General features: G+C 65.5%; 162 protein-coding genes, 3 tRNA genes and 3 pseudogenes (1 of these 168 only partly in view). 103 read left to right on the forward strand and 65 right to left on the reverse strand.

Annotated elements, in window-relative coordinates; translation table 11 throughout:
* Positions 1-133: the end of an iron-sulfur cluster repair di-iron protein gene (gene ric, locus ACFOHJ_RS22660; RefSeq protein ID WP_378225072.1), read on the forward strand. 560 nt of this gene lie to the left of the window's left edge; 133 of the gene's 693 nt are visible here — the last part of the coding sequence; its start codon lies off the left edge, out of view; its stop codon occupies positions 131-133.
* Positions 134-158: 25 nt separating this feature from the next.
* Positions 159-515, forward strand: coding sequence for a YbaN family protein (locus ACFOHJ_RS22665; RefSeq protein WP_378225073.1), 357 nt, complete (start codon positions 159-161; stop codon positions 513-515).
* A 319-nt stretch (positions 516-834) separates the two neighbouring features.
* Here the strand turns inward: ACFOHJ_RS22665 and ACFOHJ_RS22670 are convergent, their stop codons facing one another.
* The gene (locus tag ACFOHJ_RS22670; protein ID WP_378225075.1) at positions 835-1,941 is read right to left on the reverse strand and encodes a 2Fe-2S iron-sulfur cluster-binding protein; all 1,107 of its coding nucleotides are present in this window, start codon (positions 1,939-1,941) and stop codon (positions 835-837) included.
* Between the two features lie 11 nt (positions 1,942-1,952).
* Positions 1,953-2,249, reverse strand: a pseudogene (locus ACFOHJ_RS22675) (SRPBCC family protein); the annotation flags it as partial.
* Positions 2,250-2,450: 201 nt separating this feature from the next.
* On the opposite strand from ACFOHJ_RS22675, the gene ACFOHJ_RS22680 reads away from it, so the two are divergent.
* From ACFOHJ_RS22680 to sdhD, 4 genes are all read left to right on the forward strand, one after another.
* Positions 2,451-3,077: a hypothetical protein gene (locus ACFOHJ_RS22680; RefSeq protein WP_378225077.1), complete on the forward strand. Its 627-nt coding sequence runs from the start codon at positions 2,451-2,453 to the stop codon at positions 3,075-3,077.
* Between the two features lie 312 nt (positions 3,078-3,389).
* Complete coding sequence (locus ACFOHJ_RS22685; RefSeq protein WP_378225079.1) at positions 3,390-3,599, forward strand: hypothetical protein; 210 nt, start codon at positions 3,390-3,392, stop codon at positions 3,597-3,599.
* Between the two features lie 48 nt (positions 3,600-3,647).
* Positions 3,648-4,148, forward strand: a complete 501-nt coding sequence (locus tag ACFOHJ_RS22690) for an SRPBCC family protein (protein WP_378225081.1) — start codon at positions 3,648-3,650, stop codon at positions 4,146-4,148.
* A gap of 279 nt (positions 4,149-4,427) precedes the next feature.
* Entirely contained in the window at positions 4,428-4,808 is a 381-nt protein-coding gene (sdhD, locus tag ACFOHJ_RS22695; RefSeq protein WP_378225083.1) for a succinate dehydrogenase, hydrophobic membrane anchor protein, read from the forward strand.
* A 20-nt stretch (positions 4,809-4,828) separates the two neighbouring features.
* Here the strand turns inward: sdhD and ACFOHJ_RS22700 are convergent, their stop codons facing one another.
* A complete protein-coding gene (locus ACFOHJ_RS22700) occupies positions 4,829-5,275 on the reverse strand; it encodes a CBS domain-containing protein (protein ID WP_378225084.1) in 447 nt (148 codons plus the stop codon).
* 145 nt (positions 5,276-5,420) lie between these two features.
* Complete coding sequence (locus ACFOHJ_RS22705; protein WP_378225086.1) at positions 5,421-5,645, reverse strand: hypothetical protein; 225 nt, start codon at positions 5,643-5,645, stop codon at positions 5,421-5,423.
* Between the two features lie 229 nt (positions 5,646-5,874).
* Here ACFOHJ_RS22705 and fdxA point away from each other — a divergent pair, with 229 nt between their 5' ends.
* The 3 genes and pseudogenes from fdxA to ACFOHJ_RS22720 all read left to right on the forward strand — a co-directional run bounded on the left by fdxA (position 5,875) and on the right by ACFOHJ_RS22720 (position 7,703).
* Positions 5,875-6,216 (forward strand): ferredoxin FdxA, encoded by a 342-nt coding sequence (gene fdxA / locus ACFOHJ_RS22710; RefSeq protein ID WP_378225087.1) that lies wholly within the window; start codon positions 5,875-5,877, stop codon positions 6,214-6,216.
* A gap of 107 nt (positions 6,217-6,323) precedes the next feature.
* Positions 6,324-6,407 (forward strand): hexameric tyrosine-coordinated heme protein, encoded by an 84-nt coding sequence (locus tag ACFOHJ_RS22715; RefSeq protein WP_378225355.1) that lies wholly within the window; start codon positions 6,324-6,326, stop codon positions 6,405-6,407.
* A gap of 96 nt (positions 6,408-6,503) precedes the next feature.
* Positions 6,504-7,703 (forward strand): annotated as a pseudogene (locus ACFOHJ_RS22720) (IS256 family transposase).
* Between the two features lie 75 nt (positions 7,704-7,778).
* Here ACFOHJ_RS22720 and ACFOHJ_RS22725 read toward each other — a convergent pair.
* The 3 genes from ACFOHJ_RS22725 to ACFOHJ_RS22735 all read right to left on the reverse strand — a co-directional run bounded on the left by ACFOHJ_RS22725 (position 7,779) and on the right by ACFOHJ_RS22735 (position 10,642).
* Positions 7,779-9,926 carry a DUF6538 domain-containing protein gene (locus tag ACFOHJ_RS22725; RefSeq protein WP_378225089.1) on the reverse strand — a complete coding sequence of 716 codons (2,148 nt, stop codon included), beginning with the start codon at positions 9,924-9,926 and terminating at the stop codon, positions 7,779-7,781.
* A 143-nt stretch (positions 9,927-10,069) separates the two neighbouring features.
* A tRNA-Gln gene (locus ACFOHJ_RS22730) sits at positions 10,070-10,144 on the reverse strand.
* Positions 10,145-10,297: 153 nt separating this feature from the next.
* Positions 10,298-10,642 (reverse strand): VOC family protein, encoded by a 345-nt coding sequence (locus tag ACFOHJ_RS22735; protein ID WP_378225091.1) that lies wholly within the window; start codon positions 10,640-10,642, stop codon positions 10,298-10,300.
* A gap of 210 nt (positions 10,643-10,852) precedes the next feature.
* Between ACFOHJ_RS22735 and ppdK the strand changes: the two genes are divergently transcribed.
* Entirely contained in the window at positions 10,853-13,516 is a 2,664-nt protein-coding gene (gene ppdK / locus ACFOHJ_RS22740) for a pyruvate, phosphate dikinase (RefSeq protein WP_378225093.1), read from the forward strand.
* Between the two features lie 110 nt (positions 13,517-13,626).
* Positions 13,627-14,379, forward strand: a complete 753-nt coding sequence (locus ACFOHJ_RS22745) for a polysaccharide deacetylase family protein (RefSeq protein ID WP_378225095.1) — start codon at positions 13,627-13,629, stop codon at positions 14,377-14,379.
* A gap of 21 nt (positions 14,380-14,400) precedes the next feature.
* Here the strand turns inward: ACFOHJ_RS22745 and ACFOHJ_RS22750 are convergent, their stop codons facing one another.
* The gene (locus ACFOHJ_RS22750) at positions 14,401-14,760 is read right to left on the reverse strand and encodes a hypothetical protein (RefSeq protein WP_378225356.1); all 360 of its coding nucleotides are present in this window, start codon (positions 14,758-14,760) and stop codon (positions 14,401-14,403) included.
* A gap of 168 nt (positions 14,761-14,928) precedes the next feature.
* On the opposite strand from ACFOHJ_RS22750, the gene ACFOHJ_RS22755 reads away from it, so the two are divergent.
* A complete protein-coding gene (locus ACFOHJ_RS22755) occupies positions 14,929-16,557 on the forward strand; it encodes a long-chain-fatty-acid--CoA ligase (protein ID WP_378225097.1) in 1,629 nt (542 codons plus the stop codon).
* Positions 16,558-16,681: 124 nt separating this feature from the next.
* Entirely contained in the window at positions 16,682-17,422 is a 741-nt protein-coding gene (locus ACFOHJ_RS22760; RefSeq protein WP_378225099.1) for a DUF1499 domain-containing protein, read from the forward strand.
* Positions 17,423-17,447: 25 nt separating this feature from the next.
* On the opposite strand, the gene ACFOHJ_RS22765 is transcribed toward ACFOHJ_RS22760, so the two are convergent.
* Entirely contained in the window at positions 17,448-18,353 is a 906-nt protein-coding gene (locus ACFOHJ_RS22765; RefSeq protein WP_378225101.1) for an MBL fold metallo-hydrolase, read from the reverse strand.
* A 123-nt stretch (positions 18,354-18,476) separates the two neighbouring features.
* On the opposite strand from ACFOHJ_RS22765, the gene ACFOHJ_RS22770 reads away from it, so the two are divergent.
* Entirely contained in the window at positions 18,477-19,073 is a 597-nt protein-coding gene (locus ACFOHJ_RS22770; RefSeq protein WP_378225103.1) for a biotin transporter BioY, read from the forward strand.
* A 163-nt stretch (positions 19,074-19,236) separates the two neighbouring features.
* Here the strand turns inward: ACFOHJ_RS22770 and ACFOHJ_RS22775 are convergent, their stop codons facing one another.
* The 3 genes from ACFOHJ_RS22775 to ACFOHJ_RS22785 form a co-directional block, all read right to left on the reverse strand.
* Positions 19,237-20,376 (reverse strand): DegT/DnrJ/EryC1/StrS family aminotransferase, encoded by a 1,140-nt coding sequence (locus ACFOHJ_RS22775; RefSeq protein ID WP_378225105.1) that lies wholly within the window; start codon positions 20,374-20,376, stop codon positions 19,237-19,239.
* 95 nt (positions 20,377-20,471) lie between these two features.
* Positions 20,472-21,404, reverse strand: a complete 933-nt coding sequence (locus ACFOHJ_RS22780; protein WP_378225108.1) for a carbohydrate kinase family protein — start codon at positions 21,402-21,404, stop codon at positions 20,472-20,474.
* Between the two features lie 48 nt (positions 21,405-21,452).
* Positions 21,453-22,685 carry an ROK family transcriptional regulator gene (locus ACFOHJ_RS22785; RefSeq protein WP_378225357.1) on the reverse strand — a complete coding sequence of 411 codons (1,233 nt, stop codon included), beginning with the start codon at positions 22,683-22,685 and terminating at the stop codon, positions 21,453-21,455.
* Positions 22,686-22,884: 199 nt separating this feature from the next.
* Between ACFOHJ_RS22785 and ACFOHJ_RS22790 the strand changes: the two genes are divergently transcribed.
* The 12 genes from ACFOHJ_RS22790 (at position 22,885) to bglA (ending at position 39,965) form a co-directional block, all read left to right on the forward strand.
* The gene (locus ACFOHJ_RS22790; RefSeq protein WP_378225110.1) at positions 22,885-23,916 is read left to right on the forward strand and encodes a sugar ABC transporter substrate-binding protein; all 1,032 of its coding nucleotides are present in this window, start codon (positions 22,885-22,887) and stop codon (positions 23,914-23,916) included.
* A 98-nt stretch (positions 23,917-24,014) separates the two neighbouring features.
* On the forward strand, positions 24,015-25,097 hold the full coding sequence (locus tag ACFOHJ_RS22795; protein ID WP_378225112.1) for an ABC transporter permease: 1,083 nt from the start codon (positions 24,015-24,017) through the stop codon (positions 25,095-25,097).
* A complete protein-coding gene (locus ACFOHJ_RS22800; protein WP_378225113.1) occupies positions 25,097-25,879 on the forward strand; it encodes an ATP-binding cassette domain-containing protein in 783 nt (260 codons plus the stop codon). Before ACFOHJ_RS22795 ends, ACFOHJ_RS22800 begins: the two co-directional genes overlap by 1 nt.
* A gap of 134 nt (positions 25,880-26,013) precedes the next feature.
* Positions 26,014-28,470, forward strand: a complete 2,457-nt coding sequence (locus ACFOHJ_RS22805) for a glycogen/starch/alpha-glucan phosphorylase (RefSeq protein WP_378225115.1) — start codon at positions 26,014-26,016, stop codon at positions 28,468-28,470.
* A 78-nt stretch (positions 28,471-28,548) separates the two neighbouring features.
* Positions 28,549-28,800, forward strand: a complete 252-nt coding sequence (locus ACFOHJ_RS22810; RefSeq protein ID WP_378225116.1) for an AbrB/MazE/SpoVT family DNA-binding domain-containing protein — start codon at positions 28,549-28,551, stop codon at positions 28,798-28,800.
* Positions 28,794-29,114: a type II toxin-antitoxin system PemK/MazF family toxin gene (locus tag ACFOHJ_RS22815; protein ID WP_378225118.1), complete on the forward strand. Its 321-nt coding sequence runs from the start codon at positions 28,794-28,796 to the stop codon at positions 29,112-29,114. Before ACFOHJ_RS22810 ends, ACFOHJ_RS22815 begins: the two co-directional genes overlap by 7 nt.
* A gap of 103 nt (positions 29,115-29,217) precedes the next feature.
* Positions 29,218-31,476 (forward strand): 1,4-alpha-glucan branching protein GlgB, encoded by a 2,259-nt coding sequence (gene glgB / locus ACFOHJ_RS22820; RefSeq protein ID WP_378225119.1) that lies wholly within the window; start codon positions 29,218-29,220, stop codon positions 31,474-31,476.
* Positions 31,477-31,498: 22 nt separating this feature from the next.
* Entirely contained in the window at positions 31,499-32,764 is a 1,266-nt protein-coding gene (gene glgC / locus ACFOHJ_RS22825; protein ID WP_378225120.1) for a glucose-1-phosphate adenylyltransferase, read from the forward strand.
* 221 nt (positions 32,765-32,985) lie between these two features.
* On the forward strand, positions 32,986-34,437 hold the full coding sequence (glgA, locus tag ACFOHJ_RS22830) for a glycogen synthase GlgA (RefSeq protein WP_378225122.1): 1,452 nt from the start codon (positions 32,986-32,988) through the stop codon (positions 34,435-34,437).
* Positions 34,434-36,062, forward strand: a complete 1,629-nt coding sequence (locus ACFOHJ_RS22835) for an alpha-D-glucose phosphate-specific phosphoglucomutase (RefSeq protein WP_378225124.1) — start codon at positions 34,434-34,436, stop codon at positions 36,060-36,062. Before glgA ends, ACFOHJ_RS22835 begins: the two co-directional genes overlap by 4 nt.
* A gap of 331 nt (positions 36,063-36,393) precedes the next feature.
* Positions 36,394-38,382, forward strand: a complete 1,989-nt coding sequence (gene glgX, locus ACFOHJ_RS22840) for a glycogen debranching protein GlgX (RefSeq protein WP_378225126.1) — start codon at positions 36,394-36,396, stop codon at positions 38,380-38,382.
* On the forward strand, positions 38,343-39,965 hold the full coding sequence (gene bglA, locus ACFOHJ_RS22845) for a beta-galactosidase BglA (RefSeq protein WP_378225128.1): 1,623 nt from the start codon (positions 38,343-38,345) through the stop codon (positions 39,963-39,965). Before glgX ends, bglA begins: the two co-directional genes overlap by 40 nt.
* A gap of 8 nt (positions 39,966-39,973) precedes the next feature.
* On the opposite strand, the gene ACFOHJ_RS22850 is transcribed toward bglA, so the two are convergent.
* The 4 genes from ACFOHJ_RS22850 to ACFOHJ_RS22865 form a co-directional block, all read right to left on the reverse strand.
* Positions 39,974-41,056: a hypothetical protein gene (locus tag ACFOHJ_RS22850; protein WP_378225130.1), complete on the reverse strand. Its 1,083-nt coding sequence runs from the start codon at positions 41,054-41,056 to the stop codon at positions 39,974-39,976.
* A gap of 53 nt (positions 41,057-41,109) precedes the next feature.
* A complete protein-coding gene (locus ACFOHJ_RS22855) occupies positions 41,110-41,706 on the reverse strand; it encodes a hypothetical protein (protein ID WP_378225131.1) in 597 nt (198 codons plus the stop codon).
* Positions 41,706-42,149, reverse strand: coding sequence for a TadE/TadG family type IV pilus assembly protein (locus tag ACFOHJ_RS22860; RefSeq protein WP_378225133.1), 444 nt, complete (start codon positions 42,147-42,149; stop codon positions 41,706-41,708). Before ACFOHJ_RS22860 ends, ACFOHJ_RS22855 begins: the two co-directional genes overlap by 1 nt.
* 135 nt (positions 42,150-42,284) lie before the next feature.
* A tRNA-Pro gene (locus tag ACFOHJ_RS22865) sits at positions 42,285-42,361 on the reverse strand.
* 200 nt (positions 42,362-42,561) lie between these two features.
* On the opposite strand from ACFOHJ_RS22865, the gene ACFOHJ_RS22870 reads away from it, so the two are divergent.
* Entirely contained in the window at positions 42,562-44,805 is a 2,244-nt protein-coding gene (locus ACFOHJ_RS22870) for an AGE family epimerase/isomerase (protein WP_378225135.1), read from the forward strand.
* On the opposite strand, the gene betB is transcribed toward ACFOHJ_RS22870, so the two are convergent.
* Genes betB through betI form a run of 5 tightly spaced genes read right to left on the reverse strand, consistent with a single transcriptional unit; the run spans position 44,799 to position 50,732 of the window.
* Positions 44,799-46,262, reverse strand: coding sequence for a betaine-aldehyde dehydrogenase (gene betB / locus ACFOHJ_RS22875; protein ID WP_378225137.1), 1,464 nt, complete (start codon positions 46,260-46,262; stop codon positions 44,799-44,801). The two genes, ACFOHJ_RS22870 and betB, sit on opposite strands and share 7 nt — an antisense overlap.
* A gap of 55 nt (positions 46,263-46,317) precedes the next feature.
* The gene (betA, locus tag ACFOHJ_RS22880) at positions 46,318-47,979 is read right to left on the reverse strand and encodes a choline dehydrogenase (protein WP_378225138.1); all 1,662 of its coding nucleotides are present in this window, start codon (positions 47,977-47,979) and stop codon (positions 46,318-46,320) included.
* The gene (locus ACFOHJ_RS22885) at positions 47,976-48,614 is read right to left on the reverse strand and encodes a glutathione S-transferase family protein (RefSeq protein ID WP_378225140.1); all 639 of its coding nucleotides are present in this window, start codon (positions 48,612-48,614) and stop codon (positions 47,976-47,978) included. The genes betA and ACFOHJ_RS22885 overlap by 4 nt, the downstream gene beginning before the upstream one ends.
* A gap of 1 nt (position 48,615) precedes the next feature.
* On the reverse strand, positions 48,616-50,142 hold the full coding sequence (gene betC / locus ACFOHJ_RS22890) for a choline-sulfatase (RefSeq protein ID WP_378225358.1): 1,527 nt from the start codon (positions 50,140-50,142) through the stop codon (positions 48,616-48,618).
* Complete coding sequence (betI, locus tag ACFOHJ_RS22895; RefSeq protein ID WP_378225143.1) at positions 50,139-50,732, reverse strand: transcriptional regulator BetI; 594 nt, start codon at positions 50,730-50,732, stop codon at positions 50,139-50,141. Before betI ends, betC begins: the two co-directional genes overlap by 4 nt.
* A gap of 197 nt (positions 50,733-50,929) precedes the next feature.
* Here betI and ACFOHJ_RS22900 point away from each other — a divergent pair, with 197 nt between their 5' ends.
* The 3 genes from ACFOHJ_RS22900 to greA are packed head-to-tail and all read left to right on the forward strand — an operon-like array spanning position 50,930 to position 53,653.
* Positions 50,930-52,096: an acetyl-CoA acetyltransferase gene (locus tag ACFOHJ_RS22900; protein ID WP_378225146.1), complete on the forward strand. Its 1,167-nt coding sequence runs from the start codon at positions 50,930-50,932 to the stop codon at positions 52,094-52,096.
* A gap of 31 nt (positions 52,097-52,127) precedes the next feature.
* Complete coding sequence (locus ACFOHJ_RS22905; RefSeq protein WP_378225149.1) at positions 52,128-53,132, forward strand: asparaginase; 1,005 nt, start codon at positions 52,128-52,130, stop codon at positions 53,130-53,132.
* Positions 53,133-53,185: 53 nt separating this feature from the next.
* A complete protein-coding gene (gene greA, locus ACFOHJ_RS22910; RefSeq protein ID WP_378225151.1) occupies positions 53,186-53,653 on the forward strand; it encodes a transcription elongation factor GreA in 468 nt (155 codons plus the stop codon).
* Here greA and ACFOHJ_RS22915 read toward each other — a convergent pair.
* The 4 genes from ACFOHJ_RS22915 to ACFOHJ_RS22930 all read right to left on the reverse strand — a co-directional run bounded on the left by ACFOHJ_RS22915 (position 53,645) and on the right by ACFOHJ_RS22930 (position 57,894).
* On the reverse strand, positions 53,645-54,034 hold the full coding sequence (locus ACFOHJ_RS22915) for a type II toxin-antitoxin system death-on-curing family toxin (protein WP_378225153.1): 390 nt from the start codon (positions 54,032-54,034) through the stop codon (positions 53,645-53,647). The genes greA and ACFOHJ_RS22915 overlap by 9 nt on opposite strands.
* The gene (locus tag ACFOHJ_RS22920; RefSeq protein WP_378225155.1) at positions 54,031-54,261 is read right to left on the reverse strand and encodes an AbrB/MazE/SpoVT family DNA-binding domain-containing protein; all 231 of its coding nucleotides are present in this window, start codon (positions 54,259-54,261) and stop codon (positions 54,031-54,033) included. The genes ACFOHJ_RS22915 and ACFOHJ_RS22920 overlap by 4 nt, the downstream gene beginning before the upstream one ends.
* Before the next feature lie 76 nt (positions 54,262-54,337).
* Positions 54,338-56,455: a methylmalonyl-CoA mutase gene (gene scpA, locus ACFOHJ_RS22925; protein WP_378225158.1), complete on the reverse strand. Its 2,118-nt coding sequence runs from the start codon at positions 56,453-56,455 to the stop codon at positions 54,338-54,340.
* Positions 56,452-57,894, reverse strand: a complete 1,443-nt coding sequence (locus tag ACFOHJ_RS22930) for a methylmalonyl-CoA mutase subunit beta (RefSeq protein WP_378225161.1) — start codon at positions 57,892-57,894, stop codon at positions 56,452-56,454. The genes scpA and ACFOHJ_RS22930 overlap by 4 nt, the downstream gene beginning before the upstream one ends.
* Positions 57,895-58,067: 173 nt before the next feature.
* Here ACFOHJ_RS22930 and ACFOHJ_RS22935 point away from each other — a divergent pair, with 173 nt between their 5' ends.
* Positions 58,068-59,597: a helicase HerA-like C-terminal domain-containing protein gene (locus ACFOHJ_RS22935; protein WP_378225163.1), complete on the forward strand. Its 1,530-nt coding sequence runs from the start codon at positions 58,068-58,070 to the stop codon at positions 59,595-59,597.
* Positions 59,598-59,670: 73 nt separating this feature from the next.
* On the opposite strand, the gene ACFOHJ_RS22940 is transcribed toward ACFOHJ_RS22935, so the two are convergent.
* Positions 59,671-60,480, reverse strand: a complete 810-nt coding sequence (locus ACFOHJ_RS22940) for a L,D-transpeptidase (RefSeq protein ID WP_378225165.1) — start codon at positions 60,478-60,480, stop codon at positions 59,671-59,673.
* A 181-nt stretch (positions 60,481-60,661) separates the two neighbouring features.
* Positions 60,662-61,324: a haloacid dehalogenase type II gene (locus ACFOHJ_RS22945; RefSeq protein ID WP_378225167.1), complete on the reverse strand. Its 663-nt coding sequence runs from the start codon at positions 61,322-61,324 to the stop codon at positions 60,662-60,664.
* Between the two features lie 149 nt (positions 61,325-61,473).
* On the opposite strand from ACFOHJ_RS22945, the gene ACFOHJ_RS22950 reads away from it, so the two are divergent.
* The 4 genes from ACFOHJ_RS22950 to ACFOHJ_RS22965 all read left to right on the forward strand — a co-directional run bounded on the left by ACFOHJ_RS22950 (position 61,474) and on the right by ACFOHJ_RS22965 (position 64,648).
* Positions 61,474-62,352 (forward strand): branched-chain amino acid aminotransferase, encoded by an 879-nt coding sequence (locus ACFOHJ_RS22950; protein WP_378225360.1) that lies wholly within the window; start codon positions 61,474-61,476, stop codon positions 62,350-62,352.
* A 103-nt stretch (positions 62,353-62,455) separates the two neighbouring features.
* Positions 62,456-63,058: a superoxide dismutase gene (locus ACFOHJ_RS22955; protein ID WP_378225169.1), complete on the forward strand. Its 603-nt coding sequence runs from the start codon at positions 62,456-62,458 to the stop codon at positions 63,056-63,058.
* 188 nt (positions 63,059-63,246) lie between these two features.
* Positions 63,247-63,687 (forward strand): c-type cytochrome, encoded by a 441-nt coding sequence (locus tag ACFOHJ_RS22960; RefSeq protein ID WP_378225171.1) that lies wholly within the window; start codon positions 63,247-63,249, stop codon positions 63,685-63,687.
* A gap of 7 nt (positions 63,688-63,694) precedes the next feature.
* Complete coding sequence (locus tag ACFOHJ_RS22965; RefSeq protein WP_378225173.1) at positions 63,695-64,648, forward strand: cytochrome c; 954 nt, start codon at positions 63,695-63,697, stop codon at positions 64,646-64,648.
* Between the two features lie 12 nt (positions 64,649-64,660).
* On the opposite strand, the gene ACFOHJ_RS22970 is transcribed toward ACFOHJ_RS22965, so the two are convergent.
* Entirely contained in the window at positions 64,661-66,769 is a 2,109-nt protein-coding gene (locus ACFOHJ_RS22970; protein WP_378225176.1) for a S9 family peptidase, read from the reverse strand.
* 388 nt (positions 66,770-67,157) lie between these two features.
* Between ACFOHJ_RS22970 and ACFOHJ_RS22975 the strand changes: the two genes are divergently transcribed.
* The 3 genes from ACFOHJ_RS22975 to ACFOHJ_RS22985 all read left to right on the forward strand — a co-directional run bounded on the left by ACFOHJ_RS22975 (position 67,158) and on the right by ACFOHJ_RS22985 (position 69,402).
* On the forward strand, positions 67,158-67,586 hold the full coding sequence (locus ACFOHJ_RS22975; RefSeq protein WP_378225178.1) for a MucR family transcriptional regulator: 429 nt from the start codon (positions 67,158-67,160) through the stop codon (positions 67,584-67,586).
* Positions 67,587-68,189: 603 nt separating this feature from the next.
* A complete protein-coding gene (locus ACFOHJ_RS22980; protein WP_378225179.1) occupies positions 68,190-68,588 on the forward strand; it encodes a helix-turn-helix domain-containing protein in 399 nt (132 codons plus the stop codon).
* 1 nt (position 68,589) lies between these two features.
* Positions 68,590-69,402 (forward strand): DUF6456 domain-containing protein, encoded by an 813-nt coding sequence (locus ACFOHJ_RS22985; protein ID WP_378225181.1) that lies wholly within the window; start codon positions 68,590-68,592, stop codon positions 69,400-69,402.
* Positions 69,403-69,420: 18 nt separating this feature from the next.
* On the opposite strand, the gene ACFOHJ_RS22990 is transcribed toward ACFOHJ_RS22985, so the two are convergent.
* Both ACFOHJ_RS22990 and ACFOHJ_RS22995 read right to left on the reverse strand, forming a co-directional pair.
* Positions 69,421-69,849 (reverse strand): SufE family protein, encoded by a 429-nt coding sequence (locus ACFOHJ_RS22990; protein WP_378225183.1) that lies wholly within the window; start codon positions 69,847-69,849, stop codon positions 69,421-69,423.
* A 49-nt stretch (positions 69,850-69,898) separates the two neighbouring features.
* Complete coding sequence (locus tag ACFOHJ_RS22995; RefSeq protein ID WP_378225184.1) at positions 69,899-70,222, reverse strand: DUF5330 domain-containing protein; 324 nt, start codon at positions 70,220-70,222, stop codon at positions 69,899-69,901.
* A 473-nt stretch (positions 70,223-70,695) separates the two neighbouring features.
* On the opposite strand from ACFOHJ_RS22995, the gene ACFOHJ_RS23000 reads away from it, so the two are divergent.
* The 3 genes from ACFOHJ_RS23000 (at position 70,696) to ACFOHJ_RS23010 (ending at position 73,662) form a co-directional block, all read left to right on the forward strand.
* A complete protein-coding gene (locus tag ACFOHJ_RS23000) occupies positions 70,696-72,468 on the forward strand; it encodes an ATP-binding protein (protein WP_378225361.1) in 1,773 nt (590 codons plus the stop codon).
* Positions 72,443-73,225 carry a peptidoglycan-binding domain-containing protein gene (locus tag ACFOHJ_RS23005; protein ID WP_378225186.1) on the forward strand — a complete coding sequence of 261 codons (783 nt, stop codon included), beginning with the start codon at positions 72,443-72,445 and terminating at the stop codon, positions 73,223-73,225. Before ACFOHJ_RS23000 ends, ACFOHJ_RS23005 begins: the two co-directional genes overlap by 26 nt.
* 89 nt (positions 73,226-73,314) lie before the next feature.
* On the forward strand, positions 73,315-73,662 hold the full coding sequence (locus ACFOHJ_RS23010) for a DUF1491 family protein (protein ID WP_378225188.1): 348 nt from the start codon (positions 73,315-73,317) through the stop codon (positions 73,660-73,662).
* Here the strand turns inward: ACFOHJ_RS23010 and ACFOHJ_RS23015 are convergent.
* From ACFOHJ_RS23015 to ACFOHJ_RS23030, 4 genes are all read right to left on the reverse strand, one after another.
* Positions 73,649-74,638 carry a hypothetical protein gene (locus ACFOHJ_RS23015; RefSeq protein WP_378225190.1) on the reverse strand — a complete coding sequence of 330 codons (990 nt, stop codon included), beginning with the start codon at positions 74,636-74,638 and terminating at the stop codon, positions 73,649-73,651. The two genes, ACFOHJ_RS23010 and ACFOHJ_RS23015, sit on opposite strands and share 14 nt — an antisense overlap.
* Before the next feature lie 388 nt (positions 74,639-75,026).
* Positions 75,027-75,590 (reverse strand): DUF1254 domain-containing protein, encoded by a 564-nt coding sequence (locus tag ACFOHJ_RS23020; RefSeq protein WP_378225191.1) that lies wholly within the window; start codon positions 75,588-75,590, stop codon positions 75,027-75,029.
* Positions 75,583-76,167: a DUF1214 domain-containing protein gene (locus ACFOHJ_RS23025; protein ID WP_378225193.1), complete on the reverse strand. Its 585-nt coding sequence runs from the start codon at positions 76,165-76,167 to the stop codon at positions 75,583-75,585. Before ACFOHJ_RS23025 ends, ACFOHJ_RS23020 begins: the two co-directional genes overlap by 8 nt.
* Before the next feature lie 101 nt (positions 76,168-76,268).
* On the reverse strand, positions 76,269-78,428 hold the full coding sequence (locus ACFOHJ_RS23030) for a transglycosylase domain-containing protein (protein WP_378225195.1): 2,160 nt from the start codon (positions 78,426-78,428) through the stop codon (positions 76,269-76,271).
* A 297-nt stretch (positions 78,429-78,725) separates the two neighbouring features.
* On the opposite strand from ACFOHJ_RS23030, the gene ACFOHJ_RS23035 reads away from it, so the two are divergent.
* The 29 genes and pseudogenes from ACFOHJ_RS23035 (at position 78,726) to ACFOHJ_RS23170 (ending at position 103,170) form a co-directional block, all read left to right on the forward strand.
* Entirely contained in the window at positions 78,726-79,175 is a 450-nt protein-coding gene (locus ACFOHJ_RS23035) for a hypothetical protein (protein ID WP_378225197.1), read from the forward strand.
* 64 nt (positions 79,176-79,239) lie between these two features.
* Positions 79,240-80,424 carry a DNA-packaging protein gene (locus ACFOHJ_RS23040; protein ID WP_378225199.1) on the forward strand — a complete coding sequence of 395 codons (1,185 nt, stop codon included), beginning with the start codon at positions 79,240-79,242 and terminating at the stop codon, positions 80,422-80,424.
* A 9-nt stretch (positions 80,425-80,433) separates the two neighbouring features.
* Positions 80,434-81,618: a phage portal protein gene (locus ACFOHJ_RS23045; protein WP_378225200.1), complete on the forward strand. Its 1,185-nt coding sequence runs from the start codon at positions 80,434-80,436 to the stop codon at positions 81,616-81,618.
* Positions 81,619-81,641: 23 nt separating this feature from the next.
* Positions 81,642-81,995, forward strand: coding sequence for a DUF6107 family protein (locus ACFOHJ_RS23050; protein ID WP_378225202.1), 354 nt, complete (start codon positions 81,642-81,644; stop codon positions 81,993-81,995).
* Positions 81,985-82,566 (forward strand): HK97 family phage prohead protease, encoded by a 582-nt coding sequence (locus ACFOHJ_RS23055; RefSeq protein WP_378225204.1) that lies wholly within the window; start codon positions 81,985-81,987, stop codon positions 82,564-82,566. Before ACFOHJ_RS23050 ends, ACFOHJ_RS23055 begins: the two co-directional genes overlap by 11 nt.
* Positions 82,563-83,819, forward strand: a complete 1,257-nt coding sequence (locus ACFOHJ_RS23060; protein WP_378225206.1) for a phage major capsid protein — start codon at positions 82,563-82,565, stop codon at positions 83,817-83,819. The genes ACFOHJ_RS23055 and ACFOHJ_RS23060 overlap by 4 nt, the downstream gene beginning before the upstream one ends.
* A gap of 109 nt (positions 83,820-83,928) precedes the next feature.
* Complete coding sequence (locus ACFOHJ_RS23065) at positions 83,929-84,498, forward strand: head-tail connector protein (protein WP_378225207.1); 570 nt, start codon at positions 83,929-83,931, stop codon at positions 84,496-84,498.
* Positions 84,498-84,833 carry a phage head closure protein gene (locus ACFOHJ_RS23070; protein ID WP_378225209.1) on the forward strand — a complete coding sequence of 112 codons (336 nt, stop codon included), beginning with the start codon at positions 84,498-84,500 and terminating at the stop codon, positions 84,831-84,833. The genes ACFOHJ_RS23065 and ACFOHJ_RS23070 overlap by 1 nt, the downstream gene beginning before the upstream one ends.
* Entirely contained in the window at positions 84,830-85,015 is a 186-nt protein-coding gene (locus tag ACFOHJ_RS23075) for a hypothetical protein (protein WP_378225210.1), read from the forward strand. The genes ACFOHJ_RS23070 and ACFOHJ_RS23075 overlap by 4 nt, the downstream gene beginning before the upstream one ends.
* Positions 84,996-85,406 (forward strand): DUF3168 domain-containing protein, encoded by a 411-nt coding sequence (locus tag ACFOHJ_RS23080; RefSeq protein ID WP_378225212.1) that lies wholly within the window; start codon positions 84,996-84,998, stop codon positions 85,404-85,406. The genes ACFOHJ_RS23075 and ACFOHJ_RS23080 overlap by 20 nt, the downstream gene beginning before the upstream one ends.
* Before the next feature lie 49 nt (positions 85,407-85,455).
* Positions 85,456-85,869 carry a phage major tail protein, TP901-1 family gene (locus tag ACFOHJ_RS23085; RefSeq protein ID WP_378225213.1) on the forward strand — a complete coding sequence of 138 codons (414 nt, stop codon included), beginning with the start codon at positions 85,456-85,458 and terminating at the stop codon, positions 85,867-85,869.
* Positions 85,866-86,207, forward strand: a complete 342-nt coding sequence (locus tag ACFOHJ_RS23090; protein WP_378225214.1) for a gene transfer agent family protein — start codon at positions 85,866-85,868, stop codon at positions 86,205-86,207. The genes ACFOHJ_RS23085 and ACFOHJ_RS23090 overlap by 4 nt, the downstream gene beginning before the upstream one ends.
* Complete coding sequence (locus ACFOHJ_RS23095; protein WP_378225216.1) at positions 86,204-86,437, forward strand: rcc01693 family protein; 234 nt, start codon at positions 86,204-86,206, stop codon at positions 86,435-86,437. The genes ACFOHJ_RS23090 and ACFOHJ_RS23095 overlap by 4 nt, the downstream gene beginning before the upstream one ends.
* Complete coding sequence (locus tag ACFOHJ_RS23100) at positions 86,409-87,002, forward strand: phage tail tape measure protein (protein WP_378225218.1); 594 nt, start codon at positions 86,409-86,411, stop codon at positions 87,000-87,002. The genes ACFOHJ_RS23095 and ACFOHJ_RS23100 overlap by 29 nt, the downstream gene beginning before the upstream one ends.
* Before the next feature lie 36 nt (positions 87,003-87,038).
* Positions 87,039-87,644 (forward strand): annotated as a pseudogene (locus ACFOHJ_RS23105) (phage distal tail protein, Rcc01695 family); the annotation flags it as partial.
* Positions 87,645-87,728: 84 nt separating this feature from the next.
* Complete coding sequence (locus tag ACFOHJ_RS24930; RefSeq protein ID WP_449224172.1) at positions 87,729-88,655, forward strand: GTA baseplate fiber-binding domain-containing protein; 927 nt, start codon at positions 87,729-87,731, stop codon at positions 88,653-88,655.
* A 32-nt stretch (positions 88,656-88,687) separates the two neighbouring features.
* Positions 88,688-88,894 (forward strand): hypothetical protein, encoded by a 207-nt coding sequence (locus ACFOHJ_RS23110; RefSeq protein ID WP_378225219.1) that lies wholly within the window; start codon positions 88,688-88,690, stop codon positions 88,892-88,894.
* A 118-nt stretch (positions 88,895-89,012) separates the two neighbouring features.
* The gene (locus ACFOHJ_RS23115; RefSeq protein WP_378225221.1) at positions 89,013-89,324 is read left to right on the forward strand and encodes a hypothetical protein; all 312 of its coding nucleotides are present in this window, start codon (positions 89,013-89,015) and stop codon (positions 89,322-89,324) included.
* A gap of 94 nt (positions 89,325-89,418) precedes the next feature.
* Complete coding sequence (locus ACFOHJ_RS23120; protein WP_378225222.1) at positions 89,419-90,084, forward strand: response regulator transcription factor; 666 nt, start codon at positions 89,419-89,421, stop codon at positions 90,082-90,084.
* Positions 90,085-90,120: 36 nt separating this feature from the next.
* Positions 90,121-91,509 carry an ATP-binding protein gene (locus tag ACFOHJ_RS23125; RefSeq protein ID WP_378225224.1) on the forward strand — a complete coding sequence of 463 codons (1,389 nt, stop codon included), beginning with the start codon at positions 90,121-90,123 and terminating at the stop codon, positions 91,507-91,509.
* A 100-nt stretch (positions 91,510-91,609) separates the two neighbouring features.
* The gene (locus ACFOHJ_RS23130; RefSeq protein ID WP_378225226.1) at positions 91,610-92,056 is read left to right on the forward strand and encodes a hypothetical protein; all 447 of its coding nucleotides are present in this window, start codon (positions 91,610-91,612) and stop codon (positions 92,054-92,056) included.
* A gap of 108 nt (positions 92,057-92,164) precedes the next feature.
* Positions 92,165-93,298, forward strand: coding sequence for a c-type cytochrome biogenesis protein CcmI (ccmI, locus tag ACFOHJ_RS23135; RefSeq protein WP_378225228.1), 1,134 nt, complete (start codon positions 92,165-92,167; stop codon positions 93,296-93,298).
* 2 nt (positions 93,299-93,300) lie between these two features.
* On the forward strand, positions 93,301-93,744 hold the full coding sequence (gene ccmE / locus ACFOHJ_RS23140) for a cytochrome c maturation protein CcmE (RefSeq protein ID WP_378225230.1): 444 nt from the start codon (positions 93,301-93,303) through the stop codon (positions 93,742-93,744).
* A 14-nt stretch (positions 93,745-93,758) separates the two neighbouring features.
* Positions 93,759-95,744: a heme lyase CcmF/NrfE family subunit gene (locus tag ACFOHJ_RS23145; RefSeq protein ID WP_378225232.1), complete on the forward strand. Its 1,986-nt coding sequence runs from the start codon at positions 93,759-93,761 to the stop codon at positions 95,742-95,744.
* The gene (locus ACFOHJ_RS23150) at positions 95,741-96,208 is read left to right on the forward strand and encodes a cytochrome c-type biogenesis protein (protein WP_378225234.1); all 468 of its coding nucleotides are present in this window, start codon (positions 95,741-95,743) and stop codon (positions 96,206-96,208) included. Before ACFOHJ_RS23145 ends, ACFOHJ_RS23150 begins: the two co-directional genes overlap by 4 nt.
* Before the next feature lie 128 nt (positions 96,209-96,336).
* Entirely contained in the window at positions 96,337-97,878 is a 1,542-nt protein-coding gene (locus tag ACFOHJ_RS23155; RefSeq protein WP_378225236.1) for a Do family serine endopeptidase, read from the forward strand.
* A gap of 190 nt (positions 97,879-98,068) precedes the next feature.
* Positions 98,069-98,743, forward strand: coding sequence for a response regulator transcription factor (locus tag ACFOHJ_RS23160; protein ID WP_378225362.1), 675 nt, complete (start codon positions 98,069-98,071; stop codon positions 98,741-98,743).
* Between the two features lie 6 nt (positions 98,744-98,749).
* On the forward strand, positions 98,750-100,207 hold the full coding sequence (locus ACFOHJ_RS23165) for a sensor histidine kinase (protein WP_378225238.1): 1,458 nt from the start codon (positions 98,750-98,752) through the stop codon (positions 100,205-100,207).
* Positions 100,208-100,212: 5 nt separating this feature from the next.
* The gene (locus ACFOHJ_RS23170; protein WP_378225364.1) at positions 100,213-103,170 is read left to right on the forward strand and encodes a bifunctional [glutamine synthetase] adenylyltransferase/[glutamine synthetase]-adenylyl-L-tyrosine phosphorylase; all 2,958 of its coding nucleotides are present in this window, start codon (positions 100,213-100,215) and stop codon (positions 103,168-103,170) included.
* Here ACFOHJ_RS23170 and ACFOHJ_RS23175 read toward each other — a convergent pair.
* Together ACFOHJ_RS23175 and pepN are read right to left on the reverse strand one after the other, a co-directional pair.
* The gene (locus ACFOHJ_RS23175) at positions 103,153-105,465 is read right to left on the reverse strand and encodes a PAS domain-containing sensor histidine kinase (protein WP_378225240.1); all 2,313 of its coding nucleotides are present in this window, start codon (positions 105,463-105,465) and stop codon (positions 103,153-103,155) included. The two genes, ACFOHJ_RS23170 and ACFOHJ_RS23175, sit on opposite strands and share 18 nt — an antisense overlap.
* A 175-nt stretch (positions 105,466-105,640) precedes the next feature.
* On the reverse strand, positions 105,641-108,289 hold the full coding sequence (pepN, locus tag ACFOHJ_RS23180) for an aminopeptidase N (protein ID WP_378225242.1): 2,649 nt from the start codon (positions 108,287-108,289) through the stop codon (positions 105,641-105,643).
* Positions 108,290-108,442: 153 nt separating this feature from the next.
* Between pepN and ACFOHJ_RS23185 the strand changes: the two genes are divergently transcribed.
* Positions 108,443-110,749: a xanthine dehydrogenase family protein molybdopterin-binding subunit gene (locus ACFOHJ_RS23185; protein WP_378225243.1), complete on the forward strand. Its 2,307-nt coding sequence runs from the start codon at positions 108,443-108,445 to the stop codon at positions 110,747-110,749.
* Complete coding sequence (locus tag ACFOHJ_RS23190; RefSeq protein WP_378225245.1) at positions 110,746-111,696, forward strand: DMT family transporter; 951 nt, start codon at positions 110,746-110,748, stop codon at positions 111,694-111,696. Before ACFOHJ_RS23185 ends, ACFOHJ_RS23190 begins: the two co-directional genes overlap by 4 nt.
* Before the next feature lie 28 nt (positions 111,697-111,724).
* Here ACFOHJ_RS23190 and ACFOHJ_RS23195 read toward each other — a convergent pair whose 3' ends face one another.
* Complete coding sequence (locus tag ACFOHJ_RS23195) at positions 111,725-112,600, reverse strand: uracil-DNA glycosylase (RefSeq protein WP_378225247.1); 876 nt, start codon at positions 112,598-112,600, stop codon at positions 111,725-111,727.
* Between the two features lie 37 nt (positions 112,601-112,637).
* Positions 112,638-113,285, reverse strand: coding sequence for a hypothetical protein (locus ACFOHJ_RS23200; protein ID WP_378225249.1), 648 nt, complete (start codon positions 113,283-113,285; stop codon positions 112,638-112,640).
* A gap of 185 nt (positions 113,286-113,470) precedes the next feature.
* Here ACFOHJ_RS23200 and ACFOHJ_RS23205 point away from each other — a divergent pair, with 185 nt between their 5' ends.
* A complete protein-coding gene (locus ACFOHJ_RS23205; protein ID WP_378225250.1) occupies positions 113,471-115,153 on the forward strand; it encodes an electron transfer flavoprotein-ubiquinone oxidoreductase in 1,683 nt (560 codons plus the stop codon).
* A 3-nt stretch (positions 115,154-115,156) separates the two neighbouring features.
* Here ACFOHJ_RS23205 and ACFOHJ_RS23210 read toward each other — a convergent pair whose 3' ends face one another.
* A complete protein-coding gene (locus ACFOHJ_RS23210; protein WP_378225252.1) occupies positions 115,157-116,206 on the reverse strand; it encodes an endonuclease/exonuclease/phosphatase family protein in 1,050 nt (349 codons plus the stop codon).
* Between the two features lie 82 nt (positions 116,207-116,288).
* Between ACFOHJ_RS23210 and ACFOHJ_RS23215 the strand changes: the two genes are divergently transcribed.
* On the forward strand, positions 116,289-116,894 hold the full coding sequence (locus ACFOHJ_RS23215; protein WP_378225254.1) for a DUF922 domain-containing Zn-dependent protease: 606 nt from the start codon (positions 116,289-116,291) through the stop codon (positions 116,892-116,894).
* Between the two features lie 3 nt (positions 116,895-116,897).
* Here the strand turns inward: ACFOHJ_RS23215 and ACFOHJ_RS23220 are convergent, their stop codons facing one another.
* From ACFOHJ_RS23220 to ACFOHJ_RS23230, 3 genes are all read right to left on the reverse strand, one after another.
* Complete coding sequence (locus ACFOHJ_RS23220; protein WP_378225255.1) at positions 116,898-118,397, reverse strand: AMP nucleosidase; 1,500 nt, start codon at positions 118,395-118,397, stop codon at positions 116,898-116,900.
* A 66-nt stretch (positions 118,398-118,463) separates the two neighbouring features.
* A complete protein-coding gene (locus tag ACFOHJ_RS23225) occupies positions 118,464-118,658 on the reverse strand; it encodes a hypothetical protein (RefSeq protein ID WP_378225257.1) in 195 nt (64 codons plus the stop codon).
* Between the two features lie 27 nt (positions 118,659-118,685).
* Entirely contained in the window at positions 118,686-118,847 is a 162-nt protein-coding gene (locus ACFOHJ_RS23230) for a hypothetical protein (RefSeq protein ID WP_378225258.1), read from the reverse strand.
* A 170-nt stretch (positions 118,848-119,017) separates the two neighbouring features.
* Here ACFOHJ_RS23230 and ACFOHJ_RS23235 point away from each other — a divergent pair, with 170 nt between their 5' ends.
* Entirely contained in the window at positions 119,018-119,719 is a 702-nt protein-coding gene (locus ACFOHJ_RS23235; protein WP_378225260.1) for a glutathione binding-like protein, read from the forward strand.
* Positions 119,720-119,747: 28 nt separating this feature from the next.
* Here ACFOHJ_RS23235 and ACFOHJ_RS23240 read toward each other — a convergent pair whose 3' ends face one another.
* Positions 119,748-120,089, reverse strand: a complete 342-nt coding sequence (locus tag ACFOHJ_RS23240) for a DUF2147 domain-containing protein (RefSeq protein WP_378225262.1) — start codon at positions 120,087-120,089, stop codon at positions 119,748-119,750.
* A gap of 426 nt (positions 120,090-120,515) precedes the next feature.
* Here ACFOHJ_RS23240 and ACFOHJ_RS23245 point away from each other — a divergent pair, with 426 nt between their 5' ends.
* The 4 genes from ACFOHJ_RS23245 to ACFOHJ_RS23260 all read left to right on the forward strand — a co-directional run bounded on the left by ACFOHJ_RS23245 (position 120,516) and on the right by ACFOHJ_RS23260 (position 123,025).
* Complete coding sequence (locus ACFOHJ_RS23245) at positions 120,516-120,782, forward strand: SEL1-like repeat protein (protein ID WP_378225264.1); 267 nt, start codon at positions 120,516-120,518, stop codon at positions 120,780-120,782.
* A gap of 331 nt (positions 120,783-121,113) precedes the next feature.
* Positions 121,114-122,238: an ABC transporter substrate-binding protein gene (locus ACFOHJ_RS23250; RefSeq protein ID WP_378225265.1), complete on the forward strand. Its 1,125-nt coding sequence runs from the start codon at positions 121,114-121,116 to the stop codon at positions 122,236-122,238.
* Between the two features lie 146 nt (positions 122,239-122,384).
* Entirely contained in the window at positions 122,385-122,561 is a 177-nt protein-coding gene (locus ACFOHJ_RS23255; RefSeq protein ID WP_378225267.1) for a hypothetical protein, read from the forward strand.
* Positions 122,562-122,575: 14 nt separating this feature from the next.
* Positions 122,576-123,025, forward strand: coding sequence for a universal stress protein (locus ACFOHJ_RS23260; protein ID WP_378225269.1), 450 nt, complete (start codon positions 122,576-122,578; stop codon positions 123,023-123,025).
* Here ACFOHJ_RS23260 and ACFOHJ_RS23265 read toward each other — a convergent pair.
* The 4 genes from ACFOHJ_RS23265 to ACFOHJ_RS23280 form a co-directional block, all read right to left on the reverse strand.
* Positions 123,022-125,124 carry an acetyl/propionyl/methylcrotonyl-CoA carboxylase subunit alpha gene (locus ACFOHJ_RS23265; protein WP_378225270.1) on the reverse strand — a complete coding sequence of 701 codons (2,103 nt, stop codon included), beginning with the start codon at positions 125,122-125,124 and terminating at the stop codon, positions 123,022-123,024. The genes ACFOHJ_RS23260 and ACFOHJ_RS23265 overlap by 4 nt on opposite strands.
* A gap of 258 nt (positions 125,125-125,382) precedes the next feature.
* Entirely contained in the window at positions 125,383-126,990 is a 1,608-nt protein-coding gene (locus ACFOHJ_RS23270) for a carboxyl transferase domain-containing protein (protein ID WP_378225272.1), read from the reverse strand.
* Positions 126,990-128,153 (reverse strand): isovaleryl-CoA dehydrogenase, encoded by a 1,164-nt coding sequence (locus tag ACFOHJ_RS23275; protein WP_378225274.1) that lies wholly within the window; start codon positions 128,151-128,153, stop codon positions 126,990-126,992. Before ACFOHJ_RS23275 ends, ACFOHJ_RS23270 begins: the two co-directional genes overlap by 1 nt.
* Positions 128,135-128,764, reverse strand: coding sequence for a TetR/AcrR family transcriptional regulator (locus ACFOHJ_RS23280; RefSeq protein ID WP_378225276.1), 630 nt, complete (start codon positions 128,762-128,764; stop codon positions 128,135-128,137). The genes ACFOHJ_RS23275 and ACFOHJ_RS23280 overlap by 19 nt, the downstream gene beginning before the upstream one ends.
* A 178-nt stretch (positions 128,765-128,942) precedes the next feature.
* Here ACFOHJ_RS23280 and ACFOHJ_RS23285 point away from each other — a divergent pair, with 178 nt between their 5' ends.
* The 4 genes from ACFOHJ_RS23285 to ACFOHJ_RS23300 all read left to right on the forward strand — a co-directional run bounded on the left by ACFOHJ_RS23285 (position 128,943) and on the right by ACFOHJ_RS23300 (position 133,565).
* Positions 128,943-129,965 carry a BMP family protein gene (locus tag ACFOHJ_RS23285; protein WP_378225278.1) on the forward strand — a complete coding sequence of 341 codons (1,023 nt, stop codon included), beginning with the start codon at positions 128,943-128,945 and terminating at the stop codon, positions 129,963-129,965.
* A gap of 113 nt (positions 129,966-130,078) precedes the next feature.
* The gene (locus tag ACFOHJ_RS23290; RefSeq protein WP_378225366.1) at positions 130,079-131,569 is read left to right on the forward strand and encodes an ABC transporter ATP-binding protein; all 1,491 of its coding nucleotides are present in this window, start codon (positions 130,079-130,081) and stop codon (positions 131,567-131,569) included.
* Positions 131,569-132,624 (forward strand): ABC transporter permease, encoded by a 1,056-nt coding sequence (locus ACFOHJ_RS23295; RefSeq protein WP_378225368.1) that lies wholly within the window; start codon positions 131,569-131,571, stop codon positions 132,622-132,624. Before ACFOHJ_RS23290 ends, ACFOHJ_RS23295 begins: the two co-directional genes overlap by 1 nt.
* Positions 132,621-133,565 carry an ABC transporter permease gene (locus ACFOHJ_RS23300; RefSeq protein ID WP_378225280.1) on the forward strand — a complete coding sequence of 315 codons (945 nt, stop codon included), beginning with the start codon at positions 132,621-132,623 and terminating at the stop codon, positions 133,563-133,565. The genes ACFOHJ_RS23295 and ACFOHJ_RS23300 overlap by 4 nt, the downstream gene beginning before the upstream one ends.
* Positions 133,566-133,678: 113 nt before the next feature.
* Here ACFOHJ_RS23300 and ACFOHJ_RS23305 read toward each other — a convergent pair whose 3' ends face one another.
* The 8 genes from ACFOHJ_RS23305 to ACFOHJ_RS23340 all read right to left on the reverse strand — a co-directional run bounded on the left by ACFOHJ_RS23305 (position 133,679) and on the right by ACFOHJ_RS23340 (position 140,225).
* On the reverse strand, positions 133,679-134,791 hold the full coding sequence (locus tag ACFOHJ_RS23305) for a pyridoxal phosphate-dependent aminotransferase (RefSeq protein ID WP_378225281.1): 1,113 nt from the start codon (positions 134,789-134,791) through the stop codon (positions 133,679-133,681).
* A gap of 133 nt (positions 134,792-134,924) precedes the next feature.
* On the reverse strand, positions 134,925-135,341 hold the full coding sequence (locus ACFOHJ_RS23310) for an SRPBCC family protein (RefSeq protein WP_378225283.1): 417 nt from the start codon (positions 135,339-135,341) through the stop codon (positions 134,925-134,927).
* Positions 135,342-135,386: 45 nt separating this feature from the next.
* The gene (locus ACFOHJ_RS23315) at positions 135,387-135,830 is read right to left on the reverse strand and encodes an SRPBCC family protein (protein ID WP_378225284.1); all 444 of its coding nucleotides are present in this window, start codon (positions 135,828-135,830) and stop codon (positions 135,387-135,389) included.
* A 23-nt stretch (positions 135,831-135,853) separates the two neighbouring features.
* Complete coding sequence (locus tag ACFOHJ_RS23320; protein ID WP_378225286.1) at positions 135,854-136,480, reverse strand: TetR/AcrR family transcriptional regulator; 627 nt, start codon at positions 136,478-136,480, stop codon at positions 135,854-135,856.
* Between the two features lie 206 nt (positions 136,481-136,686).
* On the reverse strand, positions 136,687-137,001 hold the full coding sequence (locus tag ACFOHJ_RS23325; protein WP_378225287.1) for a YdeI/OmpD-associated family protein: 315 nt from the start codon (positions 136,999-137,001) through the stop codon (positions 136,687-136,689).
* Positions 137,002-137,069: 68 nt separating this feature from the next.
* Positions 137,070-137,160 (reverse strand) — tRNA-Ser (locus tag ACFOHJ_RS23330).
* 105 nt (positions 137,161-137,265) lie between these two features.
* Entirely contained in the window at positions 137,266-138,162 is an 897-nt protein-coding gene (locus ACFOHJ_RS23335; protein ID WP_378225289.1) for an alpha/beta fold hydrolase, read from the reverse strand.
* Between the two features lie 44 nt (positions 138,163-138,206).
* Complete coding sequence (locus ACFOHJ_RS23340; protein WP_378225369.1) at positions 138,207-140,225, reverse strand: lytic transglycosylase domain-containing protein; 2,019 nt, start codon at positions 140,223-140,225, stop codon at positions 138,207-138,209.
* Positions 140,226-140,434: 209 nt separating this feature from the next.
* Between ACFOHJ_RS23340 and dapA the strand changes: the two genes are divergently transcribed.
* Positions 140,435-141,316, forward strand: coding sequence for a 4-hydroxy-tetrahydrodipicolinate synthase (dapA, locus tag ACFOHJ_RS23345; RefSeq protein WP_378225291.1), 882 nt, complete (start codon positions 140,435-140,437; stop codon positions 141,314-141,316).
* Positions 141,317-141,341: 25 nt separating this feature from the next.
* Complete coding sequence (gene smpB, locus ACFOHJ_RS23350) at positions 141,342-141,821, forward strand: SsrA-binding protein SmpB (RefSeq protein ID WP_378225293.1); 480 nt, start codon at positions 141,342-141,344, stop codon at positions 141,819-141,821.
* 143 nt (positions 141,822-141,964) lie between these two features.
* Here smpB and ACFOHJ_RS23355 read toward each other — a convergent pair whose 3' ends face one another.
* Positions 141,965-142,630, reverse strand: coding sequence for a uracil-DNA glycosylase (locus tag ACFOHJ_RS23355; RefSeq protein ID WP_378225371.1), 666 nt, complete (start codon positions 142,628-142,630; stop codon positions 141,965-141,967).
* Between the two features lie 11 nt (positions 142,631-142,641).
* Positions 142,642-143,229 carry a LabA-like NYN domain-containing protein gene (locus ACFOHJ_RS23360; RefSeq protein WP_378225295.1) on the reverse strand — a complete coding sequence of 196 codons (588 nt, stop codon included), beginning with the start codon at positions 143,227-143,229 and terminating at the stop codon, positions 142,642-142,644.
* 263 nt (positions 143,230-143,492) lie between these two features.
* Between ACFOHJ_RS23360 and rpoZ the strand changes: the two genes are divergently transcribed.
* From rpoZ to ACFOHJ_RS23415, 11 genes are all read left to right on the forward strand, one after another.
* The gene (rpoZ, locus tag ACFOHJ_RS23365) at positions 143,493-143,894 is read left to right on the forward strand and encodes a DNA-directed RNA polymerase subunit omega (protein WP_378225297.1); all 402 of its coding nucleotides are present in this window, start codon (positions 143,493-143,495) and stop codon (positions 143,892-143,894) included.
* Between the two features lie 111 nt (positions 143,895-144,005).
* Positions 144,006-146,234, forward strand: a complete 2,229-nt coding sequence (locus ACFOHJ_RS23370) for a RelA/SpoT family protein (RefSeq protein WP_378225299.1) — start codon at positions 144,006-144,008, stop codon at positions 146,232-146,234.
* An 18-nt stretch (positions 146,235-146,252) separates the two neighbouring features.
* Positions 146,253-146,831: an orotate phosphoribosyltransferase gene (gene pyrE / locus ACFOHJ_RS23375; protein ID WP_378225301.1), complete on the forward strand. Its 579-nt coding sequence runs from the start codon at positions 146,253-146,255 to the stop codon at positions 146,829-146,831.
* Between the two features lie 38 nt (positions 146,832-146,869).
* Positions 146,870-147,469: a DUF2062 domain-containing protein gene (locus ACFOHJ_RS23380; protein ID WP_378225303.1), complete on the forward strand. Its 600-nt coding sequence runs from the start codon at positions 146,870-146,872 to the stop codon at positions 147,467-147,469.
* Positions 147,466-147,867, forward strand: coding sequence for a holo-ACP synthase (acpS, locus tag ACFOHJ_RS23385; protein ID WP_378225304.1), 402 nt, complete (start codon positions 147,466-147,468; stop codon positions 147,865-147,867). Before ACFOHJ_RS23380 ends, acpS begins: the two co-directional genes overlap by 4 nt.
* 91 nt (positions 147,868-147,958) lie before the next feature.
* The gene (gene lepB / locus ACFOHJ_RS23390) at positions 147,959-148,708 is read left to right on the forward strand and encodes a signal peptidase I (protein WP_378225306.1); all 750 of its coding nucleotides are present in this window, start codon (positions 147,959-147,961) and stop codon (positions 148,706-148,708) included.
* Positions 148,708-149,424, forward strand: coding sequence for a ribonuclease III (gene rnc / locus ACFOHJ_RS23395; RefSeq protein WP_378225307.1), 717 nt, complete (start codon positions 148,708-148,710; stop codon positions 149,422-149,424). The genes lepB and rnc overlap by 1 nt, the downstream gene beginning before the upstream one ends.
* Positions 149,421-150,353: a GTPase Era gene (gene era / locus ACFOHJ_RS23400; protein WP_378225308.1), complete on the forward strand. Its 933-nt coding sequence runs from the start codon at positions 149,421-149,423 to the stop codon at positions 150,351-150,353. Before rnc ends, era begins: the two co-directional genes overlap by 4 nt.
* A 73-nt stretch (positions 150,354-150,426) precedes the next feature.
* The gene (locus ACFOHJ_RS23405; RefSeq protein ID WP_378225310.1) at positions 150,427-151,038 is read left to right on the forward strand and encodes a carboxymuconolactone decarboxylase family protein; all 612 of its coding nucleotides are present in this window, start codon (positions 150,427-150,429) and stop codon (positions 151,036-151,038) included.
* A gap of 63 nt (positions 151,039-151,101) precedes the next feature.
* Positions 151,102-151,860, forward strand: coding sequence for a DNA repair protein RecO (gene recO / locus ACFOHJ_RS23410; protein ID WP_378225312.1), 759 nt, complete (start codon positions 151,102-151,104; stop codon positions 151,858-151,860).
* Positions 151,861-151,919: 59 nt separating this feature from the next.
* A complete protein-coding gene (locus ACFOHJ_RS23415) occupies positions 151,920-154,604 on the forward strand; it encodes a DUF2339 domain-containing protein (protein WP_378225313.1) in 2,685 nt (894 codons plus the stop codon).
* Between the two features lie 9 nt (positions 154,605-154,613).
* Here ACFOHJ_RS23415 and ACFOHJ_RS23420 read toward each other — a convergent pair whose 3' ends face one another.
* From ACFOHJ_RS23420 to ygfZ, 3 genes are all read right to left on the reverse strand, one after another.
* Entirely contained in the window at positions 154,614-155,327 is a 714-nt protein-coding gene (locus ACFOHJ_RS23420; RefSeq protein WP_378225314.1) for a hypothetical protein, read from the reverse strand.
* Positions 155,328-155,396: 69 nt separating this feature from the next.
* Positions 155,397-156,038 (reverse strand): YfbR-like 5'-deoxynucleotidase, encoded by a 642-nt coding sequence (locus ACFOHJ_RS23425; protein WP_378225316.1) that lies wholly within the window; start codon positions 156,036-156,038, stop codon positions 155,397-155,399.
* Positions 156,038-156,928: a CAF17-like 4Fe-4S cluster assembly/insertion protein YgfZ gene (gene ygfZ, locus ACFOHJ_RS23430; RefSeq protein ID WP_378225318.1), complete on the reverse strand. Its 891-nt coding sequence runs from the start codon at positions 156,926-156,928 to the stop codon at positions 156,038-156,040. Before ygfZ ends, ACFOHJ_RS23425 begins: the two co-directional genes overlap by 1 nt.
* Before the next feature lie 82 nt (positions 156,929-157,010).
* On the opposite strand from ygfZ, the gene ACFOHJ_RS23435 reads away from it, so the two are divergent.
* Positions 157,011-158,345: a dihydroorotase gene (locus ACFOHJ_RS23435; RefSeq protein WP_378225320.1), complete on the forward strand. Its 1,335-nt coding sequence runs from the start codon at positions 157,011-157,013 to the stop codon at positions 158,343-158,345.
* A gap of 140 nt (positions 158,346-158,485) precedes the next feature.
* On the opposite strand, the gene ACFOHJ_RS23440 is transcribed toward ACFOHJ_RS23435, so the two are convergent.
* From ACFOHJ_RS23440 to ACFOHJ_RS23455, 4 genes are all read right to left on the reverse strand, one after another.
* The gene (locus tag ACFOHJ_RS23440) at positions 158,486-159,283 is read right to left on the reverse strand and encodes a hypothetical protein (protein WP_378225372.1); all 798 of its coding nucleotides are present in this window, start codon (positions 159,281-159,283) and stop codon (positions 158,486-158,488) included.
* 125 nt (positions 159,284-159,408) lie between these two features.
* A complete protein-coding gene (locus ACFOHJ_RS23445; protein WP_378225321.1) occupies positions 159,409-159,666 on the reverse strand; it encodes a hypothetical protein in 258 nt (85 codons plus the stop codon).
* A gap of 307 nt (positions 159,667-159,973) precedes the next feature.
* On the reverse strand, positions 159,974-160,354 hold the full coding sequence (locus ACFOHJ_RS23450) for a TIGR02301 family protein (protein ID WP_378225323.1): 381 nt from the start codon (positions 160,352-160,354) through the stop codon (positions 159,974-159,976).
* A 62-nt stretch (positions 160,355-160,416) separates the two neighbouring features.
* Positions 160,417-160,830 carry an NUDIX hydrolase gene (locus ACFOHJ_RS23455; RefSeq protein ID WP_378225325.1) on the reverse strand — a complete coding sequence of 138 codons (414 nt, stop codon included), beginning with the start codon at positions 160,828-160,830 and terminating at the stop codon, positions 160,417-160,419.
* Positions 160,831-160,947: 117 nt separating this feature from the next.
* On the opposite strand from ACFOHJ_RS23455, the gene ACFOHJ_RS23460 reads away from it, so the two are divergent.
* Positions 160,948-161,709, forward strand: a complete 762-nt coding sequence (locus tag ACFOHJ_RS23460) for an SOS response-associated peptidase (RefSeq protein WP_378225327.1) — start codon at positions 160,948-160,950, stop codon at positions 161,707-161,709.
* Between the two features lie 57 nt (positions 161,710-161,766).
* On the opposite strand, the gene ACFOHJ_RS23465 is transcribed toward ACFOHJ_RS23460, so the two are convergent.
* Positions 161,767-161,922 (reverse strand): hypothetical protein, encoded by a 156-nt coding sequence (locus ACFOHJ_RS23465; RefSeq protein ID WP_378225328.1) that lies wholly within the window; start codon positions 161,920-161,922, stop codon positions 161,767-161,769.
* Between the two features lie 367 nt (positions 161,923-162,289).
* Here ACFOHJ_RS23465 and cysS point away from each other — a divergent pair, with 367 nt between their 5' ends.
* From cysS to cimA, 5 genes are read left to right on the forward strand one after another with little or no spacing between them, the layout of a single operon-like run.
* Positions 162,290-163,726: a cysteine--tRNA ligase gene (gene cysS, locus ACFOHJ_RS23470; RefSeq protein ID WP_378225329.1), complete on the forward strand. Its 1,437-nt coding sequence runs from the start codon at positions 162,290-162,292 to the stop codon at positions 163,724-163,726.
* Positions 163,723-164,106 (forward strand): VOC family protein, encoded by a 384-nt coding sequence (locus tag ACFOHJ_RS23475; RefSeq protein ID WP_378225330.1) that lies wholly within the window; start codon positions 163,723-163,725, stop codon positions 164,104-164,106. The genes cysS and ACFOHJ_RS23475 overlap by 4 nt, the downstream gene beginning before the upstream one ends.
* 7 nt (positions 164,107-164,113) lie before the next feature.
* Positions 164,114-164,611, forward strand: a complete 498-nt coding sequence (locus ACFOHJ_RS23480; protein ID WP_378225331.1) for a GFA family protein — start codon at positions 164,114-164,116, stop codon at positions 164,609-164,611.
* On the forward strand, positions 164,604-165,560 hold the full coding sequence (pip, locus tag ACFOHJ_RS23485; protein WP_378225333.1) for a prolyl aminopeptidase: 957 nt from the start codon (positions 164,604-164,606) through the stop codon (positions 165,558-165,560). The genes ACFOHJ_RS23480 and pip overlap by 8 nt, the downstream gene beginning before the upstream one ends.
* Entirely contained in the window at positions 165,557-167,173 is a 1,617-nt protein-coding gene (cimA, locus tag ACFOHJ_RS23490; protein ID WP_378225335.1) for a citramalate synthase, read from the forward strand. The genes pip and cimA overlap by 4 nt, the downstream gene beginning before the upstream one ends.
* The last annotated feature ends 150 nt before the right edge of the window (positions 167,174-167,323 follow it).

Consider the following 167,323-nt stretch of genomic DNA (forward strand, 5'->3'; position numbering starts at 1 on the left):
GGAGGGTGCCTGCCGTTCCTGGCAGGCGCTTTATGTCGGCACCGCCCAACTCGCAGAAGACCTGATGGAGCATATCCACCTCGAGAACAACGTCCTGTTTCCGCGCTTCGCCGCCACGGAAAGCCGAGCCTGAGCAAGGGTGTAACGACAAAGACCGTATGCGCTTCATCTGGCTGATTTCAGGTTTGACAAGTCTGGCGCTGGGCGGGCTGGGCGTGGTGGTGCCACTGCTGCCCACCACGCCGTTCGTGCTGCTCGCGGCTTTCTGCTTTGCCAGATCGTCGCCTGCCCTACATGGCTGGCTGTTGCGCAACCCGGCTTTCGGCAAGGCAATCCGCGACTGGCGCGCCAACCGAGCCATCAGCCGCAAGGGCAAACGGGCGAGTGTACTCTTCATGGCGCTTTCGCTGGCTGTCTCTCTCGTCCTTGCCGTGGAGCCCGCCATCATCGGCTTCCAGGCGCTGGTGCTGTCCGGTGCCGCAGGATACATCCTGACGCGGAGAACCGCAGCTTGAGATTCGTGATCAACCTCGTCGCACGGTCGATTCTGCCGATCTGTCCAAAAGTGGCCTATCCAACATTCGACCCCTCATTGGTAGGATGGGCAAGGGCGGAAGGTAGCGTCGCAACCGTATGTCGCAGAATGGGCTATTTCCGGATTGATGATGGTGAAACGTTGTCCTGGATGTTTAGTCCCTACATTTGATGGGTTGGATCGAGAATGAAACGATCCGGTTGTGAAGCCCATGTTTCGCAGATGAACGCGTAAGGCGTGAGATCTTGGAGGCTTATCGGCTTATATAGACGGAAACTCCTGTCGGTGTTGCGAGTAGCTTAGGCTTCGATTTCAAGCGCCGAGAGCGGCTTGGAGCAGCAGGCGAGGATGTAGCCCTCGGCGATCTCATGTTCGAGAATGCCGCCATTGTGGTGCATCTCTACTTCGCCTGAAATCTTCTTCACCTTGCAGGTGCCGCAAAGGCCCATTTCGCATACGGAGGGGATATGTACGCCGGTCGCGCGGGCCGTTTGCAGCACGGTTTGCCCCGCGATGCATGGCGCGTCGACCTCGGACGAGGAGAAACGGATCGGCATTCCCGCCTCTGCGGGCATGTCTGCGGGGGGTGGCCGTAAAGCTTCAATCGGGTTCTGCGCCACCGTCGTCGCCGGCGCGGTGACGAAACTTTCCAGATGAAAACGATCCATGTCAAAACCGGCCAGAGCCAGGATTTCGCGTATGGCCCGCATGAACGGTTCGGGGCCGCAACAAAAAATCTTCCTCTCGCGGAAATCCGGGGCGAGCAGCGGCAAACGGGCGGTGTCGATGTGGCCCGTATGGCCGAACCAGCCTTCGCGGCTCGACCGTTGGCTGACCGTGAAGCCGAGCGACAGGCTGGGCATGCGCGCGCTGAGCAACTCCAGTTCCCTGCGAAAGATGATCTCTTCCGGCCGCCGAGCGCTGTGGACGAAGGCTACGTCGGTCTGCGGCGAACAGTCGTTCAGCCAGCGCAGCATCGACATCATCGGCGTTATGCCCGAACCGGCCGAGATGAAAAGGTATTTCGCCGCCGGATAGTTGTGCAGCGAAAACATGCCGGCCGGGCCGCAGGCCCTGACCAGATCGCCCGCCTTCAGGTGATCGAACATCCAGCGCGTGCCGATGCTGTCTTCTTGCAGCTTGGCGGTCACGGCGATGGAAAACGGCCGCGACGGTGACGACGACAAGGTATAGGTGCGCGGCAGGGAGCCTCCCTCGACGGGAAGCTCCAGCGTTATGAACTGGCCCGGCTTGTAGCGGAACCAGGTCTGGTTATCCGAGCGGAAGCGGAAGGTTTTTACACCGGGCGCCTCGTCAACGATGCCGATGACCTCGAGCACCTGGCGCGTGGCGTCCCAGGGCGCCATCTCGTCGAGTGGTTTGTAGAGGCCGACCGCCGCGTTCATGGCAATGCCTCTCAGGCCGCGTCCTTCAAGGTGGATACGGAGTCGTCGCCTTCTGCCAGCCTTGGCCCGATGAAATCGGCGTACCACTGCACGAACTGCATGACGCCAGCTTCATGCACCTTCGAATAGGGCCCCGGCCGATAGGCGGGAGAGCGAATGCCGCGGGCGTTTTCCTCAATGATGCGGCGATCCTCATCATTGGTCGCGGTCCAAACGCGGATAAGTTCGGCAAGATCGTAGTCCACGCCTTCCACCGCGTCCTTGTGCACCAGCCATTTGGTCGTCACGGCTGTTTCCCTGCGCGAGATATTTGAAACGGCCGATATCAGCTGAAAGAAGAATATGCTCGCGCCACCGGTACGATGGGCGGTGAGGAACCGTTCCTCTTGCTTGTGACATCGTGCCCCCATTGTCGGCTATCTTAATACGTATTAGAAATGCATATTACTTTGCGATGCTCCGGCCTGCCGCCGCTGGGGTCGTCGCGGCTTTACGTGACGGAGAAAGCGATGGAATTTCCCGGCTTCTTTGTTGAAGCGCCCACGATTTCGCTGCGTGATCCGTTGGCGCAATTCCTCGGCGTCTCGAAGAGTGGCATGATCACCTATACCTATGCCGACGCCGTGAAGCTTGCCGGCCACTCCTGCCCTACAGTCGCTGGAGCCTATCTGACGGTGAGGCGTGGGCTCCAGCATCTCTACGGTAACGAGATACCCGAGCGCGGCGCTATTGAAGCATATCTGCACGGTCCACGCGACCAGGGTACGACAGGGGTTATCGCTTCCGTCGTCACGCTCCTGACGGGCGCTGCCCCGGAGACTGGCTTTGGCGGCATTGGCGCACGCGGCCGGTTCGTGCGCCGCGATCTCCTGCATTTCGACGAGACGTTTGATGGCATTATGGCGCTTCGGCGGATCGACAACGGGCACGGACTGATCCTTGACCTCGATACGAGCGTCGTCCCGTTCGGAGGCGAAATGCAGGCATTGCTTCCGCGAGCCATTGCCGGACAGGCTGACGAGGAGGAGCAGGCACGCTTTGCGACGCTCTGGCAGGCACGTGTCGAAGAGATGCTGATCCGGCATGCGGACAATCCCGCGCTCATTCGGGCTCGTGATTGGACAGAAGCTGCCTGAACGGGGACCCGGCGGTTTGTTGGGACGTGGAGCACGCGATCAGGAAGAGACAGAAAATATGCAGCCAGGACATGACCATCAAAAAGACCAGGACCAGGCAGGTGCACCTGCGGTCGCAGCCGAAGTCTGAAGACAGTGCTATCGCAACAGCCAGCAAACGATGAGGTCGGCAAGTTAATGGACTGTTTGCGTCGGATTTTGGTCGAACAGGCCCGAACCGGAACACTTGTAACCTACAGGGAGCTTGCCGGTCGCCTCGGTTTAATGCCGCCGCAGACCATTCACCAACTGACAGGCTTGCTGGAAAAGTCGATGGCCGAAGATGCCGAAGCAGGCGACCCGCTTCTAGCGGCGCTTTGCGTTGGGCGCTTACGCCACAACATGCCCGCGCCCGGCTTCTTCATGGTCGCCGAGGCCTTGGGGCTTTTTATGAGTGATCCCGAAGGTCCGGAGGCGAGGGATTTTCATGAACGCGAACTGGCCCGGGTTTTTGGCAAGTATCGTCGATCAAATGATGGCTGAGACCTAATCGCCCGCAGTGACTGCCAGAAGAGACGAGGGAGAAATACCATGAATGATGAAGCCGTCGTATCAGGGCGAATTCAGCGGCTCGCCGAGGCTTGGGAAGGGCGCCTTGAACGCTGGGTGGGACACGACCGGGAAACGGTCTGGCGGATGCTGACCGAACCACAACAGTTCGTGCAGTGGCTTGCGCCAGGTTCAATTGAATTGCGTGAAGGCGGCCGGGTTCACATCGATTTCGGCGACAGCGGCGTGGTGATCGACAGCACCGTGCTGGCGTTCGACCCGCCGCGGCTAATCGCCTATTCTTGGAGCAGCGGCACAGAACCGGAGCGACCGTTGCGCTGGGACTTGGCTGCGGCCAGTGAAGGCACTGCGTTGACGCTGACCGTGCGTCTGCCAGCACAAGAAGACATTGCCAAGGCCTGTGCGGGCTTCGAGGCGCATCTCGATATGTTTGCCGCGGCACTCGAAGGGGTGTCGACCCGCTTTCCCTTCGAGCGTTACCTTGCAGCACGCCACGCCTACCAGGAACTCCTGCCGCAGTAGCGACGGGCTGGCACCATTCCAGAAAAGCGACCTTGGATGGCTTGGTTCATATCCCGCACCCAGCGCTCGTTTGATATATCCGCAATGGCGGTTCATGCGGAGACGGCGGCTTTCTCCCTTCCGTAAGGGCATACGGTATGGCGAGCACCGGTTGGCGGTCGCCCACACCTATCCGTGGCGTGAATATCTAACCCGCGCGACGCTCGTCGCTTCGTTACTTTGTGCAAGCCTGTTCTGGATTGTGCTGTTTTGGACCGGAGGGCGTTCATCAGGAAATCGATGCGCTCAGGCTTAGCTCGCGCGCGCGGCCTTGGTGCTGCTGGGAGCAGGACGGAAACGTTCTGGAGGCAGCGCGTGACTTCTGTCCTTGGCCTCCCGCTTGTGCTGGGGTTGCTGATCGTTTTCTGGAAGCTGGCGGGCACCGATTATGCGTCCGCGCGCCTTTTGATCGCAAATCCGGTCGTGGCCGTGCTGATGGTCATGGTCATCGTCATCGTTAATTTTGCCGTTCACATGCGGCTGGGCGCCCAGGTCGTCATCGAGGACTATGTTCATCGCCCCGTCCTCAAGCCACTTTTGTTGATGATCAATACCGGGACGGCTTTTGGTGCCGCGATCGTCGCGGCCCTGGCCGTGATCAGGATCTCAGCTTTCGGCTGAGGGGTAAGGTTGCGGACGGCTCAGCGATAGCCGACGCACATGACGTAGTCTCTAAGAAGTTCTTCCTCGTATTCGACTTCCGACAGCAGCGCCTCAAGAGCGTCCGATGCAAAAAGAAGTCCAAGCGGCCTGCGCTTGGCATCGACGACCGGGACGCAGAGCAACCTGTTCTGCTTCATGGTCGACCAGACGTCTTCCAGCATCTGGTCCGGCCTGCAAGTGATGACTTCTTTCGTCATAACGTCTGCACACATGGTTGTGCAGGCGCATCCCTGGCAATGCTGAATCTGGCGCACGATATCCGTTCGCGTGACCACACCGACCATCATGCCATCGGCATCGCACACGACGGCCATGTGGCGTGCGTCGTCCGACAGAAGTGCTGCCGCCTCCGTGAGTTGTTGGCCGTGGCCAATAACGAGCCGGCGCTGGCGGATCGCCGGCAACATGCTGTCCACCCGCATCATGACGGGCGCCTCCAAAACAGGACCCTGAGGCCTATCCTCGGATTATCGACTGACCCACAACTGGGCATTGGCGAACACAAGGTGCGTCGAGCGGTCGAAGGCCCAATGAAACTCGGCGGGGCGGGGATAATGATGAACAAAATCGTCATTTGTCCTGGCCGTCCGCCGTGCCCACACGTTCCTGCTCATGATCCGTCGATAGGCCGTCGTGTACCCGGCTGATCCACGCGGGAGGGGCGCTGGCGGGAAACAATTCCCAAGAGGCCTCCGAAACGTCATCCCACTCCGCGTTGCCGTCAATATCGGCCGAACTTGATTTTGGTAATGGGCGGTCTTTACTGGCGGCCGGGGTGTTGGGATCATTCGGCATTGGAAGCCTCCTGACGATCAAGACAATTGATACATCTGGTATGTATCATAGCCCTTCAAGCTCCAGGCGCAATGTTCTGACGACGTGCTTGAAGCGGGCCCGCAACGTTGGCGGCGGTCATTTTGTCTCAGTACGCAATTTGCATAGAAATATGCGTTTCTAATGTATCTTTTAGCCGCCGGATTTCCGATTATCCTGGAGGCCTCAAAAATCCGCTGGCAACCGCGCCATGACCTATGTCGTCACCGACAATTGCATCAAATGCAAATACACCGATTGCGTGGAAGTATGCCCGGTCGATTGCTTCTATGAAGGCGAAAACATGCTCGTCATTCATCCCGACGAATGCATCGACTGCGGTGTGTGCGTCCCCGAATGCCCAGCGGAAGCAATTTTCCCCGACACCGATCCCTCGGCTACCCCTGCCTGGCTGGCGCTCAACCATGAGTTCGCGTCGGTTTGGCCGAATATCACGCGCAAAAAGCAGCCGCCCGGGGATGCCGACGATTGGAACGGGGTGCCTGGAAAATTCGACGTCCATTTCAGCAGTAAGCCTGGAGGCGAGGAATGATCGCCGATTTTCTCGCCCCGGAGCTTCCGGAAACGCTTTCGCCCGCTTCCGCTTCGCGCGAAGAAAATTCTTGAAACAGGCAATACACAACAGGAAAGGAACATTGCATGGCTGACACCTGGCTTCCAACGCTCAAGACCGCGACGCCTCAGGAGGGCTTCGAGCTTGCCACCAAGGCGGCCCGCAGGTGACGTCCCGAGACGTGGTGTAGCTGGTAGCGCGGTGGTCATCGGCGCTTTCCGGTAGGGTCTGGTTGTCGAAGCCAACCGTTTCTGGAAGGAACACCGATGACCGACGACATGATGAACCTGCGCACGCTCGTGGAGAAGATGCCTGATGCCGATCTTCTGCGCGAGATGATCGGCTTCGCCGCCGAGCGGCTGATGGAGATGGAGGTGGGTGCCGCGACCGGCGCCGCCTGGGGCGAGAAGTCGCCGCTACGGACAGCCCAGCGCAATGGCTACCGCGACAGGGACTGGGAGACGCGCGCGGGCACTGTCGAGCCGCGCATCCCGAAGCTGAGGAAAGGCTCCTACTTCCCGGGCTTCCTGGAGCCGCGCCGGATGGCCGAGAAGGCGCTGACGGCGGTCATCCAGGAGGCCTATGTGCAGGGCATCTCGACGCGCTCGGTCGACGATCTCGTCAAGGCGATGGGGATGAGCGGCATCTCCAAGAGCCAGGTCTCGCGGCTGTGCGAAGAGATCGACGGCAAGGTGAAAGCCTTCCTCGAGCGACCGATCGAAGGCGACTGGCCGTATCTGTGGATCGACGCCACCTACCTGAAGGTCCGTCGCGGTGGCCGCATCGTCTCCGTCGCCGTCATCATCGCGGTCGGTGTCAACAGCGACGGCCGGCGCGAGGTGCTGGGCATGGAGATAGGCACCTCGGAGGCCGAGCCGATCTGGACGGAGTTCCTGCGCAAGCTGACGCGCCGCGGCCTGCGCGGCGTGAAGCTCGTCGTCTCCGATGCCCATGAGGGCCTCAAGGCCGCCGTCACCAAGGTTCTCTCGGCGACATGGCAACGCTGCCGGGTCCACTTCATGCGGAACGTGCTGGCGCATGCCGGCAAGGGCGGCCGGCGCGTCGTCTCGGCCTTCATAGCCACCGCCTTCGCCTAGGAGACACCCAAGGCCGCCAGCACTCAGTGGCGTGCCGTCGCCGACCAGATCCGATCCAAGGTGCCGAAACTCGCCGCCATCCTCGACGACGCCGAACCCGACGTGCTCGCCTACATGACCTTCCCGAAGGAGCACCGGGCCAAGCTGCACTCGACGAATCCAATCGAACGCCTCAATGGCGAGATCAAGCGCCGCACCGACGTCGTCGGCATCTTCCCCAACGACGACGCGATCGTCCGCCTTGTCGGCGCGCTGCTGCTCGAACAGAACGACGAATGGGCCGTCCAGCGCGCCCGTTACATGACGCTGGAAAGCGTCGGCCAATTGAGCGATGATCCCCTCATCAGCCTGCCCGCAGTGGCGCGCTGATCAGCCCGGCCATGCCGGACAGCACGGCGACCAATGCCGCCAGCTACACCACGCGGTGGGACACTATCGTGCGTGTTACGTCCGCTCGGCATCCGCTCTCTGGAGCCGTACGGAGCGTGCCTGTGCGAGCCGCTCCTCTTTTGAGAGGTTTGCCCATGGCGGCGGCAGGCGTTTAGCAATCCAAGGCAGAAGCTGAAGTGGCTGCGGCTCGAGATGGTCTGTGACGACAGGATACTTCGAGAGAATTTCACGTATGAGCGGCAACCCGGCGGCATTCGTATAGCGGGTGCTGGTTTCCCCTTTGCTGAGCCGCCCCGAGACATCGTCGATGATCTCGATGCTGACGCCCGCTTGTTTGAGAACATCGGCTTGGCCGTGTCGCAACGCATGCAGTACCCGCTTCCACAGCACGTCGCCAAGTTCCTCTGAAGCGCGAACTAGCGGCACGAAATCCTTGTAAAATCGGTCTCCAGGATCGTTTGTGCGGGTCGGATGAAAAAGCTCCGGGAACACTGCCTGGTAGCCAAGATCCCGGATAGCCTGGACGTAAGGCACGAATTTCAGCCGGAGTACCTCATCGGGTACAGGGAGCATCCGTATGGATTGGGTATTCTTGATCCTGCGTAAATGGTTCGGTCGGATATCGAGCGCCCAGCCATTCGAGGTTTCGACGACGTCTTTCACAGCAAGGCCGGCGATCTCGTTGCGTCTCGGTCCGAGATAGGCCAGGAGCATTGGCATAAAATAGTTTGCGCTGTGGAATATCTGGTCACCGGGACTATCCTGATCCTCTGCGCCTCTGCATCCGGTGAACGTTGGCAGCCGGAAGAGTGGCCTGAGCCTGTTGGCGTCAGGCTTGTCGGTGAGTGTTCTGAGATCGCTCGATCTGTTTTTACTAGGGCGGATGCCGTCCATAGTAAGCTCGGTGACGGCATAGCCTCGGCCACGCAGGTATCTTAGGAATTCGGCGATATTGGCGAGGTGCTTGCGGATAGTGCTTGCTCCCAAGCCGATCGCCGGCGGTTTCTGTCCGCGCGCCTTTGCCATCTCCATCTGTTTCGCCGCCGCCTCTCGTAATTCTCGCGTCGATAGTTTTCGCATCCTGGCGCTTTGCCCGTAGCGGACGGGAATCTCGTCGAAATGATCACGCAGTTGCCCGACATGGAACTGCGTGATCTGCGTAGAATCTTCGACCCCATGCTCCTCCAGAATCCCAACAAGCATGTGCACCACTACCCGCACGTCCTGCGCGGTCTTGTCCTCCCAACTCCGCTTGCTCCTGATCAGCTTTTCGCAGCGATCCATGAACTCGGGGACGGGCAGGGGAATGCCGCTAGGAACGGCGCCGTTCGGGTTGGCCGTAGTGGGCAGCGAGGCGATGGAGCTTTCCGGTCCTCCCGGTCTCTCGCTCGTTGTGGCATCCGCGGCTGGCTTTCCGTCCGTCACGTCGGGCTGCGATATAGCGCCAATGGATGTTGCCGTTGCAGCCTCGATCCTCTGGCGACCGGCAGCATCGCCAAGGTACCCGTCATTCACATCTACGCTGCCGAGCAGTGTGGACACGCTCTGGCCCTCCACCTCCGGATAACGAGAGGAAGCGTCGAGAAGCATGTCGGCCTTGGCGCGCATGAGTTGGGCCGTTGCCCGTTCGCGGTTGATCAGGGTATCGGGAATACCGTGTCGTTTCATATCAACGAGCAACGCATGCTCGAAATGGGCCTGTCGGCAGGCTTCTTGCTCTTGGACGAACGTTTGCCCGATCACCATGATGCTGTGCTCCGGGATGCCGGAGCGTTCGAGCATTTGCCGACCAGGGCAGTCCGGCTCGAAGTTCAGTTTTCGCATGGTGCCGAACATCTCGATTAGCCGGTAAGCCCAGCCAACTTCGATATCGGCCCGGACCGATAGCATCGGGTCGGAGCCGACGCGGCGGGCGGCGAACCGGAGATTGTCGAGATGCTCGCCCATCCGTTCAATTTCGGCGCGAAAGAGTGCTTCGAGCTGGTCTCTGGTTGTCAATGCAGCTTCCGGTCTCAGTCTCAGGTCGTGCAGCAGTGTGTTGAGCCGCCGCGCCATGTACCTCGCCTTCATATGGTCGGACTGGCGCAGACTCAATGAAATATGCCCGCCGGTTGTACGGTTGAAATTTCGAGGGATGCGAGGCCTCCAGTAGAAGACGTTACCTCTGCGGATCAGGTTCTGAATCTCGTGCCTTGCCGCCATCGCGGAATGCCCTGCTCGAAAGGGCTGGCAGCAGGAATGTGCCTCAGCCCTGTGCCTCAGTTTTGGGCACAGAGGTCATCTGTCACTTGCAAAGGATTCGCAGTCTACAAATATCTCAAGGAAATCAATAACTTGAGATATACTGGCTGGGGCGCCAGGATTCGAACCTGGGAATGGCGGTACCAAAAACCGCTGCCTTACCACTTGGCGACGCCCCAAAAACGCACGCGAAGCGCACGAACGCGCACGCTTATACTGGGCACTTTCCCAAAGCACAATCGCCTGATGCCGCTTGCCCCGCGCAAATTGCCGGCGGCCTGTTTGGGGTTCGTTGGCCGCCCTGCGGCCGATCCGCGACGGGAAAAAAGCCGTTAGGCGCCCCAGACGGCGAGTTCGTTGCCGGCCGGATCGACGAAATGGAAGCGTCGTCCGCCGGGAAACGGGAAGATCGGGCGCACGATCGTTCCGCCTGCTTTTTCCACCGCCTCGACCGTTTCTTCCAGGTTCTCCGAATAGAGCACGGGCAGCGGCTGTGGCGGGGCCTCGGCGCTGTCGGCCTGGAAGCCGCCGTCAAGGCCCTCGCCGAAGGCCGAGTAGGTCGGGCCGTAGTCGGTGAACGTCCAAGAGAAAGCGGTCGCGTAGAAAGCCTTGACCCTGTCCAGCGTGCCGCCCGTCGCCGGCATTTCCAGGTAGTCGAATTTGCCTGTCTGTCTCATGATCGATCCTCGTGTTCTTGATATGTTCTAGATCGAAGATCGCATGTGTACAAGTGTTTCCAGCCGTGATTCCCCTTAATCGATTGTAGACACGGGCTGTCGGTTTCGAGCCTTGCGTTTCGCATTGCAGCATCCTATCGCAACGGTGCCTTAGCCGCCGGCTATATGTTTTGTCGGCGATTTCCGTCTCCGAATGCAGGGAGAGCCTCGATGACGAAATGGATTTACACCTTCGGCGACGGCGCGGCCGAGGGCCGTGCGACCGACAAGAACCTGCTTGGAGGAAAGGGCGCCAACCTGGCTGAGATGTGCAGCCTGGGCCTTCCCGTGCCGCCCGGTTTTACGATCACGACCGAGGTGTGCAACTGGTACTACGCCAACGGCAAGTCCTATCCCGCCTCGCTGCAGGCCGACGTGGATGCGGCGCTCGAGCATATCGCCCGCATCACCGGCCGCAGCCTCGGCGACCCGCAGAAGCTGCTCCTGGTTTCGGTGCGCTCCGGCGCACGCGCCTCGATGCCGGGCATGATGGACACCGTGCTCAACCTCGGCCTCAACGACGAGACGGTGAAGGCGCTCGCGGCCGAATCCGGCGACGAACGCTTCGCCTATGACAGCTATCGCCGTTTCATCCAGATGTATTCGAACGTCGTGCTGGGGGTGTCCCACGACGCGTTCGAGGAAATCCTGGAGGACCGCAAGGCCGATCTCGGCCACGAGCTCGACACCGAACTCACCGCCGCCGAGTGGCGCGACGTCATCGCGCTCTACAAGGCCAAGGTCGAGGAGGAACTGGGCAAGCCGTTCCCGCAGGCGCCGGCCGAGCAGCTGTGGGGCGCCATCGGCGCGGTGTTTTCGAGCTGGATGAACGCCCGCGCCATCACCTACCGGCGCCTGCACGACATTCCCGAAAGCTGGGGCACGGCCGTCAACGTGCAGGCCATGGTGTTCGGCAACATGGGCGAGACCTCGGCCACCGGCGTTGCCTTCACCCGCAACCCCTCCACCGGCGAAAAGGCGCTTTACGGCGAGTTCCTGGTCAACGCACAGGGTGAAGACGTGGTGGCGGGCATCCGCACGCCGCAGAACATCACCGAGGCCGCGCGCATCGCCGCCGGCTCGGACAAGCCGTCGCTGCAAAAGCTGATGCCGGACGCCTTCGAAAGCTTCGTCCAGATTTCGAAGAAGCTCGAGGAGCATTACCGCGACATGCAGGACCTCGAATTCACCATCGAGCGCGGCAAGCTGTGGATGTTGCAGACCCGTTCCGGCAAGCGCACCGCCAAGGCGGCGCTGAAGGTTGCCGTCGACATGGTCAAGGACGGGCTGATTTCGCAGGCCGAGGCCGTGGCGCGCATCGACCCCGCCTCGCTCGACCAGTTGCTGCACCCGACCATCAACCCGAAGGCCCCGCGCGACGTCATCGCCATGGGCCTGCCGGCGTCGCCGGGTGCGGCCACCGGCGAGATCGTGTTTTCCTCAGACGAGGCCGAGGACCTGGCCAAGCAAGGCCGCAAGGCCATCCTGGTCCGCATCGAGACCAGCCCGGAGGACATCCACGGCATGCACGCCTCCGAAGGCATCCTGACGACGCGCGGCGGCATGACCAGCCACGCCGCCGTTGTTGCGCGCGGCATGGGCAAGCCCTGCGTCTCGGGCGCGGGCACGCTGCGCGTCGACTACAAGGCCGGCACCGTCACGGCCCGCGGCGTTACCCTCAACAAGGGCGACATCATCACCATCGACGGCGCCAACGGCCAGGTGCTGAAGGGCGCGGTGCCGATGCTGCAGCCGGAACTGTCGGGCGATTTCGCCGCCATCATGGAATGGGCGGACGCCGCGCGCCGCATGAAGGTGCGCACCAACGCCGAGACCCCAGCGGATGCGCGCATGGCGCGTTCCTTCGGCGCGGAAGGCATCGGCCTTTGCCGCACCGAGCACATGTTCTTCGAGGGCGACCGCATCGTCGCCATGCGCGAGATGATTTTGGCCGACACCGAGGACGGGCGGCGCAAGGCGCTGGCCAAGCTGTTGCCGATGCAGCGCTCCGACTTCCTCGAACTGTTCGAGATCATGGCCGGCCTGCCGGTGACGATCCGCCTGCTCGATCCGCCGCTGCACGAGTTCCTGCCCAAGACAGAGGCGGAGATCGCCGAGGTGGCCAGCGTCCTCAACGTGCCGGCCGACAAGCTGCGCCAGCGGACCGATGAACTGCACGAGTTCAACCCGATGCTCGGCCATCGCGGCTGCCGGCTTGCCGTCTCCTATCCCGAGATCGCCGAGATGCAGGCGCGCGCCATCTTCGAGGCCGCCGTCGAGGCCGGCCGCGAGACCGGCTCGCCGGTGGTGCCGGAAGTCATGGTGCCGCTGGTCGGCATCGAGAAGGAGTTCGACTACGTCAAGGCGCGCATCGATGCGGTCGCCAAAAGCGTGATGGACGAAACCGGGGTTCACATCGATTATCTCGTCGGCACCATGATCGAGCTGCCGCGCGCGGCGATCCGCGCCGACGTCATTGCCGAGACCGCCGAGTTCTTCTCCTTTGGCACCAACGACCTCACCCAGACGACGTTCGGCATTTCGCGCGACGACGCCGGCTCGTTTCTCGAAGGGTACCGGCAAAAGGGCATCGTCGAGCAGGACCCGTTCGTGTCCATCGACGTCGAGGGCGTCGGCGAACTGGTGCGCATCGCCGCCGGCAAGGGGCGCAAGGCCCGCCCGGGCATAAAGCTCGGCATCTGTGGCGAACATGGCGGCGACCCGGCCTCGATCCGCTTCTGCGAGGAAGTCGGGCTCGACTACGTGTCCTGCTCGCCCTTCCGCGTGCCGATCGCGCGGCTGGCGGCGGCACAGGCCGCCATCCGTAAAAGCTAGGCGAAACAGGCATTTGAGACGCGAAGGTGAATCACTTTGAGATCACCTTCGAGCTGCCGCAAGATCGCCGCTTTCCCCGCCGATGCGTCGTGGCTCGAACCGGAGGTTCCATGCGCCTTCTTTGCTGTCTCCTCGTCGCGGCTACGGTCCAGGCCGGCACGGCTTTCGCCAGGCCGGCCGATATCGTCGAGCCGACGCTGCACATCGCGGCGGGCGGTGCGGCGGCCCCGCGCGTGGTGCTGACCTTCGATGCCTGCATGGGCGATGTCGACCGGCGTATCCTCTCGGTGCTGGTCGAAAACCGCATTCCCGCAACCATCTTCGTCACCAGCCGCTGGCTGAAGCGCAACCATGCCGCTTTCGCCGAGATGCTGGCGCAGCCGGACCTGTTCGAGATCGAAAACCACGGCGCGAAGCATATCCCGGCCATCGACCGGCCGATGAAGGTTTACGGCATCGCCGCCGCCGGTTCGGCTGCCGCGGTCGATGCGGAAGTCGAGGGTGGCGCCGGCGCCGTGCGTGATGCCGGCGGCGATAACCCGCGCTGGTTCAGGGGCTCGACCGCCCGCTACAGCCGCTCCGCCATCGAGCGCATCCGCAGGATGGGCTTTCGCGTCGCCGGCTATTCGCTGAACGGGGACGGCGGTTCGCTGCTGGGCAGCAAGGTGGCGGAAAAGCGTATCGCTTCGGCGCGTGACGGCGACGTGGTGATCGCCCATATCAACCAGCCGCGCCATTCGGCAGGGGAGGGCGTGGCCAGGGCCATTATGGAACTCAAGGCCAGGGGTTTCGCCTTCGTGCGGCTCTCGGACGTCCCCGCCAACGGCTCGGACGGCACGACTACGCCCGTTCCGTCTTCCTGAAGCGGGGCGGCTGGCGCTGTCTCAGGCCGCTGCCTGCAGAACGTCCATCAGGCCGGCATAGGCGGCGGCGATGCCGGCCGCGGGGCTGGTGCTTTTCGCGGCCGTTTCCACCTTGAGCGCGCCGCCGTCCACCGGCAGGGTCAGGAGCAGGAACTGGCGCTGGTCGCCGTCGCCCACGGAAGCCGCCGCGACATGCTGGCGCTGGCCGTCGGCCTCGACCTGCATCTTGAACAGCAGGCGGCCGCCGACCGCTTCCAGCGCCCCGTCGACCACTTCGGCGAACGCATCCTGGGTGACGGTCTCGCCCTTGTCGGGTACGAGTTCCGCCAGGCTTTCGGCCAATGAATTTTCGAGCTCCTGCTCGTCGAGCTGCTCGGCCATGCGAACCTCATCCATTCGCTGCTGCACCCCACCACGCGCGGATTTTACGCGGCCTCATGGCTGCATTGTGACAATGCGACCATTGTCCAATACGCCCTGCCGCCGTCGCCGAAACTCGTCGCTGGACATTGCGCGCAATCGTTTCACAATGGGGAAAGGGAGGACGCCATGCTTGGATTGATGCAGGAATGGCCGCTGCTTTGCCATAAGCTGCTGGACAACGCGGCTAACCAGCATGGCAATCGCGAGGTCGTCTCGCGCTCGATCGAAGGGCCGATCGTGCGCACCACCTATGCGGAACTGCGCCGCCGCGCGCTCAGGCTGGCGGACAGGCTGGAGCGCGACGGCTTCGCCCTGGGCGACCGCATCGCCACCCTTGCCTGGAACACCGCGCGCCACCTCGAGGCCTGGTATGGCATCATGGGCATCGGCGCGATCTACCATACGCTCAACCCGCGCCTGCATGTCGAGCAACTGGCCTGGATCATGAACCACGCCGAAGACAAGGCGCTGTTCGTGGACCTGACGTTTCTGCCGCTGGCGGAAAAACTGGCCGCGCAGGTCGACTCGCTCCGCCGCTTCGTGGTGCTGACCGACCGGGCGCACATGCCCGAGACGGCGCTGCCGGGTGCCGTCGCCTACCAGGAATGGCTGGAGGAGGCGCAGGACGGCTTCGCCTGGAAAAGCTTTGACGAGAACACCGCCGCCGGCATGTGCTACACCTCCGGCACGACCGGCGAGCCGAAGGGCGTGCTCTACAGCCACCGCTCGAACGTGCTGCATGCCATGATCGCCTCGATGCCCGATGCCATGGGCCTTTCCTCGCGTGACGTGGTGCTGCCGGTGGTGCCGATGTTCCACGCCAACGCCTGGGGGCTCGGCCAGAGCGGGCCGATGGTCGGGGCCAAGATGGTGATGCCCGGCGCGAAGATGGACGGCGCCTCGATCTACGAGCTCCTGGACACCGAAAAGGTGACCTTCACCGCCGCCGTCCCCACCGTGTGGCTGATGCTGCTGCAATATCTGGAGGAGACGGGAAAGAAACTGCCCTATCTCGACAAGGTGGTGATCGGCGGCTCGGCTTGCCCGCGTTCGATGATCCAGAAGTTCCAGGACCAATACGGCGTCGAGGTCATCCACGCCTGGGGCATGACCGAGATGTCGCCGCTCGGCACGCTCTGCGCGCTGAAGCCGGAATACGCCGGCCGCACCGGCGAACAGCGCCTCGACGTGCAGCAGACACAAGGCTTCGCGCCCTTCGGCGTGGAGATGAAGGTCACCGACGACGAGGGCAGGGAACATCCCTGGGACGGCAGGACCTTCGGCAGGCTCAAGGTCCGCGGACCGGCGGTCGCCAGCGCCTATTACGGCGGCGCCGGCCCGGAGCAGTTCGACGAGCAGGGTTGGTTCGACACCGGCGATGTCGCCCATATCGACCCGAACGGCTACATGGAGATCACCGACCGCGCCAAGGACGTCATCAAGTCGGGTGGCGAGTGGATTTCCACCATCGCGCTGGAAAACCTCGCCGTCGGCCATCCCGATGTCGCCGAGGCGGCGGTGATCGGCGTCAGGCACTCCCGGTGGACCGAACGACCGCTGCTGGTGGTGGTGCTGAAGCCGGGCCGGGAAACGGCCAAGGCCGATATCCTCGCCTGCCTCGAAGGCAAGGTCGCGAAATGGTGGCTGCCCGACGACGTCGCCTTCGTCGACGAGATACCCCATACCGCCACCGGCAAGATCAGGAAGACGGCGCTGCGGCGGCAGTTCGAGGACTATCGGTTGCCGGGCGACTGACGCATAGTCGCTCAAAGGACGAATCGGGGGCAGGGCGGATGACGCCGGGCTCCGGCACAGCCGGGCGACGATGAGGCAATATCGCGAACAGCGCAGATCGAGAGCGAGCGGCTGGTGCCGCCGCGTGGCCGCCTTCGCGGCCGTGCTCGGCATCGTCGTGTGGACCGGGCACCATTTCGGGGTGGTCGAGACGCTGGGCTATCTGTGGGTGCTGGCGCTGGTGGCGCTGCTCGCCGCCTTTTCGCTGATACTGGCCGCTTTCGCCTTTTCCCGCGTCTGGACCTTCGGCGACAGCGGCGGCCGCGACGTCGCCTTCGGCGTGATCTTCGCGCTGCTGGTCTTCTCGCCCTATGGCGTCGTCGCCTATCTGATGCTGACCGAGCCGCCCTTGCAGGCGGTGACCACCGATGCCGAGAACCCGCCGGCGCTGCCCACGGCGACGGGCCGCACCGGCAGCATGAACGCGCTTCTGCCGCAAAGCCCCGGCGAGCAGCGGCTGCAGGCGCAGCACTACCCGCTGGTGACCGGCCGGCGCTACCAGTTGCCCTTCGATGAGACGCTGGCGGCCGTCCAGACGGTGCTTTTGCGCCAGGGCTGGAGTAAGGTCGAGGGGCCGGACGTGGATGCGGAGGACGCCGGAGAAGCGACCATCGGCGCGGTGGCCCCGAGCTTCATTCTCGACCTGCCTGCCGACGTTTCCATCCGCGTCACGGCCGATGACGACGACGCCACGCTGGTCGACATGCGCTCGGCCTCGCGCTACGGCCGCCACGATCTCGGCGACAATGCGTGCCGCATCACCGCCTTCCTGGCCGAACTCGACCAGCAGGTGGCCGGCCTCGTCGGCGCGGCCGCCGCGCAGTAGGACAGGGTTCAGCCTTTCGCGAGCGTCACGCCGCCGGCGTGTAGGTCGCCTCGATGGCCGGGCTGCCCTCGGCATGCACCAGGCCGCGTGCGACGAGATCTTCCAGATGCGCCAGCACCGACAGGGCGGCCGCGCCGTGCAGGCGTGGGTCGGTGCCGCGGTAGATTGCCTCGACCATCGCCTTGACGGTACGGTCGCCCAGGCGGATGCGTTCGAGGATGGCGCGCTCCCGCATCTTGCGGTGGGCCTTGAGGCCGCGCATGAAGGTGGCGGGCCGGCTCACCGGGCCGCCATGGCCGGGCAGGAGCAGGCGGTCGCCGCGCCCGATCAGCTTGTCCAGCGAGGCCATGTAGTCGGCCATGCTGCCGTCCGGCGGCGCCACGATGGTGGTGGACCAGCCCATGACGTGATCGGCCGAAAACAGGATGCCGGTGCCTTCCAGCGCGAAGGCGGCGTGGTTGGCGGCATGGCCGGGGGTCAGCACCGCCTTCAGCCGCCACTCGCCGCCGTCGACGACCTCGCCATCGGCCAGCCGCCGGTCGGGCCGGAAGGCAAGGTCGGCGCTGGCGTCGAGCCCGACCTCGCCGGGGCGGCGTTCGCGGGCCGAGCGGTGCGGTCCCTCGGCCAGCACGACGGCGCCGGTCGCAGCCTTCAGGCGCACCGTCAGCGGCGAATGGTCCTTGTGCGTGTGGCTGACGAAGATGTGGCTGACCGGGCGCTTGCCGATCGCGGCCATCAGCGTGTCGAAATGGCGGTCGTCGTCGGGGCCGGGGTCTATGACGGCGAGCGTGTCCGTGCCGACGAGATAGCTGTTGGTACCGTGGAAGGTGAACGGGCTCGGGTTGTTGGCGGTGATTCGCGCGACACCCGCCGCGACCTCGACTGCCTTGCCGTAGGACGGCTCGAAAACGAGGTCGAAACTAAGGGGCATGACCGGATGCTCTCGCAGGATGTGACGAAACAGGCAAAACCGATTGCCGCTTAGCATGGAAGCCCATATAGGAAAATGCGAGCCGCAACACGGCGTCGGCACCGAATTGAATTGGAGAAGATCATGGCTGTTGCAACGACGATGCGTCCCCTGGCGTCCCTCGCCCTGCCGCGTGAAGGCGCGTCGCGTCTGGCGATGCAGATATTCCTGGCCGTGGCCGGAACGCTGCTCCTGACTATCTCGGCCAAGACCAAGGTCGTGCTCGGCCCGGTCGACATGAACCTGCAGACGCTCGCCGTGTCGCTGATCGCCGCATCCTTCGGCTGGCGGCTGGGTCTGGCGACGGTGCTGCTTTACCTCGCCGAAGGCGCAGCAGGCCTCCCGGTCTTCCAGAGCACGCCGGAAAAGGGCATCGGCATCGCCTACATGCTCGGAACCACCGGCGGCTATCTGGCCGGCTTCGTGGTGATGACGGCGATCATCGGCTGGGCGGCTGACCGCGGCTGGGACCGCAACGTCTTCAAGCTGTTCGGGACCATGCTGGTTGCCGAAGTCATCATGATGGCGATGGGCTACTCCTGGCTGGCCACGCTGATCGGCGCGCCGGCCGCCTGGCAGTTCGGCGTCGTTCCCTTCATCGTCGGCGACCTCGTCAAGATTGCGCTCGCGGCAAGCCTGGTGCCGGCGGTCTGGAGCCTCGACTTCCTGCGCACGAAGTAATCGCGGCGCTCTTCCGGCGGCTGCCGCCAGCCGGAAGAGCCGATATCAATGATGAAACGGCCGGCCTGGGTAGGCCGGCCGTTTCAGTTTCGGGGCATTGCCCCCGCTTCGTGGAATGGTATCTCGCCTGCTACGGGCAGAGCTCGTAGCAGCGCGCCAGCGGCTACTCCGCCGCCTGCGCCGAATTCGAGCCGACATAGTTGCGGATCGTCTCGATGACCCGGTCCTGGTCGGCTTCGCTGAGATAGGGATGCATCGGCAGGCACAGGATGCGGTTGGGCAGTTCCTCGGAAACCTTGAGGCCGGTCGGCGTGCGCGGGTAGCGCTCATAGGCCACCTGCTGGTGCAGCGGCTTGACGTAGTAGATGACCGAGGGAATGCCCTTTTCCTGCAAATGCGCCTTCAGCCCGTCGCGCTTCGGCGTTTCGATGGCGTATTGCGCCCAGGCCGAGCGGCCATGGCCGAGGTTGCTCGCGGCCTTCACCACGTCCGAAAGCCCCTCCGCATAGCGGCCGGCGACCCTCTGGCGGGCGACCATCTCTTCCTCGAGGATGGCGAGCTTTTCGATCAGGATCGCCGCCTGCAGCGTGTCGAGACGCGAATTGATGCCGACATGGACGTTGTCGTACTGCGTCTCGCCCTTGCCGTGGAAGGCATAGGAACGCAGCTTGTCGGCCAGCGCCGCGTCGTTGGTGAACATCGCGCCGCCGTCGCCATAGCAGCCGAGCGGCTTGGCGGGGTAGAAGCTGGTGCCGGCAACATGGCCGAACGCGCCGCACATCGTGCCGTCGGCCGAACCGCCCATCGACTGCGCCGCGTCCTCGATCACCAGCAGGTTTTCGCGTTCCGCGATCGCCATGATGGCATCGTAGTCGGCTGCAAGGCCGAACAGGTCGACCGGGATGATCGCCTTCGGCTGCAGGCGGCCTTCCTTCTTGACCATGGCGATTGCCGCTTCGAGGCTGGCGATGTCGATGTTGTAGGTGGACGCGTCGACGTCCACGAACACCGGCTCGGCCTTGGCCAGCGCCACCACTTCCGCCGTCGCGGCGAAGGTGAAGCTCGGCACGAACACCGCGTCGCCCGGGCCGATGCCGGAGGCGTAGAGAGGCAACAGCAGGGCGTCGGTGCCGTTGGCGCAGGCCACGACATACTCGACGCCGGCATAGGCGGCCAGCTTCTGCTCGAATTCCGCGACTTCCGGCCCGAGAATGTAGCGCCCGCCCTCGACGACGCGTTCCACCGCCGCCTTCAACCTGTCGTGGATTTTTGCGCGCTGCGCACCAAGGTCGATGAACTGCATGACGATCTCGCTTCTGAATTGTTGCGCCGCTGGTATCAGAGATGGGCTTGTCGCGAAAGTCTGCAATGGTTGGTACAGGCGGAAGGAAGCCCCGGTCAGTCGCCCCCGCCGATCTCGTGGCGCCATGGCGGGTTGGCGCCGGCGCGCGAGACGGTGACGGCGGCGGCCTGCGCGCCCAGCGTCAGCGCCTGCCGGATCGCCTCTTCCGAAAGGTCGGCGATGGCCGTCTTGCTCAACAGGTTCTGCTCATGCAGCGAGGCGAGAATGCCCGCGTTGAAGGTGTCGCCGGCCCCGACGGTGTCGACGACGGCGATCTTTTGCGGCTGCACCGCGACGGTGTGCGAGCGGCTGTAGGCGACCGCCCCCTTGGCGCCCTGGGTGATGACGATCAGCCTGGGACCGCGATCGAGCCAGCGGCGGACCACCTCTTCCTGGGTGCCGGGCTCGTCGAACCAGGCAAGGTCCTCGTCCGACAGCTTGACGATGTCGGCCATCGCCACCATGCGGCGGATGCGCTCGGCGTGGCGGGCGCGGTCGGGGATGAAGCCGGGCCGGATATTGGGGTCGAGCATGGTGACGCGCTTCCCGTGCTCGCGCGCCATCAGCGCTTCGTAGGTCGAGCCGCAGGGCTCGGGAATGAGGCTGATCGCCCCGAACAGCAGTGCCGAGACGTCGTCGGCGAGGGTAGGCAGGTCCTGCGGCGACAGCATGCGCCCGGCCGTGCCTTCGTCATAGAAGACATAGCTGGCGTGGCCGTCCTTCAGGTCGACGAAGGCAAGCGTCGTCGGCCGGGCCGAAAAGTGTGCGTAGCGCGTGCCGGCCTTGCTCTCGGCCAGGACGCGCATGATCTGCTGGCCGAACAGGTCGGTGGAAAGGCCGGAAAGGAATTCCGCCGGCGCGCCGAGCCGCCCGAGCGCGATCGCCGTGTTGAACACCGCTCCCCCCGCATAGGGCGCGAAGGCCGGCTCGCCGGCTTCCGAGCGGCGCGGCAGCATATCGATCAGGGCTTCACCGCAACAGACGATCATGCTTCTTCTCTCCAGCCATGAATCTCCTTGTGGAGACGAGGCTTGATATCAAAAATTTCCGGCGAGCGAAGTCGGCCCGACGAGGAAGCGTTCGGAGAGCGGCAGGCTGGCGCCGCCCATGGCGCGGGCGTGGATGCCGATCGTGCCTTCCCGTACCTCCGGCAGGGCGAGGCCCTCGCCGTCGACCTTGCTGATCGCCTTGCTGACGGCGGCGACGAGTTGCCGCCTGACGGAGAGCGGCATCCACCCGTCGATGACGGCGGCCTCGAAATCGATGACGGCCGCCGCCGCCGTGATCGCGTAGGCCAGCGCATCGGCGGCGCGTTCGATCCATGCGGGCAGGTCGGGGCCGGGGCCGTCGCCCCAGTCCTCGGGCGTTTCCCAAAGGGCGGAGGCGTCGCCGCCGCGCGCGAGAATGGCCTTTTCCAGCATGGCTATGGAGGCGATGTCGATCAACTGCGCCGGCTTGCCGTTCGAGCCCGGCACCGGCATCGAGCCGAGCGCGCCGGCATTGCCCGTCGGCCCGCCATAAAGGCGGCCGTCGAGCACGATGCCGCCGCCGGCGAAGGCGCCGATGTAGAAGTAGACGAAGTTGCGGAGGCTCCCCGCCTGGCCGAACACCTGTTCGGCGCCGCAGGCCGCCGTGGCGTCGTTTTGCAGGAAGACCGGAAACGGGCACAGCGCCTGGATGTCGGCGCGCATGTCGCAGCGGCGCCATTCCTCCCGCACGGCTTCCGGCGCGCCGACGGCATCGGCCCAGTTCCACAGTTCGAAGGGCATGGCGATGCCGAGCCCGGCGATGCGCTGGTCATGCGCGGGGGAAAGGCGGCTCCGCATCTCTTTGAGCGCCGTGGCGGCGAAATCCAGCGCGGCGTCGGGCGTCGGGTAGCGGTAGGTCTTCTGCTTCCGTTCCTGGACGTTGCCGAGAAAATCGATCAGCACCATCTCGATGCTGCGGCGGCCGATCTTCAGGCCGACGAAGAAGGCGCCGTGCGGGTCGAGCGCCATCGGGATCGACGGCTGGCCGATGCGCCCGCGCACCGGCTCCAGCCGCAACAGCAGCCCGTCGTCCTCGAGCTTGCGCATGATGACCGAGACCGTCTGCGCCGACAGGCCGGTCATGCGCGCGATGTCGGATTTGGCGAGGCTGCCGTTCTGGCGCACCAGCGACAGCACCAGCCGCTCGTTATGGTCGCGCATGCCGCTCTGGTTGGTGCCGCGATGAAACTGCCCCGCCGCCGGCCCGCGCGGCCCACCCCTGATAACGCCGCTGTCCACCATCCCTCCAGCCTTCGACATATTGCCGTCAGCATGCGAAAGGAGGTCGTCCCTGTCAATAATAAATAAGAGTGATTTAATTATTGACTCTGGCTGGGTGCTGGTGTTCTTTGATCACGTGGGGAGGGGCGCGGACCGCGCCGGTCCCGCATGATGACCCGGTATGGTCCGGCGTCAACTGGCTTTCTGGGAGAAGCAACCGATGAAGAAATCCGTTTTGCGCGCAGCCTTGTTGGGCGTATCGGCACTTGGGCTTGCGGTGGTGAGCGCGCCTGCGTCCGCCGCCGGCGTTTCGGCCTGCCTGATCACCAAGACCGACACCAATCCGTTCTTCGTGAAGATGAAGGAAGGCGCGACCGCCAAGGCCAAGGAACTGGGCGTCGATCTCAAGAGCTATGCCGGAAAGATCGACGGCGACAGCGAAAGCCAGGTCGCGGCCATCGAAAGCTGCATCGCCGACGGGGCCAAGGGCATCCTCATCACCGCCTCGGATACGGCCGGCATCGTGCCGACGCTGAAGAAGGCCCGCGATGCCGGCATGCTGGTCATCGCGCTCGACACGCCGCTCGAGCCGGCCGACGCCGCCGACGCGACCTTCGCCACCGACAATCTCCTGGCCGGCGAACTGATCGGCAAATGGGCCGCCGCCACGCTCGGCGACAAGGCCAAGGATGCCAAGATCGCCTTCCTCGACCTGACGCCGTCGCAGCCGACCGTCGACGTGCTGCGCGACCAGGGCTTCATGAAGGGTTTCGGCATCGACACCAAGGACATCAACAAGATCGGCGACGAGGACGATCCGCGCATCGTCGGCCATGACGTCACCAACGGCAACGAGGAGGGCGGGCGCCAGGCGATGGAGAACCTTCTCCAGAAGGATCCGTCCATCAATGTCGTCCACACCATCAACGAACCTGCCGCCGCCGGCGCGTACCAGGCGCTGAAAGCCGTCGGCATGGAGAACAACGTGCTGATCGTCTCCGTCGACGGCGGCTGCCCGGGCGTCAAGAACGTCGAGGCCGGCGTCATCGGCGCGACCTCGCAGCAATATCCGTTGCAGATGGCCGCGCTCGGCATCGAGGCGATCAAGAAGTTCGCCGACACCGGCGAGAAGCCGTCGCCGACCGAGGGCAAGACCTTCGTCGACACGGGCGTCAACCTGGTCACGGCCAAGCCGGCTCCAGGCGTCGAGTCCATCGACGTCAAGGAAGGCCTGGCCAAGTGCTGGGGTTGAAGTCGCTGCCTTTTGGGTAAAAGGTAAAATGACGGTGCCGCGGCGCGGTTTCGCCCGCGCCGCGGCACCGGGTGCAGACCCATGGGGAGGAGATTTGCATGAGTGAGGCTTCGGCGAACGCCCGGCAACCACAGGAATTCGAGAAGGCGCTTTCCGGCAGCGATACCGCTGTCGCGAATTTCGAGGTCAGCGAGCGGTCCGGGCTGGAGAAGGTGCAGCATTTCCTGCACGCAAGCCCCGCCGCTGTTCCGCTCATCGTTCTTGTCGCCTCGCTTCTGGTCTTTGCGGTGATCATCGGCGGTCGTTTCTTCTCGGCCTTCTCGATGACGCTGATCCTGCAGCAGGTCGCCATCGTCGGCTTCGTCGGCGCGGCGCAGACACTCGTCATCCTGACGGCCGGCATTGACCTATCGGTCGGCGCGATCATGGTGCTGTCGTCGGTGGTGATGGGCCAGTTCACCTTCCGCTACGGGCTCCCGGCGCCGCTCGCCATCCTGTGCGGCTTTGCCGTAGGCGCCGCCTGCGGCTGGCTGAACGGCTTCCTGGTGGCGCGCATGCGGCTGCCGCCCTTCATCGTGACGCTGGGGACGTGGCAGATCGTGCTCGCCGCCAACTTCCTTTATTCCGCCAACGAGACCATCCGCGCGCAGGAGATAGAGGCGCAGGCGCCGATCCTGCAATTCTTCGGACAAAGCGTGCGCCTGGGCAGCGCGGTCTTCACCTACGGCGTCATTACCATGGTGGTTCTGGTGCTGATCCTTTGGTACGTGCTCAACCACACCGCCTGGGGCCGGCACGTCTATGCCGTGGGCGACGACCCGGAAGCGGCCGAACTGTCCGGCGTCAACGTCTCGCGCATGCTGATTTCCGTCTACGTGCTGGCCGGGCTGATCTGCGCGTTGGCCGGCTGGGCGCTGATCGGGCGCATCGGCTCGGTCTCGCCCACCTCCGGCCAGTTCGCCAACATCGAATCGATCACCGCCGTGGTGATCGGCGGCGTGTCGCTGTTCGGCGGGCGCGGCTCCATCCTCGGCATGCTGTTCGGTGCGCTGATCGTCGGCGTCTTCTCGCTGGCGCTCAGGCTCATCGGCACCGATCCGCAATGGACCTACCTGCTGATCGGCACCCTCATCATCGCCGCCGTCGCGGTCGACCAGTGGATCAGAAAGGTAGCCGGCTGATGGAACAGAAGCCTCTTCTTCAGGCGCGCGGTCTGGTCAAGCGCTACGGCCGCGTCACGGCCCTAAACGCGGCCGATTTCGATCTCTATCCGGGGGAAATCCTGGCGGTGATCGGCGACAACGGCGCCGGAAAATCCTCGCTCATCAAGGCGATCTCGGGGGCGGTGACGCCGGACGAGGGCGAAATCCGCCTCGACGGCGAACTCGTCTCCTTCAAGTCGCCGATGGAGGCGCGCAAGGCCGGCATCGAGACGGTCTACCAGAACCTTGCCTTGTCGCCGGCGCTTTCCATTGCCGACAACATGTTCCTGGGGCGCGAACTGCGCAAGCCGGGCTTCCTCGGCGAGTGGTTGCGCATGCTGGACCGGCCGGCCATGGAAAAGCGGGCGCGCGAAAAGCTTTCCGAGCTCGGCCTGATGACCATCCAGAACATCGGCCAGGCGGTGGAGACGCTGTCGGGCGGCCAGCGCCAAGGCGTCGCCGTGGCCCGCGCAGCCGCTTTCGGCTCGAAGGTCATCATCCTCGACGAACCGACAGCCGCGCTCGGGGTCAAGGAAAGCCGCCGCGTCCTGGAACTGATCCTCGACGTAAAGCGGCGCGGCCTGCCGATCGTGCTGATCTCGCACAACATGCCGCATGTCTTCGAGGTGGCCGACCGCATCCATATCCATCGGCTCGGACGCCGTCTCACCGTCATCGATCCCAAGGAATACACGATGTCGGACGCCGTGGCCTTCATGACCGGCGCCAAGGTGCCACCGGAGGCTGCTGTCGCTGCTTGATGGCGGGTTCGTTTATCCGTAGATCGCTGGGAGAAACAGCCGTTACCGCTTGCCGACAGGCTCTAAATCGATTTAGCATTCAGACCCTGTAGCGGCGCGGCGATGGCCCCAGCAAGGACAGCAGCAGAAACGACATGGCGCGCGCGACCAACATATCCCTGCCGGAAAATCCCGCTCCCAGCGTGCTGGCGGCCGAAGTCCTGCAGGCGCTGAAATATCGCATCGGCAAGGACGCGACCGTCGCCACGCCCTATGACTGGCTGACCGCCTCGATCAAGGTGGTGCGCGACCGCGTCATCGACCGCTGGATGAAGGGCACCAAGGAAGCCTACGAAAGGCAGGAAAAGCGCGTCTACTACCTGTCGCTGGAATTCCTGATCGGGCGGCTGATGCGCGACGCCTTCTCCAACCTCGGCCTGATGGAGGCGATGCGCGAGGCGCTTTCCTCGCTCGGCGTCGATCTGGACAGGATCGCGGCGCTGGAGCCGGATGCGGCACTCGGCAATGGCGGCCTGGGGCGGCTGGCCGCCTGCTTCATGGAATCCATGGCCACCGTTGACATTCCGGCGCACGGCTACGGCATCCGCTACGCCAACGGCATGTTCCGGCAGGAGATCCAGGACGGCTGGCAGGTGGAACTGCCGGAAACCTGGCTCGACCATGGCAACCCGTGGGAATTCGAGCGCCGCGAGCGCGCCTTCGAGGTCGGCTTCGGCGGCGCCGTCGAGTCGGTCGCCGGGCCGGAGGGCGCGGACGAGCGTCATGTCTGGCACCCGAACGAGCGCGTGCTGGCGGTCGCCTACGACACGCCGGTGGTCGGCTGGCGTGCCAACCGCGTCAATACGCTCAGGCTGTGGTCGGGCATGCCGGTCGACCCGATCCTGCTCGACCGCTTCAATGCCGGCGATTATGTCGGCGCGCTGGCCGAGAGCAACAAGGCCGACACGCTGTCGCGCGTGCTCTACCCGGCCGACTCCCACAAGGAAGGGCAGGAACTGCGGTTCCGGCAGGAGTATTTCTTCTCCTCCGCTTCCCTGCAGGACATCCTGCAGCGGCATCTCAGCCAGTATGGCGGCCTTTCCTCGCTGCCCGACAAGGCGGCGATCCACCTCAACGACACCCATCCGGCCATTGCCGTGCCGGAACTGATGCGGCTGTTGATCGACGTCCACGGCATGGATTTCGACCAGGCCTGGGACGTCACCCGGCGCACCTTCGCCTATACCAATCACACGCTGCTGCCGGAGGCGCTGGAAAGCTGGCCGGTGCCGCTGTTCGAGCGGCTTTTGCCGCGCCATATGCAGATCGTCTACGCCATCAATGCGGCCGTGCTCCTGGAAGCGCGCACCACCGGCCGTTTCGACGGCGGCCAGATCGCCAGCATCTCGCTGATCCAGGAAAACGGCGACCGCCGCGTGCGCATGGGCAACCTCGCCTTCATCGGCTCGCATTCGGTCAACGGTGTCTCGGCCCTGCACACCGAACTGATGAAGGAGACGGTGTTCGCCGACCTGCACCGCCTCTATCCCGAGCGCATCAACAACAAGACCAACGGCATCACGCCGCGCCGCTGGCTGTTCCAGTGCAACAGCGGCCTGACCGGGCTGGCGCGCGAGGCGATCGGCGACCGCTTCCTCGACGACATCGAGGCGCTCGGCGACCTCGGCAAGCTGGCGGGCGATGCGGCGTTCCGCGAGAAATTCGCTGCCGTGAAGCGCGCGAACAAGGCGCGGCTCGCCAACTTGGTGGCCGAGCGGCTCGGCATCAAGGTCGACCCGTCGGCGCTGTTCGATATCCAGATCAAGCGCATCCACGAATACAAGCGCCAGCTCTTGAATATTCTGGAAGCCATTTCCCTTTACGACCAAATCCGTTCGCACCCCGAGCGGGACTGGACCCCGCGGGTAAAATTCTTCGGTGGCAAGGCGGCACCGAGCTACCATAACGCCAAGCTGATCATCAAACTGGCCAACGACGTCGCCCGTGTCATCAACGGCGACCCGTCCGTGCGCGGCCTGCTGAAAGTGGTGTTCGTGCCCAACTACAATGTCAGCGCCGCCGAAGTGATGATGCCGGCCGCAGACCTCTCCGAGCAGATTTCGACCGCCGGCATGGAAGCCTCCGGCACCGGCAACATGAAGTTCGCGCTGAACGGCGCGCTCACCATCGGTACGCTCGACGGCGCCAATGTCGAGATCAGGGAGCGCGTCGGCGACGAGAACATCTTCATCTTCGGGCTGACCGCCGAGGAAGTGGCCGAGCGCCGCGCCAACGGCTACGAGCCGCGTGCCGTCGTCGAGGCCTCGCGGGAACTGTCGCAGGCGATCGCGGCGGTTTCCTCCGGCGTGTTCTCGCCCGGCGATCCTTCCCGCTACCGCGACCTCATGGACGGGCTCTACCAGCACGATTGGTTCATGGTCGCCGCCGACTTCGACGCCTACGCCGCCACGCAGCGCGCCGTCGACGACGTCTGGCGCGACAGCCCCGACTGGTACGCCCGCGCCATCCGCAACGTCGCCCATATGAGCTGGTTCTCGTCCGACCGGACCATCCGCGAATACGCCAAGGAAATCTGGAACGTACCGGTGTGATGGGAGCGAGTACGTGATAACATTGTTGTAACAGGCGGCCGCACTACTATATGGTTCAACACGGTCATGGAGACGGCAATGTTGAGCGCAGTGAAAAAAATCGGCAATTCGGCCGGGATCATCATCCCGAAGCCACTGCTGGCGGAACTGGGGGCGCAGGCGGGTGACAACGTCAATCTGCGCTTCGAGCAGGGGCGTATCGTGATAGAGCGTGCCGCCCCGCCGGTACGCGAGGGGTGGGCGGAGGACGCCCAGCGCCTCGCGGCGGAGGGCGATGAACCTGCGTGGCCCGAATTCGCCAACGACGAGGACGCCGACTTCACATGGTGAAACGCGGGGACGTCTGGCTGGCCGCGCTCGATCCGACGATCGGCAGCGAAATCCGCAAGACGCGGCCCTGCCTGATCGTTTCACCGCCGGAGATACACGACCATCTGCGTACGGTTATCGTGGCGCCGATGACTTCGGGAAGCCGGCCGGCCGGTTTTCGGGTCCCGATATCGTTTCAGGGCGTCGAAGGGTTGATTCTTCTGGAACAGGCGCGGGCGTTGGACAAGCGGAGGCTGGTGAAGAACCTGGGCCAGGTTCCCGACGAGGTATTGAAGCAGGCTTTGCGCGTGTTGCGGGAACTCTACGAGGAATGACCGGGCGGACAGGGCGGAAGCGTCAGGTCGCTGGTTCTCGTCCGACCGGACCATCCGCGAATACGCCAAAGAAATCTGGAACGTACCGGTGTGATGTGATTGCATGAGGACGGCGCTGAACTGCGCCGGCGTCGAGGAGAGGGTCCAGTTGGCGAAGAAACCGCGAGCCACTGCTGACAATGCCTGCGAAGGGCTGGCGGCGGCTGGGGATATCGAGGCGATCGTTGCCGGTACGCATGGCGACCCCTTCGCGGTTCTGGGTGTCCAGCAGGCAGGAAAGGCGTTTTTCGCCCGTTGCTTCATCCCCCATGCGGAATTCGTCGCCGCCTTCACGCTGGCCGGCAGGAAGGCGGGCGAGCTTGCCCGCAGCGACGATGCCGGCTTCTTCGAGGGAAAGCTCTCCATCCGCAAGCGCCAGCCGCTACGTTACCACGCCCGCAATGAAGGCGGCGAGTGGTGGCTGATCGACCCTTATTCGTTCGGGCCGGTGCTGGGGCCGATGGACGATTATTACATCGCCGAAGGCTCGCATCTGCGGCTGTTCGACAAGCTCGGCGCGCACCTGATCGAGCATGAGGGCGCTTCCGGCGTGCAGTTCGCGGTGTGGGCGCCCAATGCCCGGCGCGTCTCGGTCGTCGGCGACTTCAACGGATGGGACGGCCGTCGCCACCCGATGCGCGAGCGCCGCGATACCGGTATCTGGGAATTGTTCCTGCCCGATATCGGCGCCGGGCGCGCCTATAAATATGAAATTCTTGGGCCGGACGGCGCGCGCCTGCCGCTGAAGGCCGATCCGTTCGCCTTCCAGTCCGAATTGCGTCCGGCGACCGCGTCGGTGACGGCGCCGCCGCTCGCGCATGAATGGGGCGACGAGGCGCATCGCGCCTACTGGCGCAAGGCGGACCTGCGCCGCCAGCCGGTCTCGATCTACGAAGTGCATGCCGGTTCGTGGCAACTCGGCGACGACGGTTCGTTCCTGTCGTGGGACCAACTGGCCGAGCGGCTTATCCCCTATGTGGTCGACACCGGCTTCACCCATATCGAGTTCCTGCCGATCTCCGAATATCCCTACGATCCGTCCTGGGGCTACCAGACGACGGGGCTTTACGCGCCGACCGCGCGCTTCGGCGATCCGGCCGGCTTCGCACGCTTCGTCGACGGCGCGCACCGGGCTGGCATCGGCGTCATTCTCGACTGGGTGCCGGCGCATTTTCCGGTGGACGAGCACGGGCTGGCGAAGTTCGACGGCACCGCCCTTTACGAGCATGCCGATCCGCGCAAGGGGTTCCATCCGGACTGGAACACGGCGATCTACAATTTCGGCCGCCGCGAGGTCGTTTCCTTCCTCGTCAACAATGCGCTTTACTGGGCCGAAAAATTCCACGTCGACGGCCTGCGCGTCGATGCGGTGGCCTCGATGCTCTACCTCGATTATTCGCGCAAGGCGGGCGAGTGGCTGCCCAACGAGAAGGGCGGGCGCGAGAATTTGGAGGCGGTGCGCTTCCTGCAGTGCATGAACAAGGAGCTCTACGGCCACCATCCGGGCGTCATGACCATCGCCGAGGAATCGACCTCCTGGCCGAAGGTGTCGCAGCCGGTCCACGAAGGCGGGCTTGGCTTCGGCTTCAAGTGGAACATGGGCTTCATGCACGACACGCTGGAATATTTTTCCCGCGAGCCCGTGCACCGCAAGTTCCACCACAACGACCTCACTTTCGGCCTGATGTACGCCTTTTCCGAGAACTTCGTCCTGCCGCTCAGCCATGACGAGGTGGTGCATGGCAAGGGCACGCTGCTGGAAAAAATGGCGGGGGACGACTGGCAGAAATTCGCCACGCTGCGCGCCTTCTATGCCTTCATGTGGGGCTATCCGGGCAAGAAACTCCTGTTCATGGGCCAGGAGTTCGCACAACGCCGCGAATGGTCGGAAGCGCGCGCGCTCGACTGGAACCTGCTCGATTATGCCCCGCATCGCGGCGTGCGCGATACGCTGCGCGATCTGAACCGCCTGTACCGCTCGCGCCCGGCGCTGCATGCGCGCGACTGCGAACCGGAAGGCTTTTCCTGGCTGATCGTCGACGACAGCGAAAATTCGGTCTTTGCCTGGCTGCGCAGCGCGCCCGGCGAGAACCCGATCGCGGTGATCTCGAATTTCACGCCGGTCCCGCGCGAAAGCTACCGCGTGCCGCTGCCGGCCGAAGGCGTCTGGCGCGAAATCATCAACACCGACGCCAGCGCCTATGGCGGTTCCGGCAAGGGCAATGGCGGGGCTGTCGAGGCGCGCGCCGAGGGTGGAAAAATTTCGGCGGTGATGTTGCTGCCGCCGCTGGCGACGATCATGCTGGAATTTGCTCCGCAGTGAGTTTCAAGGGGAGGCTGTAGAAATGGTGGAGACGAAACGGACCCAACCGCTGGCGCGCGATGCCATGGCCTATGTGCTGGCCGGTGGCCGTGGCAGCCGTCTCAAGGAACTGACCGACCGCCGCGCCAAGCCCGCCGTCTATTTCGGCGGCAAGACCCGCATCATCGACTTCGCGCTTTCCAATGCGCTGAACTCCGGCATCCGCCGCCTCGGCGTCGCCACCCAGTACAAGGCGCATTCGCTGATCCGCCACCTGCAGCGCGGCTGGAATTTCCTGCGGCCCGAGCGCAACGAAAGCTTCGATATCCTGCCGGCCTCGCAGCGCGTCTCGGAAACGCAGTGGTACGAGGGCACGGCCGATGCCGTCTACCAGAATATCGACATCATCGAGAGCTACGGCCCGGAATTCATGGTGATCCTGGCCGGCGACCACATCTACAAGATGGACTACGAGTTGATGCTGCGCCAGCACGTCGACGCCAATGCCGACGTGACGGTCGGCTGCCTCGAGGTGCCGCGCGTGGAGGCGACCGGCTTCGGCGTCATGCATGTCGACAAGAAGGACAACATCATCGCCTTCGTCGAGAAACCGGCCGACCCGCCCGGCATTCCCGACAAGCCGGATTTCGCGCTGGCCTCGATGGGCATCTACGTGTTCAGGACGAAATTCCTGATGGAACTGCTGCGCCAGGACGCCGCCGACCCCAATTCGAGCCGCGACTTCGGCAAGGACATCATCCCGGCCATCGTCAAGGGCGGCAAGGCGGTCGCGCATCGCTTCGCCAAGTCCTGCGTGCGCTCGACGCAGGAGGCGCTGCCCTACTGGCGCGACGTCGGCACCGTGGACGCCTATTGGGAGGCCAATATCGATCTCACCGACATCACGCCCGAGCTCGACCTCTATGACAGCGACTGGCCGATCTGGACCTATGCCGAACTGAAGCCGCCGGCCAAGTTCGTGCATGACGAGGACGGAAGGCGTGGCGAGGCGATCTCGTCGCTGGTCTCGGGCGATTGCATCATCTCCGGCGCCTCGCTGCGCCGCAGCCTGATCTTTACCGGCGCGCGCATCAATTCCTATTCGAAGCTGGAAGAAGTGGTGATGCTGCCCGACTGCACCGTCGGCCGCAACTCGCGGCTGAGCCGGGTGGTGCTCGACCATGGCGTGCGCATCCCGGAGGGGCTGGTGGTCGGCGAGGACCCGGAACTCGACGCCAAGCGCTTCCGCGTCTCGGAAAAAGGCATCTGCCTGATCACCCAGCCGATGATCGACAGGCTGGAGGCGTGAGCATTGGCTGAGATATCTACCCCCACCTCTGACCCCTCCCCACAAGGGGGAGGGGGATTTGCGCCCCGTTTTTATCTGCGAGGATCACCGGCAAGAAAATTGAATGCAGTGCCGGCCAGGTTCCCCTCCCCCTTGTGGGGAGGGGTCGGGGGTGGGGGTATGGCCGGCAAGCTAGAGGAAGGTGGGCCGCGACGCCCACCCATTAGATCCGGGTGCCGGCGATGAACGTCCTTTCCGTCACTCCGGAAATCTATCCGCTGATCAAGACCGGAGGGCTGGCCGATGTGGCGGGCGCGCTGCCGCTCGCGCTGGCCGGCAAGGGCGTCGCCATGCGCACGCTGATCCCCGGCTATCCGGCGGTGATGGACGCTTTCCGGAAGAAAAAGCCGGTTCTTTCCTATTCCGTGCTGCAAGGCGGCAAGGCCTCGGTACACGCAGTCAAGCTCGCCGGGCTCGATCTTTTCGTCCTCGATGCGCCGCATCTGTTCGATCGCCCCGGCGGTCCCTACGGTGATGCCACCGGAAGCGACTGGCAGGACAACTGGCGGCGCTTCGCGGCGCTCGGGCATGTCGGCGCCGACATCGCCGCTGGCGCGGTGGAAGGCTACCGCCCAGACATCGTGCATGCGCATGACTGGCAGTCGGCGATGACGCCGGCCTATATGCGCTATGGCGGGGCGGCGGCGACGCCGTCGCTGGTTACGGTCCACAACCTCGCCTTCCAGGGGCAGTTCGGCGCCGGTATCTTCGGCGACCTCGGCCTGCCGGCGCAGGCGATGGCGATCGACGGGGTGGAATATTACGGCGGCGTCGGCTTCCTGAAGGCCGGCTTGCAGGCGGCATCGGCGATCACGACGGTTTCGCCCACCTATGCGCAGGAAATCCGCACCCCGGAATTCGGCATGGGGCTGGACGGCCTGCTCAACCTGCGCGCCGGCGACCTTTTCGGCATCGTCAATGGCATCGACGTGGAGGTCTGGAACCCCGCTGCCGACGCGCATCTGGCCGCTCGCTATTCGGCGAAAACGTTGAAGGCGCGCAAGGCCAACAAGGCGGCGGTGGAAGAACGCTTTTCGCTGGCGCCCGGCGACGGCCCGATCGTCTGCGTCGTCAGCCGGCTGACCTGGCAAAAGGGCATGGACCTGCTCATTCCGGCGGTGGACGGGCTGGTGGCGTCGGGTATCCGGCTGGCCATTCTCGGCTCGGGCGATGCCGGGCTGGAAGGCGCGCTTCTGGCTGCCGCGGCCCGCCATCGCGGCCGCGTCGGCGTCGTCATCGGCTATGACGAGAGCCTGTCGCATTTGATGCAGGGCGGCGCCGACGCCATCGTCATCCCGTCGCGCTTCGAGCCGTGCGGGCTCACCCAGCTTTACGGCCTGCGCTATGGTTGCGTGCCGGTGGTGGCGCGCACCGGCGGCCTTGCCGACACCATCATCGACGCCAACGAGGCGGCATTGTCGGCGGGCGTCGCCACCGGTTTCCAGTTCGCTCCCAACGACACCGCGGCCCTCGTTCATGCCATGCGGCGTCTGGCCGAGGCCTATCAAGACCCCGTGATGTGGGCCGCTATTCAGCGCCAGGGCATGAAAGCCGATGTATCGTGGGATAAAAGCGCGCAGAAATACGTTGCGCTGTACGAAAAGCTTCTATCGGGAAAGGCCGCCGCCGCATGATCCGTACCGTTGCCACCACACCCTATGACGACCAGAAACCCGGCACCTCGGGCCTTCGCAAGAAGGTGCCGGTGTTCAGCCAGGAAAATTATGCCGAGAACTTCATCCAGTCGATCTTCGACGCGCTGGACGGATTCAAGGGCAAGACGCTGGTGCTGGGCGGCGACGGCCGCTACTACAACCGGGAGGTCATCCAGAAGGTGCTTTGCATCGCCGCCGCCAACGGCTTCGGCAAGGTGATGGTGGGGCAGGGCGGCATCCTGTCGACGCCCGCGGCCTCGCACCTCATCCGCAAGCACAAGGCCTTCGGCGGCATCATCCTTTCGGCCAGCCACAACCCAGGCGGCCCGAAGGAGGATTTCGGCATCAAGTACAATGCCGAGAACGGCGGCCCCGCACCTGAAAAGATCACCGACGCGATCTTCTCCAAGTCGAAGGCGATCAAGGAATACCGGATCGCGGATGCCCCGGCCGTCGACATCGACACGGTCAGCACCACCACGCTCGAAGGCATGACGGTCGAGGTCGTCGACCCGGTGAAAGACTATGCCGAGATGATGGAAGGGCTGTTTGATTTCAAGGCGTTGCGCAAGCTTTTTGAATCAGGGTTCCGCATGCGCTTCGACGCCATGCATGCTGTGACCGGGCCTTACGCCAAGGAGATTTTCGAAAACCGGCTGGGGGCTGCGGAAGGCACCTGCCGCAACTATCACCCGCTGCCGGATTTCGGCGGCCACCATCCCGACCCCAACCTCGTCCATGCCAAACACCTCTACGACGACGTGATGAGCGCTGCCGGGCCCGAGTTCGGCGCGGCCTCGGACGGGGACGGCGACCGCAACATGATCGTCGGCAAGGGCATGTTCGTCACGCCCTCCGACAGCCTCGCCATCATCGCCGCCAATGCGACGCTGGCGCCAGGCTATGCCAGGGGGATTGCCGGCATTGCCCGCTCGATGCCGACGAGTGCCGCCTCCGACCGCGTGGCCGAAAAACTCGGGGTCGGCATCTACGAGACGCCGACCGGCTGGAAGTTCTTCGGCAACCTGCTTGACGCCGGCAAGGTGACGCTGTGCGGCGAGGAAAGCTTTGGCACCGGCTCGAACCATGTGCGCGAGAAGGACGGCGTGTGGGCGGTGCTGTTCTGGCTCAACATCATCGCCGCGCGCGGCGAGGGCGTGAAGGAGATCGTCGAGAAGCACTGGGCGGCCTACGGGCGCAACTATTATTCGCGCCACGACTACGAGGAAGTGGAAAGCGCGAGGGCCAATGCGCTGATCGACGAACTGCGCGGCAAGCTCGGCTCGCTGCCCGGCACGACGGTGCGCGGGCTGACGGTCGAGAAGGCCGACGACTTTTCCTACCACGACCCGGTGGATCACTCGGTCAGCGAGCATCAGGGCGTACGGGTGCTGTTCAAGGGCGGATCGCGCGTGGTGTTCCGGCTTTCGGGCACCGGCACGTCCGGGGCGACGCTGCGCGTCTACATGGAGCGCTACGAACCCGACCCGAAAAAGCACGACATCGAGACACAGCAGGCACTGGCCGACCTGATCGCCGCCGCCGACGACATTGCCGGCATCCGCCGCCACACCGGCCGCGACAGGCCCAGCGTGATTACGTGAGGCTTTTTCCAGTGCCGGAGGGTGCAGGGGGCGTGCGCTTCATACCCCCACCCCTAGCCCCTCCCCACAAGGGGGAGGGGGACTTTGGTGGCTCGCTTTCGATCGTCGACCACTTTGCGGCAGTGCAATCGAATATGGTGCGACAGACCCCCACTCCGGCCCGCTTCGCGGACCGCCTCTCCCTCTCAAAAGGGAAGAGGAAAGCCGCCAGGCGTGCAGAAAGCCGTTCCTCTCCCCCGTCGATCGGGGGAGAGGTGGCGCGCGTAGCGCGACGGAGTGGGGGGCGACCCGTTTATGTGATCCCCCTCCCCCTTGGGAGGAGGGGCTAGGGGTGGGGGTAACCTCGCCGCTCGGCGCTGCCGTTTCCCCGGAAGGCATCCGCTTTGCCGTCTGGTCGGGGGCAGCGGAGCGCATTCAGTTGTGCCTGTTCGACGGCGAGCGTGAGACGGACCGGCTGGACCTTGCGCCGGAAGGCGAGGGCGTCCATGCGCTTTTCGTTCCGGGACTTGGCGCCGGCACCCGCTACGGCTACCGCGCCGATGGGGCCAATGCGCCCGAGCGCGGCCTGTGGATCGACCCGCAAAAACTGCTGGTCGACCCCTATGCGCTGGAGGTCGACCGTCCCTATGTGTACGACCCGCGCCTTGCCGCGCGGCGCGGCGAGGGCGGAGATACCGCGCCGCTGGTGCCGAAATCGGTGGCGGTCGCGCTCCCCGGGGCGGTCCCCGCCGCGCCGCCGCTGTTCCAGCCGGGTGGCTTGATCTACGAGATTGCCGTGCGCGCCTTTTCGATGCGCCATCCGGACGTGCCGGAGGGGGATCGAGGCACATTGGGGGCGCTCAAGCATCCGGCGGTCATCGGACACCTGAAAAAGCTCGGCGTCTCCGCTGTCGAGCTGATGCCGGTCACGGCCTGGATCGACGAGCGCCATTTGCCGCCGCTCGGTCTTGCCAACGCCTGGGGCTACAACCCGGTCACCTTCATGGCGCTCGACCCGCGCCTTGCGCCGGGCGGGCTGGCAGACCTGCGCGAAGCGGTGTCGGCCCTGCATGCGGCTGGCATCGGCGTGATCCTCGACCTCGTCTTCAACCATACCGGCGAGAGCGATGCGCTCGGCCCGACGCTGTCGCTGCGCGGGCTGGACGCCAACGCCTATTACCGGCATGCGGCCGATCGAACGCTGGTCAACGATACCGGCACCGGCAACACGCTCGCCTGCGACCGGCCGGCGATGCAGCGGCTCGTCCTCGACAGCCTGCGCCACTTCGTCCGCCATGCCGGCGTCGACGGCTTCCGCTTCGATCTCGCGCCGGTGCTGGGCCGTGGCGAGCACGGTTTCGACCCGCACGCGCCGCTCTTTCAGGCGCTCCGCTCCGACCCGCTGCTCGCCGACCGCGTCCTGATCGCCGAGCCGTGGGACATCGGCCTGGGCGGCTACCAGCTAGGCCGCTTTTCACCGCCTTTCCTCGAGTGGAACGACAGATACCGCGACGACGTGCGCCGCTTCTGGCGCGGCGATGCCGGCATGGTCGGCGCGCTGGCGACGCGGCTCGCCGGTTCGTCGGACATCTTTTCCGGCAGCACGTCGCGCACCGTCAATTTCATCGCCGCGCATGATGGCATGACGCTTCGCGACGTCACCGCCTATGCGCACAAGCGCAACGAGGCCAACGGCGAGGCAAACCGCGACGGCCACGACGAGAATTTTTCATGGGCCGACGGAGCGCCAGGCGACGTGCGCGCGCTGCTCGCCACGCTGTTTGCCTCGCGCGGCACGATCATGCTGACCGCCGGCGACGAGTTCGGCCGCACCCAGCACGGCAACAACAACGCCTATGCGCAGGACAACGAAATCACCTGGCTCGACTGGCAGGGGCGCGACCGCGCGCTGGAAGACCATGCCTGCGCGCTTTCGGCGCTGCGCCGTTCGCTGCCGGTCTTTGCAGGAACCGGTTTTCTTTACGGGCAGCCTTCGCCCCCGGACGGGATTGCGGATGTGGCGTGGCTGACGGAAGCCGGCCATCCCATGACCGAGGCCGACTGGCACGACGCCGCACGATGCCGCCTTGCCATGCTGCTCGATGCGGGCGACGGCGGGCGTCTTGCCGTTTTCGTCAACGGCGATCGCCGCGCCTGCGCCTTCGCGCTGCCGGCGCGCGACGGTTATCGCTGGCAGGCGGCCCTTGAACAGGACGCGGATCCGGCGCTACCGGTGCCCGGACGCAGCGTCAGGCTGATGCTGGAACGGGTGGACGATGCCGCCGCACAGGGACATGAAAAATGGCTGACGACAATTCCGACTGGTGGCGCGGCTGCGTGATCTACCAGATCTACCCGCGCTCATTCCAGGACACGACCGGCGACGGCATCGGCGATTTGCGCGGCGTCGTGCGCCGCCTCGGCCATGTCGCCGCGCTGGGGACGGATGCCGTCTGGCTGTCGCCGTTCTTCAAGTCGCCGATGGCCGACATGGGCTACGACGTGTCCGATTACTGCGCCGTCGATCCGCTGTTCGGAACGCTGGAGGATTTCGACGCGGTGGTGGCCGAGGCGCACCGGCTGGGGCTGAAGGTCATCATCGACCAGGTGCTGGCGCATACCTCCGACCGGCATCCGTGGTTCGTCGAAAGCCGGGCCAGCCGCGACAATGCCCGGGCGGACTGGTATGTGTGGGCCGAGCCTAGGCGGGACGGCACCGCGCCCAACAACTGGCTGTCGGTGTTCGGCGGTTCCGCCTGGGAGTGGGATTCTGTGCGCCGGCAGTATTACCTGCACAATTTCCTCACTTCGCAGCCCGCGCTTAACTACCACAACATGAACGTGCAGAACGCGGTGCTGGAGACGGTTCGTTTCTGGCTGGCGCGCGGCGTCGACGGCTTCCGGCTGGACACGGTGAACTACTACATCCAGGACCGTTTTCTGCGCGACAACCCGCCGCTGGCCGAAAGCGTCGCCGGAACGAATACGGACACCAACCCGTATAATTTCCAGGAGCACCTGTTCGACAAGTCGCGCCCTGAAAACATCGACTTCCTGAAACGCTTCCGCGCGCTGATCGACGAAAGTGGCGGCCATGCCGTGGTCGGCGAGATCGGCGACGAGAAGCGCTCGTTGCAGACGCTCGCGGCCTATACGTCGGGCAACGACAAGCTGAACATGAGCTACACGTTCGACATGCTCGGCCCGGGATTTTCCGCCGCGCATGTGCGCGCCTGCGTCGAGGCCTTCGAGGCCGCGGCGCCGGACGGCTGGGTCTGCTGGGCCTTTTCCAACCACGACGTCGCTCGCCACGTCACCCGCTGGACGCCGCCAGGGGGCGATCCCGACGTGGTCGCGAAGTTCGCAATCGAGCTTTTGTGCGCGCTGCGTGGCTCCATCAGCCTCTATCAGGGCGAGGAACTGGGGCTGGAGGAGGCAGAAATCGCCTTCGAGGACCTTCGCGATCCCTACGGCATCCGCTTCTGGCCGGGCTTCAAGGGCAGGGACGGCTGCCGCACGCCCATGGTTTGGGAGGCCGAGGCCCCAAACGACGGCTTCTCCGCCGGCAAACCGTGGCTGCCGGTGCCGCAAAGCCATCGGGCCATGGCGGTGGATGTCCAGCAGCGCGACGAGCGTTCCGTGCTCGCGCATTATCGGGCGATGCTGGCGCTGCGGCGTGCTCATCCGGCGCTGGTGTCCGGCTCCATTCGCTTCCTCGATGCAGAGGGCAACGTGCTGGCCTTTGTCCGCGAGGGCGGCGGCGAACGGCTGCTGTGCGCCTTCAATTTCGGCGATGAGCCGGCCAGATGGTCCGTGCCGGCCGATCTGGGAACGGTCGAGGCGCTGGCCGGTCATGGCACGGCGGTCGAGGGCAGGGCGCTGGCGCTGCCGGGGCTGCGCGGCTTCATCGGCCGGCTCGGCTGACCGCAGGGCTATTGCACGAGCACGGATTGGGTGCAGGTCGCGCCGTTGACCCGCACATCGGCATAGCCGACCCGCGCGCCCAGAAGCTTGAGCAGCGTATGAAGAAGGCCGTCAACCGGCTGGATGACGCCGTCCAGGGTCCTGGCCAGGCCCGCCGTGACGCCGGCCGGAACGGTGACCTTGAGGCCCGCCACATTGGCCTCCAGTTTCAGGCTGCCGAACAGCGACGAGGCGAGCGAACCGGCGAGGTCCTGGGTAGAGGCGCTTTTCACGACCCGATTGCCGATATCGCCGTAGCTGAAAGTCAGCGCGGTGGCGCGGCTGTCTTCGGCGGCCACGCGCGCCTGCCCGGACACCGAGACGAGGCCAAGCCCGAGAAGGGATACGTTGACGATCTTCGCCGGTGACAGGGCGGGCACCCGGCTGAAGTCGCTCATGGCCGCGGCGTCGATGTCGGCGATGCGCAGGTCGGCCACGCCGGGCGTCGTATCGACCGTCACCCGCAGGCTTTCCGGCCGGCCGGTGCTGCAGGAAACACCCGCGAGCTCGCCCTTGGCCTGCGCTACATCGACATAGATCGGTAGCGTCACGAGCTTGCCAAGCAGGCCGTCCACGCCGTTGATCTGGACGATCAGGCGGACGCGGATTTGCGCGGTGCGAACTACGCTGCCCTTGCCGCCGACCGTGAACCAGGGCGAGGACCGGGCGGTTTCGCCGATGGCGACGCCGAGGCTGGCCGAGGCGAGGCCGGGGATGGCCGCCCCGAGATTGACCGCGACCTGCCGGTCGCCATTGGCCAGCGCCGCCGCGGCCATCACCATTTCCAGGGCGTTTGCCGTCACGGCGGGGCTGCCGCCGCCCTGGCCGATGCCGAGGCGGCCGACCGGCCCGAGATCGATCAACTGGCTGAGCGCGATCCGGGCGGTGGTGGAAGCCTTGCCGGCAATGGCCTCGAGGCTGGCCTTATCGGTGCCGTTCAGCCCCGGCACGTTGGCCAGCGCGCGGACGACGTCGCCGACGGAGGCTTTCGAATCCAGGACTTCGTCATAGGTGCCGGCGGTGACGCCAAGCCGGGTGGCGAGCGCGCCCATGAAGGCCAGCGCGTCGATATCCAGCTTGGCCAGCGCCCGGTAGTCCGCGGCCTTCAGCGAAAGGCTGGTGCCGAGCAGGCCGCCGAGGATGGGGTTGAGGACAGGCGATCCGCCGTGTTTTCGTCCACCAGCCCGGAGCCGATGGAAAAGGCGGCCTGCGCCGAGGCGTTGGCGGTTGCCGTCGTGCCGATGAGGGGTGGCGCCATCAGGGCGCCGCCGAAATAGAGCGAGCCGATCTTGCGCATCGAGACCTGCACGGCGTCGAACGGTGGCGCGCCGCCCGCCGTGAAGCGCGTTCCCAGGGCCGCCGAGCGGTCGTAGTGGCCGGGAATGACCGAAACGAGCGTCGTGCCGGCATCGGGTTGGCTGGTCCCGGCGTTGTCGATATGCGCATTCGGCACGCCGTTGTCCTGCAGGGTCAGGAGAACGGCTGCCTCGGCCCTGTCGATATTGGCGGCGGCGGTGATGGCGGCGATGTCCGTCAGCGCCTGCGCCGAGCGACGCTCGTTGAAGAGCGAGCCCTGGTCGACGGCGACTGCACCGAGCGCGATGGCGAAGGGCGCGCTCAGCGCCGTCATCACCGCGAAGTTCGCCCGCTTATCGGCGAGTAATCGCCTGAAGGTCGTTCGGCTGCGGCGAGTGGACGACATCAGATGCCTCCGATTCGGATGGTCGAGCGAAAGGCGATGGTGGTGCCGGGAAGCGGCAGGTTGGGCAGCAGGTTCCAGATCGGCAGGTTGCGGGCGTCGTAGCTGACGGAGACGTCGAACTGGTTGCCGTCGCTGGCGCTGTCGGCGGCGTTGAAGGTCAGTTGGGCGAGATTGATGAAGGGATACTGGCCGGCGTTGTTGGCGATGAAGCGGGCGACGATGATCTGCCTTTCGCCGGCGGTCTGGCCGGAGATCGCGGTACGGGCCGCATCTGCCGCGATCTGCTGGACCGAATGGCTGGCCCCGAAATAGATGCCGTAGGCGATCATGCCGAACAGGAACAGCACGAAGATCGGCGCCAGCATGGCAAATTCGATCGCCGAGGTTCCGGACCGATTCGTCCAGAAGCGCCTTTGGCGGATGAGGTCGCGCGGCTTTGTCATGCCTGAAGCATGCCAGCGGCAACTGCAAGGCGATGCAAAAGCAAAAATAAACGTAGGGTTGTATTTGGTTGCAAAAAGCAACCGCCGGTCGGTGACAGGCGCTACACGCTGGGAGAAAAATCGGGATTTTTCGACTGGTCGGAGTGGCAGGATTTGAACCTGCGACCCCATCGTCCCGAACGATGTGCGCTACCAGGCTGCGCTACACTCCGTGACCAGTGGGCCGGCTTATATCCGGCGCATTTCGATCCTGCAAGCATCAAAGGAGGTAATCGCGCTGCAATTTATAGGCTTGAAGCATCCGCGCCGCGATCCTTAAGGTTTTCGTACGCAAAGGACGTTAGAAGGCTTGCGTCGGGAGGCTGTCATCCACCCTGCCGGGCTTTGGGTCGACGTTCTGATCGGAGCGGGAATGAGCGAACGTATCGTTGGTTTTGTCATGAGCGGCGGCGTCGGCTCGCGGCTGTGGCCATTGTCGCGCGAGGATAATCCCAAGCAGTTTCACGACCTTGCCGGCGACGGCTCGATGCTGGTCAAGACGGTGCGCCGCCTCGTCGCGCGGCCTGCCGGCGACACGCCGGTTTTCCTGATTGCCGCCGAACGCCATGCCGAGCGCGTGCGTGCCGATGTCGCAGGCATCGACCTTCGCGGCGGCGGCGCGCTGTTCGAGCCCGTCGGCCGCAACACCGCCGCGGCCGTGGCGCTGGCGACGTTGCGCACGCTGGCCGGGTTCGGCGACAGCCTGGTGCTGGTGGTGCCCTCCGACCACGAGATTTCGACCGTCGAGCAGTTCTGGCAGAGCGTCGAGGCGGGCGCGGCCGTCGCCCGCGAGGGGCGGCTGGTGGTATTCGGCATCAAGCCGGCCCAGCCCGAAACCGGCTACGGCTATATCGAGGTTGCGGGCCGCGACAGCGATATCTTCGATGTGTCCCGATTCGTCGAAAAGCCGGACCGGGGGACCGCGCAGAGCTATGTCGACGCGGGTAACTTCTACTGGAACACCGGCATTTTCCTGTTTCGCGCCAGCGCCATGCGCGACGCCTTCAAGGCTCACCAGCCGTCCATCTGGGAAGCGGCGGAGCAGGCTTTCGCGGCCGCGACCAGCGATCTTTCCGGCCTCTACATGCCGCTCGATCTCTATGCGGCGATTCCCTCCGATTCGATCGACTACGCCATCATGGAGCGTGCCGAGCACATTGCCATGGTGCCGGCCGGGTTCCGCTGGAACGACCTCGGCTCCTGGCAGTCGCTGCTCGACATCGGCACGGCCGACGACAACGGCAACGTCATCCTCGGCGATGTCGTCGCCATCGATTGCGAGAACTCCTACATCCGCAGTGAGGGCCGGCTGCTTTCGGCGATCGGGCTGAAGGACGTCGCCATCGTCTCGACATCCGACGCCACCTTCGTGGCACCCGTCAGCCGCAGCCAGAACGTCAAGAAGATCGTCGAGCAACTGGAACTGAGCGGCCGGCTCGAAACCCGCTTCACGCCGGCGCAGGACCGCGTCGTGGAAGAGGGCGCCTGGCGCCACCGGGTCCGCCACTGGCTGTTCGAGGAGACGCTGCCGCTCTGGTCCACCCGTGGCGTGGACGAGCAGCACGGCGGCTTCTACGAAGGGCTCGCCATGGACGCCAGTCCGCTGATGAAGCCCAAGCGCATGCGCACGATGGCGAGGCAGGTCTATGCCTTCGCGGTCGCCAAGGCGCGCGGCTGGGACGGGCCTGCGGACCGGCTCATCGCCCACGGCATCGCCTTCATGGCCGGCAAGGGCCGCACCGAACGCGGCGGCTTCGTGCGTGCGCTCAACATCGACGGCAGCGTCGCCGATCCGGTCGAGGACGCCTACGACCACGCCTGCGTGCTGCTGGCGCTCGCGCACGCCCATATGGGCGGCAATCCCGATGCGCTGGAACTCGGCCGCGAGACCTTCGCCTTTCTCGACGCCCATTTGGAGGACAGCCGCATGACCGGCTTCCTCGAGACCTCGAACGGGGAAAGCGAGCGCCGCTCCAACCCGCACATGCACCTGCTGGAAGCCTTCATGGCTTGGTACGACGCCACCGGCGACCGCACCTATCTGCGCCGGGCGGCACGCATCGTCGACCTGTTCCGCAGCCATTTCTTCGACGCCGAGAGCTGGACGCTGGGCGAATATTTCGACAACAACTGGAAGCCGGCGGCTGGCGAGCGTGGCGCCTGGACGGAGCCCGGCCACCATTTCGAATGGGCCTCGCTGCTGGTCGACTTCGCCGCCCGCAGCGGGCAGCAGGACCTCAACGGCTTTGCCCGCAAGCTCTATGCCTCGGCGATCGCCAACGGCCTCAACCGCGCCACCGGCCTCGCCTATGGGGCGGTTTCCCGCGAGGGTTTGCCGCTCGACTGCGTGTCGCGAAGCTGGCCGCAGACGGAAGCGGTCAAGGCCGCGATCGCGCTCGGCCGCACCGGCGGGCCAGACATGAAGCCCGAAATCGAGGAGCGCGTCGGCCGGCTGTTCCGCTGGCATATCGATCCGGCACCGACCGGCCTGTGGGTCGACCGCATTGACGAGCGCGGCCGTTCCCGCGCCACCGAGGTGCCGGCCTCGATCTTCTATCACCTGGTCTGCGCGCTGACGCAGTATCTCGACTGTACGGCGGGCGCTGCCCGTCAGTAGGGGCTGGCGACGTCGCCGGTCTCCACATAGACCGCCTTGATCTGGGAATAGTGCGCAAGGGCCGCCAGCGAGTTCTCGCGGCCGATGCCCGACTGCTTGACGCCGCCGAAGGGGATTTCGACCGGGGTGAGATTGTAGGCGTTGATCCAGCACGTGCCGGCCTGCAACTCGCCGATGACCCGGTGGGCGCGCGCGAGGTTGCGGGTGAAGACGCCCGCCGCCAGCCCGAACTCGGTGGCGTTGGCGCGCTCGATCACCTCGTCCTCGCCGGTGAATTTCAGGACGCTCATCACCGGCCCGAAGATTTCCTCGCGGGCGATGCGCATGGTGTCCGACACGTCGGTGAAGACGGTCGGCTCGACGAAGCAGCCGCGCTCGAACCCTTGCAGCGCCGGCACGTTGCCGCCGCAGGCGAGCGTCGCGCCTTCTTCTTTGCCGACGCCGATATAGGCGAGCACCTTGTCGTGCTGCGCCTTGTTGACCAGCGGCCCCATCTGCGTCTCCGGGTCGAGCGGGTCGCCGATGCGGATGTTCTTGGTGCGCTCTACCAGCCGCTCGACGAAGCGGTCGTGGACGGCCTCGTGGACGAAGACGCGCGTGCCGTTCGAGCACACCTGCCCGGTGGAGTAGAAATTGCCGAGCATGGCGCCGCCGATGGCGTTCTCGATGTCGGCGTCGTCGAAGACGATCAGCGGCGACTTGCCGCCGAGTTCCATGGTGGCGTGCTTCATCTTCGAGCCGGCGAGCGCCATCACCCGCCGTCCGGTCGGCACCGAACCGGTGACCGAGACCTTGGCGACAGCCTCATGCTCCACCAGGGCACCGCCAACGTCGCCATAGCCCTGCACGACGTTGAACAGGCCGTCCGGCAGGCCGGCCTCGGTATAGATTTCGGCCAGCGCCAGCGCCGAAAGCGGCGTGTTCTCGGAAGGCTTGAACACCATGGCGTTGCCCATTGCGAGCGCCGGGGCCGATTTCCAGCCGGCGATCTGGATCGGGTAGTTCCAGGCGCCGATCCCTACGCACACGCCGAGCGCCTCGCGGCGCGTATAGGCGAAGGGGCCGCCGAGCTCGACCGCCTCGCCGTTGAAGGCGGCGACGGCGCCGCCAATATATTCGAGGCAGTCGGCGGCGGACGGCGCGTCGGCGACCAGCGTTTCCTGCAGCGCCTTGCCGGTATCGAGCGTTTCCAGCCGGGCGAGGTCGGCGTTGCGCTCGCGCAAAAGGTCGGCGGCCCGGCGCAGGATGCGGCCGCGTTCGACAGGCTTCAGCCGCGCCCATGCGCCCTGTGCCGCCCGCGCCGCCTCCACCGCCAGTTCGACGATGTTGGGCGTTGCCGAATGCAAAGTGGCGATGATCTCGCCGGTGGCCGGGTAGATGACGGGCAGCGGCGCGCCCTGGTCGTCCTCGACGAAGCGGCCGTTGATGTAGTGCGAGGCTTTTGGCTGGGCTTTCATGACCTGCTCCGGTTGCAGTCTCGTTGTATCTTCCCGGTCGCCGGGAGGGTAGGGGCTATCGGTCGTTTGCCTGCCAGCGCGGGTTGATCCACGGTTCCTGGTTCGAGGGCGCAAGCGGCGCGCGGCCGAGGATGTGGTCCGAGGCCTTCTCGCCGGTCATGATCGACGGACCGTTGAGATTGCCGTTGGTGATGCGCGGGAAGATCGACGAATCGGCGACCCGCAGGCCCTCCACGCCGATGACGCGGCATTCGGGGTCGACCACGCTGCGGATATCGTCGGCACGGCCCATGCGACAGGTGCCGCAGGGGTGCAGCGCGCTTTCGGCATGGTCGCGGATGAAGGCGTCGAGTTCGGCGTCGGTCTGGACGTGGCTGCCGGGCGAGATTTCCTTGCCGCGATAGGGGTCGAAGGCGGCCTGGCCGAAGATCTCGCGGGTGAGGCGAATGCAGTGGCGGAATTCGGTCCAGTCGTCCGGATGTTCCATGTAGTTGAAGAGGATTTTCGGCTTGGCCTTCGGATCGGGCGAGCGCAGCGTCACCGCGCCGCGCGACTTCGAGCGCATCGGCCCGACATGGGCCTGGAAGCCATGTGTCTTCGCCACCGCCTTGCCGTCGTAGCGCACGGCGGCGGGGATGAAGTGGTACTGGATGTCGGGATAGTCGATGCCGGCGGCCGAGCGCACGAAGGCGGCGGCCTCGAAATGGTTGGTCGCGCCAAGCCCGTTCTTGAACAGCAGCCACTGTGCGCCGATCAACGCCTTGGAGAAGGGGTTGAGCACCGAGTTCAGCGTGATCGGCTGGACCGATTCCTGCTGGATGTAGAGTTCCAGGTGATCCTGGAGATTGGCGCCGACGCCGGGGCGGTCGGCGACGACGGCGATGCCGTTGTCGCGCAGGTGCTGTGCCGGGCCGATGCCCGACAGCATCAGGATTTTCGGCGAGTTGATCGAGGAGGCGGCCACGATCACCTCGCGGCGCGCCTTCACCACCTCGATCCTGCCGCGGGCTTCGATCTCGACGCCGGCGGCGCGTTGATTCTCTATGACGACGCGGCGGGCGAAGCCATTGACGAGACGGACGTTTTGCCGCTTCAGCGCCGGACGCAGATAGGCATTGGCGGTGGACCAGCGCCGGCCGCGGAAAATGGTCTGCTCCATCGGCCCGAAGCCTTCCTGCTTGGAGCCGTTATAGTCGTCGGTCGTCTCGAAGCCCGCCTGCCGGCCTGCCTCGATGAAGGCGGCATAGAGCGGATTGATGCGCCGACCGCGCTGGACGTGCAGCGGCCCGCCGGTGCCGCGCCAGCCGTCCTCGCCGCCATCGGAGGTTTCCATGCGCTTGAAGTAGGGCAGCACGTCGGCATAGCTCCAGCCCGTGGCCCCTTCCTCGGCCCAGTGGTCGTAATCGTGCGCGTGGCCGCGCACATAGACCATGCCGTTGATCGACGACGAGCCGCCCAGCACCTTGCCGCGCGGCGTGGCCAGCACTCGTCCGCCCAGATGCGGTTCCGGCTCGCTGGAAAAGCCCCAGTCGTAGCGCGACATGTTGAGCGGGATCGACAGCGCCGACGGCATCTGGATCAGGGGGCCCATGTCGGTGCCGCCGAACTCGATGACGATGACCGAGTGCTTGCCGTCCTCCGACAGGCGGTAGGCCATTGCCGAACCGGCGGAACCGGAGCCGATGATGACGAAGTCGGCTTCGAGGTTGGATGTCATTTCGCTCTCATGCTGTCGTAGGAAACCATGACGTGGCGGGCATAGGCCGGGCGCTTCGTCAGGCGGTCGTAATAGGCCTGCAGGTTGGCGAGGTGGGTGCGCTCGATCTCCAGCGTGAAGTAGCGGTAGAGCAGTACCCCGGCGACGCAGTCGGCGAAGCAGGGTTCTGCGCCGCCGAGATAGTCGCCCTCGGCGAGGCGAGCGTCGAACACGCGCATCACTTTCATGAGGCCTTCGAGGCCCCGGGCGAGGGCGGCTTCGTCGCGTTCGCCCGGCCTGTTGCGCATCATCGGCTGGAACACGTTGGTGAGGAACGCCGGCACCAGCGTCGTCTTGGTCCAGTCGCTCCACTGGTCGAGCCGGGCGCGCTTCAACGGGTCCTTCGGCCAGAACTGCTCCGACCCGTAGCGGGCGCCGAGATAGCGCACGATCGAGGCGCTCTCCCACAGATATTCGCCGCCGTCGCGCAGCACCGGCACCAGCCGGTTGGGGTTCATGGCGAAGAATTCAGGCGTATCGAGGCCGCCGAACGGCCCGCCGGCGTCGATCCGCTCATGCTCGAGGCCGATTTCGGCCAACGCCCACATGACGGTCTGCACGTTCGAGGAAGTAGTCCTGCCCCAGACGGTGATCATGTCATTCTCCTCTCGGAAAGCGCTTCTGTTCTTCGAGTACGTTGAGGTCCATGTGGTTGCGCATGTAGCGCTCGGACGCCTTTTGCAGCGGCTGGAATTCCCACGGGTAGTAGGCGCCGTTGCGCAGCGCCGGGTAGACCACCCAGCGGCGCGCCTGGCTGGCGCGCACATCCGCGTCGAAGCGCGCCATGTCCCAGCGCGCGCGGACCTTTTCCATGAAGGCAGCGACCAGACCGGCATGGGCAGGGTCGGCGGCGAGGTTCGTCCGCTCGCGCGGATCGGATTCCAGATCAAACAGTTGCGGCGGGTCGATCTCGCAATGAATGAACTTGTAGCGGCCCTCGCGGATTCCGACGAGCGGCGCGTAGGAGCCCTCGGCCGCATATTCCATCAGCACCGGTTCGCTGCGCCCCTGGCCTTCAATGAGCGGCTTCAGCGACTGGCCGTCCGTCCACGGCATGATGGCGGACATGTCGATGCCGGCGAGGTCGCACAGCGTCGGCAGGATGTCGAGGTTGGAGGTAGGTTCGCCGATCAGCCCGGCCGCGATGCCCTTGCCGGCGATGGTGAGCGGCACGCGCGCCGAGCCTTCGAGGAAGCTCATCTTGAACCACAGGCCGCGCTCCCCCAGCATGTCGCCGTGGTCGGAGCAGAACACCACGATGGTGTCGTCGGCCATGCGGGTGCGCTCCAGCACCGAAAGCAGGCTCCCGACCTTGTCGTCGATATAGGAGATGTTGGCGAAATAGCCGCGCCGCGAGCGGCGCACTTGCTCGCGCGTGATGGAGAAGCTGTCGTAGTCGCTGGCCTTGTAAAGGCGCTGCGAATGCGCGTCCTGCTTCTCGTAGGGGATGAAACCGACCTCCGGGTCCAGCGCCGGGCAGTCTTCGTAGAGATCCCAGTAGTTGCGCCGCGCCACATAGGGGTCGTGCGGATGGGTGAAGGAGACGGTCAGGCACCACGGGCGGCGCGCGGCGTCCTCGGACATGCGCGAAAGGTCGTAGAGCTTCTGCTCGGCGAAGAAGGCGACCTCGTCGTCATACTCCATCTGGTTGGTGATTTCGGCGACGCCCGCGCCGGTGACCGAACCGAGGTTGTGATACCACCAATCGATGCGCTCGCCGGGCTTGCGGTAGTCCGGCGTCCAGCCGAAATCGGCCGGATAGATGTCGGTGGTCAGCCGCTCCTCGAAACCGTGCAACTGGTCGGGGCCGACGAAATGCATCTTGCCCGACAGGCCGGTATAGTAGCCCGCCGCGCGCAGGTGATGCGCATAGGTCGGGATCGAGGAGGGGAATTCGGCGGCGTTGTCGTAGACGCCGGTACGCGATGGCAACTGCCCGCTCATGAAGGCGGCGCGGCCGGGCGCACAGAGCGGCGAGCCGGTATAATTGTTGCGGAAGCGTGCCGAGCGCGCGGCGAGCGCCTTCAGGTTCGGTGCGTGCAGGAAATCCGCCGGCCCGTCGGGAAAGAACGTCCCGTTGAACTGGTCGACCATGATGATGAGGATGTTGGGCTGGCCGGTCATGGCGCGTTCGGGCATCCGTTGAGCTTGGTGTTGAGGTAATTTTCGATGAGCCTGACGGCGCTTGCAGCATCCGGCGCGCCGTCGCGCAGCGCCTGCCGGATGTAGAAGCCGTCGATCAGCGCGGCCGTGGTCTCGGCCACCTCGCCGGCTTCGGCACGAGGCAGCAGGCCGGTGAGGCCGCTCATCAGGTTGGCGTGCAGGCGGCGCGCATAGACCCTGAGCAGGCGCCGCAACGCGGGCGAGCGCTGCGCCTCGACATAGAAGGCAAGCCAGGCCGCGATGGTCTGCGCCCTGAATTGCGCGGCGGAGAAGTTGACGGCCACCACGGCCAAGACCCGCGCGCGCGGCGTCCGCGCGGCCTTCAGCGCCCGCCTGGCATCGGCTCCGAGTTCGGCAAGCAGATGCCGCATCGTCGCCAGCAGCAGTTCGTCCTTGGCCCCGAAATAATGGTGGGCCAGCGCCGAGGACACGCCGGCACGCCCGGCAATCTCCGACATGGTGACGTCGAGAGAGCCGTGTTCGCCGATGGCCGAGATCGCGGCGTCGATCAGCGCCTTGCGGCGCACGGGTTCCATTCCGATCTTGGGCAATGTCTCACTCCTGCCGGGCAGATTATTTTTAATTGATCCGTCAATCAATGAAAATCCGATGAGCCAGGCCGGCGAACACGGAAACTTCGCTTTACGGATCGGGCACGGGAGTTCATTTTGCGGGCCAGGCGGCGCTTGGCGCGGCATTCGATACCCAGACGGCGCTTGGCGCCGGCGTTCAAGACAAGGAGATCGCCATGACGGCATGTATCGTGGGCTGGGCGCATTCGCGCTTCGGCAAGCTCGAAGGCGAGATGCTGGAGGGCCTGATCACCAAGGTGGCGATGGAAGCGCTCGACCACGCCGGCATCGGCCCGGACGATGTCGACGAGATCGTGCTCGGGCACTTCAATGCCGGGTTTTCGGCGCAGGATTTTACCGCGAGCCTGGTCTTGCAGGCCGACGACCGGCTGCGCTTCAAGCCGGCGACGCGCGTGGAGAACGCCTGCGCCACCGGTTCGGCGGCCGTCAGGCAGGGCATCCGCGCCGTCGAGGCCGGGGCGGCGCGCATCGTGCTGGTGGTGGGCGCCGAGCAGATGACGACGACACCCGGCCCGGAGATCGGTCGCAACCTGCTGCGTGCCTCCTACCTGCCGGAAGACGGCGACACGCCGGCCGGCTTTGCCGGCGTCTTCGGCAAGATCGCCAGCGCCTATTTCCAGCGCTACGGCGACCAGTCGGACGCGCTGGCGACGATCGCGGCGAAAAACCACAAGAACGGCGTCGACAATCCCTATGCGCAGATGCGCAAGGATTTCGGCTACGACTTCTGCCGCACCGAAAGTGAGAAGAACCCGTTCGTCGCGGGGCCGCTGAAGCGCACCGACTGCTCGCTGGTTTCGGACGGGGCTGCGGCGCTGGTGCTGACCGACGCGACGACCGCGCTGAAGATGCGCCGCGCCGTCGCCTTCCGCGCCAACGAGCATGTGCAGGACTTCCTGCCGATGTCGAAGCGCGACATCCTGTTGTTCGAGGGCTGCGAGGAGGCGTGGGGCAGGGCGTTGAAAAGCGCCGGCGTGACGCTGGACGATCTTTCCTTCGTCGAGACGCATGACTGCTTCACCATCGCCGAACTGATCGAATACGAGGCGATGGGACTGGCCAGGCGCGGCGAAGGCGCCAAGGTGGCGCTGAGCGGCGAGACGGCCAAGGACGGCCGCCTGCCGGTCAATCCTTCGGGCGGGCTGAAATCCAAGGGCCATCCGATCGGCGCGACGGGCGTTTCCATGCATGTGCTGACTGCCATGCAGTTGACCGGCGAGGCCGGCGGCATCCAGGTGCCGGGCGCGAAACTCGGCGGCATCTTCAACATGGGCGGCGCGGCGGTGGCCAACTACGTATCGATCCTCGACCGGATCAGGTAGCCGGCGGTTCGGCAAGGCGCTTGGGACAAACATGAATCCGGTTCTGGTCGAAGTGTTGCGCGGGGCGCAGGTGGAGAGCGTGCATCGCGGTTCTGTGGCGGTGTTCGACGGCGACGGCAAGCCGGTGTGGGAAGTGGGCGCTACGGCGCGCCCGGTATTCCCGCGCTCGGCCGTGAAGGCTATCCAGGCGCTGCCTTTCGTCGAGAGCGGCGCGGCCGATGCCTACGGCTTCGGGCAGCGAGAACTCGCGCTTGCCTGCGCCTCCCATTCGGGCGAGCCGGCCCATGCCGAACTGGCGGCAGCGATGCTCGAAAAGGCCGGACTCGACGGTGGGGCGCTGGAATGCGGCGCGCATTGGCCGACGAACCATGCAGCAACCGTCGCGCTGGCCCGGAGCGGTGCTTCGCCGAGCGCGCTGCATAACAATTGCTCGGGCAAGCATTCGGGCTTCTTGTGCACCTGCCGCCATGCAGGCCTCGACCATCACGGCTACGTCAAGGCCGGCCATGCCTTGCAGGAAATGGTGCGCGGGGCGCTGGAGGAGGTGACCGAAGCCGCGCATGGCGAAGACAATCGTGGCACGGACGGCTGTTCCATCCCGACCTACGCCGTGCCGTTGCGCAATCTTGCCCGCGCATTCGCGCGCATGGCGACCGGGCATGGGCTTGGCCCGCAGCGCGCCAGGGCCGCTAAACGCCTGCTGTCGGTCTGCATGGCCGAGGCCTTCCTGGTGTCGGGCACCGACCGGGCAGACAAGGCGCTGATGAGTGCGGCGCCCGGCCGCGTTTTCGTCAAGACCGGGGCGGAAGGCGTCTATTGCGCGGCATTGCCGGAACTTGGGCTGGGCATCGCGCTGAAATGCGACGACGGAGCCGGCCGCGCCGCCGAGGCCATGATCGCGGCGGTCCTGGCCAGGCTGGTGGCACCCAGCGACCAGTCTCTGGCCGCTCGGCTGGGTGGGCTCGCCAACCCCGTCCTGAAGAACTGGAACGGCATCGAGGTCGCCGGCCTGAGCCCGACCGCCGCGTTGGCGTGATCGGCCATGGCCGCTGGCTTGCCGCACCGCGCTTGCTTGCCTAAGTTCGACGCATGAGCAGAGCTTTCACCCGCGAGGAAAATGCCGAAAACGCCGTTGCCGATATCGGCGAGCGGCCCGTCAGCTCGCACCGCAATCTGGTGACGCAGGCCGGTCTTGAGATGATCGAGTCCGAGATCGCCGAGGCGCGTACGGAACTGCAAAGTGCCGAATCCCAGGCGGACAAGCTGCGTGCCGCTTCCGTGATGCGGGACCTGCGCTACTGGCTGGCGCGCCACGAAAGTGCTGAACTGTCGGTGCCCGAGCCCGGCAGCGACGTGGTGCGCTTCGGCATGACGGTTGCGCTGGAAGGCGAGGACGGCAAGACCGTCTCTTGGAGAATCGTCGGCGAGGACGAAGCCGACCCGGCCAAGGGCTCGATTTCCCACGTTTCGCCCATGGCCCGCGCCCTTTTTGGCAAGAGCGTCGGCGACGTGGTGAGCGTCAACGGCAAGGAATGGGAAATCGTCGGGCTAAAGTGAGGCCAACGGAACGGTGTAGTCGCGGAAGAACGCAGCCGCCCCTTCCTCGTTAATGTCTCCAGCCGCCACTTTCAAAACGAACTGGATGAGTTCCTCTTGTCCAGCTTCGAGGCTTAGACCGTTGAAATACAGAAAAAGATCGGCGGCTGCCAACGCAGTCCGCTTATTGCCGTCCACGAACGGATGGTTTTTGGCGATGCCGAAAAGATAGGCTGCTGCCAGTTCGTAGAGGTCGGGTTGACCATAGATCTCCTTCTGGATAGGTCGCGCCAAGGCTGATTCCAGCATGCCCTCGTCACGGACACCAGACGCACCACCATGCAGGCGTAGCTGCTCGGTATGCAGGGCTTCGATGAATTCACGAGAATGATGTTCGCTCATTTCGCGAGTGCGCGGTAGGCCACCTCGTATTTCTTCATGCGTTCGCGCGCAATCTTCATCTTGCGTTCGAATTCCTCCGCGCTGTCTTTGGTGCGGCGCAAGCGCAACTCGTCGCCCTCCTGCACGATAATGACATTGTCGCCCGCACGAAGATTCATGCGTTCAAGCAATTCTTTCGGCAGGATCACCCCTTCGGAGTTCCCAATTTTGCGAATAACGGTATTCATGACGGCTACTCTGTTGCAACATCTATAATAACATTGATGTGGGGCTGTTGCAACGGAAATTGTAACGGTTATCAGCCTACCCCAGCAGCCTGTCCAGCAACCGCTCCGCGGCTTCGGGGATGACCGTGCCGGGCGGGAAGATTTCGGCGGCTCCTGCTTCGCGCACGGCATCATAGTCCTGCGGCGGGATGACGCCGCCGGCGATGATCATGATGTCCTTGCGGCCGAGCTTTTCGAGAGCTTCCCTTAGCTCGGGGATGAGCGTCAGGTGCCCCGCCGCCAGAGAGGATGCGCCGACGATGTGGACGTCGTTGGTGTCGGCGATTCTGGCGATTTCCTCCGGCGTCTGGAACATGGCGCCGACGGTGACGTCGAAGCCGAGGTCGGCAAAGGCGGTGGCGATGACCTTCTGGCCGCGGTCGTGTCCGTCCTGGCCCATCTTGGCGACGAGGATGCGCGGCTTGCCGCCGGTCTTTTTCTCGAAAGCGGCCAGCTTTTCCTCGAAGCGGCTCAGCGCGACGGTCTCGCCCAGTTCCTTGCGGTAGACGCCGGAAATCGTCTGTACGGAGGCGACGTGCCGGCCGAACGCCTTTTCCAGCGCCAGCGAGATTTCACCGACGGTAGCGTTGGCGCGCGCGGCGCGGACGGCGAATTCCAGAAGGTTTTCCTCGCCCTGCGCTGCTTTCATCAGCGCATCGAGCGCGCTTTCGACCGCGCTGACGTCGCGCGTTCCCTTCAGTTGCTGCAATTTGGCGAGCTGCCGGGCGCGCACTTCCGCGTTGTCGATCTTCAGCACGTCGACTTCGGTATCGACCTCGGGCTTGAAGGCGTTGACGCCGACCAGCGTCTGGTCGCCGGAATCGATGCGCGCCTGCGTGCGCGCCGCAGCCTCTTCGATGCGCAGCTTCGGGATGCCCTTTTCGGTCGCCGCCGCCATGCCGCCGAGCCGTTCCACTTCCTCGATATGGGCAAGCGCGCGGTTCGCCAGGTCGTGCGTCAGCCGTTCGACATAGGCCGAGCCGCCCCAAGGATCGATGATGGCCGTGGTGCCCGATTCCTTTTGCAGGATGAGCTGCGTGTTGCGGGCGATGCGCGCCGAATGGTCGGTCGGCAGCGCCAGCGCCTCGTCGAAGGAGTTGGTGTGCAGCGACTGCGTGTGCCCCTGCGTCGCCGCCATCGCCTCGATCATGGTGCGGGCGATGTTGTTATAGGGGTCCTGCGCCGTCAGCGACCAGCCCGAGGTCTGGCAGTGCGTGCGTAGCGACAGCGAACGCGAGTCCTTCGGCGAGAAATTCTTCTCCATCAGTTGCGCCCAGATCAGGCGCGCGGCCCTGAGCTTGGCGACTTCCATGAAGAAGTTCATGCCGATCGCCCAGAAGAAGGACAGCCGCGGCGCGAACTTGTCGATGTCTAGCCCGGCGGCGACGCCGGCGCGTGCATATTCGATGCCGTCGGCGATGGTGTAGGCGAGCTCGAGGTCGGCGGTCGCGCCCGCTTCCTGCATATGGTAGCCGGAGATCGAGATCGAATTGAACTTCGGCATGTTCCTCGACGTATAGGAGAAGATGTCCGAAACGATCCGCATCGAGGGCTTTGGCGGATAGATGTAGGTGTTGCGGACCATGAACTCCTTGAGGATGTCGTTCTGGATGGTTCCGGCAAGGTCCTTCTGCGCGACGCCCTGTTCCTCCGCCGCGACGATGTAGAGCGCGAGAATCGGCAGCACCGCGCCGTTCATGGTCATCGACACCGTCATCTGGTCGAGTGGGATGCCCTCGAACAGCTGACGCATGTCGAGGATGGAATCGATGGCGACGCCCGCCATGCCGACATCGCCGGCAACGCGCGGATGATCGCTGTCATAGCCGCGATGGGTGGCGAGGTCGAAGGCGATCGACAGGCCCTTCTGGCCGGCAGCGAGGTTGCGCCGGTAAAAGGCATTCGATTCCTCGGCCGTCGAGAAGCCGGCATATTGGCGGATCGTCCACGGCTTCTGCACATACATGGTGGGATAGGGGCCGCGCACGAACGGCGCCAGGCCGGGATAGGTATCGAGATGGGTGAGGCCCTCGAGGTCGGCCTCGCCATAGAGGCGCTTGACGGCGATGCCTTCGGGCGTTTCCCACTCTTCTTCAAGCGGGCTGGTGGCGGTGTCGGCGTGCTGCCACGCGATCTTGGTGAAGTCGGGGATCATCGCGCGGCCTCGGTCGTCTGGTCGTCTCGCAGGGCGTGGAGCGCCTGGCAGAACACGATGCCGTCGGTCGGCTCCGGGCGCCGCTCGGCGGCCAGCGTTTCCACCGGCCGTTCGGCCTTCGGCGGATAGAGCATGGTGCCGATGATGGCGCGTTGGCCATGGCGCAGCTTTTCGGCCCGCATCGCCTGCGAGGTCAGCACGCGCGCCTGGATATGGCCGTCGCGCAGGCTGTCGAGGATGCCGCCTTCCGCCTCGATGTGTTGGAATTCGGCCCATGCCGTCTCGCATAGCCCCTCGGTCAGGGCCTCGACGCTGCCGGAGCCCCGCGCGGGGTCGTTGACATGCTCGATATGGCTCTCGCGCATCATGATCAGTTGCGTGTTTCGGGCGATGCGGCGGGCGAAGCCGGTGGGCAGGCCGTGCGTGATGGTGTGCGGCAGGATGGAAATCGAATCGGCGCCCCCGGCCGCCGCCGCGAAGCAGGCGATGGTGGTGCGCAGGATGTTCGTTTCCGGGTCTTTCGCCGCCATCATGCGGAACGAGGTTTCGGCATGGATGATGGCAGGCGAGGCGGGAATGGAACTGGCCTGCTGGATGCGCGCCCACAGCGCCCGCAACGCCCTGATCTTGGCGATCGACATGAACTGGTTCTGGTCGACGCTGAGCGCGAAGCCGATATGCGGCGCGGCGTAGACAAGCGCCTGGCGCGCTTCCTCGAATAGCCTGAGATGCGCGACCGCCGAGGCCAGCATGATGCCGAGTTCCTGCGCTTCGGTGGCGCCGGCGTTGTGGAAGACGCGGCCGTCGGCTTCGAGCAGCACGCCCGGCACCCCCATGGCGAAGAAATGTGCCAGCGATTGCGGCATCGAGGCCTGCAACGCCTCGATCGACATGCGCAGGCGGCCGGTGCCGGCGAAGGTCGCGGCCGGGTCGATGCCGAAGGAGACGTTGAGCTTGTTCGGGTCGACGCGACGCCTGGTCAGCAGTGCGACCAGCCAGTCGGCCATCGCCCGGCTCGCCGGATGAACGTCGATGCGCAGGTGGACGCGGTTGAGCGGCACGCCTTCAAGCACGCTCTCGAGCGCCTCGGCCGAATTCGGCAGGCCATAGCCGAAAGCGTTCGGCGCGCCTTCGAACACCAGCGCCAGGCCGGTCGCGCCCTGTGCCAGATCTTCCGCGACCTGCGCCCTGGCGCGTTCGACATCGGGATCGTCGATGCGCTGGCAGATGGCCCAGGGGGCCGCGGGCAGGGCGCGCACCCTCGCCTGTGCATCCGCCGCGCGTTCGCAAAGCGGATCGATGCGGATGCCGTCGTCGCTGTGGGAGACCAGCGCGTCGCCGAAAGAGGCGCCGCCCAGCGCCTTTTCCGCCAAAGCCATCCATCGTTGCCGGTTCACGGCTGCTGGCGTCTCTTGCTCGGTCAAGGTCTCGGCATCCACTCGCTGGGTACTATTGTCGCGGCCGTGCCGGCCGGCGCGGGCAGTGTAGGGGCGATGCCCGCGTACCGCAATGCACAACCTCCCCGGGAAGGGCGCTGTCGCCCGGGCATTGTCCCGCCAGGGATGCGCCACTATAGGTGGTTTCCTGGCACGGACGATCGGAGAGCGGATTTATGGCAGGTGACGAAAGCATTTTCCTGGGAGCGAGCCGCAAGCCGGACGACAGCTACCAGCGGGCGGAAAACCTGCTGCTGCGCTACGGCAACCGGCACGGGCTGGTGACGGGCGCCACCGGCACCGGCAAGACGGTGACGTTGCAGATCATGGCCGAAGGCTTCTCCAATGCCGGCGTGCCGGTGTTCTGCGCCGACATCAAGGGCGACCTTTCCGGTATCGCGATGAAGGGCACCGCTCAGGATTTTCTTCAAAAGCGCGCCGATGAGATCAAGCTCGATCCCTATAAGTTCGACGACTTTCCCGTCATCTTCTGGGACCTTTTCGGCGAGCAGGGCCATCCGATCCGCGCCACCATCTCCGAGATGGGGCCGCTGCTGCTTTCGCGCCTGATGAACCTCACCGAGGCGCAGGAAGGCATCATGAACATCGCCTTCAAGCTCGCCGACGAGGAAGGGCTTCTGCTGCTCGACCTGAAGGATTTGCAGGCGCTCCTGGCCAACATCGCCGAGCGGGCCGACGAGATCGGCGCCCGCTACGGCAACGTGACGAAGCCGTCGGTCGGTGCGATCCAGCGCACGCTGCTGGTCCTGGAACAGCAGGGGGCCGCGCATTTCTTCGGCGAGCCGGCGCTGCGGATCGCCGACATCATGCGCACCAGCCGCGACGGGCGCGGCGCGATCAACGTGCTGGCGGCCGACAAGCTGATGATGAACCCGCGGCTCTACGCGACGTTCCTGTTGTGGCTGATGTCCGAGCTGTTCGAGGAACTGCCGGAAGTGGGCGACCCGGACAAGCCACGGCTGGTGTTCTTCTTCGATGAAGCGCACCTTTTGTTCGACGGCGCGCCCAAGGCCTTGGTGGAGCGGGTGGAGCAGGTCGTGCGCCTGATTCGATCGAAAGGCGTTGGCATCTACTTCGTCACGCAAAACCCGCTCGACGTGCCCGAAACCGTGCTCGCCCAGCTCGGCAACCGCGTGCAGCACGCGCTGCGCGCCTACACGCCGCGCGAACAGAAGGCGGTGAAGACGGCCGCCGACACGTTCCGGTCGAACCCGGATTTCGATTGCGCCAAGACCATCACGCAACTCGGCACCGGCGAGGCGCTGGTTTCGACGCTGGAGGCCAAGGGCGTTCCGTCCATGGTCCAGCGCACGCTGATTCGGCCGCCTTCCTCGCGGCTCGGCCCGATCACGCCGGAGGAGCGGCGCAAGGTGATGCTGGAAAGCCCTGTCGCCGGCCAGTACGACGAGATGATCGACCGCGAGTCGGCCTTCGAGATGCTGCAGAAGAAGGCCGCGGACACCGTGCCGGCCGAACAGGAGGCCGGCGGATCGCGCTGGACCATTCCCGGCTTCGGCAATGACGAGGCACCCGCGCAGACCGGCCGGCGCACCTCCGCGCCGCGCCGCTCGAACCGCCAGTCGGTTACGGAAGCGGCGGTCAAGTCCGTGGTCCGCTCCGTCGGTTCCTCGCTCGGCCGCGCCATCGTGCGCGGCATATTGGGCAGCCTTTCGAAGGGGCGCTGAGCGACCGGCGGGGTCGCTCACGCGCGGCCAGCTTCCCCCTCAGTCTCGTTGGAAAGAGGGTGAGGCCGTAGGGTCAGAACCAGGTCCGGCCGAGCAGCGTTGCCTGCGGCACGCCGTTGTCGATCGGGATGGCCTGGGCGTCGACGGAAGCCACCATCGGGGCGCCGACGTTGCTCGTGACCACGATCTTGGTTTTGGCCGGCACCCGGTCGTAGAGATCGATGATGTCCTGGTTCATCAATCGCACGCAGCCTGACGAGACCGACTTGCCGATCGAGTTCCACTCCGGCGAGCCGTGCAGCCGGTAGAGCGTGTCTTCGCCGTTCTGGAAGATGTAGAGCGCGCGTGCGCCGAGCGGGTTCATGAGGCCGGGCGGCATGCCGCCATTGCGCACGCTGTACTTTTCCAGTTCCGGCTGGCGGCCGATCATCTCGTCCGGCGGCGTCCATTTCGGCCATTTGCGCTTGTACTGGACGATGGCCTCGCCCGCCCATTCGAATCCGGCGCGGCCGAGGCCGACGCCGTAGCGGATCGCCTGTCCGCCCTCGCGAACCAGATAGAGGAAGTGCCCGGACGTATCGACGACGATGGTGCCCGGCCGCTCGCCTGTCGGGTCCGCAACGATCTGGCGCAGGAAGCGCTTGTCGATCTTCTGGTAGGGGACGGCCGGAATTTCGTAGCCCTCGTCCTGCACCGGTCCGTACATCAGCGCATAGCTGCCCAGTTCAGGCTCGGCATAGGCCGGCGGCTGCGCCGGAAAATCGACCTGCTCCTGCCGCGTCGTCGTACAGGCCGATACCAGGATCGACGCGGACCCGACCGCAGCGGCGTTCAGAAAACCGCGCCGGCTGATGGGGCGGGAGGAGAAGGGAGAGCTGGACATGATGCTTGGATATTCCCGAAACACAAAAAAGGTATGAAGGCGCGGACAGGGCGCACCGTTCCTCCCGATAACTGCCAAGGTGGATAGGCGGTTCCAAATCGGGCCTGAGATTGGACAAACCAAGGCCAAGATGTGGCAAGGCCTCACCTGTTGCCGTTTGGCAACATGTCCGGCGGGGCGATCAGCCGCTTGCCAGCAGGCCTTCCAGCGAAGGCAGGATCAGGCGGGGCGGGAAGTCGTTATACTCGTCCGGCTGGTTGCTGCGGTTGATCCAGGCGGTGCCGAAGCCGAACTTTGCCGCGCCGGCCACGTCCCAGCGGTTCGAGGACTGGAAGGAAATGGCTTTCGGGTAAAGCCGCCATTGCAGCGTGACCATTTCATAGACCGCCGGGTCGGTCTTGAAGCGCCGGACGGCATCGACGGAGAAGATGTCGTCCAGCACCTGGTCGAGCGCGGAGGATTGGGCGGCGGCCTTGAGCATTTCGGGCGAGCCGTTGGACAGGATCGCGAGCTTCGCGCCCGTCGCCTTGAGGGCCTTCAGCACGGCGGGCACTTCCGGATAGCAGTCCAGCCGCCAGTAGGCGTCGAGAAGCTTCGTCCGGATGGCCGGATCGACCGACGGGAACCGGCGCAGGCAGTAGTCGAGCGCCTGCTCGGTCAGTTGCCAGAAATCGGTGTAGGTCCCCATCAGGGTGCGGACCCAGGAATATTCGAGCTGCTTGGCGCGCCACAGTTCGGAAAACCGGTTGCCGTCCGGCCCGATCTCGTCGGCGTGGCGGCGCACGGCAGCGTGAACGTCGAAAAGCGTTCCATAGGCGTCGAAGACATAAGCGGCATGTTGCATCGCACATTTTTGTGACGGCTTGGCCGCCGATGCAAGGGCTGATTGCAGCGGGCTGCGGCTGGCCTTAAAGAAACAGCGGCATGTCGGTTGACGACGGGCCTGGTTCGGCCTTCCAATATGGCTAACCCACAGATTTGCAGGGAAGAATGATGACACTCGCATCGGCTGCGCAATCCACGACATGGACATTCGTTGACGGCGACTGGCATGAGGGAAATGTGGCGCTGCTCGGGCCGCGCAGCCACGCCATGTGGCTCGGCACTACCGTGTTCGACGGCGCGCGCTGGTTCGAGGGCGTGGCGCCCGATCTCGACCTGCACGCCAAACGGGTGAACGCCTCGGCGATCGCCCTTGGCCTCAAGCCGACCGTCAGCCCCGAGCGGATCGTCGAACTCACCTGGGACGGACTGAAGAAATTCGACGGCAAGACGGCCGTCTATATCCGCCCGATGTATTGGGCCGAGGAGGGCGGCTACATGGGCGTGCCGGCCGACCCGGCCTCCACCCGCTTCTGCCTGTGCCTCTACGAATCGCCGATGATCGCGCCGAGCGGTTTTTCCGTGACCGTATCGCCGTTCCGCCGGCCGACGCTCGAAACCATGCCGACCAATGCCAAGGCCGGCTGCCTTTACCCCAACAACGGCCGTGCCATCATGGAGGCCAAGATGCGCGGCTTCGACAACGCGCTGGTGCTCGACATGCTGGGCAATGTCGCCGAGACCGCGTCCTCGAACGTCTTCCTGGTCAAGGACGGCCAGGTGCTGACGCCGGCCGCCAACGGTACCTTCCTGTCGGGCATCACGCGGGCGCGCACCATGGCGCTGCTTGGCGAGAACGGCTTTTCGGTCGCGGAAAAAGTGTTGTCGGTGCGTGATTTCCTCGAGGCCGACGAAATCTTTTCCACCGGCAACCATTCCAAGATCGTGCCGATCATCCGCATCGAGGATCGCAGCCTGCAACCCGGCCCGGTCGCCAAGAAGGCGCGGGAGCTTTATTGGCAATGGGCGCATTCGACTTCCGCCGGCTGAAGGGCTAAAAGGCACCCGGGCTTCGGTCCGGCGTTGCTCATGGCCGTTGCCGACCTATCTTTATCCGGTAAGCAAACCCGGATTTTTCCTGAGGAGTATTATCATGGCTTTCGAACTGCCCGCTTTGCCCTACGACTACGAGGCCTTGCAGCCTTACATGTCCAAGGAGACGCTGGAGTACCACCACGACAAGCACCACAAGGCCTATGTCGACAACGGCAACAAGCTGGCGGCGGAAGCCGGTATGGGCGACCTTTCGGTGGAAGAAGTCGTCAAGCAGTCCTTCGGCAAGAATGCCGGCCTGTTCAACAACGCGGCCCAGCACTACAACCACATCCATTTCTGGAAGTGGATGAAGAAGGGCGGCGGCGGCAACAAGCTGCCGGGCGCGCTGCAGAAGGCGGTCGACAGCGACCTCGGCGGCTACGACAAGTTCAAGGCCGATTTCATCGCCGCAGGCACCACCCAGTTCGGCTCCGGCTGGGCCTGGCTGTCCGTCAAGAACGGCAAGCTCGAGATCTCCAAGACCCCGAACGGCGAGAACCCGCTGGTGCACGGCGCTTCGCCGATCCTCGGCGTCGACGTGTGGGAGCACTCCTACTACATCGACTATCGCAACGCCCGCCCGAAATACCTGGAAGCCTTCGTCGACAGCCTGATCAACTGGGATCACGTGCTGGAAATGTACGAGCAGGCCAAGGGCTGATCGCCCGCCATCCGGTACTTTTCGACGGAGCCCCGCTTTGGCGGGGCTTCTTTTTTGGGCGCATGGGCCGGCCTGAAATCAACTAAGCGTGAACAGACAGGCCGGAACTTTTCCAGCATCCTCCTGTCTGATCCTTTCGGACTGCCGTCCGTTTCACCGTTGTCCTGTCAGCCATCCGGAGACCCCGAATGAGAAGATTCCTAGTCGCTGTCTCGATCCTTGCCTTTGCTGCCTCCGCAGCCTCGGCCGACGCCATTTCCGACCGGCAGGCGCTGATGAAGGAGCGCGGCAAGATCGTCGGTACGCTGGCCAAGATGACCAAGGGCGAATTGCCGTTCGAGGCGGCGGAAGTAAAGAACGCCCTGCAGGCGTTGCAGGCCAATGCCGAGAGATTCGACGCAGACGCGCTGTTCCCGGCCGGCACCGAGACAGGCGGGGAAACCACCGTATCGCCGAAGGTCTGGGAAGACATGACCGGCTTCAAGGCCGCCGAGGACAAGTACCTGGCCAATGTGAAGGCCGCGAACGCGACGCCGGCCGACGATCTCGACACCTTGAAGACGCAGCTCGGCACCGTCGGCGGCGATTGTGCGGCCTGCCACAAGGCGTTCAGGATCAAGAAGGGCTGATCGCTTCTTGCGGGCATGGCGAAAAAGGAGCGCCGCTGCCGCGCTCGTCGTGGTCGTGGCCGGAGCTGCCGGCGGCTGGCTGCTGACGGCCCCGGAGAGGTTGGACGCGCAGACGCTGGCGCAACTGGGGCCCGGCGACGCGGCAAAGGGAGAGCGCATCTTCCATGCCGCCGGCTGCTCGTCCTGCCATGCCCGGCCTAAGGCGGAGGGCGAGGCCAGACTCGAACTCGTCGGCGGCCTGGAACTGAAGACGCCTTTCGGCACCTTCGTCGCGCCCAACATCTCGCAGGACCCCGAGGACGGAATCGGCGCATGGTCGGCCGAGGACCTTGCCAACGCCATGATGAAGGGCGTGTCGCCGGCCGGCGAGCACCTTTATCCGGCGTTTCCCTACGCCTCCTATGCCCGCATGCGCCCGTCCGACATCGGCGACCTCTATGCCTTCCTGAAGACGCTTCCGCCTGTGAAGGGCAAGGCGGCTGCGAACGACCTGCGGTTTCCGTTCAACGTCCGCCGCGGCATCGGCCTGTGGAAGCGGCTCTATCTGGGCAGCGAACCGGTGATCGCCCTGCCGGAAGATACGCCCGAACTGGTCCTGGCCGGCCGCTATCTGGTCGAGGGGCCGGGCCATTGCGGCGAATGCCACACGCCGCGCAATTTCGCCGGCGCTGTCGACAAGGCGCAATGGCTGGCCGGCGCGCCGGCCGCTGAGGGCACCGGCATCGTTCCCAACATCACCTCGGGCGAGGGCGGCATCGCCGACTGGTCGGCACAGGACATCGCCTACTATCTGGAAAGCGGTTTTACTCCAGACTTCGATTCGGTCGGCGGCGCCATGGCCGACGTCCAGGCCAACATGGCGCAACTGACCGCTGCCGACCGCGAGGCGATCGCCGCCTATCTGAAGACGGTGTCGCCGCACCCGAACGGCTATCCGCCGAGGCAGAAGCCCGCCGGATAAGCGCCGGGGATTTCAGGCGGTGCCCGCCTTGCCCGTCACCTTGAGCGCGAAGGCGTAGGTGAAGGCCACTTCCTCCAGCCGCGAGAAGCGCCCAGAGGCGCCGGCATGGCCGGCATCCATGTTGATCTTAAGCAGCACCGGGTTGTCGCCGGTCTTGCGTTCGCGCAGCTTCGCTACCCATTTGGCCGGCTCCCAATAGGTCACGCGCGGGTCGGTGAGGCCGGCCTGCGCCAGGATCGGCGGATAGTCGAGCGCCGCCACATTGTCGTAGGGCGAATAGGCGGCGATCGTGCGGTAGTCCGCCTCCGAGGCGATCGGGTTGCCCCATTCGGGCCACTCCGGCGGGGTGAGCGGCAGGGTGTCGTCCAGCATCGTGGTCAGGACATCGACGAAGGGAACCTCGGCGATGATGGCGCCGAAGGCATGCGGCGCCATGTTGGCGATGGCGCCCATCAGCATGCCGCCGGCGGAGCCGCCCTGGGCGACGATGCGGTCATGCGCAGTGAAATTTTCGGCGACGAGATGGCGCGCCGCCGCGATGAAGTCGGTGAAGGTGTTTTGCTTGTGCTCGCGCTTGCCGTCCTCGTACCAGGCGTAGCCCTTGTCCTTGCCGCCGCGGACATGGGCGATGGCATAGACGAAGCCGCGATCGACCAGCGACAGGCAATTGGTGTTGAACGACGCCGGAATGGTGATGCCGTAGGAGCCATAGCCATAGAGCAGGCAGGGGGCGGCGCCGTCGAGCGGCGTGTCCTTGCGGTAAAGCAGCGACACCGGCACCGTCTCGCCGTCGCCGGCCGGAGCCATCAGCCTGCGGGTGACGTAGAGGTCGGGGTCGTGGCCGGAAGGCACTTCCTGCGTCTTGAGCAGCGTGCGCTCGCGGGTCCGCATGTCGTAGTCGTAAAGCTGCGCCGGCGTCGTCATCGAGGAATAGGAGAAGCGGATCGTCTCGGTGTCGTATTCGTAGGAACCCGACAGGCCGAGCGAATAGGCTTCCTCGTCGAAGGAGATCGAGTGTTCCTCGCCGCTGGCGCGGTCGCGCACGACGATGCGCGGCAGGCCGTCCTTGCGCTCCAGCCGCACCACGAAATCCTTGAAGCCCAGCACCGAAAGGATGAGCCGGCCGGGTTCGTGCGGCACCAGTTCCTTCCAGTTGGCGCGCACCGGGTCGGCTGCCGGGGCGGTCATGATCTTGAAGTCCTTGGCGCCGTCCGCATTGGTCAGGATGAAGAAGACGTCGCCGCCTTCCTCGATGTCGTATTGCAGGCCGGTTTCGCGCGCCGCGACCAGCTTCGGTTCGCCGCCGAGGTTGGCCGTGCTGAGGATGCGGTATTCGGACGTCTCGTGGTCGCTGATGCTGATCAGGATCCAGTCGTTGTTGCGCGTGCCGCTGACATTGACGAAGAAGCCGGGGTCGGTCTCCTCGAAGACCAAGCGGTCGCTGCCCGCCGTTTCCGCGAGCGAATGGTAGAAGACCTTCGACGGCCGATGGTTGGAATCCAGGCGCGTGTAGAAGAAACCGTCGCTGCCGGCGTTCCACACCCCGCCGCCGCCGGTGTCCTTGACCTCGACCTTGCTGTCCTGACCGGTGGCGAGGTCGCGCACGCGTAGCGTGTAGAACTCCGAACCCTTGTCGTCGAACGCCCACAATAGCCGCTGGTGGTCGGGCGAGTGGTCGATGCCGCCGAGCCGGAAATAGGCCGCACCGCTGGCTTCGGCGTCGCCGTCGAGAAGGATCGTCTCCTCGCCGCCGTCGCGGGGGGTGCGGAAATAGCGCGGCTGCTCGCCGCCGAGCCGGAACGACGATCCGTAGGCGAAAGGCCCGTCCTTCATCGGCACCGAGGAATCGTCTTCCTTGATACGCCCCTTCATCTCGGCGAAAAGCGCCTTCCGCAGCGCGGCGGTGTCGCTCATGAGGGCCGTTTGATAGGCGTTCTCGGCATCGAGATGCCTACGGATTTCCGGCGCGAGCAGCGAGGGGTCGCGGAACACGTCCTGCCAGTTGTCCGCGCGCAGCCAGGCGTAGTCGTCGCTGCGGGTAATGCCGTGGCGGGTGTCGGATACGCTGTGCCTTGCGGCCTGCGGAGGGGGAATTTGCGGGAAGCCTGCGGGCACGGTCATTCTATCTCACTGGGAAAAGTTTCGTCGCTGCGTGAAAGAGCACGCCTAAGGGTAACATATCAAGGGTTGCAGTCGTTGGAACGCACAGCCGTGATAACTGCCTGTCCTGCTTATGTCGTATAAAGATATGAATTCTGGTTTCTGCATCGATTGAGTGCATTCATGAAGTGATACTACCGCGAAGGTTGTATAAGGCGGCAATAAATTAGACAGATGTTGGAATAAATTATTCATATTGTGGAATGCAGCACAATGATCGAATTGACTTGATTGTCTTGTTGCGTCATTAACAAGCCGCAATGCGAATCGTGGTGACGTGCGAGACCTGACGCTCCCTATAGTCGGCACGCGCGATGATATTCCCGCAACACTTTAAGGGCATCTGTTGATGGATACTGCGGACACCGCTTCGAGGAACAGCGACATGCTGATCGAGCTTACCGCCGATGTGGTCGCTGCTTATGTCAGCAACAATCCTGTTCCGGTCGGCGAACTCCCCGGCCTCATCGCCGACGTTCACGCGGCCCTTGGCCGGGTAGGCGGCACCGTCGAACAGCCCCCGGCCGACAAGCAGAAGCCGGCCGTGAACCCCAAGCGATCCGTCCATGACGACTATCTCGTCTGCCTCGAGGACGGCAAGAAGTTCAAGTCGCTGAAGCGCCACCTGATGACCCATTATGGCATGACGCCCGACCAGTATCGCGAGAAGTGGGGCCTGGAGGCTACCTATCCGATGGTGGCTCCCAACTACGCCGCCGCCCGCTCGGCCCTGGCGAAGAAGATGGGCCTGGGGCGCAAGCGCAAGCCGTCGCGCTGATCTTCGTTTCCTCCGTAGTGGGCAGTCCACGGCGCCGTTCGGCGCCGTTTCTGTTTGGGCGGGCCGTTTTCCATTTGGCCTTCGTCGCTTCTTCCTTTGCCGCCTGCCGGCCGCGCAGCCGGTCCAGCACCTGCTTGAGCGCAATGTGGCGGTTGAGGTCGTAGCTCCAGTGCCGCCGCACGCCCTTCAGCCGCTCGCGCTCGATGATCCTCTCGACGCGGCGCACGAGATTTGCCCTGCATTCCCCATCGGCTTTCAGCGCCGCCGAAAGATCGATGCCGCAGGCGAGTTGCAGCGCGGCAAGCTGGCGTGCCTGTGCCGTTGCCTCTGTCTGGCGTGAACCGAAAACGCTGGCTTCCTCGCGAAGACGCATGTCCTTCTCCTGCTGCGATGGGGTGCGGCTACTATCGAGGCCGGACCCAAGGCGGGGAGAGATTCACGCGAAATTTTCCGAGGTGTTTCCGAAAACCGATAATTTCCAGTGCGTTGCGGCGCTCGGCGCTGCTTGTGAGTTCTTTGTTTGTTCACATCTCCGCCGGCGATGGGTATAAGGAAGATATTCCTATATCTGGAGGGCCTATCGTGCAGCCGATGCAATCAACCATGTCGAAGCAGCCGTCGCAGCCGGCATCGGAGCGGGAGATGGCGCCCAGCGAGTTCCGGCCGACGCCGAAGCGCCGCGACGAGGCCGCGCTTGAAACCTGCGAGTGCCTGATCGACATCGTGGCGGCCCTGTTTTCCGTTTCCAGCAAGGAACTCCGCAAGCCCGGACGAACGGCCTTGCCGGTGTCGCGCGTGCGCCAGATCGCCATGTATGTCGCCCATGTCGTGCTGCGCATGACCATGAGCGACGTGGGAGCCGGGTTCGGCCGGGACCGAACCACGGTGCAGCATGCCTGCCAGGTCATCGAGGATCTGCGCGACGATGCCGAGTTCGACCGCTTGGTGCAGGTCGTCGAACGGGTCGCCTCGGCGGCGTTCCGGAACCGGACAGGCCTTTGACATGGATGACGACATGGACAATTCGACCGCGCGGCGGCGCGTGCTGCGTTTTCTTGCGGCCGGCGCGGCAACCATTCGCCCGGCGTCGCGGCCCCGCCAGGTGCTGCTGGAAGCGGGCGAACGCGGTACGATCGCCGTGGAAGGCGCGGTTCTATCTTCCCTCGCCGAGCAGGGAATGCTTGTCAGGACTTCCCACAGCGTAGCGCTCTCGGCCAGCGGGGTGGCGCTGGCCGCTCGCCTGGCCTTGCCCTCGGCCGCGCTTCAGGACCGGCATCGCGACCTCGACGTGGTTGCCGTGGAAGGCGCGGTTGGCACCGCCATGGCGCTCGCCAATCTTGCGGAATCGCCGCTGGCGCAACTGGTCAGGCGCAAGGGCCGCGACGGCAAGCCTTTCCTGAGCGATCGCGAGTTCCAGGCCGGCGAGCGGCTTCGTGCCGACTATACGCGCGGCCGGATCATGCCCCGTCTCGGCGCGAACTGGGTCGCCAACGTGGCCTCGGGCAAGCGCGCCGGCAATGGCGGCCTCGTGGACTTGACGGATGCCGCCCTTGCGGCGCGCCAGCGGGTCGACAAGGCGATCGTTGCCGTTGGGCCGGAACTGGCCGGCGTGCTGGTCGATGTCTGCTGCTTTTTGAAGGGCCTGGAACTTGTCGAGACCGAACGCGGCTGGCCGGTGCGCTCGGCCAAGGTCGTGCTCAAGACCGCCCTCGGCGTGCTGGCGCGACACTATTCCCCCGCCGACGGCGCGGATCGCCACCGCAGGCATCAGGTGTTGCATTGGGGCGCGGACGACTACCGGCCGAAGATGTCCTGACCTGAACTCTGCGCGGGTTCAGGCCGTCTGCTTCAGCGAAGCCTCGGCATCCCGCTTGATGCGGTTGACCATCGAGCGCAGGCCGTTGGCGCGCTGGCGCGACAGATGCTCGTCGAGGCCGAGCGTCTTGAGCGTCGCTTCCGCATCCGTGTTCAGGATCGTGCTCGCCTTCTGGCCGGAAAACAGCGCCAGCATGATGGCTACGAGGCCGCGCACGATATGCGCGTCGGAATCGCCCTGGAACGTCATCGTCGGGTCGGCGCCGTCGCCCACCTCGGTCGTCAGCCAGACCTGGCTCACGCAGCCGGGCACCTTGTTCTCCGCCGTGCGGGCGCTGTCGGGCAGGGGATCAAGCGTATCGCCGAGTTCGATCACATAGCGATACCGGTCTTCCCACTCGTCGAGGAATTCGAAGTCGTCGCGGATGGTTTCGATTGTCGCGGTCATGTCCGTGGATATAGGCGCGGTGCCGCGCCGCGTCACGGAAAAAGCGACATCAATTGCCCTGGGCGACGCTGCCGGTGGTCGTCTTGGTGTCTGGCTGGGCGGCGGGATCGGATTCGTCCAGCATTTCCGCCGCGATCCTGGCCGTCTTGAGCGCTCGCACGGTGACGGTGTGCATGGCGGACTTGCCGGTTTCGCACACGTCGGGCTTGCGCTCGCACAGGCCGGAAAGGTCGCCCACGGCCTCACCCGCCGCGACCAGCGCCTGGATCGGACTGACGCTTGCCTGGCCGGAGGGGTCGTCCGACGCCGTGTCGAACGGTAGGGCCAGCAATACCAGCGAGAACCAGAAAGCCATCCTGATCAGAAAGAACATCGTGCCTGTCCTCGTTGTCGTCGCGCGCCGCGTAGAGGTCGCGGCCTGTCGGTGCGAATACTGGCACGGCCGCGAAAAGGACGGCTTGCCGTGAAGCATTGTATTTGCATCAAATTCTATAGGAATTGGTAACGACTTGTTCTGATTTGAATCTGTAGTGAATTGCGTGGTTTGCAGTAACGTAAAAATAACCATCTAAGGCTTTGAGCGGAAAAGGGTTCTCCCGATACCTCGATTTTCGGCGGCTGCGCGGCAGCAGCGGTTTCGGCTAACCCTCCGTTTACTATGACGGCAATTGCCCGCTCTGCCTGCCGCTAATCGCTTTGCGGCCCCTGTTGTCGGGGGGTGCCTTATCCATTCCTTAAAGGCTCGATGCGAATTTCGGATCAGTCAAAACGATCTGCCTGCCAGAACCAGTACGAGTGTGTTGAGTGAGTTCGATTGCCGCCAGATATGTTGAATTGCTCGGCGCGATGGCTGTCGGTTGTGAAAGGCTGGTTCACCCGTCCGTCGAGGACGAGCGGCAGCGCCTTTGCCAGCGCCGCTTCATCGGCGCCATGCTGGCGGCCCCGTTTTTCATCGCCGGCGCGGCGGTCACGCTCGTCACCGCCGGCATCGGCGCGGCAGTAACCATCGCCACCATCTTTGCCGCCTTCGGCCTGTGCTGGATCGCCGCGCTGCTGGTGGCCGCCTCCGGCACCATGCGCTGGGCCGCTCCGGTGGCGCTCTTGTCGGCCAGCCTCGTCGGTGTGGGGCTGATTGCCGCCGCCGGCGGCCTTGGCTCGCCCGCAGCACTGCTGGTGCTGGCGCTGCCGGTCGAGGCCCTGTGGGTCGCAGGCTCCCGCAGGGCGGTCCTGTGGGGAGGCGCAGCCGGACTGGCCGCGATCTGCCTGCAGGCTTTTGCCGCAACGCTTTTTCCTGAAGGCACGGGCATTGCCGCCTGGCACTGGCTGCTGCCGCTGGCGTGGATCGGCACAGTCTTTCTTCGCCGCGACGGGTTTCGTGCCCTGTTCGGCGCAAGCAGCGTCCCCACGACCGAAACCCGGATCGAGGACATGCTGGATGCGGTCGTGGTGCGCATGGCGCGGCAGGGCGAGGTGCTGGACGTGTCCGACAAGGCGCACGCCATTCTCGGCCTCGCGCCCGAACTGCTGCTTGGCAGCGGCCTTTTCGACCGTATCCACCTTGCCGACCGCGTTGCCTATCTGAGCGCGCTGGCCGATCTGCGCGAAGGGGCATGCCTGCGCAAGCTGGAATTGCGCATCCGCCTGCCACAGGCCGGTACCGAAACGCATGCCGGCAGCTATCGCTGCCTCGCGCTGGAGCTGATGGGGCCGGCTGGCGAGGCCGAGCCGTTCGTGGCGCTTCTGCGCGAGGGCGACGTCGTTGCCGATTTGCGCGAGGAACTGGACGAAGCCAACGAGGCCGCGGCCGGCGCCGAGATCGCCAAGGGCCGTTTCCTTGCTGCGGTGAGCCATGAGTTGCGCACGCCGCTCAACGCCATCCTCGGCTTCTCCGACATGCTGCTGCACGAGATGTTCGGGCCGTTCAGCGACCCGCGCCAGAAGGAGTATGTCGGCCTCATACGCGAGTCCGGCCAGCATCTTCTGTCGGTGGTGACCTCGATCCTCGACGTGTCGAAGATCGAGTGCGGCGCCTATACGACCGAACCGGAGCCGTTCCACTTCGCCGAAGCGGTCGAGATGTGCCATTCGATGATGCGCATGCAGGCCGAGGCGAAGGCGATAGCGCTGACGACGCAGGTTCCTGCCGATATCGGCGAGATCAACGCCGACCGCCGGGCGGTCCAGCAGATCCTGATCAACCTGGTCTCGAATGCGGTCAAGTTCACGCCCGACGGCGGTGCCGTCGGCATCGGCGCCAAGCGGATCGGCTCGCATCTGCATTTCTGGGTGAACGACACCGGCATCGGCATTGCCGAGGAAAATTTGGCCAGCCTCGGCAAGCCGTTCACGCAGATCCAGAACGGCTATACCCGCGCCTTCGAGGGTGCTGGCCTCGGCCTTTCCCTGGTCAAGGGGCTGGTGGCGCTGCACGAGGGCACCATGGCGATCGAAAGCGCGCCGGGAGAAGGAACCAAGGTAACCATCAGCCTGCCGGTGGAAGGGCCGCGCGAACGGGGCCGGGAATCGGCCGTGGTACCGATGAGCGTGACGGGATCGGGCCTGACCCCGACCTACAAGACCAGGGAGGCCGGGAATGGCCCGCTCCGCAAAACAGCGTAAGCCGGCCAAGCGGCGCGCGGGCATGATCAAGACGGGCGCGGCCGCTCTCGGCACCATGATCTCGGAAAACCCGGTCCTGGTGGGCGGCTCGACCGCCTTCCTGGTGACGTTCTTCTTCGTCTCGGCCAATGCGCTGTGGTATCAGCCTTTTCCCCATACCAGCGCCTTCTTCGCCACGCGCGCCATCCAGGGCTTTGCGCCGCCGCAGGTGGACGAACCGGAGACGACCTTCAACATCGAGAGGCCGCCGCCGCCTGCGCCAGCACCCGTGCCGCCGCCCGGCGACCCGACGGTGAAGCAGGTGCAGGGCATCCTGCAGAACCTGAATTTCTACACCGGGGCAGTGGACGGCCTCCGCGGCCCGGCCACGTCCAAGGCGATCGAGGCCTATCAGCGCAAGGTCGGGCTGCCGCCTTCCGGCGAGATCGACGACCGGCTGCTCGAACAGCTTGGCGCGACCCCGACGACCGGCGCGGTCACGCCGCAACCGCAGCCGGCACCCCGTGGCCAGGCGGCTAATGCGGCGCCGGCTGCCGCGCCTGGCGCGCCGGCCGCCGGTGACGCCGATGCCCGGATCGTCAAGATACAGGCCGGGCTGAAAGCCTTCGGCAACGACGACATCCAGTTGGACGGCGTGGTCGGCGCGCGCACCAGTGCGGCGATCCGCGAATTCCAGTCGCTTTTCGGCCTGCCGGTGACCGGCAAGCCTGAAGAAGGCGTCTATGCCAAGATGCGCGAGATCGGCCTGACCAATTGAGGCAGCAGACCGGGCGTGCTACCGGCGTTCGCGGCCCTCGATGCCTTCCTGGCAGAAAGGCCTGATTTTCACCGGGAGCAAGCGCCGCCATGCGCGTAACCGCTGATTTGTGGGTGTCGGCGCTGCTGCGCCGGGTGTTTGCCGCCGGTGGCTTTGCGGCCGTCGTCAAGCGCGGCGCGGCGGAGGCCGGCGCGGTCTTCGTGCTTTCGCGCGGGCGGCTCGGCGAGACGACGCTGTTCGGCCCGGCGCCGCAGACCAGCTACGATTCGGCCAAGCCGGACGAACGCTATTTCACGGTCATCGGCGCCGGCGAGGACACCGATTCACTCGAGGCGAGGCTGGAGCGGGAAAAGCGCTTCGATCCCGACATATGGGTCGTGGAGATCGAGGCAGGCGCCGTCCCGGTCGAGGAACTGATTTCCGTCAGGATGCCTTGATGCCGGCAAGCCGGTCGCGGGTGGACGCGCGCGCATCGGCATTGGCCGGCTGCGCGATCCGGTCCAGCGCCTGCGACAGGCTTTCGGCCTTCCATTCCTCGACCTTGCGCCGGGCGACGTCGAGGTGAAGCGTCCGGTATCGCGAAAGAAAGAGGCGGATCGCCTCCGGGTGCGGGAACAACCTCGGAAATATCGCGACGGCGATCAGGAACGCCTTGTCCTCGCCGACATCGAGCGCCCGTAGCGCCACCAGCAGGGACGAATAGGAACTGCCGTCGGTGAGCGGGCGGGCAGCCGCGAAGTCGAGTTCCAGCGCGTCGGCAAGCGCCGTCTGGAAGAAGGTGACGTTGCCCGTCAGCGCCGTCTCGCGAAGCTTGGCGTAGGTCGAGCCTGCCGGGGCGTTGAGGGCGCTGTCGCGCTTGCGATCGGCGGCCATGATCGAGCGCAGCCGGTGACGCACCTCTTCGGCGGCGCGGCCGGGGGTAGCGTCCGTCTTGTCGGTTGCTTCCGCAGGCTGAGTTGCCGCCGGTTGTTCGAGCGGTTCGGTTTTCTGGACGAGCGTCGGCCTTTCGAGCGCCCGGATCAGGCTTGCGATGGTCGGGTGCAGGTCCTTGCGGCGCGCGATGGCGCGTGCATGCGGCAAGCCGTGACGGCCGATCAGCGCGATCAGGTCGATATCGGTCAAGGCGCTCGAGCGGATGAGAAGCGGGGCCGCGATGCTCACCGGCTCTTCGGCGAGGCGCCGCACCAGCGCCGGCGGCGGATATTCGCATTCCGACAGGGCCGCGGCGACGAAACGGCGTGATTCCACCGAGACGCCGTCCAGCAGGGAAAGCGTCAGGTCGTCCACCTGCGCGATCTCGCGGCGGGAAGGGCGGGGCAGGGAGCAGAAGGCGGTGATCGCGGCGCGAAACAGTCGTTCGCCTTTTCCTGAATGGCCGCGAATGGCAATTTGCCTGAAATCCGACGATGACACGCGATACGCCTTGATGCACTCGGTACACGTCACGTCTTCACGCTGCCGGCAGGCCGGCCTCACCGTGAGCCATGATTACGGAAAATTAGCGCTGATCCGTTAGCGTTCCGTTAACTCTCTGGGTGCCTTATTCATCCCTGGAGGCGTTGCGTTGTGCTCCGGTTCAACCGAGAGGAATGCGCGAACCATGGGCAGTGTCCTGTCTTTCGTGCCGCGACAGGCGGCAACCGGCCGACATCCCCGGACGAACGGGGAACCGGCAAGCGTCATCATCTTCCCAGGCGTGCGCTACGAACGATCGCCGGCCAGGGACAAGCGCGGAGGGCCGCCGTCGAAGGGGGACGAGCCGAGGGCAGCCCCTTCGCCGCGTCGGTAAAAATTCCCGCCGTCACGGCTGGCGCGGCTCGCACGAGCTCTGCTCGAGGAAGCGCGAGACGGACGGCCGCCAGCTCTCGTCGGGGATGAAGGCCCGCACCACGAGCATGCCGTCGGTGATCGGCGCCTCGATGAAGACCGATCCCTGATATTCTTCCGGCAAGTCCTTGCGCACCTCGTTCATCTGGGTGGGCGTCAGCACGACGGCGTCGAGGCGGCCTTTGGACGCCGCATGGTCGTTGAAGCTGTAGATGTTGTTGCCGCTGCCGTCATAGACGGAAACCGACCAGAACGGCAGCGTGGCCGCCGACTCCCCGGCCGGGCCCTTGACGTGCGCCATGCCGTCGGCGAGGTCGAAGCGGCAGGCGGCCGCCGCAAAAAGCGGATCGACGGACCGGACCGCGGGCGCACCGCCGGTCTCCGCCTTGAGCGCGGTCATCGTGTAGGGGCCGGAGGTTGCCGCCAGCCTTGCCCAGGCGCTTTGCCCCGAAAATTGGGGCACCAGCAGCAGCACCGCGATATGGACGATGCCCGCGCCGACAAGGCCGACAAGGATGGCGTGCAGGAGCCTATGCATGGCAGCCCGCCTTGCGCACCAGCGGCAGCGTGACGTCCGACAGGCCGGTGCTGCTGGCGATCGGCGTATCGTAGAAAGTGAGCACGAAATGGAGCGGCCCGTCGCCGCGCACCGGCAGCCAGTTGCCGGGATAGGGCTGGCGGCCGACCGAGATGATCGCGGAATTGTCTGGCTGGCGCAGGATTTCTTGGGCGTGGAGGGCGGCCGGACGGGCCATGCCGGTCGCGATCACGTCCAGCGACTGGTCGGCCGCATAGAGCGTCCACAGGCGCGCCGTCGGAAAGCTTCCCTCGATCGAGTAGGCGCATTCGCGGCGTAACGGATCGCCGGCCGTATCGTGGTCGGCGACGAAGGAAAGCCCTTCAGCCCGGCCGAGCGCCAGCACCCCGGCGCGTGCCACCCGGGCTTTCGAATAGGGATCGGCGTCGGCGGTGCCGATATCGGGAAAGGCGGTCCACACGCCGATATGGATGGCGTCGAGGCCGTTGCGGGCATCGAGCATGTACCAGACGCTGCCTCCTCCGCCGACGATGGCTATGGCAAGCGCGAACACGGTCAGGAGGACGTTTTTCAGCATGGGCCGCCAGAACGAAGGATGCGTTGGGGATAGCGCGGGCAGGGCGTCCGGGCAAGCGCGGCGCACGATGGCAGCCTTGCGGCAAACCCGGGGGAGGTGGCCTACAAGGCCGAAAGCGTCTCCGGTTCGGGAGGATCGGCGAGGTTGGGCGCCGACTGGAACAGGATGGTCATTTCGCGCAGCGTCCGCGTCGTGTTGCTGGAAAGGACCGGCGGGCGGGCTGCCTCGGCGTCGGCCGCCTCCTTTTCGGCCCGCTTCTTCTCGGCCGCCTCGGCCTTGGCAGCCACCTCGGCGTCGACGTAGGGGTGATCGATGCCGGGAATGGGCTTCAGCTCGATGTTCTGGTGCGCGTAGGCCATCAGGCGTTGCCACACCATGGCCGGCAGCGCGCCGCCGGTCATCTTGTTGGTCGGGCTGTAGTCGTCATTGCCCAGCCAGACGGCCGCCGTGTAGTTGCCGGTGAAGCCGACATACCAGGCGTCGCGATAGGACTGGCTGGTGCCGGTCTTGCCGCCGGAGACGATACCCGGCAGGGCCGCCCGCCGCGCGGTGCCGATCACCGGCACCTGGACGAGCATCGAGTTCATGTACTGCAACGCCTTTTCCGACAGCACCCGGTGTGGCGGCGTCGCGTCCTTGGCGAAATCGTAGATGACTTCGCCCGTGTGGGTGACGAGCTGCGTGATGCCGTGGCGGCTGCCGACCATGCCGTCCTGGGCGAACACGCTATAGCCCGTCGCCTGGTCCATCACCGTCATGCCCGAAGTGCCGAGCACCATGGTCTTGTGCGAGCCGAGCGGCGATTCCACGCCCATGGCCTCGGCCATGGCCTTGATCGGCGCGATGCCCAGCATGTCCTTGGCGAGGCGGACCGGAACCGTGTTGATCGACTTGACCAGCGCGGTGGTGACGGTCATGCGGCCGGCCGAGGCACCGTTATAGTTGCCGGGATGCCAGTTTCCCCAACTGACGGGGGCGCCGGAAACGATCGAATCCGGCGTCAGGCCATGCTCCATGGCGGTTGCGTAGACATAGGGCTTGAACGACGACCCCGGCTGCCGCAGCGCCTTGGTGGCGCGGTTGAACTGGCTTTCGCCGTAGTCGCGGCCGCCGACGATGGCGCGCACCGCGCCGTTGGTCTCGATAACCACGATGGCGCCTTGGCTGACGCGGTAGTCCTTGCCGAACTGGCGCAGGTTGAACTCCAGCGATTCCTCGGCGGCGGCCTGGATATTGGCGTCGAAGGTGGTGTGCGCGACGAGCGAATGCTGGCCGGACTTCGCGGCGATGCGCTTGACCTCGTCGAAGGCCCAGTCGAGGTAGTAGTCGGGGCTTTTGCGCTCGCCGCGATCGACGACGGTAGCCGGGTGAAGCCGCGCCGACAGCACCTGGCCCTCGGTCATGAAGCCCGCGTCGACCAGGTTGGTGAGCACGACGTTGGCGCGGGCGCGCGCCGCCGGCAGGTTGACGTGCGGGGCATATTTCGTCGGCGCCTTGAACAGGCCCGCCAGCATCGCCGCCTCGGCGAGGTTCAGGTCCTTGACGCTCTTGCCGAAGTAGAAGTCGGCCGCTGCCTCGATGCCGAAGGTGCCGCCGCCCATGTAGGAGCGGTCGAGATAGAGCTGCAGGATCTGCTTTTTCGACAGGTTGCATTCGAGCCAGACCGACAGGAACGCTTCCTTGATCTTGCGCTCCAGCGTGCGCTCGTTGGAAAGGAACAGGTTCTTGGCGAGCTGCTGGGTGATGCTGGAGCCGCCCTGAACGACCGAATTGGCCCGCACGTTCTCCGAAACCGCGCGGAACAGGCCGATGAAATCGATGCCGTAGTGCTCGAAGAAGCGGCGGTCCTCGGTGGCGAGCACGGCCTTGATGACGTGGTCCGGCATCTCGTCCACGGGCACGCTGTCGCGCTGGAGGATGCCGCGCTGGCCGATCTCGTTGCCGTAGCGGTCGAGGAAGGTGACGGCGAAGTCGCCCTGCGCGCGCCAGTCGCCGGTCGTGTCCTCGAAAGCCGGCAGAGCCAGCGCCAGCATGATGACGGAGCCGGCCGCGCCGAAGGTGAAGGCCTCGCTCGCGACCTCGACGATGCCGCGCCGCCAGCCGGAAACGCGGAAGCGCCGAAAGAAGATGGTCAGCGTTTCCCAGATTTCGCGCGCCTTGAAGCCGGCCTCATAGAGCGAGGAATCGAGCCATGCGTCGACCGCCAGCAAGAACGCGGCGATGCGGCCTCTTTTCCTGTGCTCTTTGTCGGGGGCGGTCATGTTGATCCGGCAGGGGCTCCAACGCGCGGTATGGGAACACATTACGACGATTTTTGCGCAGCGTACCGTGGGCAGGTTTTCGCCGATTTAAAATTTCGCCACAAGCGTAAATGGGACACAGTGGGCGAACGTCACTGCTGCCGAAATTTATAGGAATAAATTCTTGACACCGTAACGGTGCTCTGGTAGGGCCCAGCTATCGTCGCAAAGTTGCGGCCAGGGCAGCCCGGAGGCTTCCTTTTCGGGCGCGCAAGACAATCAGCACATGGATGGATCGGTATGGTTGCAGGCCCGGCCTTGCAATGGGCCGCGTTGCGCGCCCTGCATGAGGGGGCGGCGCCGAGCCTTGACTTGTTGGCGCAGGCCTGCGGCCGTTCACCGGCCGCGATGCGCAAGCGGGCCGCAAGCGAAGGCTGGCGGGATGCGGAAGCGGCCATGCAGCTTTCCAACCAGGAAAAGCGGCTGCGGGCACTCCTCGACCAGCAGATCGGCAAGGCGGAGGCAGCGGGCGCGGACGAGGCAGGTAGCGCATCGGCGGACAAGGCGCGCATGGACGCGATCGCCGCCGTGATGCGCACACTCGAGAAAATTGGCGAAATCACGCGCAGCGACAGCGGCGCGAAAGAGAACCAAACGAGAAGAGATGAAGACGTGGCCGCCATCCTGCGACGCATCGACGAGCGCATCGTCGAACTGGCGATCGGCTATGTAAGGCGACTGGTCGGCGACCCATCTGAGCCCGGCTGAAGCCGAACTGGTCGCGCAGGAATGGTTTTGTCGTGCCCGGCCGGCGCAATACCCGTTCTCCCTCATGGGCATCATGCCGGATATCTGGCTTGTGCTGGGTGGGCGCGGCGCCGGCAAGACGCGGCTCGGGGCGGAGTGGGTGAATAGCCTGGTGCGCGGACTCGCGCCGTTTTCGCGTGAAAAGCATTCGCGCCTCGCTTTGATCGGCGAAACGCTGGCCGATGTGCGCGACGTGATGATCGAGGGACCGTCTGGCATCGTCGGCATTTCTCGGCATGACCGGCCGCGCTTCGAGGCGAGCCGGCGGCGGCTGCTCTGGGACAATGGCGCGGTCGCCACCGTGTTTTCCTCCGAGGACCCAGACAGTCTGCGGGGGCATCAGTTCGAGGCGGCGTGGTGCGACGAGGCGGCCAAATGGCGCTATCCCGAGGCCTGCTTCGACATGCTGCAATTCGGGCTTCGGCTGGGGGCGCAGCCGCGCCAGATCGTCACTACGACGCCACGGCCGACCGCCCTGATAAAGCGCCTGCTGGCCGATCCGTCCGTCGCGGTGACGCGCATGCGCACCGAGGAGAATGCGGCCAACCTGGCGCCCGGCTTCCTGAAGATGGTGGAGCGGCGCTATGGCGGCACGCGCCTCGGCCGACAGGAACTGGACGGCGAACTGATCGAGGATCGCGAGGACGCGCTGTGGTCGCGCCGCATGATCGAGGAAGCGGCGCTGGACGATCCCGGCGCGCTTGCCCGCATCGTGGTTGCCGTCGATCCGCCCGCGAGTTCGCGCCGAACCTCCGATGCCTGCGGCATCGTTGCGGCCGGGCTTGGCGAGGACGGCAACGTCGTCGTCCTTGCCGATGCGACGGTCAATGCGGCCAAGCCGCAGGAATGGGCGGCCCGCGCCGTGGCGCTCTATCACCGGCTGCAGGCCGATTGCCTGGTGGTCGAGGTCAACCAGGGCGGCGAAATGGCGACGGCGGTGATCCGCACGGTCGATCCGGCCGTTCCGGTGAAGCCGGTAAGGGCGCGGCGCGGGAAATGGCTGCGCGCCGAGCCGGTTGCCGCGCTCTACCAGCAGGGCAGGGTGCGCCACGCTGGCCGCTTCGGCGAACTGGAAGACGAGATGTGCGATTTCGGCCCGAACGGGCTGTCCAACGGCCGCTCGCCCGACCGGGTCGATGCGCTCGTATGGGCCATCACCGAACTGTTGCCTGACTGGTCGGCGCGGCCCCGCATTCGCGACTTACGATAAGGAAACAACATGGCTTGGAACTGGTCCTGGCTGCGTGCGGCGGGAAGCGCCGGCGCGCGCCGTGAACGAAAAACCGCGGCGCCCGGTGGCTTCATCGCCTTTCACGGGCAAGGCGAGGCGCACTGGACGCGCCGTGACTACGCGACGTTGGCGCGCGAAGGCTTCATGCGCAATCCGATCGTGCATCGCTCGGTGCGGCTGATTGCGGAAACGGCTTCGGCGGTGCCATGGCTGCTTTATGACGGCGCGGCCGAGCTGGACGATCATCCGCTGCTGTCGCTGCTGGAGCGGCCGAACGGGCAGCAGGCCGGGGCGACGTTCCTCGAAGGGATCTATGGGCACCTGCTTCTGTCCGGCAATGCCTATGTCGAGATGATCGCGGCCGGCAACGGCGCGCACGAACTGCATCTTCTGCGGCCCGACCGGGTTTCGGTGGCGACCGACGGCACCGGCTGGCCGGTGGCGCTCGACTATCGCGAGGGCGGCGAGCGGCGCAGCGTCCCGCTGGGGCTGGATGACACCGGCAGCGGCGCGCTGCACCTTGGCCTGTTCCATCCGCTCGACGACCATTACGGCTTCCCGCCGCTGGAGGCGGCGCTGATGGCGCTCGATACGCACAACGCGGCCGGGCGCTGGAACAAGGCTCTGCTTGACAATTCGGCGCGGCCCTCCGGCGCGCTGGTCTATGCGCCGAAGGATGGGGGCAATCTTAGCGACGAGCAGTTCGACCGGCTGAAGGCCGAACTGGAGGAGGGCTATTCGGGCGCGACGCGGGCGGGCCGCCCGCTCCTGCTGGAGGGTGGGCTGGACTGGAAGGCGATGGGCCTGACGCCCAAGGACATGGATTTCGTCGAGGCCAAGCATTCCGCCAGTCGCGACATCGCGCTCGCCTTCGGGGTACCGCCGATGCTGCTCGGCATTCCGGGCGACAATACCTATGCCAACTATCAGGAAGCCAACCGCGCCTTCTACCGCCTCACCATCCTGCCGCTGGTGGCGCGCACCGCCAAGGAATTCTCGGCCTTTCTCGGCCAGGCCTTTGGGCGCACGCTGCGCCTCTGGTATGACGCCGACCGCATCGACGGGCTGAACAGCGACCGCGATGCGCTGTGGGCCCGCATCGAGGCGGCGACCTTCCTGACCGAGGACGAAAAGCGCGAGGCGGTCGGCTACCGGCCGCGTGATCTCGTTTGAACCTGCCACGAAAGAACCCGACCATGACCGATCTGTCTCAGACGGGCTGGGTGTGGATCGCCAAGGGCGCCGGCGCCGTCGCCGGCTCGGCGATCTCGCTTGCCTACATCCTTCCGCATGGGCGGCGCGACGCGGCCGCGCGCTTTGCCGTGGGCGTCGTCTGCGGCCTGGTGTTCGGGGGAACTGCCGGGCTCAAGATTTCGACCGAACTCGGCCTCGAAAACATCATCGGCCCGGTCGAGCTGATGCTGATGGGCTCGGCCGCCGCCAGCCTGTGCGCCTGGTGGGCGCTGGGCTTCGTCGTGCGCGCCTTCGACCAGAACACGCTGCTGGACCTGTTGCGGCGCAACAAGCGGGAGAATGCGGATGAAAAGTGAGGCTTCGTCGCGCAGCTTCGAGCACAAGTTCGTCGATCTCGTTCTCGACGAGGTCGAGGCGGATGGCAGCTTCACCGGCTATGCCAGCCTGTTCGGCAAGGTCGACCTCGGCAAGGACGCGGTCGAGCGCGGTGCTTTCGCCAACTCGCTGCGCAGCCGCGGTGCCGCCGGCATCCGCATGCTGTTCCAGCACGACCCCGGCGAGCCGATCGGCACCTGGATCGAGATCCGGGAAGACGCGCGCGGCCTGTTCGTGCGCGGCCGGCTGGCGCGGGACGTGAAGCGCGCCCGCGAGGTTCTGAGCCTGATGCGCAGCGGCGCGCTGGACGGCCTGTCGATCGGCTTCCGCACCGTCAAGGCCCGGCGCGATCCGGCAACCGGCGTGCGCCGTATTCTCGAGGCCGACTTGTGGGAAATCTCGATCGTCACCTTCCCGATGCTGCCGGAGGCTCGCATCGAGATGGTGAAGAGCGGGCGCAAGCGGTCGCCCAAGCCGGGATCGATCCGCGATCTTGCGGAACGCATCCGGCAAGCCACCCGAATGATCAACAAAAGAGGAAACGCTCGATGAATGCACAACCGCAATCCCTGCCGGTCGAGACCAAGTCCGCGCTGGGGGACTATCTCGACCTGAAGGACGCCTTCGGCGAGTTCATGACCACGTTCGAGGCGTTCAAGGAGACGAACGACGAGAAGCTGGCGCAACTGGAAACGCGCATGGGCGCCGACGTGATCACCGGCGAAAAGCTCGAGCGCCTGTCGCTCGCCCTCGACGAGCAGAAGCGGGCGCTCGACAACCTGGCGCTGAAGAAGGCGAGGCCGGTGCTGGGGCGCGACAGCCGCCCGCAGCCTTCCGAGCACAAGAACGCCTTCGACGCTTATATGCGCAGCGGTGACGATCGCCAGCTTCGCGCCCTCGATACCAAGGCGATGTCCTATGGCTCCGGCCAGGACGGCGGCTATCTGGTGCCGGCCGAGACGGAAACGGAGATCGGCAAGCGGCTTGCCGCGCTGTCGCCGATCCGCTCCATCGCCTCGGTCCGGCAGGTATCGTCCGCCGTGCTGAAGAAGCCGTTTTCGGTGACCGGGCCGGCGGTGGGCTGGGTCGGCGAAACCGCCGCGCGACCGCAGACCGATACGGCGACGCTGGCCGAGCTGCAGTTCCCGACCATGGAGCTTTACGCCATGCCGGCGGCGACGGCTTCCCTGCTGGAGGATTCGGTGGTCGATCTCGACCAGTGGATTTCCACCGAAGTGGAGGCGGCTTTCGCGGAGCAGGAGGGCAAGGCATTCGTCACTGGCGACGGCAGCGCCAAGCCCAAGGGCTTCCTGAGCTATCCGACCGTGGCCGAGGCCAGCTGGGCCTGGGGCAAGATCGGCTACACGCTGACCGGCGTTGCGGGCGAGCTTCCCGCGGCCAGCCCGTCCGATATCCTGATCGACACGGTCTATTCGCTCAAGGCCGGCTATCGCCAGAACGCCAACTGGGTGATGAACCGCAAGACGCAGGCGGCGGTGCGCAAGCTGAAGGACGACGACGGCAACTATCTGTGGCAGCCACCGGCGGCCGTCGGCCAGCGAGCCATGCTGATGGGGTTCCCGCTGGTCGAGGCCGAGGACATGCCCGACATCGGCGCGGACGCGACCGCGATCGCCTTCGGTGATTTCGGCCGCGGCTATCTGGTGGTGGATCGCACCGGCGTGCGCGTGCTGCGCGATCCTTACTCCGCCAAGCCCTACGTGCTGTTCTACACCACCAAGCGCGTCGGCGGCGGTGTCCAGGATTTCGATGCCATCAAGCTGCTGAAGTTCGGCACGGCGTAAGGGTTCTATCCCGAGGCGGCGGCCCCCTCCCTCCGCCGCCTGATCGCCTGCCGATGCGGCCCCGGTCCACCCCGTCGGGGCCGCTTCTTTTTCAAGCAAAGGTGAATGAATGACGCTTATCCGTACCGTCGATCCGGCGGCCGAACCGGTGACGCTTGCCGACGTCAAGGCGCATCTGCGCCTGGATGGCGACAGCGAGGACGAACTGCTTGCCGGCCTGATCCGCGCCGCCCGCGAGGATGTGGAGCGGGCGACCGGCCTTGCGCTCATCGAGCAGGGCTGGCGGCTGGCGCTCGACGACTGGCCACGCGAAGGCTGCGCGAGCGTGCCGCTCCATCCGGTGCGCGAGATTCTGGCGGTCACCGCCTATGGCTCGGAGGGCGAGGCGTCGGTGATCGCCCCGTCCAGCTACCAGACCGACATCGCCTCGCGCCCGGCGCGGCTGCGCTTCAGCGAACCGCCCGGAGCGCTACGGGCCATGAACGGCATCGAGATCGACTTCGTCGCCGGCTTCGGCGAGGCCGCGACCGACGTGCCGGACCTGTTGCGGCGCGCCATCGTCCTGCTCGTCGCGCACTGGTACGAGTTTCGCGCGAGCTTCGGGCCGGGCGACCAGCCGGTTTCCTATCCGGCAGGCTACGAGCGCATGATCGCCCCCTTTTGCCGCCGGAGGCTGTGATGGCGGTGCTGTTCATCGATCCCGGCGAGTTGCGCACGGAACTTGCGCTCGAGACGTGTTCGACCGTGCCGGACGGGCTCGGCGGCTTCAGCGAGACATGGAGCGAGACCGCCACAGTGTTCGCGAGGATCGAGCCGGTCGCTGCCGAGAGCGTGTTCGGGGCCGACCAGACACTGGAGAGCGTCACCCACCGCATCACGCTGCGCCGGCGCGACGGCGTGGCGAGCGGCATGCGCCTTGTGCGGGCGGGGCGGGTCTTCGACATCCTCACCGTCCACGATCCCGATGAGAGCGGCCGCTATCTGGTCTGCAAGGTGAAGGAGGCAGGGGCATGAAACTGGCCGTGGCTGTGACTTTGGAAGGGTTGATCCGCGCCATGCGCTGGAACGCGCATGATCTGGCGGAATCCGTCGAGGGGGACGGTGCGGCGCGGAAGCGGCGTCTCGCCGGCGACAGGCCGCAGCGGCGCGCCCCGGCACCGGGAGAGGAGCAGGGCGATGACCGCACCCGCCGCTGAATTTCAAAAGGCCCTGTTCGAGGTGCTGGCGGGCGATGATGCGCTGACCGGCCTGCTCGGCGGCGCAAAGATATTCGACCAGGCGCCCGCCGACGCGCGCTTCCCCTATGCGACGTTCGGCCGGACCAGTTTCTACGACTGGAGCACGTCGACCGAAGGCGGCGTCGAGCAGCTTTTCACCCTGCATGTCTGGTCGAAGGCCAAGGGCAAGAAGGAAATTCTCGGCATCATGGAGCGGGTGAAACTGCGCCTCGACGATGCCGACCTTGCGCTCGAGATGCATCGTCTCGTCAGCCTGCGCTTCGACTATGGCGAAGCCCGCTATGACGAGGACGTGGCGGTCCACCACGGCCTGCTGCGCTTTCGCGCGGTTATCGAAACGGCGGCCTGACGGGGCAAGCCGGAAAAATTACGAACACCAAAATATCAGGAGGCCAGGCATGGCTGCACAGAAGGGCAAGGACCTTCTTCTCAAAGTTGATTCCGGCGGCGGCTCGTTCGTCACGGTCGCGGGGCTGCGCTCGAAGCGGATCGCCTTCAACAGCGAGACCGTAGACATCACCGATTCCGATTCCGCCGGCCGCTGGCGCGAATTGCTGGCGGGTGCCGGCGTTCAGCGCGCAGCCGCCAGCGGTTCCGGCATCTTCAAGGACGCGCAGTCCGATGAACTGATCCGGTCGCGGTTCTTCGCCGGGGAGATTTCGGACTGGCAGCTTGCCGTGCCCGGTTTCGGCACGATCACTGGTCCGTTCCAGATCACGTCGCTGGAATATACTGGTTCGCATGACGGCGAAGTGACGTTCGAGATGGCGCTGGAATCGGCAGGCGCCATTGCCTTCGCGGTGACGCCATGAGCGCCAATCGCAGGCGCGGCGAGGTCGAAGCCGTCCTCGACGGCAGGCCGCGCAAGCTGTGCCTGACGCTGGGCGCGCTCGCCGAGCTGGAGACTGCCTATGCAGCCAGCGACCTGACTGCCCTTGTCGAGCGCTTCTCGACGGGCCGGCTGTCGGCGCTGGACATGATCCGCATCATCGGTGCCGGCCTGCGCGGCGCGGGGGAGAGCGTGTCCGATGAAGAGGTCGGCGCCATGCAATCCGATGCCGGCGCGACCGGCTTTGCCGCCATCGTCGCCGACCTTCTGGCCACCACGTTCGGTTCCGGAGCGGGCGAGGAAGCCCCGCCAAACCCTTGAGGGCCGCGGCAGGCACGAAGCCGGCCTTCCCATGGGATGACGTCATGGCGATCGGTTTCGGCCTGCTGCGGCTTTCGCCGGATACGTTCTGGAAGATGACGCCGGTCGAGTTCGAGCGGGCGCTTTCGGCGTTGCGCCCCGGCAGGACCATGCCGCCCAGCCGCGAAACCCTCGCGGCGCTAATGCGCACATTCCCCGACCATGCGACGATGGAGACTGGATTTGGCTGAAGACGTAACGGTTGCGATCCGCGCCGACACGGCACCTTTCCAGCTGGCGCTGGAGAATCTCGAAAAGCTGTCCGACAATTTTGGCAACCAGCTTTCGGGGGCGCTGAAAAGTGCTGCCGTCAACGGCCGGGAGCTGGACGATGTGCTGCGCCGCGTCGGCCTCAACCTGGCCGGCATGGCGCTGGCGCAAGGATTGAAGCCGCTGCAAACGCTGGCGGGTTCGCTGTTTTCAGGCCTGCTGGGCGGGCTTCCCGGCATCCTGCCTTTCGCCAGGGGCGGGGTGCCGGGCCATGTGGTGCCGTTCGCCTCGGGCGGGGTCGTGTCGAGCCCGAGCTACTTCCCCCTTGCCGGCTCCATCGGACTGATGGGGGAGGCTGGAAGCGAGGCGATCCTGCCGCTTCGCCGTGGTTCGGACGGGTCGCTGGGCGTTGCCGCGGCCGGCGGCGCGCCGGTCAATGTCGTCTTCAACGTCACCGCGCAGGACGCCGCCTCCTTCCGCAAGTCCGAGGCCCAGATCACCGGCATGCTGGCGCGCGCCGTATCGCGCGGCACCCGCACTTTCTGAGGAGAAACCGTGTCCGACCTTGCCAGTTTCCATGACATGCTGTTTCCGCTCGCCGTGTCCTTTGGCGCGACGGGAGGGCCTGAACGCCGCAACGAGATCGTCGCGCTGACCTCTGGCCGTGAAAAGCGCAATGCGCGGTTTTCGCAGTCCCGCCATCGCTATGATGCCGGGACCGGGGTGAAGTCGCTGGACGACCTACACGACGTCATCACCTTCTTCGAGGCGCGGCGCGGGTCGCTGCACGCTTTCCGCTTCCGCGACCCGTTCGATCGAAAATCGTGCCGGCCGGGCGAAACGCCTTCGGCACTCGACCAGGTGCTCGGTACGGGCGACGGGACGGTCGACCGGTACAGACTGGTGAAGGTCTATGGGGAAGGCGAGGATGCCTATCGCCGGCTGATCCGCAAGCCGGTATTCGCCACGCTGCGGGTGGCGGTCGGCGGGGCCGAAATTCCGGCGGGCGCCTTTGCGTTCGACGATGCCACGGGCGAGATCGTCTTTGCCGCCGGTTCTATTCCCGGCAACGGGCTCGCCGTGAGCTGCGGCTATGACTTCGACGTGCCGGTGCGCTTCGACACCGACAGGCTGGAAATCGGCCTGAAGGCGTTCAAGGCCGGGCAGATCCCCTCCATTCCGCTGATCGTGCGCGGCGCGCCGACGCCCTGGCGACCGTCCATTCCAGCTAGCTTGCCCACGGTGCCGGCGGTCGTGGGCCAGCCGCACGCCGTGTTCCTGGACTTGCCATCGGGGATCGGCGAGGGCGCGCCGCAAGACCAGTTCCGTGTCGCCCTCCGGCAGAAGCCGTGGCGCAGCCAGGCGCTTTTTGTTTCGCCGGAAGAAACGGGCTTTGTCTTCCGCACCACGGTCGGCAGGCCGGCGAACCTGGGCCGGCTGGCCTCGGCCGTGCAGCCGGGCGTCGTCGGTCGGGTCGACAAGGCAGGCGTCCTCCTCGTCGAGCTGTTCGACGCCGAGGCAGCGAGCGTCAGCCTTTCGCAGTTGCTCAACGGCGCGAACGCCGCCGCGATGCGCAGCACCTCGGGGAACTGGGAAATTGTTCAGTTCGCCACCGCCGAGGAAATCGCGCCGCAACTGTGGCGGCTGACCGACCTGTTGCGCGGGCAGTTGGGCACTGACGACGCCATGGCGGCAGGCGCACCGGCCGGGGCCGACTTCGTCCTGCTCGACGATGCGGTGGCCCCGGCGGGGTTGCAGGAAAGCGAGATGGGGCTGCTGCTCAACTGGCGGGTCGGTCCTTCCGGCGCCGATCTTTCCAGCGCCAATTTCACCACGCAGGCGCAGATCGGCGGCCTGCGCGTATTGCTGCCCTTGTCGCCGGTGCACCTGAGGGCGGAGCGGGCAGGGGGCGACATCCGGTTTTCCTGGATACGCCGGGGCCGCATCAATGCGGATAGATGGGACGGCAGCGACATTCCGCTCGGCGAGGAGCGGGAGGAATACCGCATCGACATCGCTCGACCGGGCGGCGCCGTCTTGCGTACGGCGGTCGTCGCCGAACCCTCCTGGCTCTACCCGGCAGCGGCCGCTGGCGACGATTTCGGCGCGCTTCCGGCGGAAATAGAGGTCAGCGTGCGCCAGTTCAGCGTCGCCGCCGGTTGGGGCATCCCGGCAGTGCGCCGCATCGTCCTTGGCTGACGCTTATTCATTCCATCGAAAGGAACACGGACATGATGACGAGCAAACCCTGGTACTTTTCGCGCACGATCTGGGCGTCGATCGTGACGATCCTGACGGGAGCGGCCGGCCTGGTCGGATTGCCGCTGGACGGCTTGGACGACGGCGCATTGACCGATACGCTGCTTCAGGCCGTCAGCGCCGTCTCGGGCCTCGTTGCCGTTTTTGGCCGGTTGTCGGCGAAACACCGGATAGGCTAGAGTGGCCGCCGTCCCTGTCCGGTTCGACCGCCGGGGAAAGGCAGATGCGCGGATGGGGAGACGCATGCATCCATTATCGTTCATATCGTATTCAGCACCGGTCCGTTAGGGTGCTGGTATGAAAGCGTTCCGTACTTCTCTTCGTCCGGCGTTGGGGGCTCTGTGCCTCGCCGGCCTCGTTTCCGGGCAGGCGACTGCGATGCCGGTGATCGACCCGTCGGTTCCGGCGGGGCAGGCGTCGCTGACCGTGCCGGTGGCGGCCGATTGCTATGCGATCGGCCAGCAGGTCGCTGCGCAGAAGGGCGGAACCCTGGCCAAGGCCTCGTCCTCGACGAAAGGCGGGCAACCGGTCTGCGTGATCGTCGTGCTGGTGCCCGGCAAGGACGGCCAGCGCCCGCGCCGCTCCGAAGTCGTCGTGCCGCAGAACTGAGGGAGCCGCAGGCGGGCGCGCTACGTTTCATCAGCGCCGGAATCGGCCTATAGCTGGGTTCGGCCCCGAGACACCGGTTTGGATACAGGATTGCATGCGCATACTCGTTGTCGAAGATGACAAGGATCTGAACAGGCAGATTGCCGACGCGCTGGTCGATGCGGGCTACGTCGTCGACCGCGCCTACGATGGTGAGGAAGGCCACTTCCTCGGCGATACGGAACCGTACGACGCGGTGGTGCTCGACATTGGCCTGCCGCAGATGGACGGGATCAGCGTCCTTGAACGCTGGCGGCGCGACGGCCGCAAGATGCCGGTGCTCATCCTTACCGCCCGCGACCGCTGGAGCGACAAGGTGTCGGGCATCGATGCCGGTGCCGACGACTATGTGACCAAGCCGTTCCATATCGAGGAGGTTCTGGCCCGGGTGCGCGCGCTGATCCGCCGTGCGGCGGGCCATGCCTCGTCGGAACTGACCTGCGGTCCGCTCAGGCTGGATACCAGCGCTTCCAAGGCCGACATCGATGGGACGCCGCTGAAGCTCACCTCCCACGAGTTCCGCCTGCTCGCCTATCTCATGCACCATATGGGCAAGGTCGTCTCGCGCACGGAACTGGTCGAGCACCTCTACGACCAGGATTTCGACCGCGATTCCAACACGATCGAGGTTTTTGTCGGCCGTCTTCGCAAGAAGATGGGGGTAGACATGATCGAGACCGTGCGCGGCATGGGCTACCGCATGCGAGAGCCGGAGGCGTAAGGCGCAACCGATTTCCAACCCATCAGGCGAGGCGTTGTGAAAAGGCTGTCGATCCGATCCTGGCCGCGTTCGCTCGCCTTTCGCGTCGTCGCCTTCTCGACGGTATGGGCCATCGTCGCGCTGATCGTCATCTTCACGCTGATCACCACCCTTTACCGGCAGGCCAGCGAACGCGGCTTCGATAGCCTGTTGTCGGCGCATCTGTTCAACCTGATCGGTTCGGTGGGCATTTCCGACAACGGGGAACTCACCGGCTCTCCCGATCTCGGCGATTTGCGATTTTCCGAGCCGAATTCCGGCTGGTACTGGTCGGTGCTGCCGGCTTCCGAGGGGGTGACCGGGGAAAGGCACTCGTCCTCGATGACGGAGGACATTCCCTCGCCGAGTGCCGCCGAAGTGCCGTTCAACGCCTCTTTCCAACGTACCTATACCACCGACGGCCTCAACGGAGAGGAGTTGCAGGTCTTCGAGAGCGAATTCGTGCTGGACGCCAAGAACCATGTCGCGCGCTTTCGCGTCATGGGCAACGAGACTGAGCTCGAAGCGGAGATAAGTGCGTTCCAGCGCCGACTCCTGACCTATCTCTCGCTTTTCGGCTTCGGCATGATCTCCATCAACGCCATCGCCATCCTGTTCGGCCTCCAGCCGCTGCGCAGGGTCCGCGACGCGCTGGCGATGGTGCGCGAAGGCACCGCCCAGCGGCTCACCGGCCGCTTTCCGGTCGAGATCGAGCCGCTGGCCAACGAGACCAATGCGCTGATCGAGAACAACAAGCGCATCGTCGAGCGCTCGCGCACCCAGGTGGGCAATCTCGCACATTCGCTGAAGACGCCGCTCGCCGTCCTCGTCAACGAGGGCAGGGCGCTGGGTGGCGCCAAGGGCCAGTTGATCGCCGAACAGACGGCTTCGATGCAAAAGCAGATCGAGCACTACCTGCAACGCGCGCGCGTTGCCGCCCAGCGCGACAGCGTGGTCTATCGCACCCCGGTGGCGCCGTTGGTCGAGCGAATGGTGCGGGTCATGCAGAAGCTCAACCCCCGAACCAGTCTGACCCTTTCGCTTCCCGAAGAGCCGATCCTGTTTGCAGGCGAGCGGGAGGATCTGGAGGAATTGCTGGGCAATCTTCTGGAAAACGCGATGAAATGGGCCGAAAGTGCCGTCCGTGTCTCCGTTCGCTGCACCCCGGCGGACAGGATTGCCGGGCGGTTCGATATCGATATCGAGGATGACGGTCCCGGCATTCCCGAGGAGAAGGCGCGCGAGGCGGTCAAGCGCGGCCGGCGGCTGGACGAGACGAAACCGGGCACCGGGCTCGGCCTCGCCATTGTCGCGGACCTCGTCAACGAATATGGCGGCACGCTTGCCCTGGAGCGTTCGAACCTTGGCGGGTTGAGGGCAACCGTGCGGTTGCGCAGCGTTTCCTGACGTGCTCCGCCGAAAGAAGCTGGCCAAACATTAGCCAAACATCGATACTATTGCGACTCAAGCCCGCCAACGATGTCATGCCCCGGTCCCGGTCAATCGAATGAAAATACGTCTAGTGCTTGTTTCGGGACTTCTGGCTGTTTCGGGTTGCGCCACGACCGGCGGTGGCGCCGGCAAGTCGGTATCGGCCGCCTTGTCGCTTCCGAGCAGCAGCAGCGACGGAACGAAAGTCGCGAAAGCGATCGTCGCCGAGATGGGTGGTGGCCTCGTCGGCGGCAAGATCGGCGCGGGGTTGACGGAGCGCGAAAAGCGCAGCGGGCTCGAGGCCGAATACAAGGCGCTCGAATACACGGCGAGCGGCCAGGTCGTTACCTGGAAGAGCGATTCTTCGAACCGCTATGGCGAGGTGGTGGCCGCGCAACCTTATCGCGTCGGCTCGCAGGATTGCCGGCAATATACCCATACCGTTTATGCCGGCGGCGCTGGTGTTTCGGCGCGAGGTACAGCCTGCCGCAACAGCGACGGCAGCTGGACCCCGCTGACCTGACGCGTAACGACATTGTGACCCGTTAGCCCCGTCCGGGCCGTCGTGCCGCCAAAGCGTCGCAGGGTGCTCATGTTGGCAGCAGGCGGCACTACCGCTATTGGAAAGGTCATGCTGTTCTGGGTCATAGCCGCCGTCCTGACGCTGGGTGGGAGCCTGGCCGTGCTGTTGCCTCTGGCCGCCGGCCCGAAGGCATCTGCCGACGGCCCGAGCCACGATCTGGAAGTGTACCGCGACCAGTTGTCGGAACTGGACCGTGACGTCGAGCGCGGCCTGATTCAGCCGGCGCAGGCGGACCAGGCGCGCGCCGAGATAGCGCGGCGGATCCTGCGTCTCGATCCCGCGGCCGAGAAGGCGGCGTCGGCCAAGTCGTCCGGGTTCTCCCGCCTTCTGGCCACGGCCGCCGTGCTGGCGGTTCCGCTGGTCAGTTGGGGCTTTTATGCCGGGCTCGGATCACCGGACCTGCCGTCGCAACCCTTGGCTGAACGTCTGACGAAGAACCCCGCCGACAGCACCGTCGACGAACTGGTTGCGCAAGCCGAGACGCATCTGGCAGCCAACCCCTCGGACGGGCGCGGCTGGGACGTCCTGGCGCCGATCTATCTGCGCATGCAGCGCTTTCCCGATGCCGTGACCGCCTATCGCAACGCGATCCGCCTGGATGGCGAAAGCGCGGCCCGGCAGGCGGGCCTCGGCGAGGCGATCGCCGGCGAAGCGGGCGGCATCGTTTCCAGCGACGCGCAGGCAGCCTTCGACGCGGCCTTGAAACTCGATCCGGCCAACGTCAAGGCGCGGTTCTATCTCGCGCTGGGGATGGCGCAGGAAGGCCGCAACGACGAGGCGACAGCCGGATGGCAGGCCCTGCTTGCCATGTTGCCGCAGGATTCGCCGTGGCGCGAGGCGGTGGTAGCCGCTCTTTCGCGGGCCGGAAAACCCAAAGCCGGCCCCGGTGAAACGGCCGGCGGTCCGACCCGCGACCAGATCGAGGCCGCTTCCTCGATGTCCGCCGAAGACCGTGGCACCATGATCGAGACCATGGTCGCCAGCCTCGATGAAAAGCTTCGGCAAAACCCGCGCGATTGGGATGGCTGGAGCAAGCTCGTTCGCTCCTACATGGTGCTGGGCAAGGCCGACCAGGCCAGGGATGCCCTCAAACGCGGTGTCGCCGCATTCGGGGCCGATACGGACGAGGCTAGGAGGCTTGCCGCTTTTGCCGCTTCGCTTGGCCTGGCCGCGACGGAGTAGCGATGACACGCAAGCAAAAGAGATTGTCGGTGATCCTCGGCGGACTGGCCTTCCTGGCGGCGGCGGCCGGGCTGACCTTCTACGCGCTCGGCCAGAAGGCCTCCTACTTCTACATGCCGGGCGATCTGGCGACCGCGCATGTCGAGCCGGGCCAACGCATCCGGCTGGGCGGGCTGGTCGAGGAAGGCACGATCCGGCGCGGGCAGGGCGCGACGGTAGCCTTTTCGGTGACCGACAAGCAGAATTCCGTCAAGGTGACCTATACCGGTATCCTGCCGGATCTGTTCCGGGAGGATCAGGGCGTCATTACCGAGGGGACATTCGGCCCGGACGGCGTCTTTGTCGCCGACAGCGTGCTGGCCAAGCATGACGAGCGCTACATGCCCCGCGAAGTGGCCGACGGCCTCAAGGCCAAGGGCGTGTGGCAGGAGGACAAAAGTGAATAGCAGGCGCTGCCGCCATGGTTGAAATCGGACATTTCGCGCTGGTCCTGGCGTTCGCCCTGGCGCTGGTGCAAACGATCGTGCCTGTCTACGGCGCGAGAACGGGGAACGAGCGCATGATGGCGGTGGCGGGACCGGTCGCCGTTACCGGCTTCGCCGTCACAGCGCTTTCCTTCGCCGCATTGGCCACGGCCTATGCGGTTTCCGATTTCTCGGTGCAGAACGTCTGGGAAAATTCCCATTCGCTGCAGCCGCTGATTTTCAAGATCACCGGCACGTGGGGCAACCATGAAGGCTCGATGCTGCTTTGGGTGCTGATACTGACGTTCTTCGGCGCCCTGGTCGGCGTGTTCGGGAGCAATCTGCCGGCGTCGCTGAAAGCCAATGTGTTGGCCGTGCAAGGCTCTATCGGCGTTGCCTTCTTCCTGTTCATCCTGCTGACCTCCAACCCCTTTGCGCGCCTCAACCCGGCGCCGATCGAAGGGCGCGACCTCAATCCGATCCTCCAGGATTTCGGGCTCGCCGTTCATCCGCCGCTGCTTTATCTCGGCTATGTCGGCTTTTCGGTCTGCTTTTCGTTCTCGGTCGCGGCCCTGATCGACGGCCGTATCGACGCGGCGTGGGCGCGCTGGGTGCGGCCGTGGACGCTGGTCGCCTGGATATTCCTCACCGGCGGCATCGCCGTGGGCTCCTACTGGGCTTACTACGAACTCGGCTGGGGCGGGTTCTGGTTCTGGGACCCGGTTGAGAATGCCTCCTTCATGCCGTGGCTGGCAGGCACCGCGCTGCTGCATTCGGCCATCGTCATGGAGAAGCGGTCGGCGCTCAAGATCTGGACGCTGCTGTTGTCGATCCTGACGTTCTCGCTGTCGCTGCTGGGAACCTTCCTCGTGCGCTCCGGCGTGCTGACTTCGGTGCATGCCTTCGCTACCGATCCGACGCGCGGTATCTTCATCCTGTGCATCCTGGTCCTGTTCATCGGCGGCTCGCTGGCCCTGTTTGCCTGGCGGGCCTCGGCCCTGACCGCAGGCGGGCTGTTTCACCCGATCTCGCGGGAAGGGGCGCTGGTCCTCAACAACCTGTTCCTGACGACGGCGACGGCGACCGTGCTTGTCGGAACGCTCTATCCGCTGCTGCTCGAAGCCGTTGCCGCGGACAAGATTTCCGTCGGCGCCCCCTTCTTCAACCTGACGTTCGGGCCGCTGATGGTGCCGCTACTGGTGCTTGTTCCTTTCGGGCCGCTGCTGGCGTGGAAGCGCGGCGATGTTTTCGCGGCCGCGCAGCGGCTGATGGCGGCCTTTGCCGCCGCTCTCGTGGCATGCCTGGTGACGGCCTTCTTCATCGATGGCGCATCGGCCTTTGCCGCGCTCGGCGTCGGGCTCGCGTTCTGGCTGATCGTCGGTGCGCTGACCGACCTTGCCGTCAAGGCCGGGCTGGGCAACGTTCCTGCCGCGACGATGGCAAGGCGCTTTGTCGGCCTGCCGCGCTCGATCTTCGGCACGGCGATCGCCCATCTGGGCCTGGGGCTGACCGTGCTCGGCATCGTTGCCACGGTTTCCTTCGGCAGCGAGAAAATCCTGTCGATGCATGCGGGCGAGACGGTGGCCCTTTCCGGGCACACGGTGCGCTTCGCTGGGCTCTCGCCCTACAAGGGTCCGAACTACAGCGAGGATCGGGCGGCCTTCGAAGTGCTGGGCGACAACGGCAAGGTTGCCGGCGTGATCCATTCCGCCAAGCGGTTCTATCCGGCACGGCAGATGGCGACGACGGAATCCGGCATCAGGACGATGGGCTTCAGCCAGCTTTACATCTCGCTCGGTGACGAGGGCGACGACGGCTCGGTCGTGGTGCGGCTGTGGTGGAAGCCGCTGGTGACGCTGATCTGGCTCGGCGCGCTGGTGATGATGGTCGGCGGCGGCATGTCGCTGATGGATCGGCGGCTGCGGGTCGGGGCGCCTTCTCGCCGCCGCGAGAAAGTTCGCACGGTACCGGTGAACTCATGAACGTGAAGGCGGCACTGGCGCTTGTGGTCCTGCTTTCGGCGTTGCTGGTCCATGCCGGCAGCGCGTTCGCGGTAAAGCCCGACGAAATGCTGGCGGACCCGCAACTGGAGGCTCGCGCCCGCGGCATTTCGGAAGGCCTGCGCTGCATGGTCTGCCAGAACCAGTCGATCGATGAATCGGATGCCGATCTTGCCCGCGACCTGCGGCTTCTGGTGCGCGAACGCCTCAAGGCCGGCGACAGCGACGCCCAGGTCGTAGACTATGTCGTGTCGCGCTATGGCGAGTTCGTCCTGCTGAAGCCGCGCCTGAGCGCGCATACCGTGCTGTTGTGGGGCGCGCCGCTGGCCTTGCTGCTTGTCGGCGGGCTCACCGTGTTCCTGTCGGCGCGCGGCCGCCGCAAGGAAGCTCCTTCGCTAGATGCCGAGGAGCAGGCCAGGCTGGACGCGATTCTGCGCAACGACTGAGCGCCCGTTCCTTCAACATTACGAAAGTTTCATTCCCCGGAAATGGCCCGGTAATGTCGGCCGCCTTATCTCTGCCTCTACAGGATGCCGGACGAGCACCCGTCGAACCAAGGCAAAGGACAGAGATCATGAACAAGGCCCCCAATTCATCCTCGTTTACCCACAAGCGCCTGATGGCGGCGGTTGCGTCGCTGGCTATCGCTGGTGCCATCGGCTTTGGCGCGGTCACCACGGGAACGGCACCCGTCCTCGCCGATGCCGTCCATGTCCAGGCGCCGCAGGTCCCGAGCTTCGCCGACGTCGTCGAGCGTGTTTCGCCGGCCGTCGTCAGCGTCAAGGTCAAGGCCAAGGTGCAATCTACCTCCGATGATGGCGGGTTCGGCATGTTCCAGGGGCCGGACGGCCTGCCGGACAATCCGCAACTTCGTGAGTTCTTCAGGCAGTTCCGCGGCTTCGGCGACCAGGGCGGTCAGCGCAACAGCCGGCGCCAGCACCGCGACCATCGGGACGACCAGCCGCGTCCCGTCGCCCAAGGCTCGGGCTTCTTCGTATCCGAGGACGGCTATGTCGTCACCAACAACCACGTCGTCGATGAAGGCACGGCCTTCACCGTGGTGATGAACGACGGCAAGGAACTCGACGCCAAGCTCGTCGGCACCGATCCGCGCACCGATCTTGCGCTGCTCAAGGTCAACAGCGACCAGAAATTCACCTATGTGGCCTTTGGCGACGATTCCAAGGCCCGCGTCGGCGACTGGGTGGTGGCCGTCGGCAACCCGTTCGGGCTGGGCGGTACGGTGACCGCCGGCATCATCTCGGCGCGCGGCCGTGACATCGGCGCCGGCCCCTACGACGATTTCATCCAGATCGACGCCTCGGTCAACCGCGGCAATTCGGGCGGCCCGACCTTCAACCTGAGCGGCGAAGTCATCGGCATCAACACCGCCATCTTCTCGCCCTCGGGTGGCAATGTCGGCATCGCCTTCGACATTCCCGCCAACACCGCCAAGGAGGTGATCGGCGATTTGATGAAGAACGGCTCGGTCAAGCGTGGCTGGCTCGGCGTCGAGATCCAGCCGGTTACCGCCGACATCGCCGAGTCGCTCGGGCTGAAGTCACAAAACGGTGCGCTGGTGGCGAACGCCCAGAGCGATGGGCCTGCCAAGAAGGCCGGCATCGTGGCGGGCGATGTCATCACCCAGGTGGACGGCAAGGATGTCGCCTCGCCGCGGGAACTGGCGCGTCTCATTGCCGCCGAGGCGCCCGGCAAGGCCGTGGAACTCAGCGTCTGGCGCAATGGTCAGACGAAGACGTTCTCGATCGATCTCGGCAAGCTGCCGAACACCGACAAGCAGGCGTCCTCCGGCGACCAGCAGCAGGAGAACGAGGCAGCGCCCAGTTCGCTGGCCGATTTCGGCCTGACCGTTACCCCTTCCGATGACGGCAAGGGCCTGGTGGTCACCGATGTCGATCCCGACAGCGCCGCCTCCGATCGCAACATCCAGGCGGGCGACGTCATCACCTCGGTCAACTCGACCGAGGTGAATAGCCCCCAGGACGTCGACAAGGCCATCGCCGCCGCCAGCAAAGCGGGCCGCAAGTCGGTGCTGGTTCAGTTGACGCATGGCGACAACAACCGCTTCGTCGCCCTGCCCATCGCCGAAGGCTGATCGGCGGCCACGTTTCTCCGCACGGCTTGAGTACCTCTTGAGTCGCCGTGCGGAGGAAGCATGGAGCCGCGCCGGTCAGTCACCGCGCGCGGCTTCAGCGGCGACAGGCCCCGGCGCCTGTTGCTGCACGAGATTGGAGGCTGCATCGATGCGGGCATCACGGTCCACCGAAATCGGCTATAACGGCGCCATGAAGATTCTCATCATGGAAGACGACCGCGAGGCAGCCGATTACCTCCAGAAGGCTTTCACCGAGGCCGGGCATACCACGCATGTCGCCGGCGACGGCGAAACCGGCTTCGCGCTCGCCGATTCCGGTGACTACGACGTCATGGTCGTCGATCGCATGATGCCGCGCCGCGACGGACTTTCGGTCATTGCCGCGCTGCGCTCGCGCGGCAATACGACACCCGTACTCATCCTTTCTGCGCTGGGCGAGGTCGACGACCGCGTGACTGGCCTGCGCGCCGGCGGCGACGACTACCTGACCAAGCCCTATGCCTTTTCCGAGCTTCTCGCGCGGGTCGAGGTGCTGAACCGGCGCGCCGGCGCCAGGGAGAGCGAGACGGTCTACCGCGTCGGCGACCTCGAACTCGACCGGCTCTCGCACACCGTGAAGCGGCTCGGCCAGGAGATCACCCTGCAACCGCGCGAATTCCGCCTGCTCGAATATCTGATGCGCCATGCCGGCCAGGTGGTGACGCGCACCATGCTGCTCGAAAACGTCTGGGACTATCATTTCGATCCGCAGACCAATGTCATCGACGTGCATGTGTCGCGCCTGCGCGGCAAGATCGAGAAAGGCTTCGACAAGCCCATCCTGCACACGGTCCGTGGCGCCGGCTATATGCTGAAGGGCGGCTGATTTTTCATGGCGCTGTCCGTGCCCGCCATCATGAGGACGACGGCAGCGCGCCTCTCGGCGCTCTACCTGCTGCTTTTCGCGCTGTGCGCCGTGGCATTGGTCTTCTACATGACGTCGCTGTCGGCGCGCATGCTGACCGGCCAGACGCAGGAAACCATCAATGACGAGGTTTTGGGGCTCGCCCGCGCCTACCAGCGCGGCGGCCTGCCGGTCCTGGTGCGGGTGGTCGAGCAGCGCTCCCGCCAGCCGGGCGCCAATCTTTACCTGATCGCCGACACCAACGGCCAGATCCTGACCGGCAACGTGCAGAGCCTGGAGCCGGGCGTGCTTGAAACGGAAGGGTGGACGACCCGCCCGTTCTCCTACCAGCGTTTTGGCGAGGGCGAACTGGACCGGCTGCGCAACGGGCTTGCCGAGCCGGGCACGGCGCAAGCGGAGGGCCAGAGCGGGCACAACGCCATCGCGCTGGTCCTGCGGCTGCCCAACCAGATGATCATGCTGGTCGGGCGCGACCTTGGCGAGCCGGAGCGGTTTCGCGCCGTCATCCGCCGCGCCCTGACGCTGGCGCTTGGCATGATGGCGCTTGGCGGGCTGCTGATCTGGTTCTTCGTCGGGCGCTCGGCGCTGAAGCGCATCGACGGCGTCTCCGAGGCCAGCCGCCGCATCATGGGCGGCGATCTCGCCGGACGGCTGCCGGTGACCGGGGTCGGCGACGAGTTCGACCGCCTTTCCGAAAACCTCAATGCCATGCTGGCCCGGATCGCTGCGCTCAACGAAGGGCTGAAGCAGGTCTCCGACAACATCGCCCATGATTTGAAGACGCCGCTGACCAGGTTGCGCAACCGTGCGGAAGCGGCTCTTTCGGGCAAGCCCAAGGTGGGCGATTACAAACAGGCGCTGGAATCCACGATAGCCGAATCCGACCACCTGATAAAAACCTTCAACGCCATCCTGATGATCTCGCGGCTGGAGGCCGGCTATTCCTCGGAGAACACGGTGCAGGTGGACCTGGCGGCGACCGTCGCCGATGTCGTCGAACTCTACGAGCCGGTGGCCGAGGAGGCCGGCGTTACCGTCGAAACGGCGGTGGACGGGTCCTTTATCGTTCGCGGCAACCGGGAACTGATCGGCCAGGCGCTGTCCAATATCGTCGACAACGCCATCAAATATTCCCTCGATGCCGTCGGCGGAAAGCCGGCGGTGCGTGTCAGCCTCCAACGCGAGGCAGGAGAAATCCGGCTGACCGTTGCCGACAACGGGCAGGGGATTCCCGACCATGCCGACCGCGCCCGGGCCACGGAGCGGTTCGTGCGGCTGGAAAAAAGCCGGTCGCAGCCGGGCTCGGGCCTCGGCCTCAGCCTCGCCAAGGCGGTCATGAAGTTCCACGAAGGACGGCTTGACCTGCTGCCGGGTGATCCCGGATTATCCGTCGTCATGAGTTTCCCTGAAAGAACGGATCGTTGACGACAGTGGGCCATTGGTATCTGGAGCCGGTCGCCGGCCTCGTTCCGCTGAACGGGGAAAATGCGGCGCGCCATCTGGCCGCGATCGCTTCCGCCGCCGCAGAGGAAAATGTTCCACGCGTGGTGGAGCTTTTGACCGGCAACAGCCCCGTCGCCGCCTTTCTTGCGGCCGTTTTCGACCTTTCGCCCTTCCTGCGCGACCTCGCCCGCCGCCGTCCGCAGATGCTCGATCCCATTTTCGACAAGCCTGTCGAGGCGAGGCTGGACGAGATACGCGCCGGGATCGCCACGCTGGCCTGTGCGGAGGGCGTCTCTGAATCAAGCCTGATGATGGAACTGCGCCTGCGCAAGACGGAAGCGCATTTCCTGATCGCGCTGGCGGACCTCGCCGGCGAGGCCGATGCCGCCGTCACCGTTCGCCGGCTGAGCGACCTCGCCGAGGCATGCGTGCGTGCCGCCGTCGATTTCCTGCTGCGCGATAGCCACCGGCAGGGCAAGCTGCGGTTGGTGGACCCGGATCGGCCGGCGGAAAAGTCGGGCTGGATCCTGCTCGGCATGGGCAAGCTCGGCGCGCAGGAGCTCAATTTTTCCTCCGACATCGACCTCGTGGTGTTCTTCGATCCGCAGGCTCCGGCCGTCGTCGATCCGCTCGATGCCACCGACATGTTCTCGCGCCTTGCCCGGCGGCTGGTGCGCATCCTCCACGACCGTACCGAGCACGGCTATGTGTTCCGCACCGACTTGCGGCTTCGCCCCGATCCCGGCTCGACGCCGCTGGCGATCCCGGTCGAGGCGGCGCTGAACTATTACGAGGGACGCGGCCAGAACTGGGAGCGCGCCGCCATGACCAAGGCGCGACCCGTGGCCGGCGACCTCGAGGCCGGCGCGGCCTTCCTGAAGGAACTCCAGCCCTATGTCTGGCGCAAATACATGGACTACGCGGCCATTGCCGATGTCCACTCGATCAAGCGCCAGATCCATGCCCACAAGGGCCATGGCGAGATCGCGGTCCGGGGCCATAACGTCAAGCTCGGCCGCGGCGGCATCCGCGAGATCGAATTCTTCGTCCAGACCCAGCAACTGATAGCCGGTGGCCGCTTTCCCGAACTGCGCGGTCGCGAGACCGTGCCGATGCTGAAGGAACTTGCCGCGCGCGGCTGGATAACGGCGGAAGCGCGCGACACGCTGACCCGGCAATACTGGTTCCTGCGCCGGGTCGAGCACGCCATCCAGATGGTGGCCGACGAGCAGACGCATGCGCTGCCCGAGGACGACGAAGGACTGGAGCGAATCGCGCACATGCTGGGCTTTGCCGACGCCGCGCGCTTCTCCGATGGTTTTCGCGCGGCTCTCCATGAGGTGGAGCGTCATTACGCGGCGCTGTTCGAGACCGCGCCGGAACTGTCCTCGGGCGTCGGCAATCTGGTCTTCACCGGCGATGTCGACGACCCCGATACGCTGCAGACGCTGAACCGGCTGGGGTTCCAGCGGCCGAGCGACATCTGCCGCGTCATCCGAAGCTGGCATTTCGGCCGCTACCGCGTCACCCGCTCGGCCGAGGCGCGAGAACGGCTGACCGAACTGACGCCGGCCCTGCTGCAGGCCTTCGGCCAGACACGGCGCGCCGACGAGGCACTGATGCGCTTCGACGAGCTTCTGGCGGGCCTGCCTGCCGGCGTGCAGCTCTTTTCGCTGCTGCAGTCCAACCCGGCGTTGCTGAAAATGCTGGCGACGATCATGGGGGCCGCGCCGCGGCTCGCGGCCATCATCACGCGCCAGCCGCATGTGTTCGACGGCCTGCTCGACCCCGGCCTGCTCAAGGATCTGCCCGACCGGGCCTATCTATCGGCGCGGCTTGCGGCGTTCCTCGACGGCGACCGCAACTATGAGGAAGTGCTGGACCGGCTGCGCATCTTCGCGGCCGAGCAGAAATTCCTGATCGGCGTGCGGCTGCTCGCCGGCGCGATCGACCCGGCGCGCGCGGGCAGGGCGTTTTCGGACCTGGCCGACCTCACCATCGATGCGGCGCTGCAGGCCGTGGCGGCGGAGTTCGCCACCAAGCATGGCCGCGTCGCCGGCGGCAGGGTGACGCTGCTCGGCATGGGCAAGCTCGGCAGCCGCGAGTTGACGGCGGGCTCGGATATCGACCTGATCCTGCTTTACGACCACGATGCCGACGCCGAGGAATCGGACGGCGACAAGCCGCTCGCACCCTCGCACTACTTCATCCGCATGACGCAGCGCCTCATCGCCGCCGTTTCCGCGCCGACCGCCGAGGGCGTGCTCTATGAGCTCGACCTGCGCCTTCGCCCTTCGGGCAACAAGGGGCCGGTGGCGACCCATATCGACGCGTTCCGCAAATACCAGCGGGGCGAGGCCTGGACATGGGAGCACATGGCGCTGTCGCGTGCCCGCACCATCGCCGGCGACGCCGGCCTGCGCGCCGAGGTCGAGGCCGAGGTGGCGGCGGTCCTCGCCTTGCCGCGCGACGAAGTCAAGGTGAAGGCAGAGGCGTCCGGCATGCGGGCGATGATCGAGGAGGAGAAGCCGCCGCGCGATCTCTGGGATATCAAGCTGATCCCCGGCGGGCTGATCGACCTCGAGTTCATCGCGCAGGTCGCGGTCATCACCGGCAACGTCGAGCAAGACGGACATGCGACTGCTACTGCCGATACCCTGGCCCACCTGGCACCGGGTTTCGCGACCATGCAGGCGCGGCAGGAACTTGTCGAAGCCTATGCCTTCTACCAGGCGCTGACGCAGATGATCCGGCTTTGCCTCACCGGCAATTTCGACCGCCATGACGTCCCGCCCGGCCTTGCCGACCTGCTGTTGGCGGTTACCGGCCTGCCCGATTTCGGCGTGCTGGAGGCACATCTGAAGGATATGGCCGCCACGGTGCGAAGGCATTTCGACCGGCTGCTGCCGGCGGCGAAAAAGAAGCGGTCAGGCCGCGACCTTTAGCGGGTGCGGCCGCTTGCCCAGCGGGATGCGCACGGAAACGATGGTCCCCGAGCCCTCCGTCGAGCGGATTTTCAGCGCGCCGCCGTGCAGTTCCGCCAGCGAGCGCGAGATGGCAAGGCCGAGCCCCGAGCCGGCATGGTTCTTCGAAAACTGGTTCTGCACCTGCTCGAACGGCCGCCCGAGCTTGCTCAGCGCGGTTTTGGGGATGCCGCAGCCATTGTCCTCGATGGTCAGCGTCAGCGCGCCGGAGGTGCTGCGCGCCCGGACCGTGATGTGTCCGCCCTGGCCGGTGAATTTCACGGCGTTGGACAGAAGGTTGAGGACGATCTGCTTGATGGCCCGCCGGTCGGCGTAGAGCGTCATGGCGTCGGCGATGCGGGTTTCGACGGTGATGGCCTTTGCCGCCGCCTGCAGGGAAACCACGCGCACCGTTTCGCGGATGAGCGGGCACAGGTCGATCGCCTCGCGTTCCATCGAGAACTGCCCGGCCTCGATCTTCGACATGTCGAGGATGTCGTTGATGACGCCCAGCAGGTATTTGCCGCTGGAATTGATGTCGCTGGCATATTCCTCGTAGCGGTCCGAGCCGAGCGGGCCGAACAGCGCCTGCTGCATCAGTTCTGAAAAGCCGATGATGGCGTTGAGCGGCGTGCGCAACTCATGCGACATGTTGGCGAGGAATTCCGACTTGGCGCGGTTGGCGGCTTCGGCGCGGTCCTTCTCGCGCATGTATTTGCGGTTGAGTTCCACTAGTTCGCCCGAGCGCTCCTCTTCCGAGCGGCGGGCGAGGCTGAGGTCGTGGATCGTCGCCATCAGCCGGCGCTCGCTGTCGACCAGCTTTTCCTGGTGCTGCTTGATCTGGGTGATGTCGGAGCCGACCGACACCATGCCGCCGTCGCGGGTGCGCAGTTCGTTGACCTGCAGCCAGCGCCCGTCGGCGAGCTGGCGCTCGTAGGTGGCGCCGCCGCGCGGGCCGTTGGCATTGGCCAGCCGCCGCTCGGAGGCGAAGGCCAGCATCTTGTTTTCCAGTTCCGCGCGAGAGGCGCCCGGCACCACGTCGCGGTCCGACAGGCCGTTGTCCTGCTGGTATTTGGAATTGCACATGACGAGGCATTGCGCCGAATCCCACAGCACGAAGGATTCGTTGATGTTCTCGATCGCCGTGCGCAGCCGCATGTCGGCCGCCTCCGAGCGCAGCGCCAGGTGACGCTGCTCGGTCACGTCGACGGCGATGCCGATCAGCTGGATTTCGGGCGCCTCGGGATCGACCACCTGCGCACGTGCCCGCATCCACACCCACTGGCCGTCGGCGTGGCGCATCCTGAATACCTGGTCGATATGGTCGATTTCGCGCGCGACGATGCGCTTGGCGAGTTCGAACAGGTTGCCGTCGTCGGGGTGGATGATGTCATGCACCTCGCCGAAGGACAGCATCGCCTCGCAGGGGCGGTAGCCCAGCATGTCGTACATGGAGCGCGACCAGTACATCTTGCCGCGCACCATGTCCCAGTCCCACAGGCCGCAGCGGCCGCGCACCAGCGCCATGTCGATGCGCTCGTTGGATTCGGCGTGGAAGCGGTCGGCAGCTTCCGCGCGCGCGACCTGGCTGAAATAGGCGTAGAGGATGACGATCAGCAGGCTGCCCGTCAGCATGAACAGAAGCACGTTGAGCGTGACGTCGCCGCGCCAGTCCGCGAACACGGCGTCCTGCGGCACCATGACGGCCGCGGCTCCCGCGTGGCGGGGCTTGAGGTTCAGCGCGGCATACCAGCGCTTGCCGTCGATCGTGACGTCCATGACGCCGGCGCGGCTGCCGAACAAAAACAGCGGTTGGCCGCCATAGACGATGCCGTCGAGCCCGCGCCCCATCCATTGCGACGACAGCGGCGACACCGCGGTGACCTTGAACGCGCCGTCGGTGATGGCGACGACGTAGTCCTTGCCGAGAATGCCTTCCCGCGCCATTCGATCGATCAGGGCCTGCGCACCGCCCGCCGCTTCGGCATCGGCGTTCGCCAGTTGGCCGGTCGCCAGCGTCAGCATCGCCTTGGCGTTGCGCTCCACCTCGTCGTGGTCGCTCATCAGGGAAAGCACGCGAAGGGCGGCCAGCACGGCCAGGAAGACGACGATCAGGATCGGGATCAGCCGGCGCAGATAGGGTTCCGCCGCAAGCAGCTTGCGGTAGGCCGGTTCGGCGATGAGCCGCATATTGCCGATCAGGCGCGTCCTGCCCGACGTCCTGCGCCGGTCAAAAAACGTCCCCCCGGGCGCGCCCCACGCGTCCGCCTTGGCCATGAAATGGCTCTCCCCGAAATAACTGCTGTCGTCGCGATCCGGCTACACCGCACGTCCGAATCGTCAGTAAGGAATCAAAGGTGATTCGCCTTGTCTAGGGGGCGGGCGAAAAAAGATTAAAAATCGAATAAAATCGCTGTCTTTCGCTCCGGATCGGCGGTGCTTCGCCGCCCGCTCAGGCCAGCGTGCGCTCGACGATGTCCTTGAGGTCCGCCGACAGGTTGCCCGTGGCCGCGATCCTCAGCAGGGCCTCGCGGGCCTTCGCCTGGCGTTGCGGATCCAGCGAGCGCCAGGATCGCAGCGCGGTGGCGAGCCGGGCGGCCATCTGCGGATTGCGCTTTTCGACCTCGAGGATGGTCTCGGCCCACAACCGGTAGCCTTCGCCGTCGGCGCGGTGGAAGCCGGTCTGGTTGGCGCTGGAAAACGTGCCGACAAGCGCGCGCAGGCGGTTCGGATTGGTCGTGGAGAACGCCGGATGGCGCATCAGCGCCCGCACGCTCTCGACCGTCTGAGGTCCCGGCACGCCGGCCTGGATCTGGAACCACTTGTCCATGACCAGCGGATCCGCCGCATAGCGTTTCTCGAATGCCGCCAGCGCCTCCACGGCTTGCGGCGAACCGTGGTGGACATGGGCAAGCACGGTCAGCGCCGCCGCCCGGTCGGTCATGTTGGTGGCGGCATGGAAGTGGCTGAGCGCCAGTCCCGCGCCGCCGTCGAGCAGCGAAAGGAAATCGAGCAGGACATTGCGCAGCGCCCGCCGCCCGGCGCTCGCCGCATCCGGGCTGAACGCGCCTTCGGCGTGAAGGTCTCGGTAAAGGCTGGAGAACATCTCCTTGTTTTCCCTGGCGATTGCGACGGCGATAGCCCGGCGCGCGGTAAAGACCGCGTCGGGGTCGATGTTCTTGCCGATGTCGCGGGCGATGTCGGCTTCGCCCGGAAGCGTGAGCGCCAGCGCCCGGTAGGCTTCCTCCAGCGAGGTGTCGCCGGCAATCTTTCCGGCCAGACGGCCCAGCCGTGGCGCGAGAACGGGCGTCTTGCCGCCGAGCAGCAGCCGGTAGGCGTTGATCAGCGCGTCGGTCAGAAGCGTGTTGAAGGCCTGCCAGCGGGCATATTCGTCGCTGTCGTGGCTGGCGAGGAAGAACAGGTCGTCGTCGCCTTGCGTCGCCGAAAGCGTGACCGGCGCCGAGAAGCCGCGGTTGAGCGACAAGGCAGGCCGGGCCTCGATGCCTGAGAAGCGCACGCTGTGCTGCCGCTTGCGGACATGGATGACGCCGCCTTCGACGGTCGCGCCCTCGACCGCTGTAGCAACGATGTCCTTGCCGTCCGGGCCGACGAGGCCGAAGGCGAGTGGGATGTGCATCAGCCGCTTGCGGCTCTCGGACGGGGTAGGCGGCACCGATTGCTCGATGTCGATGACGAATTCGCGCGCTGCCGCGTCGTAGGAGGAGGAGACGGCGAGGTTGGGCGTTCCGGCCTGATGGTACCAGAGCGCGAACTGCGACAGGTCGCGTCCCGACACGTCCTCGAAAGCCTTCAGGAAGTCCTCGATCGTCACGGCTTGCCCGTCATGACGCAGGAAATAGAGGTCCATGCCTTGCCGGAACGTCTCGGCGCCAAGGACGGTGCGGATCATGCGCACCACTTCCGACCCCTTCTCGTAGACGGTCGCCGTGTAGAAATTATTGATCTCGCGGTAACGCCTCGGCCTCACCGGATGCGCCAGCGGTCCCTGGTCTTCCGGGAACTGGTGGGCGCGCAGCGTGCGCACCTCGGCGATGCGCTTGACCGCGCGCGAGCGCTGGTCGGCGGAGAATTCGTGGTCGCGGAAGACCGTCAGCCCTTCCTTCAGGCAGAGCTGGAACCAGTCGCGGCAAGTGATTCTGTTGCCAGTCCAATTGTGGAAATACTCATGCGCGATGATCGCCTCGATATTGGCGAAGTCGGCATCGGTCGCCGTCTCCTGGTCGGCCAGCACGTATTTGTCGTTGAAGATGTTGAGGCCCTTGTTCTCCATCGCCCCCATGTTGAAGTCGGACACGGCGACGATGTTGAACACGTCGAGGTCGTATTCGCAGCCGAACACCTCCTCGTCCCACTTCATCGAGCGCTTCAGCGCGTCCATGGCGTAGTGGGCAAGCCTTTCCTTGCCGTGTTCGACGTAGATGCCGAGTTCGACCGTCCTGCCGGACATCGTGACGAAACTGTCCCGGATGACGCCGAGGTCGCCGGCGACCAGCGCGAACAGGTAGGACGGCTTGGGGAAGGGGTCGTGCCAGATGGCATAGTGCCGGCCGCCGGGCAGATCGCCGCTCTCGACCGGATTGCCGTTGGATAGCAGCAGCGGCGCGTCGCTCCTCAGCGCCTCGATGCGCACCGTGTAGACGCTGAGCACGTCCGGCCGGTCGAGGAAGTAGGCGATGCGGCGAAAGCCCTCCGCCTCGCATTGCGTGCAATAGACGCCGTTGGAACGGTAGAGCCCCATCAGCGCCTCGTTTTGCGCCGGCGCCAACTGCGTCTCGATCTCCAGCGTGAAGCGCCGGGCCGAAGGCAGGCGCGTGATGGTCAGGCTTTCCTGTGTGGCCGCATAGTCCTGTTCGGCCAAGGGCCGGCCGTCCACGGCGACCCGGGTAAGCCGCATCGGGCCGTCGCCGGCGAGTACCAGCGGCGTGGAAGGATCGACCGCCTCGCGCCGCTCGACCGAAAGCCGGGCTACGACGATGGTGTTTTCCGGCGACAGCCTGAACGTCAGCACCGTTTCGGGAATGAGATAGTCGCTGGGCCGATAGTCTTCGAGCTTGAAGACCTGGCCGATATCCGTGCGCATGGGGTGGCGTTCCCGATCATTTTCCGGCGGCGACAGGCGGCCGGCTGGTCCAACAGAGCCGAGGCCAGTGCTCTTTACACGAAACCGCCCCTCGACAAAACTGCCGCGCAACCTATTTGAAAACCTCGTTTCCCCAACACCGCGAGGCCACCCATGACCATCGTCACGCCGAAGTTCGGGATGGGCGCGTCCGTGCGCCGGGTCGAAGACCAGGCTTTCATCAACGGACATGGGCGCTATACCGACGATATCGGGCGCGAAGGCATGCTGCATGGCTATGTCCTGCGCTCGGCCGTCGCCAAGGGCGCGTTCAGGATCGGCTCGACCGAGGCGGCGCGCGCCGCGCCGGGTGTCCGACTGGTCCTGACCGGCAGCGACCTCGACCATCTCCGCCCGCTGAGGAGCGGGGCGATGCCGAGACAGCCGGACGGCAGCGTTGCGCCGACGCGCGACATCCCGATCCTGTGTCGCGACCGCGTCGCCTATGTCGGCGATGCCGTGGCCTTTATCGCCGCCGACAGCCGGGCCGAGGCACAGGACGCCGCCGAGCTGATCGAGATCGATTACGACACCGAGGAGGCCGCCGCCGACACCGCGACGGCGCTTGACCCGAAAACCCCGCTGGTGTGGCCGGAACTCGGCAGCAACCGGGCTTTCTCCCATCACATCGGCGACAAGGCCCGTACCGATGCGGCTTTCGCCCGCGCCGACAAAATCACGCGCATCGAGTTCGAGAACAATCGGCTGGTGGCCAATTACATGGAGCCGCGCGCCGCGATCGGCGAGTGGAATGCCGGCGAAGACCGCTTCGTGCTCACCTCCGGTTCGCAAGGCGTGCACTCGATGCAGAAAATCCTGGCCGGCGTCCTGGGCGTCGGCAAGGAGAAGCTGCGCGTGGTGACGCCCGATGTCGGCGGCGGCTTCGGCACCAAGGCTTTCGTCTACCGCGAATATGCGCTGGTGCTGGAGGCGGCGAGGCGGCTTGGCCGGCCGGTCAAGTGGACCGGCGAGCGCACCGAGCATTTCCTCACCGACGCCCATGGCCGCGACAACGCCGTCACCGCCGAAATGGCGATGGACAGGGACGGCCGGTTCCTCGGCCTCAGGGTTGACCTCGCCGCCAATATGGGCGCCTATATTTCGCAATACGGGCCGATGATCCCGACGATCGGCGTCACCATGTCGACCGGCGTCTACGCCATAGAGGCGATCGACGTGTCCGTGACCGGCGTCTACACCAACACCTGTCCGGTCGACGCCTATCGCGGCGCGGGGCGCCCGGAAGCGGCGCTGCTGATCGAAAAGCTGGTCGATGCCTGCGCCCACGACACGGGCCTTGCGGTGGACGAGATACGCCGTCGCAATTTCATCCGCCCCGACCAGTTCCCCTATCGCACGCAGACGGGCCGGCTCTACGATACCGGCGAGTTCGAAGGCCACATGGCGCTTGCCATGGAGCGCGCGGACTGGGCCGGGTTTGACGCGCGCCTGCAACGGTCGCGGGCCGCGGGAAAAATCCGCGGCATCGGCATGGCGACCTATGTCGAGGCCTGCGCCTTCCCCGGTTCGGAGCCGGCCTTTCTCGAACTCGAGGGCGACGGCTCGGTGACGCTCAGGATCGGCACGCAGAGCAACGGGCAGGGCCACGCCACCGCCTACGCCCAGTTCGTTTCGGAAAAGCTCGGTCTCGATCCCGAACGGATTCACGTCCGCCAGGGCGACACCGACGAGCTGAAGGCCGGCAGCGGCACCGGCGGCTCGCGCTCGATCCCGCTCGGCGGGGTTTCGGCCGCGCGTGCCGGCGGCGACCTCGCCGAGAAGATCAGGCGCATCGCCGCCGACGAACTGGAAGCCTCCGCCGGCGATATCGAACTGGCCGACGGTTTCGCCCGGATCGTCGGCACCGACCATGCCATCGATTTTTCCGCCATCGCCAAGGCGGCCAAGAACCCCGACGATCTCAAGGGTTTCGGCGAATTCGTGCAGGACGAATGCACCTATCCCAACGGCACCCATATCTGCGAGGTCGAGATCGACCCTGATACCGGCCTGCTGGAGGTCGCTCGTTACACGGTCGTCGACGATTTCGGCGTCACCGTGAACCCGATGCTGCTCGCCGGGCAGGTGCATGGCGGCGTGGTGCAGGGCATCGGCCAGGCGCTGAGCGAGGGCGCGGTCTACGGCGACGACGGCCAGCTTCTGACGGCAAGTTTCATGGATTACGCCGTGCCGCGCGCCGACAGCGTGCCGTCCTTCCACTTCGAAACCCGTAACGTGCCCTCCACCACCAATGCTCTCGGGATCAAGGGTGCGGGCGAGGCCGGCACCATCGGTTCGACGCCTGCCGCACTTAATGCCGTGACGGATGCGCTTTTTCGTGGTTATGGGATCAGGCACATCGAAATGCCTGCGACTCCGATGCGCATCTGGGCGGCGATAAGGAACGCGACCGTGAAGTGACAGAGAAGACGGCCCCCGGTGCCCGGGGCGCGCTTACCGCCATAGCGCTCAAGGTCATGTCGGTGACGATCTTCGTCGCCATGTCCTCGCTCATCAAGGCGGCCGGACCGCTGCCTGCGGGCCAGATTGTCTTCTATCGATCCTTTTTCGCCATCTTCCCCATCCTGTTCTTCCTCGGCTTCAGGCATGAACTGCATACGGCGCTGGCCACCAAAAGGCCGTTCGGCCATGTCGTGCGCGGGCTGATCGGCGTCTGTGCCATGGCGTTCACCTTCTTTGCCCTGACGCGCCTGCCGCTGCCGGACGCGATCACGCTGAACTATGCGCAGCCGCTGCTGGTGGTCGTGTTCAGCTCGATCTTCCTGGGCGAGACGGTGCGCCTCTACCGCTGGAGCGCGGTCGTGGTCGGGCTCGTCGGGGTGGTCATCATTTCGTGGCCGGAACTGACGCTGCTGACCTCCGGCTCGGCGCTGGACGATCAGGAGGTGCTGGGCGTGATGGCGGCCTTCGGCGGCGCCGGCTGTTCCGCCGTTGCCGCCATCCTGGTGCGCAACCTTGTGCATAGCGAAAGGACGGCGACCATCGTCCTGTGGTTTTCGCTGACCGCCAGCGTGCTTGCGCTGCTTTCCCTGCCGTTCGGCTGGGAAATGCTGTCGCTGACGCAAAGCCTGCTCCTCATCGGGGCGGGCTTCTGCGGCGGCATCGCGCAGATATTGATGACCTCGGCCTACCGCCACGCGGAAGTGTCGACGGTCGCCCCCTTCGAATATACGTCGATGATCCTCGCCATCGTGGTGGGCTATGTGGCGTTCGGCGACGTGCCGACGCTCTACGTGCTGGTCGGCGGGTCGATCGTGGTCGGTGCCGGCATCTTCATCATCCTGCGCGAGCGCCAGCTTGGACTGGAGCGCGGCAAGGCCCGCAAGGCCGTGCCGTTGCAAGGATAACCGGGGCAAGGATGAGCGGGGGAACGGGTCAGGCCGCCCCGGTCTCGCGCAGTTTCATCTTCACTTCGAGGAAGTCGCGCCACGCCAGCTTCTTGTGGTTGGGCGTACGCAGCAGATAGGCCGGGTGCAGCGTCGGCATGGCGGGGATGACGATGCCGGAAGCGGTGGCGTAGCTTCGCCATTGGCCGCGCAGGCGCAGGATGCCCTCGCTGGTGTCGAGCAGCGTCTTGGCCGACGCGCCGCCCAGATGCACCAGCACCGCCGGGTTGACCAGTTCGATCTGCCTTTCGATGAACGGGCGGCAGATCTGGGTTTCATGCGGCGTCGGGGTGCGGTTGCCCGGCGGACGCCACGGGATCACGTTCGCGATATAGACGCTGTTGCGGTCGAGCCCGATGGCGGCCAGCATCTTGTCCAGCAACTGGCCCGATCGCCCGACGAAGGGGCGGCCCTCGATGTCCTCGTCGCGCCCCGGTGCCTCGCCGACCAGCATCAGGCGCGCCTGCGGGTTGCCGTCGGAAAAAACCGTATTCTTCGCCGTGGACTTCAGGTTGCAGCCCTCGAACGAGGCCACCGCCTCGCGCAATTCGTCCAGGTTGCAGGCCTTTGCCGCCAGTTCGCGCGCGAGCCCGGCCTGTGCCTCGTCCGGGACGGCCGCAGGCGTGGCCGGGCCAGGGCGGGGCGCAGCCTTCCCCGATTCGCGCTCCGGCCTGCGGGTGCCCGGGTTCTGGCCCGCGTCGTTGTCGGAGGAGGGGACAGGTTGTGCCCGCTCCGGCCGGGTCGCCGCCGCTTGCGCGAAGCGGTCGATCGGCTCCTCGCTCAAGGCCTCGTCGACGCCCGCGTTGGCATAGAAGGACAACAGTTCGCGCAGGCCGGGCCGGTCGGGGGACGGAGTGGAGATCATGGCCGCACCATCGACCGCGCGCCTCGCTTTTGCAAGGTCAGGTCGAGGGAATACGCGGGTCCTGCACCAGATAGAATGTCCAGCGCGGGGTGTAGTCGGTGATCAGGAAATCGAACGTACCCGTTTCCAGCGGGTCGATCTTGCCGTTCTTGAACAGCAGGCGGTCATAGGGCTCGAATTCGCGGCTGAATTCGGCGAAATGGCTGGAGAAGATCGTGGTCGGGTTTTCGCTGCGCTGGTCGAAGGAGAGGCCGTCGCCATAGGTACTCGGCTGGCCGAGGATTTCCTGCAGTTCGAACTCGAATTCGACCCAGGCCTGGCCGCTGTTGTTCAGCGTTCGGATGCGCAGGTAGAGAATGCCGTTGGCATAGGCGCCGGAAAAATCGAAGGGCCGGATCGGGCGCGTGGTACGGATGGTGAGGGTCACCGGCGTTGCCGAGTTCAGTTCCTCCTCGATGGTGATCGGGTCGTCCCTGGTGCCGCTGCCCGAGGCGCCGGTGATGTGGAAGCCGCCCAGTTCGTCGGAGAAGGAATAGGCGCCGGCGAGCCATGGCTGCTCTTGCCCGCCGCCGCAAAGGGCCGGTTGGCATATCCCTGCCAGAAAAAGCAGGCTTGCGCAGCCCGTGATGCCGGCTGTGCCCAAAACGCGCGTCATTGAAAGGCCGGCTGGTCCATGAATGCGCATCTGGCAAGTATGGCGCAACTCGCCGATCCCGGATAGGTGCGTCCAAAAGACCGCTATGCGGAGCCTGCGCCTTGTTGGAAATGGCGGATTGTCACGCCTGCGCCGGTTTCGCGTCGCTCCTTGATGCGCTATGGAGCGCGTGAGCCAGCAAAATTACCGGACCGGCGGAGCCAGCGGGAGGGATCATGAGCGACGAGATTGAACGCGAGAGCATGGAATTCGATGTGGTCATCGTCGGCGCCGGGCCGGCGGGCCTTTCGGCGGCCATCCGGCTCAAGCAGGTAAACCCCGACCTGTCCGTGGTCGTGCTGGAAAAGGGCGGCGAGGTCGGAGCCCATATCCTTTCCGGCGCCGTCGTCGATCCGATCGGCATCGATCGGCTGCTGCCGGGCTGGCGCGAAGAGGGAGACCATCCGTTCAAGACGCCGGTCACCGCCGATCATTTCCTGGTTCTGGGCCCGGCCGGTTCGGTGAAGCTGCCGAACTTCATGATGCCGCCGCTGATGAACAATCACGGCAACTACATCGTTTCGCTGGGCAACGTCTCGCGCTGGCTCGCCGCCAAGGCCGAGGCGCTCGGCGTCGAGATCTATCCGGGCTTCGCGGCGACCGGCCTGACCTATGACGACAAGGGCGCGGTGACGGGCGTCATCACCGGCGACATGGGCGTGGAACGGGACGGGACGCACGGGCCGAACTACGCGCCGGGCATGGCGCTGATGGGCAAGTATGTGCTGATCGGCGAGGGCGCGCGCGGCTCGCTCGCCAAGCAACTGATCGCCAAGTACAATCTTTCGGAAGGCCGCGAGCCCGGAAAGTTCGGCATCGGCCTCAAGGAACTGTGGCAGGTGAAGCCGGAGAACCACAAGCCGGGGCTGGTCCAGCATTCGTTCGGCTGGCCGCTCGACATGAAGACCGGCGGCGGTTCCTTCCTCTACCATCTCGAAGACAACATGGTGGCGGTCGGCTTCGTCGTTCACCTCAATTACAAGAACCCGTGGCTGTCGCCATTCGAGGAATTCCAGCGCTTCAAGACCCACCCGGCGATCCGCGGCACCTTCGAGGGCGCCAAGCGCATCGGCTACGGCGCGCGCGCCATCACCGAAGGCGGTTGGCAATCGGTGCCGAAGCTTTCCTTCCCCGGCGGCGCGCTGATGGGCTGCTCGGCCGGCCTCGTCAACGTGCCGCGCATCAAGGGCTCGCACAACGCGGTGCTGTCGGGCATGCTGGCCGCCGAGCATGTGGCGGAAGCGATTGCCGCCGGCCGCGCCAATGACGAGCTTGCCTCCTACGAGGCGGCGTGGCGCGACACCGCCATCGGCAAGGACCTGAAGAAGGTGCGCAACGTCAAGCCGCTGTGGTCGCGCTTCGGCACCATCGCCGGCGTCGCCGTGGGCGGGCTCGACATGTGGCTGAACACGCTGTTCGGCTTCTCGCCCTTCGGCACGCTGAAGCACGGCAAGACCGACGCCGCCTCGCTGGAGCCGGCCTCGAAGCATCAGAAGATCGTCTATCCGAAGCCGGACGGCGTGCTGACCTTCGACCGGCTGTCCTCGGTGTTCCTGTCCAACACCAATCACGAGGAGAACGAGCCCGTTCACCTGCTCGTCGGCGACATGGACTTGCAGAAGCGTTCCGAGCACGACGTCTTTGCCGGGCCCTCGACGCGCTATTGCCCGGCCGGCGTCTACGAATGGGTGGATGCCGACGGCAACGCCGCAGCCGACCCGTCGGCCAAGGACGTGCGCTTCGTCATCAACGCGCAGAACTGCGTGCACTGCAAGACCTGCGACATCAAGGACCCGAACCAGAACATCACCTGGGTGCCGCCGCAGGGTGGCGAAGGGCCCGTCTACCAGAATATGTGATCGTCAGCGGGTGGCGTTGACGGCCAGTTCGGGGCCGGTCGAGGCGAAGGCGGTAGCGCCTTCGTTCTCGGGCTGGCCGGGCTGTGGCCGAAGCGAAAACTGCACCATCACCGGCAGGTGATCCGAGCCGACAGGCTCCAGCCGTGTCGCCGAATGGATCAGCACCGCGCCCCTGCTGAAGACCTGGTCGATGGGCAGGCCCGAAAAGCGCAGCAGTTCCGGCAGCTTGATGTATTGCCAGGTGGGCCCGACCGAAGGCATCGGCGTGAGGCCGCCGGCAGTGGCCAGTTGCCTCACCGTCGCGCTCCATGGCACCGCGTTGCAGTCGCCGGCCACGACGGCTGTCGGGCCGAGCGACGAAAGCGGTATCGCCACCTGGCTTGCCTGGCCGCCGTGGGCGAACGGCCACGGCCAGCGAAGATGAAGGGCCACGACATCTACCGGCGTGCCGCCGAAATCGACGCTGGCGAGCGCCAGCGCACCGCCGGTGGAGCAATACGGCTCGCTGTCGGCCGCGAACGGCCGGCGCGACAGGATGGCGACGCCCGATGAACCGTGCGGGGAAGAGCAGACGATCCGGTGCGGATAGGCCTTCGCAAGGAGGTCGAGCTTGTCCTTCCACATCGGCGAGACCTCCTCGAGCGTCACCACGTCCGGTTGGGCGCGGCCGATCAGCGACAGCACCTTTTCCGGCGCCGGGTTGTCGAAGCGAAGGTTCAACTGCAGCAGGCGGTAGACGGCGCGGTCGCCCGCATCGGCGACGAAGCCGGCCTGGACCGGTGACAGGCCGGGTATCCGCAGCGCGGCGTAGGTGGTGGAGAGTGCCGCGGCCGAGAAGACGAGCGCCACTACCGCTTCGATGCGCAGGGGCGTGAACAGGAGCGGCAGTGCCACGAGCGCCAGCAGCACGGCGAGATGGAGCCGCAGTTGCGCAAACGCGTCGAGTGCCGGATGGAAATCGCCGAAGAAACCGAGCGCCAGCGCCAGCGAGATGGCCATGATTGCGAGCAGGGCCGGCCGCTGATAACGCGCGGGGAAATGATGCGTCGGCAATTGCTGTATCCCCACCGTTGATGATCGAGCCTCTGACGCATATCTTTCGCGCGAAATTGCGGCGGCCATGCGAGGAGACCGGATGAATTGCAGGAGAGGGTGGGGGCTGCTTCTGGCCGTCCCGGTTGCCGCTTGCGTGGCGGCGCAGGCCCGTGCCGACGGGCAGGTTGTCGAGCGGACCGAGCCCTATGCGATTTCGGGCACCTCGGGGCCGGAACTCTATGCCTCGATCGGCGAGCGCGGGCCGCTCGTCGGCGAGGGCGTGCGCACCATCGCCCATACGAATTTCAAGCTCACCTGGACGCGCGACTACCAGCGGCGCGGCAACGCCTGCACGCTGGCCTTGGCGCGCCCGAAGCTGATCATCACCTATACGCTGCCGAAACCCTCCGCCAAGCTGCCGCCGGCCGTCCAGAAGCGCTGGGAGGTCTTCATCGACGGCATCCGGCGCCACGAGAAGGTGCATGGCGAGGACATCAAGTCGATGGTGAAGCGCATAGAAGCGACGACCATCGGCTTCACCGTCGATAACGATCCCAAATGCACGAAAATCCGGGAAGCGATCAAGGAGCCGCTGTCGCAGGCTTCGCTCGCCCAGCGCCGGCAAAGCCGCGAGTTCGACCGTGTCGAAATGGGCGAAGGCGGCAACATCCGCCGCCTCATCCTCGGCCTGCTCAACGGGGAGTAGGGGCTACTGGAATGCCGTCTCGGAAAAGCTGCGCAGCTTGCGAGAGTGCAGGCGTTCCATCGGCATTTGGGACAGCTTTTCCATCGCCCTGATGCCGATGGTGAGGTGTTGCGCCACCTGCCGCTTGTAGAATTCCGTTGCCATGCCTGGCAACTTGAGTTCGCCGTGCAGCGGCTTGTCCGAGACGCACAGCAGCGTGCCGTAGGGCACGCGGAAGCGGAAGCCGTTGGCCGCGATCGTCGCCGATTCCATGTCGAGCGCGATGGCGCGCGACTGCGACAGGCGCTGCACGGGGCCGCGCTGGTCGCGCAGTTCCCAGTTGCGGTTGTCGATGGTGGCGACGGTGCCGGTGCGCATGATGCGCTTCAGGTCGTAGCCGGAAAGGCCGGTGATCTCGGCGACCGCTTCCTGGAGCGCCACCTGGATTTCGGCCAGCGCCGGGATCGGCACCCACACCGGTAGATCGTCGTCGAGCACGTGGTCCTCGCGCACATAGGCGTGCGCCAGCACATAGTCGCCGAGCGCCTGCGTATTGCGCAGGCCGGCGCAGTGGCCGAGCATCACCCAGGCATGCGGCCGCAGCACCGCGATGTGGTCGGTGATCGTCTTGGCGTTGGAAGGACCGACGCCGATATTGACCATGGTGATGCCGCCATGGTCCGGCTTCTTAAGGTGATAGGCGGGCATTTGCGGCATGCGCACGCCGTTGCCTGCTTCCGCCGGCTTTTCCCCCGCCAGTGTGACGATATTGCCGGGTTCGACGAACTCGCTATATCCGCCGCCGCCGTTCGCCATCAGGTCGCGGGCGCGCTCGGCGAATTCGTCGATATAGACCTGATAGTTGGTGAACAGCACGAAGTTCTGGAAGTGTTGCGGGCTGGTCGCGGTGTAGTGGGTGAGCCGGTGCAGCGAATAGTCGACGCGCTGGGCCGTAAACGGCGCCAGCGGCCGCGCCTCGCCGAGCGCCACCTCGAAGGTGCCGTTGGCGATCTGGTCGTCGGTGCCGTCGAGATCCGGAACGTCGAACAGGTCGCGGATCGGCCGCTTGATGCGCTCGGCCGCCGAACTGTCGACATGGGTGCCTTCCAGGAAGGCGAAATGCAGCGGGATCGGCGTGGCGGACTGCGAGACCGTGACCGGAACGCCGTGGTTGCGCATGATCAGCCGAAGCTGCTCGGTCAGGTAGGCTTGGAACAGGTCGGGCCGGGTGACGGTGGTGGAAAAAGTGCCGGGGTTCGGCATGTGGCCATAGGCCTGGCGCGAATCCACCTGGCCGAACGATGTCGTGGTGACGCCGACCTGCGGATAGAAGGCGCGGTAGCGCTTGCTGTTGTCGCCCCCGGCGGCAAGCGCGGCAAAGGAATCGCGTAGGAAGCGGGTGTTGCGCTCGTAGAGCTTCTCCAGCGCCGCCACGGCCTCGCCCGCATCGCTGAAGCTTTGCGGGGCGTAGGGCTCAGGCATCGCGACCTGGTCGACCGTCGGCGGGTAGATTCGATTTTCCATGCCCCATTATAGGGGTTTGTACGGCGGTGGGGAGGGGGATGCCACCGGCACCGAACGCGTTATTTTTCAGTCGCGCTGCAGGCTGACCAGGAGCACGAAACCGGCGCCGGCGCCCTTGCGCAGGGCCGGCGCCTCGATCGTCGAGCCGTTGTCGGCGCGCATCGCCGGCACCGCCAGGACGGGCGCTGCCAGCGCCAGCAGGATCAGCGATGCCCGCGGGACGAGGCGGAGGAATTTGGCGATGGCGGCGGTGGAGGTCATGGCGGTGTGTCGCTTTTGAAAAGGGTTTCAGTGGCCCGAACGGGGCTGGCAAGACAGCGTGCGGCAAAGGGCGAAGCCGGCTTCGTCCCAGGCGCGGGGCTGGCGGCTGGCCTCTGCGACCAGGATGGCGAAGCCCATGCCGAACAGGGTCATCAGCAGGCAGACGATGGTGAAGCGGCGAGCAAGCATTGGCGGTGTCCCCTTTTGTGCTTGCAGATTGCGCCAACCCCGCTGAACCGGCTCTGATACCGGCGTTCATCTGCGGTTCAAATTTATTGACGCTGCTTTACCGCCGCCGCTCCTTGTGTTCGCGGGTCGCGGGCTTATCTGGAAGATGAGCATTGATTGGAGAAAACGGCATGCCGCAGCAGACCATACCCGTCGAACTCTACTATTGGCCGACGCCGAACGGTCACAAGATTTCGATCATGCTGGAGGAACTGCGCGTTCCCTACAGCGTCAAATACGTCAATATCGGCAAGGGTGAGCAGTTCGAGCCGTCTTTCCTGAAGATTTCGCCGAACAACCGCATGCCCGCCATCATCGATCCGGAAGGGCCGGGCGGAAAGCCGATCTCGGTGTTCGAATCCGGCGCCATTCTCCAGTATCTCGGCCGCAAGTTCGGCCACTTCTATTCGGCCGAGGAGCGCCAGCGCACGGAAATCGACCAATGGCTGTTCTGGCAGATGGGCGGGCTTGGCCCGATGGCTGGGCAGGCTCATCACTTCCGGCAGTATGCGCCGGAAAAGGTGCCGTACGCGATCGATCGCTACACCAAGGAGGTCAACCGGCTCTACGGCGTCCTCAACAAGCGGCTGGCGGATCGCGAGTATCTGGCCGGCGACTATTCGATCGCCGACATCGCCTCGTTCCCCTGGACCCGCTCCTATGAAAACCAGGGGCAGGACCTGAACGATTTTCCGAACATGAAGCGGTGGTTCGAAGCCATTGCCGCCCGTCCCGCCGTCCAGCGCGGCCTCGAGGTCGGCAAGGAGCGGCGCAGCAACCTTGCCGATGACAAGGAAGCGCAGAAGGTCCTGTTCGGGCAGACGGCGCGGTAAACGGGGGCGGTTTCTGCCCCCATTTCCCTTACATTTTCGTCCAGGTCTGGCTGTCGCACAACACGGCGAGCACGCAGCCCGAAAGGGTGAGCTTACCGCCCGCGAGCTTCGCTTTGCCGGAGTAGGTCTTGCCGTTCGACGGCCGGGTGATGGTGCCGGTGTAGGTGCTGTCGCCGCTTGCCTTCACCGCGCCGATGGTCTTGCCGGCGTATTCGCCGCTCGTCAGCTTGATGCAGAACGAGCCGCCACAAGCGCTGATGACGGCGTTGCTGCCGTGCTGCGTCTTCCAGTTGCCCTCGATGGGGTCGGTGCAGGCGGCGCCTGCCGCCATCAGCAGGGCCACGCCGGCCACGCCCAGCCTGGTGAACATCGGATTTCCTCCCCCTTGGCCGAAACCGGTGCGCGATCTCCCCTTAGCGCAGGCGCAGGCTAGTCGAGTTTCGGGGTAAACGAAAGCGCCGTCGCGGCCGCGGCTCCCATACCTTTGCGCGTGGCCCCAAGACGGCCTCCGGTGCCGGGCCTCGACGGGTTTCCGTTCGCCGATGGTTTGCGTGGTTAGCGAAGTCTTGATTCCGAACGATCGGATTTTCGTCGGATTTTAGCCGAATCCGCGCAATTGCAGGGGTTTCTATCCTTAACGAACTTTGACGTTTACCTCTTGTTTTAGCTTTGTTTTCTCCAAATTAAGCAAGCCATTTAACGACGGATTCAAGCCTCGGGCGCATCCTCGACCCATCAAAAGAGCAGCCCCGGCGGGGCAAAAAAATGGCTCTCAGGATCAGGACAGGGGTTGAAGATGGCACGTTTTGAAATGCTTGAATCGGGCTTCGGCACCATGGGGGCGACCGCCCAGGCTGACGTCCTTCTGGAGCTGGGCATGATGTATGCGACCGGCCGCGATTGCGACCCCGATGTCGTCGCTGCCCACAAATGGTTCAACATCGCGGCGATCAAGGGTTCGGGCCGCGCCGCCGAGCTGCGCTCGGAACTGTCGGCCACCATGTCGAAGGCCGATATCGCCAGGGCGCTGCGCGAAGCCCGCGAATGGATGACGATGCACTGATCCGACGTGGATCGGTCGGCGGGATGAGACGTTGATTGATCCAGCGCAAAGAGCGCGTCGCGGATGTGAATTAAGGAGTGCGGCATCGGGCAGGCAAGCCGCACGAAAAGACAGGGTTGGCTGAGCTTCGTGGCGCGGGGGCGCTGGGAGTTACGCAACGGGCAAGCCGCGACCGGCCATCATAAGGCCGGCGCGGCTTTCGCTTTTCCGCCTTGCCGCCGTGCCGATCCCACGGCGATGCAGGGCACTGGACAGATTTCTCGAAGAGTGAAAATGTCGCCGCCTCGGGAGTGAGGCGCTGCCAGGTGGCCGCGCATTTTGGGAGGGTGGAATGAACAAAACAAAGCTTTTCGGTGCGGCCCTGTTCGGGCTGGCGATGGGGGCCACGGCCGCCCACGCCGATGACATCAACATCGCCGTCGCGGGCCCGATGACTGGCCAGTTGGCGACCATCGGCGACCAGTTCAAGCAGGGCGCGCAGGCTGCCGCCGACGCCATCAACGCCGCTGGCGGCGTCGCCGGCAAGCAGATCAAGCTGACGCTGGAAGACGACCAGTGCGACCCCAAGCAGGCGGTGTCCATCGCCAACCGCATCGTTGCCAACGGCATCAAGTTCATCGACGGCCATGCCTGTTCCGGCTCCAGCATCCCGGCCTCCGCCGTCTATGCCGAAGCCGGCGCGGTGATGATGAGCCCGGCTTCGTCCAACCCGGTGATGACCGACGACGCGGCCGCCAAGGGCTGGAACACCATCATGCGCCTTTACACGCGCGACGACGCGCAGGGCGCTTTCATCGGCCCGTGGATCGCCAAGAAATATGCCGGCAAGAACCTCGTCATCCTGCATGACAAGAGCGCCTACGGCCAGGGCATCGCCGATGCGGTCCGCGCCACCGCTGGCGAAAACGGGCTGAAAGAAGCGCTCTACGAAGGCATCAACGCCGGCGAGAAGGACTATTCCGCGCTGGTGACCAAGCTGAAGGAACTGAAGGCCGACGTGGTCTATTTCGGCGGCTACCACCCGGAGGCGGGCCTGATCATGCGCCAGGCCGGCGAGCAGAACTTCAAGTTCCAGCTCATCATGCCGGATTCCATCGCCTCGCCTGAATTCTGGCAGGTTGCCGGCCCGGCGGGCGAGGGCACCATGTTCGTGTTCCCGTCCGATCCGCAGTCGAAGCCTGAGGCCAAGGAAGCCATCGACAAGATCAAGGCCGGCGGCTTCGTGCCGGAAGGCTTCACGCTGTTTTCCTATGCGGTGATCCAGGCCTTCGCGCAGGGCATAGAGCGTGCAGGCAGCGACGATCCGGCCAAGGTCGCCGAAGCGCTGAAGAACGGCGAGCCGATCCAGACCGTGGTCGGGCCCGTCACCTTCGACAAGAAGGGCGACATGACCAACGCCAGCTACGACATCAACCAGTGGCACGACGGCAAATACGCGCCGATCGCGCAGGACTGACGTCCGGCTTCAGAGATGGTGGAATGGCCGGGTTCGCTCCCGGCCATTTTCGCTTGCGGCGACAGAGCTGACGCCGAACCTTGATCCGCCGCAAAGAATTCCCCGGCCGCTCGGCCAAATCTCCCGGAAAGGAAGGAGATTTAGCCATGCTGACCGAAACCTCCCGCAACCGGATCATCCTCGCCATCGCGCTTCTCGCCCTCGCCGGCTGCGTTGTTGCCAGCGTCGCCGTCGGGGCCGGCCTGTTCCAGATCGTCATGATCGGGATATTGGCCGTCTCTGCCGCGATCATTGCGACGATGTTCGCCGTGGTCGTGAACTGAGCGTAGAGGCGGGCATGTACGACCATATCCTCATCCCGACCGATGGTTCCGCGGTGGCCGAACTCGGCGTGCGGCACGGCCTGGCGCTGGCCAAAAAGCATGGCAGCAAGGCAACCGTGGTGACGGTGACCGAGCCGCTCGGAGGCCAGTTCGCCTTCGCCTCCGACCTGTGGGCGCCGAGCGAAAGCGAGATCGCCGCCTATGACGAGGCCCAGCGCCAGATCGCCGGGCGCATCCTCGGCGCAGTCAAGCAGGAAGCCGACGAAATGGGGATTGCGGTCGAGACGGTCCACATCCCGTGGCGGCTGGCGGCGCGAGCGTTGGTGGAACTGGCCGACGAGAAGGGATGCAGCCTGATCGTCATGGCCTCGCATGGCCGCACCGGCCTCGACCGCGTCATGTTGGGAAGCCAGACGGCGGAAGTTCTCGCGACGGCCAGCGTGCCCGTGCTGGTCGCGCGCTAACCGGCTGGGTGTTGGCCGGCGTCCTGATCGGCGAAGCGCACCAGCACCACGCCGTCGTTCACCTGCGCGCCTTCCGCCGCGATCTCGGCGATGACGCCGTCATGCGGGGCGGCGATGGTGTGCTCCATCTTCATCGCCTCGAGGATGAGCAGCGGCTGGCCCTTGGCGACGGTCTCGCCCCTGGCGACGCGCACCAGCTTGACCAGCCCGGGCATCGGCGCGCGCAGGCTGCCGACGCCGCCCGCTCCGCCATCGGCCTGCTCCAGCGGATCGGGCACGGCGAAGGTATATCCTACCGCCCCGTCGAAGACGGTGACGTGGCCCGGCCAGCGGGCTAGCCGGGTTGAAGGCTCACCCCCGCCCCTAACCCCTCCCCGCAAGGGGGAGGGGGACAAGGAGCCGTCGCGCCGGTCGGGCGGAAACACTTCGGAATAGGGGCGCTGGGATTCCCCTCCCCCTTGCGGGGTGGGGGTAGGGCCTTGTGCGGAAGTCCTGCCTTTGTGCGCGGGGGGTATCGCCACGCTCCACCGTCCATCTTCGACGTCTACCGTCGCCGCGATCCCTTCCTCGCCGAACCGCAACTCCACCCGCTTCGGCATCGCTTGAAAATGCGCATAGCCGGGAAGGCCCGACCACGGGTCGTCCGTCGCCGGCCGCTGATCGATGCCTGCGGCGGCGAGCGCGGCCGCCGCGACGATGTCTTTGGCGGGAGGCGGCGGGGCGGCAGTCAAGGTGTCCTGGTGCCGGGCGATCAGTCCGGTATCGACATTGCCGGAAGAGAAATCCGAATCGGCCGCGAGGGCCGCCAGGAAGGCGACGTTGACGGTCGCGCCCGCGATCTCGGTATGCGCCAGCGCCTCGCGCAGCGCGGCGAGCGCCGACGGGCGGTCCGGCCCGTGCACGACCAGCTTGGCGATCATCGGATCGTAATAGGGCGAAATGGCATCACCTGCGCGCACGCCGGTCTCGATGCGCATTTCGGTGCCGGCCGGCGCCGTCTCGGGGAATTTCAGGTGGTGCAGCGTTCCCGTCGCCGGCAAGAATCCCTTGGCGGCGTCCTCCGCATAGAGCCGGGCCTCGAAGGCGTGGCCGGCAAGCCGGATGTCCTCCTGCGCCTTGGGCAACCGCTCGCCGGCCGCCACCCGCAACTGCCACTCCACCAGGTCCAGCCCCGTCACCATTTCGGTCACCGGATGCTCGACCTGGAGCCGCGTGTTCATTTCCATGAACCAGAAGCGGTCGGGCCGCAGCCCCTGCGAGGTGTCGACGATGAACTCGATCGTCCCGGCTCCCGAATAGGCGATGGCCTTGGCCGCCGTCACCGCGGCTTCGGTCATGGCCGCGCGCATTGCCTCGGTCATGCCGGGGGCGGGGGCTTCCTCGATCACCTTCTGGTGGCGGCGCTGCGCGGAGCAGTCACGCTCGAAAAGGTGCACCGCATTGCCGAAATTGTCGCCGAACACCTGACATTCGATATGGCGCGGCTTCTCGATGTATTTTTCCACCAGCACGCGGTCGTCGCCGAAGGCGGCCTTGGCCTCGCGCCGCGCGCCCGACAGCGCCTCGGCGAAATCGTCGGGGTTGTCGACGCGCCGCATGCCCTTGCCGCCGCCGCCGGCACGCGCCTTGATCAGCACCGGGTAGCCGATCTCGCGCGCCTTGGAGGCGAGGATGACGATTTCCTGCGCCTCGCCATGATAGCCGGGCACCACCGGAACGCCCGCCTGTTCCATCAGCCGCTTGGCGGCGTCCTTCAGCCCCATGGCGCGGATCGAGGCGGCGGAAGGGCCGATGAAGGTCAGGCCGGCCGCCACGGCCTTGTCGACGAAATCCGGGTTCTCGGACAGGAAGCCGTAGCCGGGATGGATCGCCTCGGCCCCGCGCATGCGCGCCGCCTCGATGATCTTGTCTGCCACCAGATAGCTTTCACCGACCGGGGCAGGGCCGATCCGCACCGCCTCGTCGGCCATCTCCACATGCAGCGCGTGCGCGTCCGCGTCCGAATAGACCGCGACCGTCGCGATCCCCATGCGGCGGGCGGTGCGGATGATGCGGCAGGCGATTTCGCCACGATTGGCGATCAGGATTTTAGCGAACATCGGTACGGTGCTCCCCGGTGTGGGCTTCAGTACCCCCACCCCTAACCCCTCCCCACAAGGGGGAGGAGGACACCGGCGTTTCCATAACTGCCAACGCAGGTCGTCGCGACGCGTCCCTAAAATCCCCCTCCCCCTTGTGGGGAGGGGTTAGGGGTGGGGGTGCCGAAGGCAGCGGAGTTCGGTCTGCTACTGCCCCGGTGTCGAGGGAAGATGGCCGGCAGGCCAGAGGAGGGCGGATCGGGCTTGTCATCATATCCCTCACATCCTGAACAGGCCGAACTTGGTGTCGGGGATCGGCGCGTTGAGCGCGGCCGAGAGCGACAGCGCCAGCACCTCGCGCGACCTGGCCGGGTCGATGATGCCGTCGTCCCACAGCCGCGCCGAGGAATAGAGCGGATGGCCCTCGTGCTCGTATTTCATCAGGATAGGCTTCCTGAATTTTGCCTCGTCCTCGGCGCTCCAGCTTTCGCCCTTGCGCTCGATGCCCTCGCGTTTGACCATGGCGAGCACGGTCGCCGCCTGTTCGCCGCCCATCACCGAGATGCGCGCATTCGGCCACATCCACAGAAAACGGGGCGAGAAGGCCCGCCCGCACATGCCGTAATTGCCGGCGCCGAACGAGCCGCCGATGATCATCGTCACTTTCGGCACCTGAGCGGTGGAAACCGCCGTCACCAGCTTCGCGCCGTCCTTGGCGATGCCGCCGGCCTCGTATTTCGCACCCACCATGAAGCCGGTGATGTTTTGCAGGAACACCAGCGGGATCTTGCGCTGGCAGCACAGTTCGATGAAATGCGCGCCCTTCAGCGCGCTTTCGGAAAACAGCACCCCGTTGTTGGCGATGACGCCGACCGGCATGCCATGGAGATGCGCGAAGCCGGTGACCAGCGTGGTGCCGTAATTGGCCTTGAACTCGTCCAACTCGGAGCCGTCGACGATGCGCGCGATCACCTCGCGCACGTCATAGGGCTGGCGCGTGTCGGCCGGGACGATGCCGTAGATTTCATCCGCGGCGTGAAGCGGTTGAATCGGTTTCTGCAGCGTCAGGCCTACGGCCTTGTTGCGATTGAGGTTCCTGACGATGCGGCGCACGATGGCGAGCGCATGGACGTCGCTTTCGGCCAGGTGGTCGGCGACGCCGGAAAGACGTGTGTGCAGGTCGGCGCCGCCCAGTTCCTCGGCGCTCACTTCCTCGCCGGTCGCCGCCTTCACCAGCGGCGGGCCGCCGAGGAAGATGGTGGCCTGGCCACGCACCATGATCGATTCGTCGGCCATCGCCGGCACATAGGCGCCGCCGGCGGTGCAGGAGCCCATGACGCAGGCGATCTGCGGGATGCCGGCCGCCGACATCGTCGCCTGGTTGAAGAAGATGCGGCCGAAATGCTCCCGGTCGGGGAAAACCTCGTCCTGGTTGGGCAGGTTGGCGCCGCCTGAATCGACCAGGTAGATGCAGGGCAGGTTGTTCTGCAGCGCGATTTCCTGCGCCCGCAAGTGCTTCTTCACCGTCATCGGGTAGTAGGTGCCGCCCTTCACGGTGGCGTCGTTGACCACCACCATGACCTCGGTGCCTTCGACGCGGCCGATGCCGCAGATCATGCCGGCCGACGAAATGTCGCCGCCATACATGTTCCAGGCGGCGAACTGGCCGATTTCGAGAAACGGCGAGCCGGTGTCGAGGAGCTGCGCCAGCCGCTCGCGCGGCAACAGCTTGCCCCGCCCGACATGCCGGGCGCGCGCTTCCTCCGAGCCGCCGAGCGCAACGCTCGCCGCCTTCTCGGCGATATCGGCCACCACCTCGCGCATATGCTCCGCATTGGCGCGGAAGCTTTCGGAGGAGGGCGAGATCTGCGACTGGATGACGGGCATCAAGCGTCCTCCGCCATGATCTCGCGACCGATCAGCCAGCGGCGGATTTCGGAGGTGCCGGCGCCGATCTCGTAGAGCTTGGCGTCGCGCAGCAGGCGCCCCGTGGGGTAGTCGTTGATATAGCCGTTGCCGCCCAGCAGCTGGATGGCGTCGAGCGCCATCTGCGTGGCGCGCTCGGCGGCGAACAGGATGCAGCCGGCGGCGTCCTTGCGCGTCGTCTCGCCGCGGTCGCAGGCGGAGGCGACGGCATAGACATAGGCCCTGCTGGCGCTGAGCGTCGTGTACATGTCCGCCAACTTGCCCTGAACGAGCTGGAAGTCGCCGATCGCCTGGCCGAACTGGCGCCTGGTGCGCACATAGGGCGCGGCGACGTCGAGGCAGGCGGCCATGATGCCGAGCGGCCCGCCCGAAAGCACGGTGCGCTCATAGTCGAGGCCGGACATCAGCACCTCGACGCCGCGATTTTCCTGCCCCAGCACGTTCTCGAACGGCACCTCGACCTCGTCGAACACCAGTTCGCCGGTGTCGGAACCGCGCATGCCGAGCTTGTCCAGCTTCTGCGCCACCGAAAACCCCTTCATGCCGCGCTCGATGATGAAGGCGGTGATGCCGCGGGAGCCCATGGTGGGCTCGGTCTTGGCATAGACCACCAGCGTTTCGGCGGCCGGGCCGTTGGTGATCCACATCTTGGTGCCGGAAAGCACGTAGCGGTCGTTCTTCTTGTCGGCGCGAAGCCGCATCGACACCACGTCCGAGCCGGAGCCGGGCTCCGACATGGCCAGCGAGCCGACATGCGCGCCCGAGCATAGCGCCGGCAGGTATTTCTGCTTCTGTTCGGGCGTCGCCCAGCGGTTGATCTGGTTGACGCACAGGTTGGAATGCGCGCCGTAGGAGAGGCCGACCGAGGCCGATGCGCGCGAAATCTCCTCCATCGCCACCACATGGGCGAGGTAGCCCATGCTGGAGCCGCCGAAATCCGGATTGGCGGTGATGCCGAGCAGGCCAAGCTCTCCCAACTCGGCCCACAGATGCGTTGGAAACGCATTGGAACGGTCGATGTCGGCGGCGATCGGGGCGATCTTCTCCTGCGCGAAGCGGCGAACCATGTCGCGCAAGGCTTCTATGTCGTCGTCATGCCCGAAGTTCAGCGCGTGCGTGTACATGCCGATCCTCCCTCCCTCATTGTTGCACCCACCAGGCGCATTGTCATCGAAAGATAGTTTTGCGTCACTTCCGCCGCCGAGAGGCGCTCGCCGGGGCGGAACCAGACGATCACTCCGGTCAGCATCTGGATCAGCGCCATGGCGGTCAGCCCGGCGTCGTCGACCGCAAAGGCGCCGCTTTCCGCGCCCTCGCGCAGGATCGCCCGCAGTTCCTTCTCGTAGGCGGTGCGTAGCTTGAGGATCACGGTCAGCCGCTCGGGCGAGAGGCTGCGCAGTTCCATGTTCGACACATGCGTCGAATGCCGCCGCGCGATATGAAAAGCGATGTGGTTTTCGACGAAGGCGGCAAGCCGGGCCGTCGGGTCGCCGCCGGCGGGGCGCTGCGCTTCCCATGCCGCGACCAGCGCTTCCATGTGTTCGCGCATGAGCGTGAACAGAAGCTCTTCCTTGGTCGGGAAGTAGCGGTAGAGCGCTGCCGCCTGCACGCCGACCTCGTCGGCCAGCCGGCGCATCGACATGGCCTCGTAGCCGTGGCGCGCCATCAGGCTCGCCGCCGCCTTGCGGATAGCGATCTCCGTTTTTTCTCCGTCGGACCCGATCGTGCGCGCCATTCGGAGATTAATAAAACGAATGTTCAATTAATTCAAGTGTCGGCGATGCGCCCAGGCCGTTGCCGGGCGCGGATTTGACCATGTGGACAAAATAGAAGGGCAGTTCCATAGTTCGCGTGCGGCAATTAAAACAAGGCAGAGCGGCGGTCGCGCCGTCTCAACCGAAGGGGTCTTCCGAATGAAGAATGGGAACAGGAATTTGCCGGGCGATTTCTCCCGGCGCGAGGTACTGGGCTTGGGCGCCCTTGGGCTTGCGGCCACGCTCTTGCCGCGCGGCGCGTTTGCGCAGGACAAGAAGGTGAGGGTTGCGGCGATCTTCGCCACGCCGATCGAGGAGCCGTGGGACAACCAGGTCCATGTCGCCTTGCAGAAGGCGGAAAAGGAACTCGGCATTGAGTACAAGTGGTCGGAAAAGGTGCAGACGGCGGATTTCGGCCGCGTGATGCGCGAATATGCGCAGGGCGGCTATGACCTGGTGATGGGCGACGCCTTCGCCGCCGAGCGCGAGTCGCGCCGCACCGCCAAGCAGTTCCCGAGGACGGCCTTCCTGTTCGGGTCGGGCGCCGGCCCGGCCGAGCCCAATTTCGGCGTGTTCGACAACTGGATCCACGAGCCGGCCTACCTGTCCGGCCTGATCGCCGGCAAGATGTCGAAGTCCGGCACTGTCGGCGCGGTCGCCGCCATGGGCATTCCCGAGGTCAACCGGTTGGTCAATGCCTTCTTTGCCGGCGCGCGTGAGGTCAACCCCGACGTCAAGCGCAAGGTGTCCTTCATCGGCTCGTTCTTCGACCCGCCCAAGGCCAAGGAAGCGGCGATCGCGCAGATCGATGCCGGCGTGGACGTCATCTATGCCGAGCGCTTCGGCGTCATCGAGGCGGCGGCGGAAAAGAAGATTCTCGCCATTTCCAACATGTCCGACCAGTCGAGCCTGGCGCCCGACACGGTTATTACCGGCCCGGTGTGGGACATGTACCCGACGGTCGAGCAGGCGGTGAAGCTGGTCAAGGCCGGCGTCTTCACCGCGCAGGACTACGGCGATTTCTCGCGCATGGCCAAGGGCGGCTCGCACCTGGCGCCCTACCACGCCTTCGAGGACAAGCTGCCCGCCGACGTCAAGGAACTGGTCGCGAAGAAGACGGCCGAAATCATGGAAGGCAACTTCCGCGTCGACGTCGACGAAAACACGCCGACTTCGGATTGATCTCCGAGTTCCCCCTCTGGCCGGCCGGCCAGAGGGGGACAGACGCTGTACCTATCGGAGAGGCGTGTTTGACCGCGGTCGTGGAAGCCAAATCCCCTATCCCCCTCATCGAAATGCGCGGCATTTCCAAGACGTTCGGCACCGTACGTGCCAACGAGGCCGTGGATTTGCAGGTCATGCCCGGGGAAATCCTCGGCCTGCTCGGTGAAAACGGCGCCGGCAAGACCACGCTGATGAACATCCTGTTCGGCGCCTATGCGCCGGATGCCGGTGAAATCCTCGTCGGTGGCAGGCCCGCGGCCATCCGCGACTCCGCCGATGCGCTGGCGGCCGGCATCGGCATGGTGCACCAGCACTTCCATCTCGCGCCGCGCCTTTCGGTTCTGGAAAACCTGCTGATCGGCATTCCGGGCCGGGCCGGGCGTCTGGACAAGGACGGCGCGCTGGCGCGGCTGGCTGGGATCGCCGACCGCTACGGCCTGAAACTCGATCCGGACCTGCCGGTGTCCGCGCTTTCCATCGGCGAGCAGCAGCGGCTGGAAATCGTCAAGGCGTTGTTTCGTGGCGCGAAACTCCTGATCCTGGACGAGCCGACCGCCGTGCTGGCGCCGACCGAGGTCGACGGGCTGTTCGCGGCGCTTCGCTCCATGGCGGGGCAGGGGCTCGGCATCATCTTCATTTCGCATAAGCTCAACGAGGTGAGGGCGCTTACCCACCGCTGCGTGGTGCTGCGGCAGGGCAGGGTCGCGGGGCGCGTCGACGAGCCGGCCACGACCACCGCCGCGCAGATGGCGGAGCTGATGTGCGGCCACGAGATCGTGCCCCCGGCCAAGGGCGCGTCCACGGTCGGCGACGTGGTGCTTTCGCTGCAAAAGATTTCGACGGCGCGCCATCCGGGCATGGCCTTGCACGACGTGTCGCTGGCCGTGCGCAGCGGCGAGATTGTCGGCGTCGCAGGCGTCTCCGGCAACGGCCAGCGCGCCTTGGCCGATGTCGTGTCCGGCATGCTGAAGCCCGTCGCGGGGGAAATGACGATCGCCGGCCGGAAGGTTGTCGCCTTCACGCCGAACGAGGTACAGGCGCTCGGCCTCGGCCGCATCCCGGAAGACCGCATGGCGACCGGGCTGGTCACCAACCTGCCGCTGGCCGATTCCATGGTGCTGCCGCGCATCGGCACGGCGGCGTTCAGCGAGAAGGGCCTCTTGAAGCCGGGCGCCATCCGCGCCTTCGCCGAGGAGCAGATCAAGGCTTTCGACATACGCTGCCCGGGCCCGTTCGTTCGCGCCGGGGCGCTGTCGGGCGGCAACCTGCAAAAGGCGCTTCTGGCACGCGAGCTCGCCTTCGACCCGAAGGTGCTGATCGTCGCCCAGCCGACGCGCGGGCTGGACATCGGCGCCGCGCATTTCATCCACGAAAAGTTCCTCGGCCTGCGCGCAAATGGCTGCGGCATCGTCGTCATCAGCGAGGACCTGGAGGAGTTGCTGACATTGTCGGACCGCGTCGCGGTGATGTACGAGGGCCGCATCGCCGGCGTTCTCGAGGCGAAGGAAGCCACCGTTGCGCGGCTCGGCATGCTGATGACCGGCGCGGAGAAGGCGGCATGATGTTTCGTCTGGAAGCCCGCACGGCAACGCCTGCCTGGTTCAACATCGTGCTGCCGGTGGCGGCCATCGTTGCCGCGCTCGTCCTGTGCAGCGGCCTGATCGCGCTGGCCGGGGCCGGCGTTTTCGAAGCCTATGGCGTGATGTTCTCGGCCGCGTTCGGCGACAGCTACGCCATCACCGAGACGCTGGTGCGCGCCTCGCCGATGATCTTCACCGGCCTGGCGGTCGCCGTCGCCTTCCGCGCCCGCTTCTGGAACATCGGCGCCGAGGGCCAGTTGCTGGCCGGCGCTATGGCCGCCTGCTTCGTCGGTGCGTTCCCGATGCCCGGGCCGCTCGCGATGCTGTTGATGACGCTGGCGGGGGCCGCGGCCGGCGCCGCCGTCGCTTTCATCCCGGCCATCTTGCGCGTTAACTTCAAGGTCGACGACGTGGTGAGTTCGCTGCTCCTCAACTCGATCATCTTCTATGCGCTGATGGCGCTGATCGAGACGGTGTGGAAGGACCCGTTCAGCGGCTATCCGATCTCGCCGCCGATCGAGGACGCGGCGAATTTCCCGGTCCTGATCGAAGGCACGCGCCTGCATCTTGGCGTGCTGGTGGCGCTCATTGCCGCCCCGCTGGTCTGGCTGGTGATGACGCGCACCGTGTTCGGCTTCAAGATCAAGGTGACGGGCGAGAACCCGCAGGCCGCGCGCTACGGCGGCATCCGCGTCGAGCGCGTGCTGGTGGCGACGGCGTTGTTTTCCGGGGCGCTGGCGGGGCTCGCCGGCGTCGGCGAGGTCGGCGGCGTGCATTTCCAGGTGATGAGCGACATTTCGCCGGGCTACGGCTATTCCGGCATCGTCATCGCCATGCTGGCGCGGCTCAACCCGCTCGGCGCGGTACCGGCCGCCATCTTCCTCGCAGCCGTCATGACCGGCGCGGAGGCGATGTCGCGCGCGACCGGCGTGCCGGCGTTCCTCAGCGACGTGCTGCAGGGCACCGCGCTTCTGGCGATGCTGGTGGCGCTCTTGTTCACCGCCTATCGGCTGCGCCGCGTCGGAGGCCGGGCATGAGCGTCGTTCTGGAACAGATTTTTCAGGTCGGCTTCCTTGCCGCCATCCTGCGCATCGCCACCCCGCTCGCCTTCGCCACGCTCGGCGAGATGTTTTCCGAGCGTGCCGGCGTGCTCAACCTCGGCATCGAGGGCATCATGCTGTTGTCGGCGATGACGGGCTTTACCGTCGCCTATCTCAGCGGCAGCCTGTGGCTCGGCATTGCCGCCGCCATCCTGACCGGCGCGCTGATGGGGGCGCTGCACGGCGTGCTGACGGTGGCGCTCGGCCTCAGCCAGCATGTCTGCGGCATCGGCGTCACCCTGTTCGGCACCGGGCTCGCCTATTTCCTCTACCGGCTGATCTTCGGCCAGCAGTCGACGCCACCCAATATCGTCGGCTTCAAGCCGGTGGCGATCCCGTTCCTGTCGGATATTCCCATCCTCGGCCCGGCCGTGTTCAACCAGTTCACACTGGTCTATCTCGCCATCATCGCCATCCCGGTCAGCGCTTTCGTGCTCTACCGCACGCCGTGGGGGCTTTCGGTGCGCATGGTGGGCGAGAATCCGCGCGCCGCCGATTCGGCCGGTGTCAGCGTCATTTCCACGCGCATGCAGGCCGTCATCCTCGGCGGCGCGCTGATGGGGCTCGCCGGCGCGTTCCTGACCATGGCGCAGTTCAACGCCTTCACCTTCGGCGTGGTGTCGGGGCGCGGCTGGGTGGCGATCGCGCTGGTGGTGTTCGGCCGCTGGGACCCGTGGCGCTCGGCTGGCGCGGCGCTGCTGTTCGCCTTCGTCGATGCCCTGCAGCTTCGCCTGCAGGCGGCCGGCCTTGGCCACATTCCCTACGAGGCGTTCCTGATGCTGCCCTTCGTGCTCACCATCGTGGCGATGGCGTTCATGTCGCGCAACGCGGTCGCCCCCACGGCGCTTCTGAAACCGTTCCGTCGCGAGGAACGGTAGCTCTGACTACCCCCACCCCCAACCCCTCCCCACAAGGGGAAGCGGAAGCGCGGCGCCAAGGGGTTAGGGGCGGGGGTGTGAAGCCCACTACCTGTCGGTAATTCCCGCTGGCCTCAACCCTTGCGGGCGGCAACAAGGGCCGCCGGCAGTTCCTGCGCGAAAATGTCGAGTTCGTGGTCGAGGCCGACGCTGACGCGGATGCAGCGGTCGAGGCCGGGCGCCATCGGCTTGCGGATGAACACGTCGCGCGCCAGCATCTCCTTCAGCACCTTGAGCGCAAAGGCGCCGTCGCTGCCGCAGTCGATGGTGACGAAGTTGGTGGCGGACGGCAGCGGCTTCAGCCCGTTTTCCTCGGCGATCCGCGCGATCCGCCGCCGCCCCGCATCGACCCGCGCGACGACCTCCTGCAGCCATTGCTGGTCGGTGATGGCCTCGACGCCGGCGATCTGCGCCATGCGGCTGACGCCGTAGTGATTGCGGATTTTCTCGAAGTCGGCGATCACCTGCTTTTCGCCGACGGCGTAGCCGCAGCGGATACCGGCCAGCCCATAGGCCTTGGAGAAGGTGCGCATGCGGATGACGTTGACGCGCTCGACATCGATCGGCGGTAGCGCCGAGGCCGGCCCCAACTCGCCATAGGCTTCGTCCAGCACCAGCATGGTGGTTTCCGGCAGCGCCTCGATGAAGCGCAGGATTTCGGTCGCCTCCCACCAACTGCCCATCGGGTTGTCCGGATTGGACAGGTAGACCAGCGGCGCGTTTTCCCGGCGCACGGCGGCAAGCAGCGCGTCGAGGCTTTCGCGGTCATTTTCGTATGGCAGCTCGACCAGCCGCCCGCCGACGGAAGCGATGTGGAAATTGAAGGTCGGATAGGCCCCGAGCGAGGTTACCACCGGCGTGCCGACATCCACATACATGCGCGCCAGCAGGCCGAGCAGGCCATCGATGCCTTCGCCGACGACGATGTTGTGGGGCGAAACGCCGTGATGCGCGGCTGCCGCCTGCTTCAGGTCGTAATTGTCCGGGTCGCAGTACATCCACATGTCGCCGGCGACTTCCTGCATGCGCCGGGTGACGCGCGGCGAAGGCCCGAAACTGCTTTCGTTGGCGCCCATGCGGGCCCGGAAGGCTCGCCCGCTGGCTCGCTGCTGCGCCTCCGGGCCGACGAAGGGAACGGTCGCCGGAAGGGCGTCGACGACGGCGGTAAGGGCAGGGCGCTTGGTCATGTGTGAGGGCTCGGTTGTGGGCGGGCTGGGCGGACCGCATGATGCGATCCGACCTAGCTATAGCGAGCCACTGGCGCATGCAAGCGGCAGGGACAGGACCAGAAGGGATTGGGCCGGCTGCCGGCCCCCGCCGCTACGCCGCTTGGGCGACGTGGCGGGAGAAATTGTCGAGGATCGCCTGCCAGCCCATGCGCTGCTGTTCGATCGGGTGTTCGCCCTCGGCCTGGAACGACACGCGAACCTGCACGCCGTTGCCGGCAGGGATGAACTCCACCCGGGCGGTCCGGTCGCCGAAGGCATATTCGATCAGCCTGTGCTCCACGATCTTCGTATAGGTACCGGCAAAATCGAAGCCCATGCTGCCGTCCTTGGCTTCCATGCGCGAGGAGAAGGCTCCGCCTTCGCGCAGATCCACCGCGGCGGCCGTGGTGTGCCAGTCGTCGGACGCGGCGTTCCACTGCTTGATGTCGTCTGGCGTCGTATAGGCGCGCCAGACTTTTTCGATGGGCGCGGCGGCGGTGGTCTCGACGGTGATCGTCTGGTTTTTCATCGAATGCTCCTCCGGGTTCGTTTGGCCGGGCGACTTCGGCGCCCGCTATTGGTTGATTTCGGGCTCGACGAGCCTGGCGAGCTTGCGCAGCGATTCCTGCCAGCCGAGATAGCAGGCCTCCGGCGGGATGAGGTCGGGAATGCCGCGCTGCTCGATGTTTATTTCCGTGCCGACCGACACGGCCTTCAGCGTCACCGTCACCGTCATTTCGCCGGGCAGGTTGGGGTCGTCGAAGCGGTCGGTGTAGACCAGCTTCTCGCCGGGGATGAGTTCGAGATAGGTGCCGCCGAAGGAATGGCTTTCGCCGGTGGTGAAATTGCGGAACGACATGCGGTGCTTGCCGCCCTGCGTGGCCTGGAGCTCATGGACGGTGCACAGGAAGCCGAACGGCGGCAGCCAACTGGCGACGGCATCCGGCTCGACGAAGGCCCGGTAGACTTTCTCCGGCCTGGTCGCGAGGACGCGATGAAATCGAACGGTACTTGGCATGGCAGGTTCCTCTCTTTTTTGGTTCAGTTGGGGTGGCGCCCGCCGCCCGGGCGAAACAGAAGTTCCAGGTAGCGATACAAATGGTTGATGCTGTCGGCGGCCACGGCCGCGCTGCCGGTGGCCTTGGCCAGGATGAAGGCGCCCTGCAAGACCGCCTGCGTGTGCAACGCCAGCGAAGCAGCGCTCCAGTCGGGCGACAGGCCATAGCTGTCGATGGCCGCCTGGATGTCGGATTCCAGCGTCGCGGCGTGGCCGGTGATGCTGCGCGCACAGGCATCGCGAAGGGCAGGGACGGTCTCATAGGCCTCCTGCACCATGGTGCCGACGAGGCAGGTAAACTCCGGCACCTCGCCCTGCAACAAGGCCTTGCGGAAGGTGACATAGCCCAGCACGCGCTCTAGCGGATCGATGTGGTCGTGGTATGGCGCGGCGGCAAACAGCGCGCCGGTGATCTCCGACCAGTAGTCCGCCGCCGCCACGGCGAGCGCATCCTTGCTTTTGAAATGATGGAAGAAAGCGCCCTTGGTGACACCCGCGGCCGCGCAAAGCTCGTCGACGCTCGTCGCCGAATAGCCCTTGGCACGCACCACCGCCAGCGCCGCATCGAGCAGCTTCGACCTGGCATCCGGCTTTCCTGCGGCTTTGGGCATGGGCTGTTCCTTTCCGATGATGGTAAGATACCGACTGGTTGGTATGTTGTCAATCGTGCGGCTTGGATTTTGTGAACGAGGCTTGCCTGACGCCCGAAATTATACGGAACGAGGGTGGCGTCCATGTCGGATGAGGCTGGTACCGCGATGCGCGGAAATGGGAACTTCGCGCCGCACTGCGGTGATGCGGAGGTGTTTGAGGTGGCCTAGCGGCGGTCTTTTGCCTGCTTGCCGATCAAGACGGCCTGTTGCCAGGGGCTTGGCGCCTTGTCTGTGCGGTGGATGCAGCCTGCCCAGCAGCAAGGCCGTTTTTTCCCTTCCAGGATTTCCTCGCAAGTCCGCTGAATGCGGCGTCGGCGCGTTTTTTCCTGCTTCGCGTCATCGACCCAGCAGATGAATTCGTTCCGCGCGAGCGCAGTAAGGCTTTCCCAAAGCGCCAAGACTTCCGGATTGGATCGCACTGCCGCCTCGAGGTCTTCACCTGCCGTATGGACAGTGCCTTGGGAAAAAGCGTTCGTCACAAGATCTCCTGCCATAGCCGCCCAAGGGCTACATCGTTCGGTAACGATAGCGGGTCATCGGTGGCAGATGGCGGAGAGGATGGGATTCGAACCCACGAGAAGCTTTTGACCTCTACTCCCTTAGCAGGGGAGCGCCTTCGACCACTCGGCCACCTCTCCGTGCGGCCCTGCTACCTTGTGAAGCCTTGGAAAACAAGCCTGTTTTATAGCTGTCCCGATTTTCCTGCCGTATAGCCGCCACGCCGGGGAGGCCTGTGTTGCCTGTCATAGCCCGGCGCGTTCCTCCGCTTCCCCGAAAAAGCGCGCGATCGAGTGCGGCAGGTCGCCGGTTTCCAGTAGGGGCGCGTGGCCTTGGCCGTCGACGGTGATCGTCTCCATGCCGGGGTGGCGGGTGGTCATCTCGGCGAGCGTTTCGGTCGAGAGCAGCCGCGAATTTGCGCCGCGGATCGTCAGCATCGGCACGGCGGCGAGTTCGTCGAACTGCGGCCACAGCGTCGGCAGCGGCTGGGAAAAGTCGATGCCCTCCAGCGTTTCGACGAGTTTTGGGTCGAAGTCCGGCACCCAGCCGCCGGTCTCCTCGCGGTACAGAGCCCGCGCCATGCGTGCCCAGTCGTCTTCGGCGAGGGCCGGAAAATCCGCGCCGTGCACCTTGCGCAGGGCGGCGACCGTTTCGGCGAAGGATTTTGGCACAGGGTTTTTGCCGAGATAGTCCCTTATGTGGGCGAGGCCGGCGGCTTCGATCACGGGGCCGATGTCGTTGAGGACGATGGCGCGCAGGACGGTCGGGCGCAGGCTGCCCAGCACATGCACGATCAGTCCGCCGCGCGACGTGCCGATGAAGGTGGCGCTTGCGATGCCGAGCGCATCGAGCCCGGCCAGAACGTCGTTCGCCTCCGTCACGACATTGTAGTTCTTCACCTCGGCGTCATGGGCGGACTGGCCGCGTCCCCGGTAGTCGAAGGCGACGACCCGGCGGGGAAACAGCCCTTGATGCGACAGGAAAAGCGCCAGTTCGTGGAAGTCGCGGCAATTGCGGGTAAGCCCCGGCAGGCACACGACCGGCCAGCCGGCGAGATCCGCGCTGCGGTAAATGCGGGCGTGCAGCCTGAGGCCATCGGCGGCGGGATAGAAGAAGTCCGAGAAACCGCTATCGGTGGCCATGGGCTCTCCTTTGGAATCGTCGCCGGTGGCGCGCGGGGAACCGCTCATTGGCCGCGCCCGTTCACCAGGTCGCCGGCAATGTCGTAGGTTCCGGTCAGGCGCATCTTGTAGACCTCGTAGTTTTCCATGACGCGCTGCACGTAGCTGCGGGTTTCGGTGTAGGGAATCCGCTCGATCCAGTCCACCACGGCGTCCAGATCCTTGCCGCGCGGGTCGCCGTAGCGCGCCATCCACTGCGCCGCCCGCCTCGGGCCGGCGTTGTAGCCGGCGAAGGTGAGGACATAGGAGCCGTTGAACCGGTCGAGCTGCTGGCCGAGAAAGGCCGAGCCCAGCGTGGCGTTGTAGCCGGCGTCGCTGGTAAGGCGCGCCTCGGTGAACGGCAGCCCCGCCTTTTTCGCCAGTTGCTGCGCGGTGGCGGGCATAAGTTGCAAGAGGCCGAGCGCACCGGCACCGGACACGGCGCCGATGTTGAACTCGCTCTCCTGGCGCGCGATGGCGTAGGCGAGCGCCTTGCCGGAGCCGGAGATGTCGGCCGAATCGGGGATGACGCCGATGGGGTGCGACAGCGCGCCGATGTCGATGCCGCGCGCCGCCGCGATCTTGGCGATCCTCAGCGCCAGATAGGCGTTGTCCTGCTTCAGCGCCATGTCTGCCAGAAGGGCGACTTCCCCCGGGCTGCCCAACTGGCCGGCGAGGTCGCGGTAAAGCGCACCGGCATAGCGAGGATAGCCCGCGCCCTCCAGCTGGCCGATGGCGGCGACCGCCTCGCGTTTCGCAAAGCGCTCCCGGTCCGCCGGCGTCGGCTCGGGGTCGGCAAGGGCGAGCGTCTTGCGGCCGATGCGCTCGCCGGCCAACTGGCCGTAGAAAGTGGTGCCGTAGGCCGCCGCCTTGGCGAAATAGGCCTTGGCGTCGCCCGGGCCGCCGGCCTCGGCGGCGCGCCCCAGCCAGTAATAGGCGCGCGACAGCGAAATCGGCCCCTGCGCCAGCGTCGCGATGCGGGCAAAATGCTTTGCCGCGGTTTGCGGGTCGCCGAGCCCGCGCAGCGCGTACCAGCCGGCATGGAACTCGGCGTCGGCGGCGCTGGCGGGCGACATGGCGGCATGCGCGGCGACGATTGCATAGGCGGTCCTGGTGTCGCCCTGGTCCATCAACTCGCGCGACAGCACACGGCGCTCGACCCACCAGGCGTCGGGGTCCACCAGCGCGTCGCGGTCGGTCGGTGCCTGCATCACGGCAGCGGCGGCCTCGGTGAATTTCTTGCGTTTGCGCCAATATTCGGCCTCGGCGAAGAAGAACCCCGCCGAACGCTGTGCGGCCGGGACCGCCTTCAGCAGGTCGGGCGCTTTCTTGTCGTCGCGGATCGCCGCCGCCCAGGCGTCCGCCAGTTCCCTGGCGCCGGCAAGCGTGGCCACGCGCAGGGCGGAGTTGACCCGGTCGGCGTAAAACATCCGCTCCATGCGCTCGCGGTGGTCGGCAGGCGGAATAAGGGCGCCGAATTCCGTAATGATCGCCGCCTCGGCCTTGGCGTCCAGCTTTTCGGTGCGCCAGAACGGCGACAGCACGGTCTGCGCGGCCCTGACATTGCCCGTCGCCACATAGGCTCGGGCAAGAAGCACCGTGCCTTCCGGCGTCAGCGGCTGGCTGCCGCCGAATGCCTGGACGACGGCCGGCGGGGCGGGGTCCTCGCGGGCGAGCGCGCGTTCGCTGTTTCGGCGCAGCGAGAGGACGCCCGGCCAGCCGGGCACCATCTTGGCCGTATCGGCGATCTCGCCGCTCGGCACCTTGTCGCCCCCGAAGAGCGCGATGGCCCAGGCCAGCACATGCCGGTCGAGGCTGTCCGCGGGCAGGCCGTCCCGGGTAAAGCGGGCCGCCTCGATATTGCCGGCCGAAAGCGCGTCGAGGCCGCTTTTCAGCGCGCCGAGGGCGGGCGGGGCCTGTTCCGCGCCGGCCAGCGGGATGGCGGCCGTCGGCCGGGCGTCGAGGCCGGCGTCGAGCGTCGCGCCGGGCAGGAGGGCGAGCAACACGCCGAAAAGGACTGAGCTATATGGCCGCTTGACGGTCATGGCGGTCATCGATCCTGTTGCACTGCTCTTCTGGATAGGTTCCGGTTGTGAAAAACGGGTGAATCAAACGTAAACGGCGGCACTTCCGGCCACCGGCTGTTTTTTGCCGGCAACGATGACCAGACTATGGTGCGCCGCCATGCTTTGGGTTAGAAGCGCAGCTAATTCAGGAAGAAACGCAAACCTGAGGGTTTCGGGAGTTTGATGACATGCTGAGAGGCTCGCTTACCGCGCTCGTGACGCCGTTCGACAAGGACGGGCGTTTCGACGAGAAAGCCTTTCGCGCGCTCATCGAATGGCAGATCGCCGAGGGCAGCGACGGGCTGGTACCGGTCGGCACCACCGGCGAATCGCCGACGCTGTCGCATGACGAGCACCGGCAGGTGGTGAAGGCCTGCGTGGAAATGGCCAGGGGCAAGGTGCCGGTAATCGCCGGCGCCGGCTCCAACAACACGCAGGAAGCGATCGGGCTGGTGAAGTATGCCGAAAGCGTCGGCGCCGATGCCGCGCTGGTGGTGACGCCCTATTACAACAAGCCGACACAGCGCGGCCTTTATGCGCATTTCGCCGCGGTGGCCGGCGCGACCAGCCTGCCGATCATCATCTACAACATCCCCGGCCGCTCGATCGTCGACATGATGCCGGAGACGATGGGCCAGCTGGCGCACGACTTCCGCAATATCACCGGCGTCAAGGACGCGACCGGCAAGGTCGAGCGCGTGTCGGAACAGCGCGCCGCCTGCGGCAAGGATTTCATCCAGCTTTCGGGCGAGGATGCCTCGGCGCTCGGCTTCAACGCCCATGGCGGGGTAGGGTGCATTTCGGTGACGGCCAATGTCGCGCCGCGCCTTTGCGCCGAGTTCCAGGCCGCGACGCTCGCCAACGACAAGGAAAAGGCGCTGGAATTGCAGGACCGGCTGTTGCCGCTGCACAAGGCGATCTTCACCGAGCCCGGCGTCTCGGGGGCCAAATACGCGCTCTCGAAGCTCGGCAAGATTGAGAACGTGGTTCGCTCGCCGCTGATGACGGTCGAAGACGCGACGGCTGCCAAGCTCGACGCGGCGTTGAAGCACGCCGGCTTGATAAACTGAGGATGAGGCCCCACCTCTTCCGGTCATGAATCAGGTCAGAAAAGCCGATCCCAACAGCAAGGTCGCCGCGGAAAACCGCAAGGCGCGCTTCAACTACGAGGTGCTCGACACGCTCGAGGCCGGACTGGTGCTGTCCGGCACCGAGGTCAAGTCGCTGCGTGGCGGCCACGCCAACATCCAGGAATCCTATGCCTCCTTCGAGGACGGCGAGATCTGGCTGATCAATTCCTACCTGCCGGAATATCTGCAGGCCAACCGCTTCAACCACGAGCCGCGCCGCCGCCGCAAGCTTCTGGTGTCGAAGCGCGAAATGGCGCGCCTGTCGCAAAGCATCGAGCGCGAGGGCATGACGCTGGTGCCGCTGAAGATCTATTTCAACGAGCGCGGCCGGGCCAAGCTTCTGCTGGCGGTAGCGCGCGGCAAGAAACTGCACGACAAGCGCGAAACCGAAAAGCAGCGCGACTGGAACCGCGAAAAGGGCAGGCTCTTGAAGGAACGCGGGTAGGTTAAGGGAATAGGGGAATAGGGGAATAGGGGAATAAGTAGTAGGACGCTTAAGCAGACCGTGCTGTTGCCCCCTGATAGCGTAGGTATTTTCCCCTACTCCCCTACTCCCCTACTCCCCTACTCCCCTACTCCCCTACTCCCCTACTCCCCTACTCCCCTACTCCCTAAAAAGCCCGCTATCTCGTCGAACACGTTCACGAACATTTCCGTCGTCAGCACGCCGGTGTTGGTGTTGTAGCGGGAGCAGTGGTAGCTCGAAAACAGCGTGAGATCGCCGATCCGGCTTTGCCCGCCGTGTTTGAACGGATGCGCGGCCACGCGCCCGCCGAGCGCCCGCACGGTCGACTGGTGCGCGATCGAGCCGAGCGTCAGGATGGCCTGGAGGTTCGAAAATCGCTCGATCGTCGGGACGAGGAAGGTGCGGCAGGTGTTGATTTCGGCGCCGATCGGCTTGTTTTCCGGCGGCACGCAGCGCACCGCGTTGACGATCGCCGTGCCGATCAGTTCGAGGCTGTCGTCGGGGCGCGCCTCGAATTTTCCGCGCGCCAGCCCGTGCGAGATCAGCGTCGAATAGAGCAGGTCTCCGGCATAGTCGCCGGTGAAGGGGCGCCCGGTGCGGTTGGCGCCGCGCAGGCCGGGGGCAAGCCCGACGATCAGCAGGCGAACCGCGTCCTCGCCGCCTATGGGCAGGAAGGCGGGCACCGGCGCGTTGAACCATGTCGGTTCGCGCTCCCGCCATGTGGCGAGGAAGGCATGGAGGCGCGGGCAGAGCGGGCAGTTCCGGTCCGGTTCGGGCGCGGCGGTCATGACGGCCACGCTCAGAAATCGTCCTCCCCGTCGGGGTCCGGTTCGGGCTCGGGGCGGCGGACCGGGCGCTCGCCCGGGTCGCGGCCGATCTCGGCCTTGAGCGTCATCAGGTCGATGAAATGGTCGGCCTGGCGGCGCAGGTCGTCGGAGATCATCGGCGGTTGCGAGGCCATGGTGGAGACGATGGAGACCTTGCAACCCTGCCGCTGCAGCGCCTCCACCAGCGTGCGGAAATCGCCGTCGCCGGAAAAGATCACGTAGTGATCGACCTTGCCGACCAGTTCCAGGGCATCGACCGTCAGTTCGATGTCCATGTTGCCCTTGATCTTGCGCCGTCCGGTCGAATCCGTGAATTCCTTCGCCGGCTTGGTGACGACCTTGAAGCCGTTATAGTCGAGCCAGTCGATCAGCGGCCGGATCGAGGAATATTCCTGGTCCTCCACCAGTGCCGTGTAATAGTAGGCGCGCAGCAGGTAGCCGCGCTTCTGGAAGCTCGACAGGAGCTTGCGGTAGTCGATATCGAAACCGAGGGCACGGGATGTTGCGTACAGATTGGCTCCGTCGATGAAAAGCGCGATCTTTTCGCGGGCGTCGAACATCAAAATATCCCTGTTGCAATAGACGGTAAATCAAAGGAGCCGCATGACCGGCGTCTTGAAAAAATCCAATAGTGCCTCACCTGTTAATTTGAATAAATAGCGGCGGCTTTGTGACTGTCCATGTCGGCGGCGCGTTCCGCAAGCAATTGTGATCGACGCAAGCCGGGCGGCCAGCATCGACGCGTGGCGCTTGTGTTTTTCCGGTGTTCGGGTTATGGACCGCGCCTGTTTTCCATCACATCCATACGAGGAAAGGGGCATTCATGGCCCGCGTAACCGTTGAAGACTGCATCGACAAGGTCGACAACCGCTTCGAGCTGGTGCTCCTGGCCGGCCATCGGGCCCGCCAGATCAGCCAGGGCGCCTCGATCACCGTGCCGCGCGACAACGACAAGAACCCCGTCGTGGCGCTGCGCGAGATCGCCGACGAGATGCTGTCGCCCGACGACCTGAAAGAAGACCTGATCCACTCGCTGCAGAAGCATGTCGAGGTGGACGAGCCGGAAGCCGATGGCGAGGCGCTCGCCGACCAGACCGAAGGCGCCGTCGTCGCCGAGGACAGCGAGGACGCGCCGGAGAACATCGCGTTCGACCGCATGTCGGAAGAAGACCTGCTGGCCGGCATCGAGGGCCTTGTCGCCCCCGAAAAAAGCGACGATTTCTGACCATCCGGGCAACAAACGGCACTTTCGTGCCGCGATGTTCATAGCTATTTATGACATGCGCTGCATAGGCTTGCGGCGCATGTCTTTTTTTCAGCCTGCGAGAGCCTGCCCATGATGCGTCAGTATGAGCTTGTCGAGCGCGTCCAGCGCTACAAGCCAGACGTGAACGAAGCGCTACTCAACAAGGCCTATGTCTACGCCATGCAGAAGCATGGCTTCCAGAAGCGAGCCTCGGGCGATCCGTATTTCTCGCATCCGCTCGAAGTGGCGGCCATCCTCACCGAAATGCACATGGACGAGGCGACCATCGCCGTTGCGCTGCTGCACGACACCATCGAGGACACCTCGGCCACCCGCGCCGAGATCGACGAACTGTTCGGCCCCGAGATGGGCAAGCTGGTCGAGGGGCTGACCAAGCTGAAAAAGCTCGACCTCGTCTCCAAGAAGGCCGAGCAGGCGGAGAACCTGCGCAAGCTGCTGCTGGCGATTTCGGAGGACGTGCGCGTCCTGCTGGTCAAGCTCGCCGACCGGCTGCACAACATGCGCACGCTCGGCCACATGCGCGAGGACAAGCGCCTGCGCATCGCTGAGGAGACGATGGAGATCTACGCCCCGCTGGCCGGGCGCATGGGCATGCAGGGCATGCGCGAGGAACTGGAGGAACTGTCCTTCAGCTACATCAACCCCGAAGCCTACCGCATGGTGAAGGGCCGGCTCGCCGAATTCCTGACGCGCAACAAGCACGTGCTGGGCGACATCGAGAAGGCGCTGTCCACGCTGTTCGAGAAATACGACATCCATGCCGAGGTGAAGAGCCGGCAGAAGAAGCCGTGGTCGGTATTCCGCAAGATGGAAGCCAAGGCGCTGGCGTTCGAGCAGCTTTCCGACATTTTCGGCTTCCGGGTCATCGTCGACACGGTCGAGGACTGCTACCTGGCGCTGTGCGCCATCCACACCACCTGGTCGATGGTGCCGGGGCGCTTCAAGGACTACATCTCGACGCCCAAACAGAACGACTACCGTTCCATCCACACCACCATCGTCGGTCCGTCGCGCCAGCGCGTGGAACTGCAGATACGCACCCGCGAGATGGACGATATCGCCGAATACGGCGTCGCCGCCCATTCGGTCTACAAGGACAGCCGCGGCAACCAGGATGCGGCGGTCGCCATCTCCAAGGACACCAACGCCTATGCCTGGCTGCGGCGCACCATCGAGCAACTGGCCGATGGCGACAATCCGGAGGACTTCCTGGAGAACACGCGGCTGGAACTGTTCCAGGACCAAGTGTTCTGCTTCACGCCGAAGGGCATGCTGATCGCCCTGCCGAGGGGGGCGACGCCGATCGATTTCGCCTATGCGGTCCACACCGATGTCGGCGATACCTGCGTCGGTGCCCGCATCAACGGCCGCGTCATGCCGCTGATGACCGAACTCAAGAACGGCGACGAGGTCGACATCATCCGCTCCAAGGCGCAGGTGCCGCCGGCGGCATGGGAATCCATCGTCGTGACCGGCAAGGCGCGCTCGGCCATTCGCCGCGCCACCAAGAACGCCATCCGCAAGCAGTATTCGGGCCTTGGAGCGCGCATCCTCGAACGCGCCTTCCAGCGCGCCGGCAAGACGTTCGCCAAGGAAAACCTGAAGCCGGTGCTGCACCGGCTGGCGCGCAAGGACGTGGAGGACGTGCTGGCTTCGGTGGGGCGCGGCGAACTGGCGTCGGGCGACGTCATGAAGGCGGTGTTCCCGGACTACAAGGACGAGCGCGTCACCCAGGTTCAGCCCAAGCAGCGCGAGGAGGGCTGGTCGCGCATCCGCAACGCCGCCGGCATGCTGTTCCAGATTCCCGGCCGCGCTTCGCGCCGCGACAAGGGTAGCCTGCCCAAGGACGGCGCCGTGCCGATCCGCGGCATCCACAGCGATTTGCCGGTGCATTTCGCACCGGAAGGGGCGGTGCCGGGCGACCGCATCGTCGGCATCGTCCAGCCCGGCTCGGGCATCACCATCTATCCGATCCAGTCGCCGTCGCTGACCGCCTTCGACGACCAGCCCGAACGCTGGATCGACGTGCGCTGGGACATCGACGAGAACAACAAGGAGCGGTTCCCGGCCCGCGTTTCCGTGACCTGCATCAATGCGCCGGGTTCGCTGGCCGACATCGCCCAGGTCGTGGCCTCCAACGACGCCAATATCCATACCCTGTCGATGATCCGCACCGCGCCCGATTTCACCGAGATGCTGCTCGACCTCGAAGTGTGGGACCTGAAGCACCTGAACCGGCTGCTGTCGCAGCTCAAGGAAAACGCCAGCGTCAGCGATGCGCGGCGCGTCAACGGATAGATTACTCGAAGGCGATCGATGCAGACTGAAGAAGTACTCGACATTTTCCGCACCGCAGGCGCGATCCTGGAAGGCCATTTCATCCTGACCTCCGGCCTTCGCAGCCCGATATTCCTGCAAAAGGCGCGGGTGTTCATGCATGCCGACAAGACCGAGAAACTGTGCAGGGCGCTCGCCGGGAAGATCCGGGAACAAATTCCCGGGCGGATCGATTATGTCGTAGGGCCGGCGATCGGCGGCCTGATCCCGGCCTATGAGACGTCGCGCCATCTCGGCGTGCCGGCGATCTGGGTGGAGCGCGAGCAGGGCGTCTTCCGCCTGCGCCGTTTCGAGATCGAGAAGGGCGCGCGCGTCGTCATCGTGGAAGACATCGTCACCACCGGCCTGTCGATCCGCGAAACGATCGAGTGCATGCAGGGGCTCGGCGCCGAGGTGGCCGCCGCCGCCTGCATCATCGACCGCTCCGCCGGCAAGAGCGATGTCGGCGTGCCGCTGGTCTCGCTGGCGCAATATGAGGTGCCCGCCTACCCGGCGGACAAGTTGCCGCCCGAATTGGCCGCGATACCGGCGATCAAGCCCGGCAGCCGCAACATTTGAGTGTTGCCGGAAACGGTTAGGCGCTAAGGTCTGGAAAAATGTTGTTCAGGCGACGAAACGAGGAGAGCGCGTGGGAGCGTTTCCGGGTGTGGCTGTGGCCGCGCCGCTCCTTTTCGCGTTCCTTCCAGTATTTTTCCAAGCGCATCCTGCGGCTGAAAGCGACGCCGCACGCCATCGCCGCCGGCGTCGCCGCCGGCATCTTCGCCTCGTTCTTCCCGCTCGGCCTGCATTTCGTGGTGGCGGCGGCGGTCTGCTGGCTGATCGCCGGCAATCTCGTCGCGGCGCTGCTAGTGGCGGCCGTCGGCGGCAATCCGGTGACGGTGCCGCTTTTGTGGGGTGCTTCGTGGGAAACCGGCAAGCTCATCCTCCAGGAGGACGTTGCCGCGAACGGCACGCCTGAGCATCTGAGCGCCATGCTGCACCATATGAGCTTCGCCCAGCTGTGGCGGCCGGTGCTGGAGCCGCTCGCCATCGGCGCCGTGCCGCTCGGTGTCCTCTTCGGCCTTCTTTTCTACGGCGTCACCCGCTGGGGCGTCGGCGTATTCCAGGAAAAGCGCCGTCGCCGGCTGGCCGAAAAGGCCGCCCGCCAGCAACAACGTCCCGGCGAGTTTGGCGGCGTCGGGTCGGCCTTTCGATGATCATCGGCATCGGCAGTGACCTGATGGACATCCGGCGCATCGAGAAATCGCTCGAGCGCTACGGTGAGCGATTCATCCAGCGTATCTATACCGAGGTCGAGCAGGCGCGCTCGGAAGGCAGGCGGGCGCGGGCGGCCTCCTACGCCAAGCGCTTCGCGGCCAAGGAAGCTTGCGCCAAGGCGCTCGGCACCGGCATTTCGCAAGGCGTGTTCTGGCGCGACATGGGGGTGGCCAACCTGCCGGGCGGCAAGCCGACCATGCAGTTGAGCGGCGGCGCGCTGGTGCAACTGGAAAAGCTGCTGCCTGCCGGCCATCGCGCGGCGATCCATCTTACCATCACCGACGATTATCCGCTTGCTCAAGCATTTGTGATTATCGAGGCGTTGCCGGGCGAATAACCGCCGCAGTCGTAAGCTGAGTGGCGTATTCCAATGACGTTGCCCTGTGGGCGCCGAGCCCTTATACCACCAGCGCATAAACGAGGACCGTATGAGCGTGGCTGACAAAACCCAGAAGAAAAGCGGCGGGCTTGGCGAGACCGTCAGCGTCGTCGTGCAGGCGCTTATCCTGGCGCTGGTGATCCGCACGCTGTTCTTCCAGCCGTTCTCGATTCCCTCGGGCTCGATGCGGCCGACGCTGCTCGAGGGCGACTATCTGTTCGTCACCAAGTGGGCCTACGGCTATTCGCGCTATTCGATGCCCTTTTCGCCAGACCTCTTTTCCGGCCGCATCTGGGGCTCCGAGCCCAAGCGTGGCGACGTGGTCGTGTTCAAGTTCCCGCCGAACCCGTCGATCGACTACATCAAGCGCGTCGTAGGCCTGCCCGGCGACAAGATCCAGATGAAGGACGGCCAGCTTTTCATCAACGGCGTCGGCGTGCCGCGCGAGAAGGTCGGCCAGATCGACAATCCCGACATCACAGAGGTCAATCGCCCCGTCGATGTCTACCGCGAGACGCTGCCCAACGGCGTTTCCTACGACACGCTGGACCTCACCCCCAACGGTATCGGCGACAACACGCGGGAATTCGACGTCCCGCCGGGCCATTATTTCATGATGGGCGACAACCGCGACAATTCCAGCGACAGCCGCTTCAGCGTCGGCTACGTGCCGGACGAGAACCTGGTCGGGCGCGCCAATATCATCTTCTTCTCGATCGCCGGCGGCGCCAGCCCGCTGGAAATCTGGAAATGGCCGACCGAGATGCGTGCCTCGCGCCTTTTCCACTTCATCGACTGATGGGCCTGAACCGTCCCACGGGCGACGCCCTGGCGAAGGCGATGGCGCTCCGGACCGGCCACGCCTTCAAGGATCTGCGCCTGCTTGAAACGGCGCTGACCCATTCCAGTGCGGTCAAGGCGCTCACCAACAACGAGCGGCTGGAATTCCTGGGCGACCGGGTGCTCGGCCTGATCGTGGCGGAACTAGTGTTCCACCGCTTTCCCGAGGCGCGCGAGGGCGAGATCGCGCCGCGCTTCAATGCGCTGGTCGACGCCCGCACCTGCGCTGAGATCGGCGAAGAGTTAGAGTTGCCGGATTTCGTGCGCGCCGATGCGGCGTTGAAGAAGCGCATGCGCGGCTCGGGCGGCAATTACCTGGCCGATGCGGTCGAGGCGCTGATCGCCGCGCTCTATCTCGACGGCGGGCTCGACGTCGCCCGCGCTTTTGTCCTGCGCTATTGGGAGCCTCGGCTGAGCACGGTCGTGGCCAAGCCGGCGAACCCGAAATCGGAGTTGCAGGAGTGGGTCGCCAAGACCAGCGACGCGCGCCCTGAATACGCCATCGAAAATCGCGAGGGCCCCGACCACCAGCCGGTCTTCACCGTCCTGCTCAAGGTGCGCGGCCTGGCGCCGGCGCGCGGCAAGGGCGGTTCGCGCCGCGCCGCCGAGGAGGCCGCCGCGACAGAACTGCTGCTGCGCGAAGGCGTATGGACGAGGCAAGAGGGTGACGCATGACGGATGCTGGCGAGACTCCTCCGGCCGGTGAGGCCGCGGCGACGCGCTCCGGCTTCGTCGCTCTGCTAGGCGCGCCCAATGCGGGCAAGTCGACGCTGCTCAACCAGTTGGTCGGCGCCAAGGTGTCGATCGTCACCCACAAGGTGCAGACGACGCGCGCGCTGGTGCGCGGCATCGCCACCCATGGCGAGGCGCAGATCGTGTTCGTCGACACGCCCGGCATCTTCAAGCCGAAGCGGCGGCTGGATACGGCCATGGTCACGACGGCCTGGGGCGGCGCGAAGGATGCCGACATGGTGCTGGTGCTGATCGATGCCGAGCGCGGCATCCGCGGCGATGCCGAGGCGATCCTCGAACGGCTGAAGGATGTGCGCCAGCCGATGGCGCTGGTGCTGAACAAGATCGACCGGGTTAAGCACGAAGCCCTGTTCGCGCTGGCGAAGGAGGCCAACGAGCGCGTGCCGTTCCAGCGCACCTTCATGGTTTCGGCGCTGACCGGTTCCGGCTGCAAGGATCTGCTGGATTACCTGGCAGGCGCCTTGCCCGCCGGCCCGTGGTACTACCCGGAAGACCAGATTTCCGACCTGCCGATGCGCCAGCTTGCCGCCGAGATCACGCGCGAGAAGCTCTATCTGAGGCTGCATCAGGAATTGCCTTATTCCTCCCATGTCGAAACCGAGAAATGGGAGGAGAAGAAGGACGGCTCGGTGCGGATCGAGCAGGTCATCTATGTCGAGCGCGACAGCCAGAAGAAGATCGTGCTCGGCCACAAGGGCGAGACGATCCGCGCCATCGGCCAGGCTTCGCGCATGGAGATCGCCGGAATCCTCGAGCAGAAGGTGCACCTGTTCCTGTTCGTGAAGGTGCGCGAGAACTGGGGCGACGACCCCGAGCGCTACCGCGAGATGGGGCTGGAATTCCCGCACTGACCGGATCGGCCTGATACCGCCGTTCCGCTTGGACCGCTTTTGCGCTATGCTTCCTTGGTCTGGGAGGTACGCGATGGCTTACATCAATACCCGAACCGATAGCGACCCCGACTCCGCGACATCGAGGATGTTCGACAGGGCGATGGGCGGCTACGGCTATCTGCCCAACATGGTCAAGGCGTTCAGCCACCGTCCGGAAGTGATGGAGGCGTGGAACGCGCTGCTGGGCAGCATAAAATCCGGCATGGACATGCGCCGCTACGAACTCGTCACCATGGCGGCGGCAAGGGAACTGCGCAGTTCCTACTGCATGCTGGCGCATGGCAGCGTGCTCCTTCACGGACATTTTACGGCGCCCGAGCTGCAGGCGATCGTGGAGGACGCCGACAACGCGCCGCTGGATGCCAAGGATCGGGCGATCATGCGGTTTGCCGCCAAGGTCGTTCGCGACGCCACCTCGGTCACCGGGCAGGATGTCGAGGCGTTGCGGGCGCACCACCTTTCCGACGCCGAGATTTTCGACATTGTCGCGGCCGCCGCCGCCCGCTGCTTCTTCAGCAAGACGCTGGACGGGCTCGGCGTGGAGCCGGATGGCGCCTATCACGAGCTCGAACCGAAGCTGAAGCAGGCGCTTGTCGTCGGCCGCGCCATCGATACCGGCCACGACATGGTGCGGCGGGGCTGAAACTGGCGGCAGCAGCCGCGGCCGTTCTTGATTTTGCCGGGAAAGCCGTGAAAGGCTGGACCCATGGAATGGCGCGACGAGGGAATCATTCTGGGCCAGCGCCGGCATGGCGAGACGAGCGTCATCCTCGAGGTGATGACGCGCGCCCATGGTCGGCACCTGGGCCTGGTGCGCGGCGGCCGCTCGCGCAAGCAGCAGCCGGTGCTGCAGCCGGGCAACCGCGTCGATCTTCTGTGGCGCGCCCGGCTCGACGAGCATCTCGGCACCTTCCAGGCCGAAGCGCTGGAAATGAACGCCGCGCGGCTGATGGAAAGCGCCGTTTCCGTCTACGGGCTGCAGGTGATGGCGGCGCATCTGAGGCTTTTGCCCGAGCGCGACGTCCACCATGCGCTCTACGAGACGCTGGGCATCATGATCGCGCATCTCCACGATGCCGATGCCGCCGGTGAACTGGTCGCGCGCTTCGAGCTTCTGGTGCTGGAGGAACTCGGCTTCGGGCTCGACCTTTCCTGTTGCGCCGCCACCGGACGGCGCGACGACCTCGTCTATGTCTCGCCGAAATCGGGCCGGGCGGTGTCGCGCGCGGCGGGGGAGCCATGGCACGACAAGATGCTGGCGCTGCCGGCCTTCCTGTGCCGGGGGACCGGCGTACATGGCGATGCGGCGGCCGTCGAGGAGGCGTTCTGCCTGACCGGCTTCTTCCTGACCCGCCATGTCTACGAGCCGCGCGGCATTCGCGAACCCGATGAGCGCGGCGGCTTCCGGGCGGCGCTCAGCCGCCATTTCGCCCATCGCGCGGCCGTCGAGGGAACCGCCGCATGATGCCGCGCCTCCGCCGCTACCTGCTTCTGGGCCTCTGACGGTCTTTCGAGGGAACCGCCATGTTCGAAATCGGACTTCTTGCCATTGTCGCGCTTTGCTTCGTCGCGGCGCGCCAGCAAAAGCGGCTCGCCCGCGTCGAAAATGACCTGAAGGCCCTGCGGGCGGCCCTTGCCGAGGGCTCGCCTGTCGCCGTCGCCGCGAAGGCGGACGAGGCGAAAGCCGAAATTGTCGAAGCGCCTGCCGTTCCCGCGCCATCGATGCCGGAGACCGAGGCAGCGGAAGAAGCCGCCGAGGCCATGCCCGGTCCATGGGCGATGGCCCGCGAGGCAGTGCAGGAAGCCGAGCCGCCGCCGGCTGCCACGCGCGCGAAAGACGCCGCCGACATCGAAACCGCGCTCGGCACCCGCTGGGCGGTATGGGTGGGCGGCGTGGCGCTGGCGCTGGGCGGCCTGTTTCTTGTCCGCTACACCATCGAATCCGGCATTTTCGGGCCGGGCGCACGCCTTGTCATGGCGGCGCTGTTCGGGCTTTTGCTGGCCGCCGGCGGCGAGTTCATCCGCCGCACCGGCTTCAAGGTGCCGGTGCAGGGCGCGGCCGGCGCCTACATCCCGGCGATCCTGACGGCAGCCGGCGCTTTCGTGCTGTTCGGCACCGTTTACGCCGCGCACGGCATCTACGGTTTCATCGGCCCGGCATCCGCCTTCGTCCTGCTCGGTGCAATCGGCGTGGCGACCATCGCCGCCGCGCTGGTCCATGGGCAGGCACTGGCGGGCGTCGGCCTGCTCGGCTCGCTGGCGACGCCCCTGCTGGTCGCCTCGCAGGCGCCGAACCCATGGGCCCTGTTCGGCTATCTCGCCATCGTGCTGGCCGCGACCGCCGCCATTGCCCGCATCCGCGCCTGGAAATGGCTGGTCGCGGCGGCCTTTGCCGGCACCGGCCTGTGGACGGTGCTCTACATGGTGGCCGCGCCCGATACCGCGATTTCGGTGGTGCTGTTCATCGATCTGGTGACACTCGCAGTGCTGGCGCTGTTGTGGCTCGGCGGCGGGGCGCGCGCGGGCAGGGTCGACTGGCCCTCGCTCGCGCCGGCCGTGTTCGTCGCCTATTCCGCCTTCATCCTGTTCATGCACCCGAACTACGCGGCGGCGGGTGGTTCCTGGCCGGGAGCGCTGGTCATCGCGGCGCTGCTGGCGACGGCGTTTTTCCGGCGGCAGGCCCTGCCGCTGCTGCATGCGGCGGGAGCCGTCACCGTCGTCCTCTACCTGCTTTTGACCCCGCTTGCCTCGCTTTCCTTCGATTTCTCCGAACTCCAGCGCGGGTTCGAGGGCATCCGGACGGTGGCCTTCGAGGCGCCGATGGGGCGCATCGGTGCGGTCCTGGCGCTGCTGTTCGTCGCGGCCGGCCTCTGGACGGCACGCCGGTTGGCCGCCGGCGACCGGCTCGTTGCCGCCTCATGGGCGGCATGGGCGGTGGCCGCGCCGTTCGTCATCCTTTTGTCGACCTGGGCGACGTTCGGCAATCTCGACCGCGACTTCGCGTATGCCGCGATCGCCGCGCTGTTGGTCGTGGCGCTTGCGGTGGGCGGCGAGTGGATCGCGCGTGCCGAGGCCCCGCCGCTTATGGGCGGGCCGGCGGTTTCCTTCGCCCTCGGCGGGGCAGGGCTCGCCGCCCTGTTGATGCTGCACATGGCGTTCGGCTCCGGTCTCACCACGGTGCTGGCGGGGGCCGCGGCCGTCGTTCCCGCGCTGGCGAGCCGCCATCGTTCCTATCCGGTGCTGGGCTGGATCGCGGCAGGTGCCGTCGTCGCCACGCTTTGCCGGGTCGCCTTCGACCCGACCATTGTCGGCGCGGCGGCGCTTTCCACCACGCCGGTCCTCAACTGGTTGCTGCCCGGCTACGGCATTCCCGCGCTCGCCTTCGGCTTTGCCGCCTGGCAACTGGCGCGCACCACCGATGGCCGGCCGCGCCTGGTCATGGAAGCGGGAGCGGCCCTGTTCGCGCTGCTGACGCTGGCGATGCTGGTGCGCCATGCCATGCATGACGGCGTCATCGACGAGGGAGCGCTGACGCTGGCCGAACAGGCGATCTATACGCTGATCGCGCTCGGCTTCAGCGCCATCCTGATCGGCGTCGACATGCGCTCGCCGAGCGCCGTGCTGCGCATCGGTTCTCTCGGCATCGGCGTGGTGTCGGTGCTGGGTATCGTCGGCCAGCATTTCGGCGCGCTGAATCCGCTGTTCACCGACGAGCCGACAGGAAGGATTCCCGTCTTCAACCTGCTGCTGTTGGCCTATCTGCTGCCGGCCGTCGCCGCCGGCGCGGTGGCGCTCTATGCGCGCGGCAAGCGGCCGCGCTGGTACTCGGCCATGCTGGCGCTGGTCGCCGCGCTGCTGGCCTTCGCATACGCCACATTGTCGGTGCGCCGCCTGTTCAAGGGCGAATATATCGGCCTGTGGAGCGGGCTCGGCCAGTGGGAAACCTATTCCTACTCGGCGCTGTGGCTGGTGATCGGCGTGGCGCTGCTGACGCTCGGCGTGCGGCTGAAATCGCAGGTGCTGCGCATCGCCTCCGCCGCCCTGATCTCGATCTCGGTGGTAAAGGTCTTCCTGTTCGACATGTCGGAACTGGAAGGTGTCTTGCGCGCGCTCTCCTTCATCGGGCTCGGGGGCGTGCTGATCGGCATCGGCCTGTTCTACCAGCGGCTTTTGACCCAGGCGGCGCGCAACGGCAAACAGGCGGGGTGACGAAAACGGCTAGTCGATACGCACGTCGATCACCTGCCAGGTGCCGGCCTCGTCGTCGAGAAGCTTGAGGTCCACCACGTAGCGCGACCGGATCTGCGCGCCGAAGCCGTTCTGGGCGTCCACCCAGGCGATGACGCGGAACGTGCAGTCCGCTTTCGTCGAAACCGCGACCTGGTCGTTGGTGATGTAGGGGAATTCGGCGGTGGAGGGCGCCTTGAGGCGGCGCCGCACGAATTCCTGCGACATGACGAAGGCGAGCGTGGTGTTCTTGCAGTCCTTTGCCCGCGCGGCTGCTTTCTTCGCGGCGGCCGCCGCCTTGCGTTCTTCCGCCTGTTTTTGGCGCTTCACGGCGTCGAGGGCGGCCTGTTTCGCGTCGAGGACAGCCCGTTTCGCCGCCGCCTCGGCCGAGGCTTTTGCCGCCGCCTGTCGCTCCAATTCGGCTTTGGCGTCGGCGGCAGCCTTCTCGGCCTGCTTCGCTGCCTTCCGTTCCGCGCGCGCCTGTTCGAGCCCGTCGCGTGAGGTCAGCCCATAGTCGAGATAGGCGAACTGGTTGCAGCAGATGATGGCGATGAAGGAGAAGACGCAGGCCGCAAGCGCCACGACCGCCTGCCGCGCGCCGCTGCGCCGCCAGCGCGGAACGAAAACCCTCAACAGCGAAACGATCAGCCACAGGCCCGAAAGCGCCCACAGGACCGCCGCCACCAGCACGCCGGTTTCAAACATGCCCCTAACCCCGGGGGCAGTTTCGATCCAAACCGGGTCCCATGCAAACGAAATCGTTTCTGGGCAGGGCTATCGTCTGCTGGTGGTCCCCGCCGATTGGGCGATGCGGTCCTGTTCGATGGCCGCGAACCGGCCGAGGAAGTCGCGTTGCGCGGCGACGACCGAGCGGGGGGCGAGGTCAAAGCTGTCGGCGGAAAAGCCGCGTGGCCGCCCGAAAAATTCCGTCGCCTCGGCAATGGAGAAACCGGCCAGCGCCGTCGCCTCGAAATAGGCGGCGATCTGGTCGGCGCGCTTGATGGCCTTCCGGAGGTCGGCCGAAAGCTCCGGCGGCAGCGAGAAGCGCAGGTGGATGGCGTGTTGCAGGCGCTGCTCGCACTCCTTGTAGCTGCCGCCCATCACCGACTTGAACGGCGAGATCATGTCGCCGATCACATATTCCGGTGCGTCGTGCAGCAGTGCGGCCAGCCTCGCTTCGGGCGAAGCCTGGCGCTCGAGCCGGCAAAACAGCGCCTCGACCAGCAGCGAATGCTGCGCGACGGAAAAGGCGTGGTCGCCGCTGGTCTGGCCGTTCCAGCGCGCGACGCGGGCCAGCCCATGGGCGATGTCGGCGATCTCGATGTCGAGCGGCGAGGGGTCCAGCAGGTCGAGGCGACGGCCGGACAGCATGCGCTGCCAGGCGCGCGCGGGCGCGCCGGGCCGGTCGGCGGCCATTATACGTCCTCCGCGCCGGCCTGTTGCGGGAAGGTGAACGTCGCCCAGTCGGGAATGGCGAGGTCTATCGCCACGTTGCCCGCGGTGATCGGCTGGCCGGCGTCGAGCGCGTCCTTCACCCGGTCGATGCGCACGATGGCGAGGCCGTGCCTGCCCGTCACGGAACCGAGCGCACCGAGCGCCTTGCCTCCGGCGACGATTTCGGTATTCGGCGCGGGCAGGGCGCTTTCGCCCGAGGCGATCAGAACGCGACGCCGCGCGGTGCCGCGATGCTGCATGCGCGACACCACCTCCTGCCCGACATAGCAGCCCTTCTGGAAGCCGACGCCGCCGGTCTGGTCGAGCAGAACGTCGTGCGGGAAGGCATCGCCCAGCGCATAGTCGCTGCCGCTCTCGGCGATGCCGTGGGCGATGCGGAAGGCATGCCAGGCGGCGGTACCTTCGTTCCCCTCCCTCTTGTGGGGAGGGGGTAGGGATGGGGGCAACTCCGCGCCATACAATCGACGGACCGTCCCTTTCCCGAACCGCGCATCGGCCGCCCACGTTGAATCGGTTTGTGAAGCATCTGAATCACTTCCCCACGAAACGGCGACAACCGCCTGATCCTCAACGGAAAGTTCCACCTTGGCCCGCAGCCGGTAGAGCGTCAGGCGGCGTAGGAAATCGGCGGCGATGTCCTTGCGGCATTCGAGCCGGAAGCCGTCGCCCCCGTCGCGCGAAATCAGGAAGTCGAACAGGATCTTGCCTTGCGGCGAAAGCAGCGCACCGGGTTTGGCTTCGCCCTGGCCGAGCTTGTCGAGGTCGAGCGTCAGGATGTTTTGCAGGAAATGCTCGGCATCCGGGCCTGAGACGGTAAGGATCGTGCGGTCACTGAGAACGGCAAAGGGCATGGCTGGAAACGAACCTGAACTTGCAAATCGGCCGGTCATTACGTAAGCCGCAGGCACTTCCACGGCAAGGGCGGTGACGGTGATGGCTGCGACCTACGATCTCATCCTGACAGGCGGCACGGTGGTCAACCACGATGGGCGCGGCGCGCGCGACATCGGCGTGCGGGGCGGCCGCATCGCCGCCGTCGGCGATCTTTCGCAAAGCTCCGCCGGCGAGACGATCGACTGCACCGGCCTGCACATCCTGCCCGGCGTGATCGACAGCCAGGTGCATTTCCGCGAACCCGGCATGGAGCAGAAGGAAGATCTCGAGACGGGCTCGCGCGCGGCCGTACTCGGCGGCGTGACGGCCGTGTTCGAAATGCCGAACACCAAGCCGCTCACCACCAGCGAGGCGGCGCTGGCCGACAAGGTGGCGCGCGCCACCAACCGCATGCATTGCGACTTCGCCTTCTGGGTCGGCGGCACGCGCGACAATGCCCGCGATGTCGGCGAACTGGAACGCCTGCCGGGCGCTGCCGGCATCAAGGTTTTCATGGGCTCCTCCACCGGTGACCTCCTGGTCGAGGACGACGAGGGCGTCGCCTCGATCCTGAGGAACACGCGCCGCCGCGCCGCCTTCCACTCGGAGGACGAGTTCCGGCTGCGTGAGCGGCTTGGCGAGCGTATCGAGGGCGACCCATCCTCGCATCCGGTGTGGCGCGACGAACTGGCGGCGCTCACCTGCACCGAGCGCCTGGTGCGCGTGGCACGGCGCACGCGGGCGCGCATCCACGTGCTGCATATCTCGACGGCCGAGGAAATCGCCTTTCTGGAACAGCACAAGGACGTCGCCACCTGCGAGGCCACGCCGCATCACCTCACGCTATCGGCCGACGACTATGCGCGGCTCGGCAACCTGATGCAGATGAACCCGCCGGTGCGGGCCGCGCGCCACCGCGACGGCGTCTGGCACGGCGTTGCGCAGGGCATCATCGACGTGCTCGGCTCCGATCACGCGCCGCACACGCTGGAGGAGAAGCAGAAAACCTATCCGGCCTCGCCCTCCGGCATGACCGGCGTGCAGACGCTGGTGCCGATCATGCTCGACCACGTCAACGCCGGCCGGCTTTCGCTGGAGCGCTTCGTCGACCTGTCGAGCCATGGCCCCAACCGCATCTACGGCATCGCCCGCAAGGGCCGCATCGCCGCCGGCTACGACGCCGATTTCACCATCGTCGACCTCAAGCGCCGCGAGACCATCACCAATGCGCAGCAGGGATCGAAGGCGGGCTGGACCCCTTACGACGGCAAGCAGGTGACCGGCTGGCCGGTCGGCACCGTCATCCGCGGCAAGCGGGTGATGTGGGAAGGCGAAATCGTCACGCCGTCGCAAGGCAGGGCGGTGGAGTTTTCTGAAGCGCTGCTGAAACCTTAACCGGTAGCTTCTGCCCCTCATCCGGCTGCTTCGCAGCCACCTTCTCCCCGCTGGGGAGAAGGGATCGCGACACTCGTTTCCCTCTCCCCTTGGGGAGAGGTCGCCCGAGCGAAGCGGAGGGCGGGTGAGGGGGCGTTACCTCAGTCGCCGGCGACGAAGAACGCCCATTTGCCTTCGGGCGTGATGCCGACGCGGTAGAAGATGTAGGCGCCGAACTGCTTCATGTCGTCATAGTCGCCGGCGGTGACGATCTTGAACAGCTCGACCCGCTGGCGCGCATCGAGCTTGTCGAGCGGCATGGCGAAGAAGTAGGGCCAGACATAAAGTTCCTGCGGCGTGCCGGCATCCAAGTGCACGTAGCCGGCGTCGAGCACTTCCTCCATGATGGCGAGGATTTCCTGGCCGTCGGTATCGCCGGAAAGCCCCTTCAGGAAGGTGATCGGGTCGCTGTCCATCTCGGTCAGCGACAACTGGGTCATGGAATCGCCCTGGCCGACCAGGGGCCGCAGCTTCTCGATGTCGCCGCTCCGGCAGGCCTCGACGATGAGGTCGTGCATGCGCCGCACCGGTTCGGGAAGCTTGCCGAGGTCATAGAAGACTTCGGGCGGCGGCGCGTTGGGCTCGACGTTCGGGCGCGCCTCGCTGCCGTTCTCGGCAGGGGCGTTCGGGTCGACCTGCTCGGGCGCCTGCTCGTCTTCCGGCGCGTTCGGCTGCTGTGTTTCAGGCGGCGTCGTCTCGATCGGGTCGGGCATCGGCACGCCGTCTTGTGAAGGCGCCGCATCCTCGGCGGGCGGCTGGGTGGTGGCCGGGGCGGGCAGTTCCTCGCGCTTGATCTCGCTCAGCGCGAAGGCCGGGGTGGCGAAAGCCAGCGCCGCCGGCGTCGCCAGGGCAAGGCCCGCGATCCAGAACGCGACCGTTCCAACGCACAGTCCCGGCATACGCCGCCCGGTCGACTTCGAAGAATTCACTGCCCGCATCTCCGTGGGCCCCGATCATGCCCAAATGGCGCGCTGCCGTCAAAGAGCGGGAACGGCCGATTGCGCGGCAAAGGCGGCGATGCGCCTCAGTGCCGCACCAGTTGCGGCTCGAAAGCGCCGGCGATGACCTTCTCGCGCATGCGGTCGAGCAGCGCCAGCGTGGCGGTCTCGCCGTTTGCGCGCAGGATTTCGCCGAAGGCGGTTTCCAACGCGGCTTCCGCGATGATTTCCGGCTCGATGCCGGCCGAGAGCCCTTCCGCCCAGGCTTCGTTGTGGCTTTCGACGGCGGTCAGGCGCTTTTCTTCCCGCACCAGGGCGTCGATATCGGTGACGGCATGTTCCATACTGTGACTTCCACCTTTTCAAGCTTCGACCCGACGACGCGGAACTCGCTTGACCTTTCCTTTGCCGCCTGGAAGCGGCCGTTAAGAAGCGACGATGTCTGCGTCGCTTTTGTGTCGTGCGGCCGTTGCCGGCAGCACAGCGTCACCCCTTGAGTCCGGCAAATGGTAGATCATTTGCCGCCGCCCCGACACGGAAAACTAAGTTTTGAGTTAATTGCATCGGCGCGCGTTAGGTTTTGATTAGCCTCTGTGTCCATCACGCCACATTCGCGCGCCGCAAGATGAGCCGGCCAAGCGGAAAAAGCCATCAATTTCCATAGCGTGAGGCAATGTCGCGCGACAGGTCGGCGCCTTCCTTCATGTAGCGGCCGATCGCCTCGCGCGCCGAGGCGGTGCACTGGCCGTAGCTGGTGGCGAAGGAGCGGTAGCCGCGGTTGAAATGCGCGACGAAGCGGGCACGCCGCTCCGGGTCGGGCTTTTCCGAGGCCAGCAACTTTTCCATTTCCTCGCGCCAGCGGTCGCCCTTTTCGCCGCACAGGTTGCGCAGATAGTGCAGCGAGCCGAGGATTTCGGCGAGCCGCATCAGGCCGGGCTCGAACGGCGCCTCGACGGCGAGGGCCGGCCGCGCGGGACCTGCCGCCGTGGCGAGGGCGAGGCCGAAGGCAAGCAGGATCGAGGCGCGGCTCATGCGGCTTTGTGGTCGAACAATTTGACGCCGGCAAGACCTGCGCATGGGTGCCGTCCGTTCCTTCAACGCGGGCCAATCAGGTCGACCACGATCGGCAACACCGAATCGGCCAGCGGCATGGCTTCCATCTCCGACAGCGTATAGAAGGCGGCCGTCTCGGCATCGTCGTCGGCGACCGCTTCGCCGCCCGTATACTGCGCGCCGAACACGGTCAGCCGATAGTCCACCGGGTGGCCTTCGCCGCTGCCTTCGATGAAGATTTCGCGGACCGGGCGAAAGCCGGCGGCGCCAAGGCCGGTTTCTTCCTTCAGTTCGCGCCGCACCGCCTCTTCCAGCGTCTCGCCCTGCTCGACCTTTCCGCCCGGAAAGGCGTAGAGGCCCTGGGAGGGCGCACGCGCGCGCCGCACCAGCAGGACGCGGTCGCCCCTGACTACCGCGACGGATACGGCCGGCACTGTCTTGCGCGCTTGTTCCATGTCAGACCCGGAATCGGGCAATCCGTTGTGGAATGCCGAACACAAATGCGGTGTAGCGGTTGCGGGCGGCGTGTTCCACCGCCAACTTTCGTCGAGCGGCAATTGAAGGAAGGCAACATGTGTGGACGCTTTGCGCTGACGGCGACGCCGGACCAGACCGCCGCCTTCCTGGGCCTGGAAGGGCTCGACGACTTTCCAGCCCGCTACAACATCGCGCCGACCCAGCCGATCCTGATGGCGATGGCCGGCGAGCCGCGCGCGCCGGGCTCTAACCTGCCTGATCGCCGCGCCCTTTTGGTGCGCTGGGGACTGATCCCAGCCTGGGTGAAGGATACGAAGGATTTTCCCCTGCTGTTCAACGCGCGCAGCGAGGGGGCAGCCGAGAAGGCGTCCTTCCGCGCCGCCATGCGCCATCGCCGCGCCGTGGTGCCGGCTTCCGGCTTCTACGAATGGCGCAAGAACGCCGGCGGCAAGGGGCAGGCCTACTGGATACGGCCGAGGCATGGCCGTCTTGTCGCCTTCGCCGCGCTGATGGAGCCCTATGCCGAGCCGGGCGGCTCCGAGATCGATACCGGCGCGATCCTGACGACGAGGGCCAACGCCGACATCGCTCATATCCACGAGCGCATGCCGGTGGTGATCGACCCGGAGCATTTTTCGCGATGGCTGGATTGCCGAACGCTCGAGCCGCGCGACGTGGCCGACCTGTTGCGGCCGGCCGAGGAAGGGTTTTTCGAGGCGGTGCCGGTCTCGGACCTGGTCAACAAGGTGGCCAACACCGGGCCTGAAATCCAGGAGCGCCAGGCGGCGGAAGCGGTCGCGGCGCCGAAGGAACCCGCCCACTCGGGAGCGGGAGACCGGCAACTGACCCTGTTCTAGGGCTTGAAGGCAGGAGATTCATCCGCCGAGCGGATCCGGCCTGCCGCCGGTGGCAGTTCAGGCAGCGCGCGGAAGGATAAATTTCTGCGACGGCTTCTGGGCCTTGGTGGTGTGGAGAAGAGCGGCGACGATGGCGGCCGGGCCGATGGCGCGATAGTGGCTGACAAGCGTGTGTTGCTTGGATTGTTCGATTTCTTTCTTGTCTCGTCGCATTTTCTTTTCCCTCGCAAAGATTTCCCGATACGAAAAATCATATCCTTGGCGAATCCGGCCAAATCATGACTCTTTGTTCACCTTGGCCGATACTGGTGCCCGGAATGCAAACATGTTTAATAAAATCTTTCCGACCGCCCTGCGCCGGCGACGGTGCCCAACATGCGGCTTGACTGCAAACCGGCCGGCAGCGATAAAGCCTCGCATGAAAACGTCTTTCGCCATTTGCGGCATTTCGATTATTGGCTAGCGCCAGCGCTGGTCCGGACGTTTTTTCCTCGATCTTCCTCAAGAGTGGACAACGCCCCGGCCAGCAGGCTGGTTATGGCGGGTCATGCCCGTCTTCGAGCGCACCGGAAGGGAACGGATGTCTGAAGGGTTCAAGGGGCTCAGGCTCTACAATACGCTGACGCGCTCGAAGGAGGATTTTTCCCCGATCGAGCCCGATAACGTGCGCATGTATGTCTGCGGCCCCACTGTCTACGACTTCGCCCATATCGGCAATGCGCGCCCGGTCATCGTCTTCGACGTGCTTTTCCGGCTGCTGCGCCACCTCTACGGCGCCGACCATGTCACCTATGTGCGCAACATCACCGACGTGGACGACAAGATCAATGCCCGCGCGCTGCGCGATTTCGGGACGGAGATCGCCGCCGGCAGCCTGTCGCTGAACGAGGCGATCCGGCGGGTCACGGAAAAGACGGCCGACCAGTTCCACAAGGACGTGGCGGCGCTCGGCTGCCTGCCGCCGACCGTCGAGCCGCGCGCCACCGAATTCGTGCAGCCCCGCGCCGACGGCAAGACCGACATGATCGGCCTGATCGAGACGCTGATTGCGCGCGGCCACGCCTATGTCGCGGGCGGCGAGGTGCTGTTCGACACCGCCTCGATGCCGGACTACGGCCAGCTTTCGAAACGCCATCTGGACGAGCAGCAGGCCGGCGCGCGCATCGCCGTCGACGCGCACAAGAAGAACCCGGGCGACTTCGTCCTGTGGAAGCTGTCTTCCCCGGAGGAGCCGGGCTGGGAAAGCCCGTGGGGCAGGGGGCGTCCGGGCTGGCATATCGAATGCTCGGCAATGTCGGCGGCCTATCTGGGCGAGGTGTTCGACATTCACGGCGGCGGGCTCGACCTCATCTTCCCGCACCACGAGAACGAGATCGCGCAATCGCGCTGCGCCCACGGCACCCATGCCATGGCGAAAGTTTGGATGCACAACGGCTTCCTGCAGGTGGAAGGGCAGAAAATGTCCAAGAGCCTGGGCAATTTCTATTCGATCCACCAGTTGCTGGAGACGGAGACGTTCGGCAACCGGCCGTGGCCGGGCGAGGTGCTGAGACTCGCCATGCTGATGACGCACTACCGCGAGCCGATCGATTTTTCCGTGCGCAAGCTGGAGGAGGCGGAGAACACGCTGCGCAAGTGGAAGCGCGCCGCAGACCTCGCGTCGGCCGGTTCAGGCCCGCTGCCGGCGGAGATGGTTGCCGCGCTCTGCGACGACCTTTCCACCTATGCGGCCTTCCAGGTCCTGACGCAGCTTGCCGCCGAGGCCACCGAGGGAAGCGAGGCGGCCGCCTCGCTGAAGGCGGCGCTCGAGTTCCTCGGCTTCGACGTCACGTCGGCTGCCGTGGATGCCAGCGCCATATCGGCCGCCATCGCCGAACGCCTCGCCTTCATAGCGGCCAGGAACTGGGCCGAAGCCGACCGCATCCGCGACGAACTTCTGGTGCAGGGCATCCAGTTGAAGGACGGCAAGGACGCTGCGACGGGCGAGCGCATCACGACATGGGAGGTGAAGCGATGATCGATCATACCGGCATAGCCGTGAAGGACTTCGATAAATCCAAGGCTTTCTACGATGCGGCGCTGGCTCCGCTCGGGGCCTCGCTGGTGATGATGGTGCCGGAAGAATACACCGGCGGCGTCAAGGTCGGCGGCTACGGCTACGACCGGCCGCAATTCTGGCTGCATGAATCGGGCGAGCCGGGGCCGGGCCGGCACTATGCCTTCACGGCCGACACGCGCGCCGAGGTCGATGCGTTCTATGCCGCGGCAATGGCGGCCGGCGGACGCGACAACGGCAAGCCGGGCCTGCGCGCCCATTATCATCCGGACTACTACGGCGCTTTCGTGTTCGACCCCGATGGCAACAACATCGAGGCGGTTTGCCACCGGCCGGAGTGATGCGCTGATGAGCCTCGACAACAAGCCGGTATACAGTGGTGGGTGCCAGTGCGGCGCGGTGCGCTTCCGGGTCGAGGGCGCGCTTGCCGATGCCTCGGTCTGCCACTGCCGCATGTGCCAGAAGGCGTTCGGCGCCTTCTACGCGCCGCTGGCGTCCGTGCGCGGGCTGAAGTTCGAATGGACCCGCGGCACGCCGAAATGGTTCCGAAGCTCGAACTTCGTGCGTCGCGGCTTCTGCGCCGATTGCGGCACGCCGCTCGCTTACGAGGCGCCGGACGGGCTGGCGATCGCCATCGGCGCCTTCGATGAACCCGCTGCCATCGCGCCGACGGTCCAGTGGGGCATCGAGGCCAGGCTGCCTTATGTGGACTCCATCGCGAGCCTGCCCGGCAAGGACACGCTTGCCGACGAGGAAGCGGCGGATTTCCTCGCCGGCCTCGTTTCCTACCAGCACCCGGACTACGACACCGATCAATGGCCGCCAAGGAAAGCCGAAGATGAGTGAACTGCGCACGCTTTATCCCGAAATCGAGCCGTTCGAGAGCGGCATGCTCGAGGTCGGCGATGGCCACACCATTTACTGGGAGCGTTGCGGCACCAGGGGCGGCAAGCCGGCCGTGTTCCTGCACGGCGGTCCGGGCGGCACCATATCGCCCAAGCATCGCCGCCTGTTCGACCCGAAGCTCTACGACGTCATCCTGTTCGACCAGCGTGGCTGCGGAAAATCGACGCCCAACGCCTCGCTGGAGGCCAACACGACCTGGCACTTGGTCGCCGACATCGAGCGGCTGCGCGAGATGGCAGGCTTCGACAAATGGCTGGTCTTCGGCGGCTCGTGGGGCTCGACGCTGGCGCTCGCCTATGCCGAAACCCATCCCGGGCGCGTTTCCGAACTGGTGGTGCGCGGCATCTACACGCTGACCCGCGCCGAGCTCGAATGGTACTATCAGTTCGGCGTGTCGCAGATGTTCCCGGACAAGTGGGAGCGCTTCCTTGCGCCGATCCCCGAGGCCGAGCGCGGCGACCTCATGGCTGCCTACCGCAAGCGGCTGGTCGGCTCCGACCGCAAGGCGCAGGTCGAGGCGGCCCTTGCCTGGAGCAACTGGGAAGGCCAGACCATCACGCTGTTGCCGGAGCCGGAAACCAGCGATCCCTTTGCCGTCGACGACTACGCGGTCGCCTTCGCGCGCATCGAAAACCACTATTTCGTCCACGCCGGCTGGCTGGAAGAAGGCCAGTTGCTGCGCGACGCGCACAAGCTGAAGGACATCCCGGGCCTCATCGTTCATGGCCGCTACGACATGCCTTGCCCGGCGCACTATGCCTGGGCGTTGCACAAGGCCTGGCCGAAGGCGGAATTCTTCCTCATCGAAGGCGCCGGCCATGCTTATTCGGAACCCGGCATCCTCGACCGGCTGATCTACGCGACGGACAAGTTCGCGGGGAAGAAATGAGCCGCGAACGCCTCTACCTCTACGACACCACCTTGCGCGACGGCCAGCAGACGCCGGGCGTCGACTTTTCGGTGGAGGACAAGATCGCCGTCGCCCGGATGCTCGACGAATTCGGCCTCGACTATGTCGAGGGCGGCTATCCGGGCGCGAATCCGACCGACACGGAGTTCTTCGGCCGCCGGCAGACCGCGGCGGCGAAATTCGTCGCCTTCGGCATGACCAAGCGCGTCGGCATCTCCGCCTCCAACGATCCCGGCCTGGCGGCGCTGCTGCAATCGAAGGCCGACGCGGTCTGTTTCGTCGCCAAGAGCTCCGAATACCAGGTGCGGGTGGCGCTCGGCTGCACGGCTGAGGAAAACCTGGAGGCCATCCGCGCTTCCGTCGAGGCGGTCCGCAGGGCGGGCAAGGAGGCGATGGTCGATTGCGAGCATTTCTTCGACGGGTTCAAGGAAAATCCCGGCTACACGCTGGCCTGCGCCAAGGCCGCCTACGAGGCCGGTGCGCGCTGGGTGGTTCTGTGCGACACCAACGGCGGCACCCAGCCGTCCGAGGTCCGCGCCATCGTCAAGCAGGTGATCGAGGCCGGCATTCCGGGCGAGAACCTCGGCATCCACGCCCATGACGACACCGGGCAGGCCGTGGCCAATTCGCTGGCGGCGGTGGAAGCGGGCGTGCGCCAGGTCCAGGGCACGCTGAACGGCATCGGCGAGCGCTGCGGCAACGCCAATCTCGTCACCGTCATGCCGACGCTGGTGCTGAAGCCGGCCTATGCCGAACGCTTCGAAACCGGCATTTCGGCCGAGCGGCTGACCGGGCTGTCGCGCTTGTCGCGCGCCTTCGACGAACTGCTCAACCGCGCGCCTGCGGCGCAGTCGCCCTATGTCGGCCAATCCGCCTTCGCCACCAAGGCCGGCATCCACGCCTCGGCGCTTGCCAAGGAACCTGCGACCTACGAGCACGTGCCGCCTGAAGCGGTCGGCAATCGCCGCCGCGTCATGGTGTCCGACCAGGGCGGCAAGGCCAATTTCCTTGCCGAACTGGCGCGGCGCGGCATCGACGTGCCGAAGAGCGACAGCCGGCTCGACGAACTGATCGCCGTGGTCAAGGAGCGCGAGGCCTCGGGCTATGCCTATGAGGGCGCGGACGCGAGTTTCGAGCTTCTGGCACGCAAGGTGCTGCACGGCCTGCCCGAATTCTTCGGCGTCAGCGGCTTCCGCTGCATGGTCGAGCGCCGCTTCGACGCCAACGGCCAGTTGAAGACGGTGTCGGAAGCCGTGGTCCGCATCGAGGTGGACGGCGAGCAGAAGATGTCGGTGGCCGAGGGGCACGGCCCGGTCAACGCGCTCGACATCGCGCTGCGCAAGGACCTCGGCCGCTACCAGGACGAGATCGCCGACCTCGAACTCGCCGACTACAAGGTGCGTATCCTCAACGGCGGCACCGGGGCGATCACCCGCGTGCTGATCGAATCCTTCGACGGCACCGGTGCGCGCTGGTGGACGGTCGGCGTTTCCGACAACATCATCGACGCCTCGTTCCAGGCGCTGATGGATTCGATCGTCTACAAGCTGATGAAGAACCGCGAAATGGCCGGCCTGACGGCTGCCGAGTAGCCGGTGTCTGCTGCGCCCGTCGTGGGCGTCACCCCCACCCTGACCCTTCTCCAGATAGGGGAGGGAGATTTGGCGCGGCGCTTCAGTTCCCCTCCCCCTTGTGGGGCAGTGTTTACATTGGACTCGTGATGAGGTGTCTGTTGAAGAACA

Source organism: Aquamicrobium soli (genome assembly GCF_042646345.1).
GTDB classification, from domain to species: Bacteria; Pseudomonadota; Alphaproteobacteria; order Rhizobiales; family Rhizobiaceae; genus Mesorhizobium; species Mesorhizobium soli_A.

Bases quoted from the DNA above. Each gene is read 5' to 3' on its own strand.
- ACFOHJ_RS22665 (WP_378225073.1), top strand. From the start codon at position 159: ATGCGCTTCATCTGGCTGATTTCAGGTTTGACAAGTCTGGCGCTGGGC.
- ACFOHJ_RS22670 (WP_378225075.1), bottom strand. From the start codon at position 1,941: ATGAACGCGGCGGTCGGCCTCTACAAACCACTCGACGAGATGGCGCCC.
- ACFOHJ_RS22680 (WP_378225077.1), top strand. From the start codon at position 2,451: ATGGAATTTCCCGGCTTCTTTGTTGAAGCGCCCACGATTTCGCTGCGT.
- ACFOHJ_RS22685 (WP_378225079.1), top strand. From the start codon at position 3,390: ATGGCCGAAGATGCCGAAGCAGGCGACCCGCTTCTAGCGGCGCTTTGC.
- ACFOHJ_RS22690 (WP_378225081.1), top strand. From the start codon at position 3,648: ATGAATGATGAAGCCGTCGTATCAGGGCGAATTCAGCGGCTCGCCGAG.
- sdhD (WP_378225083.1), top strand. From the start codon at position 4,428: ATGCGCTCAGGCTTAGCTCGCGCGCGCGGCCTTGGTGCTGCTGGGAGC.
- ACFOHJ_RS22700 (WP_378225084.1), bottom strand. From the start codon at position 5,275: ATGATGCGGGTGGACAGCATGTTGCCGGCGATCCGCCAGCGCCGGCTC.
- ACFOHJ_RS22705 (WP_378225086.1), bottom strand. From the start codon at position 5,645: ATGCCGAATGATCCCAACACCCCGGCCGCCAGTAAAGACCGCCCATTA.
- fdxA (WP_378225087.1), top strand. From the start codon at position 5,875: ATGACCTATGTCGTCACCGACAATTGCATCAAATGCAAATACACCGAT.
- ACFOHJ_RS22715 (WP_378225355.1), top strand. From the start codon at position 6,324: ATGGCTGACACCTGGCTTCCAACGCTCAAGACCGCGACGCCTCAGGAG.
- ACFOHJ_RS22725 (WP_378225089.1), bottom strand. From the start codon at position 9,926: ATGGCGGCAAGGCACGAGATTCAGAACCTGATCCGCAGAGGTAACGTC.
- ACFOHJ_RS22735 (WP_378225091.1), bottom strand. From the start codon at position 10,642: ATGAGACAGACAGGCAAATTCGACTACCTGGAAATGCCGGCGACGGGC.
- ppdK (WP_378225093.1), top strand. From the start codon at position 10,853: ATGACGAAATGGATTTACACCTTCGGCGACGGCGCGGCCGAGGGCCGT.
- ACFOHJ_RS22745 (WP_378225095.1), top strand. From the start codon at position 13,627: ATGCGCCTTCTTTGCTGTCTCCTCGTCGCGGCTACGGTCCAGGCCGGC.
- ACFOHJ_RS22750 (WP_378225356.1), bottom strand. From the start codon at position 14,760: ATGGCCGAGCAGCTCGACGAGCAGGAGCTCGAAAATTCATTGGCCGAA.
- ACFOHJ_RS22755 (WP_378225097.1), top strand. From the start codon at position 14,929: ATGCTTGGATTGATGCAGGAATGGCCGCTGCTTTGCCATAAGCTGCTG.
- ACFOHJ_RS22765 (WP_378225101.1), bottom strand. From the start codon at position 18,353: ATGCCCCTTAGTTTCGACCTCGTTTTCGAGCCGTCCTACGGCAAGGCA.
- ACFOHJ_RS22770 (WP_378225103.1), top strand. From the start codon at position 18,477: ATGGCTGTTGCAACGACGATGCGTCCCCTGGCGTCCCTCGCCCTGCCG.
- ACFOHJ_RS22775 (WP_378225105.1), bottom strand. From the start codon at position 20,376: ATGCAGTTCATCGACCTTGGTGCGCAGCGCGCAAAAATCCACGACAGG.
- ACFOHJ_RS22780 (WP_378225108.1), bottom strand. From the start codon at position 21,404: ATGATCGTCTGTTGCGGTGAAGCCCTGATCGATATGCTGCCGCGCCGC.
- ACFOHJ_RS22785 (WP_378225357.1), bottom strand. From the start codon at position 22,685: ATGGTGGACAGCGGCGTTATCAGGGGTGGGCCGCGCGGGCCGGCGGCG.
- ACFOHJ_RS22790 (WP_378225110.1), top strand. From the start codon at position 22,885: ATGAAGAAATCCGTTTTGCGCGCAGCCTTGTTGGGCGTATCGGCACTT.
- ACFOHJ_RS22795 (WP_378225112.1), top strand. From the start codon at position 24,015: ATGAGTGAGGCTTCGGCGAACGCCCGGCAACCACAGGAATTCGAGAAG.
- ACFOHJ_RS22800 (WP_378225113.1), top strand. From the start codon at position 25,097: ATGGAACAGAAGCCTCTTCTTCAGGCGCGCGGTCTGGTCAAGCGCTAC.
- ACFOHJ_RS22805 (WP_378225115.1), top strand. From the start codon at position 26,014: ATGGCGCGCGCGACCAACATATCCCTGCCGGAAAATCCCGCTCCCAGC.
- ACFOHJ_RS22810 (WP_378225116.1), top strand. From the start codon at position 28,549: ATGTTGAGCGCAGTGAAAAAAATCGGCAATTCGGCCGGGATCATCATC.
- ACFOHJ_RS22815 (WP_378225118.1), top strand. From the start codon at position 28,794: ATGGTGAAACGCGGGGACGTCTGGCTGGCCGCGCTCGATCCGACGATC.
- glgB (WP_378225119.1), top strand. From the start codon at position 29,218: ATGAGGACGGCGCTGAACTGCGCCGGCGTCGAGGAGAGGGTCCAGTTG.
- glgC (WP_378225120.1), top strand. From the start codon at position 31,499: ATGGTGGAGACGAAACGGACCCAACCGCTGGCGCGCGATGCCATGGCC.
- glgA (WP_378225122.1), top strand. From the start codon at position 32,986: ATGAACGTCCTTTCCGTCACTCCGGAAATCTATCCGCTGATCAAGACC.
- ACFOHJ_RS22835 (WP_378225124.1), top strand. From the start codon at position 34,434: ATGATCCGTACCGTTGCCACCACACCCTATGACGACCAGAAACCCGGC.
- bglA (WP_378225128.1), top strand. From the start codon at position 38,343: ATGGCTGACGACAATTCCGACTGGTGGCGCGGCTGCGTGATCTACCAG.
- ACFOHJ_RS22850 (WP_378225130.1), bottom strand. From the start codon at position 41,056: ATGGGCGCGCTCGCCACCCGGCTTGGCGTCACCGCCGGCACCTATGAC.
- ACFOHJ_RS22855 (WP_378225131.1), bottom strand. From the start codon at position 41,706: ATGTCGTCCACTCGCCGCAGCCGAACGACCTTCAGGCGATTACTCGCC.
- ACFOHJ_RS22860 (WP_378225133.1), bottom strand. From the start codon at position 42,149: ATGACAAAGCCGCGCGACCTCATCCGCCAAAGGCGCTTCTGGACGAAT.
- ACFOHJ_RS22870 (WP_378225135.1), top strand. From the start codon at position 42,562: ATGAGCGAACGTATCGTTGGTTTTGTCATGAGCGGCGGCGTCGGCTCG.
- betB (WP_378225137.1), bottom strand. From the start codon at position 46,262: ATGAAAGCCCAGCCAAAAGCCTCGCACTACATCAACGGCCGCTTCGTC.
- betA (WP_378225138.1), bottom strand. From the start codon at position 47,979: ATGACATCCAACCTCGAAGCCGACTTCGTCATCATCGGCTCCGGTTCC.
- ACFOHJ_RS22885 (WP_378225140.1), bottom strand. From the start codon at position 48,614: ATGATCACCGTCTGGGGCAGGACTACTTCCTCGAACGTGCAGACCGTC.
- betC (WP_378225358.1), bottom strand. From the start codon at position 50,142: ATGACCGGCCAGCCCAACATCCTCATCATCATGGTCGACCAGTTCAAC.
- ACFOHJ_RS22900 (WP_378225146.1), top strand. From the start codon at position 50,930: ATGACGGCATGTATCGTGGGCTGGGCGCATTCGCGCTTCGGCAAGCTC.
- ACFOHJ_RS22905 (WP_378225149.1), top strand. From the start codon at position 52,128: ATGAATCCGGTTCTGGTCGAAGTGTTGCGCGGGGCGCAGGTGGAGAGC.
- greA (WP_378225151.1), top strand. From the start codon at position 53,186: ATGAGCAGAGCTTTCACCCGCGAGGAAAATGCCGAAAACGCCGTTGCC.
- ACFOHJ_RS22915 (WP_378225153.1), bottom strand. From the start codon at position 54,034: ATGAGCGAACATCATTCTCGTGAATTCATCGAAGCCCTGCATACCGAG.
- ACFOHJ_RS22920 (WP_378225155.1), bottom strand. From the start codon at position 54,261: ATGAATACCGTTATTCGCAAAATTGGGAACTCCGAAGGGGTGATCCTG.
- scpA (WP_378225158.1), bottom strand. From the start codon at position 56,455: ATGATCCCCGACTTCACCAAGATCGCGTGGCAGCACGCCGACACCGCC.
- ACFOHJ_RS22935 (WP_378225163.1), top strand. From the start codon at position 58,068: ATGGCAGGTGACGAAAGCATTTTCCTGGGAGCGAGCCGCAAGCCGGAC.
- ACFOHJ_RS22940 (WP_378225165.1), bottom strand. From the start codon at position 60,480: ATGTCCAGCTCTCCCTTCTCCTCCCGCCCCATCAGCCGGCGCGGTTTT.
- ACFOHJ_RS22945 (WP_378225167.1), bottom strand. From the start codon at position 61,324: ATGCAACATGCCGCTTATGTCTTCGACGCCTATGGAACGCTTTTCGAC.
- ACFOHJ_RS22950 (WP_378225360.1), top strand. From the start codon at position 61,474: ATGACACTCGCATCGGCTGCGCAATCCACGACATGGACATTCGTTGAC.
- ACFOHJ_RS22955 (WP_378225169.1), top strand. From the start codon at position 62,456: ATGGCTTTCGAACTGCCCGCTTTGCCCTACGACTACGAGGCCTTGCAG.
- ACFOHJ_RS22960 (WP_378225171.1), top strand. From the start codon at position 63,247: ATGAGAAGATTCCTAGTCGCTGTCTCGATCCTTGCCTTTGCTGCCTCC.
- ACFOHJ_RS22970 (WP_378225176.1), bottom strand. From the start codon at position 66,769: ATGACCGTGCCCGCAGGCTTCCCGCAAATTCCCCCTCCGCAGGCCGCA.
- ACFOHJ_RS22975 (WP_378225178.1), top strand. From the start codon at position 67,158: ATGGATACTGCGGACACCGCTTCGAGGAACAGCGACATGCTGATCGAG.
- ACFOHJ_RS22980 (WP_378225179.1), top strand. From the start codon at position 68,190: ATGTCGAAGCAGCCGTCGCAGCCGGCATCGGAGCGGGAGATGGCGCCC.
- ACFOHJ_RS22985 (WP_378225181.1), top strand. From the start codon at position 68,590: ATGGATGACGACATGGACAATTCGACCGCGCGGCGGCGCGTGCTGCGT.
- ACFOHJ_RS22990 (WP_378225183.1), bottom strand. From the start codon at position 69,849: ATGACCGCGACAATCGAAACCATCCGCGACGACTTCGAATTCCTCGAC.
- ACFOHJ_RS22995 (WP_378225184.1), bottom strand. From the start codon at position 70,222: ATGTTCTTTCTGATCAGGATGGCTTTCTGGTTCTCGCTGGTATTGCTG.
- ACFOHJ_RS23000 (WP_378225361.1), top strand. From the start codon at position 70,696: ATGGCTGTCGGTTGTGAAAGGCTGGTTCACCCGTCCGTCGAGGACGAG.
- ACFOHJ_RS23005 (WP_378225186.1), top strand. From the start codon at position 72,443: ATGGCCCGCTCCGCAAAACAGCGTAAGCCGGCCAAGCGGCGCGCGGGC.
- ACFOHJ_RS23010 (WP_378225188.1), top strand. From the start codon at position 73,315: ATGCGCGTAACCGCTGATTTGTGGGTGTCGGCGCTGCTGCGCCGGGTG.
- ACFOHJ_RS23020 (WP_378225191.1), bottom strand. From the start codon at position 75,590: ATGCATAGGCTCCTGCACGCCATCCTTGTCGGCCTTGTCGGCGCGGGC.
- ACFOHJ_RS23025 (WP_378225193.1), bottom strand. From the start codon at position 76,167: ATGCTGAAAAACGTCCTCCTGACCGTGTTCGCGCTTGCCATAGCCATC.
- ACFOHJ_RS23030 (WP_378225195.1), bottom strand. From the start codon at position 78,428: ATGACCGCCCCCGACAAAGAGCACAGGAAAAGAGGCCGCATCGCCGCG.
- ACFOHJ_RS23040 (WP_378225199.1), top strand. From the start codon at position 79,240: ATGGGCATCATGCCGGATATCTGGCTTGTGCTGGGTGGGCGCGGCGCC.
- ACFOHJ_RS23045 (WP_378225200.1), top strand. From the start codon at position 80,434: ATGGCTTGGAACTGGTCCTGGCTGCGTGCGGCGGGAAGCGCCGGCGCG.
- ACFOHJ_RS23050 (WP_378225202.1), top strand. From the start codon at position 81,642: ATGACCGATCTGTCTCAGACGGGCTGGGTGTGGATCGCCAAGGGCGCC.
- ACFOHJ_RS23055 (WP_378225204.1), top strand. From the start codon at position 81,985: ATGAAAAGTGAGGCTTCGTCGCGCAGCTTCGAGCACAAGTTCGTCGAT.
- ACFOHJ_RS23060 (WP_378225206.1), top strand. From the start codon at position 82,563: ATGAATGCACAACCGCAATCCCTGCCGGTCGAGACCAAGTCCGCGCTG.
- ACFOHJ_RS23065 (WP_378225207.1), top strand. From the start codon at position 83,929: ATGACGCTTATCCGTACCGTCGATCCGGCGGCCGAACCGGTGACGCTT.
- ACFOHJ_RS23070 (WP_378225209.1), top strand. From the start codon at position 84,498: ATGGCGGTGCTGTTCATCGATCCCGGCGAGTTGCGCACGGAACTTGCG.
- ACFOHJ_RS23075 (WP_378225210.1), top strand. From the start codon at position 84,830: ATGAAACTGGCCGTGGCTGTGACTTTGGAAGGGTTGATCCGCGCCATG.
- ACFOHJ_RS23080 (WP_378225212.1), top strand. From the start codon at position 84,996: ATGACCGCACCCGCCGCTGAATTTCAAAAGGCCCTGTTCGAGGTGCTG.
- ACFOHJ_RS23085 (WP_378225213.1), top strand. From the start codon at position 85,456: ATGGCTGCACAGAAGGGCAAGGACCTTCTTCTCAAAGTTGATTCCGGC.
- ACFOHJ_RS23090 (WP_378225214.1), top strand. From the start codon at position 85,866: ATGAGCGCCAATCGCAGGCGCGGCGAGGTCGAAGCCGTCCTCGACGGC.
- ACFOHJ_RS23100 (WP_378225218.1), top strand. From the start codon at position 86,409: ATGCGACGATGGAGACTGGATTTGGCTGAAGACGTAACGGTTGCGATC.
- ACFOHJ_RS23110 (WP_378225219.1), top strand. From the start codon at position 88,688: ATGATGACGAGCAAACCCTGGTACTTTTCGCGCACGATCTGGGCGTCG.
- ACFOHJ_RS23115 (WP_378225221.1), top strand. From the start codon at position 89,013: ATGAAAGCGTTCCGTACTTCTCTTCGTCCGGCGTTGGGGGCTCTGTGC.
- ACFOHJ_RS23120 (WP_378225222.1), top strand. From the start codon at position 89,419: ATGCGCATACTCGTTGTCGAAGATGACAAGGATCTGAACAGGCAGATT.
- ACFOHJ_RS23130 (WP_378225226.1), top strand. From the start codon at position 91,610: ATGAAAATACGTCTAGTGCTTGTTTCGGGACTTCTGGCTGTTTCGGGT.
- ccmI (WP_378225228.1), top strand. From the start codon at position 92,165: ATGCTGTTCTGGGTCATAGCCGCCGTCCTGACGCTGGGTGGGAGCCTG.
- ccmE (WP_378225230.1), top strand. From the start codon at position 93,301: ATGACACGCAAGCAAAAGAGATTGTCGGTGATCCTCGGCGGACTGGCC.
- ACFOHJ_RS23145 (WP_378225232.1), top strand. From the start codon at position 93,759: ATGGTTGAAATCGGACATTTCGCGCTGGTCCTGGCGTTCGCCCTGGCG.
- ACFOHJ_RS23150 (WP_378225234.1), top strand. From the start codon at position 95,741: ATGAACGTGAAGGCGGCACTGGCGCTTGTGGTCCTGCTTTCGGCGTTG.
- ACFOHJ_RS23155 (WP_378225236.1), top strand. From the start codon at position 96,337: ATGAACAAGGCCCCCAATTCATCCTCGTTTACCCACAAGCGCCTGATG.
- ACFOHJ_RS23160 (WP_378225362.1), top strand. From the start codon at position 98,069: ATGAAGATTCTCATCATGGAAGACGACCGCGAGGCAGCCGATTACCTC.
- ACFOHJ_RS23165 (WP_378225238.1), top strand. From the start codon at position 98,750: ATGGCGCTGTCCGTGCCCGCCATCATGAGGACGACGGCAGCGCGCCTC.
- ACFOHJ_RS23175 (WP_378225240.1), bottom strand. From the start codon at position 105,465: ATGGCCAAGGCGGACGCGTGGGGCGCGCCCGGGGGGACGTTTTTTGAC.
- pepN (WP_378225242.1), bottom strand. From the start codon at position 108,289: ATGCGCACGGATATCGGCCAGGTCTTCAAGCTCGAAGACTATCGGCCC.
- ACFOHJ_RS23185 (WP_378225243.1), top strand. From the start codon at position 108,443: ATGACCATCGTCACGCCGAAGTTCGGGATGGGCGCGTCCGTGCGCCGG.
- ACFOHJ_RS23195 (WP_378225247.1), bottom strand. From the start codon at position 112,600: ATGATCTCCACTCCGTCCCCCGACCGGCCCGGCCTGCGCGAACTGTTG.
- ACFOHJ_RS23200 (WP_378225249.1), bottom strand. From the start codon at position 113,285: ATGCGCATTCATGGACCAGCCGGCCTTTCAATGACGCGCGTTTTGGGC.
- ACFOHJ_RS23205 (WP_378225250.1), top strand. From the start codon at position 113,471: ATGAGCGACGAGATTGAACGCGAGAGCATGGAATTCGATGTGGTCATC.
- ACFOHJ_RS23215 (WP_378225254.1), top strand. From the start codon at position 116,289: ATGAATTGCAGGAGAGGGTGGGGGCTGCTTCTGGCCGTCCCGGTTGCC.
- ACFOHJ_RS23220 (WP_378225255.1), bottom strand. From the start codon at position 118,397: ATGGAAAATCGAATCTACCCGCCGACGGTCGACCAGGTCGCGATGCCT.
- ACFOHJ_RS23225 (WP_378225257.1), bottom strand. From the start codon at position 118,658: ATGACCTCCACCGCCGCCATCGCCAAATTCCTCCGCCTCGTCCCGCGG.
- ACFOHJ_RS23230 (WP_378225258.1), bottom strand. From the start codon at position 118,847: ATGCTTGCTCGCCGCTTCACCATCGTCTGCCTGCTGATGACCCTGTTC.
- ACFOHJ_RS23235 (WP_378225260.1), top strand. From the start codon at position 119,018: ATGCCGCAGCAGACCATACCCGTCGAACTCTACTATTGGCCGACGCCG.
- ACFOHJ_RS23240 (WP_378225262.1), bottom strand. From the start codon at position 120,089: ATGTTCACCAGGCTGGGCGTGGCCGGCGTGGCCCTGCTGATGGCGGCA.
- ACFOHJ_RS23245 (WP_378225264.1), top strand. From the start codon at position 120,516: ATGGCACGTTTTGAAATGCTTGAATCGGGCTTCGGCACCATGGGGGCG.
- ACFOHJ_RS23250 (WP_378225265.1), top strand. From the start codon at position 121,114: ATGAACAAAACAAAGCTTTTCGGTGCGGCCCTGTTCGGGCTGGCGATG.
- ACFOHJ_RS23255 (WP_378225267.1), top strand. From the start codon at position 122,385: ATGCTGACCGAAACCTCCCGCAACCGGATCATCCTCGCCATCGCGCTT.
- ACFOHJ_RS23260 (WP_378225269.1), top strand. From the start codon at position 122,576: ATGTACGACCATATCCTCATCCCGACCGATGGTTCCGCGGTGGCCGAA.
- ACFOHJ_RS23265 (WP_378225270.1), bottom strand. From the start codon at position 125,124: ATGTTCGCTAAAATCCTGATCGCCAATCGTGGCGAAATCGCCTGCCGC.
- ACFOHJ_RS23270 (WP_378225272.1), bottom strand. From the start codon at position 126,990: ATGCCCGTCATCCAGTCGCAGATCTCGCCCTCCTCCGAAAGCTTCCGC.
- ACFOHJ_RS23275 (WP_378225274.1), bottom strand. From the start codon at position 128,153: ATGTACACGCACGCGCTGAACTTCGGGCATGACGACGACATAGAAGCC.
- ACFOHJ_RS23280 (WP_378225276.1), bottom strand. From the start codon at position 128,764: ATGGCGCGCACGATCGGGTCCGACGGAGAAAAAACGGAGATCGCTATC.
- ACFOHJ_RS23285 (WP_378225278.1), top strand. From the start codon at position 128,943: ATGAAGAATGGGAACAGGAATTTGCCGGGCGATTTCTCCCGGCGCGAG.
- ACFOHJ_RS23290 (WP_378225366.1), top strand. From the start codon at position 130,079: ATGCGCGGCATTTCCAAGACGTTCGGCACCGTACGTGCCAACGAGGCC.
- ACFOHJ_RS23295 (WP_378225368.1), top strand. From the start codon at position 131,569: ATGTTTCGTCTGGAAGCCCGCACGGCAACGCCTGCCTGGTTCAACATC.
- ACFOHJ_RS23300 (WP_378225280.1), top strand. From the start codon at position 132,621: ATGAGCGTCGTTCTGGAACAGATTTTTCAGGTCGGCTTCCTTGCCGCC.
- ACFOHJ_RS23305 (WP_378225281.1), bottom strand. From the start codon at position 134,791: ATGACCAAGCGCCCTGCCCTTACCGCCGTCGTCGACGCCCTTCCGGCG.
- ACFOHJ_RS23310 (WP_378225283.1), bottom strand. From the start codon at position 135,341: ATGAAAAACCAGACGATCACCGTCGAGACCACCGCCGCCGCGCCCATC.
- ACFOHJ_RS23315 (WP_378225284.1), bottom strand. From the start codon at position 135,830: ATGCCAAGTACCGTTCGATTTCATCGCGTCCTCGCGACCAGGCCGGAG.
- ACFOHJ_RS23320 (WP_378225286.1), bottom strand. From the start codon at position 136,480: ATGCCCAAAGCCGCAGGAAAGCCGGATGCCAGGTCGAAGCTGCTCGAT.
- ACFOHJ_RS23335 (WP_378225289.1), bottom strand. From the start codon at position 138,162: ATGGCCACCGATAGCGGTTTCTCGGACTTCTTCTATCCCGCCGCCGAT.
- ACFOHJ_RS23340 (WP_378225369.1), bottom strand. From the start codon at position 140,225: ATGACCGTCAAGCGGCCATATAGCTCAGTCCTTTTCGGCGTGTTGCTC.
- dapA (WP_378225291.1), top strand. From the start codon at position 140,435: ATGCTGAGAGGCTCGCTTACCGCGCTCGTGACGCCGTTCGACAAGGAC.
- smpB (WP_378225293.1), top strand. From the start codon at position 141,342: ATGAATCAGGTCAGAAAAGCCGATCCCAACAGCAAGGTCGCCGCGGAA.
- ACFOHJ_RS23355 (WP_378225371.1), bottom strand. From the start codon at position 142,630: ATGACCGCCGCGCCCGAACCGGACCGGAACTGCCCGCTCTGCCCGCGC.
- ACFOHJ_RS23360 (WP_378225295.1), bottom strand. From the start codon at position 143,229: ATGTTCGACGCCCGCGAAAAGATCGCGCTTTTCATCGACGGAGCCAAT.
- rpoZ (WP_378225297.1), top strand. From the start codon at position 143,493: ATGGCCCGCGTAACCGTTGAAGACTGCATCGACAAGGTCGACAACCGC.
- ACFOHJ_RS23370 (WP_378225299.1), top strand. From the start codon at position 144,006: ATGATGCGTCAGTATGAGCTTGTCGAGCGCGTCCAGCGCTACAAGCCA.
- pyrE (WP_378225301.1), top strand. From the start codon at position 146,253: ATGCAGACTGAAGAAGTACTCGACATTTTCCGCACCGCAGGCGCGATC.
- ACFOHJ_RS23380 (WP_378225303.1), top strand. From the start codon at position 146,870: ATGTTGTTCAGGCGACGAAACGAGGAGAGCGCGTGGGAGCGTTTCCGG.
- acpS (WP_378225304.1), top strand. From the start codon at position 147,466: ATGATCATCGGCATCGGCAGTGACCTGATGGACATCCGGCGCATCGAG.
- lepB (WP_378225306.1), top strand. From the start codon at position 147,959: ATGAGCGTGGCTGACAAAACCCAGAAGAAAAGCGGCGGGCTTGGCGAG.
- rnc (WP_378225307.1), top strand. From the start codon at position 148,708: ATGGGCCTGAACCGTCCCACGGGCGACGCCCTGGCGAAGGCGATGGCG.
- era (WP_378225308.1), top strand. From the start codon at position 149,421: ATGACGGATGCTGGCGAGACTCCTCCGGCCGGTGAGGCCGCGGCGACG.
- ACFOHJ_RS23405 (WP_378225310.1), top strand. From the start codon at position 150,427: ATGGCTTACATCAATACCCGAACCGATAGCGACCCCGACTCCGCGACA.
- recO (WP_378225312.1), top strand. From the start codon at position 151,102: ATGGAATGGCGCGACGAGGGAATCATTCTGGGCCAGCGCCGGCATGGC.
- ACFOHJ_RS23415 (WP_378225313.1), top strand. From the start codon at position 151,920: ATGTTCGAAATCGGACTTCTTGCCATTGTCGCGCTTTGCTTCGTCGCG.
- ACFOHJ_RS23420 (WP_378225314.1), bottom strand. From the start codon at position 155,327: ATGTTTGAAACCGGCGTGCTGGTGGCGGCGGTCCTGTGGGCGCTTTCG.
- ACFOHJ_RS23425 (WP_378225316.1), bottom strand. From the start codon at position 156,038: ATGGCCGCCGACCGGCCCGGCGCGCCCGCGCGCGCCTGGCAGCGCATG.
- ygfZ (WP_378225318.1), bottom strand. From the start codon at position 156,928: ATGCCCTTTGCCGTTCTCAGTGACCGCACGATCCTTACCGTCTCAGGC.
- ACFOHJ_RS23435 (WP_378225320.1), top strand. From the start codon at position 157,011: ATGGCTGCGACCTACGATCTCATCCTGACAGGCGGCACGGTGGTCAAC.
- ACFOHJ_RS23440 (WP_378225372.1), bottom strand. From the start codon at position 159,283: ATGCCGGGACTGTGCGTTGGAACGGTCGCGTTCTGGATCGCGGGCCTT.
- ACFOHJ_RS23445 (WP_378225321.1), bottom strand. From the start codon at position 159,666: ATGGAACATGCCGTCACCGATATCGACGCCCTGGTGCGGGAAGAAAAG.
- ACFOHJ_RS23450 (WP_378225323.1), bottom strand. From the start codon at position 160,354: ATGAGCCGCGCCTCGATCCTGCTTGCCTTCGGCCTCGCCCTCGCCACG.
- ACFOHJ_RS23455 (WP_378225325.1), bottom strand. From the start codon at position 160,830: ATGGAACAAGCGCGCAAGACAGTGCCGGCCGTATCCGTCGCGGTAGTC.
- ACFOHJ_RS23460 (WP_378225327.1), top strand. From the start codon at position 160,948: ATGTGTGGACGCTTTGCGCTGACGGCGACGCCGGACCAGACCGCCGCC.
- ACFOHJ_RS23465 (WP_378225328.1), bottom strand. From the start codon at position 161,922: ATGCGACGAGACAAGAAAGAAATCGAACAATCCAAGCAACACACGCTT.
- cysS (WP_378225329.1), top strand. From the start codon at position 162,290: ATGTCTGAAGGGTTCAAGGGGCTCAGGCTCTACAATACGCTGACGCGC.
- ACFOHJ_RS23475 (WP_378225330.1), top strand. From the start codon at position 163,723: ATGATCGATCATACCGGCATAGCCGTGAAGGACTTCGATAAATCCAAG.
- ACFOHJ_RS23480 (WP_378225331.1), top strand. From the start codon at position 164,114: ATGAGCCTCGACAACAAGCCGGTATACAGTGGTGGGTGCCAGTGCGGC.
- pip (WP_378225333.1), top strand. From the start codon at position 164,604: ATGAGTGAACTGCGCACGCTTTATCCCGAAATCGAGCCGTTCGAGAGC.
- cimA (WP_378225335.1), top strand. From the start codon at position 165,557: ATGAGCCGCGAACGCCTCTACCTCTACGACACCACCTTGCGCGACGGC.